Raw genomic sequence first — 218778 nt, 5'->3', positions numbered from 1 at the left:
AAGCGCGATGCAAGCGTACTCGCCTGGCTCGACACGCTTTGAAATAATGTGAAGGAACGTGGGCAGGAAACCCCAGAACTCAGCCAATCTGGCCGCCTTCCTTCACATTATCGACACCTCGCGATTAATCAAGTTATGCTCACCTCGCCATAACTCAAGCCAAGACCCGATGTAATCGGCATGCCGGACGGTGGGCTGGATACCAAGCGAAGCGCAGGTGAAAGCGGCCGTCATTTCCGCGACCATTTCTTCCTTGGCGTAGGCCGCCGATCCAAAGGGGCCGGACTGATCGCGGTTCAGACGGCTGACATGACCACTATGATGTCCCAGCTCATGTAATGCGGTGCGGTACCAGTTCACCGGATCGTGAAATGCGGCCTGCGGCGGCACCTGCACAAAGTCCTGTGCAGGCGAATAAAAGGCCTCGCTTCCCCCAATCCGAAAATCCGCCCCCGTCGCAGCTATCACCCGGTCGGCCTCGGCAATCGCCATGACCGGATCGGGCTGTGCTGGAATGTCGGTCAGCGCTTCGGGCAGCCCCGCGCACTGCGCCACATTAAACACGGTGAAGCGCTTCAGAAAAGCAATGGTCCGTGCCTCGCGGTCCTGGCCTCGTGCCTGTTCGGCCTCATCCCTTGGCGTGAAGCGGTCGGCGTAACAGATGACCGTTCCCTTCTCCCCGCGCCGGACATGGCCGCCTGCCGTTTCGGCCTGCCGATATGTCAGCCAGCGCTGCGCTTCGAAACCCTGTCCGATCCCGGACGCCCACAGGATCAGCACATTGATGCCGGAATACACCCGGCCTGACACCCCATTGTGCGGCATGGTTACCGGGCACCGCGTGGCATCCCATGGCTGCGCCCATGGCAGTCTGCCTTCCTCTAGCTCGGCGATGATTTTGGACGTAACCTCACTGTAGAGGCTTTGACGATCCGAAAGGCTCATGGTCCTTCACTCCTTCTTCAACCGCCAGCGACCGGCGCCAGGGTGGCGGGGGGCGGCAGGAGCGGACCAGAAGCCCCGCCGGCTTAAGGCGGGGCGCACCCGAAGGGGCGGAACGAAGAGAAGCACCCGGTCGCGAAGCGGAAGGGTTGCGCGTCGCCGAGGCGGGGGTAGGGGGCAGCGACGCCCCCCGCCACCGTGACGCCGTAGGCCCAACGCCGCCGCGCCATGCGCGCGGCGACCACCAAAGGGATGCGATGCATTCCGACCGGCCCGCTGTGTGCGGGCCGGCAGCGCGTCATGCGATCGTCACGGCGATGCCGGCGCGACGGCCGAGACGGCGCGGCTGGAGCGCAAGCGGAAGTAGAGCGCGGTCAGGCCGAGACGGCCTGAGACGCCATCACGCACGCAATGAAAATTAATTCTCATTCACGCCCGGATAGAGTGGCACCTCTATGTACAAATACGGACAGAATGGTCGGTTTGGCACTGGTTTCGGCACTCTTGACGCTGGCCATTGGCATCTCAAATCTCATTCCAGACGGACAAGACAACCAACCACAGCTCAGGAGAATTGCTTTATGACAAACCCGTTTCCCGACCGCGTCCTTCGCCTCAACGCCGTGCTCGACCGCACCGGCCTGTCGCGGGCCACGCTCTATCGAAAGATCCAGGACGGCACGTTCCCCCGGCAAGTGCGCATCGCCACGCGCTGTATCGGATGGCGGGAGTCAGCGGTCAATGAGTGGATGCGCAATCCCATGTTCTACCGGGTTGACGAAGTTCGATAGCGCCTGCTTTGCGCCATTTGTCGCCGCACAACGGCATTTTGCAAACGTTTGGAAGCTGACGTAGGCGGCCAGCCTTCAATCTATGTCTCTGACGGCGCCCGAAACTTTTCTACGTTCCCGCCGTACCCGCGCGGCGGGTTAAGCGGCAGGTTCATCGGTTCATCGACGAAACGCGACATTCTGAGATCCCTGCACTGGTCAGGAATTGTCACCGCAGATGGACCGGAAGCGGAATGGCAGCCTTATCACGCCGTCCTGGCTTCTCGAAAAACATACTCGTAGCGGGCCTGCGCGAAGCGGGGATTGCCTACGTTGGTCTAAAGGCGCTGGGCACGCCAGCGGAAGGACGGGAGGCGGCCATTGTTGACACACGCGGCTGCCCGAAAAGGTTGTGTGCGAAGCGCCAACATGCTCATATGGGCGGTGAGTTTTTGGCATTCAGCAGTACCAATCGGTAGGCGTTGGATGGGTTAAATAAAAGCTGCGATTTTCGCTGTTTGATTGTGTTCGCCCGATCGACCGCTGCTAGTGGCTTCGACTGCGCTCAACAGGTCATCCGCATATGTTTGGCCGGATTACGCCTCGATCAGCGTGAAAATGTGGGGGTAGGTGTGGGGGTAAAGGTATGCCGAGCGCAGAATGCTCACAATATCAGTACTATAACTAATTAGTTCGATACAAGCCCTGCCACCACTCTCCAGTCCCAGACGGACCTCCAAAATCCCCGAAAACATGGAATAATATTGTCCATGCTGTCCAACTGCTGTTTGCCTTCCTGCAGTTGGACAATGTGTCGACCGGCAGTATTTCGGCCGCGGACATGGGCCGAGTTCGATCTTGATGGGCGTCTGTGGGCGATAGGCCAACGTGCGATTGAGGCCTTCTCGACGTCCGAAAGGTCTGACAGTCCTTAATATCCCTTGTGCCCGTTCGATAATTACAAGCAGGGCGCGCCGTAGCCTCAGAAGCTACTCGTCAGCGGGAGCCCAGATGGTGTGAGAATCGATTTCCAACTTGACGATCGCTCTTCCGGCCTCCGCACGCGCCGAGATCTCAGCGCGCCGGGCATCATTGGCCTGTCGTTCGGCAAAGAGCAGGTCCGCGAGATCAATGGCGCCAAGCGCATAGCCCTTACCAGCGCGCGCGCTCATCGACTCTGCCCGAATTCGCGCTTTGTGCACTTGCTCCCACACGACCAGCCGGGTGCTTGCGTTGGAAAGATCAGCGTCCGCCATCACCTGCACCTCGCGCTCCACCACACCTTGCTCAAGCCTGGCCGAACTGGCCATCGCCACCGCCTCGTCGGCCGCGCGCAACCGGTGACGGCCACCCAATGGGATGGACGCCACCACTCCAAGGCCCTTTTCCGTCCCACCCCGCTCGCTGAACAAGCGAAAGCCGAACGAGGGGTCGGCCGTTCTCTCGGCCTTGGCGCGCCGGGCTGTCACAGACATGCGTTCGGCATCGGCACGAGCCGCGCCGATCTCATGGCTGCGCGCAATCACCAGCGCGCGCAGTTCCTCGAAATTCTGGGGCAAGTCATGAGGGCTCACCATATCCGGCGCCTCGAACGGCAGGGGCAAATCCGGAAACTGCGCAGCAAGCTTTACGCGCGCCTCGGCAGCCGTTGCGCGTGTTTGCGCGCCCTGTCCCTGCGCAAGTGCCAGAGCCGCCGCGGCCTGGTCCACATCCAGGTCCGATGCGTCGCGTAGCGCGGCGCGGCGCTTAATAGCCGCGAGGGCTCGCTCCAAGTTCACAACCATCTCTGCATCGTTGCGGGTCAGGGCCGAAGCGGTCAGCCAGTCATACCAAAATCCAGCCAGCAGCAACGCGGTCTGGTGACGCACATCCTCGGCGCGATTCTGTGCCGCTTCTATACCGAAATCGCCAGCCTTGCGGTCGAGACTGGCCTTTCCGGGCAGGCGAAAGGCCCGGGTCACGGTGGTGTCAAACTCGTTGAAACCGCCTTCTTCGTTCACCGAGCGCCGCAAATAGGTTCCTTGCACGGCCACTTCATGGGGACCGACAGCAAGCATGCCAGCTTGCGCCCGCGCAGCCGCGACCCGCGCTTCGGCGGCCCCTACCGCGGGGTGGTTGTCGAGCGCGGTCGCGACCAGCTCCGGTGGCGGCAGGTCAGGATGCAAGCGGTCCTGGGCGAAAGCAGTTTCTGTCAGAAACAGGACTGAACATAACATAGCTACACGCACTCTTAGCTTCATGTCAGCCTCCCCGACGCGATCACAGGCGTTAGATGCCAACGGAATGGCGCGGCGCGCTTCAGTGCGCCGACCTGAGCAATGAGTGCCGAGGCAGCCCCTTCTTCGACGCGCAGGTCGACGGCGCAGCGCTCAAGTCTCCCGACTACACTCTCGGCGGGGCTGGCGTCCGAGAAGTCGAGGCCATGCACGATCTCGTCGCGCTGGTGGACGGGGTGACGAGTCGCGTCCCGGAGCGTCGTTGCAATCGGGCCAGCGTCCACCTTACTGCAGTAGATGGTAAGTAGAAGCTCAGGCATCGATGGCCTCCAGACGGCTTTCACCGAACCGCTCGAAGAGGATCGGCAGGAGGATGAGCGTCAACAGCGTTGAGGTGATGAGTCCGCCGATGACAACGATGGCGAGTGGCCGCTGGATTTCCGACCCAGGGCCGGTGGCAAACAATAGCGGCACCAGCCCGAAGGCCGTGATGCTCGCGGTCATCATGACCGGGCGCAAACGCCGCTCGGCGCCGATCCGCACCGCCTGGGCCAGCGGCATGCCCTCGACCCGGAGCTGGAGGAAATAGGCAACCAACACGAGCCCATTGAGAACCGCGATGCCGAGCAGGGCGATAAACCCGACCGAAGCCGGCACCGAAAGATACTCGCCAGAGGCCCAGAGCGAAACGATTCCACCGACCATGGCAAACGGAATGTTGACGAGTATGAGCGTCGAGGCGCGCAAGGATTTCAGTGTCGCCAACAGCACGAAGAAGATGAGGAGAAGCGCGACCGGCACGACCAGCATCAACCGGGCCGAAGCGCGCTGCTGGTTCTCGAACTGCCCGCCCCAGACGACGCGATAGCCAGCCGGTAGCACGACCTGCTTGGCTACTGCTGCCTTAGCCTCGCCGACATAGCCGACCAGGTCGCGACCCGCTACGAAGGCCTGCACAATGGCATAGCGCGAGCCGTTTTCATGATCGAGCTTCACGGGCCCTTCGATCCGCTCCACACGCGAAAGGTCGCTGACACGGGCGAGGCCGCCGTCCGGCGTGCGCAGCATGAGATCGGCGAAGCGCGCCGCGTCGTTGCGCAGCGCATCGTCGCCCTTGATCAGAATTGGCGTGCGCTTCTGGCCTTCCGCCACGATGCCGGCATGCAGCCCTTCAAGCTGCGCGCGCATCGCGTCTTGCAGCGTATCGACCGGCATGCCAGCGCGCCCGGCGGCCAACCGGTCGATGTTGATCTGGAGATAGTCGACCTTGTCGTTGGCTACGGTCATCACTTCCGTCGCGCCGCGCACTTTCGACAGCGTGCCCTGAATACGACCCGCGAGGTCGGACAGGACATTGAGGTCCGGGCCGAAGATCTTGACGGCGAGATCGCCGCGCGCGCCAGTCAGCATCTCCGAGACGCGCATCTCGATCGGCTGTGTGAAGCTCGGCTCGATTCCGGGCAGATTCTGCATTGCGACGCGAATTGCTTCGACAATGTCTTCTTTGCTGCCGCGCCATTCAGACCTGGGCTTGAGCGAGAGGAAGCTGTCCGCTTCGCTCAGGGCCATCGGATCGAGTCCGATCTCGTCCGTGCCGACGCGCGTGATCACGCTCTTTACTTCTGGCACTGCCCCAAGGACCGCACGCTGGGCGGCGAGATCGCCTGCGATCGAATGGGCCAGGCCGACACTCGGATGTTTCGTCGTCTGCATGACTACCGTGCCTTCGTCCATTGAGGGCATGAAGGTCTTGCCGACCGCACCATAAGCGACCACGGCGACGGCAAGCCCTGTGACGGCCAAGCCATAAACCAATGGTTTGCGTACGAAGGCACCGGCCAACAACGCGCTGTAGCGAGGCATCATCACGCGCATGATCCATGGCTCGCGATGATGGCCGCTCTTTAGACCCAGCGAGGCGAGAACGGGCACCAGCGTCAGCGCGAGCAGCAGCGACGCCCCAAGCGCGAAGATGATGGTGAGTGCGACCGGGCCGAACAGCTTGCCTTCCAGGCCTTGCAGGGCAAGCAGCGGCAGGAACACCAGCGCGATGATAAGGATGCCGGCCGAGACCGGAACGATGACGTCGCTCGTCGCGCTGAACACATGATTGAGGCGGGGGCGATGATCTTCAGTGTCGATCTTGTTCAAGCGCTCGACGATATTCTCGACGACGACGACCGCTGCATCGACCAGCATGCCGATAGCAATGGCGAGGCCGCCGAGGCTCATCAAATTGGCGGTGAGGCCCACCGCACTCATGATGAGAAAGGTGATTAACGCTGCCATCGGCAGGATGAGCGCCACGATACCCGCTGCGCGCCAGTCGCCGAGGAAGAGGATGAGAAGGACGACGACCAGGACCGTTGCCTCGAGCAGCGCTTCCTCGACGGTTCCGACTGCGCGGGTAATCAGGTCCGATCGGTCGTAAAAGACGTCGATCTTCGTTCCCGCCGGGAGTGTCTTCCCGATCTCGGCAAGCCTGGCCTTGACGCCCGCCACAACTTGCCGGGCATCGGCGCCGCGTAGGGCAATGACCAGCCCTTCCACCGCCTCGCCCTTGCCATCGCGACTGACCGCGCCGTAGCGCGTGAGGCTGCCGATCCCGACCTGCGCCATGTCGCCCAGCCGCACGATGTGACCGCCCACGGCGCGGATCGCCAGAGCGCGCAGATCGTCCTCGGACTGGATTGCACCGACGGCCCGCACGATGAGCGCGTCCTCGCCGTCGGCCAGGCGACCGGCGCCGTCGTTGCGGTTCCCGCTCTCGATGGCTCGCTGGAGATCGGCAATGGTCAAGCCGGCCGCGCTCAGGGCGACGGGATCGGGCTGGACCTCGAAGGTCTTCGCATGGCCGCCGAGCGCGTTCACGTCCGCGACGCCGGGCACGGTGCGCAGCGCCGGCCGGATCGTCCAGTCGAGAAGCGTGCGTTTTTCCTGCAAGGACAACGGCCCCTCGATCGTGAACATGTACATGTCCGACAGGGGCGTCGAGATGGGCGCCATGCCGCCGCTGATGGAGGCGGGCATGTCGCTCATCACACCGGTAAGGCGCTCGGCGACCTGCTGGCGGGCCCAGTAGATGTCCGTGCCATCCTGGAAGTCGATGGTGATGTCGGCGATGGCGTATTTTGCCGTCGAGCGCAGAATGGCCTGGCCGGGAATGCCAAGCATCTCCATCTCGATCGGCGTGATGACGCGCGTCTCGACTTCTTCCGGCGTCATCCCCGGCGCCTTAAGGATGATCTTGACCTGAGTCGGCGCGATGTTGGGGTAAGCATCGACCGGCAGGCGCGTGAAGGCCCATGCGCCGAGTCCGGCAATCACGACGGCCAAGGCGAGCACCAACATGCGGTAGGACAGCGCCTGCGCGACGAGAGAACGAAGCATCGGGTCCGCCTTATTCGGCGGCGGCGAGCGTTTTGAGCTCGCTCACGGCACTGACCGCTATGTCGTCACCCACCTTCAGTCCCGAGAGGACAACGCGCTCGCCGTCCGCGCCTTCGCCGCCCTCGGCCAAGATCACCGGCCGGGCGACGACGCCCGTGGCGGTCCTGACGAAGACCACGGTCGTGCCGGCGATCTGGGCTATCGCCTCGCCGGGCACGCGGACTGCGCCGCTCGCGGCCGGACCCATGACCGAGAGCGAAAGGGATTGCCCCGAACGGATCGAAGGATCGGCCGGCAGGCTGGCGGTCAGGCTCGCCGAGCGCGTCGCAGGATCAATCGCCGTGCCGACGGCCACCACCTTGCCCTCGATACGGCCTGCGCGGACGGTCATACCCGGCTGGATCCTGCCAATCAGGCGCTCGGGAAGCTGAGCCTGGGCTTGCATCGCGCCGCCTGCGTCGATCACGAAAGGCGCGGCGCCGGGATCCAGCGCCTTGCCCGTCTCGATTGTCATCGTGCTGATCCGGCCGGCAATCGGCGCCGTCAGCGTATAGCCGGCGCCGTTGCTCGATCCGCTCGCCATGCCGATCAGCCGCCCCTGCTCGGAGACGTCGACCTGCGCCTGACGCAGTTGCGCGTTTGCCTCATCCGCCCGCGCCGGGGCAATAATGCCTTCCTTGCTGAGCTGACCAAGGCGCGCGGCATTGGCGCGTGCCACGTCCAGCCGTGCCCGAGCACGGGAGAGTTCGGCGCCGAGCATCACGATATCGCGGCTGGAGACGGTCGCAAGTGGCTGGCCTGCACGGACCTCGGCACCCTCGACGACAAACACACGCGTCACGATGCCCGGCAGCTGCGCCGCGACAGCGACGCGGGCATTGGGGGGCGGCGCGATCATGGCAGGCAATGTCGCGATCGGCGCGAGATTAGCCTTGGCCGCCGGCACAAAGCGCAGCGCAAGCGCCTTCACCTGATCGGCCGAGATCGTGATGGTTTTGGGCCCGGTCGTGGCCTTCTCCGCTACCACTTTATCTGGCGCCGCTGGATCTGCACCCGCGCCATGCGGCACGAGCCACCAGATCAGCGCCAGCGCAGCCAGCCCCAATACACTGCCGATGAGCCATTTCCTGTTATCCATGACCGCCTGTTAGCGGCAGTGGCTGACGAGTTGCTGACGGCGATCAGGTGCTTGGAAAAATAAGGCGCAGTTCCCGCTGGTCCGGATCGGTGATCAGCCGCCCGCCATGCGCTGCCATGATCCGCGCGACGATTGCGAGGCCGAGGCCAGCACCGCTCGTGCTGGCGTGATCGGCGCGACGCAGGCGTTGCACGAGGACGTCCAGCCGCTCAGGAGACAATCCGTCGCCACCGTCCCGTACAGCCAGTTCCCCCGGCTCATCGGCGCGGACCACGACCGGGACGCCCTGCTGCGTCACGCGAAGGGCATTCTCGATCAGGTTGCGCAAGGCCGCCGCCACGGTCTCGCGTCGTCCCAGGATAACGTTCTGCCCTTCGCCACACAGCTCGATGGTTTGGCCGTTCGCAAGGGCCGCGGGCGCCAACTGGGCTACCACGTCGCCCGCCACTTCGATCAGGTCGACCGGGGCGGGTGGGAGATGCGCTGCCTGCTCGGCATCGATCTGTGCAAGCAGCATGAGTTGGTCGATCAGCCGCCGCATGGCCGCAACGTCGAGGCGCAATTGCGCTGCCTGTGCGCCCTCCAGCCGGTCCAGCTCGAGAGAGAGCAGAGTCAGCGGTGTACGCAGTTCATGAGCGATATCTGCGGCAAAAGCCTCGTGCAATGCTGCCGCATCGTCAACGCGCGTCAGTAGCGCGTTGACCGCACGCGCAAAAGGCTGCGTTTCGAGCGGCAGGCTCTCGGACTCGATTCGCACGCCCCGCGCTTCGCCCCCCGCCGCATCGATTTTCTGCGCAGCCCGTCCCAGCGGTTCGACCGCGCGGCGGATCGCCCACCGCCCCACGACAGCCATCGGTATGGCGAGCAGCAGCATAGGGATGATAACATGCTCGGTGAGTTCATGGATAACGATCCGGAGCGCCGCTTCGTCGGATAGCTCGGCGAACGAGATGCGATATTCGATGCCGATAAACAGCAGCAGCAGCAGCGCGCCGACCACCGCAACAATGGTAAGGCTCCGCGTCAGCCGACCCAGGATCGAGTTCGGCTGGGTCATCAATCCGTCCCGCCGTCGCGCAGCAGATAGCCGACGCCTCGCACCGTATGCAGTTGATTGTCCGCGCCGCCTTCATCGAGCTTGCGACGCAGGCGCGAGACAATCGCCTCCAGCGCATTGGGGGTCACAGCTTCATCGAAGCAATATAGTGCCTCCTCAATGGTCTGGCGGCGCACCACCTGTCCTGCGCGGCGTAGAAGCAGCTCAAGCAGATCAGCCTCCCGGCGCGCGAGATCCAGCGGACGATCAATCGCCGATGCCGTCCGGCTGGCGGTGTCGTAGCGTATGGACCCGACTTTCAGAACCGGCTCTGCACGCCGTCCGGGCCGGCGAAGCAGGGCGCGCAGTCGCGCCGCCAGTTCCTCAATGGAAAAGGGCTTGACTAAATAGTCGTCCGCGCCGGCATCGAGGCCGTTGACCCTGTCCTCGAGACCTCCGCGCGCAGTCAGGATGAGCGCGGGAGGTTCGCCAGAAAGTTGGCGCGCACGCAGCCAGTGCAGACCATCGCCGTCGGGCAAACCGAGATCGAGTACGATGGCATCAAAGGTCGCGACTGTCAGAGCGATATCGGCGTCGGCCAGACAGCGGGCGATGTCGCTGCGATACCCGCGCGAGCCTAAGCCGTCTGCGATCAGCATCGCAAGCCGCTCATTGTCCTCAATCACCAGCAGTCGCGTCATTTCGATCCTTCTCCACTGGACCAGATAAAGTCCATGGGAGCCAATGGGTCCAGCTTCAACACACAAGACGCATATCTTATGGCGATAACGGCTGACCAAAGCCTGACAGAGAAAAACGAACCCAGATTACTGCGGAGAATGCGATGCTCTTTACCTTCCTCTGAACATGATGGTTCAAGGTAGATAGCACAACGTCATTCGAAGCATCCTCCTGTGGCACTTCTGCTCAAAGCCGCATCCCTCGTCCCAAGCCCGCCGCCAAGCAGATCAGGGATGACGGATTTTTGCGGCTTTGGGTGAGAAGGGAATAAGGCCCGGGCGCTACCGTATCTCTGTGTCCCAATAATGCACTTAGGCCACTTTACGGCCATTCCAACGTGCGGCCGGGTAGACAAAGGCAAACAGCATTGCCGCGATGATGAGCACCGGTGCGAAGCCGCCATGTTCCGCGACGGGGGCGGCCAGCGCCGGCCCCACTGCGAGCCCCAGCATCTGCAGTGCAGCGGCGCGTTGAATGATGCGCGGATCGCCTGCGCCTGCGACGGCCGCAACGGCCATCAAAAGTGGTGTCATGAGGTTCGCCGCGCCGTTGAACAGCACAACGCTAAAGCTATAGCTCATTGCCGTCACGTGCCCCAGCAAAGCGAGAAGGGGCACGACAGATGCGATTGTTCCGCCAAGCAGCAGCGCGCGTTGGCTCACTCGCCCGGACAACCAAGCCATGCCGAACGCGCCCAGCATGCCGGACACTTGCGACACGGCCAGTCCCGTCGCCACTGCCTGGTCCGGCACGCCAGCCGCAGTGCCGATAAGGCCAAGATACGCCCAGACCACGCCTTGGCCGAGAAAGAAAGTGGCGACCGCAGTTAAGGCAAGGATCACGGTACGCTTGTCTTGGGCAGCCGGCGCCGCATTGACCGTGCCTGGAATGCTGCCCTCGATAGCGGAGCGGGCGGGGAGGGTGCCTAACAGCAGCAACGGCAAGATCGCAATCAGTGCCAATGCCGCCAATATTCCACTCAGACCTACCGCGGCTTGTGCCGATGGCAGGATGAAGACGCCAACCGCGCCATAACCCAGTACAGCCATGATCAAATAACCGAAGAGTTTTTCAGGATTGCGCGCCATGCCGACGACCGAATAGCCGATCGAGATCAGCACGCCAGCGCCCAGACCCGCGACAGCGCGTGCAGCCATGAACTGCACGGCGCTATGCGCGAAAATGGACAACAGGTCGGCGCCCGCAAGGACGAGAGCCGAGAGCACGACCGCAACCCGCCAGTCGAGCCGATGCCCCACCGCAGCGGTTGCGATCGTGGCAATCGCAATGCCGAACATTTCGGCAGAAGCGATATAGCCCGCCCATGCCTCCGTAAGATTCAGCGTCGAGACCAGGACCGTGATGAAGCCCGGCTGGATGATGAAGACCTGCATTCCCGCAATCACGAGGGCCATGCCAGCCGCCATCAGCCCGCGGTCATTCAGCCGCGTATTTTCCAAGCCCATCGTTCAACCGCCCCCCATGCATATCCCGCGACCTGCTCTCTTTAAGGCATCTGGTGCCTCAGGCGTCCTTCCGGATCAATGCTGTCCGGCAAGGAGATGATGGCCATAAGGTTCAGCGACACCCTTAACTTCGCGTGTCTTGACTACCAGTCGCCCATCTTCGACATCGAAATAGTCTGCATCCAGATTTTCGATCGCATCTCGATTTTCGATACGGTCAAGATCATAGCAGTCTCCCGCGGGGCCGGTAGAGCGCGCAAATATGCTGCGGAGCGCGGCCTTGTCATCGGCATCGAGCGCGAAGTCGAACAGCTTCACATTCTCTGCGATGTGTCGGCTGTGTCGGGCGCCCTGGATGATTGCGGCAACGCCCTGCTGCTCCAGAACATAGCGGCTGGCGACGGCCGGGATTGAAACGCCATGTTTGTTAGCGATGACGTCCATCGCGCTCAGCAGCTCCTGAAACAGCGCCCAGCCTCCGAAATCGACGACGATGCGATAATATTTATCGAGCGACACATTTTCGAAGGATGGTTTTCCAGGATCGGGAATACCCATCCACTTCTTGCTGAACAGCCCGCCGCCAATGGCGCCGTAGCAGACGAGATGGACATTGTTCGCCGCGCAATATGCTCCCATGCCATTTTCCGCGCGGCGGTCCGTCACAGAATATTGCACCTGGTTCACGACCACATCGACACCGGCGTCCACCATCTTCTTCAGTTCAGCGACATTATAGTTGGTGCCGCCGATATGGTGGATCTTGCCCGCCTTCTTGAGGTCTTCGAGGATCATCGCCGTCGCGACATTGCCTTCGGTACCATAATCCCACCAATGCAACTGGACGAGATCGAGCCGGTCTATCTTGAGGCGTTTGAGCGACCGGTCGATCACCGCCTCGACCTTGGCGCGTGTCTGCGTGCGCAGTTCTTCTTCTTCAAGGAATGCCGGAATATACTTGGTATGGACGGTAATGGCGCGCGCGGCGTCGGCACCGCGTTCGCGGCGGAAGCGCTCGATGAAATTACCGATCCGTTCCTCGACACCGTAATAGATGTCACCACAATCGAAGGCAGTAATGCCTGCGTCGACGAACTCGGCCATATGGTCGAACATCGCATTGTCATCGATGGCGGCATTGTGGTCGTCCGCGATCTGCCAATTGCCCTTGATGATACGGGGCGTATCGAAATCGGGGCGCAGTTGAATGCGTGGGATGGTCATAATTTCAAGTCCTTGCCGATATACATTGTTCGACTTTCAATTTCCGCTGAGGGGCACAAGGGTTTGTTCGGAATGGCGATAGGTTCGCAGTTCGCCCCGCGTAATGCGAAAGCGCCCGCCGCAATAGGGATCCGGACAGGCGATCACTGCGTCAGTCGCCATCCAGTCATTTGGGCTGAGTATCCGCTGTTTCGCGGGAAGAAGCGGTAAGATCGCTGCTAAGGGATAAAGCGGGAATTTGACGCCGGGTGGAAAGCTAATGAGGTCATCGTCCGTCAATGTGAAATAATCACCCTCGTTATGACGACAGACCATTGGCTTGTCGTCATCACTCTTGAAGACTTCGACTTTGAGATCGTAGAGTTGATATTCATCATCGTGATTCATAGGACTGGCTTTCATTTGAAAATTATCATCGCGCAACGCGGCCGCGTATCAAAAGCGGACTGTCGCGGTGAGTTCCCAAGTACGGGGGGCGCCGTAGATGTAGAGGTTGTAGCCGGAGGAAGAGAAGTCGAACGCCTCGGAGCGGTAGACATGTTCGGTGATGTTGCGTACTTGCGCCGCCAGTTCCCAACGATCGTCTGCATCTGCGAGGGAAATGCGCGCATTGAGGAGAGCATATTCATCTTGCGACAGCAGAGGGTTGTTTGAGGTACTGAAGAACACGCCGGACTGGTAATGCGCGTCGGTCTGCAGCCCGACCTTCATACGTCCCTGATCGACCGGAATATCATAGCGGACCAGGATATTCCCGGTAGCCTTCGGGGCCATGACCAGCCGGTTTCCGCTGAAATCTACGCCGCCATCGCTGACGAAATCCTTGATCTCGGTATGAAGCAGTCCGCCACCAAGGTTGATGGTCAAACCTTTGACCGGGCGCAGGGAAAGTTCACCCTCAATGCCGTAAATCTCGGCTCGACCTGCATTGGTCAGCACCTGAATCGGGATGCCGCCTGCACTTTCGAACGTGTAAAGCTGGATGTCCTTATAATCGTAATAGAAGGCTGCGGCATTGAACGTGATGCGCCGGTCAAGCAGCGAAGATTTGAAACCTACCTCATAGGCAAGCAGGCTTTCCGGGCGGAAGGGCTTGAGCTCCGGCTCAGAAAAAACGAGCGCGCCATTATAGCCGCCGCTCTTGTAGCCTTTGCTGAGGCTCGCATAGAGCAAGATGTCGTCAGCAGGCTTGTAGTTCAGCCCAATTTTTCCAGAGAAACTGTTGAATTTTACCTTGTCCGCATAATCGTCGACCAAGGGTATCGTGAAACTGCCTTCATCGAACGCGACGGTCGTACGGATCGCGCGATCTTCCTCGGTATAGCGCGCGCCCAGCGTCAGTTCGATCTTATCGGTCAGATCATATCCCACATTGGCAAAGCCAGCATAGCTGTTCGACTTCTGGGTGAGCGACTGATCGACCAGGAAGGGTGTATAGCCGCTAGGATTGGCCCCATCGGGGTCAAAGCCACCGGGGAAACCGAAGGATTCGACGAGGTCGCGATAACCGCGGAAAAAGTCGTAGCGGTTGTGGATCTTGGTGTCTTCGTGCGAGTAAAAGAGACCCAGCATCCAGCGCAAGCTATCGTCGCCTGTCGACGACAGGCGCAGCTCTTGCGAGAATTGCCGGTTATCATCGAAGAACTGCGTGTTGAGCATGTTCTGCGGTGCGCCATCGGCATCTTCGCGATGGTGGCGGACCGTTTTTTCGTAGGCGGTGATGGATGTCAGCGCGACGGCGCCGAAATCCGCATCGACATGCATGGACCCACCGATATTCCACAGCTTTGTACGTCCCTCATTGTCCAGATCATGGCTATAAGGATCGTTGTCGCCATCACGGTAGCCGAACAGATTGACGCATGAGCTGGTGCGATAGTCGCAGCCACCCGCCCCCGAAACAGGATCGAGCGTCCCTGCCACTTCAAACGGCGTGCTGCTATTTTTGACGCGACCGCCGTGGACGTTGAAGAGAATGCTCAGGGTTGAGGAGGGGTCGATCTTCAGCAGGCCGCGCAGAGCGAAGCGGCCGACGTTGCCCAGATGATTGCCAGTGACGCGATTGTAGTGGAATCCGTTTGCGTCCTCACCCACGCCGGACAGGCGCATGGAAACTCCGTCGGCCAGGGGAGCGGTCACCGCCGCTTCTATCTGTTTCTCATTGAACCGTCCGTAATGGACTGTGGCATAGCCTTCGGCTTTGTCACCGGGCTTGCGGGAAATGAAGTTGATCGCGCCGCCAGTGGTGTTGCGACCATAGAGCGTGCCCTGAGGCCCGCGTAATACCTCTACGCGGTCCGTGTCGAACAGCGAGAAGGTTAGCGCCGAAGGTGATACGAGATTGACATCGTCCACATAGATGCCGACTGCACCGTTCGCATTTGCATTGGGGTCGTTTACGCCGACGCCGCGCAGGAATATCTGCGGCACGCTGTTGGCAAAGGATTGCTTGATGGTCAGGTTAGGTACTTGTGCGGCAATTTCGGCGCTTGTCTTATAGCCCAGTTTCTGGACTGCATCGCCGGACAGTGCGGTGATGGCGATCGGAACATCCTGAAGAGCTTCGTTGCGTCTCTGAGCGGTGACGACAATGTCCTTATCAATGTCGGCCGCCTGCTCATTTTGTGCGAGGGCGGGTTGAACAAGACAGGGTGACATCAGGATTATTGCTGCGAATTTAGCGTGCATAGGTGCTCTCCCCCTAGGAGCCAGAGGTCAATAATATTCACTGTTCGACCTGCGTATTGACCGGGCTGCAATCTGTGATCGTCAGCACCGACCAACAAAGACTAGGTCGGTTGACCGACCTAGTCAATATCAATAGCGAAGATCATATTATCTCTTATGGATGAAGTATTGTGGACGAGAAGATGCGGAAACCGACGGTAGCGCAGAAGGCGGATAACAGGGCTTTGGCTCTGGAGGCGGCACGGCGTTTATTCATTGAAGATGGCTATGCGGCCTTCAGTATGCGTAAGGTCGCGCGGGCAATTGGGATCAGCCAAGGCCATCTCCAGCATTTCTTCCCCACGCGCGAAGATCTGGTAAGCGCCATGCTCGAACAGACTGCCTACCATTATAGTGAGATCTACGAGACCTTGCTGGTCGGGATGGAAGGTCAGGGGCTTGCACGTTTTGAAGGTGTCGTGCATTTCCTCGTTCAAGACATAACCAACCGCGAAATGACGAACTTCTTCATCGAGCTTTGGCCAATGACTGCGCATAATGAGACGGCCAGTACGATGTTACGCGACATTTATCAGCGCAATTGCGAAGGCTTTGCACAGGTTGTCCGGGAGGTCTGGCCCGATGCGCCAGAAGAGGACGTGCAGGACATGTCTCTCCAGATACTCGCACTCATCGACGGCTTGATCGTATATTATCATAGCGCACGACCGGACGAGGCCATGCTCGCGCGCGTGCAGCGTCGGACGATGGGAACCATCAGGCAAATTGCTGGCCTCCCCCCACAGCAGAGCCGATAAGCATCGGCTGTATTGCTGTGCGGGGGCGCCATGCGCCCGCTCGCTTCAGCCCCCTCGCGTGTAACGAAGGGACGCCCCGCATATGAGAGCCGCGTAAATCCGGTTCTGGTTCTGTCGGCGGTTCAGAAGTCGTTTCAGTTCTTAGTTTCCGATAGTCCGCTATTCCAAATTAGTCGTCCGACCGCATCACGCCAGCGCGCAGCACCGTGTGTGAGAGGATGCCCTCGCGCCCCAGTTCGAAGCCTACGCCCGACTGCTTGACTCCTCCAAATGGTAGAGAAAGGTCCAGAATATTGTGGGTGTTGATCCAGACTGTCCCAGCCTTCAGTCGCTCGAAATAACGATTGGCAGTCGTAAGGCCTTCTGTCCAAATGCTCGCGCCAAGACCAAAGACCGTGTCATTGGCCAAGCGCAATGCCTCCTCGTCATCCTTGAATGGGAAGGCGCATAGGACGGGGCCGAAGATTTCCTGCTGTACCGTCGGATGCCCGTGATCAAGGCCGGTAATGATTGCAGGCGTAAAATAGCTGCCATCGCCCTCGACAATCTCGCCGCCGATGACCTGCGCCCCTGCGCTCCTCGCACGGTCGACATGATCGGCGACCCGCGTCCGGTGCGTCATGCTTACTAGCGGTCCCATCATGGATGCCTTGTCCAGACCGGGGCCGAGGCGGATCGACGCAGCAATCTCTGCCACGCCTGCCACGACCTTTTCGAAATGCTTTTTGTGGATCAATGCACGTGAACCGGCGCAGCAGTTTTGTCCTGAATTTCCGTAGATCGCCCAAGCCGCGCCGGGAATCGCCTTCTCCAGATCGGCATCTTCGGCGATGATCAGCGGGGATTTTCCACCCAATTCGAGGTTATAATGCTTGAAGTTGCGAGCTGCGTGCTCCGCTATAGTCTGCCCAACGCGGGTGGACCCGGTGAAATTGATCTTGTCGATACCAGGATGCTCGACCAGCGCCTTGCCTGTCACTTCGCCGGTACCAGTAATAACGTTGACGACGCCCGGTGGAACGCCCGCTTCGTCGCACAACTCAGCAAGCCGCAATGCGGTGAGCGAGGTCAGTTCGGAGGGCTTGAGGATAATGGTGCAGCCGGTCGCGAGCACCGGTGCCAGCTTCCACACAGCCTGGCACAGCGGTACGTTCCACGGCATGATCGCGGCGACCACACCAACCGGAAACCGCCGGGTGAAGCCGTTAAAGCGCATGTCCGGCAGATAGGGAACGGCAAGATCCATTGTCTCGCCATGGAGCTTGGTCGCCCAGCCCGCCATGTAGCGCAAGGTATGGACGGACAGATCGACATCGAACAGGCGCGTGTTGGCGATCAGCTTGCCGCTGTTCACCGTCTCGATCTGCGCCAGCGATGGCCCCTCGGCGCGGATCAACTCGGCCAGGCGAAGCATGATCTCCTCGCGCTGATGCGCTCGCATCCGCGCCCAGGCCGGATTTTCCAGTGCGCGACGCGCCGCTACGACGGCAGCATCGACATCAGCCGCGCTTGCCTGCGCGATGCGGCCTACCTCGCGTCCACTGCTGGGATCGATGACCGGCAGCGTCTCATCTCCCTGCGCAGCGCGCCATTCGCCGCCGATGAACAGGCCCTTCTTGCCAGCGATGAAGGCGGCGGCCTTGGTTGTCAGCTGCGAAAGATCGTTGCCGGTCGTCATGGGAACATCTCCTGAAAAATCTGAAATTAGCCCGCGACCTGGCTCAATCCGATGCGCGCGAAGATCGCGGGATGGCGGCGACGCAGGATAAGCGCTTGCACCATTCCCGCAGCCGCGATCGCAACGAGCAGGGCGGGTAGTTGATTGATGATGGTGGAATCTGTGCCGGTCAGCAGGGGGTAGTTGGCTACCGACAGGATTGTCCCTGCCAGCAGCATTGCTCCACCCGCGAACGGAAAGATCGACACCAGTCCAAAGCTGCCTGTGCGCTTTTTCAAAAACACCGGGATCGCAAAGGCAGTGATTGTCAGCAACGCCATGAGGCCGACCGAGCCGAAGCCGGTGAGCGCGGTGGTCAGCGACAATAGCGGATCGAGACCCATCAGCGCGAAGAGCGAGATCACCACGGCGAGCACGACAATGACCGGAAAGCCGGCATTGAAAGGCGCGCCGTTCACGCTGCGTGTGCGGGCAAGCCCGGCTGGCAGCGCGCCATCCCGGGCAAGCGCGAAGACATAGCGGGCGCTATTGTTGAACAGCCCCAGCACTGCGGCGAAAGCGCTGCTGATAACCAGTATCGACAAAATTGCCTCGCCCTGAGGCCCTATATAGCGGCGTGCCAGCCCGAAGACGAAGTGTCCCGGATCCTGGGCGGCAGCGGCCCGCACATCGGGAGCGCTTGCGACGATGAAGGCATAAGCGGTGAAGACGTAGAACACGCAAATCACGGCGATCGCTGCATAAGTCGCACGCGGTATGCTGACTTTGGGGTTGCGCGCCTCTTCCTGATATATCGCCGTCGCCTCAAATCCGATCACCGAATTGAAGGCATAGATCGCGCTAATGCCGAGGCCTGGCCCCAGCACGACCGATGGCGCGAAAATCTCGCCCGGCGCGCCAAAACCATCGGCCATGAGGATAGCGACATCGAGCACCAGAATGGCGATGACCTCCGCGCCCAGCGCGATTGCTAGTAGCTTGGCCGTAAAGTCGATGCGGAAATAGGATAGCAGCCCCAGGATCGCGATCACTGCTAGCGCACTCACACCCCAATGCACGAAGTCCAACCCCAGCGATTGAAGCAGGTTAGTGATGAAATAGGACAAGGCGCCAAGCGTCGCGCAACACAGCGCCACATAGGAAACCAACGCGACGTAGGATCCGGCAAGGCCCGCCACTCTGCCGAACGTTTGCGAGATGATCGCGTAAAAGGCTCCGGCATTGCGGATGAACGGCAGCAGGCGGACATAACCGATAGCGAAAAAAGTGATCGCCAACCCGGAAAGCACATATGTGCCAGCAACGCCTGTCGCATTGCCTAACGCAAAGGCGATCGGCATTGTGGCAACGACGATCGCCATAGGCGCCGCAACGGCCAGAACCATGAATGTGATGTCTACGCTGCCCAAAACACCCTGCGAAAGCTTATCAGCGGCGGGATTGGGCGAAGCGTTGATTTGGTCGTTCAAATTGCGATGCTCCAGCACGCGGATCAAGATGAGAAAGCCCGTCAGGCGAACCGCGCGGTGTCCCTGCATCGCGGTTCGTCACAACAAGCTCAATCCCGATCTGCTGCGAATATGTTGCTGGCGACGCAACATCAGTCCAACGCCTCGGCATTGACGCCGTGACAGGTCGGGCATCATATCGAGCGATGATGCGCCCACCGCGAGGAGTGAATGCCCAAATGAGCAATGGCCAGGACAGCGCCGACGTCGTCAGATGCTTCTTCGACGCCTTCAACGCCGGAGACATTGATGCAGCCTTCGCGACACTGTCGCCTGACATCGAATGGACCTATTATGGCCCCAAGGAGAAGATCCCCTTTGCCGGCACATTTATTGGCCATGCTGGTGTGAAGGACTTTTTTGACCGGGCCGAAAAAAGTATTCAGATTAAGGAAATGGCGCCGTTGTCACTAATCGGTATTGGCGATCAGGTGTATGGGCGAGGCATTGAGCACAGTATGTCGCTTGCCACTGGTCGGGAGTATCGGTTGCAGTGGACCCATGTCTATCAGGTACAGGGTGGATTGATGACGCGCTTCGAAGAATTCATCGATACCGCCACCGTAGCAGACTGCCTGAACGGATGAATCAAATGTATCCTTTTGCTCAAAGCCGCGGCTCATGACTGAAGCGGAAAATGTGGAACAGCGGCTTATCGAAAAATGCCAGCAGTTTGAAACCCGCTTCCGCGCGCGCCAGATCGCAACGATGGTTCGCGAGTTCTACCTTCCCGACGCGGTCATGGAAGGCCGCGACATGCCTGCCCAGGTCGGCCATGAAGCGATAACTCAGATCTTCCTAGACGCGCGTGAGGCATGCAGCTCGATCTCGATCGAAGCGGAGCCCGTCACTATTATTGGCAAGGTGGCCTTTGGCAACATAACCAACCACAATGTCCTGCTAGCAGGCTCAATCGAAATCCACCGGGTGCTGATGATCTGGGAAGAACGGGATGGCGACTGGTTCGTATCCCGCGATTTCTTCTTCGCTGAGCCAGACCTGATGCTGAGCGAACTTGACGTGCTCCCCAGAGCCGACCGGCGGCGGATGGCCAAAGGCCGCAAGCCCCAAGGAGTGGTGGGACAGTAATGCCAGGTATCAGCCGCCGCAGCTACGAAATCAGCGTTCAGGATCACCGGCTCCAATATCTGTCTCTTTCTGCGCGCCACGGATCTATGCGTGCAGCGGCCGACTATCTGGGCGTGGCGGCCTCGTCCATCAGCCGACAGATTAAGCTGCTCGAGCGTGCACTCAGCATAGATCTGGTCGAGAAGGCTTCATACAAGGTTCAGCTGACCGAGGCGGGTCAGATGCTGATCGAATATTACGAACGCCGCGTCATCGAGCATCAGGAACTGCTGGCCCGGCTTGCCGAACTGCGGAGCACGCGGACCTCGACAATTCGCATCGTCATCGGGCACGGCCTGCTGGCGGTGCGTTTCCTAAAGGCCTTCGCAGCGATTTCCTCCAAATATCCCGATATTAGCATCGAGATGAAGGCTGCTGACGGAGAGGATGCCGAGCGGCTATTGCTAAACGATGGAGCGCAACTAGGGTTGTTGTTCGACACGGGGGAGGACGTTCGACTCAAGCTGCTCGGGACCAGTCGACAGCCCTTCTCACTGTTCATGTCTGAAAAGCACCCGCTAGCCCGCGAGAAGGCGATCTGGCCCGTGCAAATTTCTGGCGAGCGGCTGGTGCTCCCCGATGCTGGCTCCCGCCTCCTGGAAATTATCCACTCGGTGTTCACCAACGGCGGGCTGCCGCTAAATATCGTTCTCCAATCTCCATCGATCCAAGTTATCCTCGACAGCGTTGCCCAGGGAATGGGTGTTACCATGCTGCCGCGCATCCTGGGGCAATCTATGGCCGCCATTCCAGGGATCGTCGAAAGGCCGATCCTTAGCGATGAGCTGTCAGATGTTCGCCTTCATCTTGTGAGCCGGATAGGAAGACGCATGACGCCCGCAGGCCTTGCGCTGCAAAATGCCCTTGTGCGTGAAATGAATCGGCTGGATGAGGAACTGCTCGCCTCGACCGCCGACTGATATAATCCACATCTTCGCTCGCTCCCGGCTGCCTGCGTAAGTCTGCATTTTATCAACGTTGCGGATCGCGCAACATGAGCGAGCGGCGGGGCCATTGTGATCCCGGGCTGCTTAAGCAAAATTTCAAGAAAATAAGACGCAGCGTCGAACTATCCGACATTAAAAAAGGGGAAATACCTATGCCACACGCCCAACGTTTGAAGAGCAGCCTTCTAACCGGCGCCTCGATCCTGCTGGCCTCCCTGGCGAGCCAGGCTTACGCGCAGACCACGCCGGAGAGTTCTTCCGATGTCGCCGTAGCCAATGAGAGCGCTGGCGGCCTGCAAGAGATCGTAGTTACTGCGCAAAAGCGTAATCAAAGCATCCAGCGGGTTGGCATTGCGATCACAGCCGTGACGCCTGAGCAGATCGCCAACCGCAATATTGCGAGCAGCGCAGATCTTGCTGGTAAGGTCGTTGGCTTGGAAAGCTATTCCCCCTACGGCCCGGGCACCTCGTCCAACGTCGTCATCCGCGGTATCGGCCTGAATGATTTCGGTGAAGGCCATGAAGCGCCCGTCACTTCCTATGTCGACGAGTTCTACATCGTTGCCGTCCCCGCAGTCGACTTCGCGTTGTTCGATCTTGATCGCGTTGAAGTTCTGCGCGGGCCTCAGGGCACGCTCTTTGGCCGCAACTCGACCGGCGGCCTGATCAATTACATCACCAAAAAGCCCAGCCAGACGCCCGAAGGCTATTTGTCGGCAAGCTTTGGCCGCTTCAATGATCTGAAGCTGGAGGCCGCGGCGACTGCCCCGCTTACCGATACCCTGTCGATGCGGGTGTCGGGTACGTCGCGTCACAGCGATGGCTTCCAGAGAAGCCTGAACCCCGCTCTCGATCGCGGCGGCCAGGCTGGATCGGACGCCGCCCGTCTGCAGCTTCGCTACGAAGGCAACGATGGCTGGGATATCCTACTCAAGGGCGAGTATGGCCGGACCAAGACCACGCACGCTTATTACGAAAGCAAGACCGGCTTCGTCGATAACAACGGATTGGTCGTCGCCGACGCCTCGATCGTTGACGCTGTTGGCTATGCGGAGCGTAACACCGGCGCCGCAAAGAAGAATGTTGTCGACGTCAACGATGCCGCATTCCTGCGTTCCACCGGTTATTCAGGCCTGCTGAGGGCAGAGAAAAAATTCGGCAACACCACCTTCACCAGCATCACCGGCTATCAGTCCTACAAGCGCACCATGCAAGAGGACAGCGATGGCACGCCAAATCCGCTCGTCGTCGCCAACTTCCCCTATCAGGGCGAGCAGGTGACGCAGGAACTGCGGCTCTATCATGACGGTGGCGCGACCCGCTGGACCGCCGGTCTTTATGGCCTGCATGCCGTCGGCAAGGATCAACCGACCGCCACCTTCAACTTCCCGCTCGATGGACCGACAGCCGTTGACCCGGCGACCGGTCTCTACAACGGCACATATTTCCCGATCAGCCTTAATGCCGACTGGCGCCTGCGCACGAATTCCGGCGCCGTATTCGGCCAGCTTGAGCAGGACTTTGGCCAGTTCACTGCCATCGGCGGCATCCGCGTGACGCGTGACAACAAAACCTTCGCCGATGCCGACAACGCGGCTTTGCGCGACTGCGGCGGTGGCGCGGTTGGCGATTGTTTCCTCATCGAAGATGGCGGCACGGGCACGCCAGTGCCATTTCGCTTGAAGTATAAGGCCACGCTATGGTCGGGAAAGATCGAGCTCGACTATAAACCGGACAATAACAACCTGTTCTACGCCAGCATTTCGCGCGGCACAAAAGCAGGTGGCTTTAACAACGGCTTCTATCCGACCGGCCTTTCGCTCACCCAGATCCCTTATGGGGACGAAACGTTGATCTCCTATGAGATCGGTCAGAAGTCTACGCTGTTCGACCGCAAGCTGCGCATCAATACATCCGCCTTCTACTATGACTACAAGGACTTTCAGGCCTTCAACTATGTCGGCCTGGCCGGGCTGATTAACAATCAGGACGCCAATGCCTATGGCGTGGAAACTGACATCGAAGCCGCTGTGACGCCGGAGCTGCGCCTCTATGTCGCGGCTGCCTATCTACATACTAACATCAAGGATGTAGCGAAGATCACGCCAACCGGCACCAACGTCGTTGCGGATCGTCCGATGGCATTCGCTCCCAAGTGGAGCGGCAGCGGCGGAGCGACCTACACGATCGAGCTGCCGAACGATCGAAGCTTGGCATTTGACTGGAATTTCGAGGCCCGCTCGTCACGTTTCTCCGGTAACTTCGGAGATACGGGCACGCAGTTGGAGGGCTTTTTCAAGCACAACGCATCTGTGACCTTCGAAGCCTCCGACCATTGGCAGTTGCGCGGCTTTGTCGATAATATCGGCAACCGACTGAACACCACTTATGGAGGCCCATCCTTCGCGTCGCTCGGCATCATCCAGGTCCGTTATGCAATGCCGCGCACCTATGGCGCCGCCTTGCGCTATCGCTGGTAATATCCGTCGACGAGGACAGCAGTCATGAACCAGCCCGCTCGCCCCACCGCCTATGTCAACGGCCGCATCTACACTGTTGATGCGAGCCGCCCGTGGGTGGACGCGATCTTCGTACAGGATGGGAAGATCGCGGATATCGGTACCTCGGTCGATATCCTGGCGGCGGCGGGCAGTGACTGCGCTGTCGTGGATTTGGCAGGTCGAATGATCATGCCCGGCATCCATGACGCGCACGGCCACATTCTGCTGGCCGGGTTGAAGCATCGTTATGAATGCCGCCTGCCTGCCGATGCGCTCGGGCGGGATTATGGCGAAAGGCTTTGTGATTGCATCGCGTGCTCGCGTGGCAAGCTTAGCGGGTGGGTGATCGGGGGCGACTTCAACCCCACCCTATCGGCCCCGGGCGAGGTCGATCGAAAATATCTCGACGAGAAATTCCCTGATACCCCCGTCTATCTGCACGATTATTCGTTGCACCATGGCCTCGCCAATTCCAAGGCACTCGAACTCGCCGGGATCACGGCCGACACGCCCGATCCGTTCGGCGGTCGCATCGTGCGCCGCGCTGGTTCGAATGAACCGACCGGCGAGTTGGTCGAACGCGCGACATGGCAATTGTTCAATGCAATGCCCAGCCCCGAGCCGGACGTTCATCAGGCCGCTCTGCGCTGGGCGCTGGAAACCGCCAGCCGTTTCGGCGTCACTGGCATTCAGGAAGCGTCCGCGAGCCGCCCTGAGCTGGAAATGCTCCAGAAGATCGATCAGGAGCAAGGCCTAACCCTGCGCGTCTACGCGCATATCCCCTGGCGCGAGGAGCATTTCGGCCACGCCACGTCCGAAGCGCTGGAGCGGCTGATAGAGGAACGTCGGCGCTTCGCCAGCGAGCGGTTGAACACTGACTTCGTGAAAGTCTTCATGGATGGCTCACCGCTTGGGCCGCACTTCACCGATGCCCAGCTCGATCCGCTGACCGGGCAGCCACAGCCGGGCAAGCTGCTCCATTCGCGCGAAGACCTCGCAGCCGCGCTTATCGCTTGGGACAAGGCGGGGATCACCGCGAAGATTCATTGCACCGGCGATGCCGCCGTCCAGCTCGTCCTTCAGGCGATGGGCGACATGCGCGCCGCAAGCCATGAAGGAACGATCCAGGAAATCAGCCATTGCTGTTTCGTCCAGCCAGATGACCTCGCTTCGTTTGCCGAGCTGAACGTAACCGCAGAAATGTCGCCGCCGATCTGGTTCGGCGACATGCCCGAACTCGCCCCCTTTCGGGAGCGCGGTTATCCGTTCGGCACACTCGCCAGAATGGGCGCACGCGTCACCGTAGGAACAGACTGGACCTTCCTGCCCGAGCCGAATCTATTCCCGGCATTGCAGGGATTGCTCCAGCATGGTGCGGAGTCCGTTGACCTGGCCACAGGCATTGAGATGCTCACTCTGTCCGGCGCGCGCGCGGTTGGCGCTGAGGACAAGGCTGGATCGATCTCCCCCGGCAAGTCTGCAGACTTCATCATTCTCGACCGCGACCTTTTCGCTATTCCGGTAGACGAGATTAGTGAAACCCGCGTGTTGACCACTATCTTCGAAGGACGCATCCTGCACGATGTCCGCTGATGGTGCGCCCATCCCGATCATGCTGGTTACAGGCTTCCTGGGAGCCGGAAAGACCACGTTGATCGGCCAAATGCTCGACAACCCGTCCTATGCAGGCAGCGCGCTTTTGGTCAATGAGGTGGGCGAGATCGGTATCGATCAGGATCTGCTCATGCGCGCAGGATCGCCACCACCGCAATTGCTGGCCAATGGTTGCGTCTGCTGCGTGATGAATGACGATCTTGGCCTTGCGCTGCGTGACCTCGATCTCCGCCGGCGGGAGGGCTCTATTCCGCCTTTCACACGCGTAATCGTCGAGACCACCGGCGTCGCCGATCCGGCCCCGATCCTCACCCGCCTGATCGCGGATGGTTGGATCCAGCAGAACTTCGTGCTGAGCGCTGTCATTACGCTGGTCGATGGCGTGCTTGGCGCGAAAACGCTGGAGACCTACCCCGAAGCCGTCAGCCAAGTGGCGCATGCCGATGTCCTGCTCGTCAGCAAGGCCGATCTGGCGACGCCCGATGGTCTGGACCAGCTATGCGCGCTGCTGTCTGCCAGCGCACCGCACGCAAAACTCCTGATTGCAAATAGCGAAGCCGCAACAGTCGAGACCTTGCTCACGCCCTTCCGCCTGCACGGGCTGCCGCCGATGGCAGGCAGCGCGTCACTTGGGCATGACCATCATCATCACCAAGGTCTCGTCCAAACGGCGTCCTGGCGGTTCGACGAGCGACTTGCATGGCCAGTGATCGCCCAGGCCTTCGACGAACTCGTTCCCCGGTATCGCGGCCGCCTGATGCGGATCAAGGGACTGTTGGCGGTCAGCGATACCAATCGCCCCGTGGTCGTCGATGCCGTTCAGGATATCTTCCACCCGCCTCGCCTTCTTGATGGCTGGTCAAGCGAGGACCAGTCGAGCCGCATCGTGATGATAAGCCGCGATGCCGCCAGCGCAGAGGCCATGGCGGATATACAGCGCCTGTTGGACATGGTCCCCGCCGCGCATTGAACTCAATCAGTCGAAGCGATCCAGACGATAGGGCGTGGGGTCGACGAGTGGCACCTCTCCCGTCGCGATATCTGCCGCCAATTGCCCTGCGCCGGGCGCGGTGCCAAATCCATGCCCCGAGAAGCCTGTGGCGAGTGTCAGGCCAGCCAGTTTGGCGACCGGCGAAATGATCGGCAGCGAATCTGGCGTGACGTCGATCATCCCCGCCCAACTCTCCGCCACCACTGCGTCGCGGAATACCGGCCACGCCGCAGCGAGATTGCGCATCGCCTCGGCATTGAGCCCTTCGTTGACTGGCGGGTCGATCGTGCGGACATGCTCGAACGGCGATGGACCGTCAGCCGCCCAGCGGCGCGGCATCGCAAGATCGTCAACAAGGTCACGGCCCAACGACAGCCGGACATTCTTCCATTGCGCGCGCAACATAGGGAGATAGCGTCGGCCGAGCAGCAGGCTGTCGAGCACCAGGGGCGCCACAAAAGCGCCTCGCTGCGTGATCGTGTAGCCGCCATCAATCCGCTTGCGGAAGGAGAAGTCGGGCGCGCCCACTGCGATATCGGTCGGCCCCTTCATCGGTGCGGTGCGCACGACTGAAGCCACCAGCGGCAGCGTCGGCAACGAGACACCGAGATTGGCAAGGAAGCGCCGTGACCACATGCCGCCCGCCAGGACGACATGCTCGCAGCGGATTGCGCCACGCTCAGTGACCACGCCGGTCACCCGACCCGCCGTGATCGAGAGGCTGCGCACCGCACATTGCTCGACGATGACTGCACCCTTCGCCATCGCGGAAGTTGCAATCACACTGGACGCCAGCAATGGCTCAGCGCGTCCATCGGAAGGCGTGTAGATGCCTCCCGCCCAACCGCCTGTTCCGCCGGGCACCAGCCGGTCGATGTCCGCTGGCCCCAGCAGCCGGGAATCAAGACTGGCGCCACTGATCGCATCCAGCCAGGCGCGATGGCCCGCCATCTCGGCATCGGATCGGCACAGATACATGATGCCCGCCTGCCGATAGCCCACATCCGCTCCGACCCGTTCTGGCATCGCAGCCCATAAGCGCTCGGATGCCATGGCGAGCGGCAGATCATGCTCCTCGCGTCCCATTTTGCGGATCCAGCCAAGATTGCGCGACGACTGCTCGCCCGCGATCCCGCCCTTCTCCAGGACCACCACCGGAATGCCACGCTCCGCAAGAGTCAGCGCAGTCATCAGGCCGACGATGCCACCGCCGATTACCACCACCGTCGTCGCCTCGGGATGGCGGCCTGAAGTCTTTACCGGAGTGATCGCTGGAGCCACCGCAACTACCTTTGTTCGTTATGTTTACCGTCAGAGGGTGATCGTGATCTCTTTGACATTGGCTTGGGTGGCGCCCCGATAGGCCGTCACTTCAATCTCCACTTTGAATTCGGCCATGCCAAGTGGAGGGCTCGTCAGCGTCAGGGTGGGATTGATCCCCCGCATCTTGCCGGCATAGGCCTCCATCACCGCGTCGATATCCTGCGGAAACTGGACGAACACGCGGGCCGCGATGACATCGTCAATCGACGATCCGACCGCAGCCAAGGCCGCATCGATATTGGAGAGAACCTGCAACGTCTGTTCGGCAGGATCCTCGGGGATGAGCTTGGTGCGCGGATTGCGACCCGCCGTGTTCGACACGAAGATGAGATTATCGACGGCGATCAGCCGCGAATAGGCGCCGCGCTCCTCTGCGGGAGAACCGGTTTTGACTTTGACGATATCGGTCATGGTTGATTTCCTAAAAAAAGGGCAGGAGGGCGACGAACTACCGCAGAACGGGCTGATCCCAGAGATTGAGGCTGACGCCGATCCCATTCTCTATGGCATTGCGATACACCACCGTGCCCCACGCCACGTCCTCGACCGGCATGCCACCGACCGACATGATGATAATTTCATCGTCATTCCGGCGTCCGGGCGCTTCGCCAGCGACGATCTTGCCCAGATCCTCGATCTGGTCGCGCGTCATACGACCTTCATCGATCAGATCCAGGAAACGGATGCCGACGACAGGCACATTGCGATGCACCGGCTTGGGGTTCTCTTCATGCCACGCCTCGTAGAGACCGGGATTATCGAGCACCTTGCGGATTTCGGGTGCTTCCATCCCCTCGTCGATATTGGTGAGCGATGGCATTGACAGGAAGGTGCCAGGGCTTACCCATTCGCGCTTCACGACCGGATAGATCGAGGGATCTCCGATCGCTCCCGATTGGCAGAAGGTGACGATATCGGCGTTGCGGACAACTTCCTCCAGCGTATCGACGACCTGAATCGTGGTGATCTGCGGATAGGTTTCGGCAATCCACGTCTGGAAGGCTGCGAGGCTCTCAACGCCCCGACCCTTCACCTTCACCGTGTCGATCAGCGGGCACACCGCCATGAACGCCGCCAGCGAAGTGCGCGCCATAACGCCCGGTCCGAGAATGCCGACCACCTTGGAATCTTTGCGGGCAAGGTGGCGCGCACCCACGCCTGGCACCGCGCCGGTCCGATAGGCCGAGAGAAGATTAGCCGACATGAAAGCCAGCGGCGCGCCCGTATCGGCATCGTTGAGCACGAAGGTCAGGATCGAGCGGGGCAGGCCCTTCTCCCGATTGGCGATGTTTGAGCCGTACCACTTCATGCCTGCGGTCTTGAAACGGCCGCCAAGATAGGCGGGCATCGCCATGAACCGGCGGTCTGGGGTCGGCTTGGGCATGTCGGGAAACGGCGAATCCTCCGGAAAAACGACGACTGAGCCATGCGAATTATTGCTCGGTCCGGCCATCCGATAATCGCCGTGATAGAGGAGCGCGAACATCTCCTCCATCGTGTCCACGCAGGCGGCCATGTCGGTCACGCCGGCTCGGATCATGTCTTCCTCGGACAAATAGAGGAAATCGATCCGCGTTGAAGTTGTCTCGGTGCCCGTCATTGTTTCATTCCAGAATCAGTGCCGCGATAACGCGGCTGGTTTGTCGTTGTTCGCGGTGTTCTAGGAGCGCAGTCAGCACCCGCCCCAATTTGCTCAGTCGCGGCCATAGTGTTTTGCGAGAGCAGCGATGGCGTCCGATCCCAAACTTTCCGGCACGGAAGCAGCCATCAGCGCGCCTTGGGGGTCATCAGCATGGTAGCCGCGCTTACCGGTCCGGAAGTTGACCAGTTGTTGCGCGATATAAGTGCGGTCCAGCCGATTGAGTGCTGGCGCCTGCATATCGAAATTTCCCTCGCCAGCCGCGCCATGGCATGTGGCGCAAGTCGGTACGATATCAACAATCGAAGCGGGTACCGCGCGGCTTGCAACGGGGGCTGCGGCAAGCTTGGGTAGGCCAGCAACATAGGCGACCACCGCTTTTACGCCATCGGCACCGGGAATGGCGGTCGCTCGGCCAACCATCGGGAACCCATGCGCATCGTCCATCTTGCCACGCTTGCCATCGCGGAAGTTGGTCAGCTGGCGTGCGAGATAGTCGGAATGCTGTCCCGTAAGGTTTGGCGCATACATGTAATTGAGCCCCTTGGCGTCATTGCCATGGCACCCTGCACATGTGGTGAATATCGCCTTGCCCACGCTTTTGTCGACCAGACGTCGTGAGCCCGGAGTAGCGGTCGCCATCGCATCGCCACCTGCCGAGACATCGACGCTCTTGTCCCCTTGAAAGGCCAGCAGCACCTTGCCGCTATCGATAAACTCCTCAAAGCTGACAATCTTGCCATTACGAACCTTGAAGACATGGACCAAGTCCGCCTTGTAGCGGATGCCGGTCGCACGGACGGTGCTTTCTTCGGTGCCTGGCACCGCCACGGTATCGCCTGTCACGACATACTCGAGTTGGGTCGCCACCGGGTTATCGAGAGTTTCGGCTACCTTCGCAAAGAAATCGGCGACGCCCGCAGGCCCGTGCCGCGTGCCGCCGAAAGGTAGCTGGCTGGCGGGGCCGTAATAGGTCCAGCTCGCATCCTTTGCGATCAGCCGCTCCAGCGCCGCCATGTCGCCATGTTCGAACGCTTCGTACAACTGATGCACTACGCTTGCCGGATCGTCGGCGGGCTTCTCTGGGGTCAGCGCTTTTGCGCCGGCGACACCAGAAAAAAGCAACAGAGCTGCGAGCAGGCCGACTTTGGGCGAGGGCATTTTCATATGGTTTCCAAATGCAAGATAGGTGTGCCGGCGATGACGGCTTTAGTCATGACTGGCCGTAAAAGCCGTGGAACTGACCTTGGGGATCCCATTGCCTGCGCAGTTGCTCAAGTCGCGCCCAAGCCTTGGGAGAATAGCAGTCCCGGATATCCTCAGGCCGCCCTTCCTGATCCATCTCATTTATGTAGCTGCCCTTGGCAACAGCCTTGAGCTCCTTGAAAACCTTCAGGCAATAGGCACGGCTGGGCGCTTCCTGCGCAGGCTCGTCCCATTCCAGATAATAAGCCACATAGAAGCGGCCGATCCGCGAACAGGCCGCGTCGGGCATGCTGTTAGTGCCCATATAGAGCACCACCGGCGTGCCACGGGGGGCGGGGCAATCAGGAATGTGCCGCTTGAGGACCGCGATCGCTTCCATCGGCCGATCAGTCCAGATGTTATCGCCCATCCAATAGGCCTGCGGGAATGCGGCTTCGTTATCGCTATAATAGCGATCGAAGCTACCGGCGCGGTCCTCGACCTTGTCGAGGGCACGAGCGATGAGCGGATCGCGCTGGAGCAGTGCCAGCTTGCGCCGTCCTTCCGCCTCGCTTGCGGCAAATGCGTTGACATCCAGATAGATGCGCTGTCGCTGATCGACTGGCGCATCTTCAGCGACGCCCGGCAAGGCCGCGACCGAATACAGCACCTCGACATCCTTATCGAGTTGCGGGACGAGCTTATCCATCAATCGCGTGACTGCATCGAGTTCCGCGAAGGCGAACGTGTAAGTTGCGCCCCAGATGACCTTGGGCGCATCAAAGCACTGCAGGTGGAAGCGAACGACAACACCGAACAGGCCGGGACCGCCCCCGCGCACTGCCCAGAAAAGATCGGCATTCTCGCTCTCGCTGGCGCGTAGAAGGCGGCCGTCCGCCATCACGATGTCGACCGCCTTGACGGCAAACACGCTCATACCCTGCGACCAGGCATTGGTGTTCATGCCAACACCGCCACCTAGCAGGAAGCCGCTGATTGGAACCGTACCGCAATGCGCGCCGGGAAAAGCGAGATCATCCTGGGCAAGCCGCTCGGCCAGGCCCCGGCAAAAAACGCCCGGGCCGACGACAGCGAGCTTTGCCGCCTTGTCCACCGCGATCCCGTCCAGGCGACTGATGTCGATGAGCATTCCCCGATCGCGCAGGAAGCACGCCGCCATGCTATGGCCACCGCAGCGTGTCGTGACTTTCATCCCGGCCGTCGCAGCGAACCGCACAGCTTCCTGCACATCCTCGATACGCTCAGCCTGCACGATCATGTCGGGGCGGCGATCTGCCTTGGCGCGCTGCCAAATCATCGACTGGCGCCAAACCTCGTAATTTTCGTCATCCTTGACGACGACAGTTCCGGCGATCCGATTCTGCAGATCGGCCGCTGCGCTTCCTGCCAAGGGCGCTGCAAATCCGGCCGCACCGGCGAGACCCGCTATCACCGGAACCGCCAATGTACTGGCTTTCACGAAACGACGCCGCGACCAAAGCTCTAATTGGGACATGGAAGCTCCAGATGTTCTGTCCGAAGCTTATAAGATTAGTGCATTCCGCAATACAACGGCGACTCCACGGTCACTTGTTGCGTAAGCGGCAACATCCGCGATCAGCCCGCCCATCTGCCACTTCACCGATCGTGATGGTCGGCCCCCGCGGTATGGTGGCTTTTGCCTCGCTTCACCCCATCTAACCACCTGTAATCCTTGAAGGGGGTGGTCCGTCACTAGGAGAAGATACGGATCATGCTTGTTTTCAACTTTTCCAAAATTTCATCATGTGGATTTTTAGCTTTCAGCTATGACTTCATTCCCCGCTTGCGGGGCTGGCATCGTCGCAACGATTACATTGAAGCCAGACGATCTTTATCAATATGGCCTGCTTTGTCGCGCAGCCTATTCAATATGAATTCAGGCCGAAAGATGTTGGACACCTCATTCTAAGGTGCCCAACAGGAGGATGTGACGGGTTGGTGCTTACTTTATTGGTGGATTACTTGCACCGTCGTAAACTCGGCTAGACCCAGAGTGCCGAACTCAACGCCGATGCCTGATTGCTTTACGCCACCAAATGGTGCGTCAGGACGGACCATTGCGTGGCTATTGATCCAGACGGTGCCGCATTCAAGCTGGCTCGCGATGGCAACCGCCTTGTCGGGACTGCTTGACCAGACGGAACCGCCAAGACCATTGGGGTTGTCATTGGCCCGGCCTATCGCCTCATCGATATCGGTGTAACGGATTATCGGCAGGGCAGGGCCAAATTGCTCTTCGTCGACAATCGCCATACCTTCCTGAACATCCGCCAGCAAAGTGATGGGATAGAAGAGGCCATCACCTTCAATTGGCGCACCGCCACACAGGATGCGCGCTCCGCTGTTCCGGGCGGTCTCCACCAGGCTTTTTACGCGTTCGAACTGCATTTTGTTCTGGATGGTGCCAAGCTGACTATCGGCCGACATGCCATCTCCAATCTTTACGCCTGCAGCATAAGCAACGAGTTTGTCGCATAGCTCGTCATAAATGGAATCATGGACATAGAGGCGTTTGATGGCAGCGCACACCTGCCCGTTGTTGAGGAAGGCACCCCAAAAGATTTTCTCGATCGTAGCCTCATCCAATGTGACATCGGGTAGAAGGATGGCTGCATCGTTGCCGCCCAGCTCAAGAGTCAGCCGCTTAAGCGAGTTGGCGGCGCTTGCCATGACATGCTTCCCGGTCCGCGTCGAACCGGTGAACACGATCTTGTCGATGCCGGGGTGCGCCGATATCGCCTGACCAATTTCATCAGGACCTGCCACTGCATTGAGCACGCCAGGGGGAAGTGCTTCCTGCATCAGCTCAACCATGCGCAGCGTTGCGATGGGCGTGTAGGGGGAAGGCTTGAGCACAACGGTGTTTCCAGCGCGCAGTGCAGGCATTATGTGCCAAATGGCGATCATCACCGGGAAATTCCACGGTGTAATGGACGCAACGACTCCAATCGGCTTGCGATGCATTGCGACCCGACCCTTGTCGTCGTCCTGAATATACTCGACCGGTAGATCGAGCCCAGCGGTAAAGCGGGTCCAGGCAGCGGCTCCGCCGACTTCCCATTGTGACCCTAACCCGCCCATCGGCTTGCCTTGCTCGCGCGTGATGAGCTCGGCAAGCTCGCTTATGTTGGCTTCGAGGATGTCGGCAAGCGTATTGACCGCTGCTTTACGCTCAGCATCGGGCTTGCCCGCCCAAAGGGGGAAAGCCTGCCGCGCGGCATCGACAGCGCGATCAAGATCGGCCGACGTCGCGGCCGGGCACAGCGCGAACACTTGTCCGTTGGCTGGGTTGATAACATCGATATGAGCGGCGGTAGTTTCGGACTTACCGTCGATGATGATGGGATAGGCTTGGGTCATAGTTTTAAACTCCTTGCTTTCCATGTCGCGCAGTTTCTGCGGCATTCGGCGCATTCATGTGTTTTGCGTGGCGTCGAGCGCTCTGCCCTCAGGCTCGTTCACCGGCATTATTCTTCTCCGCGCAATGTACCAGCCTGACGCGATCAGCAGCACCGCTCCCATCGGGATTAAAGCGTCTGGATTGGCTGAAAGGCAGGCGACAAATACAAGTGCAGACAACAGAAGCGCTATCAAAGCGGTAACCACACCGCCAGGTGCCCTGAAGGGGCGATGCAGTTCAGGCCTATTGAGACGCAGCCGAATGAATCCAGCGAGCACGACGCAATAGGATGCAGTCAGAAGCGTCACCATCGTCACGATGATCTTGTCCGGCGAAATGAACGACAGCGGGAAACCGATAAGTCCGATGGTGCCAAGCGAGACTATCGGTGTGCCCGACTTGTTTTGGTATGATAGCAATGCCGGGAGAAAGCCGTCGCGAGCTAGCGCAAATAACTGCCGGGATGCACTGAAAACTAAAGAAAAAAGCGTGGCGATCAGCCCAAAGAGCGCGCCAGCTCCGACAATTTGGGCGAGCCATATTGCTACGCCGCCTGCCGGTGCCCTCATTGCTTCGAGCAATGGGTCTGCCGCTGCCCCGATCCTGCTCGCGCCACCGGCGCCAGGCGCAAGTACCAAAACACACATAGCTGTCAAAAGTAGAACGCCAATTGCACTGAACATGCCGAGAGGTATGTCCCGTTCGACATTGGTTGCTTCTTCGGCCGATGTTGCGGTTTGCTCGACTGCGATGAACATCATTATCGCAAACGGAATACACGCAAATATGCCTCCGGCATCGATCTGCCATTTGCCATCGGGCAGGACATTTTGAAGCTCGAAATGAGGCAGCATCACCAGTCCGAAGGTCAGCAGCGATAAGACCGCGATGAGTCCGGCGACAAGCAGCACCGAGAGTGCTTCACCCACACCTTTCATGTGGATGGCGATTATGATCGCGAACAATATAAGCTTGAAAACAGGCCCGCCGAAGCCCGTGACGAATTGGCTGTAGGCTGAGATAAACTCAGCAGCAGCGCCGGTGCTCACGGCAAGTGCAACAAATATGGCCACGCCGACACCGTAACCGGCTGCCGGTCCGAAACTTTCCTCACAATATGTATACAGCCCACCGGCATTCGGAATCGCGGTAGCTAGTTCAGCGACACACAAAGACAGGGCAAAACATAGGGTCGCCATCAGAAAAGTAGCGACTATCATATCGGGCCAACTGGCCCGCGATAAGCCATAGTTCCAGCCGGCAAACTGTCCTGCCACTACCAAACCGACCCCGAGGCCCGCGATTTTTTTCCAGCCGATAGTCTTGCGTCTCAGGTCCATGCAATTGTCCTAGCAGGCTGTGAAGCGCATATTTGTCCATCGTTTCCGGGGATCTTACGAGGAGTTTTTGCGCCGCCTTGTTATCAAAAAAGAGCAAGTTTACAATTAGAGGACGTTAGGGTTTCGCCAGAGGTGGAACCCAGACATCCGAAGAATATCTCTATCGAAGGCGGTGAAGCTTGTAGAGTCGGTGCCATGCACGCTGCCCCGCAGAGGCGCATTTCTAGCAAGGCCGCGCTGATGACATGCGCAGAAAATGCTCGCACCTCAGCGATACCCGCCCCCCATTTAATGCGCTCTAAAATTGAGCACTTGAAACCTTCCGTCACTATCATCGAGTCAAAACAGAAAAACCATTGCAAAAGGTGTCATAGATTCGATAGTTTACGCCATTGATGCAACGGCATTACTTATGCGCCGATCTCACGGGCAGGGGGGCTTATCGTTATTGTGGGTGCAGGACTTCGAGGTTCAGTGGTTGTCGCTGTGGCAAGCGAGTTTTCGCTTCGCGGCGGTGATTCCGCGGCTGTTCTGCGACAACATGGTCTCGAGCCGGACGCTCTTTCGAATCCTGGGGTCAAGGTACCGCTCGCGCGATATGTCGCGATGTTCGAGGAAATGGCCAATGAACTTGCTGACCCATCGTTAGGTGCTCGACTTGGCTTGGCCATGCGTCCCGTTGCACTCGGGCCCGCTGGAATGGTGATGTCCAAATCTCGCTCGATTATAACTGCGCTGGAGCGCCTGACGCGCTTTTTCACTACCTTTCAGCCTGATACTCAGTCTGCCCTTCTGGTGGGGGACGGTGAGGTGACCTGGACCTACCGATTGAGCGATCCGGCGATCTGGCCGCGGCGCCAGGATTCGGAATTCACCATGTCCTCCCTGATCCAGTTCATAAGGTCGGCATTTCTGCGTCACTGGCGGCCGCAGATGGTTCAGTTCGAGCATGGGCCAATATCCGAGGACGACACCCTAATACTTGAAGGACTTCTTGGCTGCCCGATACGATTTGACGCAGCGAGCAATGGGATAACGTTCGCCCTTAGCGACGCGCGTACTGACCTTCGCGAAGAAGACGCTGATCTCATGGCGACGCTGGAAGGCTATTTGGCCGACATCATGCCTTCCGAAATAGGGGTGAGCTGGACAAGCCGGGTGTTGGCATTGATCGCGACCCGACTTGGTCATCGGTCTGTTACTTTAGAAGAAATTGCATTTGATCTTGCGATAGCCCCCCGCAGCCTGCAGCGTCGGCTTGCCGAGGAAGGGACATCCTTGCGTCAACTGTTATGCGATCACCGCAAACAGGTGGCAGACCTGCACCTACGTGCTGGTGTGCCGCATCTTGGGAATCTTGCCGCTGCTTTGGGCTATGCTGATGGCACTACCTTTTGGCGGGCGCATCGCGGATGGCAAGGCGTTCCACCCAGTGCCGTTCGCGCAAAACGCCGCTGAGGGTCTGCCGCAATCAGCCCTCAAAGCGTTCCAGCCGATAGGGATACGGATCTATTATGGGGCTGTCGCCGGTCAACAGATCGGCTGCGAGTTGCCCTGCTGCAGGAGCGGTGCCAAAGCCGTGTCCAGAAAAGCCCGTAGCGAGCATGAGGCCGGGAACTTGCGACACCGGTCCGACGACGGGCAAGGAATCCGGGGTAACATCCATCATGCCTGCCCAAGTCTCGATTATCTTTGCGTGTTCGAATATTGGCCAGGCTGCGCTGATGTTTCGCATTGCTTCGGCGTTTATTCCTGCATCCACCGGCGGGTCCATCGTCCGCACACGCTCAAAGGGGGATGTCTGGCTCCCCGACCATCCACGGCGCAACAGCAGGTCGGAGAAGAATTCCCGACCAAGCGATATGCGGAGCAAATGGCGCTGATGCTTAAGGGCTGGCAAAAACCGGGTGCCGAGTAAAAGGTGGTCGAGAGTGAGGGGCGCTTTGACTGCGCCACGCTGAGAAATCGTAAAGCCGCCGTCCAGGCGCTTGCGGAAAGAGAAATCGGGACCGCCGGTCGCGATCTCTGTTGGGCCGTCCATCGGCGCCGTGCGCATCACAGATAATACGAGCGGCAATGTCGGCAGGTTCACCTTGTGCTTGCTCAAGAAACGGCGCGACCACATCCCTCCTGCCAGCAGGACTTGATCGCACCGGATCTCTCCAAACTCTGTGACGACGCCGTTTACTTTTCCGCCAGACAGCGAAAGTGTGCGAACCGCGCAGTTCTCGACGATAATTGCGCCATTGCGTATCGCGCCTGCCGCTATGGCACTGGCGGCAAGAGACGGTTCTGCTCGCCCGTCAGACGGAGTGTAAATGGCGCCCGCCCAATTGCCTCGACCGCCTGGCACAAGACTGTCAATTTCGCGATTGCTTAACAGTTGCGTATCGAGCGCGAGATGGTCGACCGATTTCTTCCATGCCGCATGGGCGGCCATTTCGTTCTCGGACGCCGCCAGAAACATTATCCCGGTCTGGCTATAGCCAAGGTCGGCATCAAGGCGTTTGGAAAGGTTCGCCCAAAGCCGATCTGAAGCCGTCGCCATCGGAACATCGGCTGCCGCACGACTTGTCTTGCGCACCCACCCCAGATTTCGAGAGGATTGCTCGCCCGCAAGCTTTCCTTTTTCGAGCAGTACAACAGGGATGCCCCGCTCGCTTAGGCTGAGAGCGGCCATCAGCCCGACGATCCCACCGCCAATGATCACCACGGTCGTACTTTTGGGATGCTGCTGGCTTGTCTGGACGGGTGCGATGTTTGGAGCCACGACGGTGTTCCTAAATTGGCGGGAAAGGGCGATCCGATTGAGTTAATTAGAGAGCCTGGGTACGCCGCTCCGTTTCTGCCTGTCCGGCTCCGCGGAAGGCCGTCATCTCGATTTCCACTTTGTAGATGGTAGAGCCGAGCGGAGGGCAGGTCACCGTACTTGCCGGATCGATGCCGCGAAACTTCTCACCCACGACTGTCATAACGGCCACGGTGTCGGACGGCTCCTGTATAAATACACGTGAGACCACGACATCCGCCAGAGTCGCGCCAACGGCCGCAAGGGCGCGTTCGACATTAGCAAACACCTGGTGGGTTTGCTCAGTCACATCCTCAGCGATTTCCTGAGTTTCCGGATTGCGGCCCGCTGTATTCGATACGAAAATCCAATCGCCGACCGCAACAAGCCGTGAATAGCTTCCCATTTCCTCGAACTTGTTGCCGGTTTTGATCTTGATGAGCTTAGTCATACGTTCTCCGCAAAGGCGTGATGGATCAAACCGGTCTCGAAGAGTGAGGCCGATTTGTCATGAGGTCAGCGCAGGACCGGGACGTCCCACAGGTTCAGGCGCACACCGATCCCCCGCTCGATCGCATTTCGGTAGATGACCGTACCCCATGCAACATCTTCGACCGGCATGCCGCCGACCGACATGATGATGATCTCATCATCGTTCTTTCGACCAGGCGCTTCGCCAGCGACAATTTTGCCGAGATCCTCAAGCTGCTCCTTGGTCATTTTACCTTCGGCGATCATATCTAGGAAGCGTACGCCAATTAGCGGGACGTGGACGTGCGCAGGCTTGGGCAGTTCCTCAAACCAGCATTCGTATAGACCGGTGTTGTCCACGACCTTTCTAATGTCGCCATGTTCCATAGCTTCGTCCATCTGGCAGCTCGCGGGCATGACCAGGAAGGCGCCGGGCTTCACCCACTCGCGCTTTACTATTGGATATTTGGATGGATCACCGGTCTCGCCCGAGTTGCAATAGGTGACAATGTCTGCGCCGCGAACAACGGCCTCCACCGTATCCACTACTTCGACATTTACGATCTGAGGAAAGGTTTCGCCTAGCCAGGACAGAAAACTATCAAGGCTTGCTTTGCCGCGAGCCTTGATTTTGATCGTATCTATTTGGGGGCAGACGGCCATGAGTGCCATCAGCGTTGTCTTTCCCATGACGCCGGGTCCGACAAGCCCGACGACTTTTGAATCCTTGCGAGCAAGATGGCGTGCCCCGACCCCAGGTATGGCACCCGTACGATATGCCGACAGCAGGTTCGCGGACATAAAGGCCAAAGGTGCCGAGGTGTCTGCGTCGTTGAGGATGAATGTAAGAATCGACCGCGGCAGCCCCTTTTCACGGTTCGCGATATTGGAACCATACCATTTCATTCCCGCGGTGCGGAAGCGGCCGCCAAGATAGGCGGGCATCGCCATGAACCGGCGATCGGCTGTGGGTTTCGGCATGTCTGGAAAGGGCGAACTTTCCGGAAAGGTCACCATCGCGCCATGGGAGTCGCTGTTCGCTCCGGCCATGCGATAGTCGCCGTGGTAAAGGAGGCCAAACATCTCTTCCATGGTATCAACGCAAGCAGGCATGTCCGTGACGCCAGCCTTGATCATGTCGGGCTCGGACAAATAAATGAAATCGATTTTGGTCGAAGCGCTCATGGATTTTCCTTCTGCTATTGCCGACGCGTCGCAGTGGACCGCGCCCCCTTCACACTGCGGCCCGAACAGGCAGAGCGTCGATTTCCGACATCAACTACCGTGACAGAACCGTTGCCAGTCGGTGCATTACCATTATCGGGGGTGACTCTTACAATTGCGTCTCGCGTCAAAGATTCGATAATTTGCGCCACCAACCTGAGCCCCGGTCAAGGATCTCACCGAACCCGCTGCTGATTACAGATATATGTAGTGGATTGCCTTCTTGGCACATGACAACCAACAGCGACCTGAATTTCGCATTTCGCCTATTCGGCAGGAAAGGAAATAGTCCCGGCGCTGCTTGCACAGTATCATGGCACGGGGAGCGGCAAATTAGGCACTCTGTGTCGCGACACGGCATGCCGGGATCGAAAGAATGCTGAAAAACGCATGACTTAGGAATTATCGTGATGACGAAAACCGGCTTCTATACCGATGAGTGGACCTTCTGGCACTCAGTGGGTCTGCAAGCCTTGTTTTTGCCCGTTGGGGGCTATGTGCAGCCCCCAAGCGGTGTCGCTGGCGCTGACACGCCTGACGCCAAGCGGCGGCTACTATCTCTCTTGAAAACTTCAGGGGTTCTGGATCGTCTCTCAGTCGATAAGGGGAGCCCCGTCGATAACTCCGATCTCGTCCGCGTTCATACCCAGCGCTATATTGATGAGTTCAAGAAGGTCAGTGCTGAGGGCGGGGGCGATATAGGTGATTTCGCGCCGTTCAGCGCTGGGGGATTTGATATTGCTTGCATTTCCGCAGGTCTTGCTAAGGCGGCCGTGGCAGATGTGATGAGTGGGAAGGTCTCCCGCGCCTATGCGCTTTGTCGCCCCGCTGGGCATCATTGCCTCGCGGATCGCTCCATGGGATTTTGCGTGCTGGCTAATATTCCGATCGCGGTTGAAGCCGCCCGGGCCGATTTTGATTTGGGGCGTGTCGCCATAGTTGATTGGGACGTTCATCATGGCAATGGCACCCAGTCGATTTACTATGATCGCGATGATACGCTGACCATTTCTATCCATCAGGAGAACTGCTTCCCACCGGGCTACAGCGGCATTGCTGATCGTGGTGAAGGTGCGGGCGAGGGCGCGAACATCAATATCTCGCTTCCCCCTGGCGCGGGTGATGCCGCTTATATCGCTTCAATCGATCGCATCGTGCTACCCGCCCTGGAGCGCTTTCAACCTGATCTGATCGTCATTGCAAGCGGGCTAGATGCGGGTGCTGCAGATCCTATGGCGAGGATGTTGGTTCACAGCGAAACATTCCGCGTAATGACACAGCGAATGGTGGACGCCGCGGATCAGCTATGCGGCGGGCGGCTCGTTGTTGTGCATGAAGGCGGTTATTCAGAAGCAAGCGTGCCATTTCTTGGTTTGGCCATTGTTGAAGCTCTCAGCGGAGAAACGAGTGACGTCGTCGACCCTACCTTGGCAATCTTCCAGGCGCAGCAGCCTGGGCCGCAAACGACCGCTTTTCAGATCGAATGGGTTGAAGGTCTGGCGCGAACGTTCGCTGCATAGGACGTTAGCCTTCTTGGACCGGCGAAGACATGGCCGGCCATCAGTTTTAGGGAATTCTCGTCGACGTACTTCCGCTTGGGGGAGCGGCTCTGGCGGTCGGGCGGCATGTCGGCCTCAGGCAAATGGCGCTTGCGTCTAAAGCAGCGGCATTGCGAACAAAGCTGCCTGGAAATGGCGCCCGGGAGAATGTCAGCCGAAGGCCAAGTCTGATGGTCGATGGATCGACGGCGGCCATTTAGCGCAGGCTACGGCCGCTATTGCAGGGGAGCTTTGTATATCGCGCTTAGTGCGCAGTGACCCAATAGTGTCGTTAAAGCAGCCGTGTACATATGCTCGCGTCGAAAATAATAGTTGACTATTCAAGTTATGGGGATGAATGTGAGCGGGGAAGAGCGGCATTAGAGCCGAGGCATGCAAATGCGCTTTCGGGAGACTAAAATGATAATTACATCTCAGGCAGAGATGTCGGCAGAGGCAGTAAAAGCCCAGTCGTTCGAACGGCTCTTGGATGCCGTTCGCAAGAACCGCACTCAATTTTCGCGTGACCAACAAATTAGCGCTGAAGTCGTCCAGTTGATGCGTGAGGCAGGTTTTTACCGCGCCTTGGTGACCAAGCGATTGGGCGGTGACGAATTGTCGCCCATGGCCTTCTTGCGCATGGTGGAACGGTTGTCTGAAGTCGATGGCTCGGCTGGCTGGGTCGCCAGCTTCGGCTTTTCCGCAGTCTATCTATCGGCGCTTCCAGTCGCGACACTCCAGCAAATCTATGCTGACGGACCTGATGTCGTCTTTGCAGGCGGCATCTTTCCGCCGCAAAAGGCGGCCGTCGTTGAAGGTGGTTTAGAGGTTTCCGGTCGCTGGTCGTGGGGCAGCGGTTCCACCGGTGCCGACATTATAGGCGTCGGCATTAAGGTTGATGGCGATGCCAGTGGCGGCCTGCCTCTGATTGCGGTCATGCCGGCTTCGAAAGTGCAGATCGAACCAAATTGGGATGTGATCGGGATGAAAGGAACCGGCAGCCACGACATGGTTGTCGATCGCGTGGTCGTGTCCAGGGATTGGACCTTCATTCGCGGTGGTAAATCCAGCCTCGACGAACCCCTTTGTCAATATCCGACGATGGCTCTTGCGGCGCAAGTGCTGGCCGTGGTGGCGCTCGGCACCGCCCGCGGTGCGATCGACGTGCTAAGCGATATGGCGGGCGCGCGGGGATCTATAACGGGTGCTGCGAACTTTGCTGAGCGCCCCTATTTTCAGACCGATATTGCCAAGGCAGAGGCGCTTCTTCGTTCAGCCCGTGCTTTCTTTTACGAAATCACAGAAGAAGCTTATACCACTTTACTGGCCGGGGACGAACTCACTGCGCGGCAGCGTGCGTTGCTGCGCCTGGCGTCGACTAACGCCGCGCGCACCGGAGCTGATGTCGCACTTGCGGTATACCGCCTGAGCGGCACCACTGGTATTGTCCATGACCATATGATTGCACGCCACATGCAGGATGCGATGGTCGTGCCGCAGCATGCTTTCCTAGCGGACGGTACCTGGCAGAACGCTGGGCGCGTCCTGCTCGGTATGGAATCGCCTCCAGGTTTCCCCTGATTACATAAGAGGATTTTCAAGCTATGTCGCAAAAGTCAAAGCTACGCGTATTGTTCTGCGGTGCGGTCCTTCAGAATTTCTTTGATTTGCCGAGTGGCGAGATCGGAAAAGTCTGGGCCGCCACAGGTGAGATGCTCAAAGGTATTCGCGATCTGCCTGGTGTCGAGATTCTCGGCACCATTGATGACGATCAGACGATGGTCGGTACCTCGCCTAATGGCTGGCCCTGGACTTTCTACATTCTCGCCGACGTACCTGATCGTGATACCGTCGTTGCCGCCTGCAATCTGTTCCGCACGATAGAGATCGGCGAACACCGCTTGTGGCGCTACATTCGCGTGGAGGCTCGCATTGGGCGTGAGCTGGTGATTCCCGAATGAGTGCCGACGTCGCACTGGTAACGGGCGGCGCGAGCGGGGTGGGGCTTGCCATCGCGCATGCGCTTCACGCGGCCGGCTTTCGTGTAGCGATCGGCGATATCGACGAGGCTGGTGCGAGAAGAGCGGCCGAGGCAATTGACCCAAGTGGCGATTCGGCCATTGGCTTGCCTCTCGATGTAAGGCAGGAATCGGCCTTCGCCGCTGCGCGCGACGCCTTGCTTGCGCGTTGGGGTTCGGTCGAAGCCCTCGTCAATAATGCGGCAGCCACGGCGGCAAAACCGGTGTTGGACATTACCCCCGAAGAGTTCGACGCAGTCATCGCAGTCAATCTTCGGGGAACGTTCATTGGCAGCCAAGTCTTTGGCCGCCTCTTCAAAGCGCGGGGCTATGGCCGCATGGTCAATCTCGCTTCTCTGGCCGGGCAAAATGGTGGAACGGCAACGGGCGCACACTATGCCGCTTCGAAAGGCGGTATCATTACGCTAACCAAAGTGTTCGCTCGCGATCTGGCGCCATTTGGCGTCACGGCCAACGCCATCGCGCCGGGGCCGCTCGACACACCAATGGTCCATGAGACCATCTCGCCTGACAGAATGGAGCAGTTCAAGGCGAACGTACCTGTTGGCACCCTCGGCGACCCTGCTTTCGTAGGATCGATGGTGACGCGGCTCTGTGCAAGAGATGCAGGCTTCATCACAGGTGCGACCATCGACATCAATGGCGGTCTCTACATGCGTTGACAATTGCCCCATCGAAGAAACTGCTTCGAGGGATCACGTTAAAAATAAGGGGGAAATGGATATGGTTCAGGTTAAGGGAATTATCCGCAGCGTGCTTTTCGGGGCGACAATGCTTGCCGGAATGCCGACGATTGCAGCCGCGCAGGACGCCGTTTCGCAGGGGGGCGCCGCAACAAATACCTCGTCAGATGGCTTGGGCGATCTAGTCGTGACCGCGCAGAAACGCGAGCAGAACATCCAAAAAGTCAGCCTTGCGATCAGTGCATTGGGTCGCGATGGCTTGGCCGACCTCGGTCGTCAGGACATATCTGCGATTGCTGCAAAGCTGCCGAGCTTGCAGATCCTCGCCTACAGCCCAACGCTCACGGTATTCAACATCCGTGGCGTCTCGCAAAATGATTTTGCCGATACTCAGGAGGCACCGATCGCCTTCTACAACGACGAAGTTTATGTCAGTGCACTTGGCGCTATTGCCGGGCAGACATTCGATCTTGAGCGCGTTGAAATGTTGCGCGGTCCACAAGGTACTTTGTTCGGTCGAAACGCTACGGGTGGACTTGTTCAGATCGTCTCGGCAAAGCCAACCCGGGCGCTTTCAGGCTTTCTGACGGTCACCGGCGGCAGCTATGGGCAGATCGCAACGGAGGGCGCGATCAGTGGTCCTATCAGCGATGGCTTGCGCGCTCGCTTGTCTTTCACGACGGAGCATCGCGACGGCTATATCAAGAATAGCACGGGCAAGGACATCGGAAATTCCCGCTTCTACGCCGGTCGTCTCCAGCTTGCCGGTGATGTCGGAGAGACAGGGTCGTTCAACCTCAAGATTCAGGGCATGCGTAACGACAAGGAACGAAATGGCGGTCTGTATAGCCACCGTAGCGCCGTCGCGAATGCCGACGGTCTTGGCGAATATGTCGGCCCGAACGATAATCCGTTTGGTACGTGCAACGGTTGCGACATGTTCGGATACGCTCAGGCAGGATCGGACCCCTATCGGGTCGCGTTCGACGGCCCCAACAGCTTCAGTCGTACGTTTTGGAGCGGGACGCTTCGCTATGAGCAGGATTTAGGTGACGTCACGCTCACATCGATCAGCGACTATCAATATTTGAAAAAGCTTTACGGAGAAGATGGCGACATGTCGCCGCAGTCCATTTTCCGTTACTTTACCGCACAGAACCTTGATCAATATTCGCAGGAGCTTCGGCTCTCCGGGAATAGCGACAGATTGAACTGGGTGGTCGGTGGCTATGCGATCAAAATCATCAGTGACAACGACTACAATACTGACCTTTCCGCGATCGGGTTGGACGAGGTTTATGGTGGCCGACTCAAGACGACTTCACTTGCGGCATTCGGTCAGCTTGAATATTCGGTCAGTGACCAGTTCACCCTCGTCGGCGGGCTGCGCTATTCAGCCGACCGGAAGACACTCGACTTTACCCACATGGAAAATGGCGTCGTCGATTTCACCTTCAATCGCGCAAGCGTTGGCAAGATGGCACGGCAGAGCTTCAATGACTATTCGGGCAAGGTCGGTATCAACTTTACCCCGAATGACGACACGCTGATCTACGCAAGCGTTAATCGCGGTATCAAGGGCGGTGGCTTTGGTACCCCGGCCTTCAACCCGGTCGATCTTAGCACTATTCCTTTCAAGGAAGAGGTGCTGACCGATTATGAAGGCGGTGTGAAGCTGACCCTGGGGCGCACAACGCACCTTAATCTTGCAGCGTTCTATTATGACTATCAGGATTACCAGGCTTTTGAATTGATTGGGATTGCCTTGGCCGTTCGGAACAAGGATGCCACGATCAAGGGGCTGGAGCTTGAGTTCAACACGCGTCCAGTTGATGGTCTGTACCTGTCCGCCTTCGCAACTTATCTCGACAGCAAGGTGAAGGGCGTGTCGCTACCGTCGGGCCGCGTCGCCGACACTCGCATGCCGCAGGCACCCAAGCTTAGCGTCGGCGGACTGATCCGTTACGAGGCATCCGTAGGCGATGGCACCTTAGCGCTTCAGACGGACTGGAAATATGATAGCGCCCAATATTTCTCGACCTTCAACGCGCCCGTCGATCGCCAACCAGGCCGCGTCGTCGGCAATGCGCGGGTGAGCTATGCCTTTGACGATCGCAAGTGGGAACTGGCAGGCTTTGTGTCGAACCTGACTGACAAAGAGTATAGGCTGTATAATCTCGACCTGTCGGGTCCGTTCGGTTTCACGCAGCAGACCTACGCTCGACCGCGCTGGTTCGGCGCAAGCATCACGCGGCGTCTCTAAAAAGGCGGACTATGAAAAAAAAGGGGCGGCCATTGGCCGCCCCTTTTTCGTTTGCAAGATCCGGCTCTCAGCCGTCGTTCTCCACGAGCTTGTCAAAATAGGTCATGCCAACGTTCGCAATGAGCGATCCGCCATCTACGGCCAGCACCGCACCATTAACGAAAGACGAGGCGGGGGAGAGTAGCCAGGCAATGGCATCGGCAGCCTCGGCGGAACTGCCGGCACGTCGCGCCGGTACATGCTCGCTGACCTTTGCATAGGCGCCTTCAAGATCGTCGGCGATATGCATCGTCTCCATCTCCTCATCACCCATTTCGGTGCGGATCCAGCCCGGTGCTACAATGTTTGCTCTAAGGCCGTCGCGGGCATGCTCATATGCGAGTGCCTGCGTCATTAGCTGAAGCCCAGCCTTCGAGGCCGAGTAGGCCGCAAGACCAGGCCCGGTCTGGACGCTACCAACCGAAGTAATCGCAACGACTGCACCCTTGCTTGCGAGAAGATGAGGTAACGCCGCTTGCGTCATGACGAAGGGGCCGGTGAGGTTAATCCCTATTTGCTGGTTCCAGGCGTCCAGGCTCATTTCGCTGAAGGTCGCATTTATGAGGATGCCCGCGTTGAGCACAAGGCCATCCAGTCGACCGAACCGTTCAATGACTTGTTTGACCAATAGAATCGACGCTGTGGGATCGCCAACATCGGTCGTAAAGACGGCTGCGCCCGTTTCGGCTGCCACGATATCCAGCGGCTCTCGGCGACGTCCGCAAATCACGACCTGCCAATCGCGAGACAGCCTGCGCGCCGCTGCTGCTCCGATACCGCTACCGCCACCGGTCACTATGACTACTGGCTTTTCAGATACAACGGCCTCGCTCATTTGCGTCTCCTTGCAGTGGAATTGGGTTTGCTAAAAAATATCCATCGACGGCAAAATATTGCAATTTAGTTGAATATGCCAGTTTTAATTGGACTGGAGTACAAATTGTTATATGGTTGTGCGTGACGATAGCTCGGGAGGCCGGTGTGCATTGGAGCGATAATATCCCGCTTACGGGCGGCACGTCTTCGACGCTGCTGCTAAGGCGTATTTGCGGTTGCCCTGAGGGGGGCCGCTATACTTTTTTGGAGCGCTGCTGGTCACACGCTAGGGCGGTTTCGCCATTGCGTCGCAATACAGTGGCCTTGCTGGCTTTGCATTACCTGCCCGCCGCCATCGTGTTTCGGCGTCCAGTGAAAGGATCGTAAATGTCTTCCGATGAAGCGCTGCTCGAGCGCCGCTACCATGTGCTAGGCCGCAATGCCCCGTTGTTCTACGAACGACCTGTCCATCTTGTGAGCGGAAAAGGCGTGTGGGTTACCGATGCCGATGGTCGCGAATATCTCGATGTCTATAACAATGTTCCCCATGTGGGACATTGCCACCCACACGTGGTCGAGGCTATCGCGAAACAGGCAGCGACGCTTAATGTCCATAGCCGATATTTGCATGAAACGGTGGTCGCTTACGCCGAGCGCCTGACGGCGACCTTTGATTCCAGCCTGTCGAGTGCCGTCTTCACGTGTTCCGGCACCGAAGCAAACGAACTCGCGTTGCGCATGGCGCGCTACCGCACCGGCGGGGATGGCATCATCGTCAGCGATTTCAGCTATCATGGCAATTCACAGACTTTGGCAGCTGTGACGACTTGCTTTCCCGTGCCTGAAGCCTTTCCCCGGTTTGCGCGCAAGGTTGCCATTCCAGATCCTTATCGCGACCGACACGACCGCAGCGACGAGGAACTGTCCAATTCATTTGCCGCTCAGGTGGATGCAGCGGTTAAATCGCTCCAGGCCGACGGTATCAAAATTGCCGCGCTGCTGATCGATACGGTATTTGCCAATGAAGGCCTGCACGATCCGGTTCCTGGTTATGTCGCCAAGGCGGTTGAGATTGTCCGGGCAGCCGGGGGGCTGTTCATATCCGACGAAGTGCAGGCGGGATTTGGCCGGACGGGGGACGCGATGTGGGGCCATCAACTGAGTGGCGTGGTGCCCGACATCGCTACGTTGGGAAAGCCGATGGGCAATGGCCATCCGATTGCTGGTCTGGTCGGTCCGACCGACCTCATTGATAGCTTCGGACTCGCTGCGACCTATTTCAACACGTTCGGCGGTAATCCGGTCTCGGCTGCGGCCGCGTCCGCCATGTTGGACGTGCTGGAGCGCGAGCATCTGCTGGAAAATGCCCGTAACGTCGGGGCATATGTCAAGACAGGGCTTAGAGCGCTCGCCGACAAACATTCGATCGTGGGAAATGTGCGTGGCCGCGGACTATTTTTCGGGCTTGATCTGGTTAAGGGGGATGCTGATCGGTCTCCGGCGACAGCGGAGACGAAGCGGGTCATGAACTTGATGCGGGAGAATGGTGTGCTGATCAGTCGTATTGGCCGCCATGACAATATCCTGAAGATGCGCCCACCTATGGTGTTCGCGAAGGAGCATGCCGACCGGCTACTCGCCACGCTCGACGACGCTCTCGCTTCGATTTGACGGGGACAATAATGACCGACTTCTATTCCCTTGGCGAGGACGACCAAGCTGTTCGTCTGGCAGAACTTGCCCGCATCGCGCTGGCCCGATGGCCGGGCGAATATGATAACCTTAGCCTAATCAAATATCGCGAGAATGCAGTGTTTTCGGCCCATCGCAACGATGGCGAGCGGGTCGCGGTACGTGTTCACAGGCACGCTTACCATAGTGACAGGGCGCTACGGTCCGAACTTCTATGGATGCAGTCGCTTGCCGAGGGTGGGATCGCGGTGCCGCCCATCCTACCCAGCCTGGACGGGCATGTCTTTGAAACGGTGTCTGCCCCCGGCGTACCTGAACCGCGGCAGATCGATGTGCTTGGCTGGTTGCCGGGCACGCCCGCTGGCACGTCTGAGGAAGGGCTAAACCTCGACGAAGCTGGCGCTGAGCGGCTGTTCTTCGATGCGGGTGTCCTCGCGGCAATGATGCACGATCATGTCGGGATGGTGGAATTCGGTGAGGATTTCGAGCGCCATGCCTGGGATGCCGAAGGATTGATCGGCCCCGATCCCTTCTGGGGTCGTTTCATGGAGTTGGAGCTACTGAGCAGTGAGGAGCGCGCCCTGCTCTCCGCTGCGCGTGCGCAAGCCGCGCTGGACCTCGCGGCTTTCGGTCAGGGTTCGCATAATTATGGATTGATTCATGCCGATTTCGTCCCCGAAAATCTCTTGATTGAGGATGGCAGGCTGAAATTGATCGATTTCGACGATGGCGGTTTTGGCTGGCATATGTTCGATCTTGCTACGGCCCTCTATTTTAACCTGGACCATCCGGCCTACACCATCATGGAGCGTGCACTGTTCGAGGGCTATCGCACTGTGCGAAAACTGCCTGAGGATCATGAGGCAACGCTGCCATTATTTATGTTCCTTCGCAGCACAACCTACTTGGGTTGGGTGCAGACGCGCCCCGAAACACAAACAGCGCGCGAGCTTGGGCCGTTTCTCGTTGAGCGCTGTTGCTTGGTTGCGGAGCGTTATCTTAGTCAAAAAGCAACTGCTGGCCGAACTGGATAATGAGCGCTCTCGTGATGGAAGGGGCTATTCGTGCTACGCAAGCGCGCGGTCGCGTGCGGAGGGAATCCTTGCTCGCTGCCGCCCGTAAGCTGCTGGCCGTGCATGACAGTAGCCAGATCACGCTGGCAGACATTGCTGCGCATGCTGCTGTACCAAAAAGCTCCGCGTATCATTTCTATAAGGACGCCCTGGGCCTTTATGTAGAGTTGGTTGCGTTGCTCGACGCCGAATTACAGGAGTTGATTAAGCACCCGCTGCCACGTCTAGACAACTGGGAGATGGCAATGGCTGTGATTATCGATCGTGCAGCGGCGTTCTTTGATAATAATCCTGCAGCCCAACAACTGATGCTATCGTCGCAGACGCCACCGCTTATCAAACGATCTAGTCGCCAAGCCGACATGGATACCAGCAGATTGATCGAAGCGCTGATCGATACGCAGTTCATCCTCCCCGTAATTCCTGATCGCAGCCGCATATTTTTTCACGCGGTGGAGGCGGCAGACCTGATGTTCGGTCTCTCACTTTTGGAATGCGGTCGCTTGGAGGACAATATGGTTGAGGAAGCAAAGCGGATGAGTTGCGCTTATTTGGCGCTATACCTCCCCAAGTATATGCCGCACCGGACATAGCCGATGTCAGTTAGGCGACTGTCCTTGGGTTTCTAGCTGCTCCAATTCTGTGTCCGCAACTGTGCAGGTGGTGTCCCAAAGCGGCGCTTGAACAGTCGGGCAAAATGACTGCTGTCGTTGAAACCGGCAGCATAGGCGATCTGGCAGACTGATCGATGCGGGGATGTCGGGTCCATGAGCCATCGCTGGGCCAGTTCGAGACGCAGGTTGGCTAGCCAGCGGTGGGGCGTTGTGCGGCTTTCGGCGAACAGGCGATACAGACTGCGGCGTGACAAACCGAATGTATGGCCTAGCATTTCGACATCGAAGTCAGGGTCGCTGACCTGCGGCATGGCCCATTCGCGCATGCGCGCTATCTGTTCGCTTGCGCGTGTACGACGGCCTTCCTCGGGACCGTACCTATTGAGGGCGTTCTCTAAAAGCGACATCGTTACGGACATTGCAACGGCATCGTCGCCATAATCCTCGTCCCCATCCGAGTGTAGCGTCTGCAGGATGGCAGAGAGCATACGGGTCGAGCCGCGTTTCCCGGCGACATGATGGCCATAGAGCGTGTCTGCGTTCGGCCGCATACTCGAAAGCATCTCACGGGGCAGCGCAAGAACCATCGACTGTGTACCCGTATCACCCACCTCAATGGTACAGGCCTCCCGCGAGTCCATAAGGACTAGGTCTCCAGCGCAGAGTGAGACACAGCGGCCATAATGGTGGACAGAGACGTCACCCGACATAGACATAAGAATGAATGCTTGGTGCGTCCATGCGCCTGACAAGGCAGGGCGGATGCTCCGTACCCCTTGGGCACGAACACGAAAGCCTCGAAAAGGCCCCGCAGCAATAGGACTCATCCCGCCCCGCGCGCGAGGCGATGTGCCTATCGGCTCGATGTCGAAGACGCCATAGGCTTCACGCAACGACTGCTCGAACCGGTTTAAAGCTCCTGATCCCGACATGCCGGTCTATTCCCGTGCAACGTGGGCGGCCGCGATTCGCATCCACCCCTCCATGTCGATGTTCCCCTCGATTGCATTCCTTTTCAAGTATATTTGAATGATGTGCGCTGACTGTCTTAGAGAGTTGCACGCTTTGGCATCCCAAGACGCTTTTTTGGCACGCGCAAGCGGGAACCTCATGACAAAGTCGTTTAGCTTAGCGCTTGCAGGGCGTGCAGCCGCCATAGTTTCATCGGGTCCAATCCCCGTGAACGAAAAAAAGGAGGGCCAACCTGCGTCCGATATCCAAAGGGGATCCATCGCCATGAAGAAATTTTCTGCCGTCCTATTATGCAGCGTAGCATTCGGAGTTGGAGCGCCGGCCTTCGCGCAGCAAGCTAGTGAAGCTGATGCCAATACCACTACCGAAATCGTGGTCACTGCGCAGAAGCGCGCCCAGTCAGTCCGTGATGTCGGTATTGCTATTACCGTTTTCGGCGCGGACGACCTTCGCCGCTCCCAGGCAACCGATGTGGGAGCGCTTGCGAGCCAGTTGACGGGCGTCGTCGCCACCACCAGCGTCAATTTGCCCGCTTTCACTGTACGCGGCATCGGCCTTAACGAATTTGCGTCGAACTTTGACTCGCCGGTCGCGATCCACGTGGATGAGGTCTACAAAAGCAAACCGTTCATGGCGACCGTGCCCTTCTTCGACATCCAACGGGTCGAGGCATTGAAAGGACCACAAGGTACGCTGTTCGGTCGCAACACGACCGGCGGCTCTGTCAACTACTACACGCAAGAGCCCGAGTTCGAAACGAGCGGCGGGATGAACTTCAATGCCGACAATCATGGCCGTGCTCGTGTCGACGGGTTCGTCAACGCTGCACTAAGCGATGAAGTCGCGGTTCGGGCATCTTATCTGGTCGCGCAAGGCAGTGGCGGTCCTTACCGTAATCTCCTGACGGGAGCAGATTATGGCGCGCCTAATCAGATGGTTGGCCGCTTGCAGCTCAAGTGGCAGGGCGCAAACACGTCTGTGCGGCTGATGGGCTATGCGTTTCGCGATAAAAGTGAACTTACCCCATACAAAAGTCCTGGCATCTTCAATCCGGACGGCTCGCTTTGCCCCCAAGTATTCACCGGAGAAGTCCGCAAGAACCGCGGCGCATGCTTGAAATACGGACCATTCGTGCCAGGACCGAACCCGCTTGGCCTGCGCGAAACGCAAAGCATTCGCGAGCTTTCCGCTGATAACCCGCAGGGCGCCAACAATAACGCCTATGGTGGCTATGCCCGCGTCGAGCATCAGGCGGGCCCTGTCACGCTCACGTCTATCACGGCATTCGATTATTTCCAGCGGGACCAGACTGACGATCCTGACAATTCGCCTTACGCCACCGCTAACCAGAATTATTACGCCCGTATCAACCAGTTCTCGCAGGAGTTGCGCCTTTTCGCCAAGCTCGGTCGTCTGAACCTTTTGGTAGGTGGCTTTTACGAGCATGACTCCATCACGGACGTGACCAGCGCCGATCTTTCCCAGAACGCATTGCTTGGCCTGCCGCCGTTTGCGCCTCGCCTGGCGGCGACGTTCAAGCAAAAGGTCCGGTCTTTGGCGGCGTTCAGCAACGCGGAATATGCGCTAACCGACACGCTCAGCCTTATTGCCGGATTGCGCTACACCAGCGACAGGACTTCCATCGACGCGCAGACCTATCTGGGCGCAAACGATCCTACAGGACGCACGCATGTCGTCACGCCGGTGATCCCGGCGGATGCACTGGTCGATCGTCGAACCGACGACACCACGTCGTTTCGTGCGGGCATCAACTGGAAGCCCACACCGGACCAACTGGTTTACGCATCGATCTCGCGTGGGTTTCGCAGCGGGGGCTATAGCATTCCTTTCGGCGGTGTAATTACCAGCTTCGATCCGGAAAGGCTGACGGCGTATGAGATCGGCTCCAAATCCCGTCTGCTAAATCGGATGCTCGATCTCAACGTTTCGGCGTTCTTTTATGACTATAAGGATCTGCAGACCAACGTCGACGATCCCTCATCGCCGCTTGTTCCGATCACCCGCAATATCGGCGGATCGCGCACCTATGGCGTTGAGGCTGATGTGACGCTTCGGCCTACGCCTACCTTCCTGATCAGGCTTGGCGGCAGCTATCTGGACTCCCGCTTTCGGAACACCGACGCTGTGATCACCACCTATGCCGGACCGATTTCGCTCGACGGCAAGCGTCCTGTCAACAATCCCAAGTGGTCAGGCCAGGGCATGGTGCAAAAGAGCTTTGAGATTGGCGCCGGTCGCGAACTGATCGCTAACACCGACTTCCGTTACGTGGGGAATCGCTTCCTCGAAGCGACAGGCCAAGTTTTTGATCGCGCACCGTCCTATTGGGTTCAGAACGCGCGGTTAACGCTTGCTAGCAAGGAGGGCGGCTGGGAAGTCTCCGCTTGGGGCAAGAATATCTGGAACAAGGAATATCTTACATATCTGAACAATGTGAGCTTTTTCCGCTTGGAGATTTACGGCGAGCCATCGTCTTATGGTATCTCGGCTGCCTTCAAGTTCTGACTTTGGGCGAGCCTCCGGCGGAGGCTCGCTTTTTTGATCTTCCAAAATAATCTGTCTGACGCCGCAGTTGAGTGATCGCCGTAAAGAGCTATGAGCCTTTCCAGAATTAGGCAAAGGCTGCAGGAGAAGTTTGTGGAAGGCGGTGATTTCAATGCGCGGGAGTGGCCGTTCTTCTGGATCACCCAGACTGCTGGACAATATGTCCGCAAGGTTGAGCCTGCTTTGCGGGATATCGGTCTGGATATCCCGCGGTGGCGTGTGCTTATGTGTGTGGTGCCAGGCCAAGCCATCGGCGTGACCGAGATTGCCGAACTCGCGATCGCCAAGTTGCCAACGATGCTTAAGATTATCCAGCGCATGGAGGCTGATGGCCTTGTTGCCTGTGCGCCTCGCGCCAGCGATGGCCGTGTAACTGACGTGTCCCTAACGGAACGCGGTCTTGAGGCACGCACCCGCGCCTGGACTGTTGCGAAGGCGATCTACGAACGAGCTTTTGAGGAGGTTTCCGGCAGCGAAGAAGCGCGCCTGAACAAGCTGCTGGAGCGAATATACAGCAGCTTGCGCAGCTGACGCCGATCGCACCATGTGCGAACAATCCTTGGCTGGCGCATGCCTTGGAATAACGTCAGAGCATTGCCAGCCGAGGCTTCTTTCAGAACATCTCAACGTAATTATTTACCCCGTCATCAGGGGTGCGGCCATCATACCCTGCTCCAGTTCGACACAGAGACGTTCCAATAATCGGGTTAGCTCGGATTGATCGGCAAGCCGCCAGCTTACGATGATGGGCGAGATCGCATCGCGTTCTGCTATTGGTCGATAGACGACGTCGTCGCGGCGCAGGCGCTGCACTGCGGCTGGGACGATGGCGATCCCGGCGCCCGCTGCGACAAGTCCGAGCGCGGTCTGTAGTTCGCGAACTTCGCGGGTTGAGCCAGGCTGAACCCCATGGTCCTCAAGGACTGCAAGCAGTTGGTCGGCGTAGCTCGGTCGAGGCTCGTTAGGATAAAGGATTAGCATCTCGCCAGACACATGCGTGAGGCTAATCGGCTGACCGCCTTCGAGGCCTCGCGGGTGATTGGCAGGCAAGGCCATCAATAGCCGCTCGCGTGCAATCAGGCGTCGCTGAATTGCGGGGTCCTCGAACCGCAGCCGCCCGAATCCCGCATCGATGCGACCGGCTTTGAGAGCAGCGATCTGCACCACGGTGTTCATTTCCACTAGATCAACCTCGACCTGCGGCGCAGCCTCGCGAAAGCGACGAATGAGATCGGGCACCGGGCCATAGATTGTTGACCCGACGAATCCGATCACGAAGCGCTTTCCGCCACCTAACCGGTGCTGCTCGACAGCTACTTTGAGCAGCCGTGTTGCGTTCATTACCCGCTGAGCATGCTCTAGCAATAATCGTCCTGCGTCGCTCAACACGATCGGACGGCTTTGCCGGTCGAACAACTCGACGCCCAATTCTCTCTCCAACTCGCGGATTTGCCGGCTAAGCGGCGGCTGGGCGATGCCGAGTATCTCCGCAGCCCGTGTAAAATTACCTTCCTGCGCGACAGCAAGAAAGTACCGCAAGTGTCGTAGCTCCATGACTATACCTATAGAGTATGGTGTAGGACCCATCAAGTCTTCGCTTTGGCGCATATCGCGCGGTACTGTCGAGATAACACAAGTATGGAGAGCCCGATGATAGCCATCGAACGGGTGGAAACGATTCTCGTCGATGTGCCGACGATCCGCCCTCACGTCCTTGCAATGACGACGATGTATCGGCAGACCTTATGCTTGGTAAGGGTGCATTGCGCCGATGGCGTGGTCGGCATCGGGGAGGCGACCACCATTGGCGGACTTGCCTATGGCGAGGAAAGCCCGGAGGGCATCAAGCTTGCCATCGACACCTATTTCGCACCAATCCTGTGTGCAAGCGATGCAGCTCGTCCGGGAAGCGTAATGGCGGCCTTGGCAAAGGCGATTGTTGGCAATCATTTTGCGAAATGTGCAATCGAGACGGCGCTTTTCGACGCATAGGGAAAGCGTACGGGTCTTGCTATCAGTGAATTGCTGGGCGGCCGTGTGCGTGACAGTTTGCCAGTGCTCTGGACGTTGGCCAGCGGGGACACCGCTCTCGACATAGCTGAAGCTGAGGCGATGATCGACAGCCGCCGGCACAATGCTTTTAAACTCAAGATCGGCAAGAAAGCGCTTGCTGACGACGTGGCCCATGTTGGCGCCATAAAGCGGGCGCTTGGCGATCGTGCCTCCATCCGCGTCGATGTGAACATGGCCTGGGATGAGACCACGGCGCTACGGGGCATGAAGATGTTGGCCGCTGTCGGTTGCGATCTCGTAGAGCAGCCCATTTCCCGCAATAATCGAGCCGGGATGGCGCGGCTGCGGGCTGCGGGGATCATACCGATCATGGCGGACGAAGCGTTGCACGGTCCGGTGGATGCCTACGATTTCTCTATCCGGGGTGCGGCAGATGTGTTCGCAGTGAAAATCGAGCAGTCCGGTGGCCTCGTCGCTGCCAAGGCAGTACAAACGATCGCAGATGCAGCCGGTGTTGCCCTTTACGGCGGCACAATGTTGGAAGCAGGCGTCGGAACGATTGCGTCGGCCCATGTCTTTGCCACTTTCGATACGCTGGCATTCGGCACCGAGCTATTCGGACCGCTGCTGCTTACTGAAGAAATCCTCGAGACGCCTCTCGTTTACGGAGATTTTGAACTCAAGGTGCCCGACGGCCCGGGCCTTGGCATTGCGCTAGATGAGCAGCGGATTGCTTTCCTCAGGCGAGATGCCGAGCCTCGGCCAACCATTAGCATCGCCAGCGCACAGAAAGGCTGAACATATGCTCTTCAAGGTAGAAATGGACGTGAACGTCCCACACGACTACGATGCTGACCGCTTTGCGCAGCTCAAGCAGGCAGAGAAAGATCGCTTTCAGGAACTCCAGCGCGCAGGCATTTGGCGCCATATCTGGCGCGTTGTGGGCCTCTATAGCAATGTCAGCATTTTCGACGTGGAGAGCAGTTCTGCGCTGCATGATATTCTGACCGGTTTGCCGCTCTATCCCTTCATGGACATCAAAGTGACAGCGCTTTGTCGGCATCCCTCGTCCGTCCATGACGACGACCGCTGAACCGACCACATACATTTAGGAGACGGATGATGCATGTAGATTTTATTCAAACCCAGCCTGTACAAGATCTTCTCGATCGCGCGAGCGGCACGTTGGTAGCGGGCGGCAGTCCCCGGCTGAAGGCGATCCTGCGCGACTGGCTTGCGTCCACCATGGAATTGATCGTCAAGCATGACATCGACGAAAGCGAGTTTTGGCAGGCAATCGCCTTTCTGCAGAATGGCGCTGGCGAACTGGGCCTTATCGTGCCTGGTGTCGGGCTCGAGCATTTTCTGGATCTGTACATGGATGCCAAGGATCGGGAGGCCGGTCGCGACGGCGGTACGCCGCGCACAATTGAAGGGCCGCTTTACGTCGAAAATGCGCCTCTAGTCGAAAACGATGCCAACCTTACAAGCGATCCGGATGATACAGGAACCCTCTACATGACGGGCCGTGTCATGGGTCCTGACGGTGAGGCCGTTACGAACGCAGTCTTGCATGTCTGGCATGCCAATTCGAAAGGCTTTTACTCGCATTTCGATCCCACCGGGGAGCAGACGCCGTTTAACAACCGTCGCCGCATCAAGCTCGGCTCAGACGGCCATTACTCGTTCAACTCGAAGATGCCGAACGGCTACAGCGTGCCTCCCGCCGGCGCGACCGATCAGCTTATGTCGGCGCTTGGCCGCCATGGGAACCGACCGGCGCACGTTCACTTCTTTGTTGAGGCGCCCGGCTATCGGACGCTGACCACGCAGATCAACTTTGGGGACGATCCGTTCGCCGCTGACGACTTCGCGTTCGGTACGCGGGAAGGTTTGCTACCTGTTCCGAACCGTCAAGGGGATAGCGCCCATATAGCCTTCGACTTCACGCTCCAGCGGTCGGAGGTGGCCGATGAGGAAGGTTTCTCGCAACGCGTGCGAACGAGCGCCTGAGGAACCTTATCCGATGAGCAAAATCTATCCGAACCCCGCCGCCGCCCTAGAGGGTCTGTTATTTGACGGGATGACAATCATGTCCGGAGGTTTCGGGCTCTCAGGCAATCCTGAGAGCCTCATCCCGGAGATCCGCCATGCGGGCGTTAAATCTCTGACGGTGATTTCGAACAATTGCGGCGCGGATAATTTTGGTCTGTGGATGCTGTTGGAGAGCCGCCAGATCCGAAAGATGATTTCATCCTATGTCGGTGAGAACAAGCTGTTCGAGCAGCTTTACCTCAGCGGAGAGTTGGAACTGGAGTTAAATCCACAAGGTACGCTCGCGGAGCGTATCCGCGCGGGCGGGGCTGGCATTCCCGCTTTTTACACGCGCACTGGCGTCGGCACGATAGTGGCCGACGGAAAGCCGGTCGAAGAGTTTGAGGGCGAAGCTTATGTCCGGGAAACCTGGCTCCGCGCGGATCTTTCCATTGTGAAGGCATGGCGCGCCGACAGCGCAGGGAACTTGATGTTCAGAAAGACTGCCCGAAACTTCAATCCGAACATGGCGACGGCGGGTCGCATTACCGTTGCCGAGGTTGAGGAAATCGTGCCTGATGGCAGCTTCGATCCCGATCATGTTCACACGCCTGGCATTTACGTCGATCGTATCGTGAAGAGCACGATCAACGAAAAGCGCATCGAAAAGCTGACCACGCGCCAGAGGGAGGCGTAAGATGCCTTGGTCGCGTGAACAAATGGCGGCGCGGGCAGCGCTGGAGTTGCGGGACGGCTATTATGTCAATCTGGGTATCGGCATTCCCACGCTGGTCGCGAACTATATCCCTGATGGGGTCAGCGTAACCCTTCAATCGGAAAACGGCATGCTCGGTATGGGGCCGTTCCCTTATGAGGGGGAGGCCGATCCCGACCTGATCAACGCGGGCAAGCAGACGATTACGGCGCTTCCCACCTCCAGCTTCTTCTCTTCGGCTGACAGCTTCGCGATGATCCGCGGCGGCCATATCGATTTGACGGTATTAGGGGCTATGGAGGTCGCGGCGAACGGCGACCTTGCCAACTGGACTATCCCGGGGGAGATGGTGAAGGGCATGGGCGGTGCCATGGATCTGGTGGCGGGTGTGAAGCGCGTCGTTGTCGTAATGACGCATGTTTCCAAGAACGGTACGCCGAAAATTCTAGAACGCTGCACGCTGCCGTTGACCGGGGCAGGCGTGGTCGATCTCATCATTACGGATCTGGGTGTGTTGGAAGTCGATCGGTCGTCGTCCATGCTCAGGCTGATCGACTTGGCTCCAGGCGTTGACGAGGAGGAGCTTCGTGCGAAAACTGGCGCGCCGATCATTGGAAGGACCCCTGTTGATGCCTGACGCCTTTATCTGCGATGCCATTCGTACGCCTATCGGGCGTTTTGGCGGCGGGCTTGCGAGCGTAAGGCCCGATGATCTTGCGGCTATGACGATCGCCGCATTAATGTCGCGGAACACGTCGCTGGACGCAGCGGCTATCGATGACGTCATCCTTGGATGTGCCAACCAGGCCGGCGAAGATAATCGCAATGTCGCCCGTATGGCTGCCTTGCTCGCCGGCCTGCCGGAAAGCGTCGGCGGATCGACGATCAATCGGCTTTGCGCGTCCGGCCTCGATGCGGTCGGCAGCGCCGCGCGTGCGATACGCGCTGGTGATGCGGAGATAATTGTCGCGGGCGGCGTTGAAAGCATGTCCCGCGCCCCGTTCGTAATTCCCAAGGCAGAGAGTGCCTTTTCACGCTCTGTTTCCATCGAGGACACAACAATCGGCTGGCGGTTTATCAATCCGCTGATGAAGGCAAAATATGGTGTCGATTCGATGCCCGAAACGGCCGAGAATGTAGCATCCGACTTCAACGTTTCACGAGACGATCAGGACGCATTTGCGTTACGCAGCCAACAGCGGGCGGCGGAATCTCTAAAGTCTGGTTTTTTTGCGGATGAAATCATGCCGGTCACGATCCATGGGCGCAAAGGCGATCTGATAGTCGAGCGAGACGAGCATCCCCGGTCCGAGACTTCGCTCGATGATCTTCGTCGCCTTAAACCGATTGTACGCCCCAACGGCACAGTCACGGCTGGCAACGCTTCGGGCGTAAACGACGGTGCGGCCGCTATGATAGTCGCAACCGAGGACGCGGCGCAACGATTTGGGCTTACGCCGAGAGCGCGGATAGTGGGGATGGCCAGCGCAGGAGTTGCCCCACGGGTGATGGGCATCGGCCCCATCCCTGCGGTCAATAAGCTGCTCGCACGCCTGGGTCTTACCATCGGCGCCTTTGACGCAATTGAGCTTAACGAAGCTTTCTCCAGCCAATCGCTAGCGGTCCTGCGTGGTTTGGGACTTCCCGACGACGCTGCTCATGTCAACGCAAAGGGAGGCGCAATTGCGCTTGGCCATCCCTTGGGTATGTCGGGCGCGCGTCTGGTGCAGACCGTTGTTCATCGCCTGGAAGTAGAAGGCGGTCGCTTAGGACTGGTGACCCTTTGCGTTGGGGTAGGGCAGGGGCTTGCCCTGGCGGTAGAGCGGATATGAGCGAGGGTATTGTCTCTACCGGCGATAATTGCCGGATTGCCTATCATATAGACGGCCCTGACGGGGCTCCCTTCCTTATTTTGTCAAACTCGCTTGGTACGGCGATGGCGATGTGGGAAGCGCAGATGTCCCATTTCGCTGCGCACTTTCGCGTTGTTCGGTACGATAGCCGAGGGCATGGCCGTTCCGATGCGCCTGCGGGAAGCTATTCGATCGATCGCCTTGGCCGGGACGTGATCGAGCTGGCCGACGCGCTGGGGATTGACCGTTTTCATTTCTGCGGTCTCTCCAAGGGCGGCATGGTGGGGCAATGGCTCGGCTGGCGGGCGCCAGAACGGTTAGAGCGTCTGGTGCTTGCCAATACATCCGCTTACATGGGTCCGCCTGCAGGTTGGGACGAGCGCATCCGCTTGGTGCTTGCTGCGGGCATGGGCGCGATGACCGACGCAGTGCTGGAGCGGTGGTTCACGCCTGCCTTCAATGCCGAAGCTAGCGCGGCACTGGACGCTGTACGCATGATGCTGCTGGCTACCGAGCCGCAGGGTTATGCAGGCTGCTGCGCCGCTATCCGCGATATGGACCAGCGTCCCTTGCTGCCATTGATCGACGTTCCTACGCTCGTCATCGCCGGGGATGCGGATCCCGCTACGCCAATCGAGCACGCCCACCTGCTTGCCACCGGCATACGGGGCGCGACGCTCCATATATTGACGGCAGCTCATCTGTCGAACGTCGAGCAGCCCGAGGCGTTCTCCAAGGCCGTCCTGGATTTCTGCGGCGTTGGCATGGTCCTTTGACGGGGGCGGCAGCCATTCCGCACATAGATCTCCGTCGTGTGCGCCGAGCGGTAATCGGATCGGTCGTTGGCAATGCTCTTGAGTGGTATGATTTTTTCCTTTTTAGCGCTGCGGCTGCGTTAGTTTTCAACCAACTCTTTTTTCCAACGGGCGACAGGACGGCCGCATCGCTGGCGGCCTTGTCGATATATGCCGTCGGTTTTGTTGCGCGACCGGTGGGCGGACTTGTGTTCGGTCACGTCGGTGATCGCTATGGACGCAAAGCGGCTCTTATCTGGACGCTTTCCATAATGGGGGTGGCGACTTTTGCGATGGGTCTGCTTCCGACCTACGAACAGATCGGCTGGTGGGCGCCCGCGTTACTGGTCGTCTTGCGGCTAGTTCAAGGCTTGGCAGCGGGCGGCGAGTGGGGAGGGGGTGTGCTGCTAATTACGGAGAACGCACCTGCGCATCGGCGCGGCTTCTTCGGCGCTTGGAGCCAAGCCGGCGTAAGCCTGGGCTTTGTCATCTCATCACTTGCCTTCTTTCTCGTCCGACAACTGCCCGACGCGGACTTCTATGCTTGGGGTTGGCGACTTCCTTTCCTTGCAAGCATCGTGATCTTCGCTGCTGGCATATTCATTCGTAAACGAGTCATGGAAACCGCGCCGCTGAAAGAGGGGAAGGACCCTGCGGCTCTGCCTGTGGTGGCGCTGCTGCGTCGGTATCCCCGTGCCTTGATGCTCGGCATCGGCGCGCGATTGGGCGAGAATGGCGGATCGCAACTGCTGATTACGTTTTCGCTGGTCTATGGCACTTCGGTTGGCGCTTCCACGGACGTGCTTCTAATAGGCGTCATGCTCGGTATGATATGCGACAGCGCTATGATGCCTGTGTTCGGTGCCCTTTCGGATCGGCTCGGGCGTCGCCCGGTCTATATGGCGGGCCTCCTGGCAATGGCGGCTTTCGCTTATCCCTTCCTGCATATGCTCGGGTCTGGCTCGACGCCTCTCATCATCCTTGCCTTCGTTATCGGCAACGGCTTATGTCACGCTGCGATGATTGGCGTGCAGCCCGCAATGTATAGCGAATTGTTCGAACCAGAGGTGCGTTATTCCGGTCTGGCCTTCGTTCATGAAGTGGCTGCGGTGATAGTGGGCGTGGTACCCCTGATCTCAGCGGCGCTGCTTGCCCGGTACGGTTCGCCGGTGCCTGTGGCGATCTATATCGGAGTACTTTGCTTACTCAGTCTCCTGTCAGTGTGGGCGTTGAAAGAGACTCGACCGACGCGGGCACAGGTCCACTGAGATTCTCGGCCACGCGTTTGAGGAGAGCGTTCAGATGATCGATCTCTTCGGCGTTCATTCCAGCAAAGGCCTGCTCGTAGAGTTTTGCGGCAGACCGCCATGCCTCGTCGCCCGCGATTTGGCCCTGGTCGGTTAGCACGACTTCCATCACCCGTTCTTTGCTCGGGCGGGGCTGCCGAAGGACAAGGCCGTCGACTTCCATACGTTGAATGATTTTTGTCATGGTAGGGAGTTTTTCGATTGTATGCGCCGCAATTTCGCTGACGCTAGCCACGCGATCCTGATGTAGTGCCATGAGCACGCGCCAGCGCGGCATGTCGAGCCCGGTCGGTCGCAGTATCTCTTCCATGCGCGCCCGGTAGCGCCCGCCTGCGCGAGCCAGCCAATAAAAGGGCCAGCTGCGATAGGTGATGCTGGGTTCCCTCGTTCTGCTCATTTCATCTCGGTCCTTTCGACAACAAATAGCAAAATCTAGGTTGAATATTCAACCTAGATCATTATACCCATGTTGAATATTCAACGTAGGTATAGTTCGATGGCGAAGGACGCAATTTTCATTGAGCAATTCCGCCTCGGCGGGGACGGGCCGAGAGTGGCCATCAAGGATTGCATCGACATCGCGGGCTGGCCGACCCGAGCGGGGAGCGAAGCACTGGTCGACGCTCCTCCTGCGAGTCGTCATGCTGACGTTGTGGAGGCAATACTTGCGGCGGGCGGGTGCATTGTCGGCAAGACCAATATGCACGAACTTGCCTATGGCGTGACAGGTGTAAACCGATGGTTGGGAACCCCACGCAACACACGTTACCCTGACCTGATACCCGGTGGATCGTCCAGTGGGTCAGCGGCGGCAATCGCTGCTGGGCTTGCGGATGTGGCGATTGGTACTGACACCGGCGGCTCGATTCGGATGCCTGCTGCCTGTTGCGGTGTGGCTGGCCTGAAGCCCAGCTTCGGAAGGGTCAGCCGCAGAGGCTGCACGCCGGCTTCCTCCAGCCTTGATTGTGTGGGCCCATTCGCGCGGAATGTTGCAGGTCTGGAGACGGGGATGTCGCTCATCGATCCGACATTTCAGGCGGCAGCGATCCCTGCCGCCGTTAGGCTCGGCTGGGTCGCAACGGAAGCGGACGAGGAGATCGTCGCCTCGGTCAGAACGGCCCTACAGCGTGCCAACGTTGAGCTGATCGAGACACCGCTCGACGGTCTGCAGGAGGCATTTCAGGCTGGCGTCACGATTATGGCTGCCGAAATGTGGGAACTGTTCGGCGCACTGGCGGAAGATCCTCGCATGGGCGCCGACGTGCAGGCACGACTTCGCGCGGCTGCCAGCGTCACCCCCGCCCAAGTCGCGGCGGCAGAGGCGGTGCGGAAACGCTTTCGCGCCATTGTCGATAATGCGCTGGCTAACGTCGACGCGCTGGTCCTGCCGGTCCTGCCATCGGTCCCACCCAGGCTGGACGATCTGGGCGATGCCGCGCGGATGCTCCGACTTACGTCGCTTATTCGTCCTTTCAACCTGACGGGACATCCGGCGCTCTGTATCCCCATTGACGGCCCCGGAGGATTTCCTGCCGCGATCCAATTGGTCGGTGCCCACATGGATGACGCGCATCTGTGTGCTGTGGCACGCCGGGTGTCGGGTGAAGCGGTATGAGCGAGCAGAACGAAATTGCGGCGTTGCGTGCCGAATTGTCGTATCTTTACGCCAAGGACGCAGTCCGCGCTGTGGTCATGCAATATTTCCGCCTTTGTGACACGCTCGGTCCTGACACATCGATGGACGATCTGCGCAATTGCTTCACCCGCGATGCGCTGTGGGAAGGAAGAGGGCGATATCGCGAGGCGTTTGGTCGTCACGAAGGAAGGGACGCCATCGTTGCGATGCTCGGCAGCTACGCCGTTCCCCAACCGCACTTTGCGATGAACGCGCATTTCCTTTCAAGCGAGACGATCACGGTGTCAGGCGATACGGCCGTCGGGCTGTGGACCATGTTGCAGACGTCCACGTATCGCGACGGACGATCGGATCTGCGCAGTGCAGCGCTTACGATCCATTGCCGCGTCGAGGATGGCCGCTGGCGGATCTCCCATTTCATTACCGAGAACATCTTTTCGCGTGATGTGGACCACTGGTCCGACACTGCACCGATTTCCGTGCCAGACAATTGAACCGAGGAGAGATCATGAGCAACGCTGACCTTGCCGAGATGGTGCGCCCTGATCGGGCGCTAACTCCGCTTTATACCGATGCCGATATTTTCACCGAGGAAATGGAGCGGATTTTCAAGAACACTTGGGTCTGGGTCGCGCACAGCAGTGACATAGCATCGCCTAATAGTTTCAAGACATCGCATGTCGGCCTCGAACAAGTCATCGTCACGCGTGACAAGGAGGGCAAGATTCATACCCTTCTTAACCGCTGTCGGCACCGCGCGGCGAGCGTCTGCGAAAAGCGGCAGGGCAAGGCGAGCGTGTTCGTCTGCCCCTATCATGGCTGGAGTTATGAACCGAACGGTCGCCTCCGCAAGGTGCCGCATAAGGCGGGCTATCCGGCTGAATTCGACAGTGTCGAATATGGCCTCGTCTCACTGCGGACCGAGGAGTATAACGGGCTTATCTTCGCTACGTTCAAGCAGGATATCGAGCCGCTGGTGGACTACCTGGGGCCAGCACGCAAATGGATCGACCTGTTCATGAAGCAGGGCGGCGGTTATCCCGTCAAGGCACTAGGCGAACATCGTTTCCGCTTTCCAGGTAACTGGAAAATTCAGCTCGAAAACACCACTGACGCTTATCATTTCCCAATCGTTCACAAGACCTTTCTTGATTCGCTCGACGCTGAATCGGAAAATGTGTTCGACGTGCTCGGCCAGGGGGGGTGGGTAGAGGATCTCGGCAATGGTCACAGCGTCATGGTTATGATTCCCGATCTGATCGACCTTGAGGAAAATCTCGATGCTCCGATCCCGCAGCGTTTCATGGATCTCGCCAAAGAGCTGGCAGAAGAAGGGTATCCGGACGATCAGGTGCGCAAAATCGTTCGCGCTGTAGGGGGCGCGGGGTTCAACCTCAACCTTTTCCCCAACGTGGCCTGCTCAATGGCTTTCTTCCGCGTATTGCGCCCGATCAAGGTCGACGAAACCGAGATCACCCATGTCGCGATCGGTATGGATGGCGGACCTGCGGCAGCCAACCGCATGCGGCTTCGCTTGCACGAACATTTTCAGGGGCCGATGGGCTTTGGCACGCCGGACGATGCCGAGGGCTGGGAGCGGGTTCAACGCGGCGCGCGTTCGGGCCAGGACCTTTGGATAATGCTCAACCGCGGCGTAGATGCCCCTGAGGGCTGCGCCGAACCTGGCCATAATGCCGGTGACGTTAGCGCCGAGACTGGCATGCGCGCTGCTTATCAGATGTGGAAAAGGATGATGACGGCATGACTATCATGATGGACCCAGATATCGCGTCGATCGATGTGCCGACTCTGGCCGAGGCGACCGCCTTCATCTGGGCGGAAGCAGACATGCTCGACCGGCTTGACTATAAGCAATGGCTTCCGCTCTGGACCGAAAATGGCCGGTACATCATTCCGACTGAGCGTGGCATCGATGATTATGATGACAGGCTCAACATAGTAAATGACAATGCGGAGATGCGCGCTGCACGGGTGAAGCGCCTGCTGTCGGGCTTTTCCATGTCGTCGGCCCCGCCAGCGCGGACCGTACGCACCGTTTCGCGCTTCGTTCAGTTGGCTGACGATGGCGGCTTGACACTGCGCGCCGCCCAGATCGTTGCCGAATATAAGTATGAGCGAATGCGGATACTTGCGGCAGACGTGGTATATCGCATTGTGCGCGAAGACGACGGGTTGAAGATCGACCGCAAGGTTGTCACGCTCGTAAATTGCGACGATTATCAACACGGTATCGGTTATCTACTCTAGGCGACACTCATGGACGATATAGATTATGCTGCTGCTCGCTTCGTGGAGGCGCGCAGCACTGCTCAAGGCCTTGCGGATTATCCGGGGCGGCTTCCAGAAAGCCTTGATGCGGCTTATCGCGTGCAGCAAAAGGCAATTGCTGGCTGGAGCGACCGAGTTGTCGGCTGGAAAGTTGGACGTATTCAGCCTCATCTCGTCGGATTGTTAGGCGCAGAACGCTTCATCGGCCCGGTGTTCGCGCAGACCGTGACCAAGGCGGGTGCAACGAATTATTTTCCTGCCTTCCTTGGCGGGGTCGCGGTATTCGAAGCCGAGGTTATGATCTCGGCCGCTGCCGATGCGCCTACCGATAAGCAGGATTGGACTGCTCAGGAAGCGTCCGCCTTGGTGGCCGCCATGAACGTCGGTATCGAAATCGCTGGCAGCCCGCTGGCGTCGATCAACGAACTTGGCTCGTTGGTGACGATCGCTGGCTTCGGCAACAATAATGGACTCTTCGTTGGTCCGGAAATACTGGATTGGCGGGAGCGAGACTGGCAAAACCTTATCTGCATGGTGCGCATCGAAGGAGAAGTTATCGCGGAGGCAAGTGCCGCTGCAGTACTTGGCGGACCATTGGAAGCCTTTACTTTCGCTCTCGGCGAGGCAGCGCGTCAAGGCCGGCCCATCCGTCGTGGCGACATCGTGTCGACAGGCGCGATCACCGGTATGCATGTGGTGACGATTGGACAGCGGTGTGTAGCGACATTCGGCGGTGTAGGTGACATTGATTGTGAGGTCATACCTGCGGTCGCACAACCTCACGCGGAGCGGGGTTGTGCGCGCTGAATAGAGAAGTCACTATTTGTGCCATATAAAAATTTCATAGGGTGGGAAACAACAGGGGCTGCGGGGAGCCATCGGGTTAGCGCAGACCCTGCCCGGATCGACGGCGTATATCGCGGTCCAGTAGGGCTTGTCAGCGGATGGTTTGCTCTGATCGAACGCTCCCGGGATTTCACGCTGTTAGCGTGGCGTCCGAAAACGCGAGCGGATTGTCGGTCGACGGCTGCCATCTAATTTGTGAGTCAGCGGGGGGGGGTAACAATCTCCGAGCGGCTCTCGACAAGAGATGTCCGCATGTTCATCAGGGTGCCTAGGTCGGAATCTTTCATGATGCGCCCGCCATCGCAATAGACGATTGGCAACTTGCTAATCGCCTCGTCCAAGTTTTCTATACGGCTGCATAATATGATCACTATGAAATCAATGCAGCGTCGGCACGGAAGCTAATTTTAGCCTCTGCGGCCCGCCAGACATCAAATGATCGAAGCGGAGTGAGGCAAGGGCTTAGCAGCCTCCCCTAAGCTGCTGGAAATAAAAGTATCGCCGGTTTTATTTCTTTAGCGTGGCCAAATAGGCTATAACGTCTTGCCGGTCTTTGGCCTTGTTCAAACCGACGAAAGCCATTTTTGTGCCCCGCACCATTGCCTGCGGAGCGCGCAGGAACTTGTCCAGACTGACTTTGTCCCATGTAATAGTTTGCGCCATCATCGCGCGGGAATAGGCAAACTTCGGAACGCTCGCAGCCTTACGGCCGATGACGCCATTTAACGGCGGGCCGACCGAGATTTTGCCACTATTTGAGTGGCAGATTGCACATCGGCCGTAGATGGCTGCACCGGATTTTGCATCTTGCGCTGAGGCCGACGAAGCTGCCGTGAAGGCAATCAGGCAGGAAAATGCCAGCGTTGTTATGTGATTTGGCACTCGGTCAACCCTTTGCCTTGCTATTCGAAAAGGTGAGCCGAATTTACTGAACTATCGGAAACTCGCCCAACGTGTATGCATCGCCTCCGGAAATCCACTTGCCATCCTTCTTGGCAAAAACGAACAGCATGATGAAAGTGAATGGCTTTTGTGCCTTATCGCGCGGGAATGCGCGAAAATTGACCCACTCCCAAGCGGCGTCCGTTCCGATGTGATTGGAAATCGGCTCGACTTTCACATCAGCGACTTTCACTACATTCTTGTAGTCAGCGCGGAATCCTTCCCGTCCGATCACCGGCTTGCCCTCCGGGCCGAAGGTAATGGCGTCTGCTGAATAGAATTGTTCGACGATTTTGTCGGCATCCTGTGCCGCGAACGCTTTTTCCTTCATGCGATACAGAGCGTCCACCTGCTGACGGAAATCGGCCGCAATCTTCTCGCTCGGCTCCGGCAAATTACCGACCGGCGCTTCACCCGCAATTGCTGGAGTTGCGGTCGCGGCGAGGATTAATGCCAAAGAGGCCATTAGAGTTTTCATCAAAATTCCTGTTTAGAACCGATCAGCGAAAGCGAATTGTCCATATCGAATACGTTCGAGTATCTGTTTGAATCGGCTTATATTGTCAAGCCAGTTCGTGTTTTTCTGGAAAGCCTAACCCTTAAGCGGGAAACGCAATTTCACAGAAAATGTAGCAATACGAGTATGTTGTAGTCTATTAAGAATTCTCAGCGAGATATTCCAATTGCAGTGGAGACTGCCTATAAGTCGATTGAATACGATATATGAACGTCTTTTGGGAGTTTTTGGGTCCGATGGAAGAGAAGCGTAATAAAACGGTGACGCGTCGAGACTTCATTGGAGGCACGCTCGTTGGCTCAGGTGCCGCGCTTTTGACGGCCGCCGCCCCTAATAGCCTTACTGCATCGGCCAATGCCCAGACCATCGATCACCCTATGACCGGCCTTGGTACGGATTGGACGGGCCCCGGCGGCGTAGGCGACTATGCGGGCAAAAATGGCAATACTGCAGCCGTCGTCAACGCTGCGCATGGGCAGATCCGGAATGGTGAACTCGACAAACGGATCGCCACCGCGCCCGTTGTTGACGAACTGTATGACTTGGTCATCATCGGCGCTGGCATATCGGGTCTGACTTCAGCCTATCGATTCCGACAGACAAATCCCACGGCGAAAATCCTGATCCTCGATCAGCATGCGATCTTCGGCGGTGAAGCAAAGCAAAATGAATTCGATGTCGATGGATACCGACTTACCGCCCCCCAAGGGTCGACCGGCATCGTTGTGCCGTTCGCCAAGGCATCTGCTCTTGGTTTTGCGGCGCCGATCTTAAAGGAGCTTGGCTTTCCAGAAGAATTTACCTTTCAGACTGGCAAGAATCTCAGCAAGCCCATGGAAATCCCCCAGGATGCGTGGGGCCCTATGCACATTTCCTGGGAGCGGGGAGACACTGCGTTCTACTATGAGGGTAAGGGGATGGTTTCCAATCCCTGGCGCAATGGCTTCAAGGATGCGCCCATTTCTGAGAAGTTAAAAAAAGCGTTGGTCGATCTTGAGCTTTTTCGCACGCCGCCAAAGCGGGACGACTGGGCGGAATGGCTGGATTCGATGACCTACAAGGAATTCCTGCTCAATGTGGCCGGCGTTCCGGATGACTGCATAGATGGTGTGCTCGAAATACTCAGCCCCGTGATGGCGAGCATGGGCTGCGGGCAAGGCGGTGAGATTATCTCAGCCTATTCCGCCTATAATTACCTCCAGCCTGGCGTGAATGCTTATTATCGCTACCAGTTCGATGGTCAGGACCCCACTGACGTCCTGTATCTGGCCACCTTCCCCGGCGGCAATACGATGATCGCACGGAAGCTCCTCAAGCAAGCAAAGCCCGAAGCGATCGGTGGCGCTGACACTGTATATGACGTCATGACCGGTCCTGTGCAGTGGGACCAGCTGGATCGCATAGGGCAAAATTTGCGGGTGCGCTTGTCCAACACCGTCTTTTCGGTAGTGCACGAGGGCAAACCCTCCAGGGCGAAGGCTGTTCGCATAACCTATGACCAGAACGGCAAGCTCATGAGCGTTCGCGCCAAGGCTGCCATTTGCGCGGGTCAGCAGCACGCAAACCGGCGTATCTGCCATGATATCAGTACGGATTATCGGGAGGCTATGAGCGCTTTTCACCATGCACCGATGTTGGTTATCAATGTTGCGCTGAGGAACTGGCGATTTCTGGACAAACTGGGCGCGTCGGGCATCCGTTGGTTTGAGGGGCTGGGCTGGTGGACCAGCTTGCGGCGTAATCTTGTGGTCGATGGACACGAGACACAGCCGCTTGACCCGAACAAGCCTGTGGTTTTGACACAATACATCCCATTTTTGCTGCCGGGCACGCCCTTTCCCGATCAGTGCACCGCAGCCCGGATGCAGCTCTTCTCGATGTCCTATGCCGATATCGAGGCGCAGGTCCGCGAGCAGTTCACCAAGATGTTCGCCCCCTATGGCTTTGATGACCAGCGCGACATTGCCGGGATTATCACCAACCGTCAGGGCCATGCTTATTTTGTCGGGCCGCCTGGATTCTTCTTTGGCAAGGATGGCAAGAAAGCGCCGAAGGACGTGCTACAGACGCCATTTCACCGCATCGCGTTCTCGCATTCGGAACTGGCCGGCGCGCAGATGTGGGAAACGGCCGTTAGTGAGGGTGAGCGGGCAGCCAAGCAGATTCATGACATGAATCTGTAAAGCAGCGTCATCAGCGCACTGATCAGAATGAAGGCACCATGATCGTTGCAGGGCGACGCCGCCCGTGACGGTCATGGTTTGATCTGGCTTGCCGAAACCTGCGCGCCAATGTGATCCATCTAATTCAAGCGACCGAGACGGTCTTCCGCGTCTTGAATATGCCAGCATCGCCTGCGCCGCTCGTCCTGCGTCCAGGATGCTTGACGGGCATGCTGTTGCGCATCTCAAGGATGGGCGGCAGATAGTTGGCGAGATAAGATGTTGAACCGAGAATTGCCTGATCGAGCATCTGATCAGTGATGATGCCATCTTCAAGCACAGACAGGCTAAAGAAAGTGTCGGCGATTTGGATCGCGTAGAAGCAGGCGAGGATAGGATCTCTCATCTGAGGAACATGATAGATGGATTCAAGGAGGTTGCTTAGCACCGCACCAAATCTCAGATCATCGTGACAGGCTGCGCGCTTGATGTCATGTGCGGTCTGGGGGCCAAGCAGCAGTTGCCGGGCTGCGGTATCGGAATTGAAATAGGCGGCCGAGGTCTGAATGAAGGTGCCAACGCAATCCTGCCAGCGCTGATAGGCTATGATTTCGGGCGCGATCAGGCTCATTTCATCGGTGATCATCCGGGCGAGATCCTTGTAGAGAACGCGGATGTCGGAGAAAAAATGATAAGTGGAGCTTGCCGGTATCTCCGCACGTTCGGAGATCATGGGCAAGGTAATCTCGTCCATTGTCCGCTCGTGAAGCAATGCGCGGGCGGCCAACAACAACGCTTCCCTTCGCGCCCTGCCGCGAGCTTGCGTATATCTCTTGATATTTCCGGTTTCTGACATTCGGTTCGCTATATCGGTGCCATTTGAATTCAACAACCGGAATAGGTTTGAGTGTATGGGGTTCTTTCACGAATGCGCTGAACGATCACCCGCGTCCTTTGCATAGCAACCGTTCAGAAAGATGACCGGCCCCCCACTAAGTGGTCCGTGTTGATTGTTAATGTATTCGCGCCTCCATCGCCGGACACGCCGTTGATGCTATTGCGGTTCACGAAAAGTTCCTGAGGCGTGATATCGGTGACAGGTCGCTTTCCGAACTCTGCCCCAATCAGTTTCACAAACCAGCGCATCTTCTCCAGCGTTGGTTCAGCCAACCCCACACGCGCTTTCTTCTCTAGTAATTCCTCGGCCACGCTCGCGAGGCTGTTGCTGGCCTGAATACTCGGCTCGATGCCGGCTTGTCGTTTGGCTGCATTGGGATCGACTGCATGAGTCAATTGCCTACGAGCCGCATCCCGGGCAGCGCGCGCCTCGGCCAAGCTAATATCGGGATACGTCCCTAGCGACAGTTTCCGCTCCACGCCGTCGATGCGGTATTTGATTCGCCAAAGCTTGCTGCCTCTTGGATTGACGAGCAGATACAAGCCCGGGGAGTCAGCGACCTTGTACGGCTTGGCATTTCAAATAGCGGTAACGATCAGCACCATTGGGGCCCGCCAGGACCCTTGGTTAAGCCCCCACCATGCGCAATCGCAGGCAAACAGAGGCATCCGCCGACAATCAGCGAATACCACAAAACTAACGGAAATCAGGGATTTTTTCAACTGTTGGCGGACGTTGCCAGACAGAATTTTGGAGGCCCGAGCCGGAATCGAACCGGCGTGCAAGGATTTGCAGTCCTCTGCGTAACCACTCCGCCATCGGGCCAAACCGTTGTCGTGGGGAGGACGCCAATGCGCAGCCTATGAAGCAAAGTCAAGTATAACGCATCAGTCGCTGCCGCTGGCGGCGGCTAAAGCGCCAAACTGGGCGGAAAAATCTCTGTTGCAATCGCGTAATGGTGCTTGGCCTCAAGCGGCATGTGAATTAGAGGTTTGCTAAGTCATTTACTGTATTGCGTTACCAATACAGTTGTGCCAATTGGAGACCTGTGGTGACTAAACCGAATTTCGCCTCTATGCGCGCCGCGATGGTGGAAAGCCAACTTCGCACCAGCGACGTCAACGATGCGCGCGTAATCGCGGCTATGGCGCTTGTCCCGCGTGAGACTTTCGTCCCGGCGGATCGGCAGGCAATGGCTTATAACGACCGCCCTATTCCTTTGGCAAACGGGCGGAGCTTGAACCCTCCGCTGGCCACGGGGCGATTGCTGACCGAAGCGGCAATCAAGGCAGGCGACAAGGTGCTGCTGATCGGGGCGGCGACCGGCTATACGGCGGCGGTGCTTGCATCGATGGGCGCTAATGTGACGGCAGTGGATGGCGCGGATCTGTTGCCGGACGATCAAAGCCTTTCTGGCGTAACCTTGGCCCCCGGATCGCTGGTGGCGGGATCGCCTGCGGGCGCGCCTTACGATGTGATCATCGTAGATGGCGCAGTTGAGGACATTCCCGACGCACTCGTTGAACAACTGGCGGATGGGGGGCGTATGACCGCAGGGCTTGCCGACCGCGGCGTTACGCGGCTTGCGACAGGGCGCAAGAGCGGCAATGCCTTTGGCCTTACGAATATTGCGGACATAGAAATGGTATCGTTGCCGGGCTTTGCCCGACCGAAAACATTCGTTTTTTAAGAGGGCACTGCATTTGAAAAGTCTGTCCATCGCCGTCCGGCGCTTTGCGTTGCTTGGAACGACGGCCGTTTTGGCTTCGGCGGCTTCGGTCTATCCAGCGGCTGCGGAAACGCTGCAGACGGCGCTGCTTAAGGCGTATCAAAGCAACCCGACGCTGACGGGCGCGCGGGCAGGTCAGCGCGCCACGGATGAAAATGTGCCGATCCAGAAGGCAGCGGGTCGCCCTAATCTGCAGGCTAGCGGATCGTATACCGAGAGCATCCTGAAGCCTACGATCAGCTTCACCTCGCCCCAGCGTACGGCAAACGCCCAAGCGCAGTTAAGTGTACCGATCTATTCGGGCGGGGCAGTCAAGAACGGTGTGCGTGGCGCCAAAACGCGTGTGGAGGCCGGTCGGGCTAACCTTCGTGCGACGGAAGCGTCGGTTTTCTCGCAAGTCGTAGCGGCTTACATGGATGTCATTCGCGACCAGGCCATTGTTTCGCTCAATCGCGCCAATGTTGGCGTTCTGGATGTCAATTTGCAGGCGACGAACGATCGCTTTGAAGTCGGCGATTTGACGCGCACTGACATTGCTCAATCGCAATCTCGCCTTGCCCTGGCGCGCAGCGATTTACAGACGGCGGAAGCCAATCTCATTCGTTCGCGGGAAAATTATATCGCGCTGGTTGGCGACGTTCCGGACAATCTGGAAACGCCACCGCCTTTGCCCAACTTGCCGCAAAGCCCCGATCTGGCAGTGCAGGTGGCCGTTGCCGACAATCCCGACATTCTGGCTGCAAAGAAAACACGAGAAGCAGCGGTGTATGACGTGAAAGTCGCTCGCGCCGCCGCGAAGCCGACCGTCTCGGTATTTACTCAGGGCGGCTATACCAATTATCTCGATACGCTTGGCGACCGGGCGTCATCGCAGATCAACGAAACGGCGTCTGCAGGCGTGCAATTAAACCTGCCGCTATATCAGGGCGGTCGTCCAGCGGCACAGGTTCGCCAAAGCCAGGCATTCGAATCGCAATCTATCGAGCGCGAGATCGAAACGGAGCGCAGTGTAATTGCTCAGGCGCGTGCTGCTTACGCAAGCTGGCAGGCGTCGCTACAGACGATCGTGTCCAGCCAATCTGCGGTCGATGCGACCTCGTTATCGCTGGAAGGCGTAAGGGCGGAAAATTCGGTCGGCAGTCGTACCATTCTCGACATTCTGAATGCGGAACAGGAAGCTTTGAATGCTCGTGTCCAGTTGGTGTCCGCACGGCGCAATGCCTACGTTGCCGGCTTCACTTTGCTGGCGGCTATGGGCCATGCCGAAGCGGACGATTTGGGTCTTGAGGCAGGCGTTTTGTATGATCCTGTGCAAAATTATGATCGCGTGAAGAACAAGCTGCTCGACTGGGGCGGCGATCCCCGTCCGCAGCCCGTGGCGACACGCACCGTTGACACGCCTGCACAAAACGCCATGGTAGCGCCTGACGCAGCAAAATGATGGTTAACGCCTCGCGCTGCTGCCAGGTACGAACAGGGTAATTGAGGGGCGACGACAATGGGGGACATGACCAAAGAACCCTCGATGGAAGAGATACTGTCTTCCATCAAGCGCATCATTGCCGAAGAAGGCGATGAAGCCGCCCGTGCATCTGCGCCGCGCACATTGCGTCGTGGTCGCAATTCGCCCGCAGTTGAAGAAGATGCAGAGCCGACAACCGTGCTTCACAACGCACAAGTTGACGAGGTTCTGGAACTGACCGACGCGTTCGATTCGCCTGAAAGCATTGCCCCTGTCGAGGACGCGCATGAGGGTGCCTCGAACATTCCGGAGCCACAAGAGATGGCTAAGCCTGAAGTGAAAGCGCCACCTGCGACTGAACCGTCCGATCCCGCGGCTATGCTCTCGGTCGAAAGCGAAATAGCGGCGCGTCATTCGCTGTCTACCCTGTCTGCAATGCTGGTGAAGCCGCAGGCCGGTGGAGACAACACGCTGGAAGCGCTTGTTCGGGAACTGCTGCGCCCCATGATGAAGCAGTGGCTCGATACGAATCTTCCCGGACTTGTCGAGACGATGGTCGCGAAAGAAATCGCGCGGATCACTGGCCGCGAAATTTAACCGACGGCGCGCCAGAGCGGGTTGAGCGTCTACTTCGGCTTTGACGGTTGCGTTCCAAACGTTAAAGGCAGTCGCATGACCGACCTGCCGAAAAACTTCGATCCCGCCGCCATAGAATCCCGCTGGTACAGCCATTGGGAAGACAAAGGCCTGTTCCGTCCCGAGCGTCCCGACGCGCAGCCTTTCACCATCGTGAACCCTCCGCCCAATGTGACGGGCAGCCTGCATATCGGGCACGCGCTGGACAATACGTTGCAGGATATCGTGGTCCGCTATGAACGGCTCCGCGGCAAGGATGCCTTGTGGGTAGTCGGCACCGACCATGCGGGTATTGCTACGCAAATGGTCGTCGAGCGGCAGCTGAACCAGCGCCAGCAGAAGCGCACCGACTTTACGCGCGAAGAGTTCATCGCGAAGGTTTGGGAGTGGAAGGAAGAAAGCGGCGGTGAAATCACGCGCCAGCTCCGCCGTCTTGGCTGTTCGATGGACTGGGCGAACGAGCGCTTCACCATGGACGAAGGCTTTTCAAAGGCCGTCATCAAGGTGTTCGTGGAGTTGTATAATCGCGGTCTGCTATATCGCGACAAGCGGCTGGTGAACTGGGATCCGGGCCTCAAGACCGCCATCTCCGACCTTGAAGTCGAGACGCGCGAGATCAACGGTAAATTCTGGCATTTCCGCTACCCCCTGGCGGATGGGTCGGGGCACATCTCCGTCGCGACTACGCGCCCGGAAACGATGCTGGCGGACATGGCCGTTGCGGTAAATCCCACGGATGAGCGCTATGCCGCGCTCGTGGGTACGATGGTCAAGTTGCCGATCACGGGGCGCCTCATCCCAATTGTCGCCGATGAACATGCCGATCCCGAACTGGGCAGCGGCGCCGTGAAGATAACCCCCGGACATGACTTCAACGACTTCGAAGTCGGGAAGCGGGCAGGGTTCAAGGCGGCTGAGATGCTGAACATGCTGGATGCCGATGCCAAGGTGGTCCAACTCGCCGATGGCCTCATCCCTGCTGAATATCTGGGTCTGGACCGGTTCGACGCGCGCAAAGCGGTGGTCGATGCCATCGATGCGCTGGGCCTTCTGGACAAGATCGAAGATCGCGTCATCCAAACGCCTTATGGCGACCGCTCCGGCGTCGTCATAGAGCCTTGGCTAACCGATCAATGGTATGTCGATGCGGAAACGCTGGCCAAGCCTGCTATCGAAGCGGTGAAGTCGGGCGCTATCGAGATCGTGCCGAAAACATGGGAAAAGACCTATTTCAACTGGATGGATAACATCCAGCCCTGGTGTGTGTCCCGCCAGTTGTGGTGGGGGCATCAGATACCTGCGTGGTTCGATGACGAAGGCAAGGCCTATGTCGCGGAAGATGAGGCCGCTGCGCAGGCATTGGCAGGAAACAAGCCGCTGACTCGCGATCCCGATGTGCTCGACACATGGTTTTCTTCCGCGCTTTGGCCATTTGGGACGCTTGGCTGGCCGGAGGAAACACAGCAGGTATCGCGTCACTATCCAAACGATCTGCTCATTTCCGGGTTCGACATTTTGTTCTTCTGGGATGCACGCATGGCGATGCAGGGCATCGAGTTCATGGGCGATGTGCCTTGGAAGAAGCTCTATTTGCACGGCCTCGTCCGCGCTGCCGATGGCAGCAAGATGTCGAAGTCGAAAGGCAACACGGTCGATCCACTTGGCCTGATCGACCAATATGGTGCGGACGCCTTGCGCTTTTTCATGGCAGCGATGGAAAGTCAGGGCCGCGACATCAAAATGGATGAGAAGCGCGTCGAGGGCTATCGCAATTTCGCGACGAAGCTTTGGAATGCAGCGCGTTTCCTGCAATCGAACGGTATTGGAGCATCAGAGGCGCTGGGCGCGCCGGATGCGACGCTGCCGGTCAATCGCTGGATCGTTGCGGAAACCATCGCAACCGTACAGGCGCTTGACTTGGCCATGGCTGACCTACGCTTCGATGCGGCGGCCAACACGATCTATCACTTCGTATGGGATCGCTTCTGCGACTGGTATCTCGAACTGATCAAGGGCCAGATCAACGACGAGACCAAGGCCGTCGCGGGTTGGGTGTTCGACCAGATACTTGTGATGCTGCACCCCTTCATGCCGTTCATCACCGAAGAACTTTGGCACGCAATGGGGCAGCGCGATGCTGACCTGATCGTCGCGCAATGGCCGCAGGTCGATGCGCAAGCGATCGATCCAGAAGCAAGTGCAGAGATCGACTGGCTGATCCGGCTGGTTCAGGCGATCCGGACAGGGCGCACCGAACTCAACGTGCCGCCGGGCGCGAAGATGCAAGCCATCGTCCGGGATGCGTCCGAAGCAACCAAGGCACGCCTGGCGCGCCAGCACGCTTCGTTGTCGCGTATGGCGCGGATCGAGAGCATCACGCATGGCGACGCCAGCGAAGCCGGCGCTGCACAGATCGTGGTGGACGAGGCGACTTATATTCTGCCCCTGGATGGCGTCATCGATATTGCAGCAGAAAAAGCGCGCTTGACCAAAGCCATGGAAGCTGCCGCCAAGGAACGCGATGCGCTTGCCGGTCGCCTTGGCAATGCCAGCTTCGTCGATCGTGCGAAGCCGGAGGCAGTGGAGAAAGCCCGTGCAGACCATGCGGAAAAATCCGCCGAAGCTGAGAGATTGGCTGCAGCTCTGGCGCGACTGGGCTGAGCGGTGGACAGTGAGCCTGCCGCGTCGGTCCCCCCGCGGGGTGCGGCAGATCTTACCTCTGGTCCTATCAGCCGCACATTGTTGGTCTTTGCACTGCCGACTTTGGCTTCCAACGTCCTCCAGTCGCTAAACGGATCGATCAATTCGATCTGGGTCGGGCGGTTTTTGGGGGAAGGCGCGCTGGCGGCCACGGCAAACGCCAATATCATCATGTTCCTGCTTTTCTCCGCCGTTTTCGGCTTCGGGATGGCAGCGACCGTCATGGTGGGACAGGCTTTCGGCCGTCGGGATATTGCCGCTGCACGACGCGCTTTTGGGTCGGCACTGGGCTTTTGTTTTCTCCTTTCAATCGTAGTCTCGGTGGCCGGATGGATAGGCGCGCCTGCGATTTTGCGCGCGCTTGCCACGCCCGGCGCGGCGTTCGATCTGGCGCTCACCTATTTGCGCGTCATTTTCCTTGCCATGCCTGCGTCGCTCATCAGCGTCATGGTCATGATGGGCTTGCGTGGGTCGGGCGACTCCATAACGCCCCTATGGTTCATGATCCTCAGCGTCATTCTGGACAGCGGCCTGAATCCGCTGCTCATTCGCGGGGCAGGGCCGATTCCGGCTATGGGTATAGCAGGATCCGCGACGGCCACTGCCGTTGCAGGCTATGTCAGCCTGATCGCAATGCTGGTCTATGTGTACCGAAAGGACTTGCCGCTTCGCCTGAGAGGCCATGAACTCGCTTATCTTATACCTGGCCGGGCACAACTGGCGATCATCATCCGAAAGGGCTTCCCTATGGGCCTTCAGATGATCGTCATTTCGACGGCGGGTCTCGTCATGGTCGGCCTGGTCAATCGCGAGGGGCTTTTGACCTCGGCCGCATATGGCGCTGCGCAGCAACTTTGGACCTATCTGCAAATGCCCGCGATGGCGATCGGTGCTGCGGTGAGTGCAATGGCTGCGCAGAACATTGGGGCAGGGCGCTGGGATCGGGTAAACGGCATCACAGGGCGCGGCATGATATCCAACATAGTCATGACCGGCGCCATGATCGGCCTCATGTTGGCCTTCGACCGACCGGTACTGGCGCTGTTCCTGGGCTCAGGCAGTGCGGCAATCGACGTCGCACGACATATGCAGTTCCTTGCGAGCTGGAGCTTCCTGCTGTTCGGCCTCACCATGGTCCTCTTTGGGACGATGCGATCCAATGGGGCAGTGATCGCTCCGTTGCTTATTCTGATCGTTGCTTTCTATCCCGTACGCATCGGCTTTTACTGGCTTGCTTACCCGGCGTTGGGTGCCGACGCGATTTGGCTCAGCTATCCTTTGGGATCGGCCGTGGCACTATTGCTGGCCGGTGCTGTGTATATGCAGGGTGGTTGGCGCAGGACGAAAATGCTTGTTGTGCCGAATGTCGAGGAATGCCGCGAAGGCACTAATGCGGCAACTGAACCTGCGGGGCGCATGGCGCCCACAGGCTAAGCCTACTACCGGCCCTGATTGCGCCACCGGGTAACCGTGCGTTCCAGTATTTCATGTTCGCCGCCGCTTTCGCACCACTGTTCGGTAAAGCTCGGATCACTGGATGCAGGGCGCTTGTTCGCTTCGAGATCGTCCAGCGCGACGCGGATCGGGACGGCGACGCCCTCACCGCAGATGATGCATTCCCGGTTGCGCAACGCCGGAATAGAATCCAGAAAGCCCCGTGCACCTTCGGGCATTGCCGCTTTGACGAAGGCCTGATCCCGGTCGTTGTTGAGGCGCATGGCAATGATCGTACCGCATTGCGACAGGACGCCTTCGGCAAGATCGGATGGACGCTGCGTAATAAGGCCTAGCGAAACGCCGTATTTACGGCCTTCCTTGGCGATGCGCTCCAAAATCTTGCGGACAGCCTGACCGCCCCCGGTCTTGCTGCTGGGAATGTAACGATGCGCTTCTTCGCAAACGAGCAGGATGGGCCGTTGTGGCTCATTACGGGCCCAGATAGCATAATCGAACACAAGCCGCGCCAGCACGGATACCACCACCGAGGTGATGTCGGACGGCATGGCCGACACATCGATGATCGAAATCGGCTTCCCATCGGCCGGTAGGCGGAAGATCTTTGCAAGGAAGTCCTGCATCGTATCGGCGACCAACATTCCGGAAAACATGAAGCTGTACCGTGGGTCGCTTTTGATCTCGTCTATCTTCGTCTTCAAACGCAGATAGGGAAGGGAGTTGGTGCCCTTGTCGAGCTTACCCATCTCATTCTGCAGAATGTTGGTAAGGTCAGATAGCAGATAGGGGATCGGCGAATCGACAGTCAATCGCCCGGTAGCTTCGGCCAGACGGTTCTTGCTGCGCGCAGCAAGCAAGCATTTGGCAAGGATATCGCTGTCGAGGGTTCGGTCGGAACCTTCCGACGTAACGAACACTTCGCAATGCTCTTCGAAATTCATCAGCCAGTAGGGCAGGGCAAGGTTGTTGACGTCGAAGATGGCACCGTTGGTCTTGAATGCTGCCGAATATTCGCCATGCGGATCGACCATGACGATATGCCCCTGCGGCGCAAGATCGCAGATGCGATGCAGGATCAGCGCAGCGCTAGTGGATTTGCCCGTGCCGGTCGATCCCAGCAGCGCGAAATGCTTGCCCAGCATGGAATCGACGTACAGCGCTGCACGGGTGGTTTTCGTGGGATACACCATGCCAATTTGCACATTGGCGCGCTCGTCAGCCGCGTAAATCTGGTTCATTTCCGAACTCGACACAGGGTAAACATCCGTGCCGGGGGTCGGGTAGCGAGTCACACCGCGCCGAAACCCATAGATCTTCCCGGTCAATCGCTCTTCGTCACCTTCACCCAGAAAATCAATGTCCGCGACGATCTTGGTTGGGTCATGGCGATCCAGCGTCATCGTGCGGACGTTAGCGACCAGCCAGTTGCTCCCGACGCGCATCTTCACCTGACTGCCGACTTGACCAGCCATTGCAATCGATGGGTCTTCGCTATGGCTATACCCGGCAAGGCAGGCGGTTTCGAGCAGGAGTTGCGAACTCGACCCAGCAATCTGGAAAACAAAGCCCATGGATTCGCCAGATTCAGCAATGCTGGCATCTCGCATCGCTTGTTCGAAATGGGCTGAGCCCGTTATGCTGTTCATACAGTTCCCGCGCTACGCAAACCGTCAAAAAAATGTTCGACGACAGCGTAGCGTACCCAAAACCGGTAAATATTGGATTACAGACGCCTATAACCGCTTGGCGATGGCTCCCGCAGCCCATCCCATGCCCACCGCCATCGCGATGGCCACTAGTCCATAGAAGAACGACCAGTTTTGGGCAGCCTGTGCAATCGACCGCTCAAATCCCGATTTGCGAATGGTGATGTCGCGCACGGCTGCAGCGACTACGCGACCATCCTGCACGAGAAAAGTTTCGGCGGTGTAGTCGCCAACGATCACCCGCGCGGATAGCGGAAGACGCGCCCGGTAAAGAACACCGTCGGTGATCTCGACATTGCCCTGCCGCTCGACGAACAGGCCATTGCGGCGACGCAGATCGACCAGCCCCTTTTGAAATCGTTCGATGTCAGCGCTTGCATTGAGGGAGGCAGGCGAAAGCTGGAGCTTGTCCACACCAAGTTCGAAAATGGCCGCAGTGCGATCATCGACGATCTTGTCTATGGGGCGGGACGAAGCCATGGCATAGAAACTGGGTGCGGAACGGAACCGCGCGCTGTCTGCGTTGACCCAGATGCCCGCCACCTTTTGTTTTTCCCGCATGACGATCGATTGATCGGGGCCTTTCAAAACCACGACGATATCCGCGCGTTCATCGGGTGGACGCCCGTCTGGATAGACGATTGCCCCGAACAGCAATAATTCCGCGCCAGTGAAACTATACTGGATAACGATTTCACGCTGTGAAACGTCTGGAACCAGCATGGGTGCCTTTCCTGCGCCGAGCAGCAACGCGACGGGCAAAAGCAATGCGATGCGCAGACGCGACTTCATTGCAATTGCACCGTAAAGATCTCATCTGGGCGCCAGCCCAGGCCCAACGCCATTCGGATGGCGATAACAAGCACGATGAACGCAAGGATGATGCGTAGATATTCCGGACGGGCCGCCATGGAAATCCGGGTGCCTATCTGAGCGCCGACGACGCTTCCGATCAGCAGCAAAAGTGCAAGGACCAGATCGACGGCCTTGGTGGTCAAGCTGTGCACCATGGTTGTCACCATCGTGACGAACAGGATCTGGAACAGCGACGTTCCTACGACCACCTGTGTCGTCATGCCGAGCAGATACAGCATGGCGGGAACCATGATAAAGCCCCCGCCTACGCCCAGCAACATCGTCAATATGCCGGTGGCGATTCCCAGGATGAGCGGAGCAAGCGGCGAGATATACAAACCCGAGCGATAAAAGCGCCACCGCATCGGCAATGCGGCCACCAGCGGGTGGTGTCGCCTTTTGCGCGCGGGAACCTGCGCGCCCGTTTTCATGGCAATTAACGATTTGATCGATTCATGAGCCATCAGGCTGCCGATGGAACCCAGCATCAGAACATAGAGTATGGCGATGACCGTATCGATCTGGCCCAGTTGTTGAAGCAACCGGAAAAGGAGGGCGCCTAAAATTGCGCCGATGATCCCGCCGACCACCATGACGATGCCCATCTGTATATCGACGGTCTTCCGGGAGAGATGGGTGAAAACACCCGAAACGCTGGCGCCTGTAACTTGCGTCGCCGCCGAGGCAGCGGCAACAGTCGGCGGAATGCCGTAAAAGATGAGCAGGGGCGTTGTCAGAAACCCGCCGCCGACACCGAACATGCCGGACAATATGCCCACCAGCCCGCCTAAGCCGATAATCACCAGCGCGTTCACGGACAGATTGGCTATGGGCAGATAAATGTCCATGGAGCCTTTGGCCTAGTCCCAAAGCGCGGCGATATAAAGGCGTTCCAGCCGAAAAGGGGTTAAAAATCTGTAGCGAGCGTCACAGCCAGCCCTGATCCCGGTCGTGCGTTGCCAGCGGCGCGGTGGCGCCACTCTGCAGATATCCGCGCCGAGTGCTCGCCAAGTTTCAGCCGCGATTCGATCTGTGGTCCGATGTCGAACCGAGCGACGCTTGGCTGAGCGCCCCCAGAGAGGCTTATTCCCACTGAGATAGGGAGCGTAGAATGAATGGGGTGCATCAGCGTAACTTTGCCGTCGACAAATGCATCCCGGCTATGGACACCTACGATCCCCGCTTGACCATAGCCTTCCAGTATCAAGCCCCGTGCAATTGAGAGCGGCCCAATTCCGCCGACCGCCATCACCGCCATCGCGTTGCGGGCATCGTGATCCAGTGCAATGCGCCGTTCGACCGCGACGCGAACTGGAAGATTTGCGATTGGCTGAGTCGATATTCCGACGGCAGCTTCGGGTGCATAGGGACCCCGCAGCGCGCCTGTAATACGGCTGTAAAGCGCTAGCTTTTCCGGCGCATTCGGCAGCAACTGATAGGCCAACCTAAACCCGGCCTGTGACCCGCCGAGTTGTCCCACGCTGGCAAGGCTGTTCTGTCCACCGGCACCCCGCCAGAATATCCAGCTACTTGCGGACCAACGCCCACCTTCTGCTTGGCCGGAAATGAGCGGCGCACCGGCAAAAGAGGTCGGCGCACTTTCCCTCTCCTTTTTAACCGGCGGCGTGACGTAAGGGATGTTGTGCATCGGCACCTCGCTCGCTTGGGCCCACCGTGCATCGCGTCTCCTTACGGGCTGCTGCTTCCTTCGGATTGCGGAAGCCGCAATGTGGTGCAGATCGATACTCGCGCGGCTCGCGTGTAACGTGCTGGGCTGGTTCGCCTGTAAATTTGGCGATGCTCGTTTAATTCCTGCTTGTAGCTGTGTGGGCGACCATTCATGGGACACGGCAAGCCGCCCCCCAATCCAGCAGAGTGCCACAACCAGCAGGAACCTTAGCGGCTGCCCCTGTCTATTGCTGCGGCTCACTGTGCTTCCCGCACAGGGTTCGCTGGAAACCGATGCTGCGTTTTATCCCAGAGCAACGGCGTTCCGCGTAACAGGCCTACATAAACAGCGAGCGCGCGCCGTGCTGCCAGGATTGCGATGATGTTGGCGATGGCGGTGCGTGGGACAGATCGCAAAGCCTGTCGCCAGCCATAGGCATGGCCGACGAATAGGGATCGAACCATCACACGCCAGAGCATCAGTAGTGCGGTCGCTGAGAGAAGGCGGGTGAGTAATGGCGTGGTGGCGATCAAACTTTGGCTGCTCACCTGCTCGACGGTCCACAGCACTACCCACAATAGCCCGCTGACATAAGCCGCGAACAGGATCAGAGCAGATAAAGCCGCTGCGCGGTCTCGTAACCGCATCCAGCGTTCAACAAAGCCCCCATTCCAGCCCAGCCGATCCCATCCTGCCAGCGATATGCCCACTGTCCAGCGTGCCTTTTGGCGAACCGCGTCAATCAAAGTTTCCGGAAAATGGCCGCGACTGCATACCGGCTTGCCGGCAGCATCATTCATGCGAACGAAAATTCCGCGATATCCGCGTTCCGTCAAGCGCAAACCAATTTCGTAATCTTCAGTAAGCGATCGTGGGTCGAAGGGGCGTCCGCCCTGATCCGTGGCAAGCCTCATCAATGCGTCTCGGCTTAGAGCGCATCCTACGCCAGCGGACGGAACCGCCGCGCCCAGAGCTTCACGCACTACCAAATTTTTGCCATGGGCTTCGGCGAATTCATCGCAGTAGTGGCCCGCCACCCATTGTGACTGCTGGCTGACGAGAGGCAGAACGGGCAGTTGAATCATGTCGAAGCGATCCATCAATCGATCGAATACGCGCAACTCGTCAGGATGAACGACATCTTCCGCATCGTGTAAGACAACTGCCTTGAACGCTGTACCGGTACGCTGCTCTTCATACAGCATGGCGTCCCAAATTGCGTTGAGACAGTCTGCCTTTGTCGTGGGGCCGTCGATAGCATTGACGACCAGCACTACTCTGGGATCACGATCCGCTAGGATGGAGACTTGTTCGATCGTGTTGCTATCATTGGGATATGTGCCGACAAATATGCGGTAATTTTGTTGGCCCCATTTCTGCAACGCCGTCCATAGCATGGCCCCGATGACATCCGCCTCATGCCAGGCCGGCACGAAAACGGCGATACGGCCTAAATGATCGGATGCAGGCAACGTCATGGTCGTCATCGCGTCAAACCGCGTATAGATCGTCAGGCGTCGCCAGAGATTGCGGCTGACGTAAACGATATCGATCAACAGTTCATCTATGCCACCGATGACCAGTCCACAGGCAGCAAAGAGCATAAGCTCCCGCTGTACACCGACCAGAAGGCTGAGTAGGGCGTTGACTGTAAATATGGAAATGGTCCCCCGACATTCCGCAATTTGGGGCTACAATCTCCATTATGAACGTATTTGCAAGCGCTAGTTAGCGCATGCAGCATTTGACCCGAGCATTCGCTTTCCGATAGGTGTGGGCGGGGCGCCTCCATTGAGCAAAGGACGTTATTCGCTATGGCGCAGAACGGAACACGGTCAGCACTACGCGATTTTCTGGCCAGCGAAGCCGGTGGGGGGGTGTTGCTGATGGTGGCTGCAGCGCTTGCAATGCTGGCTGCCAATATTCCTGGTGGTGTAGCCGAGCTTTATCAGCATTTCATTCATGCAGACATCGGTCCGGTGCTGACGCCCAAGCTGGGATCGATGACCGTGCATCTTTGGATCAATGACGGTCTGATGGCGCTGTTCTTTCTGTTGGTTGGGCTAGAGATTAAACGCGAATTTCTGGACGGTCGCTTGTCTAACTGGACGGCGCGCCGTCTGCCCATGATTGCCGCTGCGGCGGGAATGATGGTACCTGCAGCTATTTATCTTTTGGCGGTAAATGGCGATCCCGCGCTGTTCAATGGCTGGGCGATTCCTGCGGCGACCGACATTGCTTTTGCAATTGGGGTACTGGCGCTGCTGGGTAAACGCGCGCCGACTTCCCTCAAGCTGTTCTTGATGACAGTGGCCATCGTCGACGACATGGGTGCGGTCGCGGTTATCGCTATTGCCTACACACAAGGCATTGACACGATGGCGCTCCTTGCAGCGGGATTGATCCTCGCGCTGATGTTTGGCCTCAACAAAGCAGGTGTGAAGTCGCTGCCGGTGTTTCTGATTTGCTTTGCGGCACTTTGGTATGCGGTTTTGCTGTCTGGGGTTCATGCAACGATTGCCGGGGTGCTGGCGGCGTTCACCATCCCAATACGCGCTACGCCTGGCGCTCCCGACGCGGACGATAGCCCATTGCACCGCCTCGAACATGCTCTTCATCCACTGAGCGCCTATTTCGTTGTCCCTTTGTTCGGATTTGCAAATGCTGGGGTGTCCATGGCCGGGATCGGACTGGAACATGTCTTCGCACCGCTTCCGATAGGTATTGCCGGAGGATTGTTCTTGGGCAAACAGGTGGGCATATTCCTGAGTGTCATGCTGGCGGTTCGCATCGGTTTAGGTACTAAACCGCGTGGAGCGACTTGGCTTCAAATATACGCTGTCTCTTTGCTGTGTGGCATCGGCTTTACGATGAGCCTGTTTATCGGCGGATTGGCTTTTCCAAACGACCCGCTGTTTGTCGAGGAAGCTAAGATCGGTATCCTGATGGGATCCATTTTATCGGCCATCGTCGGGTTCGTGATTTTGCGGTTCGCACCATTGCACCCACAGCACAACGTAGAAGAAAGGCAACAGGCGCGCGAGATCGATGCGGACGGAGACGTGGCACATTGCTGACACGGCGCGACAGCACGAAGCGTTAATAAAAAGGCCCCGATATCGCTATCGGGGCCTTTTTATTACTGAAGAGAAGTGTGTTACAGCTTTTCGGTCAATTCCGGCACGATCTTGAACAGATCGCCGACCAGGCCGATGTCGGCAACCTGAAAGATCGGTGCATCCTCATCCTTGTTGATGGCGATGATCGTCTTAGAATCTTTCATACCTGCCAGATGCTGAATTGCGCCGGAAATGCCGATTGCGACATAGACTTCCGGGGCAACGATCTTGCCGGTCTGACCGACCTGATAGTCGTTGGGAACATAGCCAGCATCCACCGCAGCACGCGAGGCGCCGACTGCGGCACCCAGCTTGTCAGCAAGCGGAAAAATGGTGGACTCGAACGTGGGTCCATCCTTCAATGCGCGTCCGCCCGACACGATGATCTTTGCAGATGTCAGTTCCGGACGTTCCAGCTTAACGATTTCCGCGCCGACAAAGGTCGATGTGCCTGCATCGCCTGCACCGCTTACGGCTTCAATCGAACCGCTGCCACCTTCTGTGGCCGCCTTTTCGAAGGCCGTGCCACGTACGGTGATAACCTTTTTTGCGTCCTTCGACTTGACGGTCGCAATGGCATTGCCAGCATAGGTCGGGCGGGTAAACGTATCTTCGCTTTCGACCGAGAGGATATCACTTATCTGCATCACGTCGAGCAAAGCGGCAACGCGCGGCGCGATATTCTTGCCGTGGCTGGTCGCCGGAGCAAGAAACGCATCGTGATGCCCCATAAGATCAACGATCAATGGCGCAACATTTTCAGCCAGGCCATGCGCGTACGCCGCATCGTCAGCAACATGCACCTTTTGAACGCCTGCGATTTTAGCCGCTTCGCCAGCAACGCCAGCGACGTCCTGCCCCGCGACGATCAGGTGCACTTCGCCCAATTTGCTGGCAGCGGTGACTACAGCCAGTGTTGCATCTTTCAGATGGCCGCCTTCATGTTCGACCCAAACGAGCGTCTTCATGCCGCCACTCCCATTGCCTTGAGCTTCGTTACCAGTTCATCGACATCGGCAACCTTGATACCTGCCGAACGCTTCGGCGGTTCGACCACATTGAGCGTTTCCAGGCGCGGCGTAATGTCCACCCCAAAATCGGCCGGAGTCTTTTGTGCGAGTGGCTTGGATTTGGCTTTCATGATGTTGGGCAGCGAAGCATAGCGCGGCTCGTTCAAGCGCAAATCGGTCGTAACAATCGCAGGAAGCGAGAGCTTTACCGTTTCCAGGCCGCCATCGACTTCGCGCGTAACGCTGACGCTGTCGCCGTCGACCTCGACCTTCGATGCGAATGTGCCCTGCGGACGCCCAAGCAAAGCGGCGAGCATCTGCCCGGTCTGGTTGCTGTCATCATCGATGGCCTGCTTGCCCAGAATGATAAGGCCGGGTTGCTCTTCCTCGACGACCTTGGCGAGTAGCTTGGCTACGCCCAGAGGTTCCACTTCGTCATCGGTCTGAATGAGGATAGCGCGATCGCAGCCCATGGCCAGCGCCGTACGCAATGTTTCCTGTGCCTTCGCAACGCCAATCGAAATCGCGATAATCTCGGTCGCCGCGCCCTTTTCACGCAAGCGGATAGCTTCCTCGACAGCAATTTCGTCGAAGGGGTTCATAGACATTTTGACGTTCGCTAAGTCGACGCCTGTGCCGTCCGCTTTCACGCGCGGCTTCACATTATAGTCAATCACCCGCTTCACGGGCACCAAGATTTTCATAGAGTCGGCCTCCAGTTTATGCCTCTTCCCGGGGAGTTATCAGCTTCAAATGGGCGTTGCACCCATGCAAAGCAAGAGGGTCATGAGAGTGCAGCGATGCCGTAGCGTCGCTGCACTCTCGTCACCGAATTATGCGACCTGCTTGACCTGCGCGACGATTTTACGCGCTGCGTCGCCAAGATCGTCTGCCGAAACAATGGGTAGACCCGATGCTGCCAAAATGTCCTTGCCTTGTTGCACGTTGGTGCCTTCAAGCCGGACAACCAGCGGAACCGAAAGGTTCACTTCCTTGGCTGCCGCAACGATGCCATCGGCGATAATGTCGCAGCGCATGATGCCGCCAAAGATGTTGACGAGAATGCCCTTCACAGCGGGATCGGACAGGATGATCTTGAACGCCGCCGTCACCTTCTCCTTCGTTGCACCACCGCCGACGTCGAGGAAGTTGGCCGGGAACATGCCATTGAGCTTGATGATATCCATCGTCGCCATCGCCAGACCTGCGCCGTTCACCATGCAGCCGATGTCACCATCCAGCTTGATATAGGCAAGGTCATACTTGCTGGCTTCCAGCTCTGCCGGATCTTCTTCCGTTTCGTCGCGCAGTTCCATCAAATCCTTGTGGCGGAACAGGGCGTTACCGTCGAAGCCGACCTTTGCGTCCAGGACCAGCAACGTGTTGTCGGTGGTTTGCGCCAGCGGGTTGATTTCGATCTGCTCGGCATCGGTGCCGAGGAATGCGTTGTAAAGTGCTTCCGCTACCTTTGCGGCTTGCTTGGCAAGGTCGCCGGTCAGTTCAAGTGCCTTGGCGACGCTGCGGCCATGATGCGGTTGGAATCCGGTTGCGGGATCGACAGCGAAGCTGTGGATCTTTTCGGGCGTGTCGTGCGCAACGGTTTCAATGTCCATGCCGCCTTCGGTCGATACAACGAAAGCCACGCGGCCCGTGCCACGATCAACCAGCAGGGCGAGGTAATATTCCTTCGCGATGTCCGCGCCATCAGTAATGTAGAGGCGATTGACTTGCTTGCCGGCGTCACCCGTCTGAATCGTAACGAGTGTGTTACCCAGCATGTCGGTCGCCGCTGCCTTTACTTCGTCCAGCGTCTTGGCAAGGCGCACGCCGCCCTTCGCATCGGGGCCGAGCTCCTTGAACTTGCCTTTGCCACGACCGCCTGCATGAATTTGTGCCTTCACGACGTAAAGCGGTCCGGGCAGCTTGCCTGCAGCAGCAACAGCTTCTTCCACCGACATGGCGGCGTAACCGGCAGGCACAGGCGCGCCATATTTCGCCAGGAGTTCTTTGGCCTGATATTCATGGATATTCATGCGTGCCGCCTCACTTTTAAGGGGAGAAAAATAGGGTTCACGCCCCTAAAGCACAGCGTTTGCTGGAAAACCAGCACGACTTCACAAAATCACTTTGCAAAATTGCAAAATGCGCCCCGCTAGGAGCCCATGACTGGCGCTGTGCTAGCTATCCAGCGCACAGACCAATGCTGCTTTACTGGTAACGGCAAAAATCTCTGGATCTTCCAAAGCCCGGATTTTGTATAGAAATCCGTCGACCGTTACCCGTTCGAAGTCCGTCCGGCCAACACGCGCCAGCGACTGTAAGCGTTTCAACTGTACAAGGCTTAGGCGGTCCACCATTCGATCCGCCATGCATGCAGCCATGCGGGGGGAAAGGCCTGCGTCCATAAGACCTGTTTCGACACGGGTCTGGGGCGTTGCACAACTGGCGAGCATGATGCTGGCCATAAAAACGGAAAATGGAACGATTTTCATATCGCGATGATCCCTGTTTTCACCTGAATGCGGGATTTACGTCGTGCACGGAGCAGCGCATAGGCTTTTTGCATACGCTCCAACTGGATAGAAGATATGGACAGGTTCTTCGCGGCATTTTCACATCGGACGGCCAGTTTTGCGGGGCAGCCGGCGGCTTTCATGCTCGCTTTTGGCGTGGTGGTGATTTGGATTATAACCGGGCCGCTCTTCCAGTGGTCGGACACGTGGCAACTCGTGATCAATACGGGCACGACCATCGTAACTTTCCTGATGGTGTTCCTGATCCAAAACGCTCAAAATCGGGATGCATCCGCGATGCAGGCAAAACTGGATGAGCTGCTGCGGGCGGTGGAGGGCGCGCGCAATCAGTTCATTGGCATTGAGCATCTAACCCAAGCACAACTCGAAGATATCAAAGCGGAACTTGAGCAACTGGGTAGTGACGAAAAGGGTAATCATCTACCGATCGAACGACTCATCGAGCGGCGGTAGCAGGGGCGCCGCTGCTAATGGGGCGGTGTAGAGATGCAGTTGCTCTCGCGGTACGCATTGATCTGTTCGCGATAGGCGCGTGCCAATGTCTCATGGGAAGCGCGCGCCGAAGCGGACTTGGCCAAGGTCGCGCGTATCAGAGACACCTGCTGTCGGTGCAGAAGATAGTTGACGTCCATCATGACACATTGCTCCCTCTCCACTGGGATAATACTGACATTCTTCTGAGTGACGTGAGCGGTTAGATTGTAGCAGCTTCGGTCAACGGAGTCCCGGCGGCTTGCCGACAACCCATACCGTATAATCGTATTTTAAAATGGAGGAGCGCGCTTTAAAGCGCTCGCGCCGCAGCAGAGGCTGCTTCGCGTACTTCGCGTTCAGCGGCTACGCGCTCAGCCCGGTCGGCCATGTCGGTCCATGCTGTCATGGAGCGCAGGCAACGATCGCGAACATTGTCGAGCTTTGTGGCATCGGCGTCGGCCTGCGCCTTGGCGGCTTGCTGGCGACAGAAATCGGAATGGGTCATAATGTGCTGTCCTCATCCGGAGAAGAAAGTCGAGGTGCTGCGGGGGCACCAGGAATTTTAGGCAGATATATAGAAAGCGGCGACGGAACGGGCATTGCTGCCGCACATTCCGCCGCCTGCTCTTGTCAGCGGTTAGGCTGCCTGGAGATTGACCGCTGCGGTCTTACCGCGCTTGTCGGGTTCCAGTTCGTAGGACACGCGCTGGTTTTGCGTCAGCGTGTGCATGCCGGCTGCTTCAACCGCAGTGATGTGAACGAAGGCGTCGTTGCCGCCGTCTTCGGGAGCAATGAAGCCATAGCCCTTGTCTGCGTTGAAAAATTTAACGGTGCCGATAGGCATAGGTAGTTCCTTTGGGTAGTCATGCACGCGCTTCGCCCTATGCGATGGCAACGTGCCAAATATGGTGCCGGATAGTCGAATATGACAGCGCATCGTCCGGCTCCGGCCGATGCGTCGAAAGGGCAGTGCGCTATCCGCGAACGCGGACAGGCGCATAAGCAGTGCTGCCATCGGCGCGACGCGAGCGATAAGGCAAGCGGTGGTTCACGATTCGAGCACCATAATCTTGTGCAGAACGGACATTTAAGGCGCGTTCTGCGGAACATTCGCTCGCCTGGACGCGCAACAAAGCGGTCTGCTCACGATGTAAAAGCTGATTGAGGTCTTCCAGGAAGACACTCCTCTTGACGGGCAAGCGGGAGCGCATTCTTGTCTCTCGGCCGTGCGATGCTTGCGGGCAATCTTCGCACGATAACTGCATTGTAGCACCACAATACTGATTTGTCGCGTTTAATCGGCCAGCGGTCCAAAACCAAAGTACTGGCCAGACGTTTCCGTCTGGCCAAGGTCAATCAATGGCGGCTGGATTCGATTGGCCGACGCGCCATGTACAGTCCCGAACGTACGACCGGGCCGTCGACAATTTGAGCTTTCATACGGCGGCGGACGGTATCGGCGCCATCAGCGGTGAGCAGGACGACTCGCGTACCGCCCGATTCCAAAGGCTCGATGCTGGAAATGCGAATGGCGTGCTTTTCGCAAAGCGTCGTGACGGCGGCAGGCGCAGCGGAAAGGTTGATGGCACGGCTCATAGAATGTCCTTCGTGGCAAGACCAGGCGGAGGCGTTATGCGCTCTCCCGCCGCGGCATTCCCGTTGAACTTTGGCGCGCGACATTCGCTGCATAGCAGCATAATTCAAAAAAGTCGCCCTCGCATTTCTTGGCGATTGGTCCATCGCGCTAAGCCTTTGACGAGGCAACCACAACTGTCTTAGCGTGTTGACATTCCGGTGCGCGGATCCGCAGCACCCACTCAACAGGGACACGATCTTTTCATGACCAGGCTTTTCATCGCCTTGCTCGCCACCACGGCAACGGCGGCTTTTGCGCAAACTCCCTCTACAACGCCCGCAAAGGCTGACGAGAAGCCCAAATGGGATGTGTCGGCGGACCATGGTCCGGCGCGGGACGTGCCCATCGATGTGCGCAATGGCACATGGCTGTCGCTCGACGTATCGCCGGACGGTAAGACGATAGCGTTCGATCTGCTGGGCGATCTGTACGTCATGCCTATCGACGGTGGCGAAGCGAAGCCCATTACCAGCGGTAAAGCATGGGACATGCAGCCGCGCTTTTCGCCGGATGGTCGCTCCATCGCTTTCACGTCGGATCGTGGCGGCGGCGATAACATCTGGATTGTCGATGCCAATGGCGCGAACCCGCGTCAGGTGACGAAGGAGGATTTCCGCCTTCTCAATCAGGCGGACTGGTCGCCAGACGGCGACTATATCGTCGCGCGAAAGCATTTTACTTCGGGTCGTTCGCTCGGTGCGGGGGAAATGTGGCTTTACCACAAGGCTGGCGGGGCAGGGCTGCAACTCACCAAGAAGCGGACCGATCAGAAGGACACCAACGAGCCTGCATTCTCTCCCGACGGTCGCTACCTTTATTATTCCGATGACGTGACGCCCGGAGAAGTGTTCGAATATTCCAAGGATGTGAACGGCGAGATTTACGCCATTCAACGGCTGGATCGCGACACGGGCAAGATCGAGAAATATATCGGCGGACCGGGCGGGTCGATCCGTCCCACACCTTCGCCCGATGGCAAAAGCCTCGCCTTCATCCGTCGCGATCGGTACAAAACTGTCCTTTACGTACTCGACATCGCCACCGGCCGCGAGACGCCGATTACTGACATACTTGATCGCGATATGCAGGAAACCTGGGCAATCCAGGGCGTGTATCCCGGCATTGAATGGACGCCGGACAATAAGTCCGTGGTCTTCTGGGCGCAGGGCGGGATCAAAAGGGTCGATATCGGCAGCAAGGCCGTTAGCGATATTCCTTTCCATGTTACCGGCACCCGGCGCGTGACCGAAGCTGTGCGCCATCAGGTCGATGTGGCGCCTTCGCAATTCGACGTGAAGATGATCCGCTTTGCCCACACCTCACCCAAAGGCGACAAAGTCGTCTTCGAGGCGCTGGGTCATTTGTGGGTGCGCGACGTGGCGGGCGGCACCGCCAAGCGCCTGACCAGCCAGAACGATCATTTCGAACTGTACCCAAGCTGGTCGCGCGACGGCAAACAGATCGCCTATGTCAGCTGGTCAGACACTGAGCAGGGGGCCGTGCGGACTATGCCTGCAACGGGCGGCGTGGGGCGAAAGGTGACGCAGATCGCTGGAAACTATCTGGAGCCGACATTTTCGCCCGACGGAAAGACCATTGCCTTTACGAAGGTCGAGGACGGCTATCTGACATCTCCCGTCAACGCGCGCGAGCCGGGCATCTACGTCGTTCCTGCTGCTGGTGGCGCAATGAAAAAGATCACGGATGCAGGCGGACAGCCGCAATTCGGGGCATCGAACGATCGCGTCTTCTTCGTAGCGAAGGATGGCAAGAACCGCGCGCTCAAATCCGTTGCGCTCGACAAGACCGAGGAGCGTACGCACCTGACAGGTGAGAACGCCTCTGAATATGCGATATCTCCTGACGAGAAGTGGGTCGCGTGGACCGAGCGTTTCCAGGGCCGCGTGATGCCTTTTACCCGCACCGGGAAGCCTATCGACATCGCCGCCGACATGAAGTCGCTGCCTGTGTTTCAGGTGACAAAGGATGCCGGCGACTGGCTCCATTGGTCGGGCGACAGTGCGAAGTTGTGGTGGTCGCTCGGCCCGCAACTGTTCGGCCGTGCAACGAAAGACGATTTCACATTCGTCCCGGGCGCGCCTGAGAAACTGCCCCCGGTTGCCGATCAAGGCATAAACCTGTCCTTCCGGCAGAATTACGATACGCCGTCAGGCCGCGTGGCCTTCACCGGCGCGCGGATCATCACGATGCGCGGCAGCGGCGAAGTTATCGAAAACGGCACGATCCTGCTCAATGGCAACCGCATCGAAGCGGTCGGTGCCAATGTCTCGGTTCCGGCGGGCACCAAAATCATCGATGCCGCCGGTAAGACCATCATACCGGGCATCATCGACGGACATTGGCACGGAACGATGGGATCGGAAGAAATCATCCCGCAGCAAAGCTGGGTGAATTATGCCGGGCTGGGCTTTGGCGTCACGACCATCCATGACCCATCGAACGACACGAGCGAAATCTTCGCAGCATCGGAAATGGCGAAAGCCGGTTTGATCGTGGCGCCGCGCATATTCTCGACGGGCACCATCCTTTATGGTGCGACGACCCCGTTCACGGCCAAGATCGACAGCCTTGAAGACGCGCTCGGTCATCTGCGCCGGATGAAAGCGGCGGGGGCTTGGTCGGTGAAAAGCTATAACCAGCCGCGCCGGGAACAGCGTCAGCAGATCATCGAGGCAGCGCGGCAACTCGACATGAGCGTCGTCCCGGAAGGCGGATCGCTTTTCGAAATGGACATGAGCTTCATCGCTGATGGTCACACCACTATCGAACATTCGCTGCCCGTTGCGCAGGTTTACGATGACGTTCTGCAGTTCTGGAAGGGGTCGGGAACCGCGTATAACCCGACACTGATCGTCGCCTATGGCGGTCCGTTCGGAGAGAATTACTGGTATCAGCATACGCAGGTCTGGAAAGATCCTATCCTTACCAAGTGGGTGCCGCGCCGTATTCTCGATTCCCGCGCACGTCGCCCGGTCATGGTGCCTGACGAGGAAAACAACGTCCTCGAAATCGCCAAGACCGCAAAACGTATAAGCGATATCGGCATCCCCGTCACGATTGGCGCACATGGTCAGCGTGAAGGGCTGGGCGCACATTGGGACATCTGGATGTTCGCTCTGGGCGGTATGACGCCGATTCAGGCGCTGGCGACCGCCACGATCAATCCTGCCAAGGCCTATGGCATGGAAAAGGATTTAGGAACGCTGGAACCGGGCAAGCTTGCCGATCTGGTCGTGTTGGATGCCAACCCGCTGGACAACATCCGGAACACGACCTCGATACGATACACGGTCGCCAATGGTCGGGTCTATGACGGCAATATGGACGAAGTCGGCACGCGGCAAACACCACGCAAGCCCTTTTGGTTCGAACAGCCTGGTAACGGCGGCTGGACGGAAAAGACCGCCACCCAAGCCATCGGGCATGTGGATTAGAAGGACAGTAAATGCTCCCCGGTCTTCAGCCTAGGCTGAAGACCGGGGAGCATCGCATCGAGGTGTCTTACTTCTTCGCCAACCATGCAGCGATGTCGGGCGTAAGCCTTGCGCGCGTTTCGACACGCGCCTTGATCGCCGCAATGGCACGATCCACGACCTTGCGCGATTCAGGCGTCAGATACTGGGTTGCGTAGGCATCCAGTTTCGTCGCCATCGCCAAGTCCGCCGAACTCCCGCCCAGTCGCGCCAATGCCTGAGAGCGAGCCGACACATCGATCATCGCTTCATATTGGGCGCGATGCGCCAGCACGAAATCGACCGCCAGCATGCTATGCTGATAGCCTACTGCGGCGATGATGGCGGCGCTGGTCGTCTTGCCGGGTTCGTCGGTCAGAGCCAGATCGAGCGCCTGCTGCGCCAGCTTCTTGTCCTTCGCTTCGCCGAGCAATCCGAACAACTGGCTCTTTTCCAGATCCGTGGGTGCAGCGTTCGCCATTTTGCGAAGCTGATCCCAGACCGCCTGATCGGCATTTGCAGCGACGATGCCGAGCCAGATGTTCTTGAGTGGGCCATCCAGCGCGGCAGGATTGGTCGCCAGCGCAGCAAAGCGCTTGTCCGCTTCGGCTACGACTGCCTTGTCGCCAATTGTGCCAAGCGTATCGACCAATTGCTGACGCAAGAGCGGGATCTGCGGCCCTTCGCCCGGTTTGGCGTCATAGCCAATAGCGGTCAGTACAGGCGCCAGCTTGGCGGAAGCATAAGCCGCTGCTTTGGCTTGCATCTCGGGCTTGCCTTCGAACATCATATAGGCGCTTTGCAGATAGCCCGGAATGGCCGCCAGGAGCGCAGGGCTGGCATCGTTGGGCACCGCTGCAATCATGTCGAGGGGCAGGGTGATCGGTTGATATCCCCCCAGGCCCAATTGCCAGTTGTCCGCCAGCAACCCAAGCTGGTCGATGGCAGGCAAAGTGGTGAACCCCTTCGTCAGCGCCTGCACATTCGCGGCAGGATATAGCGAACGATAATACCCCGCCTGGCCTGCGTTGATGACGTAGGCACCACAGCCCGGCAGCGTCACCGTGCCCTTGCCATTCAGCACCAGTCGCTGCTTTTCGCCGCCTATGGTCTGCGCGATGACGGGCACATTCCAGCGCAACGGCGTCTTGCCCTTAGTGTCGCGGCTGAATTCCCCTTGGCTGAGCAACAACGTGGTCATACCACCCTTGCACTGAGCGCTCTCGACAGTGACGAGCGGAATGCCCGGCTTGGTCGTGAAATCATGGGCGATATTGACCAGACCCTTGGCCCCCGCGCCTTCCACAGCACTCCAGAGGTCGTCGGTCAGCGTATTACCGTAAGCGTGCGTCTTCATATAGTTACGGATACCCGTGCGCCACACGTCCTCGCCAGCAAACGCCTCCAGCATACTGATGACCGCTTCACCCTTTTCGTAGGTGATGGTGTCGAACGCCTGATTGACCTGATCCACCGTGGTGATCTTCTGCACGACGGGATGGGTAGTGACGAATGCGTCCAGTCCCATCGCAGATTCCTTGTTGCCTACGCGGCTGAGCAACATTTCCCATTGCGGCTTCAGCTTGTCGGTAACCTTGGTCGCCATCCAGCTTGCGAAGCCTTCGTTGAGCCAGAGATCATCCCACCACGCCATCGTCACCAGATCGCCGAACCATTGATGCGCCATTTCATGCGCCACGGTTTCGTAGATACGGCGCGTGGTGGCTTCTGACGTGAATTTGGGATCGACGATCAAGGCCCGCTCGAAGGTGAAGATGGCACCCCAGTTTTCCATGGCCGAAAAGAACTGACTCTGCCCCGGCCCGGCGACGTTATCCAGCTTTGGCAGTGGGAAAGGTACGCCGAAATAATCGTTATAATAGGGCAGGATTTCCGCTGCACCGTCCAGTGCGAGGTGCGCTTTGCCGGTGTTGCCCTTGCCGGTAATCACGCCGATCTCGGTCCCTGCGGACATCTTGGTTGCACGGTCCAGTTCGCCAAGGCCGAAGAACAGCAGGTAAGACGACATCTTGGGCGAGGTGCCAAACGTCACTTGCGCCAGACCCTTGCCCAAATCCTTCCGCGTTTTGACCGGCATGTTGCCGACCGCGAGCTGATCGGCGGGCACAATGGCAGTCAGGTCGAATGTCGCCTTATAACTTGGCTCGTCCCAGCTCGGCACGAAGCGGCGTGCGTCGGGCGCTTCGAATTGCGTGAACAGCGCGCGCTTCGCTTTTCCGGCATTGTCCGTGTAGTCGAGCGCGAACAGCCCGTTTGCTTGGGTATTGATGATCCCGGCATAGTCCATCGTCAGCACATATTTGCCGACCGCGAGCGACTTTGCGAACTTGAGTGTTGCCGTCTGCGCATCGGCATCGATGGTTGCGGTTCCGGTTATGGCTTTGCCGCCAGCCGGGGTGATCGAAACCTTGTCGATGGTAAGGTCAGCGGCATTCAGGGTTATGCTGTCGCTTGGCGTTGTGACCGTTACATCGATAGCGACCTTGCCGGTAAAGCGCAGCTTGGCGGCATCAGGGGTGACGGTTATCGCGTAATGCGTAGGTACAACACCACGAGGAAGCTGGGTCGTCACATTTGCGGCCGGACCTGATGAAGGGGACGCAGGCGTTTGCGCAGATACAGGGGCATTCAGTGCAATGGGGGCAGCCGTAAGCGACAGCGCAAGCACGATTTTTTTAAGAGACATGGGGTGAAACTCCGAGAACGGCAGGCAGCGCTATGGCGCCGGATGCCTCAACGGTTCGTAGGTTTCAGACCACTCGTCAAGTTACAATCACGTTAAATAAGGAGGTGGTCGGGCCGGGAAATGCTGGGGGGTGCGTATCCCGGCCCTACGCCGATCATCGGCGATCGGTAAGTTGTGCGGCCTCACGACGCTGTTTGGCCATGTGGTTGTAGCCGATGCAGGTCGTGGCTTTGGACGCTTCGTGATGGCATTTGATGTCGCGCAAGTGGCGCTCCGTCGATGGTGCCGTCGCATTGGGGCGCAGGCGGGTATCCGCTGGGCCTTTGGCGAAAGCGGCTGCGGGAACGAGCGCTACAGCGGCTGCGCAGATGAGGGGTAACCGAATGGACATGAGTGTCTCCTGACTTTTCCGCCGCGGCGGACGGGACAGGTCAGGAGATACGGTCCCAGTGTTTCGAGCAATCGACCCGATTGTAAGAAATCGTGTCTAGCGCGTATCGAGGCACGGTAACGGAATATTTACCATGTTCCGGAGATAATCCGGATCATGTTTGGACCCGGCGACCCCATCCCATCGCTTCTGGCACGCAGTGCCAGCAATCCACGCTATGCCTTGGACAGCGTTGCGGGGCGCTACATCGTGATGACGTTCATCGCCAGCACGCGCATCCCGGGGATCATGACATTTCTCCAGCAACTTTATGGCAATGCCGGACCATTTGACGATGTCTTCGCCAGCGCGTTCATCATCTCCAATGACCCGCAGGACGAATCCGAACGTCGCTTGGGGGATCGCTATCCGGGGCTGCGGATACTGTGGGATGACCAGCACATCCTGGCGCACACCTTCGGATGCCTGACGAAGAACGACGAAGAGAACGCGCGTTTGTCTCTTACCACGTGGATTCTCGATCCTGCGCTACGTGTGCTTAGGGTTATTCCCATCGAAAATCCTACGACCCACTATGCGGAGATTTGTGCCTGTCTTTCAGAGTTGCCGTCTCCTGCGGAAGATGTGTCCAGCTGGGCGCCGGTTCTTCAGGTGCCGAACCTGATCGAACCGGCACTGTGCCAGGAATATATCGCCTATTGCGAGATGCACGGCGCACATGACAGCGGCTATATGAAGACCGATCCAGCGACCGGAGCGACGGTGATGGTCGTCGATCATCATCACAAACGCCGCAGCGACTGTAATATTGAAGAAGGCGCGTTGCGCGATGCGCTGCAGGCACGCCTCTATCGTCGCTTGGTGCCGCAGATACAGCGTGCATTCCAATTCTCCGTATCGCGCATGGAACGCTATTTGATCGCGCGATATGATGCCGGCACGGGCGGCTATTTTCGGCCGCACAAGGACAATACAACGCTCGGTACAGCGCATCGCCGTTTTGCCGTGTCGATCAATCTCAATGCCGAAGATTATGATGGCGGAGATTTGCGCTTCCCTGAATTCGGTATGCGGACTTATCGTCCCCCTACGGGCGGCGCGATCGTCTTTTCCTGCTCGCTACTGCACGAAGCTACGCCCATCACGCGCGGATCGCGCTATTGCATATTGCCGTTCCTGTACGATGAAGCCGCGGCGGCTTTGCGTCTGGAAAATGCGCAGTATCTGGCAGACGAAGAACTGCGAAAAAATGTCATAGAGTCGGTCACTGTAAAGCCGACTTCGGGCACATGTCGACCCCCGACAAAAACCTCTATTGCAGAAGCAAGGCTGAAAGCAGCCTCGAAACCCCGCGCCAAAAAGCGGGCAGCGGCTTGATCTTGGCCTATTCTGTCGCCCCTGCCTAATAGGTTCCCGTAGCGGTTTCATCACAGTGTCTTTAAGGCGCTTTAGGTGCGGTTTGATGTCGCACTCTCATGCTATGGGATCTTGATGCCCAACATATTATCTCGCCGCGCCTTGTTAGGTGGTCTTGCCGCTGGTTCTGGCTGGCTTGCCGCGCCATCGATATTGCGCGCCCAGCAACTATTTGCGGCCTATCCCTTCCGTCTGGGTGTCGCGGCTGGCGATCCGGCGGCGGACGGCTTCGTCATCTGGACACGGCTTTGCCCAGACCCGCAAGACAGCCATGGCGGCATGCCTATGGCTGTTGTCGACGTGGATTGGGAAGTGGCATCCGACATTGCGATGAAGACCATCGTGGCAAAGGGGACTGCGACCGCGCGCCCGGAGTTGGCCCATAGCGTTCATGTCGAAGTGGCGGGACTGCAACCGGCACGACCCTATTGGTATCGCTTCCGGATCGGTCGGGAGCGCTCGATGCGCGGTAAGGCGATGACTTTGCCCGCCGCCGGTGCATCGGTCGATCAATTGCGTTTCGCCGTCGCGGGATGCCAGAATTTCGAGGATGGCTGGTACACGGCCTATCGCCATCTCGCGAACGATGACCCGGCCTTTGTCTTCCATTATGGTGACTATATCTATGAAGGGCGCAGTTCGCCGGTGCCGTTCGGCTATGATGGCCTCCCGCGCCCCTTCGTCCGCGCGCACGAAGGGCAGATGCTCTACAGCCTGGACGATTACCGCCGCCGTTATACGCAAATTAAGCTCGATCCCGATTTGCAGGCGGCGCACGCAGCCGCTGCGTGGTTCGTCACGCCGGACGATCATGAGATCGAGAATAATTGGGTCACCCTCATCGATCAGGGTGGCGATCCGCAGGAGATATTCGCCCTGCGTCGGGCGGCTGCGTTTCAAGCCTATTATGAACATATGCCGCTGCGCAAATCGTCGTTCCCCGGCGCCAACGGCATGCAGATCTATCGGCGCGCGCTCTACGGCAATTTGGTGGACTTGCATTTTCTCGACACGCGCCAGTTCCGTAGCGATCAGCCTTGCGACGATGGGTTCAAGACGATCTGCCCCGGCGTTTCCGATCCGAAGGCGCAAGTGCTTGGGGAGGTTCAAGAAGCTTGGCTCGACAGGAACCTCAGGCAAAAGGCGGGGCGGTGGAATGCCATCGCGCAGCAGATCATGGTGATGCCGCTCGACCGACGTACCGGCGATGAGCCGGACGCTATCCGCAACATGGATAGCTGGGGCGCCTATGACGCACCCCGCGAGCGGTTGCTTTCGCGTTTCAAAGGCTTGAACAACGTCGTTGTCCTGACCGGCGACGAGCATCAGAACTTCGCTGGAGAATTGCGCCAGAAGCAGGGGGCCGGCGACGCAGTTGCGGTGGAATTTGTCAGTACGTCCATCTCTTCTGGAGGCGACGGCGCAGACAAGCGGGAAAACACCGACCGTATAATCGCGCGCAATCCCTTCCTTAAATATACGGGCGATCGGCGTGGCTATCTGTTGTGCGACGTATCGCCCGCAACATGGCAGAGCCAATGCCGGGTCGTCCCAATGGTTAGCGAGAAGGGCGCGCCAGTTTCCACTGCTGCTACGATTACGGTGGAGCACGGCAAGCCTGCGCTGAACATCGCCTGACCGGGTTGCGCTTCGCAGCGGGGACCAATAGGACGCATCGGAAAGGAGTTTAACCCATGAAGAACGTCACCCTGACCTTTACTGAGGACGAAGCGGAAATCCTGTGCGATGCTCTGGAAACCGACATGGAAGGCTACAAGGATTCGGTTAAGGACGCGCGCGCCAATGGCAATCGCGCCGATGTCATCACCTTTTCCGAAGCGGCCGATCGCATCAAGGCCGTACACGACAGGATTCGCAAAGCCATCGACAACTGATGTCAGCGCTGTTTTCGCTGGCCGGTAAGACTGCGGTCATTACCGGCTCGTCGCGCGGCATCGGGCGCGCGATTGCGGAGGCTTATGCGGCCCACGGCGCCAATGTCGTCATTTCTTCGCGCAAGCAGGATGCATGCGATACCGTCGCCGCGGCCATTAACGCGCAGAACGATGGACGGGCGATTGCGGTGGCGGCAAGCATCGCGTCGAAAGACGATCTGCGCCGGTTAGTCGATGAAACCCGTGCGGCTTTCGGGAGCATCGACATCCTCGTCTGCAATGCGGCGGCCAATCCCTATTATGGACCGATGGCAGGGATCAGCGACGATCAGTTCGAGAAGATTTTCCGCAACAACGTACTGTCCAATCACTGGCTGGCGCAGATGATTGCGCCTGAAATGGTGGAGCGACGGGACGGGGCAATCATCATCGTGTCCTCGATCGGGGGCTATCGCGCGTCGCCGGTCATTGGCGCATATAATGTATCGAAGGCAGCCGATTTTCAACTCGCGCGCAATCTTGCTGCGGAGCTGGGCTATGCCAATGTGCGTGTGAACTGCATCGCGCCCGGCCTGGTACGGACCGACTTCGCTCGCGCCCTATGGGAAGACGAAGCAAACTTGAAGGAAGCATTGCGGGGCACGCCTTTGGGACGGATCGGCGAACCAGATGAAATCGCCGGTGCTGCTGTGTTTCTGGCCTCGCCAGCAGGGCGCTATGTCACCGGTCAGTCCATCATCGTAGACGGCGGCGCGACCGTCACGATTGGCGGTATCTGAGGGACTACTCGACGCGCCGTCTATAGGCTATCGTGGGGCATGGCGATAAAACTCGAAGACTATGAATCCACCCCGAAGTTCGCGGGTGATTATGAAGCGGAGATGGAGGCCTTGCAGGAGCGGCTGGCCAAGGTGCAAGTCGCCCATATTGTGCACGAAAAACGCAGCATGATCCTGTTCGAAGGATGGGATGCGGCGGGTAAGGGCGGCATCATCCAGCGAATGACGGCGGAATGGGACCCACGCTATTTCCATGTGTGGCCCATTGCGGCACCCACCGAAGAGGAGCGCAATCGCCATTATCTCTGGCGGTTTTGGAACCGGCTTCCGGCCAACGGCAATATCGCAGTTTTCGATCGTACCTGGTACGGGAGAGTCCTGGTGGAGCGCGTGGAAGGCTTCTGCAGCAAGGCCGACTGGAAACGCGCCTATCGCGAAATCAATGATTTCGAAGCACAGCAAATTGACGCCGGCACCAATGTCGTCAAACTGTTCATCCACATCACGCAGGAAACCCAGGACAAGCAACTGGCCGAGCGGATCGACACGCCGTGGAAGCGCTGGAAGACGGGCACGGACGATTACCGCAATCGTGCCAAGCGCGCGGAATATCTGGATGCGATGCACGACATGTTCCGACGGACGGATAAGCCGGGCGCAGTTTGGAAGGTGATCGACAATAACCACCGCAAGGCAGGGCGGATAGCGGCCTTGCGCTATATCGCGGAAACACTGGAAGCGCTTGTTCCGATGGACATGCCCGAAGCCGATCCCGAAGTGGTGGCGCTGGCAAAAGCGGCATTTGGGTACAAGCCGAAGAAGTAGCCTATCTACGACACGGTGGATTACGCGGCAGGATAAGCAATCGCCATTACTTCATATTCCTTCTCTCCGGCTGGCAGCATAGCCTTGCGGAGATCGCCCACAGCCGCTCCACGTAAAGCGCGCGAAAGGGGCGCACCCCAACCGATGCGCCCCTTGTCCGTCTCGGTTTCGTCATTGCCGACAATCGTGATGGTGCGCTGGTTGTCGTCCTCGTCTGCGATAGTGACGGTCGCGCCGAAATAGACGCGGCTCTTGTCCGGCTGCTGCCTCGGATCGACAACCTTCGCGTCCTTCATCTTCTTCGCGAGGCGACGGAGTTGCCCGTCGATCTCCCGCATCCGCTTGCGGCCATATAGATAGTCGCCATTTTCCGAGCGATCGCCATTGCTGGCGGCCCAGCTAACGACTTCGACGATGCGGGGACGCTCTACACCCAGCAAATGGTCATATTCTGCGCGCAAGGCCGCAAAGCCTTGGGGTGTTATGTAGTTGGGGTAGGGCAGTGTCATCGCATATCTCTACGTCACTCCCGCTTGCGCGGGAATGACGGAACGGATTATCCGGGCGTATTCTTGCCCAAGTAGCGGCTTAGCGGTGCAGTGCTGGTACGAAAGCGCGCTTGCCCCGGATTGATCGCGTCGTAGACGACGGCGTTTTCCAGCACCCGCTGCACATAGCTACGCGTTTCGTAGATCGGGATCATCTCGATCCAGCGGAGCATGTCAGCGCCGGGCAAGCGCGGGTCTCCATTCGCCCGAATCCATTTGTTCACATTGCCCGGCCCCGCGTTGTAAGCCGCCACCGCCAGCGGGTAGCTGCCTCCGTAATAGTTCAGCATCTGCTGGATGTAGGTGCTGCCTAATTGGATATTATATCCCGGATCGGTGGTAAGCGCGGACATATTGTAGCTCAGGCCGATCTTTCCAGCCGTCTCGCGTGCCGTGCCTGGCATCAACTGCATAAGTCCCCGCGCGCCGGCATGGCTGACGGCAGCACGGTCGAACTGGCTTTCCTGTCGCGCGATTGCGTGGATCATCGTCCAGTTCGCTTGATGACTCGACGGCACCGGAACGCTAGGGAAACTCGCTTTGCCGTAGCCCGAAAGGCCATCCGACACGGCGCGCCGCCCAACCATCACGCCCAGATCGGGGCGCCCGAGCGACTGCGCGAGCTCTGCGGACAGCACATGGCTTTCTTCATCATCGGCACTCGCGGCAATCGCGCGGACGAATTTGCTCTGATCCTCCCAATAGCCCATCTGGCCCAGTGCCTTGGCTGCGCGCACGACACTTCTGCTGGCAAAGGCGGCGCGTTCCGCGCTCGTCAATGCTGCAGGCTGAGGCATCGCAGCAGGGGCGGGAACCGGGCGGCCCAGCCGTTCGAGCGACAACTGGCCGTAGAATTGATCGGGATAAGCAGCGGCCTGCGTAAAAAAGCTATTTGCCCCTCCAGTGTTACCGCTGGCCAATGCCGCGCGGCCAGCCCAATAATAGCCCTTGGAGATTGTCTGCGGGGAGCGGGCAGCCGTGGCGTACCGTTGAAACATGCCAATCGCGTCGGCAGGTCGTCCCAGATTATAGAACGCAGTCGTCCCCGCCAGCCACGTGAGGCTGGTATAATCGTCGCGCTCGCCGATGCTCTTGTCGCGTACGGAGATGCCCGCCGGATAAGCATCATCGACTTTGCTGGCGATAGCGTAGGCGAAACTCCACTGACTGTCGTTAGCAGCCGCACGCGCGTTGGTGAGCAGCGTTTCGAACCATTCCTCCGGGTCGCCGGGCAATGTGCGCAGCGTTTGCCGGTTTGCGAGCAATGTTCGCGCCGCAATGCTGTTGCCGCTGTCGCGCAGCCACATTGCCTTATCAGTCAGGAAGCCGGGATCGCTCGCGCCATAGGCTTCGGCGGTTTGCACCTGCATCGCTGCATTAGGCGATTTTCGCTGCAGGGCGATCCGCGCCGCGAACACCGAACGACGATTCGGAGAAGTATAGGCTAGGATCCGCTCGGCTCCGGTGTTCGCGCGTGCGAATAGCAGCACGTCGGCGCGCATATCATAATCGGCAGGCGTGAAGCTGCTGCCAAATAGCGACATTAAACGCGCTTCATCCTCTGGAGACAATGCGCCGGTGGTCCATGCCGATCGCGCAGCCACGCGCGCTTCGGCCATACGCCCGATTGCGGACAAGGCGACTGCATTTCGCGCATGGCCGACCGCCGTGCGCGCCGGAAAGCGGGCAAAAAAGGCCACGACCTGATTTGGCTCATAGGCATTGGGATTGATCGACGTTTCGGCGAGGCGCCGCATCCGGTCCTCGCCGGGCCAGTCGGGGTAGGTGGTAATGAAGCTGGCGTAGGACGAAAATCCTAGTCCGTCGCTTTGTTGCAGGCGACGCCATTCGTTGATTGCGCCAACGATCTGCGTATCCTGCGAGACGCCGACACGAGCCTGCGCGGCATTCCATCCGCTCGATCCGGGTATCGGTTGTACCATTACCGGATTCGATGCCTGACTTGCGGACATATTGGCAGGTAGTATCGACGTAGGCGCAGGCGCTTCGGTCTGCGCGCTGGCAACGGCCGTCGACGACAAAAGGGCCACCAGAATGGAGCGTATAAGGGGTTTACGGACCTGAGACGTTGACGTGACCATGCTGGACATTATGGGGACAGGTTCCTTATCAGGCGCTGAACGATGTGCCTGCGCTGGCAATATACCTATCATGCCCCTAATCGGTGGCGTTTTGAAGGAGATAATGCATGTTCTCCGGGTCGATACCGGCTCTTGTGACGCCTTTCCGGGACGGATCGATCGATGAAGCGGCGTTTCGCGCGTTCGTCGATTGGCAGATTGCCGAAGGCAGCAGTGCGCTGGTCCCCTGCGGTACCACCGGCGAGAGCGCGACGATGACGGTCGAAGAGCATAACCGCGTCATCGCGATCTGCGTCGATCAGGCCGCCGGGCGCGTGCCGGTTATCGCCGGATGCGGATCGAACGATACGCGCATTGCGCTGGATCATATGTATGCGGCGCAGGGCGCTGGTGCAGACGCGGCGTTGGTCGTCGCGCCATATTACAACAAGCCTAATCAGGATGGCGTCTATCAGCATTTCGCCTATCTGGCAGAACGCTGCAGCTTGCCGATCATCCTTTACAATGTACCGGGCCGCACGATCACGGATATCGGCGTCCCCGTGATGTTCCGCCTTGCCGAAGAGTTCCAGTCCGTCGTCGGCGTTAAGGATGCTACCGGAAATCTGGGGCGAGTGAGCGCGCAGCGTCTCGCCTGCGGTTCCGATTTCTGTCAGCTTTCCGGCAACGACGAAACAGCTTTGGGATTCAATGCGATGGGTGGCGTAGGCTGCATATCGGTGACAGCGAATGTTGCGCCGCGCCAGTGCGCTGATTTTCAGGCCGCTTGCGCGTCAGGCGACTGGAAAGCGGCCCTTGCCGTGCAGGACCGGCTGTACCCGCTTCATGATGCGTTGTTCAGCGATGCTTCACCCGGCCCGATCAAATATGCATTGTCGCGCGTTCGACCCGATATGCCGACCGATGTGCGCCTGCCGATTACATGGCCGTCGGAATCCAGCCGCGCGGCGGTCGATCGCGCTCTTGAAATTGCCGGGCTGGTTTGACCTGCTCTTACACACCATATCGCTATGACATGTCGTCACGCATATAATAGGAAATCATGGCCCGTCCCCGTCCTGAAACATTCGACAAGAAGAAGATCGTCGCCGAGAACCGGCGCGCGCGCTTTGAATTCTTTATCGAGGACGTGTTCGAGGCAGGCATTGCCTTGCAAGGAACCGAAGTGAAGGCATTGCGCGGGGGTGAGGGCTCCATCGCCGAAAGCTATGCAGAGGTTAAAGGCAATCAGGTCTTTCTGGTGAACAGCAACATCCCGGAATATAGCCACGGTAACCGCGAAAACCATGAGCCGAAACGCCCGCGCAAGTTACTGCTGCACGAGCGTGAGATCACGAAGATGCACACCGCCGTGGAGCGGCAGGGCATGACGATCGTGCCATTGATGGTCTATTTCAACAGCAAGGGCCGTGCGAAGGTCGAGCTGGCGATCGCCAAGGGCAAGAAGCTCCATGACAAGCGTGAAGTCATCAAGGATCGCGACTGGAAGCGAGACGCGGCGCGCATCATGAAAGAGCGCGGCTGATATGAGCAGGTTGACCCGATGGTGGCATGCGAACGCGCCGACCCGCGAGTCCCTGGAGCATAATCGCTTCGTCGCGCCGGTTGCGCATCGGGTGCTTGAACCTTCCTTGTGGCGATTTACCCGGCGCTCCGTACCGCGGGGCGTCGCTTTGGGGTTGTTCGTCGGCATTTTCCTGCTGATCCCCGGCATTCAGATCGCCGGCGCGGCGCTGCTCGCTTTGCCAGTAAGGGCCAATATCCCGGTAGCGGCGGCAATGACGTTCCTCAGCAATCCGGCGACGACGCCCTTCCTCCTGTGGGCTTCAGTATATATCGGCAATTTCATGCTGGGGCGCAGCGCCGACGCATCGGGTTTTATGGCGTTGATCCACCATCATGCCGGTATGCGTGAGTGGATGGGCTGGCTGTTTTCAGAAGCGGCTCCCGCTATGCTGTTCGGCCTGTTCCTGATTTCCATGGGGGCGGCGCTTGTCGGCTATTTGATCGCTATAGGTTTCTGGCGCGTTCGTATGGGCCGCAAATGGCAGGCGCGCAAATTGAGGATTGGCAACTGCCACGAAAGCGGTTCAATGGAAGAAACGGCAGCCGTCTAACCCGCGCTGCCTGACGTGGATTTCAGGTTGCAGGGGAGAACGCCCCGTCATGGCGGCGCAAGGCACATCGCAGAAAAACGAGATCATCGCCATGGCCGCGCCACCCCCCATGCGCGCGCTCTTGCCGATGCTCATCGTCGCGGCGCTTGCTTGTGCCGGATTGATCTACTTCGCAGTCGGGCAGATCGCGCTGGCGGCGGGCTTTGCCGCAGCGTTGATTGCGGTTGCAGCGCTTGGATACTGGTTCACACAGCTTTTTCCAAAAGAAGTGCTCGACCTCGACGCGATCCCCGACTGGACAGTGGCGCGCGCGGCGGCGGATGCGTCCAGCATGGCGATTGCCGTTACCGATCGATCGGGTCGGCTGGTGTGCGCCAGTGACCTGTTCGGCGAGTGGTTTCCTGGCTTTCCCACACCCCCTGGTCTGCCGCTCGATCCCACGGATGCCGAACGGTTGACGGCGGCGGGTCGTGCCGCTTGGTCCGACGGCGAGGGGAAGGCATCGGGCATCGGGCGCGGCGCGTTGCGCCTCGACGCCGACGTGGCGCGAACGGGCCGGTCTGAAGATTATTTGCTGTGGCGCTTTACCCCCGTGCGACAGGTCAGCGTCCTCGACGATTTCAACCGTATGCTGACCGGTGAAGCGGGGCGACAGTTGACCGAAGCTGGCGTCATGGCGGTCATGATCGGCGGCGAAGGCCGCGTCCGCGCCGCGAATGGCGCGTTTCTCTTGCGCGCAGCCGGGAGGATCGACGCCAACATAACCGGGCGCGACTTCGCCAGCTACCTGCGTATCGATGAAAAGGGACGTGTATTCTTCGCACGGGAAGAACGTAGCGCACTCCCCATCCGTTTGTTGCAGGTTCCGTTGCGTCGTGGCGATGTCGAAGGGCCGATGCTCATCCTCATGCTCGACGAGCAGGGCGGCAGCATGGATGGTACATCCGCGCTTTCCTACATCGAAACATTGCTGTCGCTTTTACCCTTCGGTCTGGCAATGGCGGATCGCGACGGGCGCGTGCTGTTTCTCAACAACGCTTTTTCTCGCGCCGTGGGCTTGGAACCGGGGGAAAAGCCGACCTACCCCGGCGACCTGGTGGTGCGAGAAGATCAGGCAGCGGTGGCCGACTCGGTGCGCCGCTTTGCCGTGGGGCCGCAGATGTCCGGAGACATTGCGGTGCGGATGCGCGTGCAGCCAGACGAACCGGTGGCGCTCAGCCTTGCTGGCGTGCGCGGTCTGGGCGAAGCGGCGGTGTTGCTCAGCCTCAAGGACAATAGCGAAGAGAGTAAGCTCAAACGTCAGGTTGCGCAGGCCACCAAGATGCAGGCGATTGGGCAGTTGGCGGGCGGCGTTGCGCATGATTTCAACAACATATTGACCGCTATTATCGGCCATTGCGATCTCATGCTGATGCGGCACACGCCCGGCGACAGCGATTATGACGATATTCAGCAGATCAAATCGAACAGCAATCGTGCCGCCGGATTGACGCGGCAGTTGCTCGCCTTTTCCCGCCAGCAGACGTTGCGTCCCCAGGTGCTGCAATTGCCCGATATTGTCGCGGACGTTTCCAATCTCCTTAACCGTCTGCTTGGCGAGAAGGTGAAACTGTCGGTCAGCCATGGTCGCAATCTGGGTGCCGTGCGCGCCGATCCGGGGCAGTTGGAGCAAGTGATCGTCAACCTCGCGGTCAATGCGCGCGATGCCATGCCGCAGGGCGGGGTCGTCAATATCCAGACCTATGCCGTGCCCGCCGCCAAGGTCCGCGACATGCGGCATGAAGTACTGCCGGTCAGCGATTATACAGCGTTGCGCGTATCCGACACCGGCGTCGGCATTGCGCCCGACCTTTTATCCAAAATCTTCGAACCCTTCTTCACGACCAAGGATGTCGGTAAAGGCACGGGCCTTGGCCTTTCCACCGTTTACGGTATCGTCAAACAATCGGGCGGTTTCATCTTCGCGGAGTCCGAGCCGGGGCAGGGGGCAAGCTTTGTCATCTACCTCCCCGTTTACGCTTCCGTCGGCAAGACGCCTGCGCCCGAAAAAACCCGCTCTGCCGACAAGCGCAGCGAAGTGTGGGGCACCGGCACGATCCTTCTGGTCGAAGATGAAGATATGGTTCGCACGGTCGCTGAGCGCGCGTTGACCCGGCAGGGTTACACCGTCCTCACGGCGTCGGATGGCGAGTTGGGTCTGGAGATGCTGGCAACCACCACGGCATCGGGCGGGCATATCGACCTGCTGATTTCCGATGTGGTGATGCCCAATATGGATGGACCTACCATGGTCACGCAGGCACGTCAGACGCATCCTACATTGCCGGTATTGTTCATGTCGGGTTATGCCGAGGAACAACTGCGCAAGTCGATCGATATCGCTAATGTCAATTTCCTGCCGAAACCATTTTCCGTCAGCCAGTTGGCGGAAGCCGCGCGCGATACTTTGGTCGCTTATGCGCCCGCCAAAAAGACACAGGAAGTTGCTCCGTCCGTCTGAGCCTTGCTTCAGATTAAGAGGATTAAACTAGGCAAGTGCGGTTCGATACGGTAGCGAACTCATGTCCTTTCGCAATCGAAACGCCGATTGCGCTTCAATAATCGTGGAAGCTCATGACTGTAAGCAAATCTATCTTAGTTGTCGAAGATGAAGCTATGATCAGCATGATGCTTGAGGATTTCTTGGAGACGCTGGGCTATGCGGTGCATGGCGTAGCATCCACCGTAGCGGAAGCATCGGCGCTGGTGGCCAACGGTGGATTTGACGCCGCCATTTTGGATTGCAATTTACAAGGTGAGAAATCCTGGCCGGTTGCCGAAGAGCTGGCAGGTCGGAACATCCCGTTTCTTTTCGCGACGGGCGGCAGTTCGGACGATGTGCCGTCTAGCTTCATTAATCGCCCCACTCTCGCCAAGCCGTTCACCATCGGTGCGGTGGAACGCGCGCTGGAAAAGATTTTGAATACGCCTGGGACCGAAGGCTCTGCTGCTGCGTAACGAAAATGGTGTTCCCCTCTTGTTCTATGAGAACAAATGCGATACATGATGGTCAGGCGCCGGATGTAGGCGCATCTTTCCGCCAATAGGCTCGTCCCGTTTTCGATCGGGCTGCTTGACAGGGGACCATGTGATGACGGCAATGCTCAAATTGATCGATTCCGACAAAAAGACGGGGACCATGGATAAAACTGGACTGGACCGGCAGAAGGCACTGGATGCCGCACTTGCGCAGATTGACCGCGCTTTTGGCAAGGGCTCGGCCATGCGGCTTGGCTCGAAGGAAACCATGCAAGTCGAATCTATTTCGACGGGCAGCCTTGGCCTCGATATCGCCTTGGGCGTGGGCGGACTGCCGCGCGGTCGCGTCATCGAAATTTACGGGCCGGAAAGCTCGGGCAAGACCACATTGGCGTTGCATGTCATCGCCGAAGCGCAGAAGGGCGGCGGTACGGCTGCCTTTGTGGACGCCGAACATGCGCTCGATCCGGTTTATGCTAGGAAGCTGGGCGTAAACATCGATGAGTTGATTGTGTCGCAGCCCGATACGGGTGAGCAGGCGCTGGAAATCGTCGATACACTGGTGCGCTCGAATGCCATCGATGTGCTGGTCGTCGATTCGGTGGCGGCATTGGTGCCGCGCGCGGAAATCGAAGGTGAAATGGGCGACAGCCATGTCGGCCTGCAAGCGCGTCTGATGTCGCAATCGCTGCGCAAACTGACGGGCTCGATCAGCCGTTCGCGCTGCATGGTGATCTTCATCAATCAGCTTCGCATGAAAATTGGCGTGATGTACGGTAATCCGGAAACCACGACCGGCGGTAATGCGCTCAAATTCTATGCCTCGGTGCGTCTCGACATTCGTCGCACCGGCCAGATCAAGGATCGCGACGATATCGTCGGCAACGCTACCCGCGTGAAGGTGGTGAAGAACAAAGTCGCTCCGCCGTTCAAGCAAGTCGAATTCGACATCATGTATGGCGAAGGCATTTCAAAGATCGGTGAAATTCTCGACCTGGGCGTCAAGGCGGGCATCGTCGAGAAATCGGGTGCATGGTTCTCCTATGACTCTGTCCGCATCGGGCAGGGGCGCGAAAATTCGAAGAATTTTCTCAAAGAAAACCCCGAACTTGCCGACAAGCTGGAAAAGGCGATCCGCGCCAAGACCGAAAAGGTCGCCGAAGGCATGATGACCGGACCCGAACCCGACGAAGCGGAGGACGACGACGCATAAGCGATCCGGACTGCCGGGCCCGTACACCCGGCATCCTTCGCTGATGCGCGTTCGCCTGCCGCTTCACGATCCGAAAAGGCCCGCTGCGTGAGAACGCTGGCGGGCCTTTTATCGTTATGCCCTGATTATGATTTGTGGGGGGAACATGTGGTTTGTTTCATGGCTTTCTCGACAGGCAAACTCTGCTAGCCTCGAGGCAAGGAGATCCCATGAGCATCATCGTCCACCATCTTGAGAACAGCCGTTCGCAGCGTATCCTCTGGCTGCTGGAGGAACTCTCGCTCCCGTACAGCGTCAAGCGTTATGCTCGCAATCCAAAGACCATGCTGGCACCGCCGGAGCTCAAGGCGGTGCACCCGCTCGGCAAATCCCCGGTCATCGAAGACGATGGTATGGTTGTCGCGGAGACCGGTGCGATCGTCGAATATATCGTCTCAAAGGCACGTAATCGGCTTGGTGCGCCCCCCGCTCCGGCTGAGGCTTTACGCTATCGCCATTTCCTTCATTATGCAGAAGGGTCGATGATGCCCCCGCTTATGGCCCTGCTGGTTATCCAACGCCTCGGTTTGCTCGGTCGACCTGCCCGCAAGACGGTGCATGGCATGATGGATACGCATCTTGACTGGCTGGAGAGCGAACTGACGACCCGTCCCTATTTCGCCGGTGCAGACTTCACCGCTGCCGACATCATGATGAGCTTCCCGCTCGAAGCATCCCGCTCTCGGGCCGGCCTCGATGCGTCGCGCCCCCATCTGATTGCCTGGTTGGACAAAATGCATGCCCGCCCGGCCTATCAGGCCGCGCTAACGGCTGGCGGTCCCTATGCCTACGCCTGACCGTCGGGCTCTGCTGAAGGGCGTCGCCTTCGCCACTAGTGCGCTTGCGCTGGGCTTTCCGCGCGGCCTGTTCGCCCAGAATGAAGCAATAGCTGACCTCAAATCACTCACCACAGGCATCGCGCCAATATCCAAACAGGAGCGGGCGGCACGAATCGCCCGCGCGCAAAGCCTGATGCGGGCCAACGATATCGGCGCTGTCCTCATCGAGCCGGGCGCCAGCCTCGTCTATTTCACCGGCGTGCAGTGGCATCGCAGCGAAAGGCTGACTGCTGCGGTAATCCCGGCGGAAGGCTCGCCCATTATCGTCACGCCTTTCTTCGAAAAGCCTTCGGTCGCTGAATCGCTGGCCATCCCAGCGGACATACGCGTGTGGCAGGAACATGAAAATCCGCTTTTGCAGGTGTCGGCTTTTCTGACCGAGCGTGGCCTGAATAAAGCGAGGATCGGCATCGAGGAAACCGCCCGCTTCTTCGCCTTCGATGGGTTGCGCACCGCGCTTCCGGGCGCGACGCTTGTTTCCGCCAATCCTGTGGTGCGCGGTTGCCGGATGCGCAAGACGCCAGCCGAAATCGCGCTGATGCAGGCGGCGTCGGATGTCACCGTCGCCGCCTATAGCTGGACTGTTCCGCGCATTCGTGTCGGCATGACCCCCTTGGATATCGGCGCGCTAATGACTAGCGCGACCCGCGTGCTGGGCGGTGACCCGGAGTTCGCGCTGGTATTGATCGGTGAAGCGGCCGCCTATCCGCATGGCAGCGGCAAACCTCAGGTCGTCACCCCCGGCGCGATTGTCCTGATGGACTGCGGCTGCACGGTGCAGGGCTATCAATCCGACATTTCCCGCACTTTCGTACACGGTGCAGACCCGACGCCCGAACAGCGCCGGGTGTGGAATCAGGTCGCAAAAGGCCAGCAAGTCGCTTTCTCCGCGGCGCGTTTAGGTGCACCCGCCGGCGCTGTCGACGACGCTGTTCGGGCTTATTATACCTCGCTTGGCTATGGCCCGGATTATGCGCTTCCCGGCCTGTCGCACCGAACCGGCCATGGCATCGGCATGGAGGGCCATGAGCCCGTCAATCTCGTTCGCGGCGAAACCACGAGACTGGAGGAAGGCATGTGCTTTTCGAATGAGCCGGGCCTCTATCTCCCCGGCCATTTCGGTGTCCGCATGGAGGATTGCTTTCACATGACCGCTACCGGACCAAAGTGGTTTTCACAGCCGCCCACGTCGATTGACGCCCCGTTGGGATAGAGCTTGAACCGACCCCTCACGAGCAGTTGCACATTCCACGCTTTATCGCCCCTTGAGAACGCTGCGCCGACCCTCTAAGTCGAGCGCATGACATCGACCAACGACATCCGCCGCTCCTTCCTCGATTATTTCGCGCAGGCTGGACATACACCCGTCGCATCGGCACCGCTGGTGCCGCATAACGATCCGACGCTGATGTTCGTCAATGCGGGCATGGTGCCGTTCAAGAATGTTTTTACCGGCCTTGAAAAGCGGCCCTATTCCACCGCGACGTCCAGCCAGAAATGCGTGCGCGCGGGTGGCAAGCATAACGATCTCGACAATGTCGGCTACACCGCGCGGCACCATACCTTCTTTGAAATGCTGGGTAATTTCAGCTTCGGGGATTATTTCAAGGAACAGGCGATCACCCACGCCTGGACGCTGCTGACCAAGGAATGGGGCTTGGACCCCAATCGTTTGACCGCGACAGTCTATCACACCGACGATCAGGCATTCGACCTGTGGCGTAAGGTCGCGGGCCTGCCCGAAGAGCGGATCATCCGCATCGCGACCAAGGACAATTTCTGGGCGATGGGCTCGGATGGTCCCTGCGGACCATGTTCGGAGATCTTCTATGATCATGGCGATCATATCTGGGGCGGCCCGCCGGGATCGCCGGAGGAAGATGGCGACCGTTTCGTGGAAATCTGGAACCTGGTCTTCATGCAACATTTGCAAGAGGCGGACGAGATCGTCAGCGACTTGCCCAAGCCCAGCATCGACACCGGCATGGGACTGGAGCGGATCGCTGCAGTGATGCAAGGCGTGCATGACAACTACGATACCGACACCTTCAAGGCCCTGATCGCTGAAAGTGGCGCGATCAGCCGCACCGCGACGGACGGCGATCATAAATCCAGCCATCGCGTCATTGCCGACCATTTGCGCTCATCGGGTTTTCTGATCGCTGACGGTGTTCTGCCCGCCAATGAAGGGCGCGGCTATGTGCTGCGACGGATCATGCGGCGCGCAATGCGTCACGCGCATATCATCGGTTCGAAAGACCCGCTTATGCATCGGCTGGTCGGTGGTCTGGTCAGTGAAATGGGCAGCGCTTACCCTGAACTGGTGCGCGCCCAGTCACTAATCGAGGAAACGCTGCTTCGTGAGGAAACGCGCTTCCGAAAGACGCTGGAAAACGGTCTGCGCCTACTGGATGACGCGACATCCGCGATGGGCGAAGGCGACACCTTGCCGGGTGAAACAGCGTTCAAGCTCTATGATACTTATGGTTTCCCTTATGATCTGACTGAGGACGCGCTGCGTTCGCAGGGGCTTGGCGTCGATCGTGCCGGGTTCGATGCCGCGATGGCGGAACAGAAGGCCGCTGCTCGTGCCGCATGGAAGGGGTCGGGTGACAAGGCGTCTGACGACATCTGGTACGACATCGCCGACACCGAAGGCGGCACCGAATTTACCGGCTACATTTCGACGCAAGGCGAAGCGCAAGTCGTTGCGCTGATCAAGGACGGCGCGAAAGTCGATAGCGCGACATGCGGCGATAGCGTGGTCATCCTCACCAACCAGACACCGTTCTATGGCGAAAGCGGCGGACAGAACGGCGATACCGGAAGCATCACCGGCAGCGAGGGCTTCGCCGCAACGGTGAGCGATACGTCAAAGCCGCTGGGACGGCTGCATGCCCACCATGCGCACATCGACGCTGGTCGTGTGAAGGTCGGCGATACCGTTGCGCTGTCGGTCGATGCCGTACACCGGGACAAAGTCCGCGCGAACCATAGCGCCACGCATCTGCTGCACGCCGCATTGCGTCATCGCCTGGGGACGCACGTTACCCAGAAGGGCAGCATGGTCGCGCCGGATCGCCTCCGGTTCGACTTCTCGCATCCCGAAGCACTGACCTTGGCGCAGATCGCCCAGATTGAAGCAGATGTGAATGCGCAAATCCGGCATAACGAAGAAGTGACCACCCGCCTCATGACCCCTGACGACGCTGTCGCGGCGGGCGCTATGGCACTCTTCGGTGAGAAATATGGCGATGAAGTCCGCGTTCTTTCCATGGGGAAGGGCGACGACCTGCATTATTCGGTCGAGTTATGTGGCGGCACGCATGTCCGCGCAACGGGCGACATCGCCCTGTTCAAGATCGTATCGGAAAGCGCCGTTTCCAGCGGTATTCGCCGTATCGAAGCATTGACGGGCGAAGCGGCGCGCCTCTGGCTGATCGATCGTGACGATCGTCTGAAGCAAGCGGCGGCAACGCTCCGCACTGCGCCAGACGACGTGCCTGCGCGCATCGCGGCTCTCGTAGAGCAAAGCCGCAAGCTGGAACGCGAACTGGCTGACGCGAAAAAAGCCCTGGCGCTTGGCGGAGGTGGTGGTGCTTCGGCGCCTGCCGGGCCGGAACAGGTCGGTACTATCGCTTTCATGGGACAGGTTATTCAGGGGCTGGATCCCAAGGAATTGCGCGGACTGGTCGACCAAAACAAAGCAACGCTGGGCAGCGGCGTGTCGGCCATCGTCGCCGTAGTCGATGGTCGCGCAACGATAGCCGTGGGTGTAACTGACGATTTATCGGGCAGCATCAGCGCGGTCGATCTTGTCCGTGCGGGTGTCGAAGCACTGGGTGGAAAGGGCGGCGGTGGTCGTCCGGACATGGCACAGGGCGGCGGTCCGGAAGGGGACAAGGCGGCAGCAGCGCTTGACGCGGTCAAGGCGACTTTGGCGGCGGTGCCTGAGTAATTTGACGCACTATGACCCAACAACTTTTTCTCACCGCGTTGCTAGTCCATGATTACGATGAAGCGATTCAGTTTTACGTAGAGAAACTGGGCTTTGAAGTGCGGTTGGATAACGTCCTCTCGCCGCAAAAGCGCTGGGTTGTGGTCGCTCCGGCGGGAAGTAGGGCGGGGTGTATTTTGCTGGCAAAAGCTGAAACGGAAAGACAGGCGGCCTACGTTGGAAATCAGACGGGCGGTCGGGTTTTTCTCTTTTTGAATACCGATGATTTCAAGAAGGATTACGCAGCTTATCTGGAGCGTGGGGTCCGTTGTGTTGAAGAGCCCCGGTACGAGAATTATGGCACGGTGGCCGTTTTTGAAGATCTTTATGGTAACCGACTGGATCTTATTCAGCACATTGAGCCATATGGGATGCTAGAATAGACACGTCGATAGTTACGCATCTTCGGCGCGCAATTTCCTGAGCTTGGGCGCCTTATCCATGTCCGCCGCTTCCTTGATCCCCTCGCGCAGATCTTCGCGCATCTGATGGATCGAGGCGATGACCGGTCCCATCGCAACGCCCAGGTCGACCAGCGCCGTCTCGGCAAGTTGCAATGAGCTTTCGAGTGTCTCCGGCACGGCGTCGCTCGCGCCGGCCTTGTATAACTCTGCTGCATGATCGGTATCGCGTGCACGGGCGATGATCGGCAAATCGGGCACCCAACCGCGCACTCGTCGCGTAACGCGCACCGATAACACCGGATCGTCCATCGTCAGGATCAACGCGCGCGCATGGCCGAGGCGTAATTTATCGAGCATTTCGGCGCGGGACACATCGCCAAACAGGATCGGATAGCCATTGCGGCGTGCCGTCGCGACGACGTCCGCGTCCGATTCCACGGCGATGAAAGGCTGATTATGCAACTTTAACAGATCGCATACCATGTGCCCCACACGGCCGAAGCCGATGACCACCGCTGCCGGTTGTGCGCCTTCCTCACCCAGCGGAGTGGGCTCTTCCGATCCAGCGAGTTCCAGTCGCCGGGCAATGTCGTGGCCTATCCGGGCCAGCAAGGGCGTGATGGTTAGGCCGATTGCCGTCACGATCTGCCAGAAAGCTGCCGTTGAAGGCAGAATGAGTTGCGCCGCCGATGCCGCGGTCAGCACGATCAGGGTGGTTTCCGAAGGGCTGGACATGAGCACGCCGACTTCCAGCGACACGCCTCTGCTGACGCCTGAAAAGCGCAGCAGTAGTGTTGTGACGATCGTTTTCGCGATCACCACGCCGACTACGGCAAGCAACAGGATCGACCAGTTTGCGGCGATAACGCGCAGGTCCAGGCTCATCCCCACAGTGATGAGGAAGACGCCGAGCGCCAATCCCTTGAACGGGGCGGTCATCACTTCGACTTCGCCATGGTAATCGGTTTCGGCGATCAATATGCCCGCAAGCAATGCCCCAACGATCGGCGATAGACCCACGAGCGCAGTCGCGAGGCTGGAAATGATCACGACCAGCAGGCTGGCAGCCAGAAACACTTCGGGGCTCTTGGTGCGCGCTGCCTGGCTGAAGATGTGTGGCAGGGTGAAACGCCCAAGCACCAGCATCACCACGATGGTGACGCCGCCTTTAACGAGTGTATCGACCAGGCCGACCCATCCCGCTTCGCTGGCCGTGGGGGCGAGCGCGCCAAGCAGGAAGATGATCGGCACCAGTGCCAAATCTTCGAACAGGAGCATGGCAAATGCGGATCGTCCGACGGCAGTCTGCGTACCCACCATTGGTAACACCAGCGCCGTCGAGGAAAGTGCAAGCGCAAGGCCGAGGCCTACGGCGCCTCCGATTCCCTGCCCGATCAGATAGAGCGCGACGCCGATTATGGCGGCGCTTATGAGTAGTTCGGCAGCGCCGACCCCGAACACTTGGGTGCGCATCGTCCACAATCGCTTGAAACTCAGTTCAAGCCCGATGGAGAACAGGAGCAGGATGATCCCAAGTTCCGCAAAGGGGGCAATCGCCTTCGGATCGGAAATGGTGATGTAGTACAGCCAGGGATATTGATCGATCAACGATCCGAGGCCGGCCGGGCCTACGGCCAAACCGACGAGAATGAAGCCGATGACTGGGCTTATGCGAAAACGGGCGAAGCCGGGGATTACGAGACCCGCTGCGCCCAGGATGACCAAAGCGTCGCTAAGGCCGGTATGATTGAATTCCGCTGCCATTTTCCCCTTATGCACCGGAATGCGTGTTTGTCAGCGCCCTATTGGCCCAAATGCACGCTTTTTATCAACCGCCGCCGGGGGAGTTGTGGCCGCCTGCAGGAACAGGGCCGCCGCTCGGCGCATGGCCCTGTCCGACATTATTATCCCATTCGATATGATACAGATCGAAGCGGCGGTCGCGCAGGTTGCGGACGGTCCCTTCCGCGCGCGCCCAGCTTAAGTCGGCAAGATTGACGTCGGCAATGGTCAGCGTCTCGACATTCTCGCTCGCTTCCGCTGCAATGCCGTCGCGCGCAAAGGGCAAGTCGCAGGGCGTCAATATGCAGCTTTGGGCGTACTGAATGTCCATGTTGTCAACATTCGGCAAATTGCCGACGTTGCCGGACATGATGACGTAACACTGGTTCTCGATTGCCCGCGCCTGCGCGCAGTACCGCACCCGCATATAGCCGGAACGGCTGTCCGTGCAGAAGGGGACAAAGATCATCCGCGCACCCTGATCGACCAGGCGGCGGGCAAGCTCTGGAAATTCGCTATCGTAGCAGATCAGCACGCCGATTGGTCCGCAGTCGGTCTGGATGACGTCCAGCGAATCTCCGCCCTTGATATTCCACCAGAAGGCTTCGTTGGGAGTAGGGTGGATCTTTTCCTGCGAATGCACGGACCCGTCGCGTAACGCGACATAGGCGACATTCTGTACGTCATCATCGTCGGTGCGGGTGGGGTGCGATCCGCCGATGATGTTGACATTATACTCCAGCGCCATGCGCGCCAGTTCCTTGGTCAGTCGCGGCGTATAATTGGTCAGCCGGTCGATCGCCTCCATGGGAGATAGCTTCTTCGTTTCGAACGAGAGCAGCGGCAGTGTGAATAACTCGGGAAAGATGATGAAGTCAGACCGATAATCCGCTGCAACATCCACGAAATATTCGATATTGCGGATGAACTCGTCAAAATCGGCAACGGCACGCGCTTGTAACTGGCATGTCGCCAGACGCACGCTTTCGACGCCGCGCGGGACGCGCATTTCGGGTGCTTCGTCCGGATCTACATAGGGATTGCGCCAGACCATATGCGCGGCGTTGCCATCCGACGCCTTATCTTCGGGCAGATAGTTTTCCAGAACGCCAATCGGCTCGAACTGGTTCTTGAGCTGAAAGCTAAGGACCGGATCGCGCAGCTTGCCGGCAATCACACCCTCCAGATAATCCTGCGGTGTTCCGATGCGGCGCTTGGCGCGGGCGTAACCCGGCAGGCGCCCGGCAATCACGATGCCATGCAGATCGAGCTGCTCGGCCAGTTCCTTGCGCTCATCATATAGTCGCTGACCGATGCGTAGGCCGCGCTGGCGCGGATCGACGGCCATCTCATAACCGTATAGCCACTCTCCCGCCGCGCTGTGCCGGGTGCCGAAACCGTTGGCGGTGATTTCTTCCCAGTCGTGCGGGGAAAACGCCATCGCCTTGCTGACGCGCATCGTCGCGCAATAGCCCACGACCTTGTTGTCATACAGTGCGACGAAGCAGCCTTCGGTGAAGTTGTTGATCTGGCCCCGGATAGTGGCAGGGGAATAGCCTGGCATGCCAGGGTAAGCGCGCTCGATCAGCCGCTGGATCGCCCGCACATCGGTCGGCGCGGCATTACGGATTTCCAGGCGTTTGCGTGCCGCGGTTGTCATCTACTATCCTTGAAAGAAATTCGGCCCCATCGACAGGGATACCCGTCAATGGAGCCGAACATTCAACCGGTCATTTCGGTTCCGACTTATTTCCAGCTAGCCATTTCCGTTTCCAGATTGGCACGGATCGCTTCGAAGAACTGCTCCGTCGTCATCCACGCCTGATTGGGGCCGATCAGCAGGGCAAGATCCTTGGTCATCTTGCCGCTTTCGACGGTTTCGATGCACACCCGCTCCAGGGTTTCAGCAAAGCGCGTGACGTCCGGTGTGTCGTCGAACTTGCCGCGGAACGAGAGGCCCTGCGTCCATGCGAAGATCGACGCGATAGGGTTGGTCGACGTGGCCTTGCCCTGTTCATGCATGCGATAGTGGCGCGTGACGGTGCCATGCGCAGCTTCTGCTTCGATGGTCTTGCCGTCGGGCGACATCAGCACCGAAGTCATGAGGCCGAGCGATCCGAAGCCCTGTGCCACTGTGTCCGACTGCACGTCGCCGTCGTAATTCTTGCACGCCCACACGAACTTGCCGCTCCACTTGAGCGCGGAAGCAACCATGTCGTCGATCAGACGATGTTCGTAAACGATGCCTGCTTCCTTGAACTTGGCAGCGAAATCGGCGTCGAACACTTCCTGGAACAGATCCTTGAAGCGGCCGTCATAGGCCTTCAGGATGGTGTTCTTGGTCGAAAGATACAGCGGCCATTTGCGGTCGAGCGCATAGTTCATACTCGCCCTGGCAAAATCGCGGATCGAATCGTCCAGATTGTACATACCCATGGCGACACCCGCGCTTGGGAACTGGAACACTTCCTCGTCGATCTTCTCGCCATTGTCGCCTTCCCAGACGAGGCGCAGCTTGCCGGGACCTGGGACACGGAAGTCGGTGGCCTTATACTGGTCGCCAAAAGCATGACGTCCGACGACAATCGGATCGGTCCAGCCGGGGACGAGGCGCGGTACGTTCTTGATGACGATGGGTTCGCGGAACACCACACCGCCCAGAATGTTGCGGATCGTGCCGTTGGGCGACTTCCACATTTTCTTGAGGCCGAATTCCTCGACGCGTTGTTCGTCGGGGGTGATCGTTGCGCACTTCACGCCGACGCCGTACTGCTGGATCGCCTTGGCGCTGTCGACCGTGATCTGGTCGTTAGTTTCGTCGCGCTTCTGAACGGACAGGTCGTAATATTTGAGGTCAATGTCGAGATAAGGCTTGATCAGGCGTTCGCGAATCCATTCCCAGATGATGCGCGTCATCTCGTCGCCGTCGAGTTCGACTATCGGATTTTTGACTTTGATCTTCGCCATGCGTCTGCTTCGCTTTCTGTGCACTGGGGATAGGAAGTTGCGATTGCGTCTAGGGAAAGCGGCCAAAATGTTCAACTGTCGGGTTGGGGATTTTGCCGCTTTGCAACCTGAACGGAAACGCTCCGGGTTTCGAGCGTTGTCAGTAGCAATCTCACTCCCTAAGACGAGCCAATGGAAAACAACGAATTCACGGTCGCTACGGGCGGCGGCATCAAATGGCGGTTCCCCGCCGTGCATCCCGAAGGTCGCAAGTTCGGCGCAATTGCGGCTGCGATAACGGGGCTGTTCTTCGTCGTGGGATGGGAAACCATCGGCTGGCTGATGGTGATCGTAACCATCTGGGTATTGACGTTTTTCCGCGATCCCATTCGCGCGACGCCGCAGGATGAGAGTTTGCTGGTCGCGCCAGCCGATGGGCTGGTGACACTGATCCAGAACGTCACGCCGCCGCGCGAAATGGCCGGGCCGGACGGTTTGGGCGATGCGCCGATGATCCGTGTGTCGATGTTCATGAGCGTGTTCGATGTCCACATCAACCGCACGCCCATTGGCGGGACGATCAAGAACGTCGTGTATATCTCCGGCAAGTTCCTGAACGCCGATCTCGACAAAGCCAGTGAAGATAATGAGCGGCAGCACATATTGGTCGAGCGATCGGACGGCGTGCGAATCGGGTTTACGCAGATTGCCGGTCTGGTAGCGCGCCGCATCGTGCCGTTCGTGAAGCCGGGCGATATCGTAGCCGCGGGCCAGCGCATCGGCCTGATCCGCTTTGGCAGCCGCGTCGATCTGTATCTTCCCGCCGGAACCGTACCACGCGTGGTACTGGGGCAGCGGACGGTTGCGGGTGAAACCGTGATCGCCAAGATTGGCGAGAAGCAGATACTGACGGGCGTGCTGCAGTGAGGCAAAGGCGGCGCGCCATTCCCCGCGGACTGCGACGTGGCATCACCTTGCGGATGCTGGCACCCAACGCGGTTACAGCGATGGCTTTGTGCTTCGGTCTGACTGGGGTGCGCTATGGCATTGCCGGCGATTGGGAGCGTTCGGTGGCGTGCATCGTGCTGGCCGGTGTTCTGGACGGACTGGACGGACGCATAGCGCGGCTGTTGCGCGGGGAAAGCCGGTTCGGCGCGGAGCTGGACTCGCTGTCCGACGTGATCGCCTTTGGCGTCGCGCCTACGCTCATCCTTTATCTCTGGTCGTTGCAGACCATGCCGAAGATCGGCTGGATATTCGCTCTGGCCCATGCCTTGTCCTGTGCGCTTCGGCTGGCGCGGTTCAATGCCAATATCGACGCGGATGTTCAGCCGCATAAGTCGGCCGGGTTCCTGACCGGCGTTCCCGCGCCAGCGGGAGCGGGGCTGACGTTCGTGCCGTTGTATCTCTGGTTCGTGACCGGGCTCGACATATTCCGCGCCTGGTATGTTGTCGCTCCGTGGACGGCGTTCATTGCGTTTCTCATGATATCCAATGTCGCGACGTTCAGTTGGTCGTCCTTGCGTCTGCGTAAGACGATCCGGATGGAAGCAATACTCGTTGCGGGACTGCTCGCTGCACTGTTGATGACGGTGCCGTGGCATACGCTGCTGGCGATCAGCCTATTGTATGTGGCGCTTATCCCGTTCGGCATTGCCAGCTATGGCAAGGTGCTGCGGTCGAAGGATGTGCCGCCTTCCGTAACCTGACGCGGGCGCTATAACTTCTCTAAGGTCGCCCGTATGCGATAAGGCAGGGCCGCCTCGCTGTTTGATTTTCAGGCGGCCAAAGCAGTGCGGGTCGGGTTGGCCCGCGCCGTCTGAACAGGGCGGACGCGGGGGCGGCTGATCCGCACATTATAGACGCGGACCGTTTGCGGCATCGGCTCTACCAGAAGGGCAGCCACGATCTTTTCCTGATAATGGGCGAACATCCAGGCGATCACGCCGATGGCAAAGGCAAAACCCGTAACGAACACGAAAGCAGCAATCATACCAAACATCGTACTGACCCTTCCATCTGACCGCAGGCACGGCTCACCGGACTTATCTTCGCAAACCGCCCGAAACCGCCATTTGTTCCCGATGTTCACTATTTGTTCTATCCTGCTGCACTTGTCAAGCCTTGCATTGCGAGGACAAGGCCGATAAAGGCCGCGCTCCAATCCACATGGGAATCGCACATCCCGGTGCCGGACGGCCTCTTTGAGAGGATCCAAAAGGTCACTGATTCCCAGAGGTCTAACCGGTAAGGAGAACTATTATGGCGGCACCTGTCGTCTCGATGCAGCAATTGATCGAAGCTGGCGCGCACTTTGGCCACCAGACTCACCGCTGGAATCCGCGCATGAAGCCGTACATCTTCGGCGACCGCAACGGCATCCACATTCTCGACCTTTCGCAGACTGTTCCGCTCTTCGCCCGCGCACTCGACTTCGTGTCGGCCAGCGTTGCCAATGGCGGCAAGGTGCTGTTCGTCGGCACCAAGCGTCAGGCACAAGATCCCATCGCAGAAGCCGCACGCCGTTCGGGCCAGCACTTCGTCAACCATCGCTGGCTGGGCGGTATGCTCACCAACTGGAAGACCATTTCAGGTTCGATCAAGCGTCTCAAGACCCTTGAGGAAAAGCTGTCGGGTGACACCCACGGCCTGACCAAGAAGGAAGTGCTCCAGATGACGCGCGAGCGCGAAAAGCTGGAAATGTCGCTGGGCGGCATCCGCGACATGGGCGGCATTCCTGACGTGATGTTCGTGATCGACGCAGGCAAGGAAGAACTGGCGATCAAGGAAGCCAACACGCTGGGTATTCCGGTTGTTGCGATCCTCGATTCGAACGTATCGCCCGACGGCATCGCGTTCCCCGTTCCCGCAAACGATGACGCAAGCCGCGCCATCCGCTTGTACTGCGATGCAATCGCTGCCGCAGCGACCAAGGGCAACCGTGGCGCCGTGCAGGCTTCGGGCGTTGACCTGGGCGCGATGGACGAACCGCTTCCTGAAGAAGCGGCTATCGAAGTCGCTCCGGCAGAGGCAACCGCCACCGACGCCTGACAGGCTGGGTACATCGACCAAAACCGTTCGGGCTGAGCGTGTCGAAGCCTTGTTCTTTTTAGGAAGGACGGCCCTTCGACAAGCTCAGGGCGAACGGGGAGGGATCGGGTACTCCAAACTGAAAACTTTGCAGGGTAAAGGGCGCGTTCTTCCGCAAGGGATCGCGCCCTCCCGCACATTTGAAATAGAATAAAGGAAATCACGATGGCCGAGATTACCGCCGCCACTGTCAAGGAACTGCGCGACCGTTCGGGCGCGGGCATGATGGACTGCAAGAAGGCGCTGACCGAATCCAATGGCGATATCGAAGCAGCATCCGATTGGCTGCGTGCCAAGGGTCTGGCCGCTGCGCAGAAGAAGTCCAGCCGCACCGCTGCTGAAGGTCTGGTCGGCGTTGTCGTCGCCGGGACCAAGGGCGTTGCCGTTGAAGTGAACAGCGAAACCGATTTCGTCGCGAAGAACGACCAATTCCAGGAGTTCGTGCGTAACGTGGCGCAGATCGCGCTCGACACGCAGGCCGCCGACGCGGAAACGCTTGCGAACGCTGCTTATCCCACCGGTGGCAGCGTTTCGGAAAAGCTGGTCGCGAACATCGCTACCATCGGTGAAAACCAGACGCTGCGTCGTCTGGCGCATCTGTCGGTCGATCAGGGCGTTGTCGTTCCTTACGTGCATAACGCTGCTGCGCCGGGTCTCGGCAAGATCGGCGTTCTGGTCGCACTGGAAGGCGATGCGCCGACCGACGTTCTGGAGCCGCTGGGCAAGCAGATCGCGATGCACATCGCCGCTGCCTTCCCGCTGGCACTTGCTGCGTCCGATATCGATCCGGCATTGCTGGAGCGTGAGCGTTCGATCGCTGCGGAAAAGGCATCCGAATCGGGCAAGCCTGCTGAAATCGTCGCCAAGATGGTCGACGGTGCGGTGGCAAAGTACGCCAAGGAAAATGCGCTGCTCAGCCAGTTGTTCGTCATGGACAACAAGACGCCGGTCGCCGACGTCGTTGCCAAGGCCGCAAAGGATGCAGGCAAGTCGATCACGCTGAAGGGCTATGTCCGCTTCCAGCTTGGCGAAGGCATCGAAAAGGAAGTCAGCGACTTCGCAGCAGAAGTTGCGGCGGCCGCTGGGGTCTGAGCGACCGCCATACCCATATCCGTTCGTTTCGAGCAGCCCTTCGACTGCCTGCCAGGGCAGGCGCTCAGGACAGGCTCGAACCGAACGGGTTTGGTGGGTTAGTTAAGTGAGCGGTTTTTAGCACCGCTCTAAACACCAAAACCCCGCTTCACATCATGGCGCGCACTCCCTAAGGTGCGCGCCATTTCCATGATCAGACAGGATAACCGCCCCGCATGACTCGGCCAGCCTTCAAGCGCATCCTGCTCAAGCTTTCGGGCGAAGTATTGATGGGGTCGGGCCAGTTCGGCATCGACCCGGAAACCGTGGACCGCGTTGCGGGCGAAATCGCCGCGGCGAGTGCCACCGGATATGAACTGTGCGTCGTCGTGGGTGGCGGTAACATCTTCCGTGGCCTTGCGGCTGCGGCCAAGGGCTTCGACCGGACCAGCGCCGATTATATGGGTATGCTCGCCACGGTGATGAACGCGCTCGCCGTGCAGAACGCGCTGGAGCGCATGGGGCATGACACCCGTGTCCAGTCAGCCATTCCGATGGCCAGCGTTTGCGAACCCTATATCCGGCGCAAGGCGGAACGGCATCTGGAAAAGGGGCGGATCGTGATCTTCGCCGCCGGCACCGGCAATCCGTTCTTTACCACCGACACTGCCGCTGCGCTGCGCGCCGCCGAAATGGGCTGCGATGCGCTGTTCAAGGGGACCAGCGTCGATGGCGTCTACGATGCCGATCCCAAGAAGGTGGCGACCGCGACCCGTTATGAAACAGTGACTTTCGACAAGGTGTTGAACGATCATCTGAAAGTCATGGACGCCAGCGCGATTGCGCTGTGCCGCGAAAACAATATTCCGATCGTCGTCTTCAACATTCGCGAAACCGGCAACCTTGCAAAGGTGTTGGCAGGCGAAGGCGTGGCGACCGTTGTCCAAGCTCAGAGTGATTGATCCGATGATATCGGACCAATCACTCTGATTTGTGTGTTTAACGCGATTTCCGAGCCATCAGATTTCATCTGATTAGAAATCGCTTCAGGAGAACTAATCATGGCGCAATATAGCAAAGCCGATCTGGAACGCCGCATGGCGGGGGCCGTCGAATCGCTCAAGGGCGATCTGTCGGGCCTGCGCACGGGCCGCGCGAACACGGCGCTCCTCGATCCGGTGACGGTGGAAGTCTATGGGTCGCACATGCCGCTCAATCAGGTGGCGACGGTGTCCGCACCCGAACCGCGTATGCTTTCGGTGCAGGTGTGGGACCGCAGCAATGTGACCCCGGTGGAAAAGGCGATCCGTTCGGCGGGTCTGGGCCTCAACCCGATTACTGATGGCACCACGCTGCGCCTGCCGATCCCCGATCTGACCGAGGAACGCCGCAAGGAATTGGCGAAGCTCGCCAGCAAATATGCAGAAGGCGCGCGTATTGCCGTTCGCAACGTGCGACGCGATGGCATGGACAGCCTGAAAGTCGATGAAAAGAAAGGTGAAATTAGCGAGGACGATCGCAAGCGCCTGGAAACCGAAGTGCAGAAGATGACCGATGCGACCATCGCAGACATCGATGCCGCCGCCGGGGCCAAGGAAAAAGAAATACTTGGCCAATAGACTGTAAATCGGCACATAGTTCGATTGTGGCAACGCAGGCATCCACTCACACGCAACGGGGCGTATTTCCTCAGGGCTTTGCCGATCATGGGGCGCGGCATGTCGCGATCATCATGGATGGCAACGGGCGGTGGGCGAAGAAGCGGCTGCTGCCACGCTTTGCTGGACACAAGGCCGGGGTGGACGCTGTGCGGCGCACGGCGCGGGCGGCGCGGGAACTCGGCATCGAATGCCTGACGCTCTATGCGTTCTCTTCCGAAAACTGGAAGCGGCCTGCGGCGGAGATTGCCGACTTGATGGGCCTGCTGCGGCGGTTCATCGAAGCGGATATCGATGAGTTGGTGGCCGACGATGTACGCTTGCGGGTCATCGGCAATTATCGCGCGCTGGAGCCTTCGCTGGTCACGCTGATCGATGATGCGATCGCACGGACGGCTGGCAATAATGGCCCCATCTTGGCGATCGCGCTGAATTACGGGTCGCAGGATGAGATGATCCGCGCGGTGCAGTCGCTGGCGACGCGCGCCGCGGCAGGCGAGATCGCACCGGAGGATATCGGCACCGATCATCTCGATGCGGCGCTCGATACGGCGACCCTGCCGCCGCTCGACCTGCTGATCCGCACATCGGGCGAACAGCGGCTGAGCAACTTCCTGCTGTGGCAGGCGGCCTATGCCGAACTCTATTTCACCGACACTTTATGGCCCGATTTCGGCAGCGATGCGCTGGTGCAGGCGCTGGACACGTTCAAGGGTCGCGACCGCCGCTATGGTGGCCTTTGACGCATATTCGGGCCGGATGACGTCATGACGGTGCGCCCTAGCGACCTGAAAACGCGCGCCATCGTTGGCCTCGCACTGATCTGTGTAGCCGTCGCTTGCCTGTTGATGGGGCATATATTGTTCTGGATGCTGGCGTCGCTGGCCGGGGTAATGATGCAAGGTGAATGGGCGAGTCTGATCGGTGCGAATGTGCGGGCGCGGCGCTTGTCGATGTTTGCGATCTGCGTACCGCTGGCGATCATGGCGCCCGATCCGTTGGCGGCGGGGCCATCCTTTCTTGCCATCGGCTTATTGTTTGGTGCGGTGATATTCGTGGCCGCGATCACGCGGTCTATCCGATTGGCGCTGGGCATCCTCTATGTTGGTGTGCCGGTGCTGGCGCTGCTGTTCCTGCGCGCGCAGCCGGGTGGATTGCTGCTGGCATTCTGGGCGCTGGGGCTGGTGTGGGCGACGGACATCGGTGCGTATTTTGCGGGGCGCTCCATTGGCGGGCCGAAGCTCGCGCCGTCGATCAGTCCGTCGAAGACCTGGGCAGGACTTGGCGGCGGCGTGCTCGCGGCGCTGGCCTTCGGCTTTACGCTGCACTTCATGGCTGGATTGCCGCTGCGGCTGGCGGCGGCGTGCGGGATATTGGCGGTGGCGGCGCAGGGCGGCGATCTGTTCGAAAGCGCGCTCAAGCGGCGGGCAGGGGTGAAGGACAGCGGCAATCTGCTCCCCGGTCATGGTGGCGTGCTGGATCGGCTGGACGGCGTCGTGACTGCCGCACCGCTCGCGGCCTTGCTGGTCGTGCTGCCGGGGTTGCTATGACGCGGCGTATATCGATTTTCGGAGCGACCGGGTCGGTCGGCACCTCCACCCTCGATCTGGTGGGGCGGGACGACGGCGCATGGCAGGTCGTCGCGCTTACCGCGCATAGCGATGTAGCGGCATTGTCGGCGGCGGCGCGGAAATATCGCGCGGACGTGGCGGTGATCGGGCAGGAAGCGCTCTACGCCGATCTGCGCGATGCACTGGCGGGCAGCGGCATCCGTGCCGAGGCAGGCGCGCAGGCGTTGATCGATGTCGCACGGCTCGATGTAGACTGGACGATGGCCTCCATCGTCGGCACCGCAGGACTGGAGCCGACACTGGCCGCGCTGGAACGTGGGCATACGGTGGCGCTTGCCAACAAGGAATCGCTGGTGTCGGCCGGTGCGCTGATGATGCAGGCGGTGCGCGAATCCGGCGCGACGCTGTTGCCCGTGGACAGCGAACATAACGCGATTTTCCAATGCCTTGCGGGCGGAAGCATGGAAGACGTGCGACGTATCACGCTGACCGCCAGCGGCGGACCGTTCCGTGAGTTTACGCGCGAGCAGATGGCAGCCGTCACGCCCGCGCAGGCGGTCAAGCATCCCAACTGGTCGATGGGTGCGAAGATCAGCATCGACAGCGCGACGATGATGAACAAGGGGCTGGAACTGATCGAAGCCGATCACCTGTTCCCCGTTGGTCTCGACAACATCGAAATCCTTGTTCACCCGCAATCGGTCATCCATTCGATGGTCGAATATCGCGATTGTTCGACACTCGCGCAGTTGGGCAGCCCCGACATGCGCATCCCCATCGCTCATGCCCTTGCGTGGCCCAGACGGATCACGACGCCTTGCTTGCCCCTAGATCTGGTGACGATCGGTCGGCTGGATTTCGAGGCCCCTGATCCCGTCCGCTTCCCCGGCCTGCGGCTGGCGCGCGATGCGGCAAGGGCAGGGGGCGGGCATCCCGCCACGCTCAACGCGGCCAATGAAGTGGCGGTTGCTGCCTTTCTGTCGGGGCGTATCGGCTTCCTCGATATCGCCGCGATTGTGGAAGAGGTGCTGTCAGGCTATAGCGCGCCAACGCCCCGCTCGATTGCGGAGATACTGGAGGCGGATGGCGCGGCCCGCCACGCCGCGTCCCGCATCGTGGAAAGAGTCCAAGTTTGATTGAAAATCCAAGCCTCCTGCTGACCGTCTTTGCCTTTCTCGCCATCATCGGCCCGCTGGTTTTCGTCCATGAATTTGGGCATTACATCGTCGGGCGCTGGTGCGGCGTGAAGGCGGAAGCGTTCTCGATCGGATTCGGCAAGGAGCTGTTCGCCTGGGTCGATAAGCGCGGCACGCGCTGGCGTCTCGCGATGCTCCCGCTGGGCGGCTATGTGAAGTTCAAGGGCGACATGAACGCCGCCAGCCAGACCGATCCGGAATGGTTGACGATGTCGGCGCAGGACCGCGCAGAAAGTTTCCCTGCCAAGCCGGTGTGGCAACGCGCCGCCATCGTATTTGCCGGTCCCGCAATCAATTTCCTCGCTGCGATCCTGCTGCTCGGTGCGCTGGCCTATATACAGGGCGATCCGGAAGCGCCGCCTGTCGTCGGTGCCGTGTCGAACGGATCGGCGGCGCAATCGGCTGGCCTGAAGGCAGGCGACCGGATCGTCAGCATCATGGGCCGCGACATTGGCAGCTTCACGGACATCTCATCCATCGTCACTCTGCGCCCCAATGAAGTGCTGCCCTATGTGGTGGAGCGCAACGGCCAGCGATTCGATGTATCGATTGCGGCGGGCACGCGGATCGAAAAGGACCGCTTTGGTAATGTCTTCCGTCTTGGGCAGCTTGGCGTGGCGTCTGCGCCGCTGGTGTTCCGCCCCGTCAGCCTGATCGAAGCGCCGGTCGTCGGTGCGCGCAAGGTGGTGCAGCTTTTCAGCTCGTCGATGGATGGCCTGTGGCAGATCATTACCGGTCGCCGGTCGATGAAGGAACTGGGTGGCCCGCTCAAGATCGCCGATGTGTCTGGACAGGCGGCCAATATGGGTTGGCAGAGCTTCATCTTCCTGATGGCCTTTATCTCGATTAACTTGGGGTTCATCAACTTGTTGCCAATCCCGATGCTGGATGGCGGGCATCTGCTGTTTTACGCAATCGAGGGGATAAAGGGGCGTCCGGTCAGCCCGCAGGTGCAGGAAATGGCCTATCGGTCCGGCCTGATGGTGCTCCTGAGCCTGATGGTGTTCGTGACTTTCAACGATTTGTCGTCTTTCGGACTGTGGAGAAGCCTGTCTGGCTTGATCGGCTGAGCCGGTTGAGGCAGTGAGGCTCGCCAAGGATCGAGCAACAATTTGCAACAGCCGCGTGCTGTGTTTTTTACATGTGGCCGATGGCCGTGACTTTATTTCAAGGGTGATGCGGGTGACAGCGACCAAAAGCAGCAATTTCGACAGGCCGGCGGCGAAGCGCATGGCGCTGGTCGCTCTGTTGACGGGAACGATGCTGGCCGGATTGCCTGCCTCCGCGCAGACCCGTGCACCCACTGCGCCTGCTGCCGCGCCAGCGACGCCCCCGGCGGCGCAGATCGCTGCGCCGGTCAAGGCGATCAACATCACCGGGCAGCAGCGTCTGGAATCGGACACGATCCTTTCCTACACAAAGCTGCGCGTCGGCCAGCCCTATACGCGCGAAACTCTGGATCAGGCGCTGCGTGACCTGTTCGAAACGGAATTGTTCGCCGATGTGCAGATCCGCGACGACAACGGCACGCTGACCATTGAGGTCAAGGAAAACCCGGTCATCAACCGCATCGTGCTGGAAGGCAACAAGCGGCTGAAGGAAGACAAGATTCGGCCGGAAATCAAGCTGGCGCCGCGCCAGATCTATACCCGGTCGAAGGTCCGCGCCGACGTTGCCCGCATCATCGAACTGTATCGCCGTCAGGGCCGCTTTGCAGCAACGATCGAACCGAAGATGGTGCAGCTCGATCAGAACCGCGTCGATATCGTGTTTGAAATCACCGAAGGGCCAAAGTCCAAGGTTCGCCAGATCAACATCATCGGCAATGAGAAGTTCAAGGACGGCCGCCTGCAAGGCGAAATGGCGACCAAGGCTGCACGCTGGTTCCGCTTGTTCTCTTCAGGCACCAGCTACGATCCCGATCGGCTTGCCTATGACCAGCAGAAGCTGCGCCAATTCTACCTGACCAACGGCTATGCCGATTTCCGCGTTATTTCCGCCGTGGCCGAACTGACGCCTGACAAGCAGGACTTCATCATCACCTATGTGGTGGAAGAAGGTGAGCGCTACAAGTTCGGCGACGTGAAGGTGGAAAGCGACATTCGCGATCTGTCGGGCGATTCGCTGACCAAGCTGCTGCCGATGAAGAAGGGCGACTGGTACGACGCGAAGAAGGTCGAGGATACCGTCGACAATCTGAACGAAACTGCCGGTCTGTTCGGCTATGCCTTTGCCGACGTGTCTCCGGATTTCAACCGGAGCAAGGAAGACCTGACGATGGGGATCACGTTCCGCATCGGCAATGCGCCGCGCGTCTATGTCGAGCGGATCGACATCAACGGCAACACGCTGACGCAGGACAAGGTCGTGCGTCGCGAATTCCGCGTGGCAGAAGGCGACGCGTTCAACAGCTTCGCGGTGAAGCGATCGAAGGATCGCATCAATTCGCTCGGCTTCTTCCAGGAAAAGCTGGATATCGAACAGAAGCCGGGTTCCACGCCCGACCGCATCATTCTGGAAACCAATGTCGAAGAAAAATCGACAGGTGAGCTTTCGCTATCGGCGGGCTATTCCAGCCTTGAGCGCTTCATCATTTCCGGCTCGATCACGCAACGCAACTTCCGCGGCAAGGGCCAGGAACTGCGCACCAGCGTCAACTATTCAGCCTATTCCAAGTCGGTGGAAGTCGGCTTTACCGAGCCTTATCTGCTCGACAAGAACATCGCGGTCGGTGGCGACATTTTCCGCCGCGATCTGAACAGCTTCCAGTACGGGCTTAACAACGACCGTAACACAACCTATCAGCAGACCAGCACCGGCTTCCAGCTTCGCGCAGGTGTGCCGCTGACCGAATATATGTCACTGGCGCTGCGTTATGGGGTGAGCCTCGACAATGTGACGCTGGCCCGCGGCACATTTTTCTCCGATAACAACGGCGACGGCATCCGCGGCAACAGCGATACCGATTTCTGCGACTCCCGGCAGGCAGGTCGGTATCTGTGCGATGCCATCGGAAAGCGAACGACTTCGTCCATCGGCTATTCGCTTATATTCGACAATCGCGACAATCGCATCCGCCCGACGCGCGGGCAGAGCCTCACGCTCAGTCAGGACATTGCCGGGCTGGGCGGCAGCGTGAAATATGTGAAGACGCGCCTTGCGGGCAGCAAGCATTTCAACATCGGCAGCGGCTTCATCGCCAGCCTGACTGCCGAAGGCGGCTATATTCATTCTCTGGAAGGCGCGCGCTTCGATAACACAGGTGCTACGCCTGTCGAAATCGAGCGTGTTCGTCTGACCGATCGTTTCTTCCTGGGCGAACCGCAGATGCGCGGATTTGCCATTCGCGGCATCGGTCCGCGCGTCTTGCGCTATTATCTGGCATCGGACGGCAGCGGCAAATACGTTCGCGACACGAGCCGCAACGGCTTCACCGACGATGCGCTGGGTGGCAAAATATATTATATGGCGCGCGGTGAAGTGGAAATTCCGCTTGGGTCAGGCGCCAGAGAACTGGGACTGCGCCCATCGGTATATGTCGATGTTGGCGCCGTGGCCGGCATCAAGAACCCCATCCTCACCAATTTTGCCGGCACGTGCGCCGTACAGGCCACCGCAACTGTCCCGGGAAAATCGGCAAACGCAGTTTCGCCAGGGGTGTGCCCTGCGGGTTACGCGAATACGGATTATCTCGACCGGTCCGGTTTCGAGGAAATCTATACCGGCGACACGCTCAAGCCGCGCCTCTCGGTCGGCTTCGGTGTAAACTGGAATTCGCCATTCGGCCCCTTCCGCATCGATATTGCGAAGGCGCTGCTGAAGGAAACAGGGGACAACGACAAGCTTATTACTTTCAACGTAGGGACTCAATTCTGATGAAGACGATTATCAAAGCTGCTGCTTTCGCTCTCGCACCGATGACAGCGATTGCACTGGCGACCACGCCTGCCGCCGCGCAGTCGAAGGCTGGCATTGCTGTCGCCAATCTGGAACAGGCCGTTGCCACCAGCACTGCCTACACCACTGCACGTACGCAGATGAACACCACGTACAAGGCGCAGATCGATGCCTTCAATGCGCGCAAGACTGCGATCGACGCCGATCTGAAGACCAAGGGAGAAGCCTTGCAGGCCGCCATCAACGCCGCTGGCGGCAAGCCGACCCCCGCTTTGCAGACGCAATATGAGCAGTATCAGCAGCAGACCCAGACCTATCAGGCGGAACTGCAGCGTCTGGGCCAGCCCATCGGTCTGGCGAACGCCTATGTCGAACAGCAGATCACAGCCAAGCTGTCTGACGCGCTGAAGGCCGCAATGACGAAGGCAAAGGTCGATCTCGTTCTCTCGCCCGAAGCGACCGTATCCTATCAGCCAACCGTGGACATCACCGCGGCTGTCGTGACCGAACTGAATGCGCTCGTCCCCAGCGTCGGCATCACGCCGCCCGCCGGTTGGCAGCCTGCTCAGCGTGGTCAGGGCGGCGCGCCCGCACCTGCCGCCGCTGCACCGCAGAACCCGGCGCAGAAGCCGACGTCGCGCTGATCGGTCGATCTGAATGACGGACACTACGCCTGGCGTTGAAACGCCGGTAACGCTTGGCCCCCTGGATATCCGGGGGGTCATGGCGGCCCTGCCGCATCGGTTCCCGATGCTGCTGATCGACCGCGTCGTCGCCATGGTGCCGCACAAGAGCATCCACGCGATCAAGGCGGTGACGATCAACGAGCCGTTCTTTGCGGGGCATTTCCCCGAACGGCCGATTATGCCGGGCGTATTGATCGTCGAAGCGATTGCGCAGGCGGCGGGCGTGCTGGCTGTGGAATCGATGGGCCTCGCCGGAACCGGCAAGCTCGTTTATTTCATGGCCATCGACGGCGCGAAATTCCGTGCGCCGGTGGAGCCGGGCTGCCTGCTCGACATCCATGTCGAATTCACGACGCTGCGCGGGTCAATCTGCAAGTTCACGGGCAAGGCGATGTCGGACGGCAAGTTGATGGCCGAAGCGCATTGCACTGCGATGATCGCCGACCCGCCTAAGTAGTACGCTTGGTTCCCCGGCGAAGGCCGGGGTCCAGGGTTTTGGGCACAGCGTCTGGGACTCCTGGACCCCGGCCTTCGCCGGGGAACAATTCGGTAGCCCGCAACCACACAGATATTGCCTTTTTGTCGAAGAACCGCTAACCGCGCGCCTTCGCGAGAGTTTCACGCATCCAAAGGCCGGTCGGAACCGGCCATCACCGGAGCATTACCCATGAAGACCGATACGCATCCCGATTACCACTTCATCACCGTCCAGATGACCGATGGCACCACCTATCGCACCCGCTCCACCTGGGGCAAGGAAGGCGATACGCTGGCGCTGGATATCGATCCCAAGTCGCATCCGGCCTGGACCGGCGGTACGCGTCAGCTCGATCAGGGCGGCCAGGTCGCACGCTTCAACAAGCGTTTCGGCGGCCTTACGCTCAAGAAGTAAGCACCGGATCATCGGTATGGAAAAGGGCGCCTGCGAGGCGCCCTTTTTTGTTGCTGTTTCTCCTCGCCCATCGGGAGAGGATAGTGGAAGTTGCCAGCTTGCTGATTACCGGAACTTGGAGAGCGGTTCTACCCTCTCGATAGCTCCGATCCCTCTCCAACTACGACTAGGCCTGCGGCCAAGTCTTCGTATCCTCCCCCAAAAGGGGAGGAACATATCCCTACTGCGCGGGCGGCGGGCGATTCTCTACCGGCTGTGTCGGTGCGATGCGCGGGGCCGGAGTAGGCTCCGGCGCATCCGGCTCCTGCGGCGCGGCAGGATCGATGCCCAGATTGACCCCGTCCGGTCCGATGCCGATGTTCACATTGCCGATCTCGGTCGCGACGCTCACATTAGCGATGGCGTTCACGAGGTCCGCCGCATTCTCAGGCTCGGCGACTTCTGCGGCTGGCTCGTCGATGGCCTGTGCCATGAAATCGCGCCACACGCGCGCGGGCACGCCACCGCCCGCAAAGCCGGGCAGGGGGCTGTTGTCGTCATTCCCGACCCACACTGCCGTCACCAGCCCGCCCGCATAGCCCACGAAGATCGCATCGCGATTGTCCTGCGTCGTGCCGGTCTTGCCAAAGGTGCTGGTGCGCAAGGCCGCCGCGCTGCCCGTGCCACGATTGGCGGCGGATGAGAGCAGGTCGCGGATCATGTCCAACTGATCGCTGCTGAACGATTTCTGCCGGTCGATGATCGACGCGACCCAGCTACGTTCTTCGGGCGGCAGGCCATGCGCCTCGACCGGATACGCCCCCGCCGCGACGGCGGCATAGGCCTGCGTAAGTTCCAATATCGTCACTTCGGACGTGCCGAGCGCAGAGGAGAGATTCTCCTGAATCGGGCTGGTGATGCCCAGATCGCGCGCCACCTTTATGACGTTGCGGATGCCGACCTGCTGCGCCAGCCGGACGGCGGCGACATTGCTCGACACGGCAAAGGCCTGTCGCAAGGTTATCCGCCCGCGATAGCGCCGGTCGTGGTTGGCGGGGCGATATTCGCCTTCGGTGATCGGTGTGTCGTCGATCATGTCTTCGGGCGTCATGCCTGCGCGAAATGCCGCGAGATAGACGAACAGCTTGAAGGTCGATCCGGGCTGACGCTTTGCCTGCACGGCGCGGTTGAACGCGCTGTCCTTGTAACTTTTTCCGCCGACCATCGCGACGACGGTGCCGTCGGTCTTCATCGTGACCAAGGCGATCTGCGCCTTGCCCAGCGGCGCACGGCGCACGGCGGCTTCGGCCTGCTTCTGCACCTTGGCGTCCAGCGTAGTCGTGATTTCCTGCGCGCCATAGACGGCCCCGGCGCGGTCGCGCGCTTCGGGCAGCACCCAGTCTGCGAAATAGGTGCCGGTCGTTGCCGACGCACTGGACTGCACGTCGAGGCGGGCAGGGCGCAGTGCGTCCTTTTCCGACTGGCTGATATAGCCAGCCTCGACCATAGCCTGCATCACCAGCGCGGCACGATCCCGCGCGCCGGACAGGTTGGAGGTGGGCGCGAGCCGCGATGGCGCCTTGAGCAGCCCCGCCAGCATCGCCGCCTGCGGAATGGTCAGCCGGTCGGGACGGCGGTTGAAATAGTGCAGCGATGCGGCGCGCAGGCCATAGACATTGTCGCCGAAATAGACGTTCGACAGATAACGTTCGAGGATCTGATCCTTCGTCAGCCACGCCTCCAGCCACAGCGAAATCAGCGCCTCACGCAATTTGCGGCTGGCAGTGCGGTCGCTGTTCAGGAACACGCCCTTGGCAAGCTGCTGGGTGATCGTGCTGCCGCCCTGCGATGCGCCATCCGACCAGATATTGTGCCACATGGCGCGGGCAATGCCGCGCGGATCGATACCCCAATGGCTGTAAAAACGCCGATCCTCGATCGCCATGAACGCCTGCGGCACATGCGCGGGCAGTTCTGCGATCGTCACCGGCTTGTCGATGATCGCGCCCTTGCGGGCGATCACTTGCCCATCTGCCGACAGCAGCGTGATGCTGGGCGGGGCAATGGGTTTGAGCGAGCGGGACAGCGGCGCGGTGATCGCCAGCCAAGCCACCAATATCATGAACACCGCCAGCATCCCGGCCATTATCCAGCCGAGAATCTTCATCTTCTTACGGAAGGGCGTAGGCGCGAAGCTGCTGGGCGGTCCGCCACCAAAGTTGGAAGCGGGCGGCGGCGTGCCGGTGGGCAGGGGTTCGGGGAAGGGCGTCATAGGGTCGGAACAAACTGTATTATATGAATCATACAGTCAAGCCTTCCGATCTGCCTGATTGGGCGATAGCGTCTGCCAGAAGGATAATCCACGCCTAACCGCATCATGATCCAATCTATCCGATGTGCGTTGGGCGTATCGCTATGGGTGCGGCTATGCGAAAGCGGGATCAGAGAATGCGGGAGACGACGACAGTGGACCAGGCAAAGGCGACAGGACGCGGAAAACTGCGCATCGACGCGCGGCTGCTCGTCGTTTTTCTGTTTTCATGTGTCGGCTTATTCATCTTCGGCAAGATCTCTTCGGAAGTGATGGAAGGCGACACCATGGCGCTCGACCGGCACATCATCGAAGCATTGCGCAATCCCGCCAACCTCGCGATACCCATCGGCCCGCCATGGCTGCTTACCGTGATGCGCGACATCACGGCGCTGGGGGGATGGACGGTGCGGACGCTTCTCACACTTTTGGTCGTCGGCTTTCTGGTCATCGCGCGCTATCGGGCGATGGCGTTGTTTGTGGTGCTGGCAATCGGTGGAGGCGAGATTCTCAACAATGTGTTGAAGGGACTGTTCGACCGTGCGCGCCCCGACATCGTGTCCCATCTGGTCGACGTGCATTCCACCAGCTTCCCTAGCGGCCACGCCATGAACGCGGCTATCGTTTACCTGACGCTCGGCGCGATGTTGGCCCGGACGCAGGCGCGCCGCGCCGTGCGGATATACATCCTGTCCGTCGCCATCGCGTTGGCGCTCGTCATCGGTGCGTCGCGCGTCTATCTTGGCGTCCACTGGCCGAGCGACGTGCTGGCGGGATGGGCTGCCGGTGCGAGCTGGGCGTTGCTCATGTCGCTCGTGGCGCAACGGTTGCAACGGCGACATACGCTGGAGGGAGCGACACAGGCATGAGCGAAGGCCGCACCTTGACCGCGCCGGAACGCGCACTGGCCGCCAGCATATTCGGCGGCGCAATCGATCTCGACCCGGTGCGAATCTACAACCGTGCCTGGTGGCCGTTCCAGCCGCGCGGGGTCACTATGGCCCCCCGTGGCTCCATCCATTTTCATCACAAGGGCGACAGCTATTGCGACTGCTTCGGTAGCAGTAACCTGGGGATGCAGGGGCATCTGATCCACGAACTGGTGCATGTGTGGCAGCATCAGAGGGGCGTGAACCTGATCCTCAAGCGTCATCCTTTCTGCCGCTACAGCTACACGATCAAGCCCGGCTGGATGCTCGACCGCTACGGGATCGAGCAACAGGCAGAGATCGTGCGCCATGTGTTCCTGATGCGCCATGGCGTGAGAGTGCCCGGCGCGCCACCGCGCGAAACGCTGGAAAGCATATTGCCGTTCGGAACAGGTTGACCCGTCGCCATGATCGGGTCGAAGAGGAGGGCCGCACCATCGGCCAAAGGACAGTCATGACCCAATCCGCTTCCGTGCAACCGATATCCCAACGCAATCGCCTGTTCGCGATATTCGGGGGTTCGGCGGGCAATCTGGTCGAATGGTACGACTGGTATGTCTATTCCGCCTTCGCGCTCTATTTCGCGCCGATCTTCTTTCCCAAGGGAGATCAGACTGCGCAGTTGCTTAATACCGCTGCCGTCTTTGCCGTCGGATTCCTGATGCGCCCCATCGGTGCGTGGATCATGGGCGTCTATGCCGACCGGCATGGGCGCAAGTCCGGGTTGACGCTTTCCATCGGTCTGATGTGCGGCGGTTCGCTGCTGATCGCGGTCGCACCCAGCTACGCGCAGATTGGTTACTGGTCGCCCGCGTTGCTGATCCTTGCACGGCTGATGCAGGGGTTGAGCGTCGGTGGCGAATATGGGGCCAGTGCGACCTATCTTTCCGAAATGGCGAGCCAGAAGAATCGCGGGTTCTTCTCCAGCTTCCAATATGTCACGCTCATTATGGGGCAATTGCTGGCGCTCGGCGTGCTCATCCTGTTGCAAGCGACGATGAGCGAAGCGACGCTTGAATCGTGGGGCTGGCGCATCCCGTTCTTCATTGGCGGGGCGCTGGCGATCAGCGTCCTGTACCTGCGCCGCCGCCTGATGGAAACGCAATCCTTTCAGGCGACCAAGGATAATGACGGCCCCAAATCGGGCATGTTCACGCTCTTCCGGCTCTATCCGGGGCAGGCGCTGCTGGTGATCGCGCTGACGGCCGGCGGCACGCTCGCCTTCTATGCGTACTCGACTTACATGCAGAAATTCCTGGTCAACACATCGGGTTTCAGCCGCGAAGCCGCCACCGGCATCATGGCCTGCGCGCTGTTCGTCTATATGTGCCTGCAGCCGCTGGTCGGCGCGTTGTCCGACAGGATCGGGCGGCGACCCATCATGATCGCTTTTGGCGTGTCGGGTTTGCTGGCGACGGTGTGGATATTCCGGTCGCTCGAAACCGTCCGCAGCCCGGTCGAAGCGTTCTTCCTCGTCCTCTTCGCGCTGACCATCGTCAGCGGCTATACGGCGATCAACGCAGTCGTGAAGGCGGAGCTGTTCCCCGCCAGCATCCGCGCGCTGGGCGTTGCGCTACCCTATGCCATCGCCAATGCGCTGTTCGGCGGCACGGCGGAATATGTGGCGTTCTACCTGAAGGATATCGAGATGGAATCGATCTTCTACTGGTATGTCACCGGCATGATCGGCCTGTCGCTGGTGTCGTACCTCTGGATGCGGGACACCCGCCGTCACAGCCTGATCGACCGCGATCTGGATTAAAGCGCGAGTATTTCGTCCACCCATTGCGGCACCAGCGCGCTTGCCGCACCGATCCGCGTTTCGTGGAAATAGATGCTACCCGCCGACGGATCGAGGTTCAGTTCCAGCGTATGCGCTCCCACATGGCGCGCCGTCTGCACGAACCCGGCGGCAGGATAGACCGCGCCCGACGTGCCGATGGACACGAACAGGTCAGCCTCCCGCAACGCCGCGTCTATCCGCTCCATCTCATAAGGCATCTCGCCGAAGAACACGATGTCGGGGCGCAGGCTGGGCGCTTCGCAGAAGGGGCAGTGTGTTTCCGGCGGCATCGCCTCATGCCACGGTTTCGACGCGCCACAGGCCGCGCACAGCGCCGACATCAATTCCCCGTGCATGTGCAGCAACCGACTCGCGCCCGCCCGCTCATGCAGGTCGTCCACATTCTGCGTCACGATCAGCAATTCCCCCGGCCACGCATGGTCCAGCGCCGCCAGCGCATCATGCGCGGGATTGGGCACTACCTCCGCCAGCTTCGCCCGCCGCTCGTCATAGAAACGATGGACTAGTGCCGGATTGTGGGCCAGCGCCTCGGGCGTGCAGACATCTTCCACCCGATGCCCTTCCCACAGCCCATCCGGCCCGCGAAAGGTCGCAAGCCCGCTCTCGGCGGAAATTCCCGCGCCGGTAAGGATGACAATGTTGCGAATGTCTGGCATCCGCGCATCGAAGCAGGATAGCAGCAGGGGCGCAACAGCAATGACCGCGATTGGCATTTACGGCGCGACGGGCCGCATGGGGCAGGCGATTGCGCTGGCGGCGGGCGAAGCCGGCGTCGGCATTGCGGGCGGCGTGGATCGCGTGGGCGTTAGCGGAGAGATCGCGCCCGGCATCGCCATCGGCAGCGACTCTCTTGCGCTGGCCGAAGTCAGCAGCGTGCTGATCGACTTCTCCTCCCCCTCTGCGCTGGGCGAGCATCTCGACGCGTGCATCGCGGCGCGGCGGCCCATCGTGATCGGCACCACGGGGCTGGAAGACGTGCATCACGCGCTGATCGATCAGGCCGCGACCCAGATCGCGGTGCTGCAGACTGGCAACACCTCGCTGGGCGTCAATCTGCTGGCGGCGCTGGTCGAGGATGCGGCGCGGCGCCTGGGCGACGATTGGGACATAGAGATCGTCGAGATGCACCATCGCCACAAAGTCGATGCGCCCTCCGGCACCGCGCTCCTCCTTGGCGAAGCGGCCGCGCAGGGCAGGGGCGTTGCCCTTGCCGACAGCAAGGTCAGCGGTCGCGACGGCATTACCGGCGCGCGCGCGGCGGGCAGCATCGGCTTTGCGGCGCTGCGTGGTGGATCGGTGGCGGGCGACCATCAGGTGATCTTCGCGACCGAAGGCGAACGCATCGAAATCGGCCACCGCGCCGAAAACCGCAGCATCTTCGCCCGCGGCGCGATCAAGGCGGCGCTCTGGCTCGAAGGACAACCGGCAGGGCGCTACGATATGAAGAGCGTGCTGGGCCTGTAACGCGCGCATGAAAAAGGCTGACATCTTCGAATTTTACCGGCGGCTGGCCGAGGCGAACCCTGCTCCGCAGACCGAACTGGCCTATGGCAACGACTATCAGTTGCTGGTCGCCGTCACCTTGTCCGCGCAGTCCACCGATGTCGGCGTGAACAAGGCGACCAAGCTGCTGTTCCAACAGGTCGAAACGCCCGCGCAGATGGTTGCGCTGGGCGAGGACGGCCTCAAGCAGCACATCAAGACCATCGGGCTGTTCAATGCCAAGGCGAAGAACGTCATCGCCCTGTCAGAGATACTGGTGCGCGATTTCGATGGGCAGGTGCCGCAGGATCGCGACCTGTTGACGACGCTGCCCGGTGTCGGGCGCAAGACCGCCAATGTCGTGATGAACACCGCGTTCGGCGCGGAAACCTTTGCTGTCGATACCCACATCTTCCGCGTCGGCAATCGCACCGGCCTGGCGCCGGGAAAGACAGTCGTCGCGGTGGAGGACAAGCTCGACCGGCAGACGCCCGCGCCCTTCCGCCGCGACGCGCATCACTGGCTGATCCTGCACGGCCGCTATATCTGCAAGGCGCGTAAGCCCGAATGCTGGCGCTGCCCGGTGGTGGACCTGTGCCGTTTCAAGCCCAAGACCCCCGACCCCGCATAAAAGCCCGCCCGACCATAATCCACGCATTTTGCCGCTGGCGCTGTCGCATAGCCTTTGCTAAGCGACCCCACGGCACACGCCCAAGCACCCGTAGCTCAGCTGGATAGAGCGCTGCCCTCCGAAGGCAGAGGCCACAGGTTCGAATCCTGTCGGGTGCACCATTTCAGATTAGGGCTGGGTGAACTATCGCCGCCGTTAGCTGCGAGGCTAGGAACCATCATACGCACGTTGAAAAAGAGGTTGAGCCTTTACGAAATCATCTACATTCTTCATGCTGATTTCCAGGTCACCTGTTCCGAAATGGCCAATTTGCTTAACATCACGGGTAAAGCCTTCTTCAAGTTGAACCGTTTTAGGGTCAACTTTGACATAGGCGACCACGGTAGCTGCCTGAGGGTAGACTTCTAAGCAGACAAAATTTTTGATGAGTTTGAAAGCAACATAAAATTTCAGTTCTTTCATCTGAACGTCATCGCCCAGCGCAATCAGAAATTCGGTAACGCTATCCCAAAGCTGCCTTAAAGCTGGTGACGTATTCTTGACGCGATTGGCGATATGTTGGCCAGCATATCGTTCACTGTTGACTGCCCTTTCTCCACCTGATGTGGCAGTTTCCTTAATAGAAACAAGTGCTGGTGTAGAAGTGGGAACGGATTTCCCAGTCAGTTTAGAAGTATGGACCAGTTCGATCATGAGGTGATGGGAGCCAAAGCGTCTGTATCGGATCAGTTCTATTGCGCGATTGATCTGATTGACTGCGTAGCTATCATAACGGGTAAAATCTGCGGCGATGCAAAGCAGTCGCGGTTGGCTCCAATCCACCGCGCTAGCAACTTCCTGCCCTAGTTTGTCCATTACTAGCCACTGGAAGTCTTTTTTGTGATCCATCAACCAATCTAGATAAAATAAACCTTGATTAATGACGTTCTCGCTTACCGCGCGCTTATATTCAATAATGACGGGCGTCCCGTCCTCATCAATTCCCAGCGTGTCGATCCTGCCTCCGTGAACTGGTCCAGTGCTAAATTCTGTCGCCAAAAATCTGACGCCCATTAATGGCTCAAGATTATTCTCAATTAACGTTTGAAGAGATTTCTCGATTTGGGGCGCTTGCGGCTCCAACTCGCGTATCCGGCCATCATTGACTTCAAAAAGTTTAATGTCGCTCATCGCGCGCCCTTGTAAGACATTGTATTCATCTGAAACGCTATGGCATCGGCTTGCTGTCGGCAAGCGGCGAAACCGACCGTCAGGTCGCTAATATGCATTTGCGCTGGTTGGAAATACAGGCATTGAAAACCTTGCGCATCCCACCCCGCTGCGCCACATCTCCCGCATGACCACGCCTCCGCTAAAAGCCGTTCTCGTTCCCGTCACGCCGCTCCAGCAGAATTGTACGCTGCTCTGGTGCACGGCGACCAACAAGGGGGCGTTTGTTGATCCGGGGGGCGATCTGGACCGGTTGAAGGCGGCCGCGGCGCAGCACAATGTCACGATCGAGAAGATCCTCGTCACCCACGGCCATATCGACCATTGCGGCGAAGCAGGTACGCTGGCGAAGGAACTGGGCGTGCCGATCGAGGGGCCGCATGAGGCGGATCGCTTCTGGATTTCGCGGCTGGAGGATGATGGCCGCAATTACGGCATCAACGGCCAGATATTTGAGCCGGACCGCTGGCTGGTCAATGGCGATCAGGTGACGGTCGGCGATCTGACGTTCGATGTCTATCATTGCCCCGGCCACACCCCAGGCCATGTCGTGTTCCACCATGCCCCGTCAAAGCTCGCCATCGTCGGCGACGTGCTGTTTCAGGGGTCTATCGGGCGCACCGACTTCCCGATGGGCAATCATCAGGATCTGATCGACGCGATCACCGGGCGGCTATGGCCGCTGGGCGGGGACACTGCTTTTGTGCCCGGCCATGGCCAGATGAGCACCTTTGCCCATGAACGCCGGACCAATCCCTATGTGGCCGATCAGGTGACGGGGATTGCCGGCTGACCCCGTTCTCCATGCATTCGTAGGAGAACGGGGTGGACCCTATACCGTTGCGCTCAGCGGTTCGGTTGCCATGCCTTCGCCCATGCCGATGTAGACGGCGTAGAGCGCTGCAATCGACAAGCCGATGATCACCAGAAACGTGACGAGGATGCCGATCATCCGCGTTTTGGCCGGGGTGTCCGAATCCATGCCCAGGGCATGGAGTATCCGCGCGATCAGATAGGCGGCGACCGTCGCCCAGAGCCATGTCGTGCTGCCCAGCGCCATTTCGACCAGACCGGTCAGGATCAGCACGAACGGCGTATATTCGACATAGTTGGACTGCGCGCGCATCCGCTTGCTCAGCGGGCTGTTGCCGCCATCGCCATGCAGCACCTTTTCCGCCATGCGGATGCGGCCGATACGCATCGCCAGCCACAGGTTGATAAGAGCCGCCGCCGCTGCGAACGTCAGCGTAATTGGTAAGAACATCGTGGAATCCCCCGGTAGTGAGCGGCAACCTTGCCCCGCCGGGTTCTTCACGGCAAGGCACATATCGCGTATATGCCAAGCAAGGAATCTCTTGCACCCGATCCAAAAAGCGGTATAGGCGCAGGGCTTCGCGATATTCCGGGCCGCATGGGTCTGCGGCTCGATTGGCCGTCAGCATCTTCCAAGCGTTCCGGCCGTTCGCACTGACATTAATATACGGAAACAGGTGCCGCATGGCTGTCCCAAAGAGGAAAACGTCCCCTTCAAAGCGTGGTATGCGTCGCAGCCACGATACGCTGAAGGTTGAAGCTTACCAGGAATGCTCCAATTGTGGTGAGCTGAAGCGTCCGCACAATCTGTGCAACGCCTGCGGCCACTATAACGGTCGCGAAGTCATCGCGGTCGGCGCGTAAGCACCCACACCTCTCCGTTTCAGGGGGATTTCAGTGAGCCAGTATCCGCGAATCGCCATTGACGCGATGGGCGGAGACGAGGGCGTTCGCGTGATGATCGCGGGCGCCGCTTTGGCCCGCCGACGTCATGACGGCTTGCGTTTCACGCTGTTTGGCGATGAAGCGCAGATTGTCGCAGCCCTCGAAAACCATCCGAATCTGCGCGCGGCATCCGAAGTGGTGCACGCGCCAAACGTCGTGGATGGATCGGACAAGCCCAGTCAGGCGATCCGCAAGAAAGACAGCTCCATGGCGCTGGCTATTCAGGCGGTGAAGGAAGGCAAGGCAGGGGCTGCCGTGTCCGCCGGCAACACCGGCGCGCTGATGGCAATGGCGAAACTGGCGCTGCGCACGATGCCGGGGATCGACCGGCCCGCGCTGGCGGCGTTGCTTCCCACATTGGGCGACAATGATGTCGTAATGCTCGACCTTGGCGCGAACACCGAATGCGATGCCCGCAATCTGGTGCAGTTCGCAGTGATGGGCGCCGCCTATGCACGCACCGTACTCGATCTTGAGCGGCCGCGTGTCCGCTTGCTCAATATCGGCACCGAGGAGCTGAAAGGTACCGACGAGATTCGCGATGCCGCTGCGCAATTGCGCGCTGCGACGGCGCTGCCCATGTCGTTCGACGGCTTTATCGAAGGCGATAAGATCAATCGCGGCGATACCGACGTCGTGGTGACTGAGGGATTTGCGGGGAACATCGCGCTCAAGACGATCGAAGGCACGGCGCGCTTCGTCACCGATGTTTTGCGCAATGCTTTCACCAGTTCGATTCGCTCAAAAATCGGTTTCCTGATTTCGAAGCCTGCAATGCATCTTCTCAAGCATCATCTCGATCCGAACAATCACAACGGCGCGGTGTTTCTTGGCCTCAACGGCGTGGTCGTGAAAAGCCACGGCAGCGCCAATGAAAAGGGCGTAGCCAACGCCGTCCACGTGGCCGCGCGGCTGCTGGAAGAAGACATTACACGTCGCATCGCCGACGATCTGGCCAATATCGGTACGCTTGCGGCTGACGCCAAAAGTGCCGGTGGCCGTAAAGGGGCGACGCCGCCCATGGAGCAGTCTGCAAAATGATTCGCCGTTCCGTTCTGCTTGGCACGGGCTCCGCCCTGCCGCCTCGCGCCGTCAGCAATGCAGAACTTGCGCAGACGGTGGATACGACTGACGAATGGATCGTGGAACGCACGGGCATCCGCAACCGTCACCTTGCTGCGGACGGTGAGACGACCGGTACTCTGGCGACCGAGGCCGCACGCAATGCACTGGCGGCGGCGGGCATCGATGCCCGCGAGATCGACCTGATCGTGCTGGCGACGGCGACTCCCGACCAGACATTTCCGGCAACCGCGACCATCGTTCAGGCGGCATTGGGTATCAATGACTGCATCGCCTTCGATCTGGCGGCGGTCTGTTCGGGCTTTCTGTACGCCATGTCGGTTGCCGACAGCATGATTCGCGGCGGCACCGCGCACAAGGCGCTGGTGATCGGATCGGAAACGTTCAGCCGCATTCTCGACTGGGAAGATCGCGGCACCTGCGTTCTGTTTGGCGACGGGGCAGGCGCCATCGTACTCGGCGCCGAAGAAACCGCCGAGGGCCATCGCGGCATCCTCGCCACCAAGCTGCATGCCGATGGCCGCTATAACGACATGCTGTATGTCGACGGTGGCGTGTCGACCACCGGCACGGTCGGCAAGCTGCGCATGAAGGGCAAGGAAGTGTTCCGCCATGCCGTCGTCAACCTGGCGTCGGTGATGGGCGAAACATTGGATCAGGTAGGCCTGACCTCCGCAGACGTGGATTGGGTCGTGCCGCATCAGGCCAACGCCCGCATTCTGGATGCCACTGCGCGGAAGCTGGGCCTGCCGGCGGAAAAGGTCGTGATGACTGTGGATCGTCACGCGAATACATCGGCGGCATCGGTGCCGCTCGCGCTGGACGTGGCCGTGCGGGACGGGCGCATAAAGCAAGGCGATCTCATCGTGTTGGAGGCGATGGGTGGCGGTTTTACATGGGGAGCCTGCGTGCTGCGCGTGTGATCTGACTCGGTCAGGACCGGGATCGTATCGTAACGGTACATTTGGTCCGAAATCGTTGTTGTTGTTCGCTCGTACAGCTTGCAAAATCCCGTGTAATCAGGCAGATCGACCTTGAGTTGTTTCGGCACGGGATCGAAATGACCTTGGGTTTGCATCGGGTGGGGATTTGATGACGAACAATGCAACGTTGACGCGCGCCGATTTGGCAGAATCGCTGAATCGACAGATTGGACTATCGCGCGCGGAATCGGCCTCTATGGTTGAAACGATCCTGCGCCTAATGTGTGAAGCGCTTGCCAATGGCGAGAATGTCAAGATTTCAAGCTTTGGCACGTTTGTCCTGCGGGACAAGAATGAGCGGGTGGGCCGTAACCCCAAGACCGGGGTTGAAGTGTCGATCGCACCGCGCCGGGTGCTGACGTTCCGGGCGAGCCAGACCATGCGGGAACGCATCGCACGCGGCTAAGCATCTGCGGCTAAATGGTTGACGTTGGGCCCTTGCTGGGTGCAACATGATTGTCATGAAAGCGGATGGGGCATTTCTGACGATCGGTGAATTGTCGACCGAGCTAGGCTTGCCGCAGCATATCCTGCGCTATTGGGAAACGCGCTTTCCCCAATTGCGCCCGCTCCAGCGATCCGGCAACCGCCGCTATTATCGGCCTTCCGATGTAGCTTTGGCGCGGGAGATTCATCGACTGTTGAATGTCGAAGGGTTTACCGTGCGCGGCGCGCAAAAGGCTTTGGTGGATGTGGACCCTAACAGGGTCGCGGCTGTCGCCGAACCGACACCGGTACGGCCCAGTTCAGCAGATGAAGCGCCAATGCCTGTTGCCGCATTGGCCGACGCGACGTTAATCGCGCGTCTCGAAGCAATAAGAGAGAAACTCGCCGCCTCGCTTGCCTGATCGGTTTAGTGCACTTCAGGCCCGAGTGCCGCATCGAGATCGCGGGGGCGGACGAACGCTACCAGTGTCGCGTTTTTCGCGTCGGCATCCTTCCAATGGTCTACTGCGAATTCCAAGGTCGCAAGGCTGGCGGTCGGAAATTTCTCTTCCACCTCGTCGCGCAATGGATTGCTGCCATCGTCCGGCACCATGTCAAGGATCAGGTCTTCCAGACCCGGGTTATGCCCTGCCATTAATACGCTGTCGGCAGTATCCGGCATCGCATGGAGCACATCGATAAGCGCCGCGGAGGATGCGAGATAAATCCGTCGGTCCCACAATGTCTCGATCGCCTGGCCATAGCTGTCGAGGAAATGGTCGAGTGTTTCCACCACTCGCACGGCAGGCGATGCGACCAGAACGTCGAATGCCATCCCTTCCTTCTTCGCAAAACGGCCCATCAGCGTCGCGGCACGCTCACCGCGCTCGTTAAGCGGTCGGTCGAAGTCGCGCTTCACCGGATCGTCCCAGCCCGATTTGGCATGGCGCAACAGGGTCAGACGCTTCATTCTATCTCCACCGCTGCTCAGGCTGAACCTGCGCCATCGTGATGCACCAAAGTTGCCGCCGCGCCAAGTGCGTCAGGCACAGAAAGTCGACTGACCGCGATGATCGCTTCGTCCAGAGTGACCCTACGGATCGCGACGCCTTCGGGAAACGCCGACAGCAAACGGCTGGGCATGGCGGCAGACAGGATCACGAAACACCCCCGGTCGCTCGCGCGGCGGATCAGCCGTCCGAAGGCCTGCGCCAGTCGCGCGCGGATCAGCGCATCGTCGTAACGGCTTCCGCCGCCTGCCAGCTTGCGCGCGCTGTGCAGCACTGTTGGTTTTGGCCAGGGGACGCCCTCCATCACCACCAGCCGCAGCGAATCGCCCGGCACATCGACACCGTCGCGCAGGGCATCGGTGCCGAGCAGCGAAGCGCGCGGATCGTCGCGGAAAATATCGACCAAAGTGCCCGTGTCCATCGGATCGACATGCTGCGCGAACAACGGCAATCCCGCGCGTGCCAGCCGGTCGGCGATCCGCGCATGGACCGCCCGCAACCGACGGATGGCGGTGAACAGGCCAAGCGTCCCGCCCTGCGCCGCCTCGATCAGCCGCGCATAAGCGCCGGACATCGCGGCGATATCGCCTCGCTTGATATCGGTGACGACAAGAACTTCGGCTTGCGTAGGGTAATCGAACGGACTGACAGCCTCGAACCGCGCGGCGGGGCGGGAGAGGTGTAACGTGCCACTACGCGCTTCCGCCAGATTCCAGTCGCCGCCGCCTTTCAGCGTAGCCGATGTCACGATCACGCCATGCGCGGGCTTCAGCACTGCCGATGCCAACGGCTTGGTAGGGTCGAGCCAGTGGCGATGGATGCCGATGTCGAACTCGCGTCCTTCATAGCGATCGACCGCCAGCCAATCGACGAAATCGGGGTCTGCAGGCCCGCCGATGCGCGACAGTAGCGCCAGCCATGCCGCCACGAGATCGCATCGCCAGCCCAGCGACGCGATGGCCCCTTCGATCCGTGCGCGCGCCTGTCCGTCGAGCCAATCGGGCGGATCCTGCACCACCGCTTCCAACCTTTTGCCCAGATGCGTCAGCGGACGCAGCAACGCATCCAGAGCCTCGGCCGCAGCCTGCGCCGCTTCGACCAGCGCGCCATCCGGCTCGGCCAGTTCGGTTTCCAGCCCATATCCTGCGTCGGCGTCCTTGCCGCTCTCGGCTGCCCGCGCGTACACCGTCCCCCGCACTGCCGCGAGCAACGCCTCGACCGGCCCGAACGCATCGCCCGCCACGACGCGCTTTAGCCATTCGTCGCCCGGCAGGGCTTGCGCCGCATGGCGTGCCGCTTCAATCGCCAGCGCTCCTTCGGCATCATAGCTCGCCACATCGGAGAGTCGCGCGGCCAGACCGCGCCGCCTTCCGCGCGAGGAACCTTCCGGCCCGATCACCCAGCGCCGCAATTCGATGGCTTCCTGCCCCGACAGCAAAGCCGCGAACGTCGAATCGGCGGCATCGAACAGGTGATGGCCTTCGTCGAAAATGATCCGCTGCGGCTGGTTGCCCGTTTCCCGCCCTCGCGCCGCGTTGATCATCACAAGCGCGTGGTTGGCGATCACGATGTCCGCTTCCGCCGATGCGCGCGATGCCCGCTCGATGAAGCATTTGCGGTAATGCGGGCAGCCAGCGTAGATGCACTCGCCGCGCCGGTCGGTCAGCGCCGTCGATCCATTGCGCCGGAACAATGTGGGCAGCCATCCGGGCAGGTCGCCGCCCACCATGTCGCCATCCTTGGTGAACGCCGCCCAGCGCGCCACCAGTTGCGCAAGCACCGCCGCACGTCCCGCAAAGCCGCCCTGCAATGCGTCTTCCAGATTGAGCAGGCAGAGATAATTTTCCCGCCCCTTGCGCACGACCACGCGCCGCTTGCGCGTCTCTGCGTCGGGGAACAGCCGGATCGTCTCGCGGTCCAGTTGCCGTTGCAGCGCCTTGGTATAGGTCGATATCCACACTGCGCCGCCTGCCTCTGCGGACCAGAGCGATGCGGGCGCGAGATAGCCCAAGGTCTTGCCGATCCCGGTCCCTGCTTCGGCGAGCAGCATATTGGGCTGATCCCGCATCGCGCGTGGTGCGAAGCTGGCGGCGGCATTTTCGGCATAGGCCCGTTGGCCGGGGCGGGTTTCGGCGCCATGCCCCGTCAACATGTCGAGCCGCTCCAGCACCTTGTCGCCGTTCAGGCTGATGGTGCGCGGGGCAGGGCGGGGGGCAGCTTCCTCCCATTCGGGCAGCTTGGAAAACAGCCAGCGCTCCGCTTCCTGGGGTGTCGCCAAATGGGGCGTGACCAATTGCGCCCATGGCCAGCGCAGCCGGTACAGCGATTGCGCCGATGTCCACGCCCCTTCGCGCTCAGCCCAGTCGCTTGCCGAAAGTTGCGCGATCAGGCGCTCGGCAATCGCATGGATCAGCGCGGGTATGTCCGCTTCGGTGGCAGGCGCAGGCAGGCGCAACGCTTCGGCCAGTCCTTTGGCGGTCGGCACCACAAAGCGTGCCGGATGCACGAACGCCCATAATTCCAGCAGGTCGAGACCATTGAGATCGGCATAGCCCAGCCGCTGTCCCGCCAAGGGACCGTTCAGCAGCAAGACCGGAGTCTCCGCCGCGCGTCCCACGGCTTCGCCCTTCGATATGCCGCGTGTTTCTCCCCCCTCGCGCAACCATATGCCGCCGTGGCTGGCATGGAGCGCGGGATAGGCAAGCGGGGAGGGCAGCGAAGGATTCACTTCGTCTGTCTAGGGGAGAGAGAACAAAGGGGAAACTGCTTTTACCGACATTGCCTAACAAAAGAACAGTCACCTGCGCCTTGCCGCTGGCCGATCGCTGACCGAACTGTTAGACGGCGGATGTGAGAAAACGCAAATATCCGCAAATGTCGCGCGTGCAGCGATTCGGGACAGAAGGGTTCTTCGCCGTCCCCAAAGCCGTCGCTACCTTCCTGATGCTTGCCAGTTGCGTCAGCCCCACCGCGTCGCGCGAATATCTCGTGCACAATATGCCGGAATATGAAAAGCTGGCAGCTACGCTCGCGCCTGGCGACATCGTCACTCTAGCCAATGGCGACTGGAAGAATGCTGAACTGATCTTCGAAGCGCATGGCACTGCCGCCAAGCCCGTCACCCTGCGCGCGCAGACGAAGGGGGCGGTGATTCTGTCCGGACGGTCGAATTTGCGTCTGGCGGGCGAGTATCTCGTCGTGTCGGGCCTTGTGTTCCGCAATGGCTATAGCGCCGATTCCGATCTTATATCGTTCCGCCGCAAGCAAGGCGTCGTCGCCTCCAATTCCCGCGTCACGGAAATCGTGATCGACAATTTCAGCCAGCCCGATCCGGAGGAAGGCGAAAACTGGATCGCGCTGTACGGTCACGACAATCGCGTCGATCATTCGCACATCGTCGGTAAGGCAAGCCGGGGCGTCACGCTGGCGGTGATCCGTGACGACCCGCAACCTATGCCGGATCGCCACCGCATCGATCACAATTATTTCGGCCACCGCCCGCCGCTGGGCAGCAATGGCGGCGAAACGATCCGCGTCGGCACCAGCGATTTGTCGCGGTCGGATTCGAAGACGGTGATCGAAGAGAATTACTTTGAGGAGTGCGACGGTGAGGCGGAGATCATCTCGATCAAATCCGGCGGCAATATTATCCGGCGTAACGTCATCGTCGCGTCGCAGGGTTCCATCGTCTTGCGCCATGGCGACGGCAATGTCGTGGAACGCAATGTCATCCTGGGTAAGGGCAAGCCCGAGACGGGGGGCATCCGTATTATCAATGCGCGGCACATCGTGCGGGACAATTATATCGAAGGTGTGACCGGCACCGATTTCTATGCCGCGATCGCCATCATGAACGGCGCAAAGAACCCGCCGCTCAACGGCTATTCCCCCGTGACGGACACGCTGATCGAACGCAACAGCATCATCAACTCAGCGCAGGTTGCCATCGGCGCGGGGGCAGGGGACAAGCGCGGCGTCTCACCGACGCGCACGACGTTCACGCAGAATCTGGTGGTGGGCAAGGATGGGGTCAGCCCCTTTACCGTCGGAACGGAAACGACCGGCATAGCCTTTGTCGACAACCGCTTGAGCGAGGCGCCCGCTGATCTGTCGGAATCCATGTCGGGCAAACCCGTTGCACTCGCCCGCGCCGCAAACGGGCTGCTCTACCCTGCGGATGTTGCCGATCGATCGTTCGGCGCACCGCGCGATCTGGCATCCGTTGCGCGGAGTGAGGTTGGCGTGAGCTGGTATAAAAGCGCGGCGGCAAAAAACTAACGCCGCCGCCCGAACCCCGCATAAACGGGCACCGATTCGGACAAGCTGGCGGGCGGCATGCCACGCCGATGCCTGCGGTTTGACTGCGCATATTCCAGGGCTTGGTATAGCGGCCCGCTTTGTAGGTCGAAGGGAAAGCGCACGCCCATGCAGTCGCCTTCGCTAATCCACATCACCTTGGCAAAGGTCGTGTGGCCCTCGCAATCGAGCTGAAAATCCGTGCCTTTGGGCAAAGTGCTTCCGCGCACCTGCGCGCCGGATTCGCTCAGGTTGGTTACTGTCGCGTCCTGAGAGTCCAGAACCGTGGTAATCGTCACCGGAATGTCCACCGACACTCGCACCCGACCGCGTTTCGCCTGCATGGCACAGCCTCCTTTATGCCATGATTATCTCCAAATGTAGTTAACGTTTCGCAAACAGAACGAGTAAACGCGTTCATTCCCTATGGTTTTTTTCCAGGCATTCGATTAACAGGCGCCGGAGCTTTTCGACCTGTGGCACCCCCGCAATGACGAAGCTGTCCGTCACGCGATCGCCGTCGCTATCCACATGGCTCCCGGTCTGCACCGTAAGCGTTCCCCAACCGTCCTCCGCAGCGAGGCAGCTCACTGGCCCCATATGATCGAGCTGGACGAAATCCGTCTGGCGCGTCTTGCCCAATATGATCCGGATCAGCCGCCGATTGGTCAGCCCGTAGATGGTCGATGCAGCCTCTTTGCGAATATGCAACGGCTTGTTCAGCATCCACAGCCCTACGAGGATGAAGGGTATACCGAACAACGGGAATGCGATGCCGAACCCCCATCCCATCGCGTCATTGGGAGGCCCGGAAAGCCACGGCGCAGCCGCAAGCCCCGTCCAGACGATCGAAAAGACTGTCCAGGGCACCGCGAAGAGCCACATGCTGAATGCTGCTTTCAATCGGCGCGGATCGGGCGATGCGCTCCACAACAAACGCTCGCCAGCCGCAAGTTCGCCATTGAGCGCGGCGGTCAAGCCATAGGCCGTGGAAGAAGCGGATGTTTCCATACCGAGTCATTCTATCGAAACAATGCTGGAAAAAGGCTTAAAGACTGGCCCAGTTGGCGCTAAGGGGAGCGTCCAACGCTGATCCACGGAACCTCCATGACCGAACCGCTTTCCCTGCGCGATGCCGCTCTTGCCTCCAAGGCCTGGCCTTATGAAGAAGCGCGCAAGCTGCTGAAGCGCTATCCCAATGGCGCGCCGGAAAAGGGCTATGTGCTGTTCGAAACGGGATACGGTCCGTCGGGCCTGCCGCATATCGGCACGTTCAACGAAGTGTTGCGCACGACGATGGTGCGTAATGCGTTTCATGCACTGTCGGACATTCCCACGCGCCTGATCGCCTTCAGCGACGATATGGACGGTCTGCGCAAGGTGCCGGACAATGTCCCCAATGGCGACATGCTCCGCGAACATCTGGGCAAGCCGCTGACGCAGATTCCCGACCCATTCGGTTGTCATGAGAGCTTCGCGCATCACAACAACGCCACGTTGCGCGCCTTCCTCGACAGCTTCGGTTTCGAATATGAGTTCGCCTCCTCGACCGACTATTATCGCGGCGGAAAGTTCGACGATGCCCTGCGCAACGTGCTGCGCCATTATCAGGCGATCATGGACATCATGCTGCCCACGCTCCGCAAGGAACGGCAGCTTACCTATTCGCCGATCCTGCCGATCAGCCAGAAGAGCGGTATCGTGCTGCAGGTTCCCGTCGAAGTCGTGGGCGCCGAAGCTGGCATCGTTCGGTTTGAGGATGAAGGCGAAACCATCGAGCAATCCATCCTGTCGGGGGGCGCAAAGCTGCAGTGGAAGGTCGATTGGGCGATGCGCTGGGTCGCTCTTGGCGTCGACTATGAAATGGCGGGGAAGGATCTGATCGACTCCGTCACACAGTCATCCAAGATCGCCCGCGCCCTCGGCGCCCGCCCGCCCGAAGGCTTCAACTATGAAATGTTCCTCGATGAAAATGGCGAGAAGATTTCCAAGTCGAAGGGCAACGGCTTAAGCCTCGAACAGTGGCTGACCTACGGCCCGCAGGAAAGTCTGGCGTTCTACGCCTATCGTGAGCCGAAAAAGGCCAAGTCGTTGCACATGGGCGTCATCCCCCGCGCGGTGGACGAATATTGGCAGTTCCGCGGCAACTATGCGGGGCAGGCGATCGAACAGCGGCTGGGCAATCCGGTGCACCACATTCACAATGGCCAGCCGCCGGAAGGCACGCTGCCGGTCACTTTCGGATTGCTGCTCAATCTCGTTGGGGTGATGGGTGAAGCCCAGCCCGAACAGGTATGGGCTTATCTACAGAATTACGTACCCGACGCTTCACCTGAAACGCACCCGGACCTGGACGCGCTGATCGGGCATGCCCTTGCCTATCACCGCGATTTCGTAGCGCCCACGCTAAAGCGTCGCGCGCCTACGGAGAACGAAGCCGCTGCGCTGCGGCAACTGGACGCCGAACTGGCCGATCTGCCTGCCGATGCAACGGCGGAGGACATCCAGAACATCGTCTATGCCATCGGTAAGGAGGAGCATTATGGCTTCGCCGAGCTGCGCGACTGGTTCAAGGCGCTGTATCAGACGTTGTTGGGTGCGGATCAGGGTCCGCGCATGGGAAGTTTTATCGCGCTCTATGGCATTGAAAACAGCCGTAAGTTAATCGGAGAAGCACTTTACGCGTGAATCAACGCATCTTCGTACGGAACATACCGGTTCGTTTCGTGTTCGCTCCTATAGTCCACCCCCTTTCGGACTGATGGTCGGCATCCCCCCTCCCGTCGACCATCGGCCGCGCGCGGCTTTCGAGTAGCGCGCGGCCACCGGGCGGGGTTTCGTAATAGGAAAGCCCCCGCGCTCTCGCACGGGGGCTTTCCTCTAACTACGCTGCCCTGTTTACCAGAAGAAGCGGTTGTATACCTGAACAACGCGCCCGGTGCGCATGTTCACCAGCAAGACATCGTCATAGTGCCGGACATAACGTAGGTCGCGACCGGCAGGCGGCAGGCGATAGCGGCGCGGGTCGTTGATGAAATAGCGCGACCCGTAATAGTTCGGCGCAATCCGTGCGCCTGCACGCCAGTTCTGATAACGGAACGGCGCACGCCATTCGCCACGTGCATAGACATTGCGATGGCTCTGACGATAATCGCGCCAATCTTCGCGCACTTCGCGACGTGCATCGCGCACATCCCGGCGTTCCTCACGGACATCGCGACGATCGCCATAGCGCTGTGCCTGGCGCAGATCGCGCCGTTCTTCGCGCAGATCGCGCTCGCTACGGCGCACTTCGCCATAGGATTGGGCGGATACGGTGGCTGGTACGGCTGTGGCAGCCAACAAGGCAATAAGGACAATCTTACGCATATCGTCTCTCCCTTCGGATTGGGACGGTGGTTACTTGCGGATGCGGGGCGACCCAAAATGGGGGCGTCCTGCATCGACAACGCCTTTATGGGCCAGCGGTCCTGAACCGGATGGAAATGACAGCGTCAGGAATCTGAAAGCTAAGGTAATAAAGTGTAACAGTGCGAGCGGCGTCATTTCGCTTTAGAAGGGGTCCACAGGCTTTCGCGATACCATTTGGTCACGACATATTTGGTGCCGGTGATAACGGGTTTGGCGGCGTGCAGACTGGCTTGCAAGGGTGCGCCATCGCGATCCATGTTGTTCCACGCCAGGATCATGCCTTCCTTGGGTGGGATCATGAATTCGCACATCGGGAAATGGGTTTCCCCACCCTCGGCCACATCGCTCAGATAAATCATCGCCGTCCATGTGCGCTGCCCCCCGGATCGCCGCATGGCCTGCCAATAAGCGGCGGTGGCGGGGAAGAAATCGCAATGCACCTTATATTCCTGCATCGCAGTGTAGCGCTGCCCCTGCAACGTCTCGCCATTTTCGGCGTCGATGCCAAGCAGTCCGCCGATCCGATCGCTGATGCTGCGCACCAGTGTGTCCAGCGGATCGAGATGACAGCTATGGCTGGTGCGGTAATCGGGATTGGCACTGCCCGAAAACAGCGTCGAAGGCTGCGCATTGGCGTCGATCATCGTCCGCATCAGTGCGCATTCCGTCGGTGTCAGAAACGCATGGCGACCATAGATATCCAGCGTATCGGTAGCAATCCGGCTCACCATGGGATTGCGATCCAGCCGCTTGCGCACCAGCTCGCCGATTGAAGCGCGCCGGGGCGAGGCGATGCCTCCATCGTCTATCGTGTCGTCCTGCATGTTAACGTCCTGCCACTGCGAACAGCGCCAGACAATAGTGCCCCAAACGAAAGGAACCCGGAACGTCTCCGCTCCGGGTCCAGTGGTTCCTGAAGGCCAGTCCAGGAAGCTGCTATAGCTTAATAAAAGAAGCCGTTGATCACATCGACGACGTAACCGTCACGGGTATCGATCAACAACGCATCGTCATAATATCGGATCCACCGCAGCGACCCGTAGGCGGGCGGCAGACGATACTGATAGGGATCGTTCAGCCAGTAATTGTTCGAGTAGAGCAGGCTGTTCAACTGGATCCCGATGGAAAACTGCCGATAGCCATAATTCCATCCGCGCGGCGCATAATAGCGACCGGGGCGGTAGATCTGGCCATAGTTGCGGCGATAGCTCTGCCAGTCGTAACGCCGGTCGTTGCGCCAGCCATTGTCCCACCGCCGCTGATTGGACCAGCGGTCCCGTTCGTTGATGCGCCCACGATTGCCGTAGGCGTAATTGGCGCCATTGCGATTGTCCCAACCACGGGTGCCCCAGTCGCGGCTGCCGTCATTTCTGCGGTCATTGCGCCAGGTGTCATTGCGGACATCACGGCGATCCTCGCGCACGTCGCGGCGGTCTTCGCGCCAGTCGCGACGATCTTCGGCCCGGTCGCGCCAGCCATTATTGCCGTTGCGAACGTCCCGCACATCTTCGCGCCGGTCACGGCGATCTTCGCGTATGTCGCGACGGTCTTCGCGAATATCTCGACGGACCTGCGGCGTCACCGGTTGCTGCTGAATGACCTGCGGTTGACGCCCTTCGCCGCGACCGCGCCATTCGCGCCCCTGCACCTGCACGCCGCTATCGGTACGCACCTGAGCGCCCCGATCCGGGCGTTCCTGCCATGTGCGCTGCTGGTGCTGCTGCTGCTGCGCACCTGGGTTGACCTGCTGGCGCTGTTCCATGCGCTGCTGACGCATTTCGCCGCCGCGCCCACGCCCACCATTATCATCGCCACGCTGGGCATAGGCCGGAGCAACCGCGCCTAGCGCCGTTGCAGCCATCAGTCCGGCAAGCATCATGGTCCTGATCGTCATCTGCTTCGTCCTCACCTGGAGCCGAATTGGCGCCTTGTGTATCCCGATTAGGCCTACGGCCATGTCAGGATGCTGAATTACTGTGTCAGCATTCGGAAAGGATTCAACGACACTGTGCCGTGGCGTTGTCCCGATCAGGGAACGCGCAGGGCAGGGACCACACGCGCGGCATCCTGCGGTGTGATGCCCGGCGGCGGGGCAGCGGTAACCTGCTCCTCACCGCGCTGGATACGCGCCGCGCGCTTCATGGCTTCGCGGATGCGGGGGTAGGTGCCACATCGACACAGGTTGGTGATTGCCGCATCGATGTCCGCATCGGTCGGATCGCTGTTCCGCTTCAGCAGGACCGCCGCCGCCATGATCATCCCCGGCATACAGAAACCGCATTGCGGCAGGTTTTCGGCAACCCATGCCTGCTGCACCGGATTGCTGCGATCGGGCGATAGGGCTTCGATGGTCGTGACGAACCGCCCCTCGGTCTGCGCAATGGTGATCTGGCAGGACCGGATCGCTTCGCCATCGATGTCGACCGTACACGCGCCGCAATCCCCCGTGCCGCACCCATATTTCGTGCCGGTCAGGTTGGACGCATCGCGCAAGGCCCACAGCAGGGGCGTGTCGGGGTCCATGCGATACTGCACAGGCCGGTCGTTGACGGTGAACTTGGTCATCGCCGCTGTCTGTATCGCATGGTCCGCATTTCAGGAACCCTGTCCCCGCGTCATTCTTTCCAGTCGGTTTCGTCGCGTTCCAGCATCCGCACCATCGCCGCAAAGTCGGCCGCGCCTTGCCCACCGGGAAGCTGCACGCCCGCCATGTCGCGCTGATGCACGGCGATCACGTCGTCCGGAATAAGCGCAGGGGTGCCCGCCGCGCCGGTCGCCACCTGGATCTCACACGCCCGCTGCAAGGCCCAATGCCGGAAGAACGCAGCCGGCAGTGTCTCCGCCATCACCAGCGTGCCGTGGTTGCGCAGCATCATCGTCCGCTTGTTGCCTAGGCTCTCGATCAGCCTTACGCCTTCCTCTGGCCGGATCGTGATGCCTTCGAATGTATGATAGGCGATCTGCCCATGGAACGCAGCGGCATAGAAATTGGTGGGCATCAACCCTTCCTGCGTCGCCGACACGGCCATCCCCGCCGTCGTATGCGTATGTATAATGCAATGTGCGTCAGGCAGATGCCGGTGGAAAACGCTATGCTGCGTAAACCCGGCCTTGTTGACGGGGTAGGGGCTGCCATCCAGCACAGTCCCGTCGATATCGATCTTCACCAGATTGGACGCGCATATCTCGCGATAATGCAGCCCGTACGGATTGATCAGAAACGCATTGTCCTCCCCCGGCACGCGCAGGGTAATATGGTTGTAGATCAGCTCGTCCCAACCCTGCCGCGCGAATATCCGATAGCAGGCGGCAAGCTGCTGCCGCGCGGCCCATTCTGCGTCCGACATGCTGCGGCGCGAAGCCTCTATTGCAGTAGCCATGGCCTCTCTCCTTATTGACATTGATGTTTGTAGACCACAAAGCATCGGCACATGTCGAGGGGCTGTTGTGCCCTTCGCGCATCGCTTCACCCCTTTTCCGGTCATGCCAATGCCGCTGGGGGTTGAAATATCGCGACTCTGCTGGTAACGCGCCCGACACACGGCGCAGACCCGCTCTGCGGCGACCCCTTATTATTGCTTACGGCCGGCCCGGTGGGGCATGAATATGTCCCGGCGGTTCGGTTGTTATTCGATTGGAGATTGAAGGCCTCATGCAAATCATCGTTCGCGATAACAATGTCGATCAAGCGTTGCGCGCCCTTAAGAAGAAGCTGCAGCGCGAAGGTGTATATCGCGAAATGAAGCTGCGCCGTCATTACGAAAAGCCGTCGGAAAAGCGTGCCCGTGAAAAGGCTGCTGCTGTCCGTCGCGCTCGTAAGATGGATCGCAAGCGTGCGGAGCGTGACGGCGTCCGGTAAGGACGTACCGCACACTCTGTTACGGCGTGCCACATCGGGGCGCCGCATGATGCGATTATCCACACTGCAAGATTAAGGCGTCTGCCCATGTCGACCACCGCTGTTCCGCTCCGTCCCATTGCCAAGGGTTCCTTGACGAAATTATGGGTCGGCATCGCGGCGGTCGTGCTGGCGGCAGGCGGCCTTGCTTATGCCGGCACGGCAACCGTTGATACGCTGGGCTTCGAAGTGCTCAAAGAAGGCGCGGGCGTCAGCCCCACCGTCAGCGATGTCGTGCTCGTGTCCTATGTCGGTAAGCTGAAGGACGGCACCGTCTTCGATCAAAATGAACAGGCTGCCTTGCCCGTGGACGGCCTCGTCCCCGGCTTCACGCAGGCGCTTCTGAAGATGAAGAAGGGCGGCAAGTACCACATCAGCATCCCGCCGCAGCTTGGCTATGGCGCGGAAGCCAAGGGTCCGATCCCGGCCAATTCGACGCTGGAATTCGACGTAACCCTGCTGGACTTCAAATCGCGCGCTGAGATCGAAGCGATGCAGCGTCAGATGCAGATGATTCAGGGCGGCGCAGGCGGTATGCCCGGTGCACCCGGCGGCGCCCCGATGCCCGGCGCACCCACGGCTCCCGGCCAGTAAGGCTTTCCCATAGCCGGTGTCTGAACGCCCCTTCTCTTAGGGAGGGGGCTTCATTGAGACGGATGCTACACACCCATAGGCGAGGTCCAAATTGCGTACCCGCCTAAGCATCTGCGCCCGAAAAAGACGCTACGCCTCCGAAGAGGACGCGCTAGCCGCCGCGCACCGCGCCAATCTCCCCCTGCGCCCCTATCGCTGCGACCGCTGCCACCACATCCACCTTACCAGCCGCACAAAGGGCAAGCGGGTGCCACGGGCTGTCGCTTCTTTGGAGGGGGAGGGGTAATGACGAGGTAGACCACATCCCGTAATATATTCGACCATACTCGATGCTCAGAAGCGGACACTGACGGCAACACCTGTTTGTCGGCGCGAAACAGAGATCAGTTACCGCATCAGCTAAAGGTGAAGACCGAGAAATGAGGCGCCGGGAACCGGATTGAACGAGATCGGGTCCGCCGCAACAAAACCGAGTGTTTCGTAAAGTCTGCGCGCGGGGACGAACTTCGCCTGCACATCGAGCCTCATTTCGTTGTAACCGACAGCACGGGCCTCTTCGATCAGGCGCTCAGCGAGAGCACGACCAAGGTGACGTCCCTGAGCTTGAGGACGAACATATAGCCGTTTCATCTCGCATATTTCGGGAGTGACTTGGCGCATCGCGACGCAACCCTCAATTTCGCCTTCCCGATCCGCGAGCAGAACGCATCCCTTCGGCGACGCATACTTACCCGGTAAGTTGGCGAACTCGGCATCGTTGTTCTGGTAATCGAGATTCACTGGGGAATTGGTGATAAACTCACGCCAGATGCACAGCACCGCCGCTGTGTCATCAGGGAAGATCGCGTACCGTATCATCGTCATGACATGAATATCTTGCCGAATATCATGGCGGCAATGAGGCGTGTTTTTGAGAGCATTGTGGTGACGCGTGTGCAGCAGATTCTGACTATGGACCTAAATCCTTCGACAATCAGATCATAGGCGTCAGGAAGTCGCGCGGACTGTTGGAATTCGCGTCCCTTAAGGCGACGGGTAGCCATCGTGCTGGCCCGCCTGTCCGTTCGCACCTTGGGGTGTGGGTCATTTTGCCAGAACGTGCAGAATATCAGGGTCTTCGCGCATGATCTCCTCGGCCAACGCCATGCTCCGCGCGAGATCGGGGTCGGACGCGGTCAGGCGCAGGCCATCCGGCGCATCGCTTAGGAACAATTCATCCCCCAACGCTACATGCAACCGCGCCAATATCTCTTTGGGCAGGATTACGCCGGTGGAGTTTCCCATCTTGATGAGTTTCAGCGTCTTGTTCATACATAGGTTATCACAGGATGTGGGCCGTGCCGCACGAATAACAGGGCCGATCTCCGCCGCCGATACCTTGACAGTCCAACAGCGACTCAGTAAGGGCAACTCATCCCGACACGCTTGGTTGCGGCAGTGCAAATGCGCTGGCCGTCTTTTTTGCGTCTTGGGGTTCACATCGACGCTTTGAGATGGGGCGCTGCCACACGCCCCGTGGAGCAGGAGAAAATTTTACATGGCACGTATAGCGGGCGTCAACATCCCGACCAACAAGCGCGTGATTATTGCGCTTACCTACATTCATGGCATTGGCCGCAAGACCGCCGTCGATATCGCTGAAAAGCTGGGCATCGATCAGTCGCGTCGCGTTCAGGATCTTTCCGACGCCGAAGTGCTGCAGATTCGCGAAGCGATTGATGCAAGCTATCAGGTGGAAGGCGATCTGCGTCGCACGACCTCAATGAACATCAAGCGTCTTATGGACCTGGCCTGCTATCGCGGCCTGCGTCATCGTAAGGGCCTGCCGGTTCGCGGTCAGCGCACGCACACCAATGCCCGTACCCGCAAGGGCAAGGCAAAGCCGATCGCCGGCAAGAAGAAGTAAGCGCTCGCCTGTTCGTTCAGGCTTTAAGAGCACTTATTTTTCCAGTTTTGAGTAGGATAGTAAAATGGCACGGGAACCCCAGCGCATAAAGAAGCGGGAGCGCAAGAATATCTCCTCCGGCGTCGCGCATGTGAACGCCAGCTTCAACAACACCATGATCACGATCACCGACGCACAGGGCAATGCGATTTCCTGGTCTTCGGCTGGCACCATGGGCTTTAAGGGATCGCGCAAGTCGACCCCTTATGCTGCTCAGGTTTGCGCGGAAGATGCAGGCCGCAAGGCTGCCGAACATGGCGTGCGCACCCTCGAAGTCGAAGTGAAGGGCCCCGGTTCGGGTCGTGAATCGGCGCTTCGTGCATTGCAGGCGGTCGGTTTCACGATCACCTCCATCCGGGACGTTACACCGATCCCGCATAACGGCGTACGCCCTTCCAAGCGTCGTCGCGTTTAAGGCTTTTGCCGTTCTGGTGTGTGGCGGACGCGCCACACATCCAATTCTGACTCGGCCGGGGCTTATCCACTGACGCAGCGGAGCAGCCCCCGCCCCATTCCCAGGGGAATTACATGACTGTCAACATGAAGAACTGGCAGGAATTGAAGAAGCCCAGCGCCCTTGAAATCAAGGTCGGCGGCGATTCGAAGCGTAAGGCGACTTTCGTTGCTGAACCTTTGGAGCGCGGTTTCGGCCTGACACTCGGCAATGCGTTGCGTCGCGTTCTTCTTTCCTCGCTTCAGGGCGCGGCGGTCACTTCGATCAAGATCGAAAACGTCCTGCATGAATTTTCCTCGCTCGCCGGCGTTCGTGAAGATGTCACCGACATCGTCCTGAATGTGAAGCAGATCGCTCTGCGCATGGAAGGCGAAGGCCCCAAGCGCCTGCAGCTTTCCGCGACCGGTCCTGCCGAAGTGAAGGCTGGCGATATTGCGGTTTCGGGCGACATCGAAGTGATGAACCCGGATCTCATCATCTGCCATCTGGATGAAGGCGCGACGCTGAACATGGAACTGACGGCTGACATCGGCAAGGGCTATGTCCCTGCCGTTGCCAACCGTCCGGCCGATGCCCCCATCGGCCTGATCCCCATCGACGCGCTCTATTCGCCCGTTCGTCAGGTCGCGTACAAGGTGGACAACACGCGCGTCGGCCAGGAACTGGACTATGACAAGCTCTCGCTGACGCTCGAAACCGACGGCACCGTAACCCCCGAGGACGCCGTGGCCTATGCCGCGCGCATCCTTCAGGATCAGTTGCAGTTGTTCGTCCACTTCGAAGACGCGCTGCCCACGGCGGCTCCGTCCTCGGGCGGTCATGCTGTTGCAGCATCGTCGGAAGGCGAAAGCGACACGAACCAGATCAACCGCTATCTTCTCAAGAAGGTGGACGAGCTGGAGCTGTCGGTCCGTTCGGCCAACTGCCTCAAGAACGATAACATCATCTACATCGGCGATCTGGTCCAGAAGACCGAAGCCGAAATGCTGCGGACGCCCAATTTTGGCCGTAAGTCCTTGAATGAAATTAAGGAAGTACTGTCGTCCATGGGTCTGCGCCTCGGCATGGATATCCCAGGCTGGCCGCCTGAGAATATCGAAGAAATGGCCAAGAAGCTGGAGCAGGAACTGCTCGGCTGATCGGTCGCTGACCACCGCTCATATGGGCGAGGTTAGAGAAGTTTGAGGGTTTTGGGCGGTGGCCCTTTGTCTGCACCGCCTGCTCCGGGATACCTGAAACGGTCCCTGAACGAACGAGAAGGAAGTTATCATGCGTCATCGCATAGGCGGCCGTAAGCTGCAACGTACCTCCAGCCATCGCGCGGCCCTGTTCCGCAACATGGCCGCTGCTCTCATCAAGCATGAGCAGATCACGACCACCGTGCCGAAGGCCAAGGAACTGCGTCCCTATGTTGAAAAGCTGGTGACGCTGGCAAAGAAGGGTGGCCTGTCCAACCGTCGTCTGGCGCACGCGCGCCTTCTGGACGATGCGCAGTTGGTCAAGCTGTTCGACGTGCTGGCCGAACGCTATAAGGATCGCGCCGGCGGTTACACCCGCGTGATCAAGGCTGGCTTCCGCGCTTCGGATGCTGCTCCGATCGCCATCATCGAATTCGTCGACCGCGACGTCGATGCCAAGGGTCAGGACTCCGGTCCGGTCCAGACCGCCGACGAAGACGAATACGAAGCTGCATAAGTCTTTGTTGCCGGGCAGTTAGTCCGGCAATACAGCGCTTCACAAACAGGCCGCGGCTTTCTAAGCTGGCGGCCTGTTTTCGTTTTGGGAGAGCCTCACCATGTCGTTCCGAAGCGCGCGCCGCGCGCTGGTCCTTTGCCCTGTGCTGATGCCTGTGCTGATCGCACTTTCTCCCGCCATTGCCGAAACCCCCGCTGACAAGCCCGATACTGCCACGATCATGAAGGAAGCCACGCTGTCCTATCCGCAGACCCGTCGCCTCGATCTGGTTGAGGATCACTTCGGCGTAAAGGTACTTGATCCCTATCGCTGGCTTGAAAACGACGTGCGGCAGGATGCTGCGGTACGGGACTGGGTAACGGCGGAAAATGCGGTAACGCAGGACTACCTGAAGACGCTGCCGGGGCGCGATATCCTGAAAAAGCGGATGGCGACGCTGTACGATTATGGGCGCTACTCCACGCCCACCAAAGCGGGCGGTCGTTACTTCTACACGTTCAACACCGGCCTTCAGAACCAGTCGCCGCTCTTCGTGCGCGATGGTCTGAAAGGCGCGCAGAGGATGCTGCTGGACCCCAACGCCCTGTCAAAGGACAATGCGACCGCGCTGGCCGAGTGGAAGCCGTCGCCCGATGGCCGCTATCTGCTCTATTCTGTGCAGGATGGCGGCACTGACTGGCGCACGCTCTCCCTGATCGATGTTGCATCTGGCAAGGCGCTGGATGACCGCGTGGAATGGGTAAAATTCTCCGATCTTAGCTGGGACGAAGAAGGGCAGGGGTTCTTCTATTCCCGCTTCGCAGCACCTGCACAGGGCGCTGCCTTCCAGTCGCTGAACGAAAATCAGCAAATCTATTATCACCGCGTCGGCACGCCACAGTCGCAGGATCGGTTGATATATCAGACACCCGACCGCCCAAAGCTGGGCCACAGCGGCGAAGTTACCGACGACGGCAAATGGCTGGTCATCACCTCGGCATCCGGTACGGACGACAAGCAGGAAGTGACCCTCGTCGCACTGAGCGATGGCTGGCGCGAAGCGCCGGTCGTGCCGCGCACCCTGATCAAAGGGTTGAACAATGGCTGGCACCTCATCGGCAGCCGCGGCGATACCTTATGGTTCATGACCGACAAGGGCGCCCCGCGTTTGCGCCTCGTCACGCTTGATGCCGCCGATCCCCGCAAGGCACCGGTCGAGATCGTACCGGAACGTCCCGATACGCTGGCAGGCGGATCGCTGGTGGGTAATCGCATCATCCTCGCGTATCTGGAAAATGCGAAGACGATTGCTGAACTGGTCGAACTGGACGGCAAGCCCGTTGGCGACGTGCCGTTACCGGGCGTCGGCACGGCAGCGGGCTTCGGGGGCAAAAGCGGAGATTCCGAGACGTTCTTCAGCTTCTCCAGCTTCACTATGCCATCGACCATTTATCGCTACGACACCGCCACCGGTACCACAGAAGTCTTTGCTCAGCCCGATCTGGCCTTCGATCCCGAAAACTTCGTGACCGAGCAAATCTTCTACCCGTCGAAAGATGGTACGAAGATCCCGATGTTCATCATCCGGCGCAAGGATATCGCCACCGCGGAAAAGCCTGCACCGACATTGCTGTACGGCTATGGCGGCTTCAACATTTCCATGACGCCCGGCTTTGCACCCACCCGCTTGGCATGGCTTGAGCAGGGCGGGGTGCTCGCCATTGCCAATCTGCGCGGCGGCGGCGAATATGGAAAGGCATGGCACGATGCCGGACGCGGCGCGAACAAACAGAATGTGTTCGACGATTTCATCGCGGCGGGTGAATATCTCAAGGCCAATGGCTACACTGGCGAGGATCAGTTGGCGATTGAGGGCCGTTCGAACGGTGGCTTGCTGGTCGGTGCAGTCGTAAATCAGAGGCCCGATCTGTTTGCCGCGGCATTACCGGGCGTAGGCGTGATGGACATGCTGCGCTTCGACCGGTTTACGGCGGGCCGCTATTGGGTGGATGACTATGGCTATCCGTCGAAGAAGAACGACTTCCGCTTGCTCTACAGCTATTCGCCCTATCATAATGTAGCGGCGGGCAAAGACTATCCGGCGATCATGGTGACGACGGCGGATACTGACGACCGCGTCGTGCCGGGCCACAGCTTCAAATATGCTGCTGCTCTGCAAGCGACCGACATCGGCACCAAACCGCATCTGATCCGCATCGAAACCCGCGCCGGTCATGGCTCAGGCAAGCCGACCGACAAGGTGATCGAGGAGTTTTCGGATATGTACGCCTTTATCGCGCAGTTCACGGGGCTAGAGGTCACCGACCTGTCCAAGTGATTGGGGTGCCGTTCAGCCTCTCGAAAGCCGGATACGCGCTATGATCGCGCGATACATGCTCCCGCTGCGGAAGGGTTAGAAGATGAAGACCGGTTACAGGCTGACGGCTGCGGTTCTGGCCATGTCCCTTATGGCGGGTAGCGTAACAGCGGCAGAGGCGCGGCCTCGTGGCTGGGGAAATGGCGGCGGATGGCATGACAACGGTTGGCGCCGCCATCGTGACGATGGCTTTGGCCTGGGCGATGCGATTGGCGTGGCCGCGCTGATCGGCGCGGTGGCTGTGGTTGCCAGTTCGATGTCTAAGGATCGCGCGGCGCGTGACGCAAATTCCGATTATCGCAGACCGCCTGTACCTCCACCACCTGTGCGAGACAATGGGTATGCCGGAGAGCGTTACCGCAATGCTCCCGATGACGACTTTAGCGACATAGCCAGCAACGATGCAGTCACTATCGCAGGGCAGGATCGCGCCGTCGATGCCTGTGCTATTGCTGCGCGGGATGAAGCGTCGCGGAGTGGCGGCTATGCCGAAATCCGCTCCATCGGCACACCGCAGCCTACCAATGGCGGCTACGACATCGACGGCGAAGTCGAGCGGCGCGGTTCCTATCGCGATCAGGCAGGCGAGACCCGTCGCTTCACCTGTACGGTGCAGGGTGACAGCGTGACGAACGTCTATCTAAGCCGCGATCTGGTCAGCAATTAACCGCAAGACACGCTACCACATTAAGGGACCGCTTGGCTTCATCTCGCATCCCCCTTAGTAGGACGCCCATGTCCGGTCGCCTTCTCCCCCGTCGTAATGCGGCCATCGCGTTCATTCTGGTTACGGCCCTCCTTGACGTCATGTCGATGGGCATCGTCATTCCGGTCCTGCCGCAATTGATCGAGACCCTGTCAGGCTCCAGCAGCGGGGCCGGGCTGTGGAATGGCTTGTTCGTCGCGCTTTGGGCAGGGATGCAGTTCGTCTGTTCGCCTATCATCGGATCCTTGTCCGACCGTTTCGGTCGGCGGCCCGTCATTCTGATCTCGATCTGCGGGCTGATGCTTGATTATGTCCTGATGGCGCTTGCACCGAACTTGTGGTGGTTGGCGGTAGGGCGGCTATTGGCTGGCGTAACGTCGTCCAGTTTCACCTCTGTGTTCGCCTATATGGCGGACATCACCGCACCTGAAGATCGCGCTCGCGGTTACGGCCTGATCGGGGCAGCGTTCAGCGCGGGTTTTGTCGCCGGACCATTGCTGGGCGGCATATTGGGCGAAGTCTCCTTACGCGCGCCCTTTTGGGTGGCCGCCGGAATGTCCGCTCTGGCGTTCATCTATGGTGTGTTCGTGTTGCCGGAATCGCTCCCCCCCGAAAAGCGCATGGCGTTCAGTTGGCGACGCGCCAATCCCTTCGGTGCTCTCACATTGCTACGCTCCCATCGCGAGCTGTCCGGCCTCGCGGTCGTCAACTTCCTCCTGTATTTCGCCCACCACCTCTTTTCTGCCGTGTTCGTTCTCTATGCCGGGGATCGATATGGCTGGGGCGCGTGGCAGGTCGGCAGCCTGCTTGCACTTGTCGGCTTATTGGACATGGGCGTGCAGGGATTGCTCGTCGGCCCCGTCGTGCAACGGATCGGAGATCGCAGAACGATGGTGATCGGCCTGGCCTTCGGTGCCATCGGCATAGCATGCATGGGGCTTGCCCCGACCGGTTGGATGTTTGTCGCCGCGATGTTGCCCAACGCATTGTGGGGACTGGCCATGCCGACGATCCAGTCACTCATGACCCGGCGTGTGTCCGAAAGCGAACAAGGCCAGCTTCAAGGTGCCAACAACAGCGTGGCGAGCATTGCAGGTATTGTCTCGCCTTTGTTTTTCGGCGGCGTCTATGCGCTGTCGGTCGGTGCCGATCCGACTTTGCCCTTCATCGGCAGTGCATTTTTGATTGCGGCGGCGGTACTGGGCGGGGCGGCGCTGCTGGGATGGCTTGCGGGGCGGCGGGATTCATCCGATGGGCGCCTGTTGCTGGACAACGACGCGGTGGGGCACTAACCGGTCGCGAACCCCACCGTTTCTCCGGTTCCAAGCAAAGGCGATTCTATGACGCTGCCCCTTCAGGACTCCATTCTCATCGTGGACTTCGGTAGTCAGGTGACCCAGCTCATCGCGCGACGCGTTCGCGAAGCGGGTGTTTACAGCGAGATCGCTCCCTTCAATAGCGCCGCCGAAGCTTTCGCCCGGATGCAGCCCAAGGGGGTGATCCTGTCGGGCGGACCCTCCTCCGTAATGTGGGACGATTCGCCTCGTGCACCGCAGGAAATCTTCGACGCTGGCGTGCCGGTCCTTGGTATCTGCTACGGTCAGCAGACGATGATGGAGCAGCTTGGCGGTAAGGTTGAAGGGGGCGGCAGCGGCGAATTCGGTCGCGCTTTCATCAACGTGCAAAAGCCCTGCGCGCTGTTCGATGGCCTTTGGCAACCCGGCGACAAGCATCAGGTGTGGATGAGCCACGGCGACAAGGTCACGCGCCTTGCCGAAGGGTTCGAAGTCGTCGCAACCAGCGAAGGCGCGCCCCTGGCCGTAACCGCGAACGAAGCCAAACGCTTCTACGCCACGCAATTCCATCCCGAGGTTGTCCACACGCCCGACGGCGGCAAGCTGCTCGCGAATTTCGTTCGCCATGTCTGCGGGCTTGCTGGCGACTGGACCATGGCGGAGTTTCGCGCAACCAAGATCGCGGAAATTCGCGCGCAAGTCGGTACTGGTCGCGTTATCTGCGGGCTTTCGGGCGGCGTGGATTCTGCCGTTGCTGCCGTGCTCATTCATGAAGCGATCGGCGACCAACTGACTTGCGTCTTCGTCGACCATGGGCTGATGCGACTGGGCGAAGCGGAACAGGTCGTCACCTTGTTCCGCGAACATTATGGCATCAAGCTGGTCCATGTGAACGCAGAGGAACGATTTCTCGGCGGTCTGGCTGGGCTCACCGATCCGGAAAAGAAGCGCAAATTTATCGGCGGCGCTTTCATCGAACTGTTCGAGGAAGAAGCACGCAAGGTTGGTGGCGCGGATTTCCTCGCACAAGGCACGCTCTATCCGGACGTCATCGAAAGCGTATCCTTCACCGGCGGCCCCAGCGTCACGATCAAGAGCCACCACAATGTCGGCGGTCTGCCCGAACGCATGAACATGAAACTGGTCGAGCCCTTGCGCGAACTCTTCAAAGACGAAGTGCGCGTGCTGGGTAAGGAACTGGGCCTGCCGGACGTCTTCGTCGGTCGCCACCCGTTCCCCGGACCCGGCCTCGCGATCCGCATCCCCGGCGAAGTGACCAAGGAACGCTGCGACATATTACGCAAGGCAGATGCCATCTATCTTGAGGAAATCCGCAACGCGAACCTCTACGATGCCATCTGGCAAGCTTTTGCCGTCTTGCTTCCCGTCCGCACCGTCGGCGTGATGGGCGATTTGCGCACCTATGACAGCGTGTGCGCCCTGCGCGCCGTCACCAGCACCGATGGCATGACCGCCGACATCTATCCCTTTGACGCGGCGTTCTTAAGCCGGGTAGCCACCCGGATCATTAATGAAGTGAAGGGTATCAACCGCGTGGTTTACGATTACACGTCGAAACCCCCTGGCACCATTGAGTGGGAATGATTTGGGCTCCTCCAGAGGGAGGCCTCAGCTTATGACCGACCGCTTCCCGGGTGCATCAGCGGATGAATGGTGCGATGCCGCCCGTCTCCATTTATATCTGCGATGGCGCGGGTGCACGATTTACGCGCCCTTAGTCACCGTTGGAGTCAACCATGAAAACCGTGGGTTTGCCTCGCGATGCAGGATCCCATCCAGCCGATAATGCTGCCCGCACCCCTCGCGAAGCAATCGCATCGTTGATGTGCAAACGCCCTTTTGGCAGTCCTTTCAACAGGCGCTTGGGGGTCGGAAATTCCAGTACGGCCTCGCGCTGCATGTCTCTCTGACGTAGGGAGACAGTCATTCCCTTCCAGCCATCGGAAGAGGATAATTGAGGCTCGCTCACGAGTTGCCAATCATATTTGAGACCGTCGATCTCGACAGTGCCGCTGCGGCCGGGTGCTTGAAACATGGTATACCCTTAGCATGTCAGCAGCGGTACTCCACCCATGGTATCGCAGGGTTTTCTCGAGGCCCACGGTCGCCATTCTGAGCGAACAGGATCACGCGACGGGGTCCGTTGCCAACGGCGCAGAAGCACAATCGTCTGGAGCACAGCCACCCGGCGTGAAAACATATTTCAAAAGTCCGCGTGACCCAATTTGTTTGTAACGTGAAGCGTGATTAGCATGAGGTTTATTTCAGTCGCTCAACCAATCGGATATAATTTCGCCCTTATGCCCTTCGGGCGCTAACGCCGCGCGCAAGGCTTCCAGCAGAGGTGGCAGTGCCTGCGTAAAAGCGTAGGGCGGATTGACGATATAGAGGCCTGCGCCGTTATAGATGCCGGGTTGCTCGCTATCGTATAGCCAATGTTCCACCCGCAGCAATTTCGGGATGCCCAGCTTGCGTAACTGCTGTTTCCACCGGGAATGCGTGGCGTGGTCTTTCAGCGGATACCAGATCACCGTCACGCCATGCGCCCATTTGCGGTGCGCCGCAGCGAGGGTGGCTGTGATACGGGCGCGTTCGTCCGTCTGTTCATATGGCGGGTCGACCACCACTACGCCGCGAGGCGTGCGGGGCGGCAGCATCGCCAGCCAAAGCTCGTAGGCGTCGCGTTGATGCACGGCAGCGGATGTGCCGCGCATCACGCCGCGCAGGGCATAGGCATCTTCGGGATGTTTTTCGTTAAGGATCAGAAAATCCTGCGGGCGCAAAAGCTGGGCGAGAATCCGCGGCGAGCCGGGGTAAAGGTGCTGTTCGCCACCCACATTCACCGCCCGTACGGCGGCGCGATAGTCGTCCAACAAGGGGTTCGGGTCGTCAAAGGCCCGCAGCACGCCCTGCGTGGACTCGCCAGTGCGCTGAGCCTCATCGCCGTAAAGGTCGTACAGCCCGCAGCCAGCATGGGTGTCAATCAGAGTCAGCGCGCCCTGCTTGTGCTGCAAGGCCCGCACTAGGGATATAAGCAGGCTGTGCTTCACGACATCGGCGCTATTGCCAGCATGGAAGGAATGGCGATAATTCATTGTGACTCAAAATCCTGATAATCTGCCTTCGCGATCCTGACCGGAATGCAGCGCCAGCGCCGCCTGCTGCTCGCGCGACTTGATGAGCACGAACTGCATGGTTTGACGTGTGACCGCTTCGCAGATCGCCTCGCACAGCTTCTCGAAAAACGGCAGCATCTGCGATTGCCGCAGCGCCTTGCGAATGACGACCTCACCGGTCGCGCGGATACCGTGAACTTGAAAAACCTTCTGGGCCAAATCCAGCTTGATCGAGCTAATCTCCATGGTGGGTGGCTCCTTTCCTAGGGTCGCATGACAACAAACCCATCTTGGAACTTAGATGCCGTGAGCGGGAGCCATTCACCTTATCCGCTTTCCCATCACATCTGCCTACGGCCGGTCGTTCGCTACCCAACATTATCCTAACTAAAAGATCCATATGGCTCCCGCGTCATGACTTCATCGCTGATCGCTTCTTGCACGGCTAGGGTTGCTTTCGATGACCTTCCCTAAATAGGCCATTGGACATTGAATAGCGGTAATTCAGACCGAAAGTAGCTTTCACCATCCTTGCCTCTCCCAACCATTTTTGATTTTCTTGAATGCGGGCACACCTTGAGGCGCGCCGCTGGGTCACCTGACGTCCGAAAGGTCGGACAGTCCCGACAGCCAGCTTCGAGAGCCAACGGCGCAATGAACTGTCATCCGTTCAGTCTGGCCGCGATATGCCCTTTGGAGATAGTGCCGGTATGCGATTTTCCGTCAGGGACGTGAAACCCTATAGCAACTTGCGCTACGCTGGGGATTGGGACCTCCGTCATCCGCTAGTCTGAGCGTACCGATTGAGGTAACCATCTTGGAATTGTCATCGTAAAATAGCAGGCCTTTCCCTCTGAGCCATAGCCAACTGAGCCCCCATGCGCTTTGGAGATTGCTTGGACCACGGAGAGACCGAGTCCCGAACCGGGCCTGTTTTCTTCGTCGGATTGGATTCCCCGTGCGAACAGTTTGAACGCGTCCTTCTCAAACGCTTCGGTCAAACCCGGTCCTTGATCGACGACCCGCAAGGCAACGTCGTCGCTGTTCATGATGACATCGATACGAAGCTCGCAAGGGTTCGCATGGCGTTGCGCATTATCAACCAGCGCAAGCAAGGCTTGGCGAATGCGCGTCATATCCAAACACGCTTTCCCCGGGGACAAACTGATGCTGAGGGTAAAGCCAGCCTGCACGAGGCCTGGCTCAACCAGCCCCGCAAAATCTGCAATCTCACGGGCGACATCCACCTCCTTCCCTTCCAGACGCAGTTGTCCGCTCTCGACCAAACTTACGACGCGCAAATCCTCCACCAGTCGGGACAAGCCGTCGACCTGTTCCAGGAGCCTGCGAAACAACGTTTCGTCAGGAACAAACACGCCGTCGATGACGCCAAGCATTCGACCACGCAGGATGGTAAGAGGCGTGCGCAGCTCATGGGCAATCTGGGCATTCCAGTTCACGATGTCGCGGGCGCTTTGTTCAAGTCGAACGGCCATACTGTTAAAGTCTGCCACCAGCGCGGCGGCTTCACCCGGCAGATCATCGCCACCTGTTGCCCGGGCACTCAGATCACCACCAGCTATGCGTCGCGCTGCCTCCGCAACTGAGCTTAGCGGCGCTATGATCCGGCTGGCCAGGCGCAGAGCCATCGTGACTGTGATCAAGAGTACCAACGCGGCAATGATCGCCAGAACTATGAGTTCTGTAGCTGATGGACCGGACACCCCTTCTTCGCTTTGGGGCACAAGGGATGGAAAGAAATTGTAGGCCGTCAAATACAACAGATAAATGCCAACATAGGACGCCAGGATGCCCATGACCGCGCCCAAGCCCATCGAAATGGCGACTTGCCGTCCAAGGCCCGTAATTGGCTTCATCTAATAGCCACCAGACGATAACCCACGCCGCGTACGCCGGACGGCATGTCATCGATTCCGGCATCGGCCAGCTTTCTGCGAAGCTTGCTGACATGGCTGTCCACCGTACGATCGAGTGCGTCGCCACCGGGTAGACAGGCGTCGACCAGTTCTCCGCGACTGAACACCCGCATCGGCGCAGCAGCCATGTGGACCAGTAGGCGATATTCTGTGAGCGTGAGATTGAGATGAACCAGCTCACCATCGGTGACGACGCTTGCCAAGTGACTTTCCGGATCGAGCTGAAGTGCGCCGACGCGCAGTATCCCTCGACTGGAATGGCCTGCCGAGCGCCGCAGCACTGCCCTGACCCGAGCAACGACTTCGACCGGATTGAACGGCTTGACCACATAGTCGTCAGCACCGATTCGCAGTGCCTGAAGCTTGTCGATATCCTTGTCGAGGGCCGTGACCATGATCACGGGCGTGCTGCCGCGTCTGCGCAATTCACTGAGAACTTCCCACCCGTCGCTGCGCGGCAGCCCTACATCCAGCAGGACGATGTCTGGCTTGAGCGCTCTGTGCAATTCAATGGCAGTCGCCCCATCATTGGCATGGACCCAGCGAAAGCCCTCGCGCTCAAGATAAGCGGTTATTATCTCTGCGATATCGGCTTCATCTTCGACGACGAGCACGAGCGCGTTGTCCGGTTCCATGCTGTGATTCCTCCTTCGGAGCTTTTGCTCCTTAGAAGATTTTAGCCGGGACAGGCTACGTGTCTCCACACAACCGCAACACTGTGCACACATAAGATCGACGCTCCGCTGCCATAGAGCTTCCAGATCAGTGTTCCGATGAAGATCGGTTTTGGAAAGCCTTCCACAGGCGGAGACGAATAACTTTATGATTGGAAAGGTTCGCAAAGGAGCCGTCCTTGTGGCGGCCAGCGCGCTTGCGACAGTGCTTGTCGGCTGCTCGCAGCAGGAGCAGCCGCTGCCTCCTGCGGTCGAAGTGACGGTGATGAAGGTCCAGAAGGGACCTGTCGCATCGTTCGACGAGTTGCCCGGCCGCGTAGTGGCCTACCAGATCGCCGAAATTCGCCCGCAAGTCGGTGGTATTGTTCAGCGCCAAATGTTTGAGCAAGGCGGAGAGGTGCGGGCGGGGCAGCCCCTGTTCCAGATCAATTCCGCGCCTTATCAGGCCGACGCGAACAGCTCTGCGGCGGCGCTGCGGCGTGCAGAGGCAATGTTCGCACGCGCAAAGCTGCAGGCGGATCGCCTGCGTCCGCTGGTCGATGCAGATGCGATCAGCCGTCAGAGCTATGACGATGCTGCCGTAGCGCGCGATCAGGCGGCGGCCGATGTTGCAGAAGCTCGCGCGGTTCTTGCGCGCCGTCGGCTGGATCTGGGATTTGCACGTATCACGTCTCCGATCAGCGGTCGGATCGGAGAAGCGCTGGTAACCGAGGGTGCGCTTGTATCGACAAATGACCCCAATCCGCTGGCACGGGTCCAGCAGATCGACCAGGTCTATGTGGACGTCCGACAACCGGTGGCCCGCATTGATGCCATTCGCGAAGCGATCAAGGCGGGGACGGCTGATCAGGATGCCATGGTCGAGATCCTTTCCACCGACGGCAAACCCTATGCTGTAAAGGGAAAAATGCTGTTTTCGGGTATCGCTGTCGATCCCAGTACCGGAAATGCCGTCGTTCGCATTCTCGTGCCGAACCGCGATCAGCGTCTGCTGCCAGGCATGTTTGTACGTGCGCGCCTGCTGCGCTCATTGGTGCGGCAGGCGGTCACCGTTCCACAGCAGGCAGTGCAGCGGGATATGCAAGGCAAGGCCCAAGTCTATATCGTCGACAGTCAGGGGCGCGTTCGTGCGCGCGATGTGGTTGCCAGCGACGTGATCGATGGTCGCTACGTCATTTCGAGCGGACTACGGGCGGGCGACACGGTCGTTGTCGAGGGGCAGAGCAAGATTCAACCCAATGTACCGGTAAATTCCATCGCCTGGCGGCCTGCCGCCACGTCTCGCTAAGCGCGAAGAGTCCGACCCATGCCTCAGTTCTTCATCAACCGCCCGATTTTTGCCTGGGTGATAGCCATCGCGATCGTGCTGGTCGGGCTCATTGCCATCCCACAGCTTCCGATTGCCCGCTATCCAACCGTGGCGCCGCCGTCGGTCACTATCAATGCGAGCTATCCCGGCGCTACTCCGCAGTCGATGAACGACAATGTCGTCAGCCTGATCGAGCGGGAGCTGTCGAGTGTAAAGAACCTGCTCTATTTCGAATCTTCGGTCGATACCTCTGGTGAGGCGTCTATCACGGCGACCTTCAAGCCCGGCACCGACCCCGAACTAGCGCAGGTGGACGTTCAGAACAGGCTGAAAACTGTCGAACCGCGCCTACCCCAAATGGTGCGGCAAACCGGCGTAACAGTGGAAGCGGCCTCGTCGAGCTTCCTGATGATCGTGGATCTCTTTTCCCCGGACGGAAGCCATGACCCGGTCCAATTGGGCGACTATGCCGCGCGCAACGTCATTCCGGAAATCAAGCGGATTCCGGGAGTCGGTCGTACGCAATTGTTCGGATCCGAGCAGGCGATGCGGATCTGGTTCGATCCGATGAAACTGCTTTCCTACAATCTGTCGATCGGCGATGTCACCGCCGCTATAGCAGCTCAAAACATCCAGATCGCACCAGGCAAGCTTGGCGATTCCCCTGCAGTGTCGGGGCAACGGGTTACAGTACCGCTAACGGCCACCGGTCAGCTCAGCACGCCCGAACAGTTTGCTGCAGTGATTTTGAAAGCGAAAGCTGACGGATCGAGTGTCACGCTGGGTGACGTAGCCAGAGTGGAACTTGGCGCCCAGACCAGCAGCTTTTCGGTACGCAATAACGCCAAACCCAGCGCCGGCATTGCCATCCTGTTGTCTCCCGGTGCGAACGCCGTGCAGACACAGCAGGCCGTGGTCGCGCGACTGGAAGAGCTCAAGAGAGCCATGCCCCGCGGTGTCCAGGCAGCCGTCACATTCGATACCGCGCCTTTCGTCAAGATATCGATCGAGAAGGTTGCCACGACGCTCGTCGAAGCAATGGTGCTGGTCTTTCTGGTGATGTTCCTGTTTCTTCAGAATATTCGCTACACCTTCATTCCAGCGATCGTCGCGCCGATTGCATTGCTCGGCACCTTTACCGTGATGCTGCTCGCCGGCTTCTCGATCAATGTTCTGACAATGTTCGGCATGGCACTGGCGATTGGCATCATCGTTGATGACGCAATCGTCGTGGTCGAAAATGTCGAGCGGCTGATGGTCGAGCATGGACTGTCGCCGAAAGAGGCCACGATCAGGGCGATGGAGGAGATCACGGGTGCCGTGATCGGCATTACGCTGGTCCTGTCGGCCGTGTTCATCCCGATGGCCTTTGCGACTGGTTCTGTTGGCGCAATCTATCGACAGTTCTCGCTGTCCATGGCGGTCTCGATCCTGTGCTCTGCCTTTCTGGCGCTGTCGCTCACGCCCGCGCTGTGTGCAACGATCCTCAGGCCCGTTCATGGCCATCAGCAGAAGAACCGGTTCTTCACCGGGTTCGATAACCTGTTTTCGCGGCTGGTTGATCGTTACTGCAGCTGGCTTGGAAAGCTGCTGCGCCATACACGCAGGGCCATGGCCGGGTTCGCGCTTGTCGTCGGCTTGATGGTTATCGGCTTTACAAGCCTGCCCACCGCGTTCCTGCCCGAAGAGGATCAGGGTTATTTCCTGACAATTTTCCAGCTTCCGGCCGATGCCACCAAAGAGCGGACGCTCGACATCGTCAAGCGGTACGAGGACCATGCCATGGCACGTCCGGGCACCAAGGACGTGGAAACCATTCTCGGTTTCGGCTTTGCCGGTTCCGGCTCCAATGTCGGCATGGCGTTCACCATGCTAAAGGATTGGGGCGACCGTAATGGTGAAACGGCAACAGCAGAAATCGCAGCCGCGACCAAGACGATGGCCCATGTGCCGGAGGGCCAGGTCATGAGCCTGATGCCGCCGGCGATCGAGGAACTGGGTAATTCGTCCGGCTTCTCGTTGCGATTGCAGGACCGCGCCAATCAGGGAGAGGCAGCGCTGCTCGCCGCGCAGCGGCAGCTGATCGCAGCCGCCGCACAGAGCAAGTTGGTAACAGGCGTCTATTCCGAGAACCTGCCCGATAGCATGAGTGTAGAACTCGATATTGACCGCCAAAAAGCACAAGCGCTTGGTGTCTCGTTCGCGACCATCAGCGAGACCATCTCGGCTGCAATGGGATCGTTCTATATCAATGATTTTCCTGAGCGTGGACGGATGCAGCAGGTTATTATCCAGGCTGACGCGCCGTTTCGCATGCAATTGTCCGATGTGCTGAAACTTCAGGTCCGCAACGACACGGGCGGGATGGTGCCGCTTTCTGAAGTGGTGACCCCGAAATGGGGCCAGACGCCGCTCCAGCTCACGCGTTACAACGGCTATCCTTCGATGAAGATCGCTGGCACGGCGGCGCCGGGTGTCTCAAGCGGCAATGCCATGGCCGAAATGGAGCGGCTTGCAGCCCAACTCCCCAAGGGCTTTGCGATTGAATGGACCGGACAGTCCTTGCAGGAAAAGCAGGCCGGTGCAGAAGCGCCGATGCTGCTCGTGCTGTCGATGCTGGTCGTCTTTCTGGTGCTGGCTGCACTTTATGAAAGCTGGTCGATACCACTGTCCGTGATGCTTGTTGTTCCGCTGGGACTGATAGGCGCGATTGCGGCCGTCATGCTGCGCGGAATGCCCAACGACATTTTCTTCAAGGTTGGCATGATCACGATCATCGGCCTTTCTGCCAAGAATGCGATCCTGATTGTCGAGTTTGCCAAACAGTATCGCGAGCAGGGAATGAGTCTGACAGAGGCAGCGTCGACAGCGGCAAAAGTCCGGCTCCGTCCCATCGTGATGACTAGTCTGGCGTTCACCCTGGGCGTCGTCCCGCTGATGGTTGCTGGCGGTGCCAGCGCAGAGACACAGCACGCAATCGGTACGGGCGTGTTTGGCGGGATGATCACGGGGACTGTCCTTGCGGTGTTTTTCGTCCCCGTATTCTTCGTCGTGATTCTGAGCCTTGCAGACAAACTTGGGAAGCGCAGCAGGGCGGGGCAAAAGGGACGGCCTGCCCCCGAAAGGGAGTTCCTGGCATGAGATGGCGCACCACATCTCTTTTGTCGGCCGTGCTTCTTGCAGGATGTTCGATGAACCCCCGGCTGGATATTCCGGTAGCGCCTGTTTCAGCAGCCTTTCCGGGCGCACACGCAACCGATCTAGGTAACGCGGCGGAATTGCACTGGCGCGAAACGTTTCCCGACCCCCGCCTTCAGCGGCTGATCGCGCTGGCTTTGAATGAAAGTCGCGATCTGCGCATAGCCGCGCTCAATGTCGAGGCTGTGCGCGCGCAGTATCGTGTGCAGCGCGGCGCGGGGCTGCCTGCGATCGAGGCTAGTGCAGGTTACAGCAGGCAACGAACACCTGCCGCAACCGCAGGTGCATCGATAGGCGGTGGCAACACCAGCACAGGCCAAACCGGTTTCGAGTTCGAACAGTTTACGGCTCAGGCAGCGCTTACCAGCTTTGAGATCGACCTTTTCGGCCGGTTGCGATCTCAGTCTCAGGCCGCTTTTGAGCGTTATCTGGCCACCGATGAAGGGCGGCGTGCGACACGGATTTCACTCATCGGCGCGGTCGCGGATGCCTATGTCGACGAACGTCTGGCAGAGGAACAGCTAAAGCTGACGGAAGCAACGCTTCTGGACTGGCGCAGTTCGCTCGAAATTGCTCGCCGCATGCATGCGGCTGCGCAGAACAGCGGCCTGGATATCGCGCAGGCTGAGGGGCAAGTAAGCCAGGCAGAAGCCGATCTTGAAGGGCGCAGGCGTGCGCTCGCCCAAGCGACCAATGCGCTGACGCTGCTGGTCGGAAGTCCGCTTCCGCAAGATCTGCCCGCACCGCGCGCACTCGGGATGCAGGGCATTCGCACGCATTTGCCGGCTGGCCTGCCATCTGACCTGCTCATTCATCGGCCCGATATACGGCAGGCCGAGCATGAACTTGTTGCCGCCAACGCCGATGTCGGTGCCGCGCGGGCCGCCTTTTTTCCGCGCCTGTCGCTCACGGCAGCGCTTGGCTTTTCGAGCCTCGCCCTGGAAAATCTGTTCAGCGGGGGCAATCGTGCGTGGTCGTTCGTCCCGCAGATAACCGCTCCCGTTTTCCAAGGCGGCCAGATTCGCGGCAACCTCGATCTTGCAAAGGTTCGTAGTTCGATCGCGATCGCCAGCTATGAGCGCGCGATCCAGGCCGCGTTTCGCGAAGTCGCCGATGGGCTTGCAGGGCGCGCGACCTTCGACCGACAGATGGAGGCGCAGCGGCGGGCGGCCGCAAGCGCCGGGGCGCGCCTTCGTTTTTCCGCTTTACGCTATCGCGCAGGCGTTGATGGTCGGCTTGAGCTTCTCGACGCGCAGCGCGGAGATTTCGCTGCACGCGGGGCGCTGCTCGACCTCCAGCATGATAGTCTGTCCAATGCGATCGGTCTGTATCGCGCGCTTGGTGGGGGTTTAATTGAATAAGGGCTAGAACGTTGCGTGGCCCTGATTAAACCGGGCGCAAACCGGGGTCAGCGAAGACATTCAAATCCGCCGTCAAAACTGCATCCAAATGCGGGAAATAGCGGGACTGGATAAACGGACTTCAGAATATTGATTTCAGCGCGGACTATGGCTGATATGTTGGCGTTTATCGACCAAATCGGGCGGCCTATCGTATTTCAATACGGAATTTCGTCCATAATAAGCCGTTGATTCTGTTCATGACATCGGGCGTGACATCCATCACGCTCAACCCCCTCACATAGGTTTACTATCTGCATCGTGGACAAGTGATCTGTCCATAGGCCGGCGTTTTCCTTGGGTTCGCTGCTCCGGCTTTAATCAGCCACCGCACGCGTGATGGTGGCGATAAAAACACAACGAGAAAGTCAGAGACTGTGTCCGTCCACACAATGATTGTGGCGAGGGAAAGCTGCGTGCTTCGTTCACCCTGCCTCTGACGATGATGGACCAATCGCGCAAACGCAAAGCGCTTCGCGAAACGGGGGCGCATGCCCTCAAACAGGAGATCCAGCCATGGAAAGCAAAAGCGTAAAACCCACAAGTTTCACCATAGCGGTCGATTTCGAGGGACGACCTGACAAACCGATCCCCATAACGGCCTATCTGTTCGACCGGGCGGGCGCACTGCTCGGCTCCGCGCCCGTGGAAAACGGCAAGGCTCAATTGTCCGTCGAACGCGTGGCAAAGGGTGCCCGGCTATTAATCGGCCCGTCGTTTGACGGCAAGCGTGAGGCGCCGCCCTCGCTCCAGGCGCTGGAGCAGATGGATGCCTTTGAGCCGCAATGGCGCTTTGACCCGCAACGCCCGGTCTATGAGCTGCCGCCCATTCCGGACATTCTCTGGCCGCACTGGCCGCTGTGCATCTGCCGAGTGCGCGGACGTATCGTAAAACGCACCGTTTCGGCGGGCGGCGTGGTGGTCGAAGCGCCGGTCTGCAATGCGCGCGTTCATATTTGCGAAGTCGACCGGCTGCCGTTCATCCTCTGGCGCCTGCCCGATCTCGACATCATTCGTATTCGCGACGACTTGCTGGATATTCTGCGCCAGCCGATCCCGAAGCCGAAAATCCCGATTCCCGATCCCGGACCGCTCAACGATATTCGAATCGCCTCTATGGATGTTGCAAGCCTGCGCCAAAAGACTCAGGTCAGGCAGATTGTCAGCGGATCGCGGGGCGATAAGGTTGCATTCAATCCGCAGCCGGACCCGCCAGTAGACGCGCCTCTTCTCGCGGGCCGCTTCGGTCAGTCCTCTGCCTTCACTCAGCTTTCGCAGCCGATGCTTTCCAGCCTGCTGTCGGAATCGGTGACGGTGGTGCGCCGCGCGCTCGTCGACAATCTCACCATCATCCGCCCGTGGATTTGCCGCTGGCCCTGGTTACACCATTGGTTCTATCGCTGCGATGAACTGCGCGTGGTCATGACCGACGATGACGGCCATTTCGAAACGACCATCTGGTATCCCTGCTCAGGCGACAAGCCGGACCTGTATTTCTGGGTGGAATATTCGATCGGCGGCACATGGACGACGGTCCATCGCCCGCCCATTCCCTGCCATATATGGTGGAACTATCCCTGCAATACCGAGGTAAAGATCACGGTCACCGATCCGCGCGTTCCAGGTTGCGGCACCGGTACGGAGGTGCTTGGCAAGCAGATCGTCGTCAAGACGATCGGCCGTCAGGTCAGCATGGGCGAGATCAACCGCGAACCTTCGCTGGCTGACCCGTCGGCGGACCCCGCCAAGGCAGGAACTGTCAAGTCTGGCTGGATCGATGCGACGAAGGAGTCTCCTTTCGGCGCAACGCTCGAACCGCGCGTCGACTTTGGTGACGGATTGGTCCCTGCGAACATCACCCATTATCGCTGGTCCTACCGCACGCTCGGAAGCGCGTCCGAAGCTGATTGGACAGTGATCGATGCCCCTGTATCGCGGCATTACCGTGAAGCGACACCTCCGGGCGCGCCGGTCGTTTACAAATCGCTTCAGATCGGCCCCGCGCCGGGCGTGACGGGCTATTTCGTCGAGATCGACCCGGTACTGCCCGCTGGTGGCGAAGATTGGGAAATCCTCGACGAAGGGTTCGACCTCGCCAGCGCCTATCTGAATACCGAAGGGCTGGCTCCGGGAAAATATGAACTGAAGCTGGAGCTGTTCCGCAAGGTTGCCGGGGTAATGACCAGAGTCGATCTCACCGCGGAAGGCGTCGGCATCAACCAGATCGTCGATCCGGCACCGCTCACCGAAGGCACCTACGTCACACAGCCCGCCGTGCACGATCGACTGTTGCTCGACGGCGCCGGCCATGCAGTCGCTTATCGTCTGGTGCTGCATGTCGACAATCGCCAATGCTTCGGAACCATATTGCCGGTGACGGTGGCACCGGGCGCAAATGACACGCCCTGCGGTTTCCTGGAATATGAGCCCGGTGCGGCGGTCACAATCGCCTTCCGCGCCAGCCAGCCCGGAAACTATGCCAGCTTCGACTTCGACGTCGGCCGCGTCGCCACGCTTCTGCCTTCGGCAAGCGCGGTGGGGCATGTCGATGCGGCATCCGCAAACGGCTTCGTGCGAGCGGGCGATCAGTTCAGCAAGACCCTGCCGGTCGCGACATTGTTCACCGAGGCCCTGCCGGCCGGGCAAGCCCCTTGCATCCGGGCTGCTTTCGGCGAGGCCCTGCGCGTCTATGCGCTGGCGACCGACGGCTATGGCCGCCTTAGCCAGTTTGATGCGCCGCGCGCAGCCGACCCGGCACAGGTCTCCCTGCGTGCCTTCGCCCTCACTCCGGCTGACTAGGACGACGGCAAGCCAGGCGGGGTGAGCGGGGACTCTCCGACCATCCCGTCTGGCGCATTTCTCACCCATGAAAGGAGAATCATCATGAGTCTCACAGAAGCAGAAGCCGTTTTCGCCAGCGTTCACGAAACGGCGCTGAACGACCTCATCACCGCTTTTTGCACGGATCGTCCGCGCTATCTGGTTTATGGATCGCCCAGCTTCGTACCGGTCACCACCGTTGCGGAAACGGCGATGCCCGGAATCCCCTTTCCGGGCATTCCGGGCGGCATCAACTGGCGGATACGCCTTGGCGTTCCCCGTATCGACTTATTCAAGCAGACCGATCCGTTGCCGCCGGAACTGGTCTTGGGGCCGGGCCAGTTCAGCGGCAGACTGGATGCGGAACTCTGCATTGATTGCCGCAAGATCCGGATCGATCCCAAGCCGCCGCGGCCGAACAGCCCGACGTATGGCGACAATCCGAACAATCCGGACAAGCCGCGTGATACCCATCCGATCGCGGAACTGACCTGTTTCAAGCTGCAAGTTTTCCTGATCGGCCATCTGGAGCATGTGATGGCGTCGAACGGAGAGGATGCGATCGCACTCGCGGTCGATCAGGTCGAGATTGTCGATATCAAGCCCACCGACCTCGAATCCTTCCTTGAATGCCTGCTCTTCATGATCCTGCAGGCGGTGCTGGCGGAAATCCGTCTGCCGCTGCGGGCCTTGCGCGCAGGCGCGTTCCAGCTCGTTCCCACGGTCGGCCCGCTAATCGAGGACGATCAGATCAAGATGCGCGGCACTCTTTGAGCGCTGCGGGCAAGGAGATATATCATGGCAGAGATTATTGCGGCGCTCGATGAAGCGGGTGCCAACACATTGCTGGACACGGCGATCAGCCTCATTCCCCTACAATCGGACAGCGGTTCGGGCAGCCTGGGGCCGTTCGTCGCCAGCTATGCGGTCAGCGCAAGCCTGACCAACGGCGATGTCGACCTCATTCCACCAGACATCATCCGGATCGACGATTTGCGGGTCGATTGGGATATTAATTTCAGCTTTGGCATCGACCTGAGCACGATATTGCCGGACTTTTGCCTGCCGCAGGTGTGTATCAACATACCCTGTGTCGGCAGGGTCTGCACGCCGAAGATCTGCATCGACTGGCCGACGATCAGCATTCCAGTGCATTTTGCCGATTTCATCAAGGCCGATGCCGATTTCCGGCTCGACATCAGTCTCGTTGGCGGCGTCTGGAAGGTGCAAGCGGTAATCGTCGGCATCCCCAACCTGCAATTCGGCGCAACCACAGCAGCGCTGCTGGCGGCAATCGGGTTGGCGGTCACGCCGATCCTGCTGGCCATCCCGTTCATCGGGCCGTTTCTGGCGCTGGCGGTCAACGCGATATTGCTGGCAATCGGCATAGCAGGTCTGGCCGGTTTTCTGGGGCCGATACTGACGCCCTTCGTAAGCGGGATCAAAATCCCGATCTACGATCAACCCCAGCTCTTCCCAGTGCTGCCTGCGCAAAGCGCCGTCGATCCCCAAGTCGATATCGTCATCGACGCCATCGCCGCCTCGGTCGCGCACAATGGCGCCGAGGATGAACTGGTCCTCACCGCCGATATTTCGGCCTGACAGGAAAGGAATTTCATCATGAACATGAACCAGAATATCTTCGACAGCCGCGCCATCCGCCGCACGGATTGCTATGCCCAGCGGTTCATGCGGCCGGGGAAATATCCCTATCACATCCTGCCTGCGGGCACAGCCGCGCTCAATGACGACCGGCCCTATATGATTGTCGTCAAGGACGGCGATAAGGCTGGCGAGATGAAGCAGCATAATGTCTTCATCAAGGGACGCAGCGCACAATATGCGCCCGACAACAAGGAACTGACGATCGATGTCGGCGATTTGGTTCTGTGGAACTGCGTCAGCGCCGATGTCCCGCCCTTCGTCATCGCCGGCGATCACGAGTTTTTCGACAGTGGCCGCCTGACCAATGAATGCGGCTATAGCCACGCCTTTGGACATCCCGGCGAATATAGCTGGAAAGACGCCTATGGCAGCGGCATTGGCGGTGTCGTCAAGGTCGTCGATCCGGCATGCAAATGCGAGGCTGACGTCCGGAAATGGCGGGCAAAGCTGGGCGACGGGACGATCGTCATGATCGCCGACGGCAAGGCTCAGCCGGACAAGGTCGAAATCGTGACGGGGCAGACCGTATTTTTCGCGGTTGTAACCTCGCCAGGCATCTCGATCACGGATGAGCGCTTTCTGGAGAAAGCCTCTTCGCACTGTTGAAGCATGCGGTAATGTACAGCTCCTCCGTTGCGCGCGGGGGAGCTGTTTACTGCGTCAACCACGTCCGGGAATGAACGATTAGTGCATTCCGGACTATGACCGGACAGGATAGAGCACTGAAAGCGATATCTGTACAGGATGGCTTCATCCATGAATTTCGGGATGATCAGGACCGCTGCTCCGTTGCACTTGACGGTAGGACGGCTATGCCTGTCCCCCGCATGAAGACGCTTTCCTCCAGAACCGACGAAACGGCAATCGCCGCGGTAGCGAGCGCCTTTGCCTGTTCGGACGAAATCGCGGCAATGGTCGCGCGCGCGGGGAGGCTGAACAACTTCCGTTCGCGCAGCGTGATCCTGCGGCAGGGGGACGTTGTCGGTCTCGCCTATCTTATCGTGTCGGGCTTTGCCAAGGCGCTCTTTTATTCTGTCGACGGCCAGGTGATCTTACTGCACGAATATCATCAGGGCGAGCTTTTTGGAGCCCTCGAAGAAGCGGACCGAACACCGCAGGACGCCGATGTCATTGCCGCCGGCGATGTCACTGCGCTGGTCATAGATGCCGGTGAACTCGCCATGCTGGCCGAGCAGTTCGGATGTATCGGTCTCGCGCTTTCCCGTATGCTGCTTCATCGTCTTCGCAAGACGACCCGCCGGATGTACGAGCGTACGGCGCTCAGCGCGGTTGGGCGCATTCATGCAGAACTCCTCCAGCGCGCGCGGGAAAATGGCGATATGACAATCCGCCCTACGCCCGTGCTTTCCGAACTGGCGTTGCAGGTCGCAACCACAAGGGAAACCGTGTCGCGCACCGTCAATGCTCTCTACCGCCGCGGATTGATCCGCCGCGACGGCGACGGTCTGGTCATCGTCGCGCCCGACCGGCTGGAAGAAATGATCCTATAGGTGGGGACGCAAGGAGAATAGCGGGATCGGGAATTCGCCATTGGCGGGTGCGAATTCGCCGACCAGCTCAGCGATGCAGTTGCCGGGCGACTGGAGGATGAGCGTCGCGGCGAGATCTTCCGTGGCCTGAAAACCACCGTCCATCGAGGACGCGCACGCGCCGCAGCAGGCGGCAATCGAGTGCGCAGGCAAGCGCTGCTTCCCGGTAAAAGGGTCGAAGATTGGCAGGCCGACGCAAAAATCTCCTCCGACGGCCCAGCCTTCCCGGCTCAGCTTCGCTCCAGCATCCATAGCATCCTGCGGGTGCTGAAACGTCAGTATGAGATATTTGCCCGACCAGAATGGCGGCATTGCCGGATGCAGACCGGCGACCGCTTCGTGAAGGCTCGCCAGTTCGCTTTCGGACGGTAGGGCATCGCCGGTGGCTTCGCGCGATCCAATGGCCAGCATAGCGAAAGCGCGTTGCGCTTTTTCCTCCGGCTCTGCGTGATGATGGTCCACAAGGATGTTTTGCCGTGAGGCCGTGATCAATCGCTGGCGCATCCCCGCCCGGTTCCAGGCATCGGCAGCCCGTGTCGTCGATGCGCCTAACGCCGTGTGCGGCTGGTCGGGATCGACCACCAGACACTGAATCGCTTCGCTCTCCAGCCCTTGTGCGTGTCTGATAGCCAGACCCATCGCTATGATGGCAGCGGTGTCGATCACCGCCTCGTCCGGCAGACTATCCAGCGGACGCACTGGGCGGATCATTTCGGCCCGTTCCAGCACAACGTCAAAGCGCTTGCGCCATGCCGAACCGAACGGATCGACCGAACGCGCCGCGAACGCCTCGACCCCTCCGGGCAATATCGCATGAACTTCGGCACCCGCTTCCAGCAAAGCCTCCGCGATGATGATATCTGCTCCGGCAGCAAGCGCCCCAAATCCGAAGCCAATATTCTCTTCCGCGATCATCCCGGCGATTTGCGCCAGAAGCGCGTCATCCGTCGCTTCCGCGCTGAATGACATATGACCGCTGAAATGCAGCGAACGCGGCGGCCGCAGCGCATCGAGCCATTCGCTCGACGCCTGTTGCGTTCCCAGAATCAGGGCGAACTGGCGGAGGGTCGATGCGTGATCTTCCCACGCTCTGGGTGCAAGCGCGATTGCATCCCTCAGCGTCGCGCGGGCTTCCGGCTCCCTCCGCAGCAACAGGAGTGCTTCGGCGATGGTGGCGGCATGATAGTAGGGCGTCTCCGGCTCATCGGGATTGGCCTTGATCCTGTCGATTGCCAGGGTCGCCAGCATGCCGGCCTTGCTTTCATTTCCGGCCAGCATCGAAAGGGTTGCCGCATTGATGAGCGGGTAGCTCGCCTGCCCGATTTCAGCGGCGTGTTGATAGGCCGCCGCTGCTTCACGATAGAAGCGCAACCTCTCTTCACCGGCGGAACGCAGCGCAAAATCCTTAAGCAACCGCCCCTTGAGGCTGAGCGCGCGCGGATCGTCGTCTTGGCGATCGAGCCCAGCCTGCTGAAAAAGGCGCCAGGCATGATCCAGCGCGCCTGCCCGTGCATATGCGATTATCGGCAGCAGCAAGGATCGCCGTTGTCCGATGCTCACAGACCACTCGCTGACGAAGCGATACCCGGATCAAGCGAATGCATTCCCACAATTAACTCATATTGCGAATTTTGGGGTCGAGGATGAAAGGCAGGCGCCAGCGGATAGGCTTCCCGTCGCTATCGGTTTTTTCTCCGAAAGCGATCAGTCCCAGATTGAACTGCAGCTCCCGATCGTTGGGACCAAGGGGGGCGATAAGGAATTCGAGATCCCGTGCCGGTTCGGAAGAGGGATGAGAAACGCGCCGCAAATATTTCTGCGAAGTCGCGCATCCCGCGGTCACATCCTCTTCGCCGGTCATGAACACCAGATTATCCTGCAGGATCACGACACGGACGCTGACTTCTTCCGCCTGTCCGCCGGTAACCGTGGCGGTATTGATATCGAACGGTCCCCATCCGTCCCTGTCGCAGCGTTCCGGGACGAAGCGGGCGACGGGGTTAAGCGGGTCGATATTTTGCAGGATCATGATGATCTGCTTTCTAGATGACGACTCGTCTTTGTCGGATGGAGCAATAGGAAGAATCTGGCTCGACATTATAACCTCCGTTCGGTGTGAGTGGTTGCCTGTGCGTTCATTTTTTTCCCCCACTAATATTGTCATCGCTGAATTCGGCCGAAAAATCGATGCCCCACCGTGGAGAAAACTGTCCTTTTACCGCGATATCGGCCAACTGGATGCTCGGCTTGCGCCGCTCCAACCGAGCGGTGAGAAGTTCGCAAAACTGTCCGATCTCCGCGTCGCCACGCGCTGTGGCAGAAGTGCAGTCCGCTAGCAGGCGGCTGCATTCCCGGCGCGCGGGAGGCGGCAGGGACGGAGCGTTGCGCAGGATCGCCTTTGCCAGAAACAGGCCGGTCGCTATCTGCTGCTTTTTCAGATTGTCATTGGCCCGGTCCATCGCCGCCAGCTCGGTTGCCCTGCGATAGGTTTCCCGCAAGCGCTTCTCCGCTTCGATGGTGGCGCCCGAGTCCAATTCGACCAAGGCAGTGCCCATATCATTGCTGAGCCACCCGCGCCTATATTGAACATTGCGGGGATATTTTACGATCAGGTCTTTGAGAATATCGGCCTGCCGCTGTCGCTCGGCCAGAGCATCGGCATAGCGCTGCTGGGCGCGATAAGCGTCGGCGATCCATCCATGGGAATCGGCGATGTCCCATTTTACGCTGTCGTCCTCCGGCTTCATGGCCAGCGCTTTCTCGAACCGGATCAGCGAGGCGCGGAACCGTTTCTCGGCGGCGGGCGCGTCTCCACGATCGCGCAGCAATAAAGTGCCAAGATTGCTCGCCGCATAGCCCGCCTCCATCAGCCAGTCAGGCTTTGCGGGTTCCTGTTCGACGAGCTGGTTCGCCAGTTGCTCATAACGCTCGAACGCCTTTTGAGCCGCCGTGACCCGCTGGGTGCGCCAGGCGATGAGGCCAAACCAGAATTCACTCTGGGCGTGGGCGTAAATGCGCTCAGGATCGTCACGATCCTGTTCCAGCAATCGTCCGGTGGTGCGCGCCGCTTCCTCGAACTGGGCAAGCGCGCGGACGAAATCGCCGCGTTGTTCGTCATCCTCGCCCATAGCCAGCAGGATGCGCGCACGCCGTTCCAGCGAGGATACTGGCAGCCGGTCGAGATCCTGTCGCCGGTAATGGTCAAGCGCGCGGCTGTTGACTGCCGACAATATGTCCAGCCTGCCGACACCTTCCAGCCGTTCACGCAAATCGGTAAGCATGAATTCTATCAAACCTTCCGCCGAGGCCCGTTGACGCTCCGCCTCATAGCGGGCCTGAACTGCCATGATTGTTAACGTCGATAATATTGCCACAGCCAGCAGCGCAACTATCGTGACAGTCGTCACGCGGCGCATTTTGCGTTGCGCATCGCGCTGCACCAGATCGCCCAGTGGAATGTCCACCAGTCCCGCCAATAATTTGAGCAGGCCGAGGCGCCGGCCGTCTCCCTCCGGCCTCAGATCCGATGCGAGCGGTTCATAGGGGGCAAATGCCTCGCCCGTCGCAATCGCAGGGGGAAAGGCCGTTTCGGGCGATCCGTCGACCAGCGCGAGCAGAATCGGCCGTTCGGGGTGCAGCGCTCTGAATTCCTTGATCTCCCGGTTGACCCAGGCGGAGGCAGCTGCATCGGGTGAACAGATGACAAGCAGCGCATGCGAAGCAGCTAGCGCCCGTTGCACCTTTTCAGGCAGGGATGATCCGGCGGACAGCTCTTCCCTGTCACGAAAAATCGGAACCAAATTGCGGGGCAACCGGCCGAAGCCGGTCATCTTGCCGACTAGCCTTGATGGGAAGCGATATGTTTCCAGCTTCCTGTGAAGCCATTTGGCGATCGCCTCATCGCTGTGGCTGTAGCTTATGAAGGCGTAATAGTCGTGCCCCATCGATACCCTGTTCATAAGGACAACACCGCAAACTTGCACATATGTTTCCCAAGCGCGATTATGACGCCCGCGAAGGCTGTCTATGAAATATAATAATTCGCGTTATTCGTTTATGCCAATGCCAGACCTTGGGCATGCCTATAAAGCTAATTATGTTTCACAATCTCTGCGGTGTTATGCTGGCAGCAGCGGTCCCATACAAGCTACGACGACTGTTTGCCCCTCCGGTTATGGAATGGCAGCGCAAATCCACTATTTTATAGTGTCCGGCTTATAGTGTCCGGGAGCCGCGATTCCGAAAACGCCCCTTCCTATCATCCACACCCCCACAGACCGAACCCGAATGTATGGCAGATACTGTCGGCGGCTTTTGCGCTGCGAACGACGGCAATGTTGGGGGCAGCGGTCGTCACCGCAATCGACTATCCTTGCCGCCGCGACGATTAATGTGCCAGTGGACCATGGCTTTACCGCGCTGTTTGACTGAAGCTGGTGCATGATTGCGGAGGCGGGCATCGAGGGGTTCAGACGTCCGTACGCTATGCCGGAGCGCTGATGTGGAACAGCGCACGCTTCGCAAAGCTTTCCAAAGCAAGGACCGGCTGATCGCGCTAGCGATCCGTGGGCGTGCGAAGACGTAAACCCTATTATCCAATGACGCCGGTGCGGCTCACGCCATTCGTTCGCGCGCAACCTTCTGTAATACGGTCAGCGGCATCGCACCCAAGGTGAGGACGCTGTGGAATGCTTTGGGGTCCCAGCGTTTTCCTGCCTTGCGCTTGGCTTCGTCGCGTAGCTCCGTCCATACCGTATGGCCGATTTTGTAGCTGCAGGCCTGGCCGGGCCAAACGGTATATCGGTCGATTTCGCCCTGGCTGCGCCCGCGCGCGATGCCCGTGGTGGCGATCAGATAGTCGGTCGCCTTTTCCCGGCTCCACCGCTTCACATGCATGCCGGAATCGACCACGAGCCGCGTTGCCCGGAACAGTAAGGATTGCAGGTAGCCGATCTGACCCAGCGGATCGCCATCGTACATGCCCATTTCGTCAGCGAGCTGTTCGGAATAAAGCGCCCAGCCTTCGGAATAGCCGGAGTAGAACCCACGGCGCCGGATCAGCGGTATCTCGCTGCTCTCCAGCGCAGACATGACTTGCAGATGGTGGCCCGGCACGCCTTCATGATAGCTCAATGTCGCCAAGCCGAATTTGGGCCTGTCGAACGTGTCGCGCAGATTGATGAAATAGATCGCAGGCCGTGTCCCGTCGAGTGAGGCGGACTGATAATAGCCGCCGGGCGCGCCTGCCTGGATCGCTTCGGGCACCCGCCGCACTTCGACCGGCGCCTTGGGCAGCACCGCAAACTGTTCGGGTAGACGCTTCGTCATTGCCGCCACCTGCGCGCGTAGTTGCTCCAGCAGAGCTTCCCGGCCCGGATCGGTATTCGGATAGAGTTGATCGGGCCGCTTGTTCATCGCCACCAGCCGATCGCCAACGCTGCCGGTGGTCAGGCCTTGCGTCTTGAGCAGGCCATCCAGCCGCGCGCCGATTTCGGCCACTTGTGCAAGCCCAAGCTTATGAATCTCATCCCCGGTCATATCGGTGGTCGTGGCCGCGCTTGCTGCAGCGGCATAATAGGCATCGCCGTCCGGAAGCCGCCACACGCCTGCATCATGCACGGCCTTTCCGCGCAGTTCGGCGACCAATGCGCGCTGCCGATCGAGGGCCGGGAACACTTGCTCGCGCATCAGGCGCGCAACTGTCTGTGCGCGCTCGGGCGGCAGTTGCGCCGTTTGAAGTTTCGCGGCCAGATCGGTCGCCGGTCCAGTCGCTTCGGGTGCCTTGTCCCGCACCGCAGCGATCTGCTTCAGCGTCGTGTCGAGAATATAATCGGGGGCGAACACGCCCTTAGCGGTATCCTGGCGCTGTCGCTCGGTCTCCGCATCTATGACGCCTGCAAATGCCTCCACTCGCTGAACATAGGCATCGGCATCGCTGGCATTTGCCACGCGATGCTGGTTGGACAGAAAGTCCGGTACGTCGCGATAACCGCCCGTCAATTGTGTCAGCACATAAGGCGCAAAACGACCGGCGCTTGCACCGAAATCATAGCGCTCACCGGCCTGCACGCGCTCCAGACTATATTCGACAATGTCGTAATCGAGCTTCGCTGCATCGCCGAGCGCGTCGCGGGGGATCGATCGGAGCGCGGCCAGCTCCTGTTTCGCACGGATGAACTGGCGCTGCTGGCCTGCACGGGAGGCGTCACCCAGCTTCGCCTTCAACCCGGCACGAGGGCCGACATCCAGCCCCAAAGACGTTGCCTGCTCAGGATTATCTTCCAGACGGGCGTAGAAGAACTGGTCCAACATCGCGCGCAAATCGGCATCGCGCAGGCCGCTAGCGGCTTTCGCGAAATGCGGCACAGCGGCAACGACGGTTGCTACACTGACGGATGCGAGAAATTCACGACGATGCATGGGTGCTCCTGGATCGGAATGGATTGGGCAATACTGCTGAACAGAGAAGATTGCAGTCCGCCACTGGCTTTGTCGAGACAAATCGGTGTGTTAGCCGATATTCCGCTACAGGCAGTGTGCCCTATGCTGTGCCTGGAGCGCTCAGTTCCAGAATCGATAAATCGGGTCCGTGCGCCCCTGACTTCCTTGCAAATCCAGCGGGGCGTACATGCCGCTGTCCATCTGGCGCGTGCTCTTGTCGGTCCGCGTCCAGTCGCAAACGAAGCTGCGCTCGGCAAATTTCCAGATGCCCTCGCGACGGGTGAAACGGTCTATATAGCGTCCGCCGGTCAATGTTTCGGTCTTGTCCGCATCGGCACCCGATGTCGAAGCAACGGCGATGACATAGGTCTCCGCAACGGCGCTGTCACCGGCCACGTCGATCCACTGATTGGCGATGGAATGGAATGTCTGTTCGAAGACTGTCGCAACGATACGACAAATTTCGCCCGCAAATTCTTGCCCGTTGCCGTTGAAGGCACCGCTGACAACCGTGCTGTCATCATGGAAGATGGATTTCAGCAGCTCGACGTCCGCCCGGTCGACACCACGGCAATAGGCCATCGTCAGATCGGCGATCTGTTGCCGGGAAATGACTTCGTCGATCACTTGCGTCGATACCGTGTCGGTTTGCGTGTTCATGTCGTGGTTTCCTGATCCATCCTGTCGGTTCCGTGCAGCGGCCAGCGCCAGCAGGGCGATGCCCGTATCGGCGGATCCCTGACCCCCTGTCGGAACATGCGCGCTTAACGGAGAAAGCCCGCTCGCTTCCCAGCTCCCCGGCCAGTTTGCATTGGTATCGAGCACATAGGTGCGGTGGGACAGTCTCCACTGCGCATCGCGTCGTTCATGCCGATCGAGATAGCGTCCGCACACCAGCCGCTGCATCATCGCGCCGTCACTATCGGGCGCCTGCACATAGGCCATGATGTAGCTTTCGGAGCGTGCGGTGTCGCCATCGAGACGGATCCACATTTGCGCCGTGCGATGCAGGGTGACAGGTTGGCCCCGCTGGGCATCCGTCAGGATCGTCGCGAACGCCTGTGCCGGACCGGCATAGAAGCGATAGTCCACCGTTGCATCCGGATGATAGCAGTCCGCCAGCAATGCTGCGTCGGCGCGGTCTACGCCACGGCTATGCTGGGCAAGGCGTTGTGCGATAGCCTGAATATCGGCAATCTGGGCAATGGTGGTGGGGGTGCCGGTCATCCCATCGTCTCGCCATTGTCGATGACGATATGCGTGCCTGTGATCTGACGCGATTCCTCCGAGGCCAGGAACAGGACCAGGTTCGCGACATCTTCCGGCTGGCCTTGCCCTTGCGCATGTACCTGATCCAGACCTGCTGCATCGGCGGGTAACTGGGCAAGTGCCTGCTGCGTCATCGGGGTATCATGTGCGCCCGGTGCAATCGCGTTGACGCGAATGCGATACCGCTGTTCCTGACAATGCACCGCGATACTGCGGGTCATGGCGATGATCCCCGCCTTGGCCGCCGAATAGGCGGGAATACTGCTGATCCCCTTGAGCGCCGCGATCGATGCGACGTTGATGATCGATCCGCTGCCAGTCTTCGTCATATGGGGAATGGCCGTCTTGCAACCGAGGAAACACCCTTCGACCATCACCTGCATCTGAAGCCGAAAATCCGCCAGTTCGGCGTCCTCGACTGTGCCAAAGCGCACGAGACCGGCGTTGTTGACCAGCACGTCCAGCTTGCCGAAATGATCCAGCGTTTTCGCAACGACGTCCCGCCACTGGCGCTCGTCCCGCACGTCATGCTGCAAGAACAACGCGCCGGGAATGGACGCGGCAGTTTCCGCGCCCATGTCGCCCTGTACATCGGTAATGACGACCTTCGCGCCTTCGGCTGCCAGCAACCGCGCGTCGGCTGCTCCCAATCCCGACGCGCCGCCCGTTATCAGGGCAACCTTTCCTTCGACACGACCCATCATATATCCGATCAGAAGTTGAACGTGGCCGAGCCGCCAAACTGGCGGGGCGGGGCATAGCCGGCAATGCCGCCATAGCCGGGGGAGTCGTACACCGTTGAAAGATAGCGGGTGTCGAGGAGGTTCTTCGCCCACAATCCCAACGACCAGCTACGACCGGCTGGGTAGTAGGTTATCGTGCCGTCGACGACATGGGTTGGCTGTATCTTCGACCGGGGCGTGTCGAGGATCGCGGTATAATATTTGCTGGCTGTGTAGGCATAATTCACATCGGTCACCAACTCGGCACCATTGCCGACGGGTACGACAAAGTTGGCACCGAACGAAGCATTCCACTTTGGCGCATTTTGCAGGCGAAAGCCTGACAGATCGAGCAACTGCCCGGACACGGCATCCGCGAAGTCGAACTGCTTATATTTGGCATCGAGATAAGCGAGCGATCCGCGCAATGTCATGCCTTCCACCGGGACGGCAGTCGTTTCGAATTCGAAGCCTTTGATCTCCGCCTTGCCCGCATTCAGGATACGATTGCCCTGCGTGTTGGTGGACCGGTCGAAATAGATCTGCGCCACCTGAAGATCGCGATAATTGGTGTAGAAGACCGACAGGTTGGTCCGCAAACGGCGATCCAGGAAGTCGGCCTTCAACCCGACTTCGAATGTATCGACCGTTTCAGGATTGAAAGGGTTGGCACCGTCCGCCGGCACACCCACACGTCCGGTAAAGCCGCCCGATTTGAAACCGCGTGCCCAGCTTGCATAGACGAGCTTGTTCTGGCCCAGATCATAGTCAGCGCCCAGCTTCCACCCGACATTGTTCCAGCTTTTCGTGCCGCCGGTCGTAAACGCGCCGATGATGAAATTGCCGTCACTGGTATAGTTCGCACCGGCAGGGTTGCCGATGCTGGTCTCCAGCGTCGGCGCAGAGGTGGTCTTCTCATGCGAATACCTTATACCCGCCTGTAACTTCAGTCGGTCGGTCACCTGCCAATATGTCTGCGCGAAGCCGGACAGAGAATAATTGTCCTGATCCTGCGTATTTATCTGCAGCAGTCCCGGTGCCGCAAATTGCAGGCGATAGGCCTGAATATGGTCGTAGTGGGTCTTGAGGTAAAAGCCGCCGATCATCAGGTCGATGGCATCGTTGACCTGTATGTTGGACCGTAATTCCTGACTGAACTGCCACCCTTCGGTGCGGCGGCGGGTGTCGTTCTTGAACGCGGGCGTGCCATCCTGATCGGTAAATTCCAGCAAGGTGAAATGCTTGTAGCCGGTGATCGATGTCAGATCGCCGATGGGCGTATCGCGATAATTCATGGTCAGGACGCCGCTGTAGGTGTCCATGTTGGATATGTCGGGAACGCTGTTATTGGCACCGAGATATTTTTCCGGAGCCTGACATTGCCCGCCGCTGATGCACGGGCTGGTGTACATCCCGTTCAAGCCCGGCTCTTCGAAGATCGCTTCCCCACGGTAAGAGCCGTTGATGACGATCGGCGAGCCGTTGCGCGCGTTTACATATTCGCCCTGCAGTGTCGCATCGAAGTCCGGACCCGGCGTAAAGCGCAGATAGGCGCGCACGGCGTCCAGATTCTTGTGGCCCATGTCCGACCCGTCGACGACGTTGGTGACCCAGCCCTTGCGCTGCGTATGGATGCCCGCAACCTTAAGGGATAGCACGTCCTTGACCAGCGGTGCCTCGATGGACCCGCTGATATCGAAGCGGTCATAATTGCCATGAGCGCCCTTTATGAAGCCGCCGAATTCGCCCGTGGGTTGACTGGTCACGACATTGACGACGCCGCCTGTCGTGTTTGCCCCGAACAGTGTGCCTTGCGGGCCGCGCAGCACTTCGATGCGGTCGACGTCGTACAGGTCGAGCAAAGCACCCATGCTGAAGAACTGCGGTATCCCGTCGACAACGATGGACACGGTGTTGCCTGCATAGGGGTCAGGCTCGATCACGCCAATGCCGCGCACGGTGAAGACGGCGGTTTGAGGAGTGTTGGCGAAATTGTCGATCTGCACATTGGGGATCGTGCCTTGCAGCGCCTGCAGCGACGTCACTTGCGCGTTGCTCAGACTTTCGCCACCGATGGCCGTGACGGAAATAGGCACGCTCTGAAGGTTTTCGGACTTTTTCTGCGCCGTGACGACGATATCCTGCAATCCGCTGGACTGATCGGATGCCGCTTGCGGGTCAGCGGGCGCTTCCTGCGCTGCTGCGGCACTTATGCTCAGCGCCATCGCTGAGATCGTCGATAATAGCGCGCCGCTCTTTGTCGCAACATTTCCTGCAAGCGTCATAATCCATCTCCCTGATCGTTGTTTATGTTTTGCCGGCACGCATCGTTGCGCTTGCCGGAGATATTCAGTGGGCGCTTTCAGCGACGTCCTTCGAGGTAGTCGTTCAGCACTTCGTGGAAAAAGCGCACACGGGTTTCCTGACCGGTCAGATAGGCGTCATCATAACCGCGCGAGTGCATTCCGCGCTGCTGACCCTCGGCCAGCATCATGTCCTGATAGACGATCTGCCCCTCGATTTCGGGAACGCCCCGGCCGTTGTCGAATGCGCGATGCTCCATCTCCGCCTCCCGCAAAGGCTGCGGGCCGGCCATGATCGATTCCACGACGGTCTGCCCCGCCACCGGAAAGGCCATGCACCACAGATCGAACGTGCATTTGTTCGGATCGGTCGGATGCGGTTCGGTGCGGAAGAAAATGAGATTGTCGGGCAGGAAGGATATGGTGACGTTGGGAAACATCACTGTATGCGGGCTGTCGGTGATTTCCTCGTCTGACATATGCTCGTAGTGAACATAGCCCCGATCCTTCCACAGCCGCCGCTTGGCCGCTTTCAGGTCGAGCCATCCCTGCATCGCCTTGGTTTCGTAATCGGGATAGCTGTCCGGATCGATGTCCCACTGCCGCAATATATAATCGAACGGATGCGGCGCGCCTTCGGGCAGCCGGTCGCTTAGGGAGGGGCGCATGGGTTGCACCGTTCGCCCATGGCCGTTGGGGTACATTTCATGCCGTGCGGTATCGACATCCTGATCGATCCAGGGCGGCACCTGCGGATGGGCGGTGCGCGTGTGATAGCTTTCGCTGAAATTGTCGGTCGCGAATTTCCAGTTGGTGTTGAGATCGACCTTCATCCAGAAGACCCGAACCGCCGTATCCATCGGATAATTTTTATATACCTCTGGCATGGGCGAGAGATAGTCGCGCAACGCAGGCGCATTGTCGTCCATTGTGTACCAGACGAACCCACCCCAGACATCGCAGCGCAGTTCTTTGAGCTTCAGCTTGCCGCATGGATCGCCCTGTGGGAAATCATGCGCGTCCTGCGCATAGGCCAGCACGCCGTCCTGGCCCCAGATCCAGCCATGATAGGGGCATTGAAATTGCGTCGCTGCCGCACTGTCATTGACCAGCCGCATCCCGCGATGGCGGCACGCATTGTAGAATGCCTTGATGCTGCCGTCCGCCTGCTTCACGCAGAAGACGGACTCGTTCATGAAGTCGTGGACGATATAATCGCCAGCTTCTTCCAGTTCAGCGGTGCGGCCCGCGACGTGCCAGATGCGGGTCCACATATGGTCCCACTCGCGCTGCATGAAATCGCGGGAGGTATAGCGGTCCCCGGTGATCGGATCGCCGCGCAGGTGCGATGCGTCGCGGCCGTCTATCGTCAAAGGATGCAATTGCGGCCAATTCATCATGTGTCCCAACCTGATAGGATGTCACCTGCAGAGGTGAAGGCTCACGCGGCACATGATGATCGGAACAAGGTCGGGCATTGAATGATCGGAGCCATGCAGCTTCGACTGTGCCTCTCCTGTCGCTGGTCGTCATCTGCCAACTGTTGAAGAGACAATAGCTAAATTGGTCGATCGACCAACCTGTCAAATCAGTGAGGTTTGGTCAGGCGCTCAAGGCCTGCGCTGAAGAAACGAATGGCCGGACGCGCCATGTCCTCCAGACCGCCGACCGAGTGATGATCCCGCGTCAGATCGTCCAGAAAACCCGGATCCTGAACCATGAAGATCAACGCCGATTCGATCAGATAGATCGCGGCCAGAATATCGCTGGCTTGCGCATCCGGGGTCAGGACACGCACCCGTTCTTCGAACAAGACACTTACGGCGCTCAGCTTCTGCAACACCGGGCGTAATTCCGGCATCCGGTATGAACTCATGAGATGGGATGTCATGATGACATAGTGACGCAGATCATGATCCGGCGTTGCTGCAATCGTCAGGAAGGGCCGCACGAAAGCTGATACGGTTTGTTCGGGGTTCAGCCCTGCCGGGGCCGCCGCATCGGCATCGGCAAAACTTTGCGCTATGATCTCGACAAGCATTCCAAGCTTGCGGTCGACTACGGCACTGAAGATGTCGTGCTTGTTGCCGAAATGATAGTGGACGAGGCTCTGACGGACGCCAGCCTGCGCCGCGATATCGCGCAGCCCCGTGCCTTGATACCCATGCCGGGCGAAAAGAACTTCGGAGGCATCGAGAATAGCCTTCCGGGTTTCGGCTCCTTTGGGGGATTTGCGTGTCGCCATATCGAGCCCGCTTAGCCGTAAAACGGCCCACAGCAAAAGGCTAAGCTGTATGATGGCTCCCACCATGAGAACGAAGCGGACCGGCAATACCGGTCCGCTCGCATCGGTGTCGCGCCGTTGCTGGCGGACGGGGTCAATCGACTTTCTGAATCACCGCACGTCCAAACCGAATAGTACCCGATGGCGTATAACTGCCGTTTTCCGCACGCAGATAGGCGTAGAGATTATGCGTAATCTCCCCCGCAGCCAGCGGCATTTCACCAGCCACATAGCTATGCGGCGCAGTGCGCAGCACGCCCGACATCGCTTCGCTGGGCAGCCCGCCGACCATGTCGGGCAGTTGCAGGTCGCTGTTGTAATTGCTGCCGCCTTTCCAGCGCATCTGCAAATGCGGGAAGGCGATGCAGTTATTGCCTGCGTCGATCTCGAACTCCACCAGTGCTTCGATAGTATCGCCCGCCGCGATGGACGCGAGCGACGCCGTGGAAGGGTTCTGGAACAATCGACCGAACGGCCCCCACGCCGCCGCCGTAAAGCCGCTGGCCGTATAACTGCCGCCAAATGTCATCTGGTGCATCCGCCGTCCCGTAAGGGGTGACGCCACCTGAGTATGGGCAACCGTCAGGCCGGATGTGTTCGACATCGATGCTGTCCAGCTCGTTGGCGCGGTGCCGCTGATCGTGCCGGAGGACGGCGTAGTTACCGTGCCGCTGGCGCCTTCCATCATCGGGTTCTGGACATAGCTGGCGTGGGTCAGTCCGCTCGACCAGGCCAGATTGTTGCAGGGGAGCAGATCGATGGGCGGATACCAGGTGCGCAGGATCGCGGCGACAGCCTTGCCCGCATAATAACCGCCTGCAATCGCCGGATGCGTACCATCATAGGTATAGCCCGCACGAGGTTGCGCACCGACCGATGCCGGGTCGGCAATATCCGGCAAACAGGCCGAAGCGACCGCCACCATGCCCTGCGCCCGCGCAGCGAAACGCGCGAGCCAGCGATTACAGCGGTCCATCACCTGAAACTGCGCCGCCGTGAACAGTGCCGAAAAGCCGCTGGTACGCGGTAGGATCGGCGCGAAGATCGTGCGGCAGTTACGCTGCGCATTGAACTGCGCGATGGCTTCCCAATTGGCGACGATCGTTTCGAACGGCAGTCCGTCCTTCACATCGTTGGTGCCGCAATGGACATACATGAAGGCCGGCTTGCGCGGCATCTGGGCATGAAATGCGGGCAGGTTGGTCAGGATCGTGGCAGTCGTTTCGCCGGGAAAGCCCCAGATGTTCGTCGTGGTCGGCACCTGCACCCGCTGTCCGCACAGGATCAGCGCCCAGGTAAGGATGCCCTTTGCGCTTTTGAGGATATTGGTTGGGGCGGGGGGCAGGGTGACACGATCGGACCCGTTGTAATCGGCGGTCGCGATGCTGTCGCCGATCGACGCGCCAAGCGGCGTGGTGGCCGCCAGCGCGGCCTTGGCAAGAGCGGCATTGGACAGGCCGCCCAGACTCCCTGAAGTACGGGGCATGGGTTCAGGCCTCCGCAATCAGAGCGGAGGCAGTGGTGCCGGTCGCCCGGACATGACTGGCGCGCACCGCGATGTAGCTGGCGTCCGGCAAATTCCGGTAAATGACATCGGCGCTGCCATCCACGCCGCGCAACGTCACGTCTCCGCCGCCGCCGACATAGATGCCCTTGGGAATGAACGGCAGTGCATTACTGTCATGCGGCACGATTGGATAAGGCGCGCGGGACGGCGACCCTTCGGCATCCTGATAGCTGGCAAAAATATCGACCATGAATGAGTCTCCTGAAAGAGAGGGAAGGCATGAAGCGGATGTGGGAAATCATCCTCGACCGGCTCCGTCTAAAACCCATATGGTTATGTAGGACAGAATAAATTTGCCAAAAATTTTCGCGCTTGATCTGCTTGATCGTTGCACGGTCGCGACCATGCCTCTATCGTTGGTCTATGAGCGAAGCGATCAGTGCGGAGCAGGGGCAGCGGCTCTGCATATATACCCGCGCGTGGCGCTCCTCGGGGGCGGGGCTGTTCGCTCAGGAGCTGGTAGCGGGGATCGTCGACAAGGGGGGTGACGTCACTTTCGTCGCGCCGCGCGCGCAGGATGCCCGCTTCGAAGAACCGCGACCGCGCCTGAGGCGCTTTTCGCCGCCCCATGAACAGCCGGGGCTGGGCCGAATCGCCAATATCGTCCGGTCACTGTCCCGGATGGCACTGTCGGTAGCCTACCTTTTGCGGGCGCGGATGACGTGCCGCATTTTCGTCGTTTCGATCCCCGATCCGTTGATTGTCTCGGTCCCGGCCCTTGCCCTGCTGCGCCTGACCGGAGCGCGCATCATTTTTATCGCGCACGATCCCTTGCCGCACGCTTGGAAACTGCCTGCTGCATTGCGCTGGCTGGAGCGTGGGATGCACGGCGCCTGTTATCGTCTCGCGTCGGCCGTCGCCGTCTTGAGCGAACCCTCCCGCGCCAAAATGGCGGAGGCGTTTCCTACCCTGACTACGCCCGTCTGCGTGATCGAACATGGCGTATTCGTGATGGGCGATCCGCAACCTTTGCAGGGCGATGGCCTGTTGCTGCTTTTTGGCACGCTGCGGCGAAACAAGGGTATATTGGAGGGCATGGAAGGGGTGCTGTTCGCCCACGCTGCCGGTGTGCCGGTGCGCCTCATCGTAGCGGGGGGCGTGCACAAGGAGGAGCAGGACTATGCACGGGCCATCGAGGAGTGCGCTGCGCGTGCGCCCGATGTGATCGACCTACGGCTGGGCTATGTCGACGACAGTGCGCTGCGCGATGTGCTGGCGGCATCGGACGCTTTGCTGCTGCCCTATATGGACTTCCACTCGCAAAGCGGGGTCGCGTTATTGGCGGCGTCCAATGCGCGTCCGGTGATTGCCTCCGCAGCAGGAGGAATCGGTGCATTGATGGCGGAAGGGATGCCTTCGGTCACGATTGCGCAGCCGGTGACGGCACGAAACGTCGAAGCAGCCATTACGGCGTTCTTCGCCACGCCCACCGCGACCTGGAACATGCAGGCGCAGCGCTACCTTGAACATACGCTGGATGTTCGATCCTGGCAGGCGATTGGCGCTCAGTATCTCGCGCTGGCGGCCCGGATCTGACGGCCCTTTACCGTTCGCCCTGCACCTTCGCGCGTATCCGCCGCCGCAGATCGTCGGGCAATATCCATAACAGGATGAATGCAAAGAGCTGCCGCGCGGTCGGCTTTCCCTTTTTAAATGCGGCGCGCAGCAACGGCAGGAAAGCGTGCCACTGGCGCTTCGCGGCAACATCCTGCGCGACGACGGACAAGCAGAAACCGGCATAAGCCCGCCGCGTCAAAAGGCTTCCCATGCGGTCGGCCCATGCCAGCGACCGTTCCCACGCCCCATCGCGACTGAGCGACGGTCTTGCCTCCCCCACATAATGCACGACCAATGGTTCCGGTGCAGTCAATAAGGTGCAGCCTTGTTCCTTCACCGCGCGGATCATCAACTCCCAGTCTTCGTGCAAGCGGGAGTCGGCAAATTGCAGCCTGTCGAACATCGGGCGCGGAAACATGAAAGACGATGTCTGGAGGAAACTTTGCCCACCCTTCAGCCATGACCGCCGATCGAACATCCATTCGTCGAGCGATATATCCCCGGCATAGCCTTGGATCGGTCTTATGAATGGCCCCTGCGGCGTCATCACGCGGCTGAGCGTGACGAGGGCGGTGCGTTCGGGGTCGACGCTCCCGTCCTGCGGCAGCATGGCAAGTTGCTTTTCCAGTTTGGTCGGCAACCATTCGTCGTCATCGTCCAGAAACGCCACCCATTGTCCCGTCGCAGCCAATGCGCCCGTATTGCGCGCCACGCCGGGGCCGCGCTGATCGGGTTGCACGATCCGGCGCAGGCGGGGGTCGGTGAAGCTGTCCAGCGCGGTTTCCGTGGCGGGATCGGGACCATCCACCACGACGATCACCTCCAGATCGCGCAGGCTCTGCGAAAGGACGCTTTCTATGGCGCGTTTCACCAGATCGGGACGCCCGAACGTCGGTATTACTGCACTTACGATCGGCATCTATTCCGTTTCCGTATTGCCTGGATGCCAACACTGCATCCCGCGTATCGCATCCTAATCCGAAATGGTGTAAAACTTACATCACGGCTGTTCCAACAACGTGCCTACGCAAATTATGTTGCGCTGCAACATAATTTGTCGCTTAATATGGAGTAAAGGTTGGTCGTGGTAGCGGACTCGCACCATTTCGGTTTTTAATCAGCATGATCGCGTGTCGACTTATCGATGTTGCGTTGTTGCTTTAGGGGGCTGGCCCCTGCTTGAAGAGGGTAAAGTTGCTTAATTTCGGTCGACTGCTCAAGGCACGTTCGGGAAACCCGTCTACGGCGGAAGGCGAGCGCATTTATGCGATAGGGGATATCCACGGCAGGCTCGACCTGATGAAGGATATACTTGCCCGCATCGAAAGACATGCTGCTACGCTGCCGCCTGCGCGCTCGGTGCATATCGTGGTGCTGGGCGACATGATCGATCGCGGCCCGGATTCGGCGGCTGTCCTGCGCTATCTGCACGGGGTCCAACAGACGACGGGTCGGCTTATTGTCCTGCATGGTAATCATGAGGAATTGATGTTGCGTGCGCTGGCGGGAGAGCCGGGGATGCTGCGTGCCTGGATGCGCATCGGCGGTTCTGCGACGATCCGCAGCTATGGCGTCGAACCCCCGCACCGCGACGACGATCAGCGCGCGGCCGTCAACGACCTGCTAAAAGTTATCCCCTCGAACATCATCGAATGGATTCGCCATCTGCCGTTGACTGCACGGTCTGGGGATTATCTCTTCTGTCACGCCGGTATCCGGCCCGGCGTTGCCCTTAAGCGACAAAAGCGCGCCGATCTCCTCTGGATTCGCGACGAGTTTCTGGAAGATCCGCTGGATCACGGCGTCATGGTCGTTCACGGCCACAGCGTGTCGACCGATGTCGAGATGCGCGGGAACCGTATCGGCATCGATACCGGCGCCTATCGCACCGGCATATTGACGGCGCTGTATCTGGAAGGGGAAGATCGTCAGATCATCTCCACCGAAGCGCCGCTGGAGTTGGGTAGCGCCGACGCAGTGGATGCCACGCCGGTCGAAGGCCAGCTATCCTGATATCGGTATCTACAAGGCAGCGGACTGCACTATGATAAGCACTGTTTTGGGCCTCCTTCTCGCGGTCGCACCGCAAGGCACCGCCGTGCCATTGCCCCCCGCGCCCCCGGCTGCCGCGCAACCGGCCACCCCTACGCCCAATGCGGTGACACCCAAGGGTGCCGATAATGCTGCCGATATGGGGTATCTCTCCGCCGGTGCGCTCGTCGATCGCTGCTCGGAAACGTCTTCGGCCAGCACATCCTATTGCTTCGCCTATATCGCCGGCGTCAGCGATGCGATGAAAGCCTATGAAATCTGGCTCAACGCTCGCGAATTCTGCCCACCCGCCGGGCAATCGCAAAGCGATCTGCGCCGTGCATTTGTCGGTTTCGTTTCGGCGTATCCCACCAACCGGACCGGACAGGCGGCGTCAGTCGTGGTGGTGTCGCTCAAGCAGACATATCCATGCGAGCCTGAACCGTCGCCTGCCACGCCTCTTCCGCCGAAGCCCTGATCTAAGGCTTAGCTATGAAAGCGTGACCGCAGGTTGCGCAGCGGCGTTGTCATCGTAAACGATAGCTGCGCCATCGCGTAGGTGAAAGCAAAGCCCACCACGATCATGATGAGTTTGGTCGTGGTGTCCGCCGCCATCATCTTGGTCCCCGACCACCAGTAATAGGCGTTCACCGGCTCAAGATGCCAGAGATAGGCGCCATAGGACAGCACACCCATCTTCCGCATCACGGGCATTTCAAGAAGCCGCACGGCCAGACCCGCGCTGTCCCCGAATAGTCCGTAGAACAGGCACACCATCGCCAGCCCCTGAAGACTGTAGCGATAGGTTTCGCGGAAATCCGCGTCGCGCAGGATAAGCGAGACGATGACCAGCGCTCCGGCGATACCGATCGCCGACCAGCATGCGAACATGCCTTTCAACCGATAGGCGAACCGATGGAAAAGCACCGCAGTCAGGCAACCATAAGCGATGCTGTCCATTCGCGCATCGCTCGCGCAATAGGTGTAGGGATGCAGGCTGTTGTCTGACTGGTGAAAACCGAACGGTGCACCATGATGCACGATATGCAGCCGCCAAAGCAGGCAACCGACGCAAATGGCGATCAACGTGCCGACCAGCAGTTTCGTCCTGCCACCCATCACAGCGATGAGCAGCGGAAAGGTCAGGTAGAATTGCTCCTCCACGGCCAGCGACCACATATGCAACAGGGGTTTGAGTTCGGCGGCGGTGGAGAAATAGTCGGTCTGTTTCCACAGCACGACATTGACGACGAACGCGAAGGAACCGGCCAGTTGCTTGACGAACTTGCCATATTCCACACTGTCGAGCAGCCATGGGGCGGCAAGAGCGGTCAGCGTGAGAGTGGCGTAGGCGGCCGGGAACAGGCGCCGGATGCGGCGAGCGTAGAAATCCTTGAGCGTGAATATGCCGCTGTTGAGCCGATTGTCGATCAATCCCGCCATCAGATAGCCGGAGATGACGAAGAACATGTCGACGCCCAGAAACCCGCCGGGCAATCCGGGTAGGCGGGCGTGGTGGACAAGGACGAGCAGGATCGCGATGGCGCGCAATCCCTGAATATCCTGCCGGTGCGGTGCGGCGGGAGCAGTCACGCGATGCTCTGCCGCAGCTTGGACTGCCCATGGACCCATCGCCTTGCCTCACGCCACGTCCATGCGGCGAAGACGATCTCCCCAAGCAACGTGCCCAGGATCGACCAGAGGGGGCCGAAAGCAAGCAGAAGGATCAATACGCCAAGGATAGAAAAGACACAGGAATAGACGGAGGCGAAGGCCAGTGGGCGAAACGCGCCGCCTGCTTGGAGGAGACTGCTTTCGGGTGCACGGGCGAATCGGACAGCCGCGACGAGCAGCCATAGGGAGGCGCCGACGATCAATGTCTGCAGGGAATAATGTGCGGGAAACAACAGGCGCGGTGCGAAGATCAGCAACGCAGCCGTCGCCAGCGCCGTCGCGACCCAGACTATGCCGAGCATCCAGCGAAAGCCGATGAGTGAACGATGCGCCCCCGCCGCATTATCCTCGCCGATCGACCGCGCCATTTGCGCCCGCTCATATTCGGACAAGGCGTTGACGGCCACGCTGCAGGGGCGGATCAGCAAGGCAGTTGCTGCGATTGGCGCGAAGGCAGCGGGGCCGAAAATAGCGGTCACCAGATAGACCTGACTGTTGGCGGTGATCTCTGTCGTTACCACGCCCAGCAGCGACCAGGACGCATGTTGCCGCCAGGTTTCCCGATACGCAGAGAAGTCCGGCCAGCGCCAATGGGCAAACTGTGCCGACAGATAGCGCCGTCCCAGAGGCAATAAGCCGATGAGCGCAGATACCAAAAGAATGGCGAAGCTGGCACCAATGCTCACTTGCTTCGATATCGTAATGATTGCGATTCCCAACAATAGCGCCGCCGCATAAGCGATGTCCGAAGCCATCGCTCTCACGGGCAGGCCGCGCGCGAAGGCGTCGGTCCGGCCTACCCAGCGCACCAATGTCGTGCTGGTATACAGCGCGAACATCGCTGCGGCATCGATGGGCAGTTTCATGGCCAAGCCAATAGCCGCAATGGGAATCGCTACCACGACTGCAGCCAGCAGATTGACGGACAGGATCGCTGCCTTGGTGGCTTCCCGATCCTGAATAAGTCGATGCGTCATTGCGATCAGCAAGGGCGCGCAGAACAGCGCGCTCCAGATACCAAGCATCAGTTGGGCGGTGACGAGCAGGAAGGAAAAACTGCCGAAATCGCGTGGGGGGAGGAGCCGGAGTAGCGCCAGCGAGAGCAGGAACTGGGCACCCGCGGAGGCAATCGGCCCTGCCGATGCCAGTGCATATCGCCAGATGCGTTCCACCCCCTCGTCGCCGATTAAGGCGCGCGCGAGACGGACGGCCGTTTAGCCTTCGGAAAACGGTTGCTGTCCATAGCCGCTATGGCAGCGATGGCGAACATCAGGAAAACCTGCGGTATGCCGTCGCGATCGAACAAGGTGCTTTCCGTGGCATTATGCCCGATGCAGAAAAAGAGGATGGAGACGATCAGCGCATTGCGCGGGGCGTTCGAATCGGCTTTCCGGATCAGCGTGACAATCGGAACGATGACGGTTGCGATCACAATCAGTACCAGTCCGGGCAAGCCAACGGTCGCGAGCAAATCGAGAAAACCATTATGTCCCGTGGCGACTTCGGTGACCCACCCGGTGGCATAGCGATAGATCGGTCCCTGCGGGCCGATGTTCCAGAAAGACCCATAACCCGATCCGAGCCACGGGTTGTCGCTCCAGTAGTCGACAAGCGCTTTCCAGATGAGCGGGCGGCCGGTGAAGGAGCGCTCATCGGTGAAGTTGCCGCTCAGCGGATCCTTGTAGATGTAGACTGCAATCGCGCCTGCGATGCCTGCCAAGGCAGTCAGCGATATGATGAAGCCCTTGGCGCGGCCTTTGTAATATTGGAACAGCGCGCCGATCGCTATCGCGCATACCACCATGCCTGCCGATGTCTTTGATCCGGAGCGGTAGAGGAAATAGCTGGCCGCCGCGATGACGATGATACGCAAGGCCATCGGGATGCGGCGTGCATCGAACAGGAACATGAGGATGAGGATCGCTACGGTCGGACCGGCGAAGTTCTTGTGCGTCATGATCCCGCGCCAGTCGCCGATCAATCCCTTGTCAGCAGGTTCATTGACCGAGTGGACGCCCATTTCGGGGAAAAGGATCGACACCGCGATGTTGATGAGGAGGAGCGCCACCAGAAGCGCACGTGCGATCATCAACGGCTGGTCTACGCCCACACGCCGCACAATCGCAAAGATGCTCCAGATGATCGTCGTCGTCAGAAACGCACGGCGAAAAGCGATGCCGGGCTCCAGCGCCCAGGCTATGCTTAGCCACACCCAAAGCAGCGCGACGCAAATGGCGATGGGCACCACCAGCAGCCTTTTGGGATCGACCAGCGGTCGGCTGCCGTAGATGGCAAGCCCGAATACCGTCAGATAGCCTGCCTGACGTACCGGGCTGCCTTCGCCAGTGCCGGGCAGGCCGCTGTAGGACATGAAGGGACCAAGGAGGCAGAATATGATCAGGATGACCCACGCCAACAGCAGGGGGCCGCGCCGGATCGGCAGTTGTGCCGTTTCTGTGGCCATCGCTTGATCTGAAGTGAAAAGTTTCATGACGAGGTAACTGCAGTGCGGTTTCTATATGCCAAAAGGCTGGCATTGCTGGTCAACGGATCGGCCAGCGCAACATAGTCGGTAATCATTTTTTCGAAGGTCAATTCGCGTGCCAGCTTCATAGCGCGATCGCTCCACAATGCGCGTTGCGCGGGGTCGTTGAGGATAGACTCTATCGCTGTAGCCAGGCCTGCATCGTCGTCGAGGTCGACGGCGATGCCACAGCGCGTGCCATCTCTGGCGGTAATGCCTTCCACCTGGCTCGGCACGTTGGACACGATCAGCGGCAACCCCAGCTTTGCTGCTTCTATCAGCGCAAGGCTGTGCCCTTCGAACAGGCTGACCTGTACGAAGACGTCGCCCATCGACATGAGCGTCAGCGCCTCTTCGCGATCGCGATTGCCCAATATGTGCATCCGGTCATCGACGCGCAGGTCGACCATCATCTGACGCAAAGTGTCTTCGTCCGCGCCGCAGCCGAGCATGTCGACTTCGACATCACGGGTCAGCGCGATGGCACGAATGAGCATCTCGTTATTCTTCGGCCATTCCAGCCGGCCGCAGACGACTACACGCCGGCCATGCGGTCGATCGATTGCCTGCAACCGCAGTCGCTCCAGCAAATCTTCGATACGCGGCGGGATGGCGTTGTGAATGGTCAACCGCTTTGCCTTGTAAAGGGCAGGCTTGTCGTCGAGCGTCGTGTTGACCGTGTCCGACACGCTGACGATAGCGGCTACGTTTCGCGCGCTGCCCGTAAAGCGATCAAGGAAGTTCAGGCTCGGCTTATATACGGTCGCGGGTGAGTGATGGGACACGATCACGCGCGTCCGGGGGCTGAATATCTTCGCGAAGAACGGCACCAGCACATTGGCCGCCGGCATGGAGGAAATGATAAGTTCCGGTCGTTCGCGCCGCATCCAACGCGCCAGTTCCCGAAGCATGCGGAACTTGCCGCTTATACCCGACGGCGTACCGGTGATGACGTAAGACCATGCCAGAATGTTCGTCGGAGGCTCCACAATGGACGGCAAGGGATAGAGTCCTACCAACTGTGCCGAATACCCAAGCTCATGAAAGCCTTCCGCGAGATTGGTCCACAACTCGCGTACGCCCCCGTGCGCGTGGGAAGCAAAGAAAACAACAGATTTGCCCGGCACCCACATCCTCCAAGGTGTCGAACCCGCTCGACGTAACTGATCGGCGATTCGGCGCCCGATGTCCTATTCCAAACCGTCAAGAAATCGCGGGTTGCAATGTAGGATAGTATCCAAAACGGTGGATGACGCCAATTCTTTAAAAGCGCAAGCCTGCGCACGATAATAGATTGAATAAAAACGTATTGGTTACACCTGACAGGTTGATCGAAACCATTTCGGATGTGTTACTTTAACCCAACCGATAGTAGGATTTATACCATGTGGCGAAGCGATCCAGCCCTTCGGCCAACATTACTTTAGGGCGATATCCGGTCAGCGCATGCAGCTTCGATACGTCGGCATAGGTTGCCGTGACGTCACCCGGCTGCATCGGCCGCATGATTTTATCGGCCTTGTGCCCGATGGCCGTTTCCAGGGTTTCGATCATTTCCATCAAGCCGACGGGATGACTGTCGCCTATGTTCAGGACGCGGTGCTCACCGGTCGCGGGCGGATTGTCCAGCGCGCCGACGATGCCATCGACGATGTCGTCGATATAAGTGAAATCGCGCGCCATTTTCCCTTCGCCATAGACTTCGATCGGCTCACCACGCATGATTTTGTTGGTGAAGCCGAAATAGGCCATGTCGGGCCGACCCCACGGGCCGTAGACTGTGAAGAAGCGCAAACCCGTCTGCGGAAAACCGTAGAGCGAGGCGTAGGATTGGCTCATCAACTCGCAGGAGCGCTTGGTGGCGGCATAGAGCGATACGGGGCTGGCGGCGGGTTCATCCTCGGTGAAGCCGTTCCCGCCCATCGGCTTGTCGCCATAGACCGAACTGGACGATGCATAGACGAGGTGGACGAAGCCCTTCGCATGGCGGCACGCTTCGATGATCGCGAGGTGGCCGGCGAGGTTCGATTTCTGATAGGCGAAGGGATTGTCGATGCTGTAACGCACGCCCGCCTGCGCTGCCAGATGGATGACGCGCGTTATGCCATGTTCGCGTACCAGAGCGGCGATGCCTTCGGCGTCCGACACATCCATTTTATGGAAGGTGAACCCGGCGCACGTCTCAAACGTGGCGAGGCGGGCCTCCTTCAGGGATGTTTCGTAATAGTCGTTGACGTTGTCGATACCGATGACGGTCTCACCGCGTTCGAGCAGGCGATGCGCGGTGGCGTGGCCGATGAAACCCGCAGTGCCGGTTACCAAAATGGGTGCGGTCATGGTTCAGCCTATCCGTTCATGGGGCAAGGCAGGCATGACAATCGCTTCGCTCAGCCCCGGAAAGAGCCGATTAAGGCATGATGCCGCCGACATGAGATGCACCACTGAATCGCTCCTGTTTTGCCAACGTCCTTGCTGCGGCGCAGCATAGCCGCACCATCCAATAACTCAACCGAATTGGATGATGATTGCCATTCCCCCAAGCGCATTAAAATGCGTTACGATGCACCACAACGCCCAAAGTGCGCGCAAGGATGATCAATTCGCGTCCCAGCGTCCAGCTTTCTATATACTCCAGATCGGCACCAAGGCGATTGATGAGATCGTCTGGCACTTCCGTCGCGCCGCGATAGCCGCGCACCTGTGCCAGTCCGGTGATGCCGGGCTTGAGCGAATGGCGCATCCAGTATTTGTGATCGACTTCCCAGAACAACTGGTTGCCTGCCATCGACCCCAGCGCATGGGGACGCGGCCCGACCAGGCTCATGTCACCGATCAGTACGTTGAAAAGCTGGGGCAGTTCGTCGATGCTGGTGGAGCGGATGAATTTGCCGACGCGCGTGATGCGGTCATCCGTCCGCGAGGCGGATCTATTGCCCGAGCTGTCTGACGTTTCGACGCGCATGCTGCGGAACTTCATGATCTGGAACAGCCGGTTGCCGCGGCCCACACGGTTCTGTTTGAACAGAATCGGGCCGGGGCTGTCGAGGCGGATGGCTATCGCAACCAGCAGCAACAGCGGGGTCAGGGCAATGATAGCAGGCACTGTCAGCGACAAATCCAGTGCGCGTTTTTTCGCGCGATTGGCTGTGCTGAGAGGGCCGCGCGACACGATATGCGTATCGTGCCCACCAAACAGACCGATACCCACAATTCCGGTGGAATCGAATTCGGGCGCGACGATTTCGCCGTTGATGTTCGCGCCACGCAGCAGCATCGTCCACCGTGTCCGACGTTCCGCCGAACATGCGACTACGACACGCTCAAACCCATCGACCAGCAGCCCGAGGCGCTGGAGCATTTCGGGGTTGCCCAGATCCGGTTCGAACCCGATCGCCTTGGTCGACACCATGTGGGGTGCTTTTGGGCAATCCAGTTCTACATCGTCGATGATGAGCAGTTCGTTGATCGACGCGCCTTCGAGTCGTTGCGTTGCGTATCGGCAAAAGGCAAAGCGCGTTGCCGCCAGAAATATCGCCGACAATACGGACCCGGCGCCGAAGGTCAGGCGCGAGACGGTGTCGGCCGTACCCAGTGCGAAGAGGAAGAATACGACCGTAATGACGGCGTAGAACAAAGCCGTCAGCGCCTTTGCGGCATTCACGCGTGGAGTGAGCAGGGCGGTGCTGCTGAATGTCTCACCCTGAATGGCATAGCCGATATAGATAGGTATCAGCATGAGGGAGAGGCGCAGGCCGGAAATTACGCCGGTCTCGACCCGGATAAGGCCAATCAGGAAAAAGGCGACGGCGATGGCGAGCGTATCGAGCGCCATCAGCTCGAAATACAAGCTGATACGCCGCAATCTCTTTTCCGCCGGTTTGGTCGCTATTACCAACCCTGGCCGCTCCATCCGATATGGGGCATTCATCGCTCGACCTCTGACTGTTTGCTTGGCCCCATAGGCATGGACGCGACACTAAGCCGACATTTACTAAAATTTACGCCGCCTCACAAGCAGATGCTGCGTTGCGGTATGATGAACAGTTTTCGTGTTTCGCCGTGACACAGAAAGAAAACAGCGTGTTGCGACAGAGCGGGTAGGGTTCTGGATCAGTCGTTACGGGCGAAAACTTACTTTTTCCCAAATATCTAGCGGATGGGCACATTTCGTGTTCGGTAATCTACGTAGTTTGTTGGTCGATCGGGTTGAGCGAGCATCCCGACAAGGATATTTCGTGACCTAAAAACCCGCTAGGCCGGTTTGCGCGCGCGAAAAATAACGTCGTCCAAAGCATGTTTCTGCTGCAGATCGGGGGCCAGATCGCGCGCGGCGACGGTATCGAGCACAAAACCTCCATTACGGATTCGTTCTGCGAAATCGGGCCCGTACTGCCGTACATGGTCCCACTGTCCGAAGCGCCTTTCGCGTTCGCGTTGCGACATGCCCATATGGCCATCTTCGGTCGGGCGATCCCACAGAGGCACGATCAGCCATGCTTCGCCACCCGGTTTGAGGGCGGTGAACATGTTCGAAAGGACGCGGGCGTCATCCTCCACATGTTCCATGACATGGCTGGCATAGATGATGTCGAACCGGTCCTTTGCATCCATCTGCATCAGGTCCATCGCCACGACGCCGGGCAGGTCGTAAACATCGGGATGCAGATCGGCGGGGACGTAGTCGCCAGCCTGCGCGGCGAAACGCGAGACGAGCCCGGCTTCATTGGGGGCGATGTGGAGCACGGATGCGCCCTTCGGCACGGTCAGTTGGCCGCTGTCCAGCAGGTAGCAGACGAGGCGCTGGCGCGGAGACGCGCCGCAGGCGGGGCAACCCCAGGTGGCGTTATCGCCATAGCGGAAGAAGCCGACAACATCGGCCTTGCAGGCCGGGCAGCTATAGCCTGCTTTGGCGCCGGTTGCCGCACGCAGCTTCAGCGTTGCGAACGATGCCCATTTGATGGCGGCTTTCGATGCCCGCTGAAACGTAATCACTTGGCTCTCCGTCGGATCGTGGCGTGGCTATAGTGGATTTGCCACATATCTCGACTGTTTTCGTGTGGCGTCAGTCGCGGGACTTTGCGGGCGCCCATGTTTGGTAGGTCTTGCCGCGCAGGGCGTCGATGACGCCCACGAACGTCGCGCCGATGGAAAGCAGGATTTCGCTGATGGGGGATAGGAGCGGGACGGTCACCGCGCGCCCGATGGTCAAGGCGATGAGTCCTGCGATCCAGAGGATGGCGGCGGCCGGGCCATAGCCGCAATGGACCAGCAATGCCGTGACGGTGAGCAATCCCAGCAACAGGAACGGCGCGCCGAACCAACGCAACAACTTGTGCGAGACATATTTGTAAATGTCGATGGCGGGGAAGGATCGGACGATGTGCGGCCAGAGGTGGCGGTGGGTGTTGTACGCGCGGCAAGCGATGCGGCGCTTGCGGCGGAACTCGTCGCGGGGATCGGTGGTGTTCTTCTCGTAAGCGATGACGTCCGGCGCGCTGATGAGGCGAAACGTCTCCAGGATGACCCATATGGAGGATGTCATGTCATCCAACAGATGGGCCGGAATTTCGGGATACAGCGCCCGCCGCGTAGCAAAAATCGAGCCGTCGGCGCCCATCATCGAGCCGCAACGCGACTCGAGCGCCTTGATGGTTTCTTCCATCCGCCAATAGAGGCCGCCGACGCTGGCGGTGACGCCATCCGTTTCGTTGATGTAGCGCAGAGTGCCGGACACACCGCCGATGGCGGGGTCGCGAAAATAATCGAGCAGCGGCGCGACCGATTCGGGGGCGAGGATGACGTTGGCGTCAGTGAAGATGCAGATGTCGCCCGTCGCCTGTGCCACCATCCTGCGCATACCCGTGGCTTTGCCGGTGCGTTCGGTCGAGGGGACGAGGGTGAGGAGGTCGGGCCGGCTCAGCAGGAGGTCGCGGGTGCCGTCCGTGCTCATGTCGGAATAGGCAATGATCTGGATATCGGGATGCAGCGCCTTGATCGCTTCGAGGTTGCGCAGCTTGGCGGGGAGCGCGCGTTCTTCATTATAGGCCGAGAACAGGAGGCTGGCGCTGGGGCGGGGGAGCTTCGGGTCTTGCACCACCGGCCGTGCGCGCATCAGGCGCAGGGTGAGCGGAAAGCTAATGTAGGGGTGCAGAAAGAGAGCGAAGCAAAGCGCGGCAACGATGAGATATACTGCTGTCATACGTCGCCCTCCCTTCGTGCTGAGCGTGTCGAAGGGCTTCCTTTGACGCAAGGACGAAGCTTCGACAAGCTCAGCCCGAACGGGGAACTGGCTTAGCGGCGGTAAGCTATCAGCGGGCCAGCAATTCCGTGGCGAAGGCCCGGATATGCGCGCCGATGTCTTCGCGTTCCAGCGCGAGCGCGAAGTTGGCTTCGATGAAACCGGCCTTCGACCCGCAATCGTAGCGGTCGCCCTTGAA

At 59.2% G+C, this 218778-nt stretch carries 194 protein-coding genes, 2 tRNA genes and 6 pseudogenes; 108 read left to right on the top strand and 94 right to left on the bottom strand.

The features are described 5' to 3' along the window. Positions 1 to 102 precede the first annotated feature (102 nt). Positions 103 to 945: a zincin-like metallopeptidase domain-containing protein gene (locus tag LQ220_RS11435; protein WP_230188411.1), complete on the bottom strand. Its 843-nt coding sequence runs from the start codon at positions 943 to 945 to the stop codon at positions 103 to 105. A 578-nt stretch (positions 946 to 1523) separates the two neighbouring features. Here LQ220_RS11435 and LQ220_RS11430 point away from each other — a divergent pair. Further along, the gene (locus LQ220_RS11430; RefSeq protein WP_230188410.1) at positions 1524 to 1733 is read left to right on the top strand and encodes an AlpA family phage regulatory protein; all 210 of its coding nucleotides are present in this window, start codon (positions 1524 to 1526) and stop codon (positions 1731 to 1733) included. Between the two features lie 242 nt (positions 1734 to 1975). Next, positions 1976 to 2092 (top strand): annotated as a pseudogene (locus tag LQ220_RS11425) (DUF488 family protein); the annotation flags it as partial. 609 nt (positions 2093 to 2701) lie between these two features. On the opposite strand, the gene LQ220_RS11420 reads toward LQ220_RS11425, so the two are convergent. The 10 genes from LQ220_RS11420 to LQ220_RS11375 form a co-directional block, all read right to left on the bottom strand. Then, on the bottom strand, positions 2702 to 3877 hold the full coding sequence (locus LQ220_RS11420; protein WP_230188409.1) for a TolC family protein: 1176 nt from the start codon (positions 3875 to 3877) through the stop codon (positions 2702 to 2704). 71 nt (positions 3878 to 3948) lie between these two features. After that, the gene (locus LQ220_RS11415; RefSeq protein ID WP_230188408.1) at positions 3949 to 4248 is read right to left on the bottom strand and encodes a DUF3240 family protein; all 300 of its coding nucleotides are present in this window, start codon (positions 4246 to 4248) and stop codon (positions 3949 to 3951) included. After that, complete coding sequence (locus tag LQ220_RS11410) at positions 4241 to 7318, bottom strand: CusA/CzcA family heavy metal efflux RND transporter (RefSeq protein ID WP_230188407.1); 3078 nt, start codon at positions 7316 to 7318, stop codon at positions 4241 to 4243. The genes LQ220_RS11415 and LQ220_RS11410 overlap by 8 nt, the downstream gene beginning before the upstream one ends. Before the next feature lie 10 nt (positions 7319 to 7328). Further along, the gene (locus LQ220_RS11405) at positions 7329 to 8456 is read right to left on the bottom strand and encodes an efflux RND transporter periplasmic adaptor subunit (RefSeq protein WP_230188406.1); all 1128 of its coding nucleotides are present in this window, start codon (positions 8454 to 8456) and stop codon (positions 7329 to 7331) included. 43 nt (positions 8457 to 8499) lie between these two features. Continuing rightward, positions 8500 to 9513 carry a HAMP domain-containing sensor histidine kinase gene (locus LQ220_RS11400; protein WP_230188405.1) on the bottom strand — a complete coding sequence of 338 codons (1014 nt, stop codon included), beginning with the start codon at positions 9511 to 9513 and terminating at the stop codon, positions 8500 to 8502. Beyond that, entirely contained in the window at positions 9513 to 10193 is a 681-nt protein-coding gene (locus LQ220_RS11395) for a response regulator transcription factor (protein ID WP_230188404.1), read from the bottom strand. Before LQ220_RS11395 ends, LQ220_RS11400 begins: the two co-directional genes overlap by 1 nt. A 351-nt stretch (positions 10194 to 10544) precedes the next feature. Further along, complete coding sequence (locus tag LQ220_RS11390; protein ID WP_230188403.1) at positions 10545 to 11699, bottom strand: MFS transporter; 1155 nt, start codon at positions 11697 to 11699, stop codon at positions 10545 to 10547. A gap of 75 nt (positions 11700 to 11774) precedes the next feature. Continuing rightward, complete coding sequence (locus LQ220_RS11385) at positions 11775 to 12923, bottom strand: aldo/keto reductase (RefSeq protein WP_230188402.1); 1149 nt, start codon at positions 12921 to 12923, stop codon at positions 11775 to 11777. Between the two features lie 36 nt (positions 12924 to 12959). Beyond that, positions 12960 to 13325, bottom strand: a complete 366-nt coding sequence (locus LQ220_RS11380; protein ID WP_230188401.1) for a TIGR04076 family protein — start codon at positions 13323 to 13325, stop codon at positions 12960 to 12962. A 33-nt stretch (positions 13326 to 13358) separates the two neighbouring features. After that, entirely contained in the window at positions 13359 to 15611 is a 2253-nt protein-coding gene (locus tag LQ220_RS11375; protein ID WP_230188400.1) for a TonB-dependent receptor, read from the bottom strand. Positions 15612 to 15781: 170 nt separating this feature from the next. On the opposite strand from LQ220_RS11375, the gene LQ220_RS11370 reads away from it, so the two are divergent. Continuing rightward, positions 15782 to 16408, top strand: coding sequence for a TetR/AcrR family transcriptional regulator (locus LQ220_RS11370; protein WP_230188399.1), 627 nt, complete (start codon positions 15782 to 15784; stop codon positions 16406 to 16408). Between the two features lie 169 nt (positions 16409 to 16577). Here the strand turns inward: LQ220_RS11370 and LQ220_RS11365 are convergent, their stop codons facing one another. Both LQ220_RS11365 and LQ220_RS11360 read right to left on the bottom strand, forming a co-directional pair. Next, positions 16578 to 18086, bottom strand: coding sequence for an aldehyde dehydrogenase family protein (locus tag LQ220_RS11365; RefSeq protein WP_230188398.1), 1509 nt, complete (start codon positions 18084 to 18086; stop codon positions 16578 to 16580). Positions 18087 to 18112: 26 nt separating this feature from the next. After that, the gene (locus LQ220_RS11360) at positions 18113 to 19624 is read right to left on the bottom strand and encodes an APC family permease (RefSeq protein WP_230188397.1); all 1512 of its coding nucleotides are present in this window, start codon (positions 19622 to 19624) and stop codon (positions 18113 to 18115) included. 149 nt (positions 19625 to 19773) lie between these two features. Between LQ220_RS11360 and LQ220_RS11355 the strand changes: the two genes are divergently transcribed. The 7 genes and pseudogenes from LQ220_RS11355 to LQ220_RS11325 all read left to right on the top strand — a co-directional run bounded on the left by LQ220_RS11355 (position 19774) and on the right by LQ220_RS11325 (position 26754). Beyond that, positions 19774 to 20181, top strand: a complete 408-nt coding sequence (locus LQ220_RS11355) for a nuclear transport factor 2 family protein (protein WP_230188396.1) — start codon at positions 19774 to 19776, stop codon at positions 20179 to 20181. A gap of 34 nt (positions 20182 to 20215) precedes the next feature. Continuing rightward, positions 20216 to 20683, top strand: a complete 468-nt coding sequence (locus LQ220_RS11350) for a hypothetical protein (protein ID WP_230188395.1) — start codon at positions 20216 to 20218, stop codon at positions 20681 to 20683. Further along, positions 20683 to 20892, top strand: a pseudogene (locus LQ220_RS24910) (LysR family transcriptional regulator); the annotation flags it as partial. The gene LQ220_RS11350 and the pseudogene LQ220_RS24910, both read left to right, overlap by 1 nt. A gap of 12 nt (positions 20893 to 20904) precedes the next feature. After that, positions 20905 to 21642: a LysR family transcriptional regulator substrate-binding protein gene (locus tag LQ220_RS11340; RefSeq protein ID WP_230188424.1), complete on the top strand. Its 738-nt coding sequence runs from the start codon at positions 20905 to 20907 to the stop codon at positions 21640 to 21642. A gap of 179 nt (positions 21643 to 21821) precedes the next feature. Then, positions 21822 to 24149, top strand: coding sequence for a TonB-dependent receptor (locus tag LQ220_RS11335; protein ID WP_230188394.1), 2328 nt, complete (start codon positions 21822 to 21824; stop codon positions 24147 to 24149). A 24-nt stretch (positions 24150 to 24173) separates the two neighbouring features. Further along, entirely contained in the window at positions 24174 to 25763 is a 1590-nt protein-coding gene (locus LQ220_RS11330; RefSeq protein WP_230188393.1) for an amidohydrolase, read from the top strand. Next, positions 25753 to 26754 (top strand): GTP-binding protein, encoded by a 1002-nt coding sequence (locus tag LQ220_RS11325; RefSeq protein WP_230188392.1) that lies wholly within the window; start codon positions 25753 to 25755, stop codon positions 26752 to 26754. The genes LQ220_RS11330 and LQ220_RS11325 overlap by 11 nt, the downstream gene beginning before the upstream one ends. 6 nt (positions 26755 to 26760) lie before the next feature. Here LQ220_RS11325 and LQ220_RS11320 read toward each other — a convergent pair whose 3' ends face one another. The 7 genes from LQ220_RS11320 to LQ220_RS11290 all read right to left on the bottom strand — a co-directional run bounded on the left by LQ220_RS11320 (position 26761) and on the right by LQ220_RS11290 (position 35704). Further along, complete coding sequence (locus tag LQ220_RS11320) at positions 26761 to 28056, bottom strand: FAD-binding oxidoreductase (protein WP_230188391.1); 1296 nt, start codon at positions 28054 to 28056, stop codon at positions 26761 to 26763. A gap of 30 nt (positions 28057 to 28086) precedes the next feature. Continuing rightward, complete coding sequence (locus LQ220_RS11315) at positions 28087 to 28509, bottom strand: Rid family hydrolase (protein ID WP_230188390.1); 423 nt, start codon at positions 28507 to 28509, stop codon at positions 28087 to 28089. A 37-nt stretch (positions 28510 to 28546) separates the two neighbouring features. Beyond that, positions 28547 to 29698: a tyramine oxidase subunit B gene (locus tag LQ220_RS11310; protein ID WP_230188389.1), complete on the bottom strand. Its 1152-nt coding sequence runs from the start codon at positions 29696 to 29698 to the stop codon at positions 28547 to 28549. A gap of 93 nt (positions 29699 to 29791) precedes the next feature. Further along, entirely contained in the window at positions 29792 to 30904 is a 1113-nt protein-coding gene (locus tag LQ220_RS11305; RefSeq protein ID WP_230188388.1) for a nuclear transport factor 2 family protein, read from the bottom strand. Between the two features lie 46 nt (positions 30905 to 30950). After that, positions 30951 to 32438: an FAD-binding oxidoreductase gene (locus LQ220_RS11300; RefSeq protein WP_230188387.1), complete on the bottom strand. Its 1488-nt coding sequence runs from the start codon at positions 32436 to 32438 to the stop codon at positions 30951 to 30953. 473 nt (positions 32439 to 32911) lie between these two features. Beyond that, positions 32912 to 34324, bottom strand: coding sequence for an aldehyde dehydrogenase family protein (locus tag LQ220_RS11295; protein WP_230188386.1), 1413 nt, complete (start codon positions 34322 to 34324; stop codon positions 32912 to 32914). Positions 34325 to 34378: 54 nt separating this feature from the next. Then, the gene (locus LQ220_RS11290; protein ID WP_230188385.1) at positions 34379 to 35704 is read right to left on the bottom strand and encodes an amino acid permease; all 1326 of its coding nucleotides are present in this window, start codon (positions 35702 to 35704) and stop codon (positions 34379 to 34381) included. A gap of 450 nt (positions 35705 to 36154) precedes the next feature. Here LQ220_RS11290 and LQ220_RS11285 point away from each other — a divergent pair, with 450 nt between their 5' ends. Next, entirely contained in the window at positions 36155 to 37162 is a 1008-nt protein-coding gene (locus LQ220_RS11285; RefSeq protein WP_354957590.1) for an AraC family transcriptional regulator, read from the top strand. Between the two features lie 13 nt (positions 37163 to 37175). On the opposite strand, the gene LQ220_RS11280 is transcribed toward LQ220_RS11285, so the two are convergent. The 3 genes from LQ220_RS11280 to LQ220_RS11270 all read right to left on the bottom strand — a co-directional run bounded on the left by LQ220_RS11280 (position 37176) and on the right by LQ220_RS11270 (position 40148). After that, positions 37176 to 38474 (bottom strand): FAD-binding oxidoreductase, encoded by a 1299-nt coding sequence (locus LQ220_RS11280; protein WP_230188383.1) that lies wholly within the window; start codon positions 38472 to 38474, stop codon positions 37176 to 37178. A 46-nt stretch (positions 38475 to 38520) separates the two neighbouring features. Further along, on the bottom strand, positions 38521 to 38943 hold the full coding sequence (locus LQ220_RS11275; protein ID WP_230188382.1) for a RidA family protein: 423 nt from the start codon (positions 38941 to 38943) through the stop codon (positions 38521 to 38523). A 65-nt stretch (positions 38944 to 39008) separates the two neighbouring features. After that, the gene (locus LQ220_RS11270) at positions 39009 to 40148 is read right to left on the bottom strand and encodes a tyramine oxidase subunit B (protein WP_290369036.1); all 1140 of its coding nucleotides are present in this window, start codon (positions 40146 to 40148) and stop codon (positions 39009 to 39011) included. A 449-nt stretch (positions 40149 to 40597) separates the two neighbouring features. Here LQ220_RS11270 and LQ220_RS11265 point away from each other — a divergent pair, with 449 nt between their 5' ends. The 5 genes from LQ220_RS11265 to LQ220_RS11245 all read left to right on the top strand — a co-directional run bounded on the left by LQ220_RS11265 (position 40598) and on the right by LQ220_RS11245 (position 46710). Continuing rightward, the gene (locus tag LQ220_RS11265; protein ID WP_230188381.1) at positions 40598 to 41707 is read left to right on the top strand and encodes a class II histone deacetylase; all 1110 of its coding nucleotides are present in this window, start codon (positions 40598 to 40600) and stop codon (positions 41705 to 41707) included. Positions 41708 to 42118: 411 nt separating this feature from the next. Then, complete coding sequence (locus tag LQ220_RS11260) at positions 42119 to 43306, top strand: acyl-CoA dehydrogenase family protein (RefSeq protein WP_230188380.1); 1188 nt, start codon at positions 42119 to 42121, stop codon at positions 43304 to 43306. Positions 43307 to 43329: 23 nt separating this feature from the next. Then, positions 43330 to 43686, top strand: a complete 357-nt coding sequence (locus tag LQ220_RS11255) for a hypothetical protein (protein ID WP_230188379.1) — start codon at positions 43330 to 43332, stop codon at positions 43684 to 43686. After that, positions 43683 to 44426 carry an SDR family NAD(P)-dependent oxidoreductase gene (locus LQ220_RS11250; RefSeq protein ID WP_230188378.1) on the top strand — a complete coding sequence of 248 codons (744 nt, stop codon included), beginning with the start codon at positions 43683 to 43685 and terminating at the stop codon, positions 44424 to 44426. The genes LQ220_RS11255 and LQ220_RS11250 overlap by 4 nt, the downstream gene beginning before the upstream one ends. A gap of 61 nt (positions 44427 to 44487) precedes the next feature. Further along, positions 44488 to 46710 (top strand): TonB-dependent receptor, encoded by a 2223-nt coding sequence (locus tag LQ220_RS11245; protein ID WP_230188377.1) that lies wholly within the window; start codon positions 44488 to 44490, stop codon positions 46708 to 46710. A 67-nt stretch (positions 46711 to 46777) separates the two neighbouring features. Here LQ220_RS11245 and LQ220_RS11240 read toward each other — a convergent pair whose 3' ends face one another. Next, on the bottom strand, positions 46778 to 47584 hold the full coding sequence (locus tag LQ220_RS11240; RefSeq protein ID WP_230188376.1) for an SDR family oxidoreductase: 807 nt from the start codon (positions 47582 to 47584) through the stop codon (positions 46778 to 46780). Between the two features lie 368 nt (positions 47585 to 47952). Between LQ220_RS11240 and LQ220_RS11235 the strand changes: the two genes are divergently transcribed. From LQ220_RS11235 to LQ220_RS11225, 3 genes are read left to right on the top strand one after another with little or no spacing between them, the layout of a single operon-like run. Continuing rightward, complete coding sequence (locus LQ220_RS11235; protein ID WP_230188375.1) at positions 47953 to 49236, top strand: aminotransferase class III-fold pyridoxal phosphate-dependent enzyme; 1284 nt, start codon at positions 47953 to 47955, stop codon at positions 49234 to 49236. Positions 49237 to 49247: 11 nt separating this feature from the next. Next, positions 49248 to 50291 (top strand): phosphotransferase, encoded by a 1044-nt coding sequence (locus tag LQ220_RS11230; RefSeq protein WP_230188374.1) that lies wholly within the window; start codon positions 49248 to 49250, stop codon positions 50289 to 50291. After that, complete coding sequence (locus LQ220_RS11225; protein ID WP_230188373.1) at positions 50291 to 50923, top strand: TetR family transcriptional regulator; 633 nt, start codon at positions 50291 to 50293, stop codon at positions 50921 to 50923. The genes LQ220_RS11230 and LQ220_RS11225 overlap by 1 nt, the downstream gene beginning before the upstream one ends. 32 nt (positions 50924 to 50955) lie before the next feature. On the opposite strand, the gene LQ220_RS11220 is transcribed toward LQ220_RS11225, so the two are convergent. Beyond that, entirely contained in the window at positions 50956 to 51876 is a 921-nt protein-coding gene (locus LQ220_RS11220; RefSeq protein ID WP_230188372.1) for a helix-turn-helix domain-containing protein, read from the bottom strand. Positions 51877 to 52180: 304 nt separating this feature from the next. Between LQ220_RS11220 and LQ220_RS11215 the strand changes: the two genes are divergently transcribed. Beyond that, on the top strand, positions 52181 to 54442 hold the full coding sequence (locus LQ220_RS11215) for a TonB-dependent receptor (protein ID WP_230188371.1): 2262 nt from the start codon (positions 52181 to 52183) through the stop codon (positions 54440 to 54442). Positions 54443 to 54574: 132 nt separating this feature from the next. Beyond that, the gene (locus tag LQ220_RS11210) at positions 54575 to 55012 is read left to right on the top strand and encodes a MarR family winged helix-turn-helix transcriptional regulator (protein ID WP_230188370.1); all 438 of its coding nucleotides are present in this window, start codon (positions 54575 to 54577) and stop codon (positions 55010 to 55012) included. A gap of 105 nt (positions 55013 to 55117) precedes the next feature. Here the strand turns inward: LQ220_RS11210 and LQ220_RS11205 are convergent, their stop codons facing one another. After that, entirely contained in the window at positions 55118 to 56020 is a 903-nt protein-coding gene (locus tag LQ220_RS11205; protein WP_230188369.1) for a LysR family transcriptional regulator, read from the bottom strand. A gap of 111 nt (positions 56021 to 56131) precedes the next feature. Here LQ220_RS11205 and LQ220_RS11200 point away from each other — a divergent pair. The 8 genes and pseudogenes from LQ220_RS11200 (at position 56132) to LQ220_RS11165 (ending at position 63158) form a co-directional block, all read left to right on the top strand. Then, positions 56132 to 57292 (top strand): annotated as a pseudogene (locus tag LQ220_RS11200) (muconate/chloromuconate family cycloisomerase). 4 nt (positions 57293 to 57296) lie between these two features. Then, on the top strand, positions 57297 to 57587 hold the full coding sequence (catC, locus tag LQ220_RS11195) for a muconolactone Delta-isomerase (protein ID WP_230188368.1): 291 nt from the start codon (positions 57297 to 57299) through the stop codon (positions 57585 to 57587). A gap of 29 nt (positions 57588 to 57616) precedes the next feature. Then, positions 57617 to 58507: a dioxygenase gene (locus LQ220_RS11190; RefSeq protein WP_230188422.1), complete on the top strand. Its 891-nt coding sequence runs from the start codon at positions 57617 to 57619 to the stop codon at positions 58505 to 58507. Positions 58508 to 58520: 13 nt separating this feature from the next. Next, positions 58521 to 59225 carry a CoA transferase subunit A gene (locus LQ220_RS11185; protein ID WP_230188367.1) on the top strand — a complete coding sequence of 235 codons (705 nt, stop codon included), beginning with the start codon at positions 58521 to 58523 and terminating at the stop codon, positions 59223 to 59225. Position 59226: 1 nt separating this feature from the next. Continuing rightward, positions 59227 to 59880, top strand: a complete 654-nt coding sequence (locus LQ220_RS11180; RefSeq protein ID WP_230188366.1) for a 3-oxoacid CoA-transferase subunit B — start codon at positions 59227 to 59229, stop codon at positions 59878 to 59880. Further along, positions 59873 to 61075 (top strand): 3-oxoadipyl-CoA thiolase, encoded by a 1203-nt coding sequence (pcaF, locus tag LQ220_RS11175; protein ID WP_230188365.1) that lies wholly within the window; start codon positions 59873 to 59875, stop codon positions 61073 to 61075. The genes LQ220_RS11180 and pcaF overlap by 8 nt, the downstream gene beginning before the upstream one ends. Next, the gene (gene pcaD / locus LQ220_RS11170; protein WP_230188364.1) at positions 61072 to 61872 is read left to right on the top strand and encodes a 3-oxoadipate enol-lactonase; all 801 of its coding nucleotides are present in this window, start codon (positions 61072 to 61074) and stop codon (positions 61870 to 61872) included. The genes pcaF and pcaD overlap by 4 nt, the downstream gene beginning before the upstream one ends. A gap of 38 nt (positions 61873 to 61910) precedes the next feature. Beyond that, positions 61911 to 63158, top strand: a complete 1248-nt coding sequence (locus LQ220_RS11165) for an MFS transporter (RefSeq protein ID WP_230188421.1) — start codon at positions 61911 to 61913, stop codon at positions 63156 to 63158. On the opposite strand, the gene LQ220_RS11160 is transcribed toward LQ220_RS11165, so the two are convergent. Next, positions 63097 to 63507, bottom strand: a complete 411-nt coding sequence (locus LQ220_RS11160; RefSeq protein WP_230188363.1) for a MarR family transcriptional regulator — start codon at positions 63505 to 63507, stop codon at positions 63097 to 63099. The two genes, LQ220_RS11165 and LQ220_RS11160, sit on opposite strands and share 62 nt — an antisense overlap. Before the next feature lie 186 nt (positions 63508 to 63693). Here LQ220_RS11160 and LQ220_RS11155 point away from each other — a divergent pair, with 186 nt between their 5' ends. From LQ220_RS11155 to LQ220_RS11130, 6 genes are read left to right on the top strand one after another with little or no spacing between them, the layout of a single operon-like run. Continuing rightward, positions 63694 to 64812 carry an amidase gene (locus tag LQ220_RS11155; RefSeq protein WP_230188362.1) on the top strand — a complete coding sequence of 373 codons (1119 nt, stop codon included), beginning with the start codon at positions 63694 to 63696 and terminating at the stop codon, positions 64810 to 64812. Further along, the gene (locus tag LQ220_RS11150) at positions 64809 to 65327 is read left to right on the top strand and encodes a nuclear transport factor 2 family protein (RefSeq protein WP_230188361.1); all 519 of its coding nucleotides are present in this window, start codon (positions 64809 to 64811) and stop codon (positions 65325 to 65327) included. The genes LQ220_RS11155 and LQ220_RS11150 overlap by 4 nt, the downstream gene beginning before the upstream one ends. Positions 65328 to 65341: 14 nt before the next feature. Further along, entirely contained in the window at positions 65342 to 66598 is a 1257-nt protein-coding gene (locus tag LQ220_RS11145) for a Rieske 2Fe-2S domain-containing protein (RefSeq protein WP_230188360.1), read from the top strand. Continuing rightward, positions 66595 to 67101 (top strand): aromatic-ring-hydroxylating dioxygenase subunit beta, encoded by a 507-nt coding sequence (locus LQ220_RS11140; RefSeq protein WP_230188359.1) that lies wholly within the window; start codon positions 66595 to 66597, stop codon positions 67099 to 67101. Before LQ220_RS11145 ends, LQ220_RS11140 begins: the two co-directional genes overlap by 4 nt. Before the next feature lie 9 nt (positions 67102 to 67110). Continuing rightward, positions 67111 to 67929, top strand: coding sequence for a fumarylacetoacetate hydrolase family protein (locus tag LQ220_RS11135; protein WP_230188358.1), 819 nt, complete (start codon positions 67111 to 67113; stop codon positions 67927 to 67929). An 18-nt stretch (positions 67930 to 67947) separates the two neighbouring features. Beyond that, entirely contained in the window at positions 67948 to 68160 is a 213-nt protein-coding gene (locus LQ220_RS11130) for a DUF3363 domain-containing protein (protein ID WP_230188357.1), read from the top strand. 315 nt (positions 68161 to 68475) lie between these two features. Here LQ220_RS11130 and LQ220_RS11125 read toward each other — a convergent pair whose 3' ends face one another. Together LQ220_RS11125 and LQ220_RS11120 are read right to left on the bottom strand one after the other, a co-directional pair. Further along, positions 68476 to 68850 carry a c-type cytochrome gene (locus tag LQ220_RS11125; protein ID WP_230188356.1) on the bottom strand — a complete coding sequence of 125 codons (375 nt, stop codon included), beginning with the start codon at positions 68848 to 68850 and terminating at the stop codon, positions 68476 to 68478. 43 nt (positions 68851 to 68893) lie between these two features. Then, positions 68894 to 69388 (bottom strand): nuclear transport factor 2 family protein, encoded by a 495-nt coding sequence (locus LQ220_RS11120; RefSeq protein WP_230188355.1) that lies wholly within the window; start codon positions 69386 to 69388, stop codon positions 68894 to 68896. Positions 69389 to 69663: 275 nt separating this feature from the next. Here LQ220_RS11120 and LQ220_RS11115 point away from each other — a divergent pair, with 275 nt between their 5' ends. Then, the gene (locus LQ220_RS11115; protein WP_230188354.1) at positions 69664 to 71610 is read left to right on the top strand and encodes an NAD(P)-binding protein; all 1947 of its coding nucleotides are present in this window, start codon (positions 69664 to 69666) and stop codon (positions 71608 to 71610) included. Positions 71611 to 71734: 124 nt separating this feature from the next. On the opposite strand, the gene LQ220_RS11110 is transcribed toward LQ220_RS11115, so the two are convergent. From LQ220_RS11110 to LQ220_RS11100, 3 genes and pseudogenes are all read right to left on the bottom strand, one after another. Then, the gene (locus LQ220_RS11110) at positions 71735 to 72343 is read right to left on the bottom strand and encodes a TetR/AcrR family transcriptional regulator (RefSeq protein WP_230188353.1); all 609 of its coding nucleotides are present in this window, start codon (positions 72341 to 72343) and stop codon (positions 71735 to 71737) included. Between the two features lie 215 nt (positions 72344 to 72558). After that, a pseudogene (locus tag LQ220_RS11105) lies at positions 72559 to 73044 on the bottom strand (Arm DNA-binding domain-containing protein); the annotation flags it as partial. 194 nt (positions 73045 to 73238) lie between these two features. Next, a tRNA-Cys gene (locus tag LQ220_RS11100) sits at positions 73239 to 73312 on the bottom strand. A gap of 226 nt (positions 73313 to 73538) precedes the next feature. Here LQ220_RS11100 and LQ220_RS11095 point away from each other — a divergent pair. The 5 genes from LQ220_RS11095 to LQ220_RS11075 all read left to right on the top strand — a co-directional run bounded on the left by LQ220_RS11095 (position 73539) and on the right by LQ220_RS11075 (position 80448). Further along, positions 73539 to 74177 carry a protein-L-isoaspartate O-methyltransferase gene (locus LQ220_RS11095; protein ID WP_230188351.1) on the top strand — a complete coding sequence of 213 codons (639 nt, stop codon included), beginning with the start codon at positions 73539 to 73541 and terminating at the stop codon, positions 74175 to 74177. 49 nt (positions 74178 to 74226) lie between these two features. Further along, a complete protein-coding gene (locus LQ220_RS11090; RefSeq protein WP_230188420.1) occupies positions 74227 to 75657 on the top strand; it encodes a TolC family outer membrane protein in 1431 nt (476 codons plus the stop codon). A 57-nt stretch (positions 75658 to 75714) separates the two neighbouring features. Beyond that, positions 75715 to 76275 carry a DUF2497 domain-containing protein gene (locus LQ220_RS11085; protein ID WP_230188350.1) on the top strand — a complete coding sequence of 187 codons (561 nt, stop codon included), beginning with the start codon at positions 75715 to 75717 and terminating at the stop codon, positions 76273 to 76275. Between the two features lie 75 nt (positions 76276 to 76350). After that, entirely contained in the window at positions 76351 to 78975 is a 2625-nt protein-coding gene (locus tag LQ220_RS11080; protein WP_230188349.1) for a valine--tRNA ligase, read from the top strand. A 78-nt stretch (positions 78976 to 79053) separates the two neighbouring features. Then, the gene (locus tag LQ220_RS11075; protein WP_230188348.1) at positions 79054 to 80448 is read left to right on the top strand and encodes an MATE family efflux transporter; all 1395 of its coding nucleotides are present in this window, start codon (positions 79054 to 79056) and stop codon (positions 80446 to 80448) included. A gap of 5 nt (positions 80449 to 80453) precedes the next feature. On the opposite strand, the gene LQ220_RS11070 is transcribed toward LQ220_RS11075, so the two are convergent. The 5 genes from LQ220_RS11070 to LQ220_RS11050 all read right to left on the bottom strand — a co-directional run bounded on the left by LQ220_RS11070 (position 80454) and on the right by LQ220_RS11050 (position 86357). Then, complete coding sequence (locus tag LQ220_RS11070) at positions 80454 to 82040, bottom strand: DUF87 domain-containing protein (protein ID WP_309298558.1); 1587 nt, start codon at positions 82038 to 82040, stop codon at positions 80454 to 80456. A gap of 162 nt (positions 82041 to 82202) precedes the next feature. After that, entirely contained in the window at positions 82203 to 82967 is a 765-nt protein-coding gene (locus tag LQ220_RS11065; protein WP_230188347.1) for a TIGR02186 family protein, read from the bottom strand. Continuing rightward, positions 82964 to 83878, bottom strand: coding sequence for a sulfite exporter TauE/SafE family protein (locus LQ220_RS11060; RefSeq protein ID WP_230188346.1), 915 nt, complete (start codon positions 83876 to 83878; stop codon positions 82964 to 82966). The genes LQ220_RS11065 and LQ220_RS11060 overlap by 4 nt, the downstream gene beginning before the upstream one ends. Positions 83879 to 83937: 59 nt before the next feature. Next, entirely contained in the window at positions 83938 to 84678 is a 741-nt protein-coding gene (locus LQ220_RS11055) for a hypothetical protein (protein WP_230188345.1), read from the bottom strand. Positions 84679 to 84956: 278 nt separating this feature from the next. Beyond that, positions 84957 to 86357 (bottom strand): glycosyl transferase family protein, encoded by a 1401-nt coding sequence (locus LQ220_RS11050; RefSeq protein WP_290369037.1) that lies wholly within the window; start codon positions 86355 to 86357, stop codon positions 84957 to 84959. Positions 86358 to 86513: 156 nt separating this feature from the next. On the opposite strand from LQ220_RS11050, the gene nhaA reads away from it, so the two are divergent. Further along, entirely contained in the window at positions 86514 to 87776 is a 1263-nt protein-coding gene (nhaA, locus tag LQ220_RS11045; protein WP_230188343.1) for a Na+/H+ antiporter NhaA, read from the top strand. An 80-nt stretch (positions 87777 to 87856) separates the two neighbouring features. Here the strand turns inward: nhaA and LQ220_RS11040 are convergent, their stop codons facing one another. From LQ220_RS11040 to LQ220_RS11025, 4 genes are all read right to left on the bottom strand, one after another. Continuing rightward, positions 87857 to 88786 carry an electron transfer flavoprotein subunit alpha/FixB family protein gene (locus LQ220_RS11040; RefSeq protein WP_230188342.1) on the bottom strand — a complete coding sequence of 310 codons (930 nt, stop codon included), beginning with the start codon at positions 88784 to 88786 and terminating at the stop codon, positions 87857 to 87859. Next, positions 88783 to 89532 carry an electron transfer flavoprotein subunit beta/FixA family protein gene (locus LQ220_RS11035; protein ID WP_230188341.1) on the bottom strand — a complete coding sequence of 250 codons (750 nt, stop codon included), beginning with the start codon at positions 89530 to 89532 and terminating at the stop codon, positions 88783 to 88785. The genes LQ220_RS11040 and LQ220_RS11035 overlap by 4 nt, the downstream gene beginning before the upstream one ends. Before the next feature lie 129 nt (positions 89533 to 89661). Next, entirely contained in the window at positions 89662 to 90861 is a 1200-nt protein-coding gene (sucC, locus tag LQ220_RS11030) for an ADP-forming succinate--CoA ligase subunit beta (protein ID WP_230188340.1), read from the bottom strand. A 144-nt stretch (positions 90862 to 91005) separates the two neighbouring features. Continuing rightward, positions 91006 to 91320 (bottom strand): hypothetical protein, encoded by a 315-nt coding sequence (locus tag LQ220_RS11025; RefSeq protein ID WP_230188339.1) that lies wholly within the window; start codon positions 91318 to 91320, stop codon positions 91006 to 91008. A 96-nt stretch (positions 91321 to 91416) separates the two neighbouring features. Here LQ220_RS11025 and LQ220_RS11020 point away from each other — a divergent pair, with 96 nt between their 5' ends. Beyond that, positions 91417 to 91815 (top strand): low affinity iron permease family protein, encoded by a 399-nt coding sequence (locus LQ220_RS11020; protein ID WP_230188338.1) that lies wholly within the window; start codon positions 91417 to 91419, stop codon positions 91813 to 91815. Between the two features lie 14 nt (positions 91816 to 91829). On the opposite strand, the gene LQ220_RS11015 is transcribed toward LQ220_RS11020, so the two are convergent. From LQ220_RS11015 to LQ220_RS11000, 4 genes are all read right to left on the bottom strand, one after another. Beyond that, positions 91830 to 91997, bottom strand: coding sequence for a hypothetical protein (locus LQ220_RS11015; RefSeq protein ID WP_230188425.1), 168 nt, complete (start codon positions 91995 to 91997; stop codon positions 91830 to 91832). 149 nt (positions 91998 to 92146) lie between these two features. Next, positions 92147 to 92341: a hypothetical protein gene (locus LQ220_RS11010; RefSeq protein ID WP_230188337.1), complete on the bottom strand. Its 195-nt coding sequence runs from the start codon at positions 92339 to 92341 to the stop codon at positions 92147 to 92149. 132 nt (positions 92342 to 92473) lie between these two features. Continuing rightward, complete coding sequence (locus LQ220_RS11005) at positions 92474 to 92680, bottom strand: cold-shock protein (protein WP_104953994.1); 207 nt, start codon at positions 92678 to 92680, stop codon at positions 92474 to 92476. Between the two features lie 512 nt (positions 92681 to 93192). Further along, positions 93193 to 93432, bottom strand: coding sequence for a hypothetical protein (locus tag LQ220_RS11000; protein ID WP_230188336.1), 240 nt, complete (start codon positions 93430 to 93432; stop codon positions 93193 to 93195). Positions 93433 to 93675: 243 nt separating this feature from the next. Here LQ220_RS11000 and LQ220_RS10995 point away from each other — a divergent pair, with 243 nt between their 5' ends. After that, positions 93676 to 96927 carry an amidohydrolase family protein gene (locus tag LQ220_RS10995; RefSeq protein ID WP_230188335.1) on the top strand — a complete coding sequence of 1084 codons (3252 nt, stop codon included), beginning with the start codon at positions 93676 to 93678 and terminating at the stop codon, positions 96925 to 96927. A 67-nt stretch (positions 96928 to 96994) separates the two neighbouring features. Here the strand turns inward: LQ220_RS10995 and LQ220_RS10990 are convergent, their stop codons facing one another. After that, positions 96995 to 99652, bottom strand: a complete 2658-nt coding sequence (locus tag LQ220_RS10990; protein WP_230188334.1) for a M1 family metallopeptidase — start codon at positions 99650 to 99652, stop codon at positions 96995 to 96997. Positions 99653 to 99806: 154 nt separating this feature from the next. Beyond that, positions 99807 to 100043, bottom strand: coding sequence for a hypothetical protein (locus tag LQ220_RS10985; RefSeq protein ID WP_230188333.1), 237 nt, complete (start codon positions 100041 to 100043; stop codon positions 99807 to 99809). A 156-nt stretch (positions 100044 to 100199) separates the two neighbouring features. On the opposite strand from LQ220_RS10985, the gene LQ220_RS10980 reads away from it, so the two are divergent. The 5 genes from LQ220_RS10980 to LQ220_RS10960 all read left to right on the top strand — a co-directional run bounded on the left by LQ220_RS10980 (position 100200) and on the right by LQ220_RS10960 (position 104958). Beyond that, positions 100200 to 101420 (top strand): 2OG-Fe(II) oxygenase, encoded by a 1221-nt coding sequence (locus LQ220_RS10980; RefSeq protein WP_230188332.1) that lies wholly within the window; start codon positions 100200 to 100202, stop codon positions 101418 to 101420. 114 nt (positions 101421 to 101534) lie between these two features. After that, positions 101535 to 103097 (top strand): alkaline phosphatase D family protein, encoded by a 1563-nt coding sequence (locus tag LQ220_RS10975; RefSeq protein ID WP_230188331.1) that lies wholly within the window; start codon positions 101535 to 101537, stop codon positions 103095 to 103097. Positions 103098 to 103153: 56 nt separating this feature from the next. After that, positions 103154 to 103354 (top strand): hypothetical protein, encoded by a 201-nt coding sequence (locus LQ220_RS10970; RefSeq protein WP_230188330.1) that lies wholly within the window; start codon positions 103154 to 103156, stop codon positions 103352 to 103354. Beyond that, complete coding sequence (locus LQ220_RS10965) at positions 103354 to 104133, top strand: SDR family oxidoreductase (protein ID WP_230188329.1); 780 nt, start codon at positions 103354 to 103356, stop codon at positions 104131 to 104133. Before LQ220_RS10970 ends, LQ220_RS10965 begins: the two co-directional genes overlap by 1 nt. Before the next feature lie 39 nt (positions 104134 to 104172). Continuing rightward, positions 104173 to 104958 (top strand): polyphosphate kinase, encoded by a 786-nt coding sequence (locus LQ220_RS10960; RefSeq protein WP_230188328.1) that lies wholly within the window; start codon positions 104173 to 104175, stop codon positions 104956 to 104958. Between the two features lie 20 nt (positions 104959 to 104978). Here LQ220_RS10960 and greB read toward each other — a convergent pair whose 3' ends face one another. Further along, positions 104979 to 105467: a transcription elongation factor GreB gene (gene greB / locus LQ220_RS10955; protein ID WP_230188327.1), complete on the bottom strand. Its 489-nt coding sequence runs from the start codon at positions 105465 to 105467 to the stop codon at positions 104979 to 104981. 47 nt (positions 105468 to 105514) lie between these two features. Next, positions 105515 to 107617: a lytic transglycosylase domain-containing protein gene (locus LQ220_RS10950; protein WP_230188326.1), complete on the bottom strand. Its 2103-nt coding sequence runs from the start codon at positions 107615 to 107617 to the stop codon at positions 105515 to 105517. A 98-nt stretch (positions 107618 to 107715) separates the two neighbouring features. Here LQ220_RS10950 and dapA point away from each other — a divergent pair, with 98 nt between their 5' ends. The 10 genes from dapA to LQ220_RS10900 all read left to right on the top strand — a co-directional run bounded on the left by dapA (position 107716) and on the right by LQ220_RS10900 (position 119214). Continuing rightward, entirely contained in the window at positions 107716 to 108594 is an 879-nt protein-coding gene (gene dapA, locus LQ220_RS10945) for a 4-hydroxy-tetrahydrodipicolinate synthase (protein ID WP_230188325.1), read from the top strand. 56 nt (positions 108595 to 108650) lie between these two features. Continuing rightward, positions 108651 to 109133, top strand: coding sequence for an SsrA-binding protein SmpB (smpB, locus tag LQ220_RS10940; RefSeq protein ID WP_230188324.1), 483 nt, complete (start codon positions 108651 to 108653; stop codon positions 109131 to 109133). A 1-nt stretch (position 109134) separates the two neighbouring features. Beyond that, positions 109135 to 109725, top strand: a complete 591-nt coding sequence (locus tag LQ220_RS10935; protein ID WP_230188323.1) for a DUF2062 domain-containing protein — start codon at positions 109135 to 109137, stop codon at positions 109723 to 109725. Positions 109726 to 109816: 91 nt separating this feature from the next. Next, on the top strand, positions 109817 to 112225 hold the full coding sequence (locus LQ220_RS10930; RefSeq protein ID WP_230188418.1) for an ATP-binding protein: 2409 nt from the start codon (positions 109817 to 109819) through the stop codon (positions 112223 to 112225). A 113-nt stretch (positions 112226 to 112338) separates the two neighbouring features. Beyond that, complete coding sequence (locus tag LQ220_RS10925) at positions 112339 to 112722, top strand: response regulator (protein WP_230188322.1); 384 nt, start codon at positions 112339 to 112341, stop codon at positions 112720 to 112722. A gap of 133 nt (positions 112723 to 112855) precedes the next feature. Continuing rightward, positions 112856 to 113956, top strand: a complete 1101-nt coding sequence (recA, locus tag LQ220_RS10920; RefSeq protein ID WP_281822753.1) for a recombinase RecA — start codon at positions 112856 to 112858, stop codon at positions 113954 to 113956. Between the two features lie 209 nt (positions 113957 to 114165). Further along, positions 114166 to 114792 carry a glutathione S-transferase gene (locus tag LQ220_RS10915; protein ID WP_230188321.1) on the top strand — a complete coding sequence of 209 codons (627 nt, stop codon included), beginning with the start codon at positions 114166 to 114168 and terminating at the stop codon, positions 114790 to 114792. Continuing rightward, the gene (locus LQ220_RS10910; protein WP_230188320.1) at positions 114779 to 116047 is read left to right on the top strand and encodes a Xaa-Pro peptidase family protein; all 1269 of its coding nucleotides are present in this window, start codon (positions 114779 to 114781) and stop codon (positions 116045 to 116047) included. Before LQ220_RS10915 ends, LQ220_RS10910 begins: the two co-directional genes overlap by 14 nt. Positions 116048 to 116134: 87 nt before the next feature. Then, the gene (gene alaS / locus LQ220_RS10905; RefSeq protein WP_230188319.1) at positions 116135 to 118792 is read left to right on the top strand and encodes an alanine--tRNA ligase; all 2658 of its coding nucleotides are present in this window, start codon (positions 116135 to 116137) and stop codon (positions 118790 to 118792) included. A gap of 11 nt (positions 118793 to 118803) precedes the next feature. Then, positions 118804 to 119214 carry a VOC family protein gene (locus tag LQ220_RS10900; RefSeq protein ID WP_230188318.1) on the top strand — a complete coding sequence of 137 codons (411 nt, stop codon included), beginning with the start codon at positions 118804 to 118806 and terminating at the stop codon, positions 119212 to 119214. 12 nt (positions 119215 to 119226) lie between these two features. On the opposite strand, the gene LQ220_RS10895 is transcribed toward LQ220_RS10900, so the two are convergent. From LQ220_RS10895 to LQ220_RS10885, 3 genes are all read right to left on the bottom strand, one after another. Beyond that, a complete protein-coding gene (locus LQ220_RS10895; protein ID WP_230188317.1) occupies positions 119227 to 120999 on the bottom strand; it encodes a cation:proton antiporter in 1773 nt (590 codons plus the stop codon). A gap of 64 nt (positions 121000 to 121063) precedes the next feature. Further along, positions 121064 to 122677, bottom strand: a complete 1614-nt coding sequence (locus LQ220_RS10890) for a carbon-nitrogen hydrolase family protein (RefSeq protein WP_230188316.1) — start codon at positions 122675 to 122677, stop codon at positions 121064 to 121066. A gap of 86 nt (positions 122678 to 122763) precedes the next feature. Continuing rightward, positions 122764 to 123984, bottom strand: coding sequence for an NADP-dependent isocitrate dehydrogenase (locus LQ220_RS10885; protein WP_230188315.1), 1221 nt, complete (start codon positions 123982 to 123984; stop codon positions 122764 to 122766). Positions 123985 to 124155: 171 nt separating this feature from the next. Between LQ220_RS10885 and LQ220_RS10880 the strand changes: the two genes are divergently transcribed. Then, a complete protein-coding gene (locus LQ220_RS10880) occupies positions 124156 to 124890 on the top strand; it encodes a phosphatidylserine decarboxylase (RefSeq protein ID WP_230188314.1) in 735 nt (244 codons plus the stop codon). A 53-nt stretch (positions 124891 to 124943) separates the two neighbouring features. Beyond that, a complete protein-coding gene (locus LQ220_RS10875; protein WP_230188313.1) occupies positions 124944 to 125672 on the top strand; it encodes a phosphatidylcholine/phosphatidylserine synthase in 729 nt (242 codons plus the stop codon). Between the two features lie 68 nt (positions 125673 to 125740). Here LQ220_RS10875 and LQ220_RS10870 read toward each other — a convergent pair whose 3' ends face one another. After that, positions 125741 to 125965, bottom strand: a complete 225-nt coding sequence (locus tag LQ220_RS10870) for a hypothetical protein (RefSeq protein ID WP_230188312.1) — start codon at positions 125963 to 125965, stop codon at positions 125741 to 125743. A 260-nt stretch (positions 125966 to 126225) separates the two neighbouring features. Between LQ220_RS10870 and rpsB the strand changes: the two genes are divergently transcribed. The 12 genes from rpsB to rpmE all read left to right on the top strand — a co-directional run bounded on the left by rpsB (position 126226) and on the right by rpmE (position 138024). Then, the gene (gene rpsB / locus LQ220_RS10865) at positions 126226 to 127014 is read left to right on the top strand and encodes a 30S ribosomal protein S2 (protein ID WP_230188311.1); all 789 of its coding nucleotides are present in this window, start codon (positions 126226 to 126228) and stop codon (positions 127012 to 127014) included. A gap of 204 nt (positions 127015 to 127218) precedes the next feature. After that, positions 127219 to 128145, top strand: a complete 927-nt coding sequence (gene tsf / locus LQ220_RS10860; RefSeq protein ID WP_230188310.1) for a translation elongation factor Ts — start codon at positions 127219 to 127221, stop codon at positions 128143 to 128145. A 215-nt stretch (positions 128146 to 128360) separates the two neighbouring features. Further along, positions 128361 to 129086: a UMP kinase gene (pyrH, locus tag LQ220_RS10855; RefSeq protein ID WP_230188309.1), complete on the top strand. Its 726-nt coding sequence runs from the start codon at positions 128361 to 128363 to the stop codon at positions 129084 to 129086. Positions 129087 to 129185: 99 nt separating this feature from the next. Next, entirely contained in the window at positions 129186 to 129743 is a 558-nt protein-coding gene (frr, locus tag LQ220_RS10850; RefSeq protein ID WP_230188308.1) for a ribosome recycling factor, read from the top strand. A 26-nt stretch (positions 129744 to 129769) separates the two neighbouring features. Then, positions 129770 to 130525 (top strand): polyprenyl diphosphate synthase, encoded by a 756-nt coding sequence (uppS, locus tag LQ220_RS10845; protein WP_290369034.1) that lies wholly within the window; start codon positions 129770 to 129772, stop codon positions 130523 to 130525. A gap of 24 nt (positions 130526 to 130549) precedes the next feature. Further along, complete coding sequence (locus LQ220_RS10840) at positions 130550 to 131332, top strand: phosphatidate cytidylyltransferase (RefSeq protein WP_230188307.1); 783 nt, start codon at positions 130550 to 130552, stop codon at positions 131330 to 131332. Continuing rightward, on the top strand, positions 131329 to 132489 hold the full coding sequence (locus tag LQ220_RS10835) for a 1-deoxy-D-xylulose-5-phosphate reductoisomerase (protein WP_230188306.1): 1161 nt from the start codon (positions 131329 to 131331) through the stop codon (positions 132487 to 132489). The genes LQ220_RS10840 and LQ220_RS10835 overlap by 4 nt, the downstream gene beginning before the upstream one ends. Continuing rightward, a complete protein-coding gene (gene rseP, locus LQ220_RS10830) occupies positions 132486 to 133619 on the top strand; it encodes an RIP metalloprotease RseP (protein ID WP_230188305.1) in 1134 nt (377 codons plus the stop codon). The genes LQ220_RS10835 and rseP overlap by 4 nt, the downstream gene beginning before the upstream one ends. A gap of 106 nt (positions 133620 to 133725) precedes the next feature. After that, entirely contained in the window at positions 133726 to 136425 is a 2700-nt protein-coding gene (bamA, locus tag LQ220_RS10825) for an outer membrane protein assembly factor BamA (protein ID WP_230188304.1), read from the top strand. Beyond that, the gene (locus LQ220_RS10820) at positions 136425 to 137090 is read left to right on the top strand and encodes an OmpH family outer membrane protein (RefSeq protein ID WP_230188303.1); all 666 of its coding nucleotides are present in this window, start codon (positions 136425 to 136427) and stop codon (positions 137088 to 137090) included. Before bamA ends, LQ220_RS10820 begins: the two co-directional genes overlap by 1 nt. Positions 137091 to 137103: 13 nt before the next feature. Further along, positions 137104 to 137589 carry a 3-hydroxyacyl-ACP dehydratase FabZ gene (gene fabZ, locus LQ220_RS10815; RefSeq protein WP_230188302.1) on the top strand — a complete coding sequence of 162 codons (486 nt, stop codon included), beginning with the start codon at positions 137104 to 137106 and terminating at the stop codon, positions 137587 to 137589. 210 nt (positions 137590 to 137799) lie between these two features. Beyond that, positions 137800 to 138024: a 50S ribosomal protein L31 gene (gene rpmE, locus LQ220_RS10810; protein ID WP_104953960.1), complete on the top strand. Its 225-nt coding sequence runs from the start codon at positions 137800 to 137802 to the stop codon at positions 138022 to 138024. A 220-nt stretch (positions 138025 to 138244) separates the two neighbouring features. Here the strand turns inward: rpmE and LQ220_RS10805 are convergent, their stop codons facing one another. Next, entirely contained in the window at positions 138245 to 140275 is a 2031-nt protein-coding gene (locus LQ220_RS10805; protein WP_230188301.1) for a transglycosylase domain-containing protein, read from the bottom strand. 176 nt (positions 140276 to 140451) lie between these two features. Here LQ220_RS10805 and LQ220_RS10800 point away from each other — a divergent pair, with 176 nt between their 5' ends. The 3 genes from LQ220_RS10800 to LQ220_RS10790 are packed head-to-tail and all read left to right on the top strand — an operon-like array spanning position 140452 to position 143005. Beyond that, on the top strand, positions 140452 to 141183 hold the full coding sequence (locus tag LQ220_RS10800) for a phosphatase PAP2 family protein (protein WP_230188300.1): 732 nt from the start codon (positions 140452 to 140454) through the stop codon (positions 141181 to 141183). Further along, positions 141180 to 141641, top strand: a complete 462-nt coding sequence (locus tag LQ220_RS10795) for a vgr related protein (protein WP_230188299.1) — start codon at positions 141180 to 141182, stop codon at positions 141639 to 141641. Before LQ220_RS10800 ends, LQ220_RS10795 begins: the two co-directional genes overlap by 4 nt. Positions 141642 to 141697: 56 nt before the next feature. Further along, a complete protein-coding gene (locus tag LQ220_RS10790) occupies positions 141698 to 143005 on the top strand; it encodes an MFS transporter (protein ID WP_230188298.1) in 1308 nt (435 codons plus the stop codon). Here the strand turns inward: LQ220_RS10790 and LQ220_RS10785 are convergent. Next, positions 143002 to 143703 (bottom strand): NAD-dependent deacylase, encoded by a 702-nt coding sequence (locus tag LQ220_RS10785; RefSeq protein ID WP_230188415.1) that lies wholly within the window; start codon positions 143701 to 143703, stop codon positions 143002 to 143004. The genes LQ220_RS10790 and LQ220_RS10785 overlap by 4 nt on opposite strands. A 40-nt stretch (positions 143704 to 143743) precedes the next feature. Here LQ220_RS10785 and dapB point away from each other — a divergent pair, with 40 nt between their 5' ends. The 3 genes from dapB to LQ220_RS10770 all read left to right on the top strand — a co-directional run bounded on the left by dapB (position 143744) and on the right by LQ220_RS10770 (position 145321). Beyond that, positions 143744 to 144511, top strand: a complete 768-nt coding sequence (dapB, locus tag LQ220_RS10780; RefSeq protein WP_230188297.1) for a 4-hydroxy-tetrahydrodipicolinate reductase — start codon at positions 143744 to 143746, stop codon at positions 144509 to 144511. 7 nt (positions 144512 to 144518) lie between these two features. Further along, on the top strand, positions 144519 to 145160 hold the full coding sequence (gene nth / locus LQ220_RS10775; protein WP_230188296.1) for an endonuclease III: 642 nt from the start codon (positions 144519 to 144521) through the stop codon (positions 145158 to 145160). Positions 145161 to 145244: 84 nt separating this feature from the next. Further along, a tRNA-Arg gene (locus LQ220_RS10770) sits at positions 145245 to 145321 on the top strand. 46 nt (positions 145322 to 145367) lie between these two features. Here LQ220_RS10770 and LQ220_RS10765 read toward each other — a convergent pair. Further along, complete coding sequence (locus LQ220_RS10765) at positions 145368 to 146330, bottom strand: DUF5655 domain-containing protein (RefSeq protein WP_230188295.1); 963 nt, start codon at positions 146328 to 146330, stop codon at positions 145368 to 145370. Positions 146331 to 146496: 166 nt separating this feature from the next. On the opposite strand from LQ220_RS10765, the gene LQ220_RS10760 reads away from it, so the two are divergent. Next, entirely contained in the window at positions 146497 to 147162 is a 666-nt protein-coding gene (locus tag LQ220_RS10760; RefSeq protein WP_230188294.1) for an MBL fold metallo-hydrolase, read from the top strand. A gap of 39 nt (positions 147163 to 147201) precedes the next feature. Here the strand turns inward: LQ220_RS10760 and LQ220_RS10755 are convergent, their stop codons facing one another. Further along, complete coding sequence (locus LQ220_RS10755) at positions 147202 to 147633, bottom strand: MAPEG family protein (protein ID WP_230188293.1); 432 nt, start codon at positions 147631 to 147633, stop codon at positions 147202 to 147204. Between the two features lie 233 nt (positions 147634 to 147866). Here LQ220_RS10755 and rpmF point away from each other — a divergent pair, with 233 nt between their 5' ends. The 5 genes from rpmF (at position 147867) to LQ220_RS10730 (ending at position 151041) form a co-directional block, all read left to right on the top strand. Next, a complete protein-coding gene (rpmF, locus tag LQ220_RS10750) occupies positions 147867 to 148046 on the top strand; it encodes a 50S ribosomal protein L32 (RefSeq protein ID WP_230188292.1) in 180 nt (59 codons plus the stop codon). Positions 148047 to 148112: 66 nt separating this feature from the next. Beyond that, positions 148113 to 149168, top strand: coding sequence for a phosphate acyltransferase PlsX (gene plsX, locus LQ220_RS10745; RefSeq protein ID WP_230188414.1), 1056 nt, complete (start codon positions 148113 to 148115; stop codon positions 149166 to 149168). After that, complete coding sequence (locus LQ220_RS10740; protein WP_230188291.1) at positions 149165 to 150133, top strand: beta-ketoacyl-ACP synthase III; 969 nt, start codon at positions 149165 to 149167, stop codon at positions 150131 to 150133. The genes plsX and LQ220_RS10740 overlap by 4 nt, the downstream gene beginning before the upstream one ends. A 169-nt stretch (positions 150134 to 150302) precedes the next feature. Continuing rightward, positions 150303 to 150599 (top strand): integration host factor subunit alpha, encoded by a 297-nt coding sequence (locus tag LQ220_RS10735; protein ID WP_230188290.1) that lies wholly within the window; start codon positions 150303 to 150305, stop codon positions 150597 to 150599. 46 nt (positions 150600 to 150645) lie between these two features. Further along, on the top strand, positions 150646 to 151041 hold the full coding sequence (locus LQ220_RS10730) for a MerR family transcriptional regulator (RefSeq protein WP_230188289.1): 396 nt from the start codon (positions 150646 to 150648) through the stop codon (positions 151039 to 151041). Between the two features lie 5 nt (positions 151042 to 151046). Here the strand turns inward: LQ220_RS10730 and LQ220_RS10725 are convergent, their stop codons facing one another. Together LQ220_RS10725 and LQ220_RS10720 are read right to left on the bottom strand one after the other, a co-directional pair. Next, entirely contained in the window at positions 151047 to 151589 is a 543-nt protein-coding gene (locus LQ220_RS10725; protein ID WP_230188288.1) for a histidine phosphatase family protein, read from the bottom strand. A gap of 17 nt (positions 151590 to 151606) precedes the next feature. After that, positions 151607 to 154345 carry an ATP-dependent DNA helicase gene (locus tag LQ220_RS10720; protein WP_230188413.1) on the bottom strand — a complete coding sequence of 913 codons (2739 nt, stop codon included), beginning with the start codon at positions 154343 to 154345 and terminating at the stop codon, positions 151607 to 151609. Positions 154346 to 154479: 134 nt separating this feature from the next. On the opposite strand from LQ220_RS10720, the gene LQ220_RS10715 reads away from it, so the two are divergent. Next, positions 154480 to 155907: a polysaccharide lyase 6 family protein gene (locus LQ220_RS10715; protein ID WP_230188287.1), complete on the top strand. Its 1428-nt coding sequence runs from the start codon at positions 154480 to 154482 to the stop codon at positions 155905 to 155907. Here LQ220_RS10715 and LQ220_RS10710 read toward each other — a convergent pair. Both LQ220_RS10710 and LQ220_RS10705 read right to left on the bottom strand, forming a co-directional pair. Then, complete coding sequence (locus tag LQ220_RS10710) at positions 155904 to 156269, bottom strand: PilZ domain-containing protein (protein ID WP_230188286.1); 366 nt, start codon at positions 156267 to 156269, stop codon at positions 155904 to 155906. The two genes, LQ220_RS10715 and LQ220_RS10710, sit on opposite strands and share 4 nt — an antisense overlap. 73 nt (positions 156270 to 156342) lie before the next feature. Then, a complete protein-coding gene (locus tag LQ220_RS10705; RefSeq protein ID WP_230188285.1) occupies positions 156343 to 156936 on the bottom strand; it encodes a hypothetical protein in 594 nt (197 codons plus the stop codon). A 96-nt stretch (positions 156937 to 157032) separates the two neighbouring features. Between LQ220_RS10705 and LQ220_RS10700 the strand changes: the two genes are divergently transcribed. Then, entirely contained in the window at positions 157033 to 158613 is a 1581-nt protein-coding gene (locus LQ220_RS10700) for a lysine--tRNA ligase (RefSeq protein WP_230188284.1), read from the top strand. A gap of 210 nt (positions 158614 to 158823) precedes the next feature. Here the strand turns inward: LQ220_RS10700 and LQ220_RS10695 are convergent, their stop codons facing one another. The 5 genes from LQ220_RS10695 to LQ220_RS10675 form a co-directional block, all read right to left on the bottom strand. Beyond that, positions 158824 to 159294, bottom strand: a complete 471-nt coding sequence (locus LQ220_RS10695; protein ID WP_230188283.1) for an RcnB family protein — start codon at positions 159292 to 159294, stop codon at positions 158824 to 158826. 173 nt (positions 159295 to 159467) lie between these two features. After that, complete coding sequence (locus tag LQ220_RS10690) at positions 159468 to 160160, bottom strand: 2OG-Fe(II) oxygenase (RefSeq protein ID WP_230188282.1); 693 nt, start codon at positions 160158 to 160160, stop codon at positions 159468 to 159470. Positions 160161 to 160279: 119 nt separating this feature from the next. Then, the gene (locus tag LQ220_RS10685; protein ID WP_230188281.1) at positions 160280 to 161230 is read right to left on the bottom strand and encodes an RcnB family protein; all 951 of its coding nucleotides are present in this window, start codon (positions 161228 to 161230) and stop codon (positions 160280 to 160282) included. Positions 161231 to 161364: 134 nt separating this feature from the next. Beyond that, positions 161365 to 161901 carry a (2Fe-2S)-binding protein gene (locus LQ220_RS10680; protein ID WP_230188280.1) on the bottom strand — a complete coding sequence of 179 codons (537 nt, stop codon included), beginning with the start codon at positions 161899 to 161901 and terminating at the stop codon, positions 161365 to 161367. Between the two features lie 50 nt (positions 161902 to 161951). Beyond that, positions 161952 to 162716, bottom strand: a complete 765-nt coding sequence (locus LQ220_RS10675; RefSeq protein WP_230188279.1) for a class II aldolase/adducin family protein — start codon at positions 162714 to 162716, stop codon at positions 161952 to 161954. Between the two features lie 272 nt (positions 162717 to 162988). Here LQ220_RS10675 and rpsU point away from each other — a divergent pair, with 272 nt between their 5' ends. Then, positions 162989 to 163195, top strand: a complete 207-nt coding sequence (gene rpsU / locus LQ220_RS10670) for a 30S ribosomal protein S21 (protein ID WP_104954164.1) — start codon at positions 162989 to 162991, stop codon at positions 163193 to 163195. Between the two features lie 87 nt (positions 163196 to 163282). Further along, positions 163283 to 163828 carry an FKBP-type peptidyl-prolyl cis-trans isomerase gene (locus tag LQ220_RS10665; protein WP_230188278.1) on the top strand — a complete coding sequence of 182 codons (546 nt, stop codon included), beginning with the start codon at positions 163283 to 163285 and terminating at the stop codon, positions 163826 to 163828. Between the two features lie 399 nt (positions 163829 to 164227). On the opposite strand, the gene LQ220_RS10655 is transcribed toward LQ220_RS10665, so the two are convergent. Both LQ220_RS10655 and LQ220_RS10650 read right to left on the bottom strand, forming a co-directional pair. Then, entirely contained in the window at positions 164228 to 164692 is a 465-nt protein-coding gene (locus LQ220_RS10655; protein ID WP_230188276.1) for a GNAT family N-acetyltransferase, read from the bottom strand. Between the two features lie 219 nt (positions 164693 to 164911). Beyond that, entirely contained in the window at positions 164912 to 165139 is a 228-nt protein-coding gene (locus tag LQ220_RS10650) for an AbrB/MazE/SpoVT family DNA-binding domain-containing protein (protein WP_230188275.1), read from the bottom strand. A 226-nt stretch (positions 165140 to 165365) separates the two neighbouring features. Between LQ220_RS10650 and rpsM the strand changes: the two genes are divergently transcribed. From rpsM to guaA, 8 genes are all read left to right on the top strand, one after another. Beyond that, positions 165366 to 165734 carry a 30S ribosomal protein S13 gene (rpsM, locus tag LQ220_RS10645; protein WP_230188274.1) on the top strand — a complete coding sequence of 123 codons (369 nt, stop codon included), beginning with the start codon at positions 165366 to 165368 and terminating at the stop codon, positions 165732 to 165734. Positions 165735 to 165798: 64 nt separating this feature from the next. After that, positions 165799 to 166188 carry a 30S ribosomal protein S11 gene (rpsK, locus tag LQ220_RS10640; protein WP_104953188.1) on the top strand — a complete coding sequence of 130 codons (390 nt, stop codon included), beginning with the start codon at positions 165799 to 165801 and terminating at the stop codon, positions 166186 to 166188. A 113-nt stretch (positions 166189 to 166301) separates the two neighbouring features. Continuing rightward, positions 166302 to 167366, top strand: coding sequence for a DNA-directed RNA polymerase subunit alpha (locus LQ220_RS10635; protein ID WP_230188273.1), 1065 nt, complete (start codon positions 166302 to 166304; stop codon positions 167364 to 167366). Positions 167367 to 167496: 130 nt separating this feature from the next. Continuing rightward, positions 167497 to 167922, top strand: a complete 426-nt coding sequence (rplQ, locus tag LQ220_RS10630) for a 50S ribosomal protein L17 (protein ID WP_230188272.1) — start codon at positions 167497 to 167499, stop codon at positions 167920 to 167922. Between the two features lie 100 nt (positions 167923 to 168022). After that, complete coding sequence (locus LQ220_RS10625; protein ID WP_230188271.1) at positions 168023 to 170239, top strand: prolyl oligopeptidase family serine peptidase; 2217 nt, start codon at positions 168023 to 168025, stop codon at positions 170237 to 170239. Between the two features lie 82 nt (positions 170240 to 170321). Then, a complete protein-coding gene (locus tag LQ220_RS10620) occupies positions 170322 to 170945 on the top strand; it encodes a hypothetical protein (protein ID WP_230188270.1) in 624 nt (207 codons plus the stop codon). Between the two features lie 68 nt (positions 170946 to 171013). Continuing rightward, positions 171014 to 172276 carry a TCR/Tet family MFS transporter gene (locus tag LQ220_RS10615; protein ID WP_230188269.1) on the top strand — a complete coding sequence of 421 codons (1263 nt, stop codon included), beginning with the start codon at positions 171014 to 171016 and terminating at the stop codon, positions 172274 to 172276. A 48-nt stretch (positions 172277 to 172324) separates the two neighbouring features. Then, positions 172325 to 173884, top strand: a complete 1560-nt coding sequence (guaA, locus tag LQ220_RS10610) for a glutamine-hydrolyzing GMP synthase (protein WP_230188268.1) — start codon at positions 172325 to 172327, stop codon at positions 173882 to 173884. Between the two features lie 130 nt (positions 173885 to 174014). Here the strand turns inward: guaA and LQ220_RS10605 are convergent, their stop codons facing one another. From LQ220_RS10605 to LQ220_RS10585, 5 genes and pseudogenes are all read right to left on the bottom strand, one after another. Next, complete coding sequence (locus LQ220_RS10605; RefSeq protein WP_230188267.1) at positions 174015 to 174335, bottom strand: hypothetical protein; 321 nt, start codon at positions 174333 to 174335, stop codon at positions 174015 to 174017. 229 nt (positions 174336 to 174564) lie between these two features. After that, the gene (gene rlmJ / locus LQ220_RS10600; RefSeq protein ID WP_230188266.1) at positions 174565 to 175395 is read right to left on the bottom strand and encodes a 23S rRNA (adenine(2030)-N(6))-methyltransferase RlmJ; all 831 of its coding nucleotides are present in this window, start codon (positions 175393 to 175395) and stop codon (positions 174565 to 174567) included. A 33-nt stretch (positions 175396 to 175428) separates the two neighbouring features. Further along, a pseudogene (locus LQ220_RS10595) lies at positions 175429 to 175662 on the bottom strand (IS110 family transposase); the annotation flags it as partial. 539 nt (positions 175663 to 176201) lie between these two features. Further along, entirely contained in the window at positions 176202 to 177293 is a 1092-nt protein-coding gene (locus tag LQ220_RS10590; RefSeq protein ID WP_230188265.1) for an ATP-binding protein, read from the bottom strand. Beyond that, positions 177290 to 177988 carry a response regulator gene (locus LQ220_RS10585; RefSeq protein ID WP_230188264.1) on the bottom strand — a complete coding sequence of 233 codons (699 nt, stop codon included), beginning with the start codon at positions 177986 to 177988 and terminating at the stop codon, positions 177290 to 177292. Before LQ220_RS10585 ends, LQ220_RS10590 begins: the two co-directional genes overlap by 4 nt. 220 nt (positions 177989 to 178208) lie before the next feature. On the opposite strand from LQ220_RS10585, the gene LQ220_RS10580 reads away from it, so the two are divergent. From LQ220_RS10580 to LQ220_RS10545, 8 genes are all read left to right on the top strand, one after another. Beyond that, positions 178209 to 179315, top strand: coding sequence for an efflux RND transporter periplasmic adaptor subunit (locus LQ220_RS10580; protein ID WP_230188263.1), 1107 nt, complete (start codon positions 178209 to 178211; stop codon positions 179313 to 179315). 18 nt (positions 179316 to 179333) lie between these two features. Beyond that, positions 179334 to 182477: a multidrug efflux RND transporter permease subunit gene (locus tag LQ220_RS10575; RefSeq protein WP_230188262.1), complete on the top strand. Its 3144-nt coding sequence runs from the start codon at positions 179334 to 179336 to the stop codon at positions 182475 to 182477. Further along, positions 182474 to 183895, top strand: coding sequence for an efflux transporter outer membrane subunit (locus tag LQ220_RS10570; protein ID WP_290369032.1), 1422 nt, complete (start codon positions 182474 to 182476; stop codon positions 183893 to 183895). Before LQ220_RS10575 ends, LQ220_RS10570 begins: the two co-directional genes overlap by 4 nt. A 555-nt stretch (positions 183896 to 184450) precedes the next feature. Then, positions 184451 to 186733, top strand: a complete 2283-nt coding sequence (locus LQ220_RS10565) for a hypothetical protein (RefSeq protein WP_230188260.1) — start codon at positions 184451 to 184453, stop codon at positions 186731 to 186733. Positions 186734 to 186817: 84 nt separating this feature from the next. Further along, complete coding sequence (locus tag LQ220_RS10560; RefSeq protein WP_230188259.1) at positions 186818 to 187528, top strand: hypothetical protein; 711 nt, start codon at positions 186818 to 186820, stop codon at positions 187526 to 187528. Between the two features lie 24 nt (positions 187529 to 187552). Beyond that, positions 187553 to 188356 (top strand): hypothetical protein, encoded by an 804-nt coding sequence (locus LQ220_RS10555; RefSeq protein ID WP_230188258.1) that lies wholly within the window; start codon positions 187553 to 187555, stop codon positions 188354 to 188356. 18 nt (positions 188357 to 188374) lie between these two features. Next, positions 188375 to 189025: a hypothetical protein gene (locus LQ220_RS10550; RefSeq protein WP_230188257.1), complete on the top strand. Its 651-nt coding sequence runs from the start codon at positions 188375 to 188377 to the stop codon at positions 189023 to 189025. Positions 189026 to 189231: 206 nt separating this feature from the next. Then, positions 189232 to 189930 carry a Crp/Fnr family transcriptional regulator gene (locus LQ220_RS10545; protein ID WP_230188256.1) on the top strand — a complete coding sequence of 233 codons (699 nt, stop codon included), beginning with the start codon at positions 189232 to 189234 and terminating at the stop codon, positions 189928 to 189930. Here LQ220_RS10545 and LQ220_RS10540 read toward each other — a convergent pair. From LQ220_RS10540 to LQ220_RS10490, 11 genes are all read right to left on the bottom strand, one after another. Continuing rightward, entirely contained in the window at positions 189925 to 191529 is a 1605-nt protein-coding gene (locus LQ220_RS10540; RefSeq protein ID WP_230188255.1) for a TRAFs-binding domain-containing protein, read from the bottom strand. The two genes, LQ220_RS10545 and LQ220_RS10540, sit on opposite strands and share 6 nt — an antisense overlap. A 52-nt stretch (positions 191530 to 191581) precedes the next feature. Further along, entirely contained in the window at positions 191582 to 191998 is a 417-nt protein-coding gene (locus LQ220_RS10535; protein WP_230188254.1) for a hypothetical protein, read from the bottom strand. Positions 191999 to 192104: 106 nt separating this feature from the next. Further along, on the bottom strand, positions 192105 to 193928 hold the full coding sequence (locus LQ220_RS10530; RefSeq protein ID WP_230188253.1) for a toll/interleukin-1 receptor domain-containing protein: 1824 nt from the start codon (positions 193926 to 193928) through the stop codon (positions 192105 to 192107). 655 nt (positions 193929 to 194583) lie between these two features. Next, entirely contained in the window at positions 194584 to 196389 is a 1806-nt protein-coding gene (locus tag LQ220_RS10525) for a DUF885 family protein (protein WP_230188252.1), read from the bottom strand. Between the two features lie 141 nt (positions 196390 to 196530). Further along, on the bottom strand, positions 196531 to 197637 hold the full coding sequence (locus tag LQ220_RS10520) for a nuclear transport factor 2 family protein (RefSeq protein ID WP_230188251.1): 1107 nt from the start codon (positions 197635 to 197637) through the stop codon (positions 196531 to 196533). Then, positions 197634 to 198383 carry an SDR family oxidoreductase gene (locus tag LQ220_RS10515; protein ID WP_354957538.1) on the bottom strand — a complete coding sequence of 250 codons (750 nt, stop codon included), beginning with the start codon at positions 198381 to 198383 and terminating at the stop codon, positions 197634 to 197636. Before LQ220_RS10515 ends, LQ220_RS10520 begins: the two co-directional genes overlap by 4 nt. 8 nt (positions 198384 to 198391) lie before the next feature. Beyond that, positions 198392 to 200686, bottom strand: coding sequence for a TonB-dependent receptor (locus tag LQ220_RS10510; RefSeq protein ID WP_230188250.1), 2295 nt, complete (start codon positions 200684 to 200686; stop codon positions 198392 to 198394). A gap of 77 nt (positions 200687 to 200763) precedes the next feature. Beyond that, positions 200764 to 202104, bottom strand: coding sequence for an aromatic ring-hydroxylating dioxygenase subunit alpha (locus LQ220_RS10505; protein ID WP_230188249.1), 1341 nt, complete (start codon positions 202102 to 202104; stop codon positions 200764 to 200766). 188 nt (positions 202105 to 202292) lie between these two features. Further along, entirely contained in the window at positions 202293 to 202949 is a 657-nt protein-coding gene (locus LQ220_RS10500; RefSeq protein ID WP_230188248.1) for a TetR/AcrR family transcriptional regulator, read from the bottom strand. 133 nt (positions 202950 to 203082) lie between these two features. Further along, positions 203083 to 204474, bottom strand: a complete 1392-nt coding sequence (locus tag LQ220_RS10495; protein ID WP_230188247.1) for an SGNH/GDSL hydrolase family protein — start codon at positions 204472 to 204474, stop codon at positions 203083 to 203085. A gap of 4 nt (positions 204475 to 204478) precedes the next feature. Next, positions 204479 to 204745, bottom strand: coding sequence for a hypothetical protein (locus LQ220_RS10490; RefSeq protein ID WP_230188246.1), 267 nt, complete (start codon positions 204743 to 204745; stop codon positions 204479 to 204481). Positions 204746 to 204918: 173 nt separating this feature from the next. Here LQ220_RS10490 and LQ220_RS10485 point away from each other — a divergent pair, with 173 nt between their 5' ends. Further along, positions 204919 to 206091: a glycosyltransferase family 4 protein gene (locus tag LQ220_RS10485; RefSeq protein ID WP_230188245.1), complete on the top strand. Its 1173-nt coding sequence runs from the start codon at positions 204919 to 204921 to the stop codon at positions 206089 to 206091. 7 nt (positions 206092 to 206098) lie between these two features. Here the strand turns inward: LQ220_RS10485 and LQ220_RS10480 are convergent, their stop codons facing one another. After that, positions 206099 to 207031, bottom strand: a complete 933-nt coding sequence (locus tag LQ220_RS10480) for a glycosyltransferase family 2 protein (protein WP_230188244.1) — start codon at positions 207029 to 207031, stop codon at positions 206099 to 206101. A 260-nt stretch (positions 207032 to 207291) separates the two neighbouring features. On the opposite strand from LQ220_RS10480, the gene LQ220_RS10475 reads away from it, so the two are divergent. Together LQ220_RS10475 and LQ220_RS10470 are read left to right on the top strand one after the other, a co-directional pair. Continuing rightward, a complete protein-coding gene (locus LQ220_RS10475) occupies positions 207292 to 208125 on the top strand; it encodes a metallophosphoesterase family protein (RefSeq protein WP_230188243.1) in 834 nt (277 codons plus the stop codon). Positions 208126 to 208156: 31 nt separating this feature from the next. Next, complete coding sequence (locus LQ220_RS10470) at positions 208157 to 208621, top strand: Rap1a/Tai family immunity protein (RefSeq protein ID WP_230188242.1); 465 nt, start codon at positions 208157 to 208159, stop codon at positions 208619 to 208621. Between the two features lie 8 nt (positions 208622 to 208629). Here the strand turns inward: LQ220_RS10470 and LQ220_RS10465 are convergent, their stop codons facing one another. The 9 genes and pseudogenes from LQ220_RS10465 to LQ220_RS10425 all read right to left on the bottom strand — a co-directional run. After that, positions 208630 to 209736: an acyltransferase gene (locus tag LQ220_RS10465; protein WP_230188241.1), complete on the bottom strand. Its 1107-nt coding sequence runs from the start codon at positions 209734 to 209736 to the stop codon at positions 208630 to 208632. Next, positions 209733 to 210989 carry a hypothetical protein gene (locus LQ220_RS10460; protein WP_230188240.1) on the bottom strand — a complete coding sequence of 419 codons (1257 nt, stop codon included), beginning with the start codon at positions 210987 to 210989 and terminating at the stop codon, positions 209733 to 209735. Before LQ220_RS10460 ends, LQ220_RS10465 begins: the two co-directional genes overlap by 4 nt. A gap of 14 nt (positions 210990 to 211003) precedes the next feature. Beyond that, the gene (locus LQ220_RS10455; protein WP_230188239.1) at positions 211004 to 212281 is read right to left on the bottom strand and encodes an O-antigen ligase family protein; all 1278 of its coding nucleotides are present in this window, start codon (positions 212279 to 212281) and stop codon (positions 211004 to 211006) included. A 23-nt stretch (positions 212282 to 212304) separates the two neighbouring features. After that, positions 212305 to 213468, bottom strand: a complete 1164-nt coding sequence (locus tag LQ220_RS10450) for a glycosyltransferase family 4 protein (RefSeq protein WP_230188238.1) — start codon at positions 213466 to 213468, stop codon at positions 212305 to 212307. A 229-nt stretch (positions 213469 to 213697) separates the two neighbouring features. Continuing rightward, complete coding sequence (locus tag LQ220_RS10445) at positions 213698 to 214678, bottom strand: SDR family NAD(P)-dependent oxidoreductase (RefSeq protein ID WP_230188237.1); 981 nt, start codon at positions 214676 to 214678, stop codon at positions 213698 to 213700. Positions 214679 to 214886: 208 nt separating this feature from the next. Beyond that, complete coding sequence (locus tag LQ220_RS10440; RefSeq protein WP_230188236.1) at positions 214887 to 216203, bottom strand: sugar transferase; 1317 nt, start codon at positions 216201 to 216203, stop codon at positions 214887 to 214889. A gap of 389 nt (positions 216204 to 216592) precedes the next feature. Beyond that, on the bottom strand, positions 216593 to 217333 hold the full coding sequence (locus LQ220_RS10435; RefSeq protein WP_230188235.1) for a methyltransferase domain-containing protein: 741 nt from the start codon (positions 217331 to 217333) through the stop codon (positions 216593 to 216595). Between the two features lie 70 nt (positions 217334 to 217403). Next, on the bottom strand, positions 217404 to 218540 hold the full coding sequence (locus LQ220_RS10430; RefSeq protein WP_230188234.1) for a glycosyltransferase: 1137 nt from the start codon (positions 218538 to 218540) through the stop codon (positions 217404 to 217406). A 109-nt stretch (positions 218541 to 218649) separates the two neighbouring features. Further along, positions 218650 to 218778, bottom strand: a pseudogene (locus LQ220_RS10425) (UTP--glucose-1-phosphate uridylyltransferase); the annotation flags it as partial.

It is taken from the genome of Sphingobium sp. CECT 9361 (genome assembly GCF_918741285.1).
Lineage (GTDB): Bacteria > Pseudomonadota > Alphaproteobacteria > Sphingomonadales > Sphingomonadaceae > Sphingobium.
The sequence above is the reverse complement of the archived record's forward strand: the minus strand, read 5'-3'. Positions and strand labels throughout refer to the sequence as shown.

Bases quoted from the DNA above. Each gene is read 5' to 3' on its own strand.
- LQ220_RS11435 (WP_230188411.1), bottom strand. From the start codon at position 945: ATGAGCCTTTCGGATCGTCAAAGCCTCTACAGTGAGGTTACGTCCAAA.
- LQ220_RS11430 (WP_230188410.1), top strand. From the start codon at position 1,524: ATGACAAACCCGTTTCCCGACCGCGTCCTTCGCCTCAACGCCGTGCTC.
- LQ220_RS11415 (WP_230188408.1), bottom strand. From the start codon at position 4,248: ATGCCTGAGCTTCTACTTACCATCTACTGCAGTAAGGTGGACGCTGGC.
- LQ220_RS11410 (WP_230188407.1), bottom strand. From the start codon at position 7,318: ATGCTTCGTTCTCTCGTCGCGCAGGCGCTGTCCTACCGCATGTTGGTG.
- LQ220_RS11405 (WP_230188406.1), bottom strand. From the start codon at position 8,456: ATGGATAACAGGAAATGGCTCATCGGCAGTGTATTGGGGCTGGCTGCG.
- LQ220_RS11400 (WP_230188405.1), bottom strand. From the start codon at position 9,513: ATGACCCAGCCGAACTCGATCCTGGGTCGGCTGACGCGGAGCCTTACC.
- LQ220_RS11395 (WP_230188404.1), bottom strand. From the start codon at position 10,193: ATGACGCGACTGCTGGTGATTGAGGACAATGAGCGGCTTGCGATGCTG.
- LQ220_RS11390 (WP_230188403.1), bottom strand. From the start codon at position 11,699: ATGGGCTTGGAAAATACGCGGCTGAATGACCGCGGGCTGATGGCGGCT.
- LQ220_RS11385 (WP_230188402.1), bottom strand. From the start codon at position 12,923: ATGACCATCCCACGCATTCAACTGCGCCCCGATTTCGATACGCCCCGT.
- LQ220_RS11380 (WP_230188401.1), bottom strand. From the start codon at position 13,325: ATGAAAGCCAGTCCTATGAATCACGATGATGAATATCAACTCTACGAT.
- LQ220_RS11375 (WP_230188400.1), bottom strand. From the start codon at position 15,611: ATGCACGCTAAATTCGCAGCAATAATCCTGATGTCACCCTGTCTTGTT.
- LQ220_RS11365 (WP_230188398.1), bottom strand. From the start codon at position 18,086: ATGACGACCGGCAACGATCTTTCGCAGCTGACAACCAAGGCCGCCGCC.
- LQ220_RS11360 (WP_230188397.1), bottom strand. From the start codon at position 19,624: ATGCAGGGACACCGCGCGGTTCGCCTGACGGGCTTTCTCATCTTGATC.
- LQ220_RS11355 (WP_230188396.1), top strand. From the start codon at position 19,774: ATGAGCAATGGCCAGGACAGCGCCGACGTCGTCAGATGCTTCTTCGAC.
- LQ220_RS11350 (WP_230188395.1), top strand. From the start codon at position 20,216: ATGACTGAAGCGGAAAATGTGGAACAGCGGCTTATCGAAAAATGCCAG.
- LQ220_RS11340 (WP_230188424.1), top strand. From the start codon at position 20,905: ATGCTGATCGAATATTACGAACGCCGCGTCATCGAGCATCAGGAACTG.
- LQ220_RS11335 (WP_230188394.1), top strand. From the start codon at position 21,822: ATGCCACACGCCCAACGTTTGAAGAGCAGCCTTCTAACCGGCGCCTCG.
- LQ220_RS11330 (WP_230188393.1), top strand. From the start codon at position 24,174: ATGAACCAGCCCGCTCGCCCCACCGCCTATGTCAACGGCCGCATCTAC.
- LQ220_RS11325 (WP_230188392.1), top strand. From the start codon at position 25,753: ATGTCCGCTGATGGTGCGCCCATCCCGATCATGCTGGTTACAGGCTTC.
- LQ220_RS11315 (WP_230188390.1), bottom strand. From the start codon at position 28,509: ATGACCGATATCGTCAAAGTCAAAACCGGTTCTCCCGCAGAGGAGCGC.
- LQ220_RS11310 (WP_230188389.1), bottom strand. From the start codon at position 29,698: ATGACGGGCACCGAGACAACTTCAACGCGGATCGATTTCCTCTATTTG.
- LQ220_RS11305 (WP_230188388.1), bottom strand. From the start codon at position 30,904: ATGAAAATGCCCTCGCCCAAAGTCGGCCTGCTCGCAGCTCTGTTGCTT.
- LQ220_RS11300 (WP_230188387.1), bottom strand. From the start codon at position 32,438: ATGTCCCAATTAGAGCTTTGGTCGCGGCGTCGTTTCGTGAAAGCCAGT.
- LQ220_RS11295 (WP_230188386.1), bottom strand. From the start codon at position 34,324: ATGACCCAAGCCTATCCCATCATCATCGACGGTAAGTCCGAAACTACC.
- LQ220_RS11290 (WP_230188385.1), bottom strand. From the start codon at position 35,704: ATGGACCTGAGACGCAAGACTATCGGCTGGAAAAAAATCGCGGGCCTC.
- LQ220_RS11275 (WP_230188382.1), bottom strand. From the start codon at position 38,943: ATGACTAAGCTCATCAAGATCAAAACCGGCAACAAGTTCGAGGAAATG.
- LQ220_RS11270 (WP_290369036.1), bottom strand. From the start codon at position 40,148: ATGAGCGCTTCGACCAAAATCGATTTCATTTATTTGTCCGAGCCCGAC.
- LQ220_RS11265 (WP_230188381.1), top strand. From the start codon at position 40,598: ATGACGAAAACCGGCTTCTATACCGATGAGTGGACCTTCTGGCACTCA.
- LQ220_RS11260 (WP_230188380.1), top strand. From the start codon at position 42,119: ATGCAAATGCGCTTTCGGGAGACTAAAATGATAATTACATCTCAGGCA.
- LQ220_RS11255 (WP_230188379.1), top strand. From the start codon at position 43,330: ATGTCGCAAAAGTCAAAGCTACGCGTATTGTTCTGCGGTGCGGTCCTT.
- LQ220_RS11250 (WP_230188378.1), top strand. From the start codon at position 43,683: ATGAGTGCCGACGTCGCACTGGTAACGGGCGGCGCGAGCGGGGTGGGG.
- LQ220_RS11245 (WP_230188377.1), top strand. From the start codon at position 44,488: ATGGTTCAGGTTAAGGGAATTATCCGCAGCGTGCTTTTCGGGGCGACA.
- LQ220_RS11240 (WP_230188376.1), bottom strand. From the start codon at position 47,584: ATGAGCGAGGCCGTTGTATCTGAAAAGCCAGTAGTCATAGTGACCGGT.
- LQ220_RS11235 (WP_230188375.1), top strand. From the start codon at position 47,953: ATGTCTTCCGATGAAGCGCTGCTCGAGCGCCGCTACCATGTGCTAGGC.
- LQ220_RS11230 (WP_230188374.1), top strand. From the start codon at position 49,248: ATGACCGACTTCTATTCCCTTGGCGAGGACGACCAAGCTGTTCGTCTG.
- LQ220_RS11225 (WP_230188373.1), top strand. From the start codon at position 50,291: ATGAGCGCTCTCGTGATGGAAGGGGCTATTCGTGCTACGCAAGCGCGC.
- LQ220_RS11220 (WP_230188372.1), bottom strand. From the start codon at position 51,876: ATGTCGGGATCAGGAGCTTTAAACCGGTTCGAGCAGTCGTTGCGTGAA.
- LQ220_RS11215 (WP_230188371.1), top strand. From the start codon at position 52,181: ATGAAGAAATTTTCTGCCGTCCTATTATGCAGCGTAGCATTCGGAGTT.
- catC (WP_230188368.1), top strand. From the start codon at position 57,297: ATGCTCTTCAAGGTAGAAATGGACGTGAACGTCCCACACGACTACGAT.
- LQ220_RS11190 (WP_230188422.1), top strand. From the start codon at position 57,617: ATGCATGTAGATTTTATTCAAACCCAGCCTGTACAAGATCTTCTCGAT.
- LQ220_RS11185 (WP_230188367.1), top strand. From the start codon at position 58,521: ATGAGCAAAATCTATCCGAACCCCGCCGCCGCCCTAGAGGGTCTGTTA.
- LQ220_RS11180 (WP_230188366.1), top strand. From the start codon at position 59,227: ATGCCTTGGTCGCGTGAACAAATGGCGGCGCGGGCAGCGCTGGAGTTG.
- pcaF (WP_230188365.1), top strand. From the start codon at position 59,873: ATGCCTGACGCCTTTATCTGCGATGCCATTCGTACGCCTATCGGGCGT.
- pcaD (WP_230188364.1), top strand. From the start codon at position 61,072: ATGAGCGAGGGTATTGTCTCTACCGGCGATAATTGCCGGATTGCCTAT.
- LQ220_RS11160 (WP_230188363.1), bottom strand. From the start codon at position 63,507: ATGGAAGAGATACTGCGACCGACCGGGCTCGACATGCCGCGCTGGCGC.
- LQ220_RS11155 (WP_230188362.1), top strand. From the start codon at position 63,694: ATGGCGAAGGACGCAATTTTCATTGAGCAATTCCGCCTCGGCGGGGAC.
- LQ220_RS11150 (WP_230188361.1), top strand. From the start codon at position 64,809: ATGAGCGAGCAGAACGAAATTGCGGCGTTGCGTGCCGAATTGTCGTAT.
- LQ220_RS11145 (WP_230188360.1), top strand. From the start codon at position 65,342: ATGAGCAACGCTGACCTTGCCGAGATGGTGCGCCCTGATCGGGCGCTA.
- LQ220_RS11140 (WP_230188359.1), top strand. From the start codon at position 66,595: ATGACTATCATGATGGACCCAGATATCGCGTCGATCGATGTGCCGACT.
- LQ220_RS11135 (WP_230188358.1), top strand. From the start codon at position 67,111: ATGGACGATATAGATTATGCTGCTGCTCGCTTCGTGGAGGCGCGCAGC.
- LQ220_RS11120 (WP_230188355.1), bottom strand. From the start codon at position 69,388: ATGAAAACTCTAATGGCCTCTTTGGCATTAATCCTCGCCGCGACCGCA.
- LQ220_RS11115 (WP_230188354.1), top strand. From the start codon at position 69,664: ATGGAAGAGAAGCGTAATAAAACGGTGACGCGTCGAGACTTCATTGGA.
- LQ220_RS11110 (WP_230188353.1), bottom strand. From the start codon at position 72,343: ATGGACGAGATTACCTTGCCCATGATCTCCGAACGTGCGGAGATACCG.
- LQ220_RS11085 (WP_230188350.1), top strand. From the start codon at position 75,715: ATGGGGGACATGACCAAAGAACCCTCGATGGAAGAGATACTGTCTTCC.
- LQ220_RS11080 (WP_230188349.1), top strand. From the start codon at position 76,351: ATGACCGACCTGCCGAAAAACTTCGATCCCGCCGCCATAGAATCCCGC.
- LQ220_RS11070 (WP_309298558.1), bottom strand. From the start codon at position 82,040: ATGGGCTTTGTTTTCCAGATTGCTGGGTCGAGTTCGCAACTCCTGCTC.
- LQ220_RS11065 (WP_230188347.1), bottom strand. From the start codon at position 82,967: ATGAAGTCGCGTCTGCGCATCGCATTGCTTTTGCCCGTCGCGTTGCTG.
- LQ220_RS11060 (WP_230188346.1), bottom strand. From the start codon at position 83,878: ATGGACATTTATCTGCCCATAGCCAATCTGTCCGTGAACGCGCTGGTG.
- LQ220_RS11055 (WP_230188345.1), bottom strand. From the start codon at position 84,678: ATGCACAACATCCCTTACGTCACGCCGCCGGTTAAAAAGGAGAGGGAA.
- nhaA (WP_230188343.1), top strand. From the start codon at position 86,514: ATGGCGCAGAACGGAACACGGTCAGCACTACGCGATTTTCTGGCCAGC.
- LQ220_RS11040 (WP_230188342.1), bottom strand. From the start codon at position 88,786: ATGAAGACGCTCGTTTGGGTCGAACATGAAGGCGGCCATCTGAAAGAT.
- LQ220_RS11035 (WP_230188341.1), bottom strand. From the start codon at position 89,532: ATGAAAATCTTGGTGCCCGTGAAGCGGGTGATTGACTATAATGTGAAG.
- sucC (WP_230188340.1), bottom strand. From the start codon at position 90,861: ATGAATATCCATGAATATCAGGCCAAAGAACTCCTGGCGAAATATGGC.
- LQ220_RS11025 (WP_230188339.1), bottom strand. From the start codon at position 91,320: ATGAAAATCGTTCCATTTTCCGTTTTTATGGCCAGCATCATGCTCGCC.
- LQ220_RS11020 (WP_230188338.1), top strand. From the start codon at position 91,417: ATGGACAGGTTCTTCGCGGCATTTTCACATCGGACGGCCAGTTTTGCG.
- LQ220_RS11015 (WP_230188425.1), bottom strand. From the start codon at position 91,997: ATGATGGACGTCAACTATCTTCTGCACCGACAGCAGGTGTCTCTGATA.
- LQ220_RS11010 (WP_230188337.1), bottom strand. From the start codon at position 92,341: ATGACCCATTCCGATTTCTGTCGCCAGCAAGCCGCCAAGGCGCAGGCC.
- LQ220_RS11005 (WP_104953994.1), bottom strand. From the start codon at position 92,680: ATGCCTATCGGCACCGTTAAATTTTTCAACGCAGACAAGGGCTATGGC.
- LQ220_RS11000 (WP_230188336.1), bottom strand. From the start codon at position 93,432: ATGAGCCGTGCCATCAACCTTTCCGCTGCGCCTGCCGCCGTCACGACG.
- LQ220_RS10995 (WP_230188335.1), top strand. From the start codon at position 93,676: ATGACCAGGCTTTTCATCGCCTTGCTCGCCACCACGGCAACGGCGGCT.
- LQ220_RS10990 (WP_230188334.1), bottom strand. From the start codon at position 99,652: ATGTCTCTTAAAAAAATCGTGCTTGCGCTGTCGCTTACGGCTGCCCCC.
- LQ220_RS10985 (WP_230188333.1), bottom strand. From the start codon at position 100,043: ATGTCCATTCGGTTACCCCTCATCTGCGCAGCCGCTGTAGCGCTCGTT.
- LQ220_RS10980 (WP_230188332.1), top strand. From the start codon at position 100,200: ATGTTTGGACCCGGCGACCCCATCCCATCGCTTCTGGCACGCAGTGCC.
- LQ220_RS10975 (WP_230188331.1), top strand. From the start codon at position 101,535: ATGCCCAACATATTATCTCGCCGCGCCTTGTTAGGTGGTCTTGCCGCT.
- LQ220_RS10970 (WP_230188330.1), top strand. From the start codon at position 103,154: ATGAAGAACGTCACCCTGACCTTTACTGAGGACGAAGCGGAAATCCTG.
- LQ220_RS10965 (WP_230188329.1), top strand. From the start codon at position 103,354: ATGTCAGCGCTGTTTTCGCTGGCCGGTAAGACTGCGGTCATTACCGGC.
- LQ220_RS10960 (WP_230188328.1), top strand. From the start codon at position 104,173: ATGGCGATAAAACTCGAAGACTATGAATCCACCCCGAAGTTCGCGGGT.
- greB (WP_230188327.1), bottom strand. From the start codon at position 105,467: ATGACACTGCCCTACCCCAACTACATAACACCCCAAGGCTTTGCGGCC.
- LQ220_RS10950 (WP_230188326.1), bottom strand. From the start codon at position 107,617: ATGTCCAGCATGGTCACGTCAACGTCTCAGGTCCGTAAACCCCTTATA.
- dapA (WP_230188325.1), top strand. From the start codon at position 107,716: ATGTTCTCCGGGTCGATACCGGCTCTTGTGACGCCTTTCCGGGACGGA.
- smpB (WP_230188324.1), top strand. From the start codon at position 108,651: ATGGCCCGTCCCCGTCCTGAAACATTCGACAAGAAGAAGATCGTCGCC.
- LQ220_RS10935 (WP_230188323.1), top strand. From the start codon at position 109,135: ATGAGCAGGTTGACCCGATGGTGGCATGCGAACGCGCCGACCCGCGAG.
- LQ220_RS10930 (WP_230188418.1), top strand. From the start codon at position 109,817: ATGGCCGCGCCACCCCCCATGCGCGCGCTCTTGCCGATGCTCATCGTC.
- LQ220_RS10925 (WP_230188322.1), top strand. From the start codon at position 112,339: ATGACTGTAAGCAAATCTATCTTAGTTGTCGAAGATGAAGCTATGATC.
- recA (WP_281822753.1), top strand. From the start codon at position 112,856: ATGACGGCAATGCTCAAATTGATCGATTCCGACAAAAAGACGGGGACC.
- LQ220_RS10915 (WP_230188321.1), top strand. From the start codon at position 114,166: ATGAGCATCATCGTCCACCATCTTGAGAACAGCCGTTCGCAGCGTATC.
- LQ220_RS10910 (WP_230188320.1), top strand. From the start codon at position 114,779: ATGCCTACGCCTGACCGTCGGGCTCTGCTGAAGGGCGTCGCCTTCGCC.
- alaS (WP_230188319.1), top strand. From the start codon at position 116,135: ATGACATCGACCAACGACATCCGCCGCTCCTTCCTCGATTATTTCGCG.
- LQ220_RS10900 (WP_230188318.1), top strand. From the start codon at position 118,804: ATGACCCAACAACTTTTTCTCACCGCGTTGCTAGTCCATGATTACGAT.
- LQ220_RS10895 (WP_230188317.1), bottom strand. From the start codon at position 120,999: ATGGCAGCGGAATTCAATCATACCGGCCTTAGCGACGCTTTGGTCATC.
- LQ220_RS10890 (WP_230188316.1), bottom strand. From the start codon at position 122,677: ATGACAACCGCGGCACGCAAACGCCTGGAAATCCGTAATGCCGCGCCG.
- LQ220_RS10885 (WP_230188315.1), bottom strand. From the start codon at position 123,984: ATGGCGAAGATCAAAGTCAAAAATCCGATAGTCGAACTCGACGGCGAC.
- LQ220_RS10880 (WP_230188314.1), top strand. From the start codon at position 124,156: ATGGAAAACAACGAATTCACGGTCGCTACGGGCGGCGGCATCAAATGG.
- LQ220_RS10875 (WP_230188313.1), top strand. From the start codon at position 124,944: ATGCTGGCACCCAACGCGGTTACAGCGATGGCTTTGTGCTTCGGTCTG.
- LQ220_RS10870 (WP_230188312.1), bottom strand. From the start codon at position 125,965: ATGTTTGGTATGATTGCTGCTTTCGTGTTCGTTACGGGTTTTGCCTTT.
- rpsB (WP_230188311.1), top strand. From the start codon at position 126,226: ATGGCGGCACCTGTCGTCTCGATGCAGCAATTGATCGAAGCTGGCGCG.
- tsf (WP_230188310.1), top strand. From the start codon at position 127,219: ATGGCCGAGATTACCGCCGCCACTGTCAAGGAACTGCGCGACCGTTCG.
- pyrH (WP_230188309.1), top strand. From the start codon at position 128,361: ATGACTCGGCCAGCCTTCAAGCGCATCCTGCTCAAGCTTTCGGGCGAA.
- frr (WP_230188308.1), top strand. From the start codon at position 129,186: ATGGCGCAATATAGCAAAGCCGATCTGGAACGCCGCATGGCGGGGGCC.
- LQ220_RS10840 (WP_230188307.1), top strand. From the start codon at position 130,550: ATGACGGTGCGCCCTAGCGACCTGAAAACGCGCGCCATCGTTGGCCTC.
- LQ220_RS10835 (WP_230188306.1), top strand. From the start codon at position 131,329: ATGACGCGGCGTATATCGATTTTCGGAGCGACCGGGTCGGTCGGCACC.
- bamA (WP_230188304.1), top strand. From the start codon at position 133,726: ATGCGGGTGACAGCGACCAAAAGCAGCAATTTCGACAGGCCGGCGGCG.
- LQ220_RS10820 (WP_230188303.1), top strand. From the start codon at position 136,425: ATGAAGACGATTATCAAAGCTGCTGCTTTCGCTCTCGCACCGATGACA.
- fabZ (WP_230188302.1), top strand. From the start codon at position 137,104: ATGACGGACACTACGCCTGGCGTTGAAACGCCGGTAACGCTTGGCCCC.
- rpmE (WP_104953960.1), top strand. From the start codon at position 137,800: ATGAAGACCGATACGCATCCCGATTACCACTTCATCACCGTCCAGATG.
- LQ220_RS10805 (WP_230188301.1), bottom strand. From the start codon at position 140,275: ATGACGCCCTTCCCCGAACCCCTGCCCACCGGCACGCCGCCGCCCGCT.
- LQ220_RS10800 (WP_230188300.1), top strand. From the start codon at position 140,452: ATGCGGGAGACGACGACAGTGGACCAGGCAAAGGCGACAGGACGCGGA.
- LQ220_RS10795 (WP_230188299.1), top strand. From the start codon at position 141,180: ATGAGCGAAGGCCGCACCTTGACCGCGCCGGAACGCGCACTGGCCGCC.
- LQ220_RS10790 (WP_230188298.1), top strand. From the start codon at position 141,698: ATGACCCAATCCGCTTCCGTGCAACCGATATCCCAACGCAATCGCCTG.
- LQ220_RS10785 (WP_230188415.1), bottom strand. From the start codon at position 143,703: ATGCCAGACATTCGCAACATTGTCATCCTTACCGGCGCGGGAATTTCC.
- dapB (WP_230188297.1), top strand. From the start codon at position 143,744: ATGACCGCGATTGGCATTTACGGCGCGACGGGCCGCATGGGGCAGGCG.
- nth (WP_230188296.1), top strand. From the start codon at position 144,519: ATGAAAAAGGCTGACATCTTCGAATTTTACCGGCGGCTGGCCGAGGCG.
- LQ220_RS10765 (WP_230188295.1), bottom strand. From the start codon at position 146,330: ATGAGCGACATTAAACTTTTTGAAGTCAATGATGGCCGGATACGCGAG.
- LQ220_RS10760 (WP_230188294.1), top strand. From the start codon at position 146,497: ATGACCACGCCTCCGCTAAAAGCCGTTCTCGTTCCCGTCACGCCGCTC.
- LQ220_RS10755 (WP_230188293.1), bottom strand. From the start codon at position 147,633: ATGTTCTTACCAATTACGCTGACGTTCGCAGCGGCGGCGGCTCTTATC.
- rpmF (WP_230188292.1), top strand. From the start codon at position 147,867: ATGGCTGTCCCAAAGAGGAAAACGTCCCCTTCAAAGCGTGGTATGCGT.
- plsX (WP_230188414.1), top strand. From the start codon at position 148,113: ATGGGCGGAGACGAGGGCGTTCGCGTGATGATCGCGGGCGCCGCTTTG.
- LQ220_RS10740 (WP_230188291.1), top strand. From the start codon at position 149,165: ATGATTCGCCGTTCCGTTCTGCTTGGCACGGGCTCCGCCCTGCCGCCT.
- LQ220_RS10735 (WP_230188290.1), top strand. From the start codon at position 150,303: ATGACGAACAATGCAACGTTGACGCGCGCCGATTTGGCAGAATCGCTG.
- LQ220_RS10730 (WP_230188289.1), top strand. From the start codon at position 150,646: ATGATTGTCATGAAAGCGGATGGGGCATTTCTGACGATCGGTGAATTG.
- LQ220_RS10725 (WP_230188288.1), bottom strand. From the start codon at position 151,589: ATGAAGCGTCTGACCCTGTTGCGCCATGCCAAATCGGGCTGGGACGAT.
- LQ220_RS10710 (WP_230188286.1), bottom strand. From the start codon at position 156,269: ATGCAGGCGAAACGCGGTCGGGTGCGAGTGTCGGTGGACATTCCGGTG.
- LQ220_RS10705 (WP_230188285.1), bottom strand. From the start codon at position 156,936: ATGGAAACATCCGCTTCTTCCACGGCCTATGGCTTGACCGCCGCGCTC.
- LQ220_RS10700 (WP_230188284.1), top strand. From the start codon at position 157,033: ATGACCGAACCGCTTTCCCTGCGCGATGCCGCTCTTGCCTCCAAGGCC.
- LQ220_RS10695 (WP_230188283.1), bottom strand. From the start codon at position 159,294: ATGCGTAAGATTGTCCTTATTGCCTTGTTGGCTGCCACAGCCGTACCA.
- LQ220_RS10690 (WP_230188282.1), bottom strand. From the start codon at position 160,160: ATGCAGGACGACACGATAGACGATGGAGGCATCGCCTCGCCCCGGCGC.
- LQ220_RS10685 (WP_230188281.1), bottom strand. From the start codon at position 161,230: ATGACGATCAGGACCATGATGCTTGCCGGACTGATGGCTGCAACGGCG.
- LQ220_RS10680 (WP_230188280.1), bottom strand. From the start codon at position 161,901: ATGACCAAGTTCACCGTCAACGACCGGCCTGTGCAGTATCGCATGGAC.
- LQ220_RS10675 (WP_230188279.1), bottom strand. From the start codon at position 162,716: ATGGCTACTGCAATAGAGGCTTCGCGCCGCAGCATGTCGGACGCAGAA.
- rpsU (WP_104954164.1), top strand. From the start codon at position 162,989: ATGCAAATCATCGTTCGCGATAACAATGTCGATCAAGCGTTGCGCGCC.
- LQ220_RS10665 (WP_230188278.1), top strand. From the start codon at position 163,283: ATGTCGACCACCGCTGTTCCGCTCCGTCCCATTGCCAAGGGTTCCTTG.
- LQ220_RS10655 (WP_230188276.1), bottom strand. From the start codon at position 164,692: ATGACGATGATACGGTACGCGATCTTCCCTGATGACACAGCGGCGGTG.
- LQ220_RS10650 (WP_230188275.1), bottom strand. From the start codon at position 165,139: ATGAACAAGACGCTGAAACTCATCAAGATGGGAAACTCCACCGGCGTA.
- rpsM (WP_230188274.1), top strand. From the start codon at position 165,366: ATGGCACGTATAGCGGGCGTCAACATCCCGACCAACAAGCGCGTGATT.
- rpsK (WP_104953188.1), top strand. From the start codon at position 165,799: ATGGCACGGGAACCCCAGCGCATAAAGAAGCGGGAGCGCAAGAATATC.
- LQ220_RS10635 (WP_230188273.1), top strand. From the start codon at position 166,302: ATGACTGTCAACATGAAGAACTGGCAGGAATTGAAGAAGCCCAGCGCC.
- rplQ (WP_230188272.1), top strand. From the start codon at position 167,497: ATGCGTCATCGCATAGGCGGCCGTAAGCTGCAACGTACCTCCAGCCAT.
- LQ220_RS10625 (WP_230188271.1), top strand. From the start codon at position 168,023: ATGTCGTTCCGAAGCGCGCGCCGCGCGCTGGTCCTTTGCCCTGTGCTG.
- LQ220_RS10620 (WP_230188270.1), top strand. From the start codon at position 170,322: ATGAAGACCGGTTACAGGCTGACGGCTGCGGTTCTGGCCATGTCCCTT.
- LQ220_RS10615 (WP_230188269.1), top strand. From the start codon at position 171,014: ATGTCCGGTCGCCTTCTCCCCCGTCGTAATGCGGCCATCGCGTTCATT.
- guaA (WP_230188268.1), top strand. From the start codon at position 172,325: ATGACGCTGCCCCTTCAGGACTCCATTCTCATCGTGGACTTCGGTAGT.
- LQ220_RS10605 (WP_230188267.1), bottom strand. From the start codon at position 174,335: ATGTTTCAAGCACCCGGCCGCAGCGGCACTGTCGAGATCGACGGTCTC.
- rlmJ (WP_230188266.1), bottom strand. From the start codon at position 175,395: ATGAATTATCGCCATTCCTTCCATGCTGGCAATAGCGCCGATGTCGTG.
- LQ220_RS10590 (WP_230188265.1), bottom strand. From the start codon at position 177,293: ATGAAGCCAATTACGGGCCTTGGACGGCAAGTCGCCATTTCGATGGGC.
- LQ220_RS10585 (WP_230188264.1), bottom strand. From the start codon at position 177,988: ATGGAACCGGACAACGCGCTCGTGCTCGTCGTCGAAGATGAAGCCGAT.
- LQ220_RS10575 (WP_230188262.1), top strand. From the start codon at position 179,334: ATGCCTCAGTTCTTCATCAACCGCCCGATTTTTGCCTGGGTGATAGCC.
- LQ220_RS10570 (WP_290369032.1), top strand. From the start codon at position 182,474: ATGAGATGGCGCACCACATCTCTTTTGTCGGCCGTGCTTCTTGCAGGA.
- LQ220_RS10565 (WP_230188260.1), top strand. From the start codon at position 184,451: ATGGAAAGCAAAAGCGTAAAACCCACAAGTTTCACCATAGCGGTCGAT.
- LQ220_RS10560 (WP_230188259.1), top strand. From the start codon at position 186,818: ATGAGTCTCACAGAAGCAGAAGCCGTTTTCGCCAGCGTTCACGAAACG.
- LQ220_RS10555 (WP_230188258.1), top strand. From the start codon at position 187,553: ATGGCAGAGATTATTGCGGCGCTCGATGAAGCGGGTGCCAACACATTG.
- LQ220_RS10550 (WP_230188257.1), top strand. From the start codon at position 188,375: ATGAACATGAACCAGAATATCTTCGACAGCCGCGCCATCCGCCGCACG.
- LQ220_RS10545 (WP_230188256.1), top strand. From the start codon at position 189,232: ATGCCTGTCCCCCGCATGAAGACGCTTTCCTCCAGAACCGACGAAACG.
- LQ220_RS10535 (WP_230188254.1), bottom strand. From the start codon at position 191,998: ATGATCCTGCAAAATATCGACCCGCTTAACCCCGTCGCCCGCTTCGTC.
- LQ220_RS10530 (WP_230188253.1), bottom strand. From the start codon at position 193,928: ATGAACAGGGTATCGATGGGGCACGACTATTACGCCTTCATAAGCTAC.
- LQ220_RS10525 (WP_230188252.1), bottom strand. From the start codon at position 196,389: ATGCATCGTCGTGAATTTCTCGCATCCGTCAGTGTAGCAACCGTCGTT.
- LQ220_RS10520 (WP_230188251.1), bottom strand. From the start codon at position 197,637: ATGACCGGCACCCCCACCACCATTGCCCAGATTGCCGATATTCAGGCT.
- LQ220_RS10515 (WP_354957538.1), bottom strand. From the start codon at position 198,383: ATGATGGGTCGTGTCGAAGGAAAGGTTGCCCTGATAACGGGCGGCGCG.
- LQ220_RS10510 (WP_230188250.1), bottom strand. From the start codon at position 200,686: ATGACGCTTGCAGGAAATGTTGCGACAAAGAGCGGCGCGCTATTATCG.
- LQ220_RS10505 (WP_230188249.1), bottom strand. From the start codon at position 202,104: ATGATGAATTGGCCGCAATTGCATCCTTTGACGATAGACGGCCGCGAC.
- LQ220_RS10500 (WP_230188248.1), bottom strand. From the start codon at position 202,949: ATGGCGACACGCAAATCCCCCAAAGGAGCCGAAACCCGGAAGGCTATT.
- LQ220_RS10495 (WP_230188247.1), bottom strand. From the start codon at position 204,474: ATGCCCCGTACTTCAGGGAGTCTGGGCGGCCTGTCCAATGCCGCTCTT.
- LQ220_RS10490 (WP_230188246.1), bottom strand. From the start codon at position 204,745: ATGGTCGATATTTTTGCCAGCTATCAGGATGCCGAAGGGTCGCCGTCC.
- LQ220_RS10485 (WP_230188245.1), top strand. From the start codon at position 204,919: ATGAGCGAAGCGATCAGTGCGGAGCAGGGGCAGCGGCTCTGCATATAT.
- LQ220_RS10480 (WP_230188244.1), bottom strand. From the start codon at position 207,031: ATGCCGATCGTAAGTGCAGTAATACCGACGTTCGGGCGTCCCGATCTG.
- LQ220_RS10470 (WP_230188242.1), top strand. From the start codon at position 208,157: ATGATAAGCACTGTTTTGGGCCTCCTTCTCGCGGTCGCACCGCAAGGC.
- LQ220_RS10455 (WP_230188239.1), bottom strand. From the start codon at position 212,281: ATGGCCACAGAAACGGCACAACTGCCGATCCGGCGCGGCCCCCTGCTG.
- LQ220_RS10445 (WP_230188237.1), bottom strand. From the start codon at position 214,678: ATGACCGCACCCATTTTGGTAACCGGCACTGCGGGTTTCATCGGCCAC.
- LQ220_RS10430 (WP_230188234.1), bottom strand. From the start codon at position 218,540: ATGACAGCAGTATATCTCATCGTTGCCGCGCTTTGCTTCGCTCTCTTT.